General features: G+C 67.0%; 191 protein-coding genes, 1 tRNA gene and 2 riboswitches (2 of these 194 running past the window's edge). Of the genes, 85 read left to right on the forward strand and 107 right to left on the reverse strand.

The features are described 5' to 3' along the window. Positions 1-1209, forward strand: the 3' portion of a protein-coding gene (locus V6V88_RS23375; protein WP_223572972.1) for a CYTH and CHAD domain-containing protein. The gene continues 450 nt to the left of window position 1, outside the view; the window shows 1209 of its 1659 coding nt (coding positions 451-1659); its start codon lies off the left edge, out of view; its stop codon occupies positions 1207-1209. A gap of 114 nt (positions 1210-1323) precedes the next feature. Here V6V88_RS23375 and ftsY read toward each other — a convergent pair whose 3' ends face one another. After that, positions 1324-2493, reverse strand: a complete 1170-nt coding sequence (gene ftsY, locus V6V88_RS23380) for a signal recognition particle-docking protein FtsY (RefSeq protein WP_338616573.1) — start codon at positions 2491-2493, stop codon at positions 1324-1326. A 319-nt stretch (positions 2494-2812) separates the two neighbouring features. Between ftsY and rsmD the strand changes: the two genes are divergently transcribed. The 4 genes from rsmD (at position 2813) to V6V88_RS23400 (ending at position 5526) form a co-directional block, all read left to right on the forward strand. Further along, complete coding sequence (gene rsmD / locus V6V88_RS23385) at positions 2813-3418, forward strand: 16S rRNA (guanine(966)-N(2))-methyltransferase RsmD (protein ID WP_056325409.1); 606 nt, start codon at positions 2813-2815, stop codon at positions 3416-3418. A gap of 18 nt (positions 3419-3436) precedes the next feature. Beyond that, complete coding sequence (gene coaD / locus V6V88_RS23390) at positions 3437-3940, forward strand: pantetheine-phosphate adenylyltransferase (RefSeq protein WP_056558877.1); 504 nt, start codon at positions 3437-3439, stop codon at positions 3938-3940. Between the two features lie 114 nt (positions 3941-4054). After that, positions 4055-4306 carry a YfhL family 4Fe-4S dicluster ferredoxin gene (locus V6V88_RS23395; RefSeq protein ID WP_042795127.1) on the forward strand — a complete coding sequence of 84 codons (252 nt, stop codon included), beginning with the start codon at positions 4055-4057 and terminating at the stop codon, positions 4304-4306. Continuing rightward, positions 4303-5526 carry a benzoate/H(+) symporter BenE family transporter gene (locus V6V88_RS23400; RefSeq protein WP_175156067.1) on the forward strand — a complete coding sequence of 408 codons (1224 nt, stop codon included), beginning with the start codon at positions 4303-4305 and terminating at the stop codon, positions 5524-5526. The genes V6V88_RS23395 and V6V88_RS23400 overlap by 4 nt, the downstream gene beginning before the upstream one ends. A gap of 19 nt (positions 5527-5545) precedes the next feature. Here V6V88_RS23400 and V6V88_RS23405 read toward each other — a convergent pair whose 3' ends face one another. Continuing rightward, a complete protein-coding gene (locus V6V88_RS23405) occupies positions 5546-5932 on the reverse strand; it encodes an MOSC N-terminal beta barrel domain-containing protein (RefSeq protein WP_056325402.1) in 387 nt (128 codons plus the stop codon). Next, entirely contained in the window at positions 5929-8427 is a 2499-nt protein-coding gene (locus V6V88_RS23410; protein WP_062839583.1) for an AsmA family protein, read from the reverse strand. The genes V6V88_RS23405 and V6V88_RS23410 overlap by 4 nt, the downstream gene beginning before the upstream one ends. A 357-nt stretch (positions 8428-8784) precedes the next feature. Here V6V88_RS23410 and V6V88_RS23415 point away from each other — a divergent pair, with 357 nt between their 5' ends. Together V6V88_RS23415 and V6V88_RS23420 are read left to right on the forward strand one after the other, a co-directional pair. After that, on the forward strand, positions 8785-10383 hold the full coding sequence (locus V6V88_RS23415) for an MDR family MFS transporter (protein ID WP_062839582.1): 1599 nt from the start codon (positions 8785-8787) through the stop codon (positions 10381-10383). Positions 10384-10386: 3 nt separating this feature from the next. After that, on the forward strand, positions 10387-10830 hold the full coding sequence (locus V6V88_RS23420; protein ID WP_056325394.1) for a MarR family transcriptional regulator: 444 nt from the start codon (positions 10387-10389) through the stop codon (positions 10828-10830). A 17-nt stretch (positions 10831-10847) separates the two neighbouring features. Here V6V88_RS23420 and V6V88_RS23425 read toward each other — a convergent pair whose 3' ends face one another. From V6V88_RS23425 to V6V88_RS23495, 15 genes are all read right to left on the reverse strand, one after another. Further along, positions 10848-11969 (reverse strand): hypothetical protein, encoded by a 1122-nt coding sequence (locus V6V88_RS23425; RefSeq protein ID WP_223572980.1) that lies wholly within the window; start codon positions 11967-11969, stop codon positions 10848-10850. Beyond that, on the reverse strand, positions 11956-13083 hold the full coding sequence (locus V6V88_RS23430; protein WP_223572982.1) for a hypothetical protein: 1128 nt from the start codon (positions 13081-13083) through the stop codon (positions 11956-11958). The genes V6V88_RS23425 and V6V88_RS23430 overlap by 14 nt, the downstream gene beginning before the upstream one ends. Beyond that, positions 13084-15744 (reverse strand): T6SS effector BTH_I2691 family protein, encoded by a 2661-nt coding sequence (locus V6V88_RS23435; protein WP_338616585.1) that lies wholly within the window; start codon positions 15742-15744, stop codon positions 13084-13086. Beyond that, positions 15741-16646, reverse strand: coding sequence for a DUF4123 domain-containing protein (locus V6V88_RS23440; protein WP_062840016.1), 906 nt, complete (start codon positions 16644-16646; stop codon positions 15741-15743). Before V6V88_RS23440 ends, V6V88_RS23435 begins: the two co-directional genes overlap by 4 nt. Continuing rightward, the gene (gene tssI, locus V6V88_RS23445) at positions 16643-18751 is read right to left on the reverse strand and encodes a type VI secretion system tip protein TssI/VgrG (RefSeq protein WP_338616587.1); all 2109 of its coding nucleotides are present in this window, start codon (positions 18749-18751) and stop codon (positions 16643-16645) included. The genes V6V88_RS23440 and tssI overlap by 4 nt, the downstream gene beginning before the upstream one ends. 286 nt (positions 18752-19037) lie before the next feature. Continuing rightward, a complete protein-coding gene (ychF, locus tag V6V88_RS23450; RefSeq protein ID WP_128828955.1) occupies positions 19038-20129 on the reverse strand; it encodes a redox-regulated ATPase YchF in 1092 nt (363 codons plus the stop codon). A gap of 177 nt (positions 20130-20306) precedes the next feature. Continuing rightward, complete coding sequence (locus tag V6V88_RS23455; RefSeq protein WP_338616589.1) at positions 20307-21077, reverse strand: CPBP family glutamic-type intramembrane protease; 771 nt, start codon at positions 21075-21077, stop codon at positions 20307-20309. Next, positions 21077-21673: an aminoacyl-tRNA hydrolase gene (gene pth / locus V6V88_RS23460; protein WP_062840012.1), complete on the reverse strand. Its 597-nt coding sequence runs from the start codon at positions 21671-21673 to the stop codon at positions 21077-21079. The genes V6V88_RS23455 and pth overlap by 1 nt, the downstream gene beginning before the upstream one ends. Before the next feature lie 99 nt (positions 21674-21772). Beyond that, complete coding sequence (locus V6V88_RS23465) at positions 21773-22384, reverse strand: 50S ribosomal protein L25/general stress protein Ctc (RefSeq protein ID WP_056325375.1); 612 nt, start codon at positions 22382-22384, stop codon at positions 21773-21775. Between the two features lie 149 nt (positions 22385-22533). Then, positions 22534-23484 (reverse strand): ribose-phosphate pyrophosphokinase, encoded by a 951-nt coding sequence (locus tag V6V88_RS23470; RefSeq protein ID WP_056325372.1) that lies wholly within the window; start codon positions 23482-23484, stop codon positions 22534-22536. A 174-nt stretch (positions 23485-23658) separates the two neighbouring features. After that, positions 23659-23735: transfer RNA gene (locus tag V6V88_RS23475), tRNA-Gln, on the reverse strand. 1 nt (position 23736) lies between these two features. Beyond that, a complete protein-coding gene (gene ispE, locus V6V88_RS23480; protein WP_062840027.1) occupies positions 23737-24678 on the reverse strand; it encodes a 4-(cytidine 5'-diphospho)-2-C-methyl-D-erythritol kinase in 942 nt (313 codons plus the stop codon). A gap of 129 nt (positions 24679-24807) precedes the next feature. Then, the gene (locus V6V88_RS23485) at positions 24808-26406 is read right to left on the reverse strand and encodes a methyl-accepting chemotaxis protein (RefSeq protein WP_223572997.1); all 1599 of its coding nucleotides are present in this window, start codon (positions 26404-26406) and stop codon (positions 24808-24810) included. Positions 26407-26639: 233 nt separating this feature from the next. After that, positions 26640-27200, reverse strand: coding sequence for a lipoprotein insertase outer membrane protein LolB (lolB, locus tag V6V88_RS23490; protein ID WP_196589494.1), 561 nt, complete (start codon positions 27198-27200; stop codon positions 26640-26642). 38 nt (positions 27201-27238) lie between these two features. Next, complete coding sequence (locus V6V88_RS23495) at positions 27239-29125, reverse strand: tetratricopeptide repeat protein (protein WP_223572999.1); 1887 nt, start codon at positions 29123-29125, stop codon at positions 27239-27241. Here V6V88_RS23495 and mutM point away from each other — a divergent pair. From mutM to V6V88_RS23515, 4 genes are all read left to right on the forward strand, one after another. Then, entirely contained in the window at positions 29124-29951 is an 828-nt protein-coding gene (gene mutM / locus V6V88_RS23500; protein WP_062840008.1) for a bifunctional DNA-formamidopyrimidine glycosylase/DNA-(apurinic or apyrimidinic site) lyase, read from the forward strand. The two genes, V6V88_RS23495 and mutM, sit on opposite strands and share 2 nt — an antisense overlap. A gap of 140 nt (positions 29952-30091) precedes the next feature. Beyond that, positions 30092-31045 (forward strand): MBL fold metallo-hydrolase, encoded by a 954-nt coding sequence (locus tag V6V88_RS23505; RefSeq protein WP_056325358.1) that lies wholly within the window; start codon positions 30092-30094, stop codon positions 31043-31045. Between the two features lie 100 nt (positions 31046-31145). Then, positions 31146-32825 (forward strand): FAD-dependent oxidoreductase, encoded by a 1680-nt coding sequence (locus V6V88_RS23510; RefSeq protein ID WP_223573001.1) that lies wholly within the window; start codon positions 31146-31148, stop codon positions 32823-32825. A gap of 11 nt (positions 32826-32836) precedes the next feature. Continuing rightward, on the forward strand, positions 32837-33043 hold the full coding sequence (locus tag V6V88_RS23515) for a DUF2783 domain-containing protein (RefSeq protein ID WP_108006031.1): 207 nt from the start codon (positions 32837-32839) through the stop codon (positions 33041-33043). A 41-nt stretch (positions 33044-33084) separates the two neighbouring features. On the opposite strand, the gene V6V88_RS23520 is transcribed toward V6V88_RS23515, so the two are convergent. Beyond that, the gene (locus tag V6V88_RS23520) at positions 33085-33993 is read right to left on the reverse strand and encodes a LysR family transcriptional regulator (protein ID WP_223573003.1); all 909 of its coding nucleotides are present in this window, start codon (positions 33991-33993) and stop codon (positions 33085-33087) included. Between the two features lie 166 nt (positions 33994-34159). On the opposite strand from V6V88_RS23520, the gene hmgA reads away from it, so the two are divergent. Both hmgA and fahA read left to right on the forward strand, forming a co-directional pair. Then, positions 34160-35458 carry a homogentisate 1,2-dioxygenase gene (gene hmgA / locus V6V88_RS23525; protein WP_062840004.1) on the forward strand — a complete coding sequence of 433 codons (1299 nt, stop codon included), beginning with the start codon at positions 34160-34162 and terminating at the stop codon, positions 35456-35458. Positions 35459-35594: 136 nt separating this feature from the next. Then, on the forward strand, positions 35595-36911 hold the full coding sequence (gene fahA, locus V6V88_RS23530; protein ID WP_142053186.1) for a fumarylacetoacetase: 1317 nt from the start codon (positions 35595-35597) through the stop codon (positions 36909-36911). Between the two features lie 22 nt (positions 36912-36933). Here the strand turns inward: fahA and V6V88_RS23535 are convergent, their stop codons facing one another. From V6V88_RS23535 to V6V88_RS23545, 3 genes are all read right to left on the reverse strand, one after another. Further along, entirely contained in the window at positions 36934-37998 is a 1065-nt protein-coding gene (locus V6V88_RS23535) for an acyltransferase (protein WP_338616596.1), read from the reverse strand. 45 nt (positions 37999-38043) lie between these two features. Continuing rightward, the gene (locus tag V6V88_RS23540; protein WP_338616597.1) at positions 38044-39939 is read right to left on the reverse strand and encodes an LTA synthase family protein; all 1896 of its coding nucleotides are present in this window, start codon (positions 39937-39939) and stop codon (positions 38044-38046) included. A gap of 202 nt (positions 39940-40141) precedes the next feature. Then, a complete protein-coding gene (locus V6V88_RS23545; RefSeq protein WP_056325338.1) occupies positions 40142-40870 on the reverse strand; it encodes a FadR/GntR family transcriptional regulator in 729 nt (242 codons plus the stop codon). Positions 40871-40999: 129 nt separating this feature from the next. Between V6V88_RS23545 and V6V88_RS23550 the strand changes: the two genes are divergently transcribed. The 5 genes from V6V88_RS23550 (at position 41000) to V6V88_RS23570 (ending at position 45661) form a co-directional block, all read left to right on the forward strand. Next, positions 41000-41839, forward strand: coding sequence for an NAD(P)-dependent oxidoreductase (locus V6V88_RS23550; RefSeq protein WP_280148054.1), 840 nt, complete (start codon positions 41000-41002; stop codon positions 41837-41839). Positions 41840-41847: 8 nt separating this feature from the next. After that, the gene (locus V6V88_RS23555; RefSeq protein ID WP_338616600.1) at positions 41848-42726 is read left to right on the forward strand and encodes an SMP-30/gluconolactonase/LRE family protein; all 879 of its coding nucleotides are present in this window, start codon (positions 41848-41850) and stop codon (positions 42724-42726) included. A 112-nt stretch (positions 42727-42838) separates the two neighbouring features. After that, entirely contained in the window at positions 42839-43816 is a 978-nt protein-coding gene (locus tag V6V88_RS23560) for a TRAP transporter substrate-binding protein (RefSeq protein ID WP_338616601.1), read from the forward strand. Between the two features lie 7 nt (positions 43817-43823). Then, positions 43824-44387, forward strand: coding sequence for a TRAP transporter small permease (locus V6V88_RS23565; RefSeq protein ID WP_082586360.1), 564 nt, complete (start codon positions 43824-43826; stop codon positions 44385-44387). Further along, positions 44378-45661, forward strand: coding sequence for a TRAP transporter large permease (locus tag V6V88_RS23570; protein WP_280020400.1), 1284 nt, complete (start codon positions 44378-44380; stop codon positions 45659-45661). Before V6V88_RS23565 ends, V6V88_RS23570 begins: the two co-directional genes overlap by 10 nt. On the opposite strand, the gene V6V88_RS23575 is transcribed toward V6V88_RS23570, so the two are convergent. The 5 genes from V6V88_RS23575 to V6V88_RS23595 form a co-directional block, all read right to left on the reverse strand. Then, complete coding sequence (locus tag V6V88_RS23575) at positions 45654-46400, reverse strand: phosphatase PAP2 family protein (RefSeq protein WP_338616606.1); 747 nt, start codon at positions 46398-46400, stop codon at positions 45654-45656. The genes V6V88_RS23570 and V6V88_RS23575 overlap by 8 nt on opposite strands. Before the next feature lie 62 nt (positions 46401-46462). Further along, entirely contained in the window at positions 46463-47803 is a 1341-nt protein-coding gene (locus V6V88_RS23580) for a HAMP domain-containing sensor histidine kinase (RefSeq protein ID WP_338616608.1), read from the reverse strand. Next, a complete protein-coding gene (locus V6V88_RS23585) occupies positions 47800-48513 on the reverse strand; it encodes a response regulator transcription factor (RefSeq protein ID WP_056325320.1) in 714 nt (237 codons plus the stop codon). Before V6V88_RS23585 ends, V6V88_RS23580 begins: the two co-directional genes overlap by 4 nt. Before the next feature lie 20 nt (positions 48514-48533). After that, positions 48534-49949, reverse strand: a complete 1416-nt coding sequence (locus tag V6V88_RS23590) for an FAD-binding oxidoreductase (RefSeq protein WP_062839997.1) — start codon at positions 49947-49949, stop codon at positions 48534-48536. A gap of 112 nt (positions 49950-50061) precedes the next feature. After that, complete coding sequence (locus tag V6V88_RS23595) at positions 50062-50694, reverse strand: hypothetical protein (RefSeq protein WP_081100967.1); 633 nt, start codon at positions 50692-50694, stop codon at positions 50062-50064. A gap of 317 nt (positions 50695-51011) precedes the next feature. Here V6V88_RS23595 and V6V88_RS23600 point away from each other — a divergent pair, with 317 nt between their 5' ends. Both V6V88_RS23600 and pgi read left to right on the forward strand, forming a co-directional pair. Beyond that, positions 51012-52403, forward strand: a complete 1392-nt coding sequence (locus tag V6V88_RS23600) for a phosphomannomutase/phosphoglucomutase (protein ID WP_338616609.1) — start codon at positions 51012-51014, stop codon at positions 52401-52403. 7 nt (positions 52404-52410) lie between these two features. Beyond that, positions 52411-53958 (forward strand): glucose-6-phosphate isomerase, encoded by a 1548-nt coding sequence (gene pgi / locus V6V88_RS23605; protein ID WP_338616611.1) that lies wholly within the window; start codon positions 52411-52413, stop codon positions 53956-53958. Here the strand turns inward: pgi and V6V88_RS23610 are convergent. The 10 genes from V6V88_RS23610 to coq7 all read right to left on the reverse strand — a co-directional run bounded on the left by V6V88_RS23610 (position 53948) and on the right by coq7 (position 66775). After that, entirely contained in the window at positions 53948-55081 is a 1134-nt protein-coding gene (locus V6V88_RS23610) for a glycosyltransferase family 4 protein (RefSeq protein WP_223573020.1), read from the reverse strand. The two genes, pgi and V6V88_RS23610, sit on opposite strands and share 11 nt — an antisense overlap. Then, positions 55078-56235, reverse strand: coding sequence for a glycosyltransferase (locus V6V88_RS23615; protein ID WP_338616612.1), 1158 nt, complete (start codon positions 56233-56235; stop codon positions 55078-55080). The genes V6V88_RS23610 and V6V88_RS23615 overlap by 4 nt, the downstream gene beginning before the upstream one ends. Next, a complete protein-coding gene (locus V6V88_RS23620; protein ID WP_338616614.1) occupies positions 56232-57347 on the reverse strand; it encodes a glycosyltransferase family 4 protein in 1116 nt (371 codons plus the stop codon). Before V6V88_RS23620 ends, V6V88_RS23615 begins: the two co-directional genes overlap by 4 nt. A 3-nt stretch (positions 57348-57350) precedes the next feature. Beyond that, positions 57351-59282 (reverse strand): asparagine synthase (glutamine-hydrolyzing), encoded by a 1932-nt coding sequence (asnB, locus tag V6V88_RS23625; RefSeq protein WP_142053168.1) that lies wholly within the window; start codon positions 59280-59282, stop codon positions 57351-57353. 44 nt (positions 59283-59326) lie between these two features. After that, complete coding sequence (locus tag V6V88_RS23630) at positions 59327-60469, reverse strand: glycosyltransferase family 4 protein (protein ID WP_338616617.1); 1143 nt, start codon at positions 60467-60469, stop codon at positions 59327-59329. Then, positions 60470-61819, reverse strand: a complete 1350-nt coding sequence (locus tag V6V88_RS23635; RefSeq protein WP_056325292.1) for a lipid II flippase MurJ — start codon at positions 61817-61819, stop codon at positions 60470-60472. Beyond that, positions 61816-62841, reverse strand: a complete 1026-nt coding sequence (locus V6V88_RS23640) for an SDR family oxidoreductase (RefSeq protein ID WP_062839990.1) — start codon at positions 62839-62841, stop codon at positions 61816-61818. Before V6V88_RS23640 ends, V6V88_RS23635 begins: the two co-directional genes overlap by 4 nt. Positions 62842-62852: 11 nt before the next feature. After that, the gene (gene tviB, locus V6V88_RS23645) at positions 62853-64130 is read right to left on the reverse strand and encodes a Vi polysaccharide biosynthesis UDP-N-acetylglucosamine C-6 dehydrogenase TviB (protein ID WP_128828976.1); all 1278 of its coding nucleotides are present in this window, start codon (positions 64128-64130) and stop codon (positions 62853-62855) included. A 93-nt stretch (positions 64131-64223) separates the two neighbouring features. Next, the gene (locus tag V6V88_RS23650; RefSeq protein WP_056325286.1) at positions 64224-65330 is read right to left on the reverse strand and encodes a glycosyltransferase; all 1107 of its coding nucleotides are present in this window, start codon (positions 65328-65330) and stop codon (positions 64224-64226) included. A gap of 767 nt (positions 65331-66097) precedes the next feature. Then, on the reverse strand, positions 66098-66775 hold the full coding sequence (gene coq7 / locus V6V88_RS23655; protein WP_062839989.1) for a 2-polyprenyl-3-methyl-6-methoxy-1,4-benzoquinone monooxygenase: 678 nt from the start codon (positions 66773-66775) through the stop codon (positions 66098-66100). 122 nt (positions 66776-66897) lie between these two features. Between coq7 and V6V88_RS23660 the strand changes: the two genes are divergently transcribed. The 4 genes from V6V88_RS23660 to V6V88_RS23675 all read left to right on the forward strand — a co-directional run bounded on the left by V6V88_RS23660 (position 66898) and on the right by V6V88_RS23675 (position 71457). Beyond that, complete coding sequence (locus tag V6V88_RS23660; protein WP_056325280.1) at positions 66898-67341, forward strand: OsmC family protein; 444 nt, start codon at positions 66898-66900, stop codon at positions 67339-67341. 115 nt (positions 67342-67456) lie between these two features. After that, positions 67457-68428 carry a thymidylate synthase gene (locus tag V6V88_RS23665; RefSeq protein WP_056325276.1) on the forward strand — a complete coding sequence of 324 codons (972 nt, stop codon included), beginning with the start codon at positions 67457-67459 and terminating at the stop codon, positions 68426-68428. A 408-nt stretch (positions 68429-68836) separates the two neighbouring features. Next, positions 68837-70900: a bifunctional diguanylate cyclase/phosphodiesterase gene (locus tag V6V88_RS23670; RefSeq protein WP_223573032.1), complete on the forward strand. Its 2064-nt coding sequence runs from the start codon at positions 68837-68839 to the stop codon at positions 70898-70900. Between the two features lie 71 nt (positions 70901-70971). After that, positions 70972-71457, forward strand: a complete 486-nt coding sequence (locus tag V6V88_RS23675; protein WP_062839986.1) for a dihydrofolate reductase — start codon at positions 70972-70974, stop codon at positions 71455-71457. A 9-nt stretch (positions 71458-71466) separates the two neighbouring features. Here V6V88_RS23675 and V6V88_RS23680 read toward each other — a convergent pair whose 3' ends face one another. Continuing rightward, positions 71467-72885: a PLP-dependent aminotransferase family protein gene (locus V6V88_RS23680; protein WP_062839985.1), complete on the reverse strand. Its 1419-nt coding sequence runs from the start codon at positions 72883-72885 to the stop codon at positions 71467-71469. Positions 72886-73043: 158 nt separating this feature from the next. Here V6V88_RS23680 and V6V88_RS23685 point away from each other — a divergent pair, with 158 nt between their 5' ends. The 10 genes from V6V88_RS23685 (at position 73044) to V6V88_RS23730 (ending at position 88095) form a co-directional block, all read left to right on the forward strand. Further along, positions 73044-74369 (forward strand): aspartate aminotransferase family protein, encoded by a 1326-nt coding sequence (locus V6V88_RS23685; RefSeq protein ID WP_056325267.1) that lies wholly within the window; start codon positions 73044-73046, stop codon positions 74367-74369. A gap of 106 nt (positions 74370-74475) precedes the next feature. Next, on the forward strand, positions 74476-75969 hold the full coding sequence (locus V6V88_RS23690) for a CoA-acylating methylmalonate-semialdehyde dehydrogenase (protein WP_223573035.1): 1494 nt from the start codon (positions 74476-74478) through the stop codon (positions 75967-75969). 209 nt (positions 75970-76178) lie between these two features. Next, positions 76179-77693, forward strand: coding sequence for a M81 family metallopeptidase (locus V6V88_RS23695; RefSeq protein ID WP_223573037.1), 1515 nt, complete (start codon positions 76179-76181; stop codon positions 77691-77693). Positions 77694-77772: 79 nt separating this feature from the next. Then, positions 77773-79338, forward strand: coding sequence for an ABC transporter substrate-binding protein (locus V6V88_RS23700; protein WP_056325258.1), 1566 nt, complete (start codon positions 77773-77775; stop codon positions 79336-79338). A 66-nt stretch (positions 79339-79404) separates the two neighbouring features. Next, on the forward strand, positions 79405-80346 hold the full coding sequence (locus tag V6V88_RS23705) for an ABC transporter permease (RefSeq protein WP_056325255.1): 942 nt from the start codon (positions 79405-79407) through the stop codon (positions 80344-80346). Positions 80347-80356: 10 nt separating this feature from the next. Beyond that, entirely contained in the window at positions 80357-81262 is a 906-nt protein-coding gene (locus V6V88_RS23710) for an ABC transporter permease (protein WP_056325963.1), read from the forward strand. A 5-nt stretch (positions 81263-81267) separates the two neighbouring features. Next, a complete protein-coding gene (locus V6V88_RS23715) occupies positions 81268-82965 on the forward strand; it encodes an ABC transporter ATP-binding protein (protein ID WP_223573039.1) in 1698 nt (565 codons plus the stop codon). 27 nt (positions 82966-82992) lie between these two features. Continuing rightward, on the forward strand, positions 82993-84402 hold the full coding sequence (locus V6V88_RS23720) for an amidase (RefSeq protein WP_175156098.1): 1410 nt from the start codon (positions 82993-82995) through the stop codon (positions 84400-84402). A gap of 29 nt (positions 84403-84431) precedes the next feature. Beyond that, positions 84432-85907, forward strand: coding sequence for a M81 family metallopeptidase (locus tag V6V88_RS23725; RefSeq protein ID WP_062839982.1), 1476 nt, complete (start codon positions 84432-84434; stop codon positions 85905-85907). Between the two features lie 232 nt (positions 85908-86139). Then, positions 86140-88095 (forward strand): DUF945 family protein, encoded by a 1956-nt coding sequence (locus V6V88_RS23730; RefSeq protein ID WP_062839981.1) that lies wholly within the window; start codon positions 86140-86142, stop codon positions 88093-88095. 406 nt (positions 88096-88501) lie between these two features. Here V6V88_RS23730 and gcvP read toward each other — a convergent pair whose 3' ends face one another. The 8 genes from gcvP to V6V88_RS23770 all read right to left on the reverse strand — a co-directional run bounded on the left by gcvP (position 88502) and on the right by V6V88_RS23770 (position 99294). After that, positions 88502-91375 (reverse strand): aminomethyl-transferring glycine dehydrogenase, encoded by a 2874-nt coding sequence (gene gcvP / locus V6V88_RS23735; RefSeq protein WP_280000984.1) that lies wholly within the window; start codon positions 91373-91375, stop codon positions 88502-88504. Positions 91376-91475: 100 nt separating this feature from the next. Next, the gene (gene gcvH / locus V6V88_RS23740) at positions 91476-91853 is read right to left on the reverse strand and encodes a glycine cleavage system protein GcvH (RefSeq protein WP_223573043.1); all 378 of its coding nucleotides are present in this window, start codon (positions 91851-91853) and stop codon (positions 91476-91478) included. A gap of 99 nt (positions 91854-91952) precedes the next feature. Further along, entirely contained in the window at positions 91953-93053 is a 1101-nt protein-coding gene (gene gcvT / locus V6V88_RS23745; RefSeq protein ID WP_223573044.1) for a glycine cleavage system aminomethyltransferase GcvT, read from the reverse strand. Positions 93054-93137: 84 nt separating this feature from the next. After that, positions 93138-93260, reverse strand: a riboswitch (glycine riboswitch). Between the two features lie 43 nt (positions 93261-93303). After that, positions 93304-93405, reverse strand: a riboswitch (glycine riboswitch). A 65-nt stretch (positions 93406-93470) separates the two neighbouring features. Then, positions 93471-94364 carry a ZIP family metal transporter gene (locus V6V88_RS23750; RefSeq protein ID WP_062839978.1) on the reverse strand — a complete coding sequence of 298 codons (894 nt, stop codon included), beginning with the start codon at positions 94362-94364 and terminating at the stop codon, positions 93471-93473. Between the two features lie 30 nt (positions 94365-94394). Next, a complete protein-coding gene (locus V6V88_RS23755; RefSeq protein WP_280000987.1) occupies positions 94395-95009 on the reverse strand; it encodes a superoxide dismutase in 615 nt (204 codons plus the stop codon). A gap of 169 nt (positions 95010-95178) precedes the next feature. Beyond that, positions 95179-96381 (reverse strand): NAD(P)/FAD-dependent oxidoreductase, encoded by a 1203-nt coding sequence (locus V6V88_RS23760; protein ID WP_223573046.1) that lies wholly within the window; start codon positions 96379-96381, stop codon positions 95179-95181. Positions 96382-96404: 23 nt separating this feature from the next. Next, positions 96405-98666, reverse strand: coding sequence for an arginine/lysine/ornithine decarboxylase (locus V6V88_RS23765; RefSeq protein WP_128828992.1), 2262 nt, complete (start codon positions 98664-98666; stop codon positions 96405-96407). 175 nt (positions 98667-98841) lie between these two features. Next, positions 98842-99294, reverse strand: a complete 453-nt coding sequence (locus tag V6V88_RS23770; RefSeq protein WP_062839974.1) for a hypothetical protein — start codon at positions 99292-99294, stop codon at positions 98842-98844. A gap of 106 nt (positions 99295-99400) precedes the next feature. Between V6V88_RS23770 and V6V88_RS23775 the strand changes: the two genes are divergently transcribed. After that, positions 99401-99919 (forward strand): GNAT family N-acetyltransferase, encoded by a 519-nt coding sequence (locus V6V88_RS23775; RefSeq protein WP_062839973.1) that lies wholly within the window; start codon positions 99401-99403, stop codon positions 99917-99919. A 9-nt stretch (positions 99920-99928) separates the two neighbouring features. Here the strand turns inward: V6V88_RS23775 and V6V88_RS23780 are convergent, their stop codons facing one another. Then, entirely contained in the window at positions 99929-101170 is a 1242-nt protein-coding gene (locus V6V88_RS23780; RefSeq protein WP_062839972.1) for a GGDEF domain-containing protein, read from the reverse strand. A gap of 136 nt (positions 101171-101306) precedes the next feature. On the opposite strand from V6V88_RS23780, the gene V6V88_RS23785 reads away from it, so the two are divergent. Continuing rightward, complete coding sequence (locus tag V6V88_RS23785; protein WP_223573047.1) at positions 101307-102170, forward strand: GNAT family N-acetyltransferase; 864 nt, start codon at positions 101307-101309, stop codon at positions 102168-102170. Between the two features lie 4 nt (positions 102171-102174). On the opposite strand, the gene dcd is transcribed toward V6V88_RS23785, so the two are convergent. The 4 genes from dcd to apbC all read right to left on the reverse strand — a co-directional run bounded on the left by dcd (position 102175) and on the right by apbC (position 109716). Continuing rightward, the gene (gene dcd, locus V6V88_RS23790) at positions 102175-102738 is read right to left on the reverse strand and encodes a dCTP deaminase (protein WP_008166733.1); all 564 of its coding nucleotides are present in this window, start codon (positions 102736-102738) and stop codon (positions 102175-102177) included. Positions 102739-102847: 109 nt separating this feature from the next. Further along, positions 102848-106672 (reverse strand): translocation/assembly module TamB domain-containing protein, encoded by a 3825-nt coding sequence (locus tag V6V88_RS23795; RefSeq protein WP_223576558.1) that lies wholly within the window; start codon positions 106670-106672, stop codon positions 102848-102850. Positions 106673-106728: 56 nt separating this feature from the next. Continuing rightward, the gene (locus V6V88_RS23800) at positions 106729-108624 is read right to left on the reverse strand and encodes a BamA/TamA family outer membrane protein (RefSeq protein ID WP_056325212.1); all 1896 of its coding nucleotides are present in this window, start codon (positions 108622-108624) and stop codon (positions 106729-106731) included. A gap of 3 nt (positions 108625-108627) precedes the next feature. After that, positions 108628-109716: an iron-sulfur cluster carrier protein ApbC gene (gene apbC / locus V6V88_RS23805; RefSeq protein WP_142053129.1), complete on the reverse strand. Its 1089-nt coding sequence runs from the start codon at positions 109714-109716 to the stop codon at positions 108628-108630. A gap of 101 nt (positions 109717-109817) precedes the next feature. Between apbC and V6V88_RS23810 the strand changes: the two genes are divergently transcribed. Both V6V88_RS23810 and metG read left to right on the forward strand, forming a co-directional pair. Next, on the forward strand, positions 109818-110093 hold the full coding sequence (locus V6V88_RS23810; protein ID WP_056325207.1) for a hypothetical protein: 276 nt from the start codon (positions 109818-109820) through the stop codon (positions 110091-110093). Positions 110094-110315: 222 nt separating this feature from the next. After that, positions 110316-112382 carry a methionine--tRNA ligase gene (gene metG / locus V6V88_RS23815; RefSeq protein ID WP_338616648.1) on the forward strand — a complete coding sequence of 689 codons (2067 nt, stop codon included), beginning with the start codon at positions 110316-110318 and terminating at the stop codon, positions 112380-112382. Between the two features lie 64 nt (positions 112383-112446). Here metG and V6V88_RS23820 read toward each other — a convergent pair whose 3' ends face one another. The 3 genes from V6V88_RS23820 to V6V88_RS23830 form a co-directional block, all read right to left on the reverse strand. Next, on the reverse strand, positions 112447-113184 hold the full coding sequence (locus V6V88_RS23820; RefSeq protein ID WP_338616651.1) for a sulfurtransferase: 738 nt from the start codon (positions 113182-113184) through the stop codon (positions 112447-112449). 76 nt (positions 113185-113260) lie between these two features. Then, positions 113261-113980, reverse strand: a complete 720-nt coding sequence (locus tag V6V88_RS23825; protein ID WP_254595328.1) for an META and DUF4377 domain-containing protein — start codon at positions 113978-113980, stop codon at positions 113261-113263. Positions 113981-114089: 109 nt separating this feature from the next. Beyond that, positions 114090-114617 (reverse strand): META domain-containing protein, encoded by a 528-nt coding sequence (locus V6V88_RS23830; protein WP_056325197.1) that lies wholly within the window; start codon positions 114615-114617, stop codon positions 114090-114092. 304 nt (positions 114618-114921) lie between these two features. On the opposite strand from V6V88_RS23830, the gene V6V88_RS23835 reads away from it, so the two are divergent. Next, positions 114922-116067, forward strand: coding sequence for an acyltransferase (locus V6V88_RS23835; RefSeq protein WP_056325194.1), 1146 nt, complete (start codon positions 114922-114924; stop codon positions 116065-116067). On the opposite strand, the gene V6V88_RS23840 is transcribed toward V6V88_RS23835, so the two are convergent. Next, entirely contained in the window at positions 116048-116392 is a 345-nt protein-coding gene (locus tag V6V88_RS23840; protein WP_338616655.1) for a helix-turn-helix domain-containing protein, read from the reverse strand. The two genes, V6V88_RS23835 and V6V88_RS23840, sit on opposite strands and share 20 nt — an antisense overlap. Positions 116393-117016: 624 nt before the next feature. Between V6V88_RS23840 and V6V88_RS23845 the strand changes: the two genes are divergently transcribed. Then, a complete protein-coding gene (locus V6V88_RS23845; RefSeq protein ID WP_338616658.1) occupies positions 117017-117832 on the forward strand; it encodes a winged helix-turn-helix domain-containing protein in 816 nt (271 codons plus the stop codon). Between the two features lie 424 nt (positions 117833-118256). After that, positions 118257-119468 (forward strand): voltage-gated potassium channel protein, encoded by a 1212-nt coding sequence (gene kch / locus V6V88_RS23850; RefSeq protein WP_062839962.1) that lies wholly within the window; start codon positions 118257-118259, stop codon positions 119466-119468. Here the strand turns inward: kch and V6V88_RS23855 are convergent. Next, positions 119445-121037: an EAL domain-containing protein gene (locus V6V88_RS23855; RefSeq protein ID WP_062839961.1), complete on the reverse strand. Its 1593-nt coding sequence runs from the start codon at positions 121035-121037 to the stop codon at positions 119445-119447. The genes kch and V6V88_RS23855 overlap by 24 nt on opposite strands. A gap of 92 nt (positions 121038-121129) precedes the next feature. Beyond that, positions 121130-121771, reverse strand: coding sequence for a TetR/AcrR family transcriptional regulator (locus V6V88_RS23860; RefSeq protein WP_175234665.1), 642 nt, complete (start codon positions 121769-121771; stop codon positions 121130-121132). Between the two features lie 194 nt (positions 121772-121965). On the opposite strand from V6V88_RS23860, the gene V6V88_RS23865 reads away from it, so the two are divergent. Genes V6V88_RS23865 through phbB form a run of 6 tightly spaced genes read left to right on the forward strand, consistent with a single transcriptional unit; the run spans position 121966 to position 129690 of the window. Then, the gene (locus V6V88_RS23865) at positions 121966-123471 is read left to right on the forward strand and encodes an efflux transporter outer membrane subunit (RefSeq protein ID WP_338616662.1); all 1506 of its coding nucleotides are present in this window, start codon (positions 121966-121968) and stop codon (positions 123469-123471) included. Between the two features lie 43 nt (positions 123472-123514). After that, entirely contained in the window at positions 123515-124582 is a 1068-nt protein-coding gene (locus tag V6V88_RS23870; protein WP_280001005.1) for an HlyD family efflux transporter periplasmic adaptor subunit, read from the forward strand. Next, positions 124582-127317: a ribosome-associated ATPase/putative transporter RbbA gene (rbbA, locus tag V6V88_RS23875; RefSeq protein ID WP_338616665.1), complete on the forward strand. Its 2736-nt coding sequence runs from the start codon at positions 124582-124584 to the stop codon at positions 127315-127317. The genes V6V88_RS23870 and rbbA overlap by 1 nt, the downstream gene beginning before the upstream one ends. Before the next feature lies 1 nt (position 127318). Beyond that, positions 127319-128443 (forward strand): ABC transporter permease, encoded by a 1125-nt coding sequence (locus V6V88_RS23880; RefSeq protein ID WP_056325177.1) that lies wholly within the window; start codon positions 127319-127321, stop codon positions 128441-128443. A gap of 49 nt (positions 128444-128492) precedes the next feature. Further along, positions 128493-128954: a hypothetical protein gene (locus V6V88_RS23885; RefSeq protein ID WP_313690691.1), complete on the forward strand. Its 462-nt coding sequence runs from the start codon at positions 128493-128495 to the stop codon at positions 128952-128954. Then, positions 128944-129690: an acetoacetyl-CoA reductase gene (gene phbB / locus V6V88_RS23890; RefSeq protein ID WP_062839956.1), complete on the forward strand. Its 747-nt coding sequence runs from the start codon at positions 128944-128946 to the stop codon at positions 129688-129690. Before V6V88_RS23885 ends, phbB begins: the two co-directional genes overlap by 11 nt. A gap of 13 nt (positions 129691-129703) precedes the next feature. On the opposite strand, the gene V6V88_RS23895 is transcribed toward phbB, so the two are convergent. The 7 genes from V6V88_RS23895 to V6V88_RS23925 all read right to left on the reverse strand — a co-directional run bounded on the left by V6V88_RS23895 (position 129704) and on the right by V6V88_RS23925 (position 136246). After that, positions 129704-130285, reverse strand: coding sequence for a WG repeat-containing protein (locus V6V88_RS23895; protein WP_338616667.1), 582 nt, complete (start codon positions 130283-130285; stop codon positions 129704-129706). An 85-nt stretch (positions 130286-130370) separates the two neighbouring features. Next, positions 130371-131348, reverse strand: a complete 978-nt coding sequence (locus V6V88_RS23900; protein WP_338616668.1) for a tripartite tricarboxylate transporter substrate binding protein — start codon at positions 131346-131348, stop codon at positions 130371-130373. A gap of 74 nt (positions 131349-131422) precedes the next feature. Continuing rightward, complete coding sequence (gene tcuB / locus V6V88_RS23905; protein WP_063956789.1) at positions 131423-132664, reverse strand: tricarballylate utilization 4Fe-4S protein TcuB; 1242 nt, start codon at positions 132662-132664, stop codon at positions 131423-131425. After that, entirely contained in the window at positions 132651-134066 is a 1416-nt protein-coding gene (tcuA, locus tag V6V88_RS23910; protein ID WP_338616671.1) for an FAD-dependent tricarballylate dehydrogenase TcuA, read from the reverse strand. The genes tcuB and tcuA overlap by 14 nt, the downstream gene beginning before the upstream one ends. A gap of 77 nt (positions 134067-134143) precedes the next feature. Beyond that, positions 134144-135070: a LysR substrate-binding domain-containing protein gene (locus V6V88_RS23915; RefSeq protein ID WP_056325157.1), complete on the reverse strand. Its 927-nt coding sequence runs from the start codon at positions 135068-135070 to the stop codon at positions 134144-134146. Positions 135071-135073: 3 nt separating this feature from the next. Then, positions 135074-135772 carry a glutathione binding-like protein gene (locus tag V6V88_RS23920; protein ID WP_128829013.1) on the reverse strand — a complete coding sequence of 233 codons (699 nt, stop codon included), beginning with the start codon at positions 135770-135772 and terminating at the stop codon, positions 135074-135076. A 42-nt stretch (positions 135773-135814) separates the two neighbouring features. Continuing rightward, the gene (locus tag V6V88_RS23925; RefSeq protein WP_279212415.1) at positions 135815-136246 is read right to left on the reverse strand and encodes a hypothetical protein; all 432 of its coding nucleotides are present in this window, start codon (positions 136244-136246) and stop codon (positions 135815-135817) included. A 258-nt stretch (positions 136247-136504) separates the two neighbouring features. On the opposite strand from V6V88_RS23925, the gene V6V88_RS23930 reads away from it, so the two are divergent. From V6V88_RS23930 to V6V88_RS23965, 8 genes are all read left to right on the forward strand, one after another. Continuing rightward, positions 136505-137863, forward strand: coding sequence for a hypothetical protein (locus V6V88_RS23930; protein WP_338616674.1), 1359 nt, complete (start codon positions 136505-136507; stop codon positions 137861-137863). Between the two features lie 57 nt (positions 137864-137920). Beyond that, positions 137921-138085 carry a hypothetical protein gene (locus tag V6V88_RS23935; protein WP_155721841.1) on the forward strand — a complete coding sequence of 55 codons (165 nt, stop codon included), beginning with the start codon at positions 137921-137923 and terminating at the stop codon, positions 138083-138085. A gap of 145 nt (positions 138086-138230) precedes the next feature. Beyond that, positions 138231-139451, forward strand: coding sequence for a CaiB/BaiF CoA-transferase family protein (locus V6V88_RS23940; RefSeq protein ID WP_338616675.1), 1221 nt, complete (start codon positions 138231-138233; stop codon positions 139449-139451). 24 nt (positions 139452-139475) lie between these two features. Beyond that, positions 139476-140267 carry an enoyl-CoA hydratase/isomerase family protein gene (locus V6V88_RS23945; protein WP_338619713.1) on the forward strand — a complete coding sequence of 264 codons (792 nt, stop codon included), beginning with the start codon at positions 139476-139478 and terminating at the stop codon, positions 140265-140267. A gap of 10 nt (positions 140268-140277) precedes the next feature. Continuing rightward, entirely contained in the window at positions 140278-141501 is a 1224-nt protein-coding gene (locus V6V88_RS23950; RefSeq protein WP_338616676.1) for a CoA transferase, read from the forward strand. Then, the gene (locus V6V88_RS23955; RefSeq protein ID WP_338616678.1) at positions 141498-143849 is read left to right on the forward strand and encodes an acyl-CoA dehydrogenase family protein; all 2352 of its coding nucleotides are present in this window, start codon (positions 141498-141500) and stop codon (positions 143847-143849) included. The genes V6V88_RS23950 and V6V88_RS23955 overlap by 4 nt, the downstream gene beginning before the upstream one ends. Before the next feature lie 46 nt (positions 143850-143895). Next, positions 143896-144867: a tripartite tricarboxylate transporter substrate binding protein gene (locus V6V88_RS23960; protein ID WP_338616680.1), complete on the forward strand. Its 972-nt coding sequence runs from the start codon at positions 143896-143898 to the stop codon at positions 144865-144867. A gap of 69 nt (positions 144868-144936) precedes the next feature. Next, positions 144937-145899, forward strand: coding sequence for a LysR family transcriptional regulator (locus V6V88_RS23965; protein WP_056325137.1), 963 nt, complete (start codon positions 144937-144939; stop codon positions 145897-145899). A 66-nt stretch (positions 145900-145965) separates the two neighbouring features. Here V6V88_RS23965 and V6V88_RS23970 read toward each other — a convergent pair whose 3' ends face one another. The 8 genes from V6V88_RS23970 to V6V88_RS24005 form a co-directional block, all read right to left on the reverse strand. Then, positions 145966-146889: an amidohydrolase family protein gene (locus V6V88_RS23970; protein WP_338616682.1), complete on the reverse strand. Its 924-nt coding sequence runs from the start codon at positions 146887-146889 to the stop codon at positions 145966-145968. Next, positions 146886-147497: a carboxymuconolactone decarboxylase family protein gene (locus tag V6V88_RS23975; RefSeq protein ID WP_338616683.1), complete on the reverse strand. Its 612-nt coding sequence runs from the start codon at positions 147495-147497 to the stop codon at positions 146886-146888. Before V6V88_RS23975 ends, V6V88_RS23970 begins: the two co-directional genes overlap by 4 nt. Before the next feature lie 13 nt (positions 147498-147510). Continuing rightward, positions 147511-148125 (reverse strand): glutathione S-transferase N-terminal domain-containing protein, encoded by a 615-nt coding sequence (locus tag V6V88_RS23980; RefSeq protein ID WP_338616684.1) that lies wholly within the window; start codon positions 148123-148125, stop codon positions 147511-147513. Positions 148126-148163: 38 nt separating this feature from the next. Continuing rightward, positions 148164-148808: a flavin reductase family protein gene (locus V6V88_RS23985; protein ID WP_338616687.1), complete on the reverse strand. Its 645-nt coding sequence runs from the start codon at positions 148806-148808 to the stop codon at positions 148164-148166. A 19-nt stretch (positions 148809-148827) separates the two neighbouring features. After that, positions 148828-149790, reverse strand: coding sequence for a tripartite tricarboxylate transporter substrate binding protein (locus V6V88_RS23990; RefSeq protein ID WP_338619716.1), 963 nt, complete (start codon positions 149788-149790; stop codon positions 148828-148830). A 55-nt stretch (positions 149791-149845) separates the two neighbouring features. After that, positions 149846-150826 carry a tripartite tricarboxylate transporter substrate binding protein gene (locus V6V88_RS23995; protein ID WP_280018537.1) on the reverse strand — a complete coding sequence of 327 codons (981 nt, stop codon included), beginning with the start codon at positions 150824-150826 and terminating at the stop codon, positions 149846-149848. 106 nt (positions 150827-150932) lie between these two features. After that, on the reverse strand, positions 150933-151451 hold the full coding sequence (locus tag V6V88_RS24000) for a thioredoxin family protein (protein ID WP_338616691.1): 519 nt from the start codon (positions 151449-151451) through the stop codon (positions 150933-150935). A 17-nt stretch (positions 151452-151468) separates the two neighbouring features. Beyond that, positions 151469-152155: a cytochrome c biogenesis CcdA family protein gene (locus tag V6V88_RS24005; RefSeq protein ID WP_056325945.1), complete on the reverse strand. Its 687-nt coding sequence runs from the start codon at positions 152153-152155 to the stop codon at positions 151469-151471. 173 nt (positions 152156-152328) lie between these two features. On the opposite strand from V6V88_RS24005, the gene V6V88_RS24010 reads away from it, so the two are divergent. The 3 genes from V6V88_RS24010 to V6V88_RS24020 all read left to right on the forward strand — a co-directional run bounded on the left by V6V88_RS24010 (position 152329) and on the right by V6V88_RS24020 (position 154599). Then, positions 152329-152460: a hypothetical protein gene (locus tag V6V88_RS24010; protein ID WP_255616198.1), complete on the forward strand. Its 132-nt coding sequence runs from the start codon at positions 152329-152331 to the stop codon at positions 152458-152460. A 70-nt stretch (positions 152461-152530) separates the two neighbouring features. Beyond that, positions 152531-153271, forward strand: coding sequence for a response regulator (locus V6V88_RS24015; protein ID WP_338616696.1), 741 nt, complete (start codon positions 152531-152533; stop codon positions 153269-153271). Beyond that, positions 153268-154599 (forward strand): ATP-binding protein, encoded by a 1332-nt coding sequence (locus V6V88_RS24020; RefSeq protein ID WP_338616698.1) that lies wholly within the window; start codon positions 153268-153270, stop codon positions 154597-154599. The genes V6V88_RS24015 and V6V88_RS24020 overlap by 4 nt, the downstream gene beginning before the upstream one ends. Positions 154600-154602: 3 nt before the next feature. On the opposite strand, the gene V6V88_RS24025 is transcribed toward V6V88_RS24020, so the two are convergent. Next, positions 154603-155349 carry a 5'-methylthioadenosine/adenosylhomocysteine nucleosidase gene (locus V6V88_RS24025; protein ID WP_063956815.1) on the reverse strand — a complete coding sequence of 249 codons (747 nt, stop codon included), beginning with the start codon at positions 155347-155349 and terminating at the stop codon, positions 154603-154605. Positions 155350-155776: 427 nt separating this feature from the next. Here V6V88_RS24025 and V6V88_RS24030 point away from each other — a divergent pair, with 427 nt between their 5' ends. Then, entirely contained in the window at positions 155777-156817 is a 1041-nt protein-coding gene (locus V6V88_RS24030; protein ID WP_338616701.1) for a DUF2235 domain-containing protein, read from the forward strand. 4 nt (positions 156818-156821) lie between these two features. Here V6V88_RS24030 and V6V88_RS24035 read toward each other — a convergent pair whose 3' ends face one another. Further along, positions 156822-157676 carry an IclR family transcriptional regulator gene (locus V6V88_RS24035; RefSeq protein ID WP_338616703.1) on the reverse strand — a complete coding sequence of 285 codons (855 nt, stop codon included), beginning with the start codon at positions 157674-157676 and terminating at the stop codon, positions 156822-156824. Positions 157677-157872: 196 nt separating this feature from the next. Here V6V88_RS24035 and V6V88_RS24040 point away from each other — a divergent pair, with 196 nt between their 5' ends. Together V6V88_RS24040 and V6V88_RS24045 are read left to right on the forward strand one after the other, a co-directional pair. Then, positions 157873-158826 (forward strand): tripartite tricarboxylate transporter substrate binding protein, encoded by a 954-nt coding sequence (locus V6V88_RS24040; RefSeq protein WP_226849531.1) that lies wholly within the window; start codon positions 157873-157875, stop codon positions 158824-158826. 151 nt (positions 158827-158977) lie between these two features. Next, positions 158978-161329: a cytochrome P450/oxidoreductase gene (locus V6V88_RS24045; protein WP_338616705.1), complete on the forward strand. Its 2352-nt coding sequence runs from the start codon at positions 158978-158980 to the stop codon at positions 161327-161329. A gap of 74 nt (positions 161330-161403) precedes the next feature. Here the strand turns inward: V6V88_RS24045 and V6V88_RS24050 are convergent, their stop codons facing one another. The 17 genes from V6V88_RS24050 to V6V88_RS24130 all read right to left on the reverse strand — a co-directional run bounded on the left by V6V88_RS24050 (position 161404) and on the right by V6V88_RS24130 (position 182253). Then, a complete protein-coding gene (locus V6V88_RS24050) occupies positions 161404-162708 on the reverse strand; it encodes an ABC transporter substrate-binding protein (protein WP_056325091.1) in 1305 nt (434 codons plus the stop codon). Positions 162709-162745: 37 nt separating this feature from the next. Then, positions 162746-163870 (reverse strand): zinc-dependent alcohol dehydrogenase family protein, encoded by a 1125-nt coding sequence (locus V6V88_RS24055; RefSeq protein WP_062839933.1) that lies wholly within the window; start codon positions 163868-163870, stop codon positions 162746-162748. Positions 163871-163971: 101 nt separating this feature from the next. Beyond that, positions 163972-164724, reverse strand: coding sequence for a glucose 1-dehydrogenase (locus V6V88_RS24060; RefSeq protein ID WP_056559207.1), 753 nt, complete (start codon positions 164722-164724; stop codon positions 163972-163974). 27 nt (positions 164725-164751) lie between these two features. Continuing rightward, positions 164752-166188: an aldehyde dehydrogenase family protein gene (locus tag V6V88_RS24065; protein WP_128829112.1), complete on the reverse strand. Its 1437-nt coding sequence runs from the start codon at positions 166186-166188 to the stop codon at positions 164752-164754. Positions 166189-166208: 20 nt separating this feature from the next. Beyond that, positions 166209-166865: an ATP-binding cassette domain-containing protein gene (locus V6V88_RS24070; RefSeq protein ID WP_063956832.1), complete on the reverse strand. Its 657-nt coding sequence runs from the start codon at positions 166863-166865 to the stop codon at positions 166209-166211. A 3-nt stretch (positions 166866-166868) separates the two neighbouring features. Continuing rightward, a complete protein-coding gene (locus V6V88_RS24075) occupies positions 166869-167609 on the reverse strand; it encodes an ATP-binding cassette domain-containing protein (protein WP_056325083.1) in 741 nt (246 codons plus the stop codon). 2 nt (positions 167610-167611) lie between these two features. Then, a complete protein-coding gene (locus tag V6V88_RS24080) occupies positions 167612-168592 on the reverse strand; it encodes a branched-chain amino acid ABC transporter permease (RefSeq protein ID WP_056325080.1) in 981 nt (326 codons plus the stop codon). Further along, on the reverse strand, positions 168592-169497 hold the full coding sequence (locus V6V88_RS24085) for a branched-chain amino acid ABC transporter permease (RefSeq protein WP_338616718.1): 906 nt from the start codon (positions 169495-169497) through the stop codon (positions 168592-168594). The genes V6V88_RS24080 and V6V88_RS24085 overlap by 1 nt, the downstream gene beginning before the upstream one ends. A 244-nt stretch (positions 169498-169741) precedes the next feature. Next, a complete protein-coding gene (locus tag V6V88_RS24090) occupies positions 169742-170320 on the reverse strand; it encodes a DUF4340 domain-containing protein (RefSeq protein ID WP_338616719.1) in 579 nt (192 codons plus the stop codon). Next, a complete protein-coding gene (locus tag V6V88_RS24095; protein WP_338616720.1) occupies positions 170317-171696 on the reverse strand; it encodes a GldG family protein in 1380 nt (459 codons plus the stop codon). The genes V6V88_RS24090 and V6V88_RS24095 overlap by 4 nt, the downstream gene beginning before the upstream one ends. Beyond that, the gene (locus V6V88_RS24100; RefSeq protein ID WP_056325070.1) at positions 171693-172406 is read right to left on the reverse strand and encodes an ABC transporter permease subunit; all 714 of its coding nucleotides are present in this window, start codon (positions 172404-172406) and stop codon (positions 171693-171695) included. The genes V6V88_RS24095 and V6V88_RS24100 overlap by 4 nt, the downstream gene beginning before the upstream one ends. Next, positions 172403-173386 (reverse strand): ABC transporter ATP-binding protein, encoded by a 984-nt coding sequence (locus V6V88_RS24105; RefSeq protein ID WP_338616722.1) that lies wholly within the window; start codon positions 173384-173386, stop codon positions 172403-172405. Before V6V88_RS24105 ends, V6V88_RS24100 begins: the two co-directional genes overlap by 4 nt. A gap of 8 nt (positions 173387-173394) precedes the next feature. Further along, on the reverse strand, positions 173395-174255 hold the full coding sequence (locus V6V88_RS24110; protein WP_056325066.1) for an N-acyl homoserine lactonase family protein: 861 nt from the start codon (positions 174253-174255) through the stop codon (positions 173395-173397). A gap of 260 nt (positions 174256-174515) precedes the next feature. Continuing rightward, positions 174516-176522: an aconitase family protein gene (locus tag V6V88_RS24115; protein ID WP_338616725.1), complete on the reverse strand. Its 2007-nt coding sequence runs from the start codon at positions 176520-176522 to the stop codon at positions 174516-174518. 10 nt (positions 176523-176532) lie between these two features. Further along, positions 176533-177507 carry a tripartite tricarboxylate transporter substrate binding protein gene (locus V6V88_RS24120; protein WP_338616726.1) on the reverse strand — a complete coding sequence of 325 codons (975 nt, stop codon included), beginning with the start codon at positions 177505-177507 and terminating at the stop codon, positions 176533-176535. A 165-nt stretch (positions 177508-177672) separates the two neighbouring features. Further along, entirely contained in the window at positions 177673-178575 is a 903-nt protein-coding gene (locus V6V88_RS24125; RefSeq protein WP_338616727.1) for a LysR substrate-binding domain-containing protein, read from the reverse strand. Positions 178576-178713: 138 nt separating this feature from the next. After that, on the reverse strand, positions 178714-182253 hold the full coding sequence (locus V6V88_RS24130) for an indolepyruvate ferredoxin oxidoreductase family protein (protein WP_338616728.1): 3540 nt from the start codon (positions 182251-182253) through the stop codon (positions 178714-178716). Positions 182254-182366: 113 nt separating this feature from the next. On the opposite strand from V6V88_RS24130, the gene V6V88_RS24135 reads away from it, so the two are divergent. After that, the gene (locus tag V6V88_RS24135; RefSeq protein ID WP_338616729.1) at positions 182367-183272 is read left to right on the forward strand and encodes a LysR family transcriptional regulator; all 906 of its coding nucleotides are present in this window, start codon (positions 182367-182369) and stop codon (positions 183270-183272) included. A 29-nt stretch (positions 183273-183301) separates the two neighbouring features. Here V6V88_RS24135 and V6V88_RS24140 read toward each other — a convergent pair whose 3' ends face one another. Continuing rightward, on the reverse strand, positions 183302-184210 hold the full coding sequence (locus V6V88_RS24140) for a LysR substrate-binding domain-containing protein (protein ID WP_338616731.1): 909 nt from the start codon (positions 184208-184210) through the stop codon (positions 183302-183304). 122 nt (positions 184211-184332) lie between these two features. Here V6V88_RS24140 and V6V88_RS24145 point away from each other — a divergent pair, with 122 nt between their 5' ends. From V6V88_RS24145 to V6V88_RS24175, 7 genes are all read left to right on the forward strand, one after another. Next, the gene (locus V6V88_RS24145; RefSeq protein ID WP_056325045.1) at positions 184333-184935 is read left to right on the forward strand and encodes an amino acid synthesis family protein; all 603 of its coding nucleotides are present in this window, start codon (positions 184333-184335) and stop codon (positions 184933-184935) included. Then, positions 184932-185756, forward strand: coding sequence for an alpha/beta fold hydrolase (locus tag V6V88_RS24150; RefSeq protein ID WP_338616733.1), 825 nt, complete (start codon positions 184932-184934; stop codon positions 185754-185756). Before V6V88_RS24145 ends, V6V88_RS24150 begins: the two co-directional genes overlap by 4 nt. A gap of 103 nt (positions 185757-185859) precedes the next feature. Next, positions 185860-186831: a tripartite tricarboxylate transporter substrate-binding protein gene (locus V6V88_RS24155; protein ID WP_142052987.1), complete on the forward strand. Its 972-nt coding sequence runs from the start codon at positions 185860-185862 to the stop codon at positions 186829-186831. Positions 186832-187011: 180 nt separating this feature from the next. Next, a complete protein-coding gene (locus tag V6V88_RS24160; RefSeq protein WP_152382665.1) occupies positions 187012-187746 on the forward strand; it encodes a GntR family transcriptional regulator in 735 nt (244 codons plus the stop codon). After that, entirely contained in the window at positions 187746-190361 is a 2616-nt protein-coding gene (acnD, locus tag V6V88_RS24165; protein WP_226847197.1) for a Fe/S-dependent 2-methylisocitrate dehydratase AcnD, read from the forward strand. Before V6V88_RS24160 ends, acnD begins: the two co-directional genes overlap by 1 nt. 69 nt (positions 190362-190430) lie before the next feature. Further along, positions 190431-191612 (forward strand): 2-methylaconitate cis-trans isomerase PrpF, encoded by a 1182-nt coding sequence (gene prpF / locus V6V88_RS24170; RefSeq protein WP_338616739.1) that lies wholly within the window; start codon positions 190431-190433, stop codon positions 191610-191612. 155 nt (positions 191613-191767) lie between these two features. Next, positions 191768-193612, forward strand: coding sequence for a methyl-accepting chemotaxis protein (locus V6V88_RS24175; protein ID WP_152382667.1), 1845 nt, complete (start codon positions 191768-191770; stop codon positions 193610-193612). Positions 193613-193646: 34 nt separating this feature from the next. On the opposite strand, the gene V6V88_RS24180 is transcribed toward V6V88_RS24175, so the two are convergent. Both V6V88_RS24180 and V6V88_RS24185 read right to left on the reverse strand, forming a co-directional pair. Further along, positions 193647-194111, reverse strand: coding sequence for a PaaI family thioesterase (locus V6V88_RS24180; protein WP_056325029.1), 465 nt, complete (start codon positions 194109-194111; stop codon positions 193647-193649). Between the two features lie 4 nt (positions 194112-194115). After that, the gene (locus tag V6V88_RS24185) at positions 194116-194913 is read right to left on the reverse strand and encodes an IclR family transcriptional regulator (RefSeq protein WP_223573138.1); all 798 of its coding nucleotides are present in this window, start codon (positions 194911-194913) and stop codon (positions 194116-194118) included. Between the two features lie 168 nt (positions 194914-195081). Here V6V88_RS24185 and V6V88_RS24190 point away from each other — a divergent pair, with 168 nt between their 5' ends. The 4 genes from V6V88_RS24190 to V6V88_RS24205 are packed head-to-tail and all read left to right on the forward strand — an operon-like array spanning position 195082 to position 200128. After that, entirely contained in the window at positions 195082-196659 is a 1578-nt protein-coding gene (locus tag V6V88_RS24190; RefSeq protein ID WP_280001067.1) for an AMP-binding protein, read from the forward strand. A gap of 40 nt (positions 196660-196699) precedes the next feature. Beyond that, positions 196700-197845: a MaoC family dehydratase N-terminal domain-containing protein gene (locus V6V88_RS24195; protein WP_280001069.1), complete on the forward strand. Its 1146-nt coding sequence runs from the start codon at positions 196700-196702 to the stop codon at positions 197843-197845. Positions 197846-197874: 29 nt separating this feature from the next. Beyond that, positions 197875-199119 carry a CoA transferase gene (locus V6V88_RS24200; RefSeq protein WP_280001071.1) on the forward strand — a complete coding sequence of 415 codons (1245 nt, stop codon included), beginning with the start codon at positions 197875-197877 and terminating at the stop codon, positions 199117-199119. 43 nt (positions 199120-199162) lie between these two features. Beyond that, positions 199163-200128, forward strand: a complete 966-nt coding sequence (locus tag V6V88_RS24205; protein ID WP_280001073.1) for a tripartite tricarboxylate transporter substrate binding protein — start codon at positions 199163-199165, stop codon at positions 200126-200128. A gap of 41 nt (positions 200129-200169) precedes the next feature. On the opposite strand, the gene V6V88_RS24210 is transcribed toward V6V88_RS24205, so the two are convergent. Further along, positions 200170-201582 (reverse strand): MFS transporter, encoded by a 1413-nt coding sequence (locus V6V88_RS24210; RefSeq protein WP_338616747.1) that lies wholly within the window; start codon positions 201580-201582, stop codon positions 200170-200172. 144 nt (positions 201583-201726) lie between these two features. On the opposite strand from V6V88_RS24210, the gene V6V88_RS24215 reads away from it, so the two are divergent. Next, positions 201727-202629, forward strand: coding sequence for a LysR family transcriptional regulator (locus tag V6V88_RS24215; protein WP_338616748.1), 903 nt, complete (start codon positions 201727-201729; stop codon positions 202627-202629). Positions 202630-202700: 71 nt separating this feature from the next. Here V6V88_RS24215 and V6V88_RS24220 read toward each other — a convergent pair whose 3' ends face one another. The 3 genes from V6V88_RS24220 to V6V88_RS24230 all read right to left on the reverse strand — a co-directional run bounded on the left by V6V88_RS24220 (position 202701) and on the right by V6V88_RS24230 (position 209188). Continuing rightward, positions 202701-204215, reverse strand: coding sequence for an argininosuccinate lyase (locus V6V88_RS24220; protein WP_338616749.1), 1515 nt, complete (start codon positions 204213-204215; stop codon positions 202701-202703). A gap of 175 nt (positions 204216-204390) precedes the next feature. Then, the gene (locus V6V88_RS24225) at positions 204391-206907 is read right to left on the reverse strand and encodes an autotransporter domain-containing protein (RefSeq protein ID WP_338616750.1); all 2517 of its coding nucleotides are present in this window, start codon (positions 206905-206907) and stop codon (positions 204391-204393) included. A gap of 241 nt (positions 206908-207148) precedes the next feature. Beyond that, on the reverse strand, positions 207149-209188 hold the full coding sequence (locus tag V6V88_RS24230) for a sensor histidine kinase (protein ID WP_223573149.1): 2040 nt from the start codon (positions 209186-209188) through the stop codon (positions 207149-207151). A 78-nt stretch (positions 209189-209266) separates the two neighbouring features. Here V6V88_RS24230 and V6V88_RS24235 point away from each other — a divergent pair, with 78 nt between their 5' ends. Further along, positions 209267-209965 (forward strand): response regulator transcription factor, encoded by a 699-nt coding sequence (locus V6V88_RS24235; protein ID WP_338616752.1) that lies wholly within the window; start codon positions 209267-209269, stop codon positions 209963-209965. Between the two features lie 39 nt (positions 209966-210004). On the opposite strand, the gene V6V88_RS24240 is transcribed toward V6V88_RS24235, so the two are convergent. From V6V88_RS24240 to V6V88_RS24260, 5 genes are all read right to left on the reverse strand, one after another. Further along, on the reverse strand, positions 210005-212473 hold the full coding sequence (locus tag V6V88_RS24240) for a TonB-dependent receptor (RefSeq protein WP_280001084.1): 2469 nt from the start codon (positions 212471-212473) through the stop codon (positions 210005-210007). Between the two features lie 141 nt (positions 212474-212614). Continuing rightward, positions 212615-213607: a FecR family protein gene (locus V6V88_RS24245; RefSeq protein ID WP_223573153.1), complete on the reverse strand. Its 993-nt coding sequence runs from the start codon at positions 213605-213607 to the stop codon at positions 212615-212617. Beyond that, positions 213604-214167 carry a sigma-70 family RNA polymerase sigma factor gene (locus V6V88_RS24250; RefSeq protein ID WP_338616753.1) on the reverse strand — a complete coding sequence of 188 codons (564 nt, stop codon included), beginning with the start codon at positions 214165-214167 and terminating at the stop codon, positions 213604-213606. The genes V6V88_RS24245 and V6V88_RS24250 overlap by 4 nt, the downstream gene beginning before the upstream one ends. A gap of 149 nt (positions 214168-214316) precedes the next feature. Beyond that, entirely contained in the window at positions 214317-215231 is a 915-nt protein-coding gene (locus V6V88_RS24255) for a 3-keto-5-aminohexanoate cleavage protein (RefSeq protein WP_338616754.1), read from the reverse strand. Between the two features lie 9 nt (positions 215232-215240). Then, positions 215241-216458 carry an ABC transporter substrate-binding protein gene (locus V6V88_RS24260; protein WP_280001236.1) on the reverse strand — a complete coding sequence of 406 codons (1218 nt, stop codon included), beginning with the start codon at positions 216456-216458 and terminating at the stop codon, positions 215241-215243. Between the two features lie 147 nt (positions 216459-216605). Between V6V88_RS24260 and V6V88_RS24265 the strand changes: the two genes are divergently transcribed. Beyond that, entirely contained in the window at positions 216606-217358 is a 753-nt protein-coding gene (locus V6V88_RS24265) for a Crp/Fnr family transcriptional regulator (protein WP_338616756.1), read from the forward strand. Between the two features lie 246 nt (positions 217359-217604). After that, a complete protein-coding gene (locus V6V88_RS24270; protein WP_062839900.1) occupies positions 217605-218567 on the forward strand; it encodes a tripartite tricarboxylate transporter substrate binding protein in 963 nt (320 codons plus the stop codon). 97 nt (positions 218568-218664) lie between these two features. On the opposite strand, the gene V6V88_RS24275 is transcribed toward V6V88_RS24270, so the two are convergent. Together V6V88_RS24275 and V6V88_RS24280 are read right to left on the reverse strand one after the other, a co-directional pair. Next, complete coding sequence (locus V6V88_RS24275) at positions 218665-219462, reverse strand: flavin reductase family protein (protein WP_180097670.1); 798 nt, start codon at positions 219460-219462, stop codon at positions 218665-218667. Positions 219463-219473: 11 nt separating this feature from the next. Continuing rightward, entirely contained in the window at positions 219474-220538 is a 1065-nt protein-coding gene (locus V6V88_RS24280; RefSeq protein WP_062839898.1) for an LLM class flavin-dependent oxidoreductase, read from the reverse strand. 108 nt (positions 220539-220646) lie between these two features. Between V6V88_RS24280 and V6V88_RS24285 the strand changes: the two genes are divergently transcribed. Then, a complete protein-coding gene (locus V6V88_RS24285; RefSeq protein ID WP_056325002.1) occupies positions 220647-221588 on the forward strand; it encodes a LysR family transcriptional regulator in 942 nt (313 codons plus the stop codon). Between the two features lie 14 nt (positions 221589-221602). On the opposite strand, the gene V6V88_RS24290 is transcribed toward V6V88_RS24285, so the two are convergent. Beyond that, positions 221603-222487, reverse strand: coding sequence for an SMP-30/gluconolactonase/LRE family protein (locus tag V6V88_RS24290; RefSeq protein ID WP_062839897.1), 885 nt, complete (start codon positions 222485-222487; stop codon positions 221603-221605). A 273-nt stretch (positions 222488-222760) separates the two neighbouring features. On the opposite strand from V6V88_RS24290, the gene V6V88_RS24295 reads away from it, so the two are divergent. Genes V6V88_RS24295 through V6V88_RS24325 form a run of 7 tightly spaced genes read left to right on the forward strand, consistent with a single transcriptional unit; the run spans position 222761 to position 230495 of the window. After that, on the forward strand, positions 222761-223531 hold the full coding sequence (locus V6V88_RS24295; RefSeq protein ID WP_056324996.1) for an enoyl-CoA hydratase/isomerase family protein: 771 nt from the start codon (positions 222761-222763) through the stop codon (positions 223529-223531). Between the two features lie 2 nt (positions 223532-223533). Further along, positions 223534-225666, forward strand: a complete 2133-nt coding sequence (locus V6V88_RS24300) for an acetate--CoA ligase family protein (protein ID WP_338616761.1) — start codon at positions 223534-223536, stop codon at positions 225664-225666. An 8-nt stretch (positions 225667-225674) separates the two neighbouring features. Beyond that, positions 225675-226880, forward strand: a complete 1206-nt coding sequence (locus tag V6V88_RS24305) for an acyl-CoA dehydrogenase family protein (protein ID WP_338616762.1) — start codon at positions 225675-225677, stop codon at positions 226878-226880. After that, positions 226877-227821 carry an acyl-CoA dehydrogenase family protein gene (locus V6V88_RS24310; protein WP_338616764.1) on the forward strand — a complete coding sequence of 315 codons (945 nt, stop codon included), beginning with the start codon at positions 226877-226879 and terminating at the stop codon, positions 227819-227821. Before V6V88_RS24305 ends, V6V88_RS24310 begins: the two co-directional genes overlap by 4 nt. 9 nt (positions 227822-227830) lie before the next feature. After that, entirely contained in the window at positions 227831-228589 is a 759-nt protein-coding gene (locus tag V6V88_RS24315) for a glucose 1-dehydrogenase (protein WP_338616767.1), read from the forward strand. Further along, entirely contained in the window at positions 228589-229770 is a 1182-nt protein-coding gene (locus V6V88_RS24320; protein WP_338616768.1) for an SDR family oxidoreductase, read from the forward strand. The genes V6V88_RS24315 and V6V88_RS24320 overlap by 1 nt, the downstream gene beginning before the upstream one ends. After that, entirely contained in the window at positions 229758-230495 is a 738-nt protein-coding gene (locus V6V88_RS24325; RefSeq protein WP_223573168.1) for a carboxymuconolactone decarboxylase family protein, read from the forward strand. Before V6V88_RS24320 ends, V6V88_RS24325 begins: the two co-directional genes overlap by 13 nt. 17 nt (positions 230496-230512) lie before the next feature. On the opposite strand, the gene V6V88_RS24330 is transcribed toward V6V88_RS24325, so the two are convergent. Then, on the reverse strand, positions 230513-230686 hold the 3' end of the coding sequence (locus V6V88_RS24330) for an amidase family protein (RefSeq protein ID WP_338616770.1). Its footprint extends 1236 nt past the window's final position; the window shows 174 of its 1410 coding nt (coding positions 1237-1410); the start codon falls outside the window, past its right edge — the gene reads right to left on this strand; the stop codon is at positions 230513-230515.

The raw sequence follows: 230686 nt of genomic DNA on the forward strand, positions 1-230686 counted from the left end.
GAATTCGAACTGGTGTCGGGGCGCCCCGCCGCCATCTTCGCCGCCGCACGCGGCTGGCAGCAGCGGCATGCGCTGATCCTGGATCCGCGCAGCAAGTCAGAACGCGGCGACGCCCTGGCCCAGCTTGCGCAGCGCCTGGCCGAGGTGGACGCCGCCGCCGGCGAAGATCACGAAGCGCGGCGTGCGCAGGCCATCGCCCAGTTCTGGGCGCCGCGCGGCGCCGCCGCCGTGAAGCTGCGCAACGACATGACACCGTCCCAGGCAATGGGCGCGATTGCGGCCGAATGCCTGGACCAGATCTGCCGCAATGCCGCGGTTCTAGCCGAAGTCGACACCGAAGGCGTGTACCGCGCAGGCAATTCCGAACACGTGCATCAATTGCGCGTGGGCGTGCGCCGGCTGCGGTCGGCCTGGAAGCTGTTCGATGGCTGGATCGCGCCGGTGCCCGGTTCCCTGCTGCAAGGCGTGCGCACGCACTTTGCGGCGTTCGGCGCCAACCGCGACCAGGACGTGCTGAACGAAACCGTCGCCCCCGCGCTGCTGCGCGCCGGCATGCCCGTGATCCCGATGGAAGCCGCGCCGCCCGAGGCGGACGCGCAGACCATTGCAGGCGGCCAGCCGTTTCAGGCCTGGCTGCTGGAACTGCTGGAATGGTCGCTCGACGTGCCGGCGGTACAGCCGGAAGCGGACAGCCAGACCATCGCCAACGGCACGCCCAGCGACGCCGCGCCCGAACCCGCCATCCGGCTGGAAGGCGGCATGGCCGGTCCCGTCGTCAAGCCCACCATCATCCCGATGCTGACGCCGGAGCCGGAGCCCCAGCGTCTGCACAAGCTCCTGGCCCGCCGCCTGCACCGTTGGCACGGCAAGGTGGCCGACCAAGGCACGCATTTCGCCTCGCTGGATATCCCCACCCGCCACGAGCTGCGCAAGCGCGGCAAACGCCTGCGCTACGGCCTGTCTTTCGCCGAATCGCTGCTGCCCGCCAGCAAGCTGCGCGGCTATCGCAAGCTGCTGTCCCGCGTGCAGGACGTGTTGGGCGAGATCAACGACCTGGCGATGGCCAAGGACTACTACCAGTCGTGTACGGCCACACATCCGCAGGCGTGGTTTGCGCTGGGCTGGATCAGCGCGCGCCTGGACGAACTGGTCATCGAGGCGCAGCAAGCCTTCGATGATCTGGCGCGCAGCAAGCCTTTCTGGAAGTGACACGTATCGCGCGCGGGCCTCGTGGCTGACGCGCAAACGACTGCGGGACGGCGCTTGCGCGTCGTCCCGCCAGGGGCCTTCAAAGGGGCGCTTCAGCCCGCCGAATGAACGGCTTCAATCCGCCAGCAATGCCGCCGCGAACTCGTCCGCCACGAAGGGCTGCAGGTCTTCCAGGCTTTCGCCTACCCCGATCCAATACACCGGCACCGGGCGCACGCCCTGGCTGCCGGCGGCAACGGCCGCCAGCGTGCCGCCCTTGGCCGTGCCGTCCAGCTTGGTCACGACCAGACCGGTCAGGTTGATGGCAGCGTCAAACGCGCGGATCTGCGCCAGGGCATTCTGACCCGTGTTGCCATCCACCACCAGCAGCACCTCATGCGGCGCGGACGCATCCGCCTTGCCGATGACGCGGCGGATCTTCTTCAGTTCTTCCATCAGGTGCAGCTGCGTGGGCAGGCGGCCGGCGGTATCCACCATCACCACGCCCATGCCGCGTGCGCGGCCGGCATTGACCGAGTCGAACGCCACCGCGGCCGGATCGCCGCCGTCCTGCGAAATCACGCTGACGTTGTTGCGGCTGCCCCACTCCACCAGTTGCTCGCGCGCGGCGGCACGGAAGGTGTCGCCGGCGGCCAGCAGCACGCTGGCGCCCTGGCGCTGGAACGTATGCGCCAGCTTGCCGATGGAAGTCGTCTTGCCCGCGCCGTTGACGCCGGCAATCATCACCACCAGCGGTTGCGTGCGTTTCAGGTCAAACGCACGCTCCAGCGGGCGCAGATGATCGGCCAGCAACTGGCGCAGGGCCGTCTTCACCTTGGCCGGGTCCTCGATACGTTCCTTCTTGACGCGCGCGCGCAGCGCGGTCAGGAGCTTCTCGGTGGCCTCAAGGCCCGCATCGGCCATAATGAGGGCCGATTCGAGTTCCTCGAACAGGTTCTCGTCGACCTTCACGCCGACGAAGATGCCGCCAATGCTCTGACCGGTGCGCGACAGTCCTTGCTTCAGGCGCGACAGCCACGAGGCCTTCTTGGGCGCCTCGGCGGGTGCGGGTTCCGGGACGGCTGCAACGACGGGTGCGGGTGCTGCGACAGGCGCAGGCGTGGAAACTGGCGCAGGCGCTGATACCGGCGCAGGCGCCGGGACCACGGGTGCAGGCGTGGGCGCGATGACGGGTGCGGGCGGCTGCGATGCGCGGAATGGCTCAACCGCTGGCGCGGCGGAAGCGGCTGCTGCAGGCGCCGCGACCGGCGCGGAAGCCGGCGCGGTGCGCGTAAGGGACGGCATGGCCGGTGCCGGGGACGGCGCAGGCTGCGCGGGCGTCGCCACTGGCGCAGGCGCGGATGAGACGGACGGCGCTGGCGCAGCCGGAACCGGCGGCGCCGCGGGCGGGGTCACAGGCGCCGTCACAGGCGCGCTGACCGGCGCGGCGACCGGCGCCGCAGGTTCCGGCCGAAGCTCCGGCGAAGACGACGCCGGCGACGGGCTGGACGGGGCAGAAGACGGCTCCGCGGGCGCGACTGGCGCGTCGGCAACCTCCGGCGGCGACGCGGGCTGAGCCGGCGTGGCGGGCGGAGGGGATTTTTTCTTGAAGAAGCGGCTAAACATGGGTAACAAGTATATTCGTATCGTCGGGGGCCAATACAGGCGCACCCCCATCGCCGTGCCCGACGTGGAGACGCTGCGTCCCACGCCCGACCGGGTCCGAGAGACGCTATTCAACTGGCTTACGCACCTGTGGGGCGGCGAGTTCGCCGACAAGCAGGTGCTGGATCTTTTTGCCGGCAGCGGCGCCCTGGGCTTCGAGGCGGCCTCGCGCGGCGTGGCGCATGTGCAGATGGTCGAGCGGGACAAGACCGCCGCGTCCGCGCTGCGGACACTGCGCGACAAACTCAAAGCCGACATGATACGCATCCATGTGGGCGATGCGATGCAGGTCGCCGAACGGATGGATGCCTCGCGGTTCGACCTCATCCTGCTGGATCCGCCCTTTGGACAAGGCTGGCTGCCGCGCCTGTGGCCGATCCTGCCGGGCATTTTGACCGATCACGGGCTAGTCTATGTCGAGGCGGAATCCGCCATCGAAGCCCCCGAAGGATTCCAGATTCTGCGGCAGGACAAGGCCGGCGCGGTCCACTTCCATCTTTTGGAATTTGCTGCGATGCGCAAATCGATCAATAATCCGGCTTCGGAGGATGGTGTAGACCACTAATAACGGTACGGAGCTCGCATGATCATCGCTGTTTATCCCGGCACTTTCGACCCGCTGACCAGGGGCCACGAGGACCTGGTTCGCCGTGCAGCCACGCTTTTCGACAAAGTCGTGGTGGGGATCGCCATTAGCCGCAACAAGAAGCCTTTCTTCAGCATCGACGAGCGCGTGGACATCGCGCGCGAAGTGCTGGGGCACTATCCCAACGTGGAAGTGCAAAGCTTCGGCGGCCTGTTGAAGGACTTCGTTCGCGAACAGAATGGGCGCGTCATCGTGCGCGGGCTGCGCGCCGTGTCCGACTTCGAATACGAATTCCAGATGGCCGGCATGAACCGCCATCTGCTGCCCGACGTCGAGACGTTGTTCATGACGCCGTCCGACCAGTACCAGTTCATCTCGGGCACCATCGTCCGCGAAATCGCGCAACTGGGCGGCGACGTCAGCAAGTTCGTGTTCCCCTCCGTCGAGCGCTGGCTCCAGGAAAAGGCCAAGGAACGCCGCGAACAGTCCTGGCCGGGCTGAGGCGCCCCGCCCGCACCATCCCCAAAGGGGCGCGAAGGCGCCCTTTTCGCGCTTTCCGGGCCCCGGCCGCCCGGCGCTACAATGGCCGGGCCCCTCGCCTTTCCGTAGCCCATCATGGCCCTGACCATCACCGAAGAATGTATCAATTGCGACGTTTGCGAGCCCCAGTGCCCGAACGAAGCGATTTCCATGGGCGAGGACTACTACGTCATCGACCCCGACCGGTGCACGGAATGCGTCGGCCACCACGACGAGCCGCAGTGCAAGGTGGTCTGTCCGGTGGAATGCATCGAGCTGCACCCGCAATGGAATGAAGGCCAGGAGCAGCTCATGGCCAAGTATCGACGCCTGACCGGTGCCGCATGAGCGACACGGCGCCGCCAAGCATCAACCTTTCCCCCTCCCCACACCACGCCCGACGCGATCTCTCCGCGTCCGCGGTCGCTGCGGGGCTGGTCGCCGTCCTGGTCAGTTTCGGCGGCACCGCCGTGCTGATGGTGCAGGCGGGCCATGCAGCCGGCCTGGACGCGGCGCGCATCGGCTCGTGGATCGGCTCGCTGAGCCTCGTCCTGGGCCTGGGCGGCGCGTTCTACAGCCTGCGCACGGGGCTACCCGTGGTCATGGCGTGGTCCACGCCCGGCGCGGCGCTGCTGGTCACCGCGCTGGCCGGCGTTCCGTTCAATGAAGCCGTGGGCGCTTTCGTGCTGGCAGCGGGCCTGACGCTTGCATGCGGACTGTTCGGCTGGATCGATCCCATCCTGCGCCGCATTCCCGGCGAGGTCGCCGCCGCCATGCTGGCTGGCGTGCTGCTCAATTTCGGCATGGGCATCTTCAGCAACATCAACAAACAGCCCGCGCTGGTGCTGGCCATGTGCGCCGCCTACCTGCTGTGCCGCCGCTGGGCGCCGCGCTACGCCGTGCTGGTGGTGATGGCCGTGGCAGTGGCCATGGCGGCCGCGATGGGCCTCATGCAGGTCGACCAGCTGGACTGGCGCCTGACCGAATTCGTGTGGACGACGCCCGCCTTCAGCGCACAGGCGGCGGTCAGCCTGGGCATTCCCCTCTTTGTCGTCGCCATGGCCTCGCAAAACCTGCCCGGCCTGGCCATCCTGCAAGCCGCCGGCTACCGGCCGCCGGCCTCGCGCCTCGTGGCCGCCACGGGCCTGCTGGGCCTCCTGGCCGCCCCCTTCGGCGCGCACAGCGTCACCATGGGCGCGATCAGCGCGGCCATCTGCACGGGGCCCGAAGCGCATCCCGATCCGGGCAAGCGCTACATCGCCGCTGCCACTTACGGCGTCAGCTACGTCGCGCTCAGCATCGTTGCGGGCGCGGTCGCCGTCTTCTTCCAGGCGCTACCCGCTGCCCTGCTGGCGGCATTGGCCGGCCTGGCGCTGCTGGGCACCATCATGGGCGGCATGGCCGCTGCCATGGCCAACCCGCAACGACGCGAGGCCGCGCTCATCACGCTGCTGGCGACGGCCTCGGGATTCAGTTTCTGGGGAATTGGTTCGGCCTTCTGGGGCCTGGCGGCGGGCCTCGTGGCCCACACCGCCTTCGAGTACAAGCGCGCCCGCGCTGGCGCTTGAAACCCGGCGCTGGCCGCGTTCAGGCCGGCCAGTTGGTCACGGGTGTGTCCGGGTGGACCTTCATGATGCGGCAAGGCACTTGCACGAAGTTCGAAATCCAGGCCGCGGCCAGCTCGCCTTCGTCGACGACGTCGATGGTCTGCTCGCCCACCAGCATGCTGTAGCGCACGCTGTCGTCGTCTTCGATCACGTCCAGCGGAATATCCATGCGCAGCATGCCCGGCGCCTTCAGCACCAGGTAGCCCAGGCGCAGTTCCACCGACACGTCGGCCAGCCTGGGGCACAGCTCGCGGTTCAGCCACTGCCCGGAATCATTGGCGACCAGCCACTGGCGATGGTAGGCGGCGGCCTGCGCCTGTGTCGTCACGCCGCATTCGGCGATGGGCTGGAATTGGTCGTCGCTCATTTGCCCAACAGTCCCTTCAAGGCCTTGTCCACGGCGGCGCCGCTCTTGCCCTTGCCGGAGACCGCTTCCTTGAGCTTGTTCTCCAGGCTGCGCTTCAGGATGCCGCCGATGGCGTCCTTCCAGAGCAGCGTGTACGAGGGGTTGTCGAACGGACCCTTGAAATGGACGGGAATAGTCACGTCCTTCAGGTCGATCAGTTCCTTGCCGTCGGGATTGGCCGCCGGGTTGATGACACGTGCGCGCGCCACCAGATCCAGCTCGCTCTTGACGAAGTCGATGGTGGCCGGATCGCCCTGCGTGACGCGCAGCAGCGGCGACACGAAGCTCAGGCGCTTGACCGTCGCTACGCCCTTGGCAATGGCCAGGTCCGCATCCATTTCGGAGAACTGCGTTTGCTTGCTGGTGTCGGCAGCCACGGTCTCGTTCTGCGCGTCCGGCGAGAACCGGGCCTTCAGGTCGCGCAGCGTCTGCGTCAGGTCGACGCCCTTGACCGCGCCATCGCGCAGGCGCACTTGCAACGCGCCCGCCAGTCCGCTCTTCATGGCATAAACGTTGGCGCCCCCGGTCTTCAGGTCCAGCATCAGATTGCCCGTGCCGCTCAGCACGTTCCGTTTGGCCAGGTCCATCAGCAGCGGCTCGATGGCGATATCGGCCAGCGTCATCTTGGTCGCGATCTGGTTGCCCTGCGCCGCGTCCACCGACAGGGCACCGGCCAGCTTGCCGCCGTAAAGTCCTGCCGCGAGGTTGGAGATGTCGAGCTTGCCCTTGTCCAGTTTGACCGCCGCCGACACTTCGTCGGCCTTCAGGCCGCGCACGACCAGCTTGCCCACTTTCAGCGTGCCGTTCACGCTGGGACCCACCAGCGCGGACAGGTTGATCGTGTCGTCGGGGGGCGCGGCCGGTGCGGGCGCCGGCGCGGGCTTGCTGTCGTCTTTCTTGCCGTCCGCAGGCGGCTTGGGCGGCGCGGCCACTACCGGCGGCACCAGCTTGTCCAGGTCCAGCGTGTCCACGGCCAGCGCAAACTTCATCTGCGGCGTGTCAGACAGTTTGGTGATGTCGGCGCTCAGGTCGAACTTGCCGCCTTCCAGGACCGCGTTGATCTTGCTGGTGGCCTGGTCCTTGAGCAGGTCCACCGTCAGGCTGCCGATCACAGGGATCTGGAGGCTGCCCTTGGGCAGGCCCGGATCGGTGATGTTCACGTCGCCACGCAGCGCCGACATGGCGCCGCTGCGCATCAAGAGATTCAGGCTGAGCGGCGACGCAAAATTCAGCTTCACCACGCGTTCGCCCTTCTTGGACGTGCTGTCCAGCTTGGCTTCCTTGATGTCCAGTTCGCCGGCGTTGCCGCTGATGCCGTTCAGGCCGAAGCTGGCGTCCAGGCCGCTGATGCGCACGCGGCCGGTCAGGGCCTCGCCGGTGGCGGAGGCGGGCGAAATATTGAGCGCCGGCGCATCGACCGCCAGTTCAAACGGACCATCGGCCACGCCGCCCTTGGCGCGCACGGCCAGTTTTTCGATCTGGAGCTGGCTCTTGTGCGGATCGATCGCCAGTTTGGGAATTGCCACGCTGGCTTCCACATTGGTCGCCTTGGCCGAAGGTTCGGTCACGTCGCCCTGGAACAGGAGTTCCAGCCCAGCCACGTCCAGTGCGGACTTCTGCCCATTGAAGGCCAGGTTGCCGCGCATCACGAGGCTCTTGGCCTCCGCGCCGGGCAACTTGCCGTCCATGCGCAAATCAAGCTTTTGCGCGGCATAGCGCTTGGCCGAGGGGTCCAGCGTCAGCAACGCCTGGCCGGTCAGGTTGGCGTCGACGCGCGGATAGCCGCCTTCGACTCGGGCCGACATCCGCACATCGAAAGGCTGGTTGAACGTGACGCGGCCGGTATTGGCGTTGATACGGGTCACCGCGACCGCCATGCCAGTGATCGCGTCCTGCATCTGCACTTCGCCGTCCTTCAAGTCCAGGCCAGCGATGTCGATCTGCATGTTGTTGCGCGACGACGGCACGGGACCGCCGGTGATCGCCTGCGCGGCGGTCTGGGCCGCGCCCACCAGGGCCTCGGCCGGATTGCCGGGGGCATCGGTGACCGGCGGCGTACCGCCCACCAGATTGCTGAAATTGAACTGGCCCTGCTTGTCGCGCACCACGCGCGCCTTCAGGCCGCTGATCGCAACGTGGTCCACGACGAAGCTGTTGGACAGTAGCGGCCACACGGCCACGGCCAGCCGCGTGCTCTCGATGGAGGCAAAGGTGTCCGTGCTATTGGGTTCGGACAGCGACACGCCCTGCACGTACAGGCCGATCCGAGGAAAGAGCGAAAGCTCGATCTCGCCGTCGATCGTCAACGTGCGCTGATAGCGTTCCTGGACAAGCTCTTCCAGCTTGTACTTGTACGCGTTGGGGTCGAATGTCAGCAAGAAGATGGCCAGGCCGACGACGGCCACGACAACCAACACTACCAGGCCTATCAAAATGCGCTTGAACCACGTTTTCATTGCTGCCCCGTCGGTACCTCGACTGGAAATCCTTGATGCCGACCACCGCGCCAAGCGCGGGGGAAGGTGCGTTGCCAGCGCAAGTCCGCCGGCCTATTGAACTGTCTGCATTCCAGGGCTTGCCACGAAGGGCTTGCCTTTCAGGACGTGTCCTCGCGCCTGCCGAGCCTGCGGCATGGGCGCCAAAGGAAGGTGCTACCGAGGAAGGCCTGCTGAAGACGCCGGTAACCCAGCGTGCAGATAACCGCTATCGTAACAAATCAGGCCGGTCAGCGGGATCGGCCAAGCTGACGGCTTCCTGTCGGGCGGATTGTAGGACTAGAATGATTGATCGATCAATTATTGATGCGTCCAACAATGACCGCCCCCGCCCCCACTTCTCCACACTCGCCCGGCCAGATCCTGCCCTTCCGGCAAACCCTGCTGGCCATGCTGGGCATGTGCTTCGTGATGATGCTGGTCGCCATCGACCAGACCGTGGTGGGCACCGCGCTGCCCACCATTGTGGCGGAGCTGCGGGGCTTCGAACTCTACGCATGGGTCGCGACGTCGTACCTCCTCACCTCCGTCATCACCGTGCCCATCTTCGGCAGGCTGGGCGACTACTACGGACGCAAACCCTTCGTCGTGGCCGCCATCGTGCTGTTCACGCTGGCCTCGGTTCTGTGCGGCGCGGCTGACACGATGCTCGAACTGGTGCTGGCGCGGGCACTGCAAGGCATCGGCGGCGGCATGCTGGTCGGCACGGCCTTCGCCTGTATCCCGGATCTCTTCCCCGATCCCCACGTGCGCCTGCGCTGGCAGGTAATGCTCAGCGCCGCCTTCGGCATCGCCAACGCCGTCGGCCCCACGCTAGGCGGCGCCCTGACGGAACATTACGGCTGGCGCTCCGTCTTCTACGTCAACCTGCCCATCGGCATCCTGGGCCTGTGGTTCGTCGCCCGCTATCTGCCGCACCTGCGCAACCAAAGCCCCGGCAAGGTCCGGCTGGATTGGCAGGGCGCGCTGCTGATTGCCGTGGCGCTGGGCGCCCTGCAACTGCTCGTCGAGCTCCTGCCCAAGGACGGCTTCACGCCCTCACTCATGCTGCTGGGCGCCGGCAGCATCGCCGCCTTCGCCGCCCTGATCTGGTGGGAGCGCCGCTGCCCGCATCCGCTTCTGCCCCTGGACATGTTCCGCAACCGCGGCCTGGCCACGCTCTTCACCCTGGCCTTGCTGGTCGGCGTGACCATGTATTCCCTGCTGTTCTACGCCCCCCTGCTCCTACAGGGCGGCTTCGGACTGTCGCCCCAGCAGGCGGGCCTGCTCATCACGCCCATGGTGGTCTTTATCACCGTCGGCAGCATCGTCAATGGCCGCATCATCACCCGCATCCGCAACCCCAACCGCATGCTGTACGCCGGCTTCATCCTCATGGCGTTCTCGTGCCTGGGCATCGTCACCACCCACAACTACACCTCGCACCTCTTGATCGCCGGCTACATGCTGATGGCCGGCCTGGGCATGGGCTTCATCATGCCCAACCTCACCGTCTTCGCCCAACAGACCGCCGGCCGCAGCCACCTGGGCATCGCCACGGCGCTGCTGCAATCCCTGCGCATGATCGGCGGCATGCTGGGCACCGCGGTTGTCGGCACGATGGTCAGCCACAGCTACTTCAACGGCGTGGAATCCACGCTGCGCGGCGCGTCCGCCCAATGGCTTCCCAAACTCAACGACCCGCAGATGCTGGTCAACCCCGCGGCCCAAACCGAGTTCCTGGCACAATTGGCTCATCAAGGCCAGGACGGAACGTCGCTCATCGAAATCGCGCGCATCGCGCTGGTGGGCGCCATCCACGAAGGGCAGCTCATCGCCCTCGCCGTCGCCGTCTTCGCAATCTGGTGCGTGCGGCGCGTGCCCCTGGTGCAACTGGTCCGGCCATCCAAACCGGAGCCCGCCGGCGTCGGAGAGTAGCTTTTGCCCAAACAACAACAAGGCCTGCAAGTCATCCAGCACATGGGCCAAACCTACCGCGTGATGCAAAGCGCCTTCAGCAGCAAGGTCGGCCACGCTTTGCCGCGGTGGCGGATATTGCTGGCGCTGCATGAGAACGGACAGTGCTCGCAGAAACATCTGGCGGAACGTTGCCGGCTGGATCCGGCGTCATTGACGCGGCAATTGCAGGCGATGCAGAAGCTGGGATGGATTTCGCGGGCGGTGGATGCGGACGACAACCGGCTGACGAATGCGACGCTGACGGCTGAAGGGCAGGCGGTGGTGAATGAAGCGCTGCCGAAACGGGCGCAGTTTTTTGAGGAGTCGCTGAAGGGGTTGTCCGCGGCGGATGTGGATACGCTGAATCGGGTGTTGAGCGTGTTGGAGGAGAATTTTGTAAGGGCGGCGGGGGATCGGGGCGGTTAAGACCCGCGAGTCGCCCCTCACCCACGGCGCTTTCCCACGCGCGACGAATTCACAGGGGCGCGCCCCGGCCGCAACTTCCAGCGGTGCGCATTGGCCAGCAACTGTGCCTGAACGTTCGGCAGATAGTCAGCGACGGTAGTGAAAGCGGGCGCCGGCTTTCCCGGCTGGCCTGCCTCACGAATAACGCGGGGCCAACGGGGCCGCCAGCACAGAAGCAAAGAAGCCCAATGCGCTAAGCCAACAATGACGAAGGCTGGAGAAATCAGCACGCAACCCAACCACGTCAACGGGCCGCTATTGCGCAGAAACGGACCTAGCGCTTCGAACTGCGCCGTGAAGGCTGGCCAGGGCAAAGGCAGCTGCGAGCTGATGCGCGGCTTCTCGACAGCTTGCAGACCGCCTTCGTCCATGTACCGGCGGATGAATTCCCATTCGGACTGTAGGTCAGATAGACGGCTGCTTTGCCTTCCGATGAACACGATGGTCGGAAAGGGCAAATCCGTGCTATCTCCGGGGTACCAACCCATCACCAGCCTCAATCCAGGTATTTCCTCTGTATACACACCCTCCCAAGGCAAAACCAGAATCCCCCCGCAGCTCGTCGGCCGATGAAGAAAGACTTGACGGGTGATCCGGTTGAAGCGAATCAGGAGGTGCCGTGATGTGAGCATTTCAAGGCGCGTGAAGCGAAATGCATACTTGAAGTACAGCCATAGCGCCCCCCCCGTAAGGCCAGTCCCCACGAGGAACATAAACAGATCTCCAATCGAAAGCGCTCGATCGTATACAGCTCCCGAGCCCGATACGACCGCCCAAACAATTCTTCCATCAAAATCTAGCCAGGAGCCGATACCAAGATACATGAACACAATTGTCAGGAGCGAAATGAATCCCCTTTTATCCTCCATGCCGCCGCAGCGCATCTCGAGGTACGTATCGTTGCACGCGTAGACTGGCCCCCTTGATCTGGCATTGTCGAACCGCTTGGCAGCTTGGCGGGCACGGTCTTCTATAACACTGTCTTCGTAGGCCGGCTGAACAATCAGAACTGACGCTGTGTTGCCGTCACCAAGATTCTTCGTGAGCCAGGCATCGGACTTAAGACATCCGAACCAGACTATCCATTCAGCGACGTACATCACCGCTCCGCTCGTGCCGTCGTTTCTCGGGCGCACGGCCCGGCCGCAAATCCCAGCGGTGAGCATTGGCCAGTAACTGTGCCTGAACGTCCGGCGGATAGTCGGCGACGGTTGTGAGCGCGGGCACCGGCTTTCCCGGCTGACCCGCCTCACAAATGATGCGCGGCCAACGCGGCCGCCAGCACAGCAGCAAAGAGGCCCAATGCGATAGGCCGACAATGACGAAGGCCGGTGAAATTAGCAGACAACCGAACCACGTCAGCGGACCACTATTGCGCAAGAACGGGCCTAACGCCTCGAATTGAGCGGTGAAGGCTGGCCCGGGCAAAGGAAGCTGCGAACTGAGGCGGGGCTTTTCTACCGCTTGCAATCCGCCTTCGTCCATGTAGCGGCGGATGAACTCCAGTTCGGCCTGCAAATCCGAGCGTCTACTGCTCTGCCTGCCGACAAATACAGAGGTCGGAAACGGCAACTCGGTACGTTTTCCCGGAGCCCACGCCAATACCAGCCTCAACCCCGCAATCTCTTCCGACTGCATACCGTCCCAGGGCAAAACAAGAATGCCGCCACAGCTCGCCGGTCTATGAAGATAGACCTGTCGAGTGATCCGATTGAAGCGGATGAGCAAATGGCGTGACGTAAGCAACTCCAGGCGGCTGAACCGGAAGGCGTATTTGAAATACAACCAAAGTCCGCCACCTAACGTGGCGGTCAACAGCACAAAGATGAAAAGGTCTCCGATATACAAATCCCTGTTGAATACCATCCCCGATCCGGAGACGACTGCCCACAGAATTCGCCCTGGTATGTCTACTAATGGACCGATGAGAAAGTACAGGAGCACGATCGTGATCAGTGAAATCGCTCCCCTCTTTTCCTCCATACCGCCGCAGCGCATTTCAAGGTATGTGTCATTGCACGCATAGATTGGCCCCCTGGTTCTGGCGTGATCGAATCTCTTGGCGGCTTGGCGTACAAGTTCTTCCTTGCGAGTATCTTCGTACGTAGGATCTCCAACCGGAGTGCCGGGAATCCCGAAGCCTTCGAGGTTTTTTCTGATCCAACAATCGGGCTTGATGCACACGAACCACATTGCCCATTCCGCGAAGTACATTCAGAGGACCTCCCGAACCGCGCCATAGAGCGCCCCAAGCTCTTTTTCCATGCTCTCAAACAGTTTTTCGTTCGCGAATTTAGGGCCGCGATAAAGCGTACGCTTGCTCCACTTCTCCAAAGCATCATCCTCGAAAATCGCGATCACCATCGTGACGGCGCCAAGGACTAGCGTTCCTCGGAAAAGAACTCGCTTCAAAAACAATGTCACGGACCTTCGGCTCAAAATTGCCGACAGCTCAGCCGAAGCGCGATAGATAAGAGAAGCGGAGCTACTGACTGCTCGTTCCGCCAGTATCTTGAACATCGGCCCGGCTGTCGCGATGGCCAAGCCCGCCTGACTCAGGGTTAGGGCGATAGCGACCGAAAAGCGGATCCCGTACGCACCGGCAAGGACGACTTGCCTTTCTGCGGTGGCAGTCATCAACTCCTCCCATTCAAACGTCAAGAGCACGACGCTCCCCGCCGTCGCCAAGGCCCCACCCCACAGCCGCAACCTCCCCAAGAACACCGTGGCCCCGACCCCGGTCGTGCTTCCGGCGTTGAAGTGCCTCAACACCAGCTCCGTCCCGCAGGCCAGCATTTCGATCCCCGCCGCGCCGGCGGTCAGCACGGCGGCCGCCAGCTCGGCTCTCTGCCTGTCGTCCTGAGGCAGGCTGTGCATTCTTAATCCGAGCAGTCCGGCCTCAAGCAAGAGCAGCCACCCGCTGGCCCTTACCTTGTAGAACTCGCTGGAGCGCGCATCCACCAGTTCCGTCGCGAAGGCGAATTGGACGTTCTGCTTGATCTGGCCTCGCATGACCGTCCGGTCCGCGCTGTGGCCGATGGCCTGCAGGTCCTCTAGCCTGAGGTTGACGGCGCGCTCGCCGATGCTGGCGGCGAGCCAGCTGCGGGTGGCCCTGTGGACGAACCATTCGTTGCCTCGCGAGGCGTGGCGCAAGGTCTGGCGGCCCAGGCTGGCGTACCAGGCCAGGACTCCGCCTGACAGTCCCGCATTGCTCGATTTGTCCATCGCTTCGTACACGCTATTGGCCTTGTCAAAGAGCTGCCCTAGCGTCTTTGCCATTTCGAGGCCCGTGCGCGTGTACTGATAAATGGTTTCGCCGGCAGCGAGCGCCGGCTCGGATTTCGCGGATTCGCGGATGCGGTCCATTTCCGCCAGGATGGCATCCTGATTCAGTCCAAAGCTTCGCAGCGCGAGGTTCTTGCGGTCTTGCACCCCACCCTGCCACCACTCTTTGATGACGTTGGCACTGCTTTCGCATCCTTCCGCACCGAAGACGCACAGTCCTGTCTGACCCGCAAACCGCCAGCCGCTGGCAAGGTCGGCATCGTCATAGACTTCCAACCCATCCAGTAATTGCTCGCTCTGCAACCAGACTTCGTATGGCAGTGCCCGACGCGCCGCTTCCTGTTCCGCAATTCGACACTGGGTCTCGAAACCCGCGAGCGCCTGTTTCATGGCGTAGATCTGCAACGCCGCTTTCGGGTCCGGCGGAGTTACGTACTTGCTTTCGAAGCGGGCGCGGTATTCGCCGCTGTCCAGTTTGGCTTGCACCCGCGCCCTTATCGTGGCTTCGTAGTTGCGCACGTGTTCCTGGGCTGCCGCTTCCCAGCGCTTCTGCTGCGCCTCGTCGAGGATCCAGTTGCGCCCCCGCGCCATCTCGGGATTGAACACCTTGTCCCGTTCGATCTCGATGTAATGCTGCGCCTCCAAGGCAGCGGACCTCTCTTCAAACTGATTCCGAACATCCCCGAACGCCTGCGCGACCAGAATCTTGCGTTCGTTGCTGATGCCGTTGTTGGCCCCACCCCTGTTCAAGTAGTCCTTCAGCGTCTCGACGGCCTCGTTTCGCCAGGCGTTGAGTTGCTGAGTAATGCCGATGGGGTCGCGCAGCACGATAGCGGCGCCGCGGGCTCGGGTGACCGTCGGCCTCAAATCCGACGCGACCAATTGCGGGGCGTGGTGATAATCCGGGTCGGAATAGAGCTGATTGGCAAGTGTGGGCGCCAGGCGGGTATGGGCCGCGGCGATGCTCTCGGCAATGCCATTGTTCGTGGAAGACATGTCGAGCACGTCGGGAGCAAACGAGCAGCTGCTGGCGATTTCCTTGATGTTGAATGCCTGCAGCTTGTCGCGCAACGAATCGGTATCGCGCAACTTGTCGAGCATGCGCTCGGTAAGCACGTCCGGAGTGAACAGCAGGCGCGCTTCCTGGATGTCTTCCGGGGCCTTGAACAGGATGGTCCAGCCGCCATATCCGAGCAGGCGGCGCGGTTCGGGCGCGTACTGCGAATCTGGCGAGTAAGGCCAGAATGGGGAGAACACCCCTGTCCCTGTCGCTCGCCACGCGCTTTCGCAATTCCATTTTCCGAAGCGCTTGATGAACGCGTACAGGTAACCCTGGCGCATGGCGCGCACGGCGTAGCGGACGCCTTTGGCTTGCAATGCGGGCAACCCCAGGCCGAGATTGCGAGGCAGCTCCGGCGCCAGCGCGGCAAGCGCTTCCGGATCTTCGCTGGTCACCACGGCATAGCGCAGCGGAAGAATGGCAACTTCGGACTTGCAGTCGACGCACGGGCTGGGCGCTTCGTCCCGTCGAGTACTGCGCGCGACGTCGACTGCCTGCGATAGCAGCTCTTCCAATGACACCTGACTCATGACTGCACGTCCTTAACGCCTACCCGCGCCAGAGCGGCGAGCGATTCGTTCAACGTCTCGGCACCCGTCGCGGCGCGATCCAGAGCGTTCTGCCATCGACGGTCCAGCACGCGTTGACTCCAGGAACGATTCATACCGACGATCACGTAGGTCGTAAGATCTTCGTGGCGCGTCAGCCCTGACCGGCGTCCAGCGTTGAGTTGCGCCTCGACCTGAGCAAGCCTGACGCCGCCACAAGCGCTATCGAAAACGTGAGGCAATTGCGCTTCCAGGGTGTGCAGCAGGCGGTGAGGGAGGGGGTCGGATTCCAACACTTGCCACAGCGCGGTGCTCAGGTGCAGCGGTTGCGCAGGCGACGAGCCATCGCTTCGACCTCTGCCACGGATCCGGCGCCACAACGAGGACGCTTGCGTCGCGTCCTGGAACCACCAGGACAGGACCGGACCAAAAAACCGGGACACCCATTCGCGGTCGGCATGCGCATACAGAAGCGGCGTGATCGCCGGGTCGTAGTAGCGCAGCAAATATTGCTGATTCGACTCGCCGATGGCGTACGTTGCTCCGTTAAAGTGCAACGCAAGCTCCTGCGGCGGAACAACGCTGGAGATCCAGGAATTCACGTACGCGGCGCAGCGGGCTCCGACTTTCGCCAGCACGGTTTCATACTGCACTGGCCCAAATCCGTTTGCGCCAATAAGCATCGGGCCCAACGGCTTCAGAGCATCCAACTGCGGATCCATGAGTAATGGATGAGCATCACCCGCGATATGCTCGGCGATTTCTTGCCGCTGGTCTTCCGGCACCAATGCCATGTCTATCAATGCCATGAGGTGGCACGACCGTGAACCCTCGCCGTCATGGATCTCTTGGTTCAGCGCCCTGATCAAGTCGCGGGAGATCATGCGCCCATCCTCATCAATGCCTTGCGTTCCCGGGCGGCCTTCAACCAACAGCTGACGCAAATCGGCTCACCCTGTTCGGGCGCGCTAGCCAATGAGAGGAAGCCGCCACCACCCTTTGCTTGCTGGCTTATGGGAGCTTTGAGATGTATTGCCACGCCGCTGAGCGTGATGCCAGACCGGTTGATATGCAACGACCCGCCCGGCCCCTCCAGCACAATTTCATCCTCCACCTGAACCTTGTAGACCTTGGTCAGGTTCCGGATTTCCTGGCCCGCCTGCAGATGCGCATGCCCTTCGATGCGCTGCTCCAGGTGCCCTCCGATTTCCGTCCAGTGATTCGCGGCGGTCTTGTCGCGCCGGTGGTTGCCAACCTCTTCGATGCGGTCTTTGACGATAGAGATGGTGTGGTCACGTCCCACGGCAAGCGAGGCGTCCTGGCCGATGTCATGGCGCCGGTCACGCGCGATGGTGACCCGCTCGTCGTTGCCGACGGTCTCCGTGCGGTCGTGGCCGATGACGATGGCTTCATCGTTCTCGACCCGCTCCCTGCGGTCGTGTCCGACAAACGTGCTCTCGTCGTTGTTGACGTGGATATTCTGGTCCTTCTGCGCGTGGAGGTAGATCTCCTCTCGTCCCGCCTCATCCTCGAAGCGCATTTCATTGAAACCGTCTCCCTTGTGGGTCTGGCTCTTGATGGTCATGCGCGTTTTGTGCGCCGGAAGATCGTACGGCGGCAACTGGTGTGCGTTGTAGCTCCTTCCCGTGATGACCGGTTGATCCGGATCGCCATCGAAGTTGCTGACGATGACCTCCTGCCCGATGCGGGGGATGGCGATGTGGCCCCACAGGGCGCCGGCCACGTTCTGCGACACGCGTATCCAGCAGGAACTGTATTCGTCCAGCTTGCCTTCCCTGTCCCAGGGAAACTGCACTTTCACGCGTCCGTAGTTGTCGCAGTAGATCTCCTCGCCAGGCGGCCCCACCACTGTCGCTTGTTGAGGGCCATCGATGCGCGGCTTGGGCAGCGGTTCCGCGCGCCACTCGACATCGTCGGGTACCAGAGTGGCAGCGCAGTGGTAGTGAGTGCCTTGCTCGGCGTCTGCGCTGTCTTCAGCCTGGCTTGTGTACTGCTTGCCGTGGTGCGCCAGGCGGATCGGCCGCCAACCGCGATTCATGTCCTCGCGCGGGTGGCCCACGAGGTCGAAGGAAACGCCTGGCGTCAGTCGCGCATCATCGCCTTGGGCGACCGCCACGCAAGCCCCGCCCCGCAGGCCGCGCAGGCGGTCTCGGGTGAACTGCACCCCCGAGATGTTCTTGTAGCGTCCCGGGTAGTCGTAGCGTTCATAGTCGAGCGACTGGTGTGCCCCCTTTTCTACTGCTCGTTCGGTGTGTTGGTCGTAGCGCGGGTTCTTGAAGTCGTAATCACGCTGGGCATGACGCGCCGTGCGTACCTGTTCCGTGTACAGAAAACTGTGAAGCGCGGGCGTTGGGCGGTCTCCGCCGGGCATGGGGTTGTATTCGACGGGCGGACCGTCGGCTCTGCCGAATACCCATAGGCGGTCACAGTGGATCAGGCGGTGGCTATCAACGGTGTGCGTGAAACCGTAGAAAAATCCTTCTTCGCGCATGATGCGTTCGACAAAGGTGTAATCGCTGTCGCCTGCCTGGACGCAATACTCCCGCGGAAGATGGGATTCGGTGCTCCATTGCTCGTAAGCTTGCGTGATGCGGTGTTTGCCGAGGACGGCTTTGGCAATGTCGGGAACAGCAAGCGCCTGGAATATGCGCCAGTCTGAAGCGAGTTTCAGACGCGCCAGGCGAGGTTCCACTGTGGCGCGATAGCGCGTCCGCCTAAAGCCGGTGTCACCTTGCTGAAACGAGGACACCAGCCCATGGACAAGCCTGACGGCACGTCCGCCCGCCCAGATCGTGAACAAGGCGGGCTGGTCCAGTATTCCGCCAAAGTCGACTTCGGCACTCGCGCAGCTCAGGTCCACCTCGAGCAGAAAGGTCTCGGACAGCGCTTCAACTAGACGAAACTCGATGACATCGAACTCGTCGGCGCCAGCAGTAAACGTAAAACGCAGATCAGATTGGACGGGCACGGGGCGCTCCTGCGGCTACGGCTCGCACCAACCACTTGGGTGCAGACCGAGATGGGCTCTAAGTCCACGGCACAGGGGCCGGAAGTGGACATAACACATCGTCAGGATCGTGCCCGTCGCGTCGACAGGCGTATATAGGAAGCTTCTTATTTGCGGCCTGATCGTGCCGCGGAAAAAAAATGAGCCCACGAAGTGGACTCATTGATGGCGCAAGTTGGCACGCGTTGCATCGCGCGCCCAAGCATGCTTGGCTACCGCCGAAGCCTGCCCAGGTCTCGCGGGCAAATCACACGTTAAACAAGAAATTCATCACATCGCCATCCTGCACGATGTATTCCTTGCCTTCCGCGCGCATCTTCCCCGCTTCCTTGGCGCCCTGCTCGCCCTTGTACGTGATGTAGTCCTCGTACGAGATCGTTTGCGCGCGGATGAAGCCGCGTTCGAAGTCGGTGTGGATGACGCCGGCGGCCTGGGGAGCGGTGGCGCCGATGGGCACGGTCCAGGCGCGCACTTCCTTCACGCCGGCGGTGAAGTAGGTTTGCAGGCCCAGCAGCTTGAAGGCGGCGCGGATCAGGCGGTTCAGGCCCGGTTCTTCCATGCCCATGTCCTTCAGGAAGGCTTCGCGGTCGGCGTCGTCGAGGTCGACGATTTCGGATTCGATGGCGGCGCAGATCGCGACGACGGGCGCGTTGCGGGCGGCGGCGAATTCGGTCAGGCGGTCGAGCAGCGGGTTGTTGGTGAAGCCGTCGTCAGCGACGTTGCCCACGTACATCGCGCGCTTGGCGGTGATGAAGCAGAGCTGGGCGATGTCGGCCTTTTCTTCGGTCGTCAGGTCCAGTGAGCGGATGGGCTTGGCTTCGTTGAGCTGGGCGACGCACTTTTCCAGCACGGCCACGAGGCGTTGCGATTCCTTGTCGCCCGATCGTGCGGTCTTCTGGTGGCGTTGCAGCGCCTTTTCGGCGGTCTGCAGGTCGGCCAGGGCCAGCTCGGTTTCGATGACTTCGATGTCGGCGATCGGGTCGACCTTGCCGGCGACGTGGATCACGTTGGGATCTTCGAAGCAGCGCACGACGTTGACGATGGCGTCGGTTTCGCGGATGTGCGAGAGGAACTGGTTGCCCAGGCCTTCGCCCTTGCTCGCGCCGGCGACCAGGCCCGCGATGTCGACGAATTCGACGGTGGCGGACAGGATGCGTTCGGGCTTGACGATTTCGGCCAGCTTCTGCAGGCGCGGATCCGGCACTTCGACGACGCCGACGTTGGGCTCGATGGTGCAGAACGGATAGTTCTCGGCGGCGATGCCGGCGCGGGTCAGAGCGTTGAAGAGTGTCGATTTGCCAACGTTGGGCAGGCCGACGATGCCGCATTGCAGAGCCATGGGAATCCTGTGTAAGTACGGTATTGAGCGTTAACGGCGTAGTTTACCCCGGCGGGGTGAAACGACGCCTTCCTGGCGGACGTGATGCGGCCCCGAGGACGCCGCCGGCGAAACGCAGCCGACATGGCTACCGGGCATGCGCCCTTGCCTTCAGGCCGCGCGCCCCGGCCCGAAGCCTTAACCGGCCGCGGCCGGCGCGTAGCGCATGACCAGCCAGATCATCAGGATGGGGCCGGCGTTGAACACGGAATGCAGCAGGATCGCGGCTCCGATGCCGCGGCGCACGCGCATCCAGCCCAGCACGAGGCCGGTCAGCCATTGCGGCAGCACCAGCAGCGGCAGCAGCCAGTACGGCGTCTTGTTGTAGACAAAATTGGTCAGATGCACCGCGGCAAACGTCAGCGCGACCAGATGGAACACGACGCCGAAGTGCTGCAGGTAATACCTGCGCCAGTTGGTGTCCCAGCCTTTGAGCGGCTCAGGACGTGCGCGCAGCCCCCACACCCCCAGCAAAATGAACGCGGCCAGCAGTAGCCCCGTCCAGAGCTTGGGGCCCCACAGCACGACAGGCACCAGCGCGGGGATGAGCCACAAGGCCTGGCGCGGCCGGCGAAGTCCGTAGCGGAACAGCATTTCCTCGACCAGCGGCGCCCACAGCACCGCGGTCAGCCAGGGAATGTTGTGGGGATCGAGACGATGCGTCACGCCGCCCAGCCCGGCGGCCGCCACGGCGACCGGCCCCAGCGCAAAAAGGTTGATCGCCCAAAGCACCGCGGCCCAGGCCAGAAGGCGCCCCGGCCCGATGCCCGGCCACCAGTCGGCGGCAAGGCCGCTGCCGCAGGCGCGGCGCGGCAGCCGCGACACCGGATGCGGATGGCGGATGAATCGCCAGAAGTCGGCGATCTCGCTGCGAAAGCGCAGCTTCCGGGTGGTCGGGCCTGGTTTCATCAGGGCTCGTTGCCGCTATGCAGCTGGCGCGTGGCCAACGCGAAGTCGCCCGACAGCATGGCGGGCACGACGGCGCGGCAGCGGTCGATGACGGCTTCGATTTCCTTTTGTTCCTCGCGGCGCGGGGGGTGCAGCACGAAGTCGGCGACCTGTTGGGCCAGACCCAGCGTGCGCGGATGGCCGATGCCGATACGAAGGCGCCAGAAGTTGGGGCTGCCCAGCGCGGCCTGGATGTCCTTCAGGCCGTTGTGACCGGCGTGGCCGCCGCCCTGCTTGAGCTTGACCTGTCCGGGCATGAGGTCCAGTTCGTCGTGCAGCACCAGCACTTCTTCCGGCGTCAGCTTGTAAAAGCGCGCCAGCGCGCCGACCGCCTGGCCGGAACGGTTCATGTAAGTGTTGGGCTTGAGCAGCAGGATGTTGTCCGTGCCCTGGCGTGATTTGGCCACCATGCCGAAAAAAGACTTCTCGAGCGCAAAAGAAGTGCGCAGATCGTCCGCCAGATGGTCGGCCAGCCAGAAGCCGGCGTTGTGCCGGGTGGTTTCGTAGTCGGGACCTGGATTACCCAGTCCCACGATGAGGCGTATGGGAGTAGACATGATGGGGGTGTTTAAACCAAAAAACCCTGCGCATGCAAATGCACACGCAGGGTTTCGGGCGTAAGCCGCAGGAAAGCCGCAAGGGCTTTCCGGCAGGACTTAGGCGGCCGGAGCAGCTTCTTCGGCTTCGTCGGCAGCGGCAGCGCCACCCTTGGTGACCGCGGCGGCCAGCAGGGGGTTGTCTTCACCGCCGTGGGGGACGTAGGTCACGCCCATGGGCAGCTTGATGTCGGCCAGGTGGATCGAACCGCCGGCCAGCACGTCAGCCAGATTCACTTCGATGAACTGGGGCAGGGCCGACGGCAGGCAGGTGATTTCCAGTTCGGTCGTCACGTGGCTGATGATCGCACCGCTCAGCTTCACGGCCGGCGAGATTTCAGCGTTCACGAAGTGCAGCGGCACCTTGGTGCGCAGGGCTTGGTTGGCGTCGACGCGCTGGAAGTCCACGTGCAGGACTTGCGGCTTGTAGGCGTGCCATTGAACCGAACGCAGCAGAACTTGCTCATCCTTGGCGCCTTCGAGCTGCATTTGCAGGATCGATGCGTGGAATTCTTCCTTGCGCAGCGCGTGGTAGATCTCGTTGTGGTCGAGTTCGATGTTCAGGGGGGCAGCCGTACCACCATAAACAATGGCGGGAACGCGGCCCGCGCGGCGCAGGCGGCGGCTCGCACTCGAACCCTGGACGCTACGCGCAGTGGCAGTAAATTTCATGGATAACTCCGAAACAATAAAGGTGAAGAGACTTCACCGGTTGAAATCACGGCGCGCAAAGGGCGCGCCGTGCTTGTTTGCACCTTGCCGCGACCAGCAAGGCGCAAATAACTGGAAATTCGGGCTGTGATCCGATCGACGCGAACGCGTCAATCGACAAACAGCGAGCTGACCGATTCGGCGTTGGAAATACGCAGGATGGTCTCGCCCAGCAGCGCGGCGCACGACAGCTGGCGGATCTTGCTGCTGGCTTGGCCTTGCTCGGAGAGCGGAATGGTGTCGGTGACGACGAGTTCGTCGAGTTCCGACGCTTCGATGCGGTCGATGGCGCCGCCCGACAGCACGGGGTGCGTGCAATAGGCGTAAACGGCACCGGCGCCGCGGTCTTTCAGGGCCTGGGCCGCCTTGCACAGCGTGCCGGCGGTGTCGACCATGTCGTCCATGATGATGCAGGTGCGGCCGTCGACTTCACCGATGATGTTCATCACTTCCGACACGTTGGCGCGCGGACGGCGCTTGTCGATGATGGCCAGATCGGCTTCGAGCTGCTTGGCCAGCGCGCGGGCGCGAACCACGCCGCCGATGTCCGGAGACACCACGACCAGGTTCGAGAAATTGCGGCGCCAGATGTCGCCCAGCAGGATCGGACCGGCGTAGATGTTGTCCACGGGAATGTCGAAGAAACCCTGGATCTGGTCGGCGTGCAGGTCCATGGTCAGGACGCGGTCAACGCCAGCGACCTGCAGCATGTTGGCCACGACCTTGGCCGAGATGGCCACACGCGCCGAACGCGGACGGCGGTCCTGGCGGGCATAGCCGAAGTAAGGAATCGCGGCGGTGATGCGGCCGGCCGACGCGCGGCGCAGGGCATCGACCATCACCATGATTTCCATCAGGTTGTCGTTGGTGGGCGCACAGGTGGGCTGCAGGACGAAGACGTCCTTGCCGCGCACGTTCTCGTTGATCTCGACCATCACCTCGCCGTCCGAAAAACGACCGACGGTCATCTTTCCCAGGGACATATCGAGGTGGTTGACTACGTCCACGGCCAGCCGAGTGTTGGCGGTGCCCGTGAAAATCATGAAGCTATCGTTTGCCATGATGGATGATGCGATGGTCGTTTGAGACACTAACGAGTGATGCGGGGTGGTACCTGCGGGTGAGACCTAGTGCAGCACATTCAACTTGCACCAGCGAATCCGGAAAATAAAAAAGCTGCTGAACCCGGGCCAGTGTCTTACAGGCGTGTTCAACAGCTTTTTTATGTATTCGGTTGGCTGGGGAGGAAGGATTCGAACCTTCGCATGCCGGAATCAAAATCCGGTGCCTTAACCAGCTTGGCGACTCCCCAACTATCTTGCAATCCAATTCCGCAACGGATGTTCAGCTAACCCAGTACATGCCTGCACTAACCGAAACCGTGGATGCGTTTGGCTGAATGTTTTATCAGCGCCGCGCATTATAGCGGTTATTTCTTGTTCTGCCAAAACGGCCTGCGATGTTTCGGAAAATTCGGCGAATAAACATGCGCCTGATCCCGACATGCGAACAGGCAAACCCTGTTCAGCAAGCCACCGCGATGCCCCAAGCACTTCAGGATAAAGACGGTAGACCACCGGCTCCAAATCATTTCTTCCGTAAAGCGCGCATCCTTTGGCAAACTTACCGCCGGATTCGCTAGGCAAAAATGTTTGCGAAGCAAGAAAGTCCGCTATTGTGATGTAAGAAGAATCCCTTGTCAAATCGGGTGCGGAAAAAATGCCAACAGTCGGCACGCTGGCGTCCGGTTGCGCCACCAGATAGGCGCGTTCGGGCAGCGTCACGGCCGTGAGATCTTCGCCAATTCCCTGCGCGAATGCCGACTGGCCGAAGACGAAGACGGGCACGTCCGCGCCCAGCGGCAGCGCCAGCGCCATGAGTTCCTGACGCGACAGTCCCGTGTTCCACAATCTGTTCAGTGCGATCAGGACCGATGCGGCATCGCTGGAGCCGCCGCCCAGGCCGCCGCCTTGCGGGATGCGTTTTTCAAGGCTGATCTGCGCGCCCTGGCGCGTGCCTGTAGCCTTTTGCAGCGCGCGCGCGGCGCGCACGGTGAGGTCCTCATCTTCCGGGACGCCCGGCAGGTCGGTGGCGCGGCTGATGACACCATCGGCACGCACCTGGAAGTGCAGCGTGTCGCACAGATCGATGAAGCGGAACACCGTCTGCAGCAGGTGATAGCCGTCGGCGCGGCGGCCCACGACGTGCAGAAAGAGATTCAGCTTGGCGGGAGCGGGAACGTCGTAGAGAGTCACGAAAGACAACCGGTGCGAAAGGATTCCGCCATTCTAGCGAGACGGGCCGGCGCGCCAGGAAAACTGGCGGGCCGGCCCGTGCACCGAACGCGTGCGGACACGCGCTGATGGCGGAACTGCGAGGTGACGTTACGCGAGTTGTGGCGTCATGCTGGCGCCCAGCCTGGCTGCGGGCGCGTCGATGACCTGACCGTCGGGCAGCTTGAAGACCGACACGGCGCCGGCCAGCTGGCGAGCCTGCTCTTCAAGCGCACCGGCCGCGGCGGCCGCCTCTTCGACGAGCGCGGCGTTTTGCTGCGTCACGCTATCCATCTGCGACACGGCGCGGTTGACCTGGTCGATGCCGGTGGCCTGCTCTTCGGAAGCGGCCGAAATCTCGGCCATCAAGCTGGTCACGCGCTGCACGGACTCGACGATCTCGCGCATCGTGGCGCCTGCGTTTTCAACCTGCTCCGAACCCACCCCGACCTTCTGCGCGGAGTCCTCGATGAGCTGCTTGATTTCCTTGGCGGCCGCGGCGCTGCGTTGCGCCAGCGTGCGCACTTCGCTGGCGACGACGGCAAAGCCCTTGCCCTGCTCGCCCGCGCGTGCGGCTTCCACCGCCGCGTTCAGCGCCAGGATATTGGTCTGGAATGCGATGCCATCGATCACGCCCACGATGTCGGCGATGCGCGACGAGCTGCCCGAAATGGCGCGCATCGTTTCGACCACGCTGGAGACAGCTTGCCCGCCGCGCTGCGCGACTGCCTCGGACGCGGCGACCATGCGGTTGGCTTCACGCGCGGTGTCGGCGTTCTGCTTCACGGTGGTGGCCAGCTCTTCCATGCTGGCCGCGGTTTCCTCGAGGGAGGCGGCCTGCTCTTCGGTGCGGCTGGAAAGATCGGTGTTGCCCGAGGAGATCTCGCGCGCGCCGACGTTGATTTCGTCGACGCCGCGGCGCACGGCCGACACGGTGCGCACCAGGCTGTCCTGCATGCCCTTGAGCGCGCTGAGCAGCGCGCCGATTTCGTTCTTGCCGAAGTCGGCGACGCGGCGCGTCAGGTCGCCTTCGGCGATGCGGCGAAAGACCTCGCCGGCCTCGACCAGCGGACGCACGATCATGCGGCGGATCAGCACGTGGGCGCCCACGGCCACCAGCAGGCCCAGCGCCAGAATGCCGGCGAGCAGCCCGGTGAAGAGCGAGTTGAACATGGAGATTTCGTCCATGACCGCCTGGCCGGTGGCCTCGGCGCGCTGGATGAACGCATCGCGCTCACTCACCAGGCGCTCCTGCACCGACTGCGTGCCTTGCTTGAAGTAGGCCTCCATGTCGCCCGCTTCAAGGACGCGGCCCACGTTCTGCAGGTTGGTGCTGAGCTTGGTGTAGGCGTCGATGATGGCGGCCGATTCCGCTTTTTCCTCGGCGGTCAGGCCGCTGGAAAAGCCCTGGAAGGCGTGGTCGGCCGACACGATGCGCTGGCGCGCCGCGACGAGCGAGGTCTTGTCGTCGGTGTTGCCTTGCGCGACGCGGGTGGCGTAGCGGCTGAGGTCGGTACGCGCCGCGACCAGCGACAGCGAAGCGGCGTTCACCGCGTTGACCTGCTGCTGCGACAGGCGATAGAGCTGCGCGACATCCTGGTTGGTCTGGCGCAGGGCGGCAAAGCCCATTGCGCCGATCACCAGCTGGAAGGTGAAAAAGATCGCGATGATTCCCAATAGCACCGTCGCGATGCGGGTGTTCCTGAACATGGCCATTCTCCAAAAGGGTGGGCGGCAGACTCGCGTCGACCCCGATTGCTGCTGCGCGTAAGTACCTCGCGCTAAGGCAGGGAGAATTATTCAGTCAAGGCAATATATTTCAAGCGGTAACACGCCCCGTTTTGCGGCGCTTATTCGCTTGATTGGAAATCCGGCGGTGTGATAAGGGTTAACCCGTATTCGATGGCGCTGGAGGCGCCGTGCGGCCGTAAAGCCGCACGGGATCACGATTGATTGACGACCAGCCGGACGAGGATCCGGCGGCCCGGCTCCAGACGCTCCAGCACGAGAAGCTGGGGCCCTTTTTCGTCGTAGCGGGAGAGGTTGGCGCGCCAGCCGCCCTGCTCGAAGGCGATGGGCCGGCCCAATTCGTCGCGCTTGACGTCAGAGGCCTGCGGATCCGCCGCCAGCTTGCCGCGCAGCCAGTCGCGCAAGCCCGACACGGGCATGCTGCTGCCCAGGGCGTCCTCGGCGAGCGCATCGGGGTTGTCGGCGACCAGGCGGGTGCCGTCGGCCTTGGTGAGGCTGGCGGCGCCGGGGCGGCCTTCCACGCGGGCTTCGGTCGACCCCAGCGGGTTGGTCAGGTCCAGCACATAGCGGTGCCCATCATCGGACCACGAGAAGCCGCCCTGTACGGCATTCTGTTTGCCGCCTTCTTCGTTGACGGTGATGGCAAAGCGGCCAATGCGCGAAAACGCGTCATCGCTGGCCCCTTCGATGGGCTTGGGCAAGGACGTGCAGGCGGCAAGCGTGAAGGCAAGCAGCGCCAGCGCCACCCAGCGCAGGCCGGATGCCGCGCCACGAAATCCTGCAAAGACTGCCGTCACAGATTGACCCCCAGACGCTTCACGACGTCCTGGACCGTCTTGTTCTTGGGGTCCTTCTGCAAGGCGGCGCGCAGCAGGTCCGTGGCCTGATCGCGCTTGCCCTGCGCCCAGAGCACCTCGGCCAGATGGGCCGCGATGTCGGCTTCGGGACGCACACTGTAGGCGCGGCGCAGGTAGTCCGCCGCCGCAATGGTGTCGCCCATGCGGAACTTGACCCAGCCCATGCTATCGAGGATGAACGGATCGTTGGGCGAGAGCTCCAGCGCCTGCGTGATGAGATCGAGGGCTTCAGGCAGGCGCTGGTTGTGGTCGGCCAGCGTGTAGCCCAGCGCGTTGTACGCGTGGGCATGGTCTGGATCCAGGGCGATGACCTGGCGCAGCATGCGCTCCAGGTCGGCCAGACGGTTCTGGCGTTCGTACAGCATGGCCAGTTCGTATTTGATCTCGACCGTGTCCGGCAGCGCCTGGTCCGCGGCTTCCAGGGCAGCGACCGCCTGACCGATGCGGTCGGCATCGCGCAGGATCTGCGCCTTGGTCAGCGAGCCCAGAGCGCGTTCTTCTTCGTCCTGCGGGCCGGCCGAGTCGATCATGGCCAGCGCGTCGTCCACGCGGCCGCTCTTGGCGCGCAGCGCGGCCTGGCGCATGCGCACGGAATAGCGCAGCGTGGGGTCGTCGATACGGCCGAGTTCGGCGATGGCTTCGTCGTAGCGGCCCTGGTCTTCGGCGATGCGCGCGAGCAGCACGTGCGCATCGGCGGCAGCCGCCCCGGCGTCAGTGGCGCCGGGCACCGTGGCCCGCTGGCGCTGGTTCTGGACTTCCAGATACTGCTGCAGCAGGGTCTTGGCCTGCGCGAGTTGTCCGGACTTGTAGGCCAGTTGGGCCTGCATGAAGAGCAGGTCGAAATCCTCGGGCGAGCGGCGCGACATGGCCTGAAGCTCGGCCAGGGCGGCGTCGTAGTCGCCGCTGTCGGCCAGCTGGCCGGCCAGCATCAGGCGGACCTTGCGCGCGCCGGGATTGCGGTTGATGAAGGCGCGGGCCTCGGTCTGCGCGCGCTTGGGATCGACCTTGGAGCCGTACTCCAGCACGCGCTGGGCGGCGCCTTCGGATTTGGGGTCGGCGGCCAACGCGGCGCGCGATTCCTGAGCGGCGCGCTCGTAGTCGCCGGCGGCGGAAGCCACGTCGGCCAGCGCGAGGTGCGCGGCGGGCAGCTTGCGCACGCTGTCGCTCAGGGATTCGTCCAGGATGCGCAGTGCAAGGCGGCGGTCGTTCAGGCGGCTGAGCACGGCAAGCGCCTGGCCGATGGCGGCCGGCTTGTCGCGCGAGGAATCGATGCGTTTGCGCAGCGCTTGGGCCAGGCCCTTGGTCTGACCATTGGCGGCGGCCAGCGCCAGTTCGGTGGAGCTGGCTTCGATGTCGTTGGGAGCCAGACGGGCCCAGACGCGGGCGGCATCCAGCGCCCCGGGCAGATTGCCCCCGGCAAGCTGGAACTCGAGGCCGCGGCGGGCAAGGCGGGGATCGCCGGTGTCGCGGGCCAAACCGACCATGGTGGTGGCGGCGGTGCCGTACATGCCCCGCTGGGCGGCGATTTCGGAAGCCAGTACGCGGTAGAAGATATCGCCGGTCAGCGACACATAAGGCAGTTGACCTGGGCGCAGGCGGATGACTTCGGTTTCAGGCTGGCGGTTCTGGGGAGCGATCCGTGGACCCGTCGCGTCACGCGTCCGGCCGTCGGCGGCCTGGGCCGGCGGGGCCATGATTGCTGCCAGCGCAAGCCCCAACGCGGCGATCCCGATATTCATTTGTTTAAAAGACGACTTCACGCGGCCCGTCCGGTTGATGGCACAATCTTCGTACACGCAATTGATGATCTTACACTGGCTCATGCCGGAACTGCCTGAAGTCGAAACCACGCGCCGAGGAATCGACGCCATCATCACAGGCCAGACGCTATCGCGACTGGTCGTTCACGAACCCCGCATGCGTTGGCCCATCCCGCCGGAGCTGCCGTCCCTGATCGGCGGACGCACCGTGCTGGAATGCGCACGGCGCGGCAAGTACCTGCTCCTGCGCTTCGAACACGGCACCCAGATCGTGCATCTGGGCATGTCGGGCTCCCTGCGCAGCGTGGCGCCCGGCGAATTCCTGCGCAAGCACGACCATGTCGAATGGATCTTCGACGGCGCGGTCCTGCGCCTGCATGATCCGCGCCGATTCGGCGCCGTGCTGTGGCACGACGACGCCGACGGCCCCCTCGAAGCCCATCCGCTGCTGGCCAAGCTGGGCATCGAACCCTTCGACCCGCGCTTTGACGGCGCCTGGCTGCACCGGCACTTCAAGAACCACGGCGCCGCGGTCAAGCAGGTGCTGCTGGCCGGCATGGCGGTCGTGGGGGTGGGCAACATCTACGCGTCGGAAAGCCTCTTTCGCGCGCGCATCAACCCGAAGACCCCGGCCAACAAGCTGTCGCTGGCCCGTTGCGAGCGCCTGGCCGACATGGTGCGGGCCACGCTGGCCGACGCCCTCACCTCCGGCGGCAGCACCCTGCGCGACTACGTGGGCGCCAGCGGCGAACCGGGCGCCTACTTCGAGATCCACGCGGCCGTGTACGAGCGCGAAGGGCTGCCCTGCCGGGTCTGCGGCACGCCGATCCGCCGCTTTGTCCAGGGCCAGCGCGCCACCTACTACTGCCCAAAATGCCAACGCAACTGATGGGCGACGTGACGACGCGCCTGGCGACATCGCCGTTACAACTCGGGAATTCGTTTATAGCAAACGTATTGCACGAAAACTAACGCAGGACTATATTTCCTTCCACACACCCTATTCCTAGAAAAGTGGAAGGAGCCTCCATGAGCAAGCAATTCGCCTCGCACGCGGACATGGACGACAAGGTCGTCTCGTTCGAAAAGCTGTCCGACAACGCGTATGCCTACACGGCCGAAGGCGACCCCAACACGGGCGTGATCATCGGCGACGAGGCCGTCATGGTGATCGACACCCAAGCCACGCCGGTGATGGCCGAAGACGTGATCCGCCGCATCCGCGAAGTGACGGACAAGCCCATCAAGTACATCCTGCTGTCGCACTATCACGCCGTGCGCGTGTTCGGCGCCTCGGCCTACAACGCCCAGGAAATCCTGGCCAGCCGCGACACCTACGACCTGATCGCCGAACGCGGCGAGCAGGACAAGGCCAGCGAGATCGGCCGCTTTCCGCGCCTGTTCCGCAACGCCGAGTCGATTCCGCCGGGCCTGGTCTGGCCGACCATGACGTTCAAGGGCGAAATGACGGTCAACCTGGGCAACCTGGAAGTCAAGCTGCTGCAGGTCGGCCGCGGCCACACCAAGGGCGACACCATTGCCTGGCTGCCCGAACAGAAGATCCTGTTCGCCGGCGACCTGGTCGAATACCAGTCCACGCCCTACTGCGGCGACGCCTACTTCCGCGATTGGCCCACCACGCTGGACGCGCTGGCGGGCTTTGAAGCCGAAAAGATGGTGCCGGGCCGCGGCCCCGCCCTCAAGAACGCCACCGAAGTGCGCCAGGGCCTGGCCGGCACGCGCGCCTTCCTGACGGACCTGTACGGCGCCGTGAACCGCGGCGTGGCCGAAGGCAAGGACCTGAAGACGATCTACCGCGAGGTCTACGACTTCATGAAGCCGCGCTACAGCGACTGGGTGATCTTCGACCACTGCATGCCGTTCGACGTGTCCCGCGCCTACGACGAAGCCACGGGCTACACGCACCCGCGCATCTGGACCGACAAGCGCGACCTGGAAATGTGGGCGCAGCTGGAAGGCTGACCCCGCCACCCTGCCTCGACAAGCAAGAACCGGACACGCGCGACCCCTTGCGGCGCAGCGTGTCCGCATAACTAGAAAATGACCCACACAGGAGACAACCGTGGGAGACATCGACTTTCAGGCGATGGAGTTCGCCTATGAAAAGCACGCGGACCAGACGGCGGCCAGCCTGGCGCGCCATCAGGTCGTGGTGGTGGGCGCCGGCCCCGTCGGCCTGACGACGGCGCTGGACCTGGCGCGCCAAGGCGTGCACGTGGTGGTGCTGGACGACGACTACCGGCTGTCCACCGGATCGCGCGCCATCTGCTTTTCCAAGCGCACGCTGGAAATCTGGGACCGCCTGGGCGTGGGCCAGCGCATGATCGACAAGGGCGTGTCGTGGAACGTGGGCAAGGTGTTTTTCCGCGAGCAGGAAGTGTGGCGTTTTGACCTGCTGCCCGAGCCCGGCCACCGGCGCCCGGCGTTCATCAACCTGCAGCAGTACTACGCCGAAGGCTATCTGTACGAAGCGGCCCGCCAGCAGCCCAACATCGAGCTGCGCTGGAAGAACAAGGTTGCCGGCGTCATGCAAGGCGACGATGGCGTGACGCTGACCGTGGAAACGCCGGAAGGCCCGTACTCGCTGCATGCCGATTGGCTGATCGCCTGCGACGGCGCGCGCTCGCCCGTGCGCAAGCTCATCGGCCAGGAAAGCCACGGCCGCATCTTCCGCGACCGGTTCCTGATTGCCGACGTCAAGATGACGGCGGATTTCCCGTCCGAGCGCTGGTTCTGGTTCGACCCGCCCTTTCACCCCAATCAATCCGTGCTCCTGCACCGGCAGCCCGACAATGTCTGGCGCATCGACTTCCAGCTGGGCTGGAATGCGGACCCCGTCGAAGCCGTCAAGCCGGAGAACGTGCTGCCCCGCATCCGGGCGCTGCTCGGACCGGACGCGCAGTTCGACCTGGAATGGGTCAGCGTCTACACCTTTGCGTGCGAACGCATGGACAAGTTCCGCCACGGCCGTATCGTCTTCGCGGGCGACGCCGCGCATCGCGTGTCGCCGTTCGGCGCGCGCGGCGCCAACAGCGGCGTGCAGGACGCCGAGAACCTGGCCTGGAAGCTCAAGCTGGTGCTGGCGGGGCTTGCGCCCGACACGCTGATCGACAGCTACAGCGCCGAACGCGAATTCGCCGCCGACGAAAACATCCTGAACTCGTCGCGCGCCACCGACTTCATCACGCCCAAGAGCGAGATCAGCCGCAGCTTCCGCAATGCGGTGCTCAATCTGGCCAAGGACCATCCGTTCGCGCGGTCCCTGGTGAACAGCGGCCGCCTGTCGCTGCCGGCCACCTACGCCGGATCGCCGCTGAACACGCCGGACGCCGACGCCTTCACCGGCCGCATGGTGCCAGGCGCGGTGGCGCTGGATGCGCCGGTGCAAAGGCAGGGCGAACCGGGCTGGTGGTTGTCGCAGCTGGATGGCGAATTCGTGCTGGCGGTGTTCTGCGGCGCCACGCTGCCCGCCCGCGAAACGCTCGCGGCGTTGCAGGCGCTGCGCATGGCGCCGGTGCCCGTCAAGGTCGTGCTGGTGGCCGATGCGCAGTGCGACATGGCCGCGCTGCCCGCCGAGGTGGCGGTGGTGCGGGACAGCGAAGGCTGCCTGGCCAAGCGCTACGACGCGCAGGCGGGCACCGCCTACCTGATCCGCCCCGATCAGCACGTCGCCGCGCGCTGGCGCGCCTTCGATCCCGACGCCGTCGCCGCCGCCGTTCATCGCGCGACCGGCCGCGCGTGATTTCAGAGGTTATCCCCATGCTTATCACCGACACCAACCTCGCCGCGCCGGACGACTTCTACGAAGCGCTGATCGACGCCCACCGCGACCTGTCCAACGAGCAGAGCCAGGAGCTGAATGCGGCGTTGATCCTGCTCCTGGCGAACCACCTGGGCGATCTGGCGCTGCTGAAGGAAGCCTTGCATCACGCACGCGCTTCCGTGACGCAAACGGCCTGAGACGGCGGACCCGCCATCACGGCGCGGCGCCACGCGGGCCGCTAGGAACCGACCGCGAAGGTGTTGACGATCAGGGCGCGCAGCCACTGATTGCCGCCGTCGCGGTCCACCCGGCGCTGCCAGTACATGTTGGTTTGCAGCGCCGGCACCTTGAGCGGCGGCGTCATGAAGCGCAGGCCGAACGGCGCGGCGGCGCTGGCCGCCAGCTTTTCCGGCACGGTCGCCAAGAGGTCGGTGGCGCTGACGATGTAGGGCACCGCGGAAAAATGCGGCACGCTGAAATGCTCGGCCAGGTCCACCCCCGCCCGCTCCATCGACTGGTTGACCTGCCCATAGGGCGCCGCGCGCGACACGATGAGGTGACGTTCCGCGCGGAACGCCTTGATCCCCATTCCCGCATGCGCGGTGGGATGCGCCTGGCGAAAGAGCGTGGCGTAACCCTGGCGAAACAGCATCCGCTGCAGCGTGCCCGCCCCCATTTCATCAAACGCCCCGATCGCCAGGTCCACCCGGCCCGACTCCATCTCGCGCGGCAGGTCGGGGCCCAGCACGCGCACGGAGTCGATCCGGACCTGCGGCGCCTTCTGGACGCAGACCTCCATGAGGCGCGGCATGAAGTGGATTTCGCCGACGTCCGTCATGGCCACGCGAAAGCGCCGGTTGCTGGTGGCCGCATCGAACACGTCCTGGTCCTGCAACGCCTGCGACAGCAGGCCCAGCGCTTCGCTGACGGGTCCGGCCAGCCGCTGAGCCCGCGGCGTGGGCAGCATGCCCTGCGCCGTGCGCACAAAGAGTTCGTCGCCGAACGCCGTGCGCAGGCGCCGCAGGGCATTGCTGACCGCCGGCTGCGACAGATCCATGCGCCGCGCCACCGCCGACAGATTGCGGTCTTCGAGCAGGTGTTGAAACAGCAGCAACAGGTTCAAATCCACGTCGCGCAACTCGACCATCGGGCCCCCCTACTATTCACAAAATTTATAGTCGCTATTTTTGCATTCCCGTAGCCGCAACAGGAATTTTTTCCGACAATGGCACATCGGCTCGGGCAACGCCCGCTCCGGCCACCACACCAAGCCGCGCGGCCAAGCACCGCGCCCGCCGCCCCAGGAGGATTCCATGGAACTGCAATACCAGACCGGCTTCGGCAACGATTGCGCCACCGAGGCCTTGCCCGGCGCCCTGCCCATCGGCCGCAATTCGCCGCAGCAATGTCCCTACGGCCTGTACGCCGAGCAGCTTTCCGGCACGGCCTTCACCGCGCCCCGCGCCGAGAACCGCCGCTCATGGCTGTACCGGATCCGTCCCGGCGCGCAGCACAAGCCCTTTGAAGCCTTCGACGGCGCCACCGGCTGGTTGAGCACGTTCGGCCACGGCCCGGTCACGCCGAACCAGCTGCGCTGGAGCCCGATGCCGATTCCGGACACGCCCACGGATTTCCTGGAAGGCGTCAAGACGTGGGGCGGCAATGGCGGCCCCGACGAACAGGGCGGCGTGGGCATCCATCTGTACGCGGCCAACCGCTCGATGCAGGGCCGTTATTTCTACAACGCCGACGGCGAACTGCTGCTGGTGCCGCAACAGGGCCGGCTGCGCCTGGCCACCGAACTGGGGCTAATCGACCTGGAACCGCTGGAAATTGCCGTCATTCCGCGCGGCGTGCGGTTCCGCGTGGAGCTGCTGGACGGCACGGCGCGCGGCTACATGCTCGAGAACTTTGGCGCGGCGCTGCGTCTGCCGGAACTGGGCCCGATCGGCTCGAACTGTCTGGCCAATGCGCGCGACTTCAAGACGCCCGTGGCCTGGTACGAAGACGTGGACGGCGACTTTGAACTGATCGCCAAGTTCACGGGCGGCTTCTGGCGCGCCTCGATCGATCATTCGCCGCTGAACGTGGTGGCCTGGCATGGCACGCACGCCCCCTATAAATATGACCTTCGCAACTTCAACACCGTCGGTTCGATCAGCTTCGACCATCCGGATCCGTCGATCTTCACGGTGCTGACGGCGCCGTCGGACACCCCGGGCACGGCCAACATGGACTTCGCGATCTTCCCGCCGCGCATCCTGGCCATGGAGAACACGTTCCGTCCGCCCTGGTTCCACCGCAACATCGCCAGCGAATTCATGGGCCTGATCCAGGGCGTGTACGACGCCAAGGCCGACGGCTTCGCGCCGGGCGGCGCCAGCCTGCACAACTGCATGAGCGGCCACGGCCCCGATGCCGAGACCTTCGAGAAGGCCTCGCATGCGGACACCAGCAAAGCGCATTACATCCGCGACACGATGGCGTTCATGTTCGAGACCCGCCGCGTGATCCGCCCGACGGAGCAGGCGCTGGCGTCGGTAGAATTGCAGGGCGATTACTACCGGTGCTGGCAGGGCATCGCAAAGCACTTCGATCCCAAGAAGGCGTGACGCGACCGCGTCAGCCTTCATTGCCGGCGGCGATGCGCGAAGAGCGCATCGCCGTTTGGCGTTTCATGCATCCGGCGCGCGGCAGGCCCGTGCGCCCGGCCGGCTCCCATAACCACACTGACCGAGACACGCAGCCATGACCACCATCAACGAAACCCACGACCCGTCCTTGAAGAGCTGGGTCGCCAGCGCCAATTCGGACACGTCGGATTTCCCCGTGCAGAACCTGCCCTACGGCGCTTTCCGCCGCAAGGGCACGCAAGAATCCTTCCGGCCCGGCGTGGCCATCGGCGACCAGATCCTGGACCTGGCCGCGCTGGCCGGCAAGCAGCCGTTCGAAGGCCTGGCCGCTGAAGCCCTGGCCGCCTGCGCCACCGACAGCCTGAATGCGTTGATGGCCCTGGGCCAATCGCACTGGAGCGCGCTGCGCCTGGCCCTGTCGCGCGCGCTGCGCGAAGGCGCCGCCCTGCGCGCCACCGTGGAGCCGCTGCTGGTCGCGCAAGCGGACGCCGAATACACCACGCCCGCCCGCATCGGCGACTACACCGACTTCTATATCTCGGTGCATCACGCCACCGCCGTGGGCAAGCAGTTCCGCCCCGACAATCCCCTGCTGCCGAACTACAAGTGGGTGCCCATCGGCTATCACGGCCGCGCCTCCAGCATCGGCGTGAATCAGAAATTCCCGCGTCCCGTCGGCCAGACCCGCCCCGCCAACGAAGGCGAAACGCCGCAGTTCGGCCCCTGCGCGCGCCTGGACTATGAACTGGAACTGGGGATTTTCGTGGGCACGGGCAACGCCCAGGGTGAACGCATCGAACTGGCCGATGCCGATTCGCACGTGTTCGGCCTGTGCATCCTGAACGACTGGTCGGCGCGCGACATCCAGGCTTGGGAATACCAGCCGCTCGGCCCCTTCCTGTCCAAGAACTTCGCGTCCACGATCTCGCCGTGGATCGTCACGATGGAAGCGCTGGAGCCGTTCCGTACGCAATGGAACCGCGGTGCGGGCGAACCCCAGCCGATGCCGTACCTGTCGTCGGACGCCAACCGCGCCAAGGGCGCCTATGACGTGCAGATGCAAGTGCTGATGACCACCGAGCAATCCCGCGCCGCAAGCACGCCGCCGGTGCAGCTGTCCAGCAGCAACTTCCGCGATGCGTACTGGAACGTGGCGCAGCTCATCACGCATCACACGGTCAATGGCTGCAATCTGCAACCGGGCGACATGCTGGGCACAGGCACGCTGTCCGGCCCGCGCCCGGCGGAAGCAGGTTCGCTACTGGAATTGAGCAATGGCGGCAAGGCGCCGATCGAACTGCCGTGGGGCGAGAAGCGCACGTTCCTGCAGGACGGCGACCAGATCATCATCCGCGCCGAATGCGTGAAGGCGGGTTATCCGCGCATCGGCTTCGGGGAATGCTCGGGCGTCGTGCTGCCCGCGCGCGTCTAAGGCTGGGCCAGCCGCAAACCCGCTAACTGGCGGATGGGTTTGCGGCGGCCGGCGATCCGGGGGCCGGCCGTCCGGCGGCCGGCGATCCTGGCCGCGCGACAAGCGCCTCGATCTCGTCGTCCTTGGCCTGCCACTGCTGGCCGAGCCATTGGTGGAACGTGGTGCGAAACGCCTTGTCGCGCGAGTAATCGGCTTCGCAGAAGGCCGGCGGCACCGGCAATTGCCGCATCCGCACCACCACCTGCCCTGCGCGTCCACAGGCAAAATCCCAGAAGCTGGGCACGCCGTCCGGATAGGCGATGGTCGCGTCGATCATTGAACGGAACCGCGCGCCCATCGCATTCAACGACACCGCCAGCCCGCCCGCCTTGGGCTTGAGCAGATGGCGGTACGGGGAACCCTGCGCCGCGCGCTTGGCTGGGCTGAAACGCGTGCCTTCGGCAAATACCATCACGCTGGTGGGCACCAGCGAAAACTTGGCGCAGGCGCGGCGCGCGGCTTCCTGGTCCTGGCGCCCCAGATCCGGGTTCTTGCGCAGGGCCGTCTTGCCGTGCCGCTTCATGAAGGGAAAGTCCAGCGCCCACCACGCCAGTCCGATGACGGGAACATAGATGAGCTGCTGCTTGAGGAAGAACTTGAGCAGCGGGATGCGCCGGTTCAGCGCGTACTGCAGTACGAAGATGTCGACCCACGACTGATGGTTGCAATTGACCAGATACCAGTCCGCATAGCGCAGGCCCTGATTGCCGTGGATATCCCAGGCTTGGGGCTGAATGCGCATGAACCAGCCCGTATTGCACGATACCCACGCCGTGGCGATGCCGTTGAGAATGGGATCGATGCGCCGCCTGACCGCGGCAAACGGCAACGCCAGCTTCAGCAGCGAGACCGGGAACAGCAGCAGGCACCAGAACAGCGTGTTGACGGCCAGCCAGAGGGTGCTGAGCACGCCGGTTATCCACGCCAGCCGGCCGCGCGGCACGGGGATGGCCAGGCGCCGCCGCGGTTGGGGCGCCGCGGGTTGGGCGTGCGAAAGCGCCGGGGATGCGGCGCGGGAGGCTCCCGTGGAGGGGTTCGGCGTTGTCATGGCCGCCAGTGTGCTATCGGCCCGCGGAATGAGGCTTGAGTAGGATCAAGGCAGGCGGTACTTCTCTTCGCGGTACGCCCAGCTTGCCCACAGCGCGTGCGCCAGCGCCTCCTGGGTCAAGGCCGGGTCGGCCGGCTCGACCGGCGCGTACGTTTCATCCTGCCCCACCGGCGCCGCCTTGTAGCTGAACTGCCGGGGCGCCTTGGCGGGCTCCAGCACCAGCAGCTGATCGCCCTTCAGATAACCGAAGTTGTCCGCGTACTGCATCATCGCGCGGTTGGGATCGCGCTGCGTCAGGTCCACGCCCAGCATGGGGTTCACGTTGTCCAGGCCGATCAGCGACAGCAGCGTCGGGGCCATGTCGATCTGGCTGACCAGGCGATCGTCCTGCCGCGGCGCGATGCCCGCGCCCAGGATCAGCGCAGGAATCTGGAAGTGCCGCACCGGCACGGGAATGGACCCGTACACGCGAGAATCGTGGTCGGCAATGACGAGGAAAACCGTGTTGTTCCAATACGGCGCCTTGCGCGCCTTCTCGAAGAACTGGCCCAGCGCCCAGTCCGCATAGCGTACCGTGTTGTCCACCGTGGCCGGATCGCCCACGGGCTGGATGCGCCCGGACGGATATTCCCAGGGCGAATGGTTGGTCACCGAGAACGCCAGCGTGAAGACCGGCTTGTCGCCATCGGCGCGCAGCAGACGGTCGACCTGATTGAACATGTCTTCGTCCGAGGCGCCCCACGACCCTTCAAATACGGGGTCGACAAACTTGGGCCGGTCCACGATCTCGTCAAAGCCGTTGCCCAGGAAGAAGGCGCGCATGTTGTCGAAGTGGGACTCGCCGCCGTACACGAAGCGCGAGTGATAGCCATGCTTGCCCAGCAATTGCGCCAGCGTGAAAAAGCCCGTCTGCGAACGCGGCAGCTTGACCACGGCGTCGGCGACGCTGGGCAAAAAGCCCGCGGTCACGGCTTCGATGCCGCGCACCGAGCGCGTGCCGGTGGCGTAAGCGCGGTGGAACATCCAGCCTTCCTTGCCCAAGCGGTCGATGTTCGGGGTGAGGTCGCGCCCGCCCAGGCTGCCGACGTACTGCGCGCCCAGGCTTTCCTGCAGGATGATCACCACGTTCAGCGGCTTGTCCCACCGCACGGTCGCCTTCTGTTCATGCAGGCTGGGCAGCTTGGGGTCCATGGGCGCGCCGGTCATGCCGGCCTTCTCGCGCACGATGGCGTTCATCTCGTCCACGGCCATCTTGGGATACATCGCGGCCGACGAGCGCTCGTCCCGCATGCGGTACGCCGCATCGAACACGCTGTACAACGAATTGAGCGCCAGCGCATTCACCATGGCGTCCGAGCTGAACGCCACCTTGGCCGGATTGATGGGGCGGTGTTCCAGCGTGCCGCGCGCGCCCAGGAACACCAGCGCCAGAATCACGAAGGACGCGATGGGCCGCTTCCACCACGCCATGAAGGAATCGCGCGAGCGCGTCGGGAAGAACTTGACCGCCAGCCACGCCGCAAGGACCAGCACCACGAACGCGGCAAGCAGCACGCCCTTGTAGCCCTGCCACAGCATCGAGCCCACTTCCTTCGGATTGAGCAGGTAGATGAAGTACAGGCGATTGGGCCGCGTGTCGTATTCGGCGATGAACTGCGGGGTCGATACCTCCAGCAGCACGTACAGCATCCACCAGACGCGGAACCACCAGGCGGTGATGCGCACGGCAAGCGGCCGGTGACCGAACCACGGCGAAAACACCGCCGGCAGCGCGATCACCATCGACAAGAGGCACACGTCGATGCGCAGTCCGCCAAAGAGAAGCGGGCCGAGGCCTCCGGCCGCTTCGACGCGGTCCCACATCCAGAAGGCCAGCCCCAAGCGCGACAGCGTCAGGAGCGCCAGGATGGCAATGATGAATCGAAGAGTCAGGCGACGCATGCCAGCCCCTCGCGCGCGTGGGGCAGTGCCTGCCCCCATGAAGAATGCGTACTGCCGTGTGTGCCGCGCAAAACCATGCCGTTTCGATGATCAAAAAAATAACCGCGCCAAGAGTAACGCGGTTTTGGATTTATCGATGGCGGCCAGACCTGTTCAAACGTTGTACGACATCACACTTGCAGCAAGCAAGGCCACGAGCGCACTACTGCGCCCGGCGCAGGCGCTCGCGGCTGTTGCTCAGGTGCGTGCGCATGGCAGCGCGCGCGGCCTCGGGGTCCTGCCGTGTGATCGCGCTGTAGATGTCTTCGTGCTCGAGGTTCACGCGCGCCAGATACGCCGCGCGGTCTTCGTGGGCAAACTTTGCCGAGTTGATGCGGGTGCGGGGAATGATGGCGGACCCCAGATGCGCCATGAGGTCCGCGAAGTAGCGATTGTCGGTGGACTGGGCCACCAGCAGATGGAACTGGAAATCCGGCGTGATGGTGTCGCCGCCGCTGTCCAGCGCCAGCTTGAAGGCATCAAGCGCCCGCCGCATCGCCTGCAACTGGTCTTCGCTGCGGCGGATGGCCGCCAGGCCCGCGGCCTCGCTTTCCAGGCAGATACGCAGTTCCAGCAGGACCAGCACGTCGCGCACGGTGGCGATGTCAGCCGGGTCCACGCGGAAATCGCCGCCCCCGCTCGGTTCCAGCGCATACGTGCCCACGCCGTGATGCGTTTCAACAAGGCCCGAGGCCTGCAATCGCGAGAGCGCCTCGCGCACGACCGTGCGGCTGACGCCGAACTGACGCATGATGGCCGATTCGGTGGGAAGCTTGTCGCCGGGACGGATTTCGCCGCTGCGGATGCGTTCGGAAATGTTCTCGACCAGGCCTTGCGCCAGGTTGCGGGGACGACGCTGCGGCAGGACAGGGGTATCGACAGGAGCGTTCATCAGGGATTATCCGAAGACGGTTGCGCAGCGCTTGACGCTGGAAAATGGCGATCATTATACTTCGCGACAGTTGTACGATAACGTACCAGACAAGTCCACTCCACCGCGCCATTCACAGAGCGTTGCGTCATGAGCCGAGCTGTCAACAACATGCCTGCATCTTCCCGGTGTCATCGTTTGTTATTGACCGGCGCCGCCGGCAACCTGGGCCTTGTACTGCGTCCCCGATTGAAAGCCCATGCGGACATTCTGCGCGTGTCGGACGTGGCCGCCATGGCGCCCGCGCAGCCGGGCGAGGAAGTCGTCCCCTGCAACCTGGCCGACGCCGCCGCCGTGTCGGAACTGGTGCGCGGCGTGGACGCCATCGTGCATCTGGGCGGCGTCTCGGTGGAACGCCCGTTCGAGGAAATTCTTCCCGCCAACATCCAGGGCGTCTACAACGTCTACGAAGCCGCCCGCCTGCATGGCGTGCAGCGCGTGGTGTTCGCCAGTTCCAACCACGTCATCGGCTTCTACGAGCAGGGCCAGACGCTGGACGCGGACGTGCCCCTGCGGCCCGACGGCTATTACGGCCTGAGCAAGGCCTATGGCGAAAACCTCTCCCGCTTCTATTTCGACCGCTACGGCATCCAGACCGTGTGCCTGCGCATCGGTTCGTCGTTTCCCGAACCCAAGGACCGGCGCATGCTGGTCACCTGGCTCAGCCATGACGACCTGACCGACCTCGTCGTCCGCGCCCTGTTCACGCCGGACGTCGGCCACCTCATCGTGTATGGCGCATCGGCCAACCGCGACAGCTGGTGGGACAACAGCGGCGCGGCGGTGCTGGGCTTTGCGCCCAGGGATTCGTCGGAACCATTCCGCGCAAAGGTCGAAGCGCAGCCCGCGCTGGCCGCGGACGACCCCGCCGCGCGGTATCAGGGCGGCGCCTTCGTCAAGGCCGGCCCCTTCCCTTTCCCGAACGCCTGAAGCCTCCCATGTCCACCACCGCCGAACGTCTGGGAACTGTGTTGTGCGGCGTCGGAGAAAGCCCAATCTGGCGCCGGGCCGACCAGGCGTTCTACTGGACCGACATTCCCGGCAAGACCCTTTGGCGCTGGACGCCGGAGACCGGCGCGTTCGCGCATTGGGCGCTGCCGCAGATGGCGGGCAGCATCGCCATGCGGGGGGACGGCTGGCTGCTCGCGATGGAAGATGGTTTTTATGCTTGCGACGCACTGCGTGAAGACCAGGCCTGCGCTGCGCGCCCGCTCGCATCCGTTGCCCATGCCGCGCCCGGCATGCGGTTCAACGACGGCCGCTGCGACCGGCAAGGCCGGTTTCTGGCGGGCACCATGGTCATGGACATGGCCCTGGCCTCGCCCGCCGGCGCGCTGTACCGCCATGACGCGCGCGGCGTGACCGTCCTGCTCGACGGCTTGATCGTGCCCAATGGACTGGCGTTCAGCCCGCAGGGCCGGACGATGTACCTGTCCGATTCGCACCCGTCGCGCGCCACCGTGTGGGCGTTCGACTACGACACCGAGACGGGTATGCCGTCCAACCGCCGCGTCTTCATTGACGCCCTGCCCGCCGGCCGTCCCGACGGCGCCGCGGTGGACGCGGCGGGCTGCTACTGGATTTGCGGCAACGACGCCGGCAAGGTGTATCGCTACACCCCCGACGGCCGGCTGGACCGCACCCTGGACGTGCCCGCCGCCAAGGTCGCCATGTGCGCCTTCGGCGGCTCCCGCATGGACACGCTTTTCGTGACGTCGATCCGCCCGGGCAATGCCGCGCCCGGCGCACTGGACGGCGCCGTTTTCGCCCTGCACCCCGGCGTGCAGGGCCTGGAGGAAACCGCCAGCGCCGGTTAGCACCCGACGGGCGCGCCCCTTTGCGCCCACCCCGAGCAGGTCAGTGCATATCAAAGAGCTTCGGGGCCGTCCCGGCCCTTAACGAAACGCCGTACCCCATCCGGAGGTAGACATGCTGCACCCTCACCTGAGCCGCGCCGTTCTGGCCGCGGCCGCCTTGCTGACGCTGATTCCCGCCACTCACGCCGCCGAGCTGCGCTCCGCGGACATCCATCCCGACGACTACCCCACTGTGCAGGCCGTGCGCCACTTCGGTGAGCTGGTCAAACAACGGACCAACGGCCGCATCACCGTGAAGGTGTTCTCTGGCGGCGCGCTCGGCAACGAAGACGATTCGATCGAACAGGTGAAACTGGGCGCGCTGGCCATGGCCCGCGTGTCGAGCGCGGCGATGCACAACATCTGCCAGACCACCCGCGTGCCGTCGCTGCCGTTCCTGTTCCGTTCCAAGGAGCATCTGCACAAGGTGCTGGACAGCGAGATCGGCGATCAGATCCTGCGCTCGTGCGAGGGAGCCGGCTTTGTGGGCCTGGCCTGGTACGACAGCGGTTCGCGCTCGATGTACACGACCAAGAAGCCGATCAAGACGCTGGCCGACGCCAAGGGCCTGAAGATCCGCGTGCAGCAGTCGGACCTGTCCGTGGCAATGGTCGAGGCGATGGGCGGCAACGCCACGCCGATGCCGATGGGCGAGGTGTACACATCGCTCAAGACCGGGCTGGTGGATGCGGCCGAGAACAACTTCCCCAGCTACGAAAGCGCGCATCACTACGAGGTCGCCAAGTTCTATTCGCTGACCGAGCACACGATGACGCCCGAGATCCTGATCTTCTCCAAGCGCCAGTGGGACAAGCTGCCGCCCGACGACCAGAAGATCCTGCGCGAAGCGGCGCGCGAATCGGTGCCCTACATGCGCAAGCTGTGGGACGAGCGCGAGCAGAAGTCGCGCGCGGTGGTCGAGAAGGCAGGCTCGCAGATCTCGCAGGTCGACAAACCCTCGTTCCAGGGCGCGATGAAGCCGGTTTACGAACGCTTCGTCACCACCCCTGAAATGAAGGACCTGGTCGCCAAGATCCAGGCCGTGCAGTGAGGACATCATGTTGGCCACACCCACGAATGAACCAGATGTCGCCGCGGGGGGCCGGGAAGAAGCCCTGGCTGCCCCGCTGGATGCCTACTCCCGCGCCTGCGCCCGATTGGCGCGGATCTGCATGTGGACGAGCGTATTCGGGCTGATCTGCCTGATTGTCGCCGTCTCGCTCCAGATCTTCGGCCGCCACGTGCTGAACAGCACGCCGACCTGGGCGGAAAGCCTGGCGCTCCTGCTGGTGCTGTACGTCACCATGCTGGGCGCGGCGGTTGGCGTGCGCGACGCCGGGCACATCGGCTTCGAGTCCCTGCTCGACGCCCTGCCCGCCGCCGGGCAACGGCGGCTGCGCATCTTCATCCATCTGCTCGTCCTGCTGTTCGGCGTGCTGATGGCCTGGAACTGCGGCGTGCTGGCCGAGTCTGTCGCGGCCTACAAGATTCCCAACCTGGGCATCTCCAACGCGTGGAAGTACGTTCCTGCAACCCTGTCGGGCACCTTGATCGCGCTCTTTTCCGTCGAGCACATCATCGCGATCCTGCGCAACCAGAAGGTGGTACCGGCATGGCGCTGACACTGCTGTCCTTCACCTTCATGGGGTTCCTCGTGATCGGCGTGCCGGTGGCCTTCGCCATCGGCCTGTCGTCCATCACGGCCATCATGTACGAAGACCTGCCGCTGGCAGTGGCCTTCCAGCAGATGACCTCGGGCATGAACGCGTTTTCGTTCCTGGCCATCCCCTTCTTCATCTTCACCGGCGAACTGATGTTGTACGGCGGCATTGCCGACCGCATCGTGGCGTTCGCCAAGTCGCTCGTAGGCCATGTGCGCGGCGGCCTGGGCATGTCCAACGTGGTGGCCTGCACGCTGTTCGGCGGGGTGTCGGGATCGCCGGTGGCGGACGTGTCGGCGATGGGGTCGGTGATGATCCCGATGATGAAGCGCGAGGGCTACCACGCCGACTACGCGGTAAACGTCACGACCCACGCGGCGCTGGTGGGCGCGCTGATGCCGACCAGCCACAACATCATCATCTACACGCTGGCCGCGGGCGGCAAGGTGTCCATCGCGGCGCTGATTGCGGCAGGCGTCGTGCCCGCCCTGATCCTGACCGCGTGCAACCTTGCGGCCGCCTACTTCGTGGCGCGCAGCCGGGGCTACCCGGCAGGCACCTTCCCGGGCTGGCACATCGTGTTCCGCTCGCTGGTGGCCGCGGCGCCGGGGTTGTTCGTGGTGGTGCTGATCATCGCGGGCATCCTGAGCGGCGTCTTCACCGCGACGGAATCCGCAGCGGTGGCGGTGCTGTATGCGCTGGCGCTGACGATCTTCGTCTACCGCTCGCTGACCTGGGACCAGTTCGTCCGCGCGGCCAGCAAAGCGGTAAAGACGACGGGCGTGGTGCTGCTGCTGATCGGCATCTCCGCCACGTTCGGCTACCTGATCAGCTTCTATGGCGTGGCCGAAAAGACCGGGCAGCTGATGGCGTCGATTTCGACGGAGCCGTGGGCCATCTTCCTGATGGTCAACATCATCCTGTTCGTGCTGGGCACGTTCCTGGACATGGCGGCCACCATCCTGATCTGCACGCCGATCTTCCTGCCGATCTGCATGCAGTACGGCATGGGGCCCGTGCAGTTCGGCATGGTGATATTGCTGAATTGCGCGCTGGGACTGAACACGCCGCCGGTGGGCACCACGCAGTTCGTGGGATGCGCCATCGGCGGGGTATCGGTGGGAACGGTGATGCGCACCATCTGGCCGTTCTACGGCGCGCTGCTGGCCGCGCTGGCGCTGGTGACCTACGTGCCTGCGTTCTCGCTGTGGCTGCCGGGCGTGCTGCTCAACTGACGCGCGGCGCGCGGGACGGGCCGTGCGCGGTCCGTCCCGCGATCACCGGATAGAAGAAGATGGCGGCCAGCAGCCACATCAGGGCGGCGGACCACAGCGTCTGGCTGAGAAAGTGCGCGCCCTGCAGGATGCGCACGACGGAAAAGCCCACGCCCGCCGCCACCCCCATCGCCAGCCCGCTCCAGCGCCACGCAGGCCGGCCCAGCGCCCATCCCGCGAAGTACAGGCTGAGCAGCGCGTAGCCCGCGCCGGCATGGCCACTGGGCAAGGCCCCGCCGGCGCGCGCACGCGCCCATGTCCACCAGTGCACCGGATACGGCGTGTAGCCGCCCAGCGTCTCCAGATCGTAGGGGCGCGGCAGCGTCGTGTGATGCTTGAGCTGGTTGATGAGCACTTGCCCGGTCAGGCACGATGCCGCCACGGCGATCGCCGCGCCGCGCCAGCGACGCCATGCCGGGATGCGGTAGCTGGCGGCCGCGATGCCGGCCGCGGCCAGGCCCACGCCGATCGGCAGGGCGAGCACGATGCGGTGGCCCAGCAACTCCAGCCACCGGCTGCCGTGCAGCGGAAAATCGTCGATCACCGGATCAAAGAGCGCACGCGCGATGTACATGTCCAGCCCCGACTCCTTGGCCCACCACGCCAGGCAGGCAAGCAGCAGCGTCACGGCCCCGACATGGGTGAGCAGGTAAAAGGCGCTCGTCGGCGCGTGCGGCGCCGGCAGTAATGGGGACGGCATGATCGGAATTTTCCGGACGGTTCGGGCCAGCGCACTTTACGGGCCGGATAGTCGAAAATTCGTCAAATTCGCGTGGTAGGCGCTGCCGTCTCGGCCTGCCGGAATCGCAACAGGAAGCGGGTGCCGCGCGCAGGCCCCTCTTGCGAGGACTCGACCGTGAGCGACCAGCCCTGCATGTCGCATACACGCTTGGCGATCGCCAGTCCCAACCCGCGCGCCGCCTCGTCGCTGCCCGCCGCGCCCGAATCGCGCATGCGGCCGCTGAAATACCGGCGGAACAGGAACGGCAGATCGCTGACGGCGATGCCCTTGCCGTCGTCGCGCAGTTCCAGCCCGCCCTGCGCATCCAGCGACGCGGTCAGCGTGGCCGGCGCGGCGTGCTCGATCGCATTGCGCACGAGGTTGCGCAGGACGGTGAGCAGGGCGTAGCGGTCCAGCGTCAGCACCTGGCTGGCCGGGATCTGGTTGTCGAAGCGCAGGTCCGCCTGCCTGGCTTGGGCGGCGTAGCCGCGCCAGGCGTCTTCCATGCAGGCGGCAATGTCGACGGGCTCCGGCTCGCGCAACTGGTCGCGCGCCATCGCGCGCGCGCTTTCCAGGCTGACGATCACGTGGTCCACGTTGTCGACCACGCGCGTCAGGCGCTGCTGCTGGTCCGGCGTCAGCGCCTGCGTCAGCAGCATGAGCTCGCTGTCGGACCGGATCGCCGCCAGCGGCGTACGCACTTCGTGGCTGAGATTGCCGGCGAACTCCCGTTCGCGGGCGATCGACCGGTCGACCTGGCCCTGCACGCGGTTGAAGGCTTCAATGAGCCGCCCGGCCTCGTCGTCGCGCGTGACCGCCATGTCGGGCGACCCGGGCGCCCAGGTCGACAGCCGGTCCGTCAGGTCCAGCAGCGGCCCGACCGCCACGGCTGCCACACGGCGCGACAGCGCGTAGGCCAACACCACGCACAGCGCGCCCACGCCCAGCACGATCAGACCGAAGTCGTGCACCCGCTCTTCGTTGTCGGTGGCGTCGTACAGCAGATACACCTTGCCGCGATCGGTTTCGGCCACCATCACGTGCCACGTGTACGCGCCCGGTTCGATGAGGTGCAGTCCATTCTCCAGCGATAGCAGCTCGGGCGGCATGCCGACGGGCGGCTGGCCGTCCACGCTGAGCCACGCGCGCATGGACCCGCCCAGTTCACGCGGGCCGCGACGCGGCAGGAACTCGTCGCTGCTGCGCGCATGCTGGACCAGGCGATCCATTTCGGTGTTGAGGATGTCGTTGACCAGATCGTCCTCCATCTGATCGAACGTCAGGTAGGCCAGCAGCGCAAGCGCCGTGACAAACAGCGCCACCGCGCCCGTCAGCGCCCAGACGACGCGCTGGGTCAAGGTGCCGGCGGCGGCGCGGCTCATGATGCGGCGCCGGGCAACGCCAGGCGCCAGCCCGTGCCGTGCACGGTCTCGATGCCGTCAAAGCCCGCGTCGGCCAGCGCGCGGCGCAAGAGGTGCACCTGGCTGCGCAGCGCATCGGACGAGGGCGGCTCGTTGCCCCACAACGCGGATTCGAGTTCCTCGCGCGTGACCACGCGGCCCGGATCGCGCAGCAGCACTTCGATGATGAGGCTTGCCTTGCGGGTCAGATGGACCGGCACGCCGCTGACCGACACGACACGGCTGCGCGCGTCGAACTGAAGCGGGCCGAACGTGCGCTCGGCGTCCACCGTCGACCCTTTGGCGCGCTGGATCAGCGCCAGCAGCCGGGCCTCGACCTCGAGCAGCGCGAACGGCTTGGTCAGGTAGTCGTCGGCGCCGTGCGAAAAGCCCGCCAGCTTGTCTTCGAGACTGTCGCGCGCGGTCAGCATCAGCACCGGCACGGCCAGCCGCCGTTCCGTGCGCATGGCGTGCAGCACGGCGTTGCCGTCCATGCCGGGCAGGCCGATGTCCAGCAGCACGGCGTCAAAGCGTTGCGCCTGCAACTGCTGCAAGGCGGCGGGTCCGCTGTAGGCCACGTCGGGAAGAAAGCCGCGCGCCTCCAGGAAGCTGTACAGGTTGCCGGCGATGATGTGGTCGTCTTCGACGATCAGCACCCGGTGATTCGCGCCCGCTGCGGGAGGGGTTGCCATGTTCTGCGATCCTGGCCGCGTTACGTGGAAAGCACCTTGCCGGGGTTCATGAGCCCCTGCGGATCCAGCGCGCGCTTGATCCGGCGCATCAGCGCGAGCTCCACGGGATTCTTGTAGCGCGGCAGCTCGTCACGCTTGAGCTGGCCCACGCCGTGTTCGGCGCTGATGGAACCCTTGTGCGCGTGCACGCTGTCATGCACCACGCCGTAGATCTCGCCCTGCAACGCCAGCAGCTCGGCTTCGCTCTGCCCCGGCGCATGCGCCACGTTGTAGTGCAGGTTGCCGTCGCCCAGATGGCCGAAGATCACATGGCGCACGCCCGGAAAGCGCGCCTGCAGCAAGGCGTTGGTCTTGTGCACGAATCCGGCGATGGAGGAGATGGGAATGGAGACATCATGCTTGACCGACTTGCCCAGCTCAGCTTCGGCCAGCGGGATGCTTTCGCGCAGGTGCCACAGCGCCTTGCTCTGCGAGACGTTTGCGGCGATGGCGGCGTCGTTCACCAGGCCCGCCTCGATGGCCTCGCCCAGCACGGCCTCGAAACGCTCGCGGGCGTGGGTTTCGCTCTCGCTGTCGGACAGCTCCAGCAGGGCGAACCACGGCGAGGCCGCCGATTCGCCTTCGAAGGGCAGGCGCTGCTGCGGAAAGAGGCGCACCACGCCCTGCAGGCAGGCGCCGCTCATGAGTTCGAAACCGGTCAGCGAGGCGCCGAACCCCGCGCGGGCGCGCGACAGCACTTCCACGGCGTTATCGATGCTGTCCAGCGTCAGCAGCGCCGTGCAGGACGCCACCGGGCGCGGGTACAGCTTGAGGGTGGCGGCGGTGATGATGCCCAGCGTGCCTTCGCTGCCGATGTACAGGTCGCGAAGGTCGTAGCCGGTGTTGTCCTTGCGCAGGCCGCGCAGGCCGTCCCAGATCTCGCCTTCGGCGGTCACGACCTCCAGGCCCAGCGTAAGGTCGCGCGTGTTGCCATAGCGCAGCACCTGCGTGCCGCCGGCGTTGGTGGCCAGGTTGCCGCCGATGGTGCAGCTGCCTTCGGCCGCCAGGCTCAGCGGGAACAGGCGGTTCGCGGCCGACGCGGCCTCTTGCACGGCCTGCAGGATGCACCCGGCCTCCACGGTGATGGTGTCGTTGTCGGTGTCCAGCGCGCGCACGGCGGTGAGCCGGGCGGTGGACAGGACGATCGCGGTGCCGGAATCGTCCGGCGTGGCGCCGCCGCACAGGCCCGTGTTGCCGCCTTGCGGCACCACCGGCACGCCATGCTGGGCGCACAGCTTGATGGCGGCCGCCACGTCGGCGGTGGAGCCGGGGCGGATCACCGCCAGCGCCGCGCCGCGATAGCGGCGGCGCCAATCCAGCACATAGGAATCCGCGTCCGCGCCCGTCAGCACGTGGGAGTCGCCCAGGAGGGCCTGTAGATCGCTCAGCAATGTCATGGATGCCGCACTTGAAGTCGGCCCGGCCGCTGGGGCCGGGCGCAGTTCATCGGATGTGCGGACTATTGTAGGGGCTGGACGGCGCCCGCCGAAGCCCCGTTTGGCGGACCAGTCAGCCGACCGCCTGATCCAGCCGGGTGCCCGTCATGCCCGAGCAGAAGGCGCGGGAGGCTATGCGCTCCATCAGGAAGGCGCGGTCCACGCCGGCGGGGCCGGGCAGTTCGGACAAGGCGCGATAGGCGCGGCGCAGGACCTCGCCGCGGGTGGCGCCGCAGACCATCAAATGGGTGCACGGCAGGCGGCGGTCGCCGCAGCCGTCGATGCGCATTTCCAGCACGTGCGGCGCAATGGGATCGTGTTCGGCAAGCGGCATGTCGTGCCCGCGGGCCTGCGTCTGCGCGTCGATGACGCGGAAGACGCCGCTGCGGTCGTCCAGCGAAAACGACACGGTGCCGGCGGCCTGCCAGCCGCGGTCGCGCGCCACGCTGGCGGCCACTGTGCGCAATGCGCTTTCGATCGAGGCCGCCAGATGCGGCGCGGGGCACTCCGCAATGAGGACCCGCGCGTCGCGCCAGACGCTGCGTTCCCAGGCACGGCCGGTGGCCAATTCGCCTGTCGCGGCGGCAGACACGTGGATATCAAGCCGGCGCTCGCGGCCCGCGGCCGGGCCGGCAAAGTCCGTGGGCGGTCCCCGCCTGCTTGTGGCGCCGCCCGATGACATGACTGTGGATACTTTGGCGCCCATGGCCCCTCCTGGTCTTTCTGCTTGCCCGGCAAGCGTATCACCTTCGGATGACGAGCAACTTTTGTGCCATGCGCGGCAGCCCGGGGAGCGGGGCCTTTGCGCCCGCCGCCATGCACCGCAAACAGGCGGCGGCGCGCCGGGCGCCGCACCACGGCGGGGCAGGCCGCACCGGGTAAATGCCCTACTCCGCCCGAAGGATGAAGCCCCCCGCGCCGATGGGGGATAATCCAACTTTGACCCCTGCCATAGCGGCTTGGATGTACGGGTTTACCATTACCCGGCAGCCGCCGCGCTGTCCCCCTCAACAAGGAACCGTCGTGGGCAACAATACACAATTTCCGGCCTCTGTTTTCAAGGCATATGACATTCGCGGCACCGTGCCGGACCTGATCGACGCAACCTTTGCCCGTTCGCTCGGCGTGGCGCTTGCCGCCCGCGCCCGCGAACAGGGCGTGCAGACGCTGGTGGTCGGGCGCGACGGCCGCCTCAGCAGCGAAATGCTGTCGCTGGCCCTGCAGGAAGGCATGCTGGAAGGCGGCGTCGATACGCTGGACATTGGCATGGTGCCCACGCCGCTCGTCTACTTTGCCGCGAACATCATGCAGACCGGCTCGGGCGTGGCCATTACCGGCAGCCACAATCCCCCCAAGTACAACGGATTCAAGATGATGATGGGCGGCCGCGCGCTGTTTGGCGAAGATGTCCAGCAGCTGGCGCAGACTATGAACGGGCAAGCCCTGGCCCCCGCCCCTGAACCCGGCACGCGCCGCCAGCTCGATCTGGCGCAGACCTACATCGCGCGCGTGGCCTCGGGCGTCAAACTGGCGCGTCCCATGAAGATCGCCATCGATTGCGGCAACGGCGTCGCCGGCGCAGTGGCGCCGCAGGTCTTTCGCGCGCTGGGCTGCGAGGTCGACGAACTGTTCTGCGACGTGGACGGCAACTTTCCCAACCATCACCCCGATCCCGCCGAACCCAAGAACCTGCAGGACCTGATCAAGCACGTCGCCGAGACCGATTGCGAACTCGGCCTGGCCTTCGACGGCGACGGCGACCGCCTGGGCGTGGTCACCAAATCCGGCCAGATCATCTGGCCCGACCGCCAGCTCGTCCTCTTTGCCCGCGACGTGCTCGAGCGCAATCCCGGCGCGACCATCATCTATGACGTCAAGTGCAGCCGCCACGTGGGCCTGTCGGTCGAGGCCGCCGGCGGCGCCGCGCTGATGTGGAAGACGGGCCATTCGCTGGTCAAGGCCAAGCTGGCCGAGACCGGCGCGCCGCTGGCCGGCGAAATGAGCGGCCACATCTTCTTCAAGGAACGCTGGTACGGGTTTGACGACGGTCTGTACACCGGCGCCCGCCTGCTGGAAATCGTGTCGCGCGCAGCCGACGCCTGCGCCCCGCTCGAAGCCCTGCCGCAAGACGTGTCCACGCCGGAGCTCAAGCTGGAAATGGAAGAAGGCCAGCCGTTCACGCTGGTCAAGGCCTTGCAGGAGCAAGGCCAGTTTCCCGACGCCAAGCGCGTGATCACGATCGACGGCGTGCGTGCCGAGTACGCCGACGGCTTCGGTCTGGCGCGGCCGTCCAACACCACGCCGGTCGTCGTGCTGCGCTTCGAGGCGCAAAGCGAAGCGGCCCTCGCGCGCATCCAGGCCGACTTCCGCCGCGAACTGGGCAAGCTCGCCCCGAACGCCACTCTGCCATTCTGATCCGCCCATGTCGTTAGCCAACAGCCCCGCGTGGCAGCAGTTCACCGCCGCAACACGCACGGCATCCCGGGATGGCCAGAAGCTGCGCGTCATCAATGCGCCCGGGCTGCGCCTGGACCTGAGCGCACAGGCGCAATCGCCCGAACTACTCGCCGCCTCGCGGGCGCTGCTGGCGCAGCAGGACTTCGATACCTGGCGCGCGCGCCTGTTCGATGGCGGTCAGGCCAATTGGACGGAAGGACGCGCCGCCTGGCATACCGCCTTGCGCGCGGCCGAGCCCCCCGCAATGGTGGCCAAGGCGGTGCTTGCCGAGCGCGAACGCCTGCGCGAATTCGTGCGCGCCGCCGACGCGGCCGGCCGCTACAGCGGCGTGCTGCATCTGGGCATTGGCGGCAGCGATTGGGGACCGCGCCTGGTCACCCGCGCGCTGCGCCACGAGGGCGCGCGCCGCGACGTGCGGTTTGCGTCCAACGTGGACTCGCATTCGGTTGCCGAAGCGATGAGCCACCTGGATCCGCACAACACGCTGGTCATCGTCGCCTCCAAGTCGTTCACCACCACCGAGCCGCTGGCCAACGCCGAGGTCGCGATGAACTGGCTGCGCAAAGCCGGCGTCGCCGATCCGATCAAACAGGTCGTGGCGATCACCTGCAACGTCGAGGCGGCGCTCAACCTGGGCATCCTGCCCGACCACATCTTCCAGATCTGGGACTGGGTCGGCGGCCGCTATTCGCTGTGGTCCGCGATCGGCCTGCCGGTCGCGCTGGCGTTCGGCAACGACACTTTCGACCGGCTGCTGGCGGGCGCGGCGGCCATGGACGACCATTTCCGCAACGCGCCGCCGGACGAGAACGCGCCCTTGCAGCTGGCGCTGGCCGGCGTGGCCAACCGCAGCGTGCTGGGCTATGACTCGCTGGTGATCGCGCCCTACGATTCGCGGCTGCATCACATCGTGCCGTGGGCCCAGCAGCTTGAAATGGAATCGCTGGGCAAGGTCGCGACGGCCGACGGCAGTCCCGCCGGTGTGCCGACCGGTCCCGCGGTGTGGGGGATGCCGGGCACCGATTGCCAGCACACGTTCTTCCAGTGGCTGCATCAGGATGCGGCCGGCGCGCCGGTGGACTTCATCCTGTGCGAACAGCCGGACCATGCGTACGCCCGGCACCACGAACTGCTGGTCGCCAACTGCCTGGCGCAGCGTTCGGCGCTTTTGCGCGGCAAGACCTTTGAAGAAGCCCTGGCGGAAACCTCCGCCACGGAACGCGATCCGGCACGCGCGCGCCTGCTGGCGCAACACCGCGTGCACCCGGGCGGACGGCCGTCGTCGCTGATCGTGCTGCCGCGCCTGGAAGCCTATACGCTGGGCGCGCTGCTGGCCCTGTACGAGCACAAGGTGTTCACGCAAGGCGTGATCTGGGGCATCAACCCCTTCGATCAGTGGGGCGTGGAGTTTGGCAAGGTGTTGGCCAAGAACATCATGCGCGAGCTGGACGCGCCCCAGCCCAGCCAGCAGGACCCGTCCACGCGCTTCTGGATCGACGCGATCAGGCGCTAAGCGCGTCGTACAGCGCGACGTGAATGCGCGCGACCTGGTTGATGTCGAACTCGCGCTCGGCGAGCGCCCTGCCCGCCGCGCCCATCGCCTGGCGCAATGCCGCGTCCTTGGCCAGGCGGGCAATGGCGCCGGCCAGGGCGGCGGCGTCCCGCACCGGCACCAGGAGGCCGGTGACGTTAGGCTCGATCGCGTCACGGCAGCCCGGCACGTCGGTCGTCACGACCGCGCGTCCGCAGGCGGCGGCCTCGATCAAGGATTTCGGCAGGCCTTCGCGGTAGGACGGCAGCACCGCGATGTGCGCGGCCGCATACAGCGCCGCCACATCCGATCGTTCGCCCAGCGCCTGCACGCAGCCGTCCTGCTGCCACGCGTCGACATCGGCCTGCGTGGCGGAAGCCGGGTTGCCGGCGTCCAGTCCGCCCACCAGTTGCATCGTCACCGGCACGCCACGTTCGCGCAGCAGCCTTGCCGCCTGCACGAACTCCTGCACGCCCTTGTCGCGCAGCAGGCGCGCCACCATCGTGACAACCACGGGCGGCGCAGGCGGCTCGGCCGTGGGACGGAAGGCGTCAAGGTCCACCCCCGCGCCGCGGATGATGACCACCTGCTCATCGCGTACCGCGCCCAGCGACTTGAGCAGGTCGCGGTCGTTGGCGTTCTGGAAGATCACCCGGCTGTTCGGATGGCCCAGCGCGATGCGATACAGGCGCGCCACCACCGCGCGCACCAGCCGCATCTTCAGCGAATTGGACAGGAACACGAATCCCAATCCGGAAATCGCCGCCACCATGCCCGGCACACGCGCCAGCCGCGCGGCGATACCGCCATACAGCACGGGCTTGATGGTGACCAGGTGCACCACGTCGGGCCGCAGCCGGCGGAACAGCCGGACCAGCGCCAGCAACGTGCCCAGCTCTTGCAGCGGGCGCTTGCCGCTGCGCGTCATGGGAATGGCGTGATGGGTCATGCCCAGCGCCTGGATGTCGGCCACGGCGGGACCGTCCATCGTCGCGACGTGGACGTCGTAGCCCGCCTTCTGCGCGGCCAACGCGACCGGCACGCGGTGCGACATGAAGAATGCCGGGTTATTGACGACAAACAGCAGGCAGCGTCCGGCGCTCATGCTTGGGCTCCCGAAATGCGGTGCCAGACGGCGATATAGCTTTGCACCATGCGTGCAAGATCGAAATGTTCCAGGACGCGCGCGCGTGCGGCTTCGCCCGCGCGCTCGCGGCCTCGCGCGGCCACGTCGCACAGCGCGGACTCGATGCCGCGGGCCAGGGCTTCGGCCTGCTCGGGCGGCACCACCACGCCGGTATCGCCGACGATGTAGGCGGCGTCGCCCACGTCCGTCACCACGCAATACACGCCGCACGCCATGGCCTCGGCCACCACGTTGGGAAAGCCCTCGGCGCAGCTGGACAGCACATGCAGGTCCAGTCCGTTCATGACGGCGGGCACGTCGTCGCTGGGGCCATTGAGCACCACGCGGTCGCGCAGATCCAGTTTGTCGAGCAAGGCGCCAAGCTGCGCGTTGCCTTCGGTCATGTCGCGCCCGATCAGCACGCAGCGCAGCCCCGCGTCGCGGCCATCGCGCACCAGCGCAGCCACGGCGCGCAGCAGGTTGGCGTGGTCCTTGAGCGGATCCCAGCGCGCCACGCAGCCGATCACGGGCACGTCCTCGGACAGTCCCCATGCGGCGCGCACGCGCGAGCGCGCCTGCGGATCCGGCGCGTAGCGCGACAGGTCGTAGCCGTTGGCGATCACGACCATGCGGTCGCGGCGGTAGCCTTTTTCAGCGTGGCGCTGCGCGGCATTTTGCGCGGCGCACACGATGGCGCGCGGCACGCTGCCCGACAGCATGGCGCATGCGCGCAGCACCAGCCGCGCCGAGCGGCTGCTGCGTTCAAGGTGTGCCCCGGAATTGCGGATGCCCCAGGCGATGGCGCGCACGCCCGCCAGGCGGGCCGCCAGGCCGCCGATCAGGTCGGCGTGGTACATCCAGGTCTGCACGGCGTCCGGACGGGTCGAGGCGATCAGACGGCGAAGCGCCAGAAAGCCGCCCAGGCTGACGCGCCCGCGTTTCATGCCCAGCGTGTGCACCGCGACGCCAGCGGCGCGCAGGCGTTCGCCGTAAAGGCCTTCATCGGTCAGCGATACGACCGTGTGCTCGACGTCCGCCTGCGGCCAGGTCGTCAGGCGGAACAGCACGGATTCCGCGCCCCCCTGCCCCAGCCCGGTGATGACGTGCAGAATGCGCAGCGGCCGGGTGCTCATCGCCCCTCCCGCACCGCTTCGAACAGTTCATCCCATTCGGTCAGCACACTGGCAAGCGCGTAGCGCTGGCGCACGGCCGAGGCGGCGCGCGCGCCCAGTTGCTCGCGCAGGGACGCATCGCTCATCAGGCGATGCAAGGCATCGGTCATTGCGACCCGATCGCCCGCCGGCACCAGCAGCGCATCCTGGCCGTCGCGCGTCATCTCGCGCGGACCGCTGGGACAATCGAACGCCGCGCACGGCAGCCCCAGCGACATGGCTTCCAGCAACACATTGGGAAAGCCCTCGACGAGCGAACTGAGCACGAAGGCCTGACCGCGCGCCAGTTCTTCCCATGGCGCTTCCGTGCGGCCGGGCAGGCTGACGCGCGACTGCAGGCGCAGGCGCGCCACCTGCTGTTCAAGCGCGCCGCGCTCGGGGCCTTCACCCCAGATGCGCAGGTTCCAGTCCGGAAACTCCGGCGCAAGCTGCGCGAAGATGTCGATCAGCAGATTGAATTGCTTGTCGGGCACCAGCCGTCCCATCGCGATCAGCTCGCGCGGGCCGGCGTCCTGGCGCTGCTGCACCAGCGGCGCATCCAGCAGCGGCGCGGGCAGCGGATTGGGAATGACGGCCAGACGCCGGATGCCGGGCACCTGACGCGCGAAAGGACCCGCGGTGTCTTCCGCCTGCACGGTCACCATGTCGGCGCGCGGATACAGCACGCGGCGCAGCTTGCGCCAGACAGAGCCCGTGGTGGTATCGGCGATCGGATTGGTGCGCTCGCAGACGATGAGCGGCACATTCAGGCCGCGCGTGGCCAGGATGGCGGCCACGTTGACGTTGGTGAGAAAGGACACGACCACGTCGGGCCGGGAATCGCGGATGTGCTTGCGCAGGACCAGCAATCGCTTGAACGCCGCCATCGCGCCCGTCGCACGGGTGCCGGCCAGATCCGCCAGCCACGCCAGCTGGACCTTGTCCGACAGGGGATAAAAGCAGGTGCCCTTGGACGAGTAGGTGGGCGTCAGGATGACGGTGTCTCCGCGCTCGGACCATGCGTTGACCAGGGTCGCCGCGACGCGTTCCGCGCCGCCGGCGTGCATGGAGCTGACCAGCATCAGTATTTTCATTCCTCAACGGTCCTCAATCGGTCCCCCTTGATCCATCCCCGCCCGGTAGCGGTCCAGCCAGGCCTGCATCATCAGCACGCCCCATAGATGGCTGTCCCAATTGCGATGCCCCGACGAGTGCTCGCGCCATTTGCGCAGGATGGGCTCAGGTTCGAACCAGCCTTCCTGGCGCAGGCGCGACGGATTCAGCAGCGCGTCGGCCCATTCCCGCAAGGGACCGCGCAACCACGCGGCCAGCGGCACGGCAAAGCCGCGCTTGGGGCGGTCGACCAGCGCCTGCGGCACGTGGCGATGCAGGACCTGCCGCAACAGCCACTTGCCCGTGTTGCCGCGCACCTTGTATTGGTGCGGCAGGCTCCAGGCGAATTCATAGACGCGGTGGTCGATGAGGGGCACGCGGGTTTCCAGGCTGACGGCCATCGCCGCGCGGTCCACCTTGACCAGGATGTCGTCGGGCAGGTAGGTCACCGTGTCCAGCTTCATCATCGATTCGAAGAACGACCCCTGCATGGCGCGTTCGAACACCGACTCGGGCTCGACGCCGCCCTTGACCACACGGGCGGGGTCTGACCAATACGACACGAACAGGCGGTAGAACTCGCCTTGCGTGTCCGCGCGCAGCAGCTCGCCCAGCTTGCCGACCTTGCCGCGCCAGGCGCCGCGGCCGGGCAGATGGGTGGAGGCGCTGAGCATCGCGCCGGCCGGCTTGCGCAGCAGGCCGGGCACGCGTTCGAACTGGCGCCACCAGTTGTCCACCCGGAAGTAACGCGAATAGCCACCGAAGAGTTCGTCGCCGCCGTCGCCGGACAAGGCCACCGTGACGTGCTGGCGCGCCATGCGCGTGACGAGCGACGTGGGGATCTGCGACGAGTCGGCAAAAGGTTCGTCATACATGTCGGCCAGCGTGGGCACGACCGCCAACGCGTCGTCCGCGGTGACGTAGAGTTCGGTGTGGTCGGTGCCCAGGTGCGTGGCCACGGCCTTCGCGTGCTGCGCCTCGTCGTAGCCCTTCTCGTGAAAGCCGATGGCGAAGGTGCGCACCGGCTGCGAGCTCTGCGCCTGCATCAACGCCACGATGGTGGACGAATCGATGCCGCCGGACAGGAAGGCGCCCAGGCTCACATCGGACAGCATCTGTCCGCCCACGGCCTTGGACAGCACGCGTTCCAGCGCGTCGGTGGCTTGCGCGTCCGAATCGAACGACAGGCGGTGCTGCGCAGCCGTGTCCGCGGCCTCGCGCGCCGACCAGTACACGCGCGGCTCCGGCATGCGGCGGCTGCGGGTGTCGTCCGCCGAGAACTCGACCCAGGTGCCGGGCGGCAGCTTGGCGATGCCTTCGTAGATCGACTGCGGCGCGGGGATGTAGTTGTGCCGCATGAACGATGCGAGCGCGTTGCGGTTCAGGTTGCGCCCGAACCCCGGAATCGGCATCAGGCCCTTGAGTTCCGAGGCGAACACCAGTTCGGCATTGGAGTAGCCGTAGTAGAGCGGCTTTTCGCCCATGCGATCGCGCGCCAGCACGAGCTTGCGCGCGGCCTTGTCCCACAGCGCGATGGCGAACATGCCGACCGCGGCCTGCAACGTGGCTTCGATGCCCAGCGCGGAAAAGCCCGCGAGCAGGGTCTCGGTGTCCGAATGGCCGCGCCAGGCCGGCGCCCGCGCCGAGTCCTCGAGCTGCTTGCGGATGTCCAGATGGTTGTAGACCTCGCCGTTGAACACCATCACGTAGCGCCCGCACGCGGACGTCATCGGCTGATGGCCGGCTTCGGTCAGGTCCAGGATCGCCAGACGCACGTGCGCCAGCGCGACGCCGGCGTCAGTGTCTTCCCAGAACCCGTTGCTGTCGGGCCCGCGGTGGCGGATGCGCCGGCAGCTGTCCGCCAGCACCTGATCCTTGTTCCCCAGAGGGCCCCAAATTCCGACTATTCCACACATGATGAGATTCTCGTGGTCACCGTAGCAACGGCGCGCGCGGGGCCCTAGCGGCCCTTCGCCCGCACGCCGTCAAAAAGTTCCTGCCATTTCCGCAGCACGCGCACGGCCGAGAATCGGTCGCGCACGTCGGTTGCCGCCTGCGCCAGGCGCGCGCGGCCGTTGTCATCGCCCATGACCACGCCAAGCGCCTCGCACAGCGCGGGCACGTCGCCGTTGGGCCGCACCAGCACGCCATCGATGCCGTGGCGGATGATCTCGCGCGGACCCGTGTCGCAATCGAACGAGACCGCCGCCAGACCGCTTGCCATGGACTCGAGCAACGTGTTGGACAGCCCTTCGAAGCGCGAGGTCAGCACGTAAAGATCGGCGCTGTCGTACCAGTCGCCGACATTGCCGGCACGTCCCGGCATCGAGATGCGCGATTCGAGCCCGGCCTCGCGCACCTGCGCTTCCAACGCCTGGCGCTCGCTGCCCTCGCCCAGAATAACCAGATCCCAGCCGGGGTGCGACGGCGCCAGCTGCGCGAACGCCTGGATCAGCAGGTCGAAACCCTTGTCGCCGTGCAGCCGCCCGACCGCCAGGAGGCGCTTGCGGCCATCCCGGGGAGCCGGCTGCAACAGCGGTTCGGCGCGCGGCAGCGGGAAGTGTACCGGGTTGGGAATGACTGCCAGCCGCGAGCCCGGCACATGCTGTTCCAGCCACTGCGCGGTGCCGCGGGTCAGCGCGACCACGCGCGCGGCGCGCGGATAGGTCAGCCGGCGCAGCCGCTGCCAGAAGCCCGACAACGTCTGGGACGGCGGATGGGTGTGTTCGGTTGCAATGACCTGGCAGTTCAGCCCCGCAGAGGCCAGCACGGCCAGCACCGACGCCGTGGTCATCATGCCCAGCACGATGTCGGGCCGGAACGACTTGATCACGCGGCGCAGCGCGCGCACGCGCTGCAGGTTGCTGAGAATGCCGCGCAGGCCGCCGCCCTCGCCCGCCGTGTGCAGGACCTCGCGGCGCACCTTGGGATGCAGCGCATAGACATCGCCGTCGGCGCTGGCCTGCGTGACCACCATGACCTCGCTGCCCTCGGACGCCCAGTGGGCGCTCAGGTGGGCGGCGACGCGCTCAGCGCCCCCGCCGTGCAGGGAATGGATGAACAGCAACACGCGCGCCGGACGGGCGGGGTCGGCTACGGACATTCAATCGGCCTCCTTGGGTTCGGCCTTGCGCATCGCCACGGCCAGGTAGCAGGCAAAGGACAGCACATACATGAGGCTGGTGGCCAGCATGATGCCGGCCGCGCCCATGCGGGGCGCCAGCACGGTGTTCAGCACGGCCTTCAGCGCAAAATTGGCGACCGCGATGGCGGCCATGATGCGGTAGCGGTTCTGGCTGGCCAGGAGTTGCACCAGGATCAGCACGCCGAAGTAGAACGGCAGCTGCAGCAGGCCCCAGCGCAGCACGTGCGCAACGGCTTCGGTGTTTTCGGCGGTGAAGGCGCCGCGCTGGAACAGCACCGACACGCCCCAGGGCGCCAGAACCCAGCCCAGCGCCACGGCGCCGGCGCCGGCGCCCACCATCAGCAACGACCATTTGAGCGCCATGCTGCGCGCGCGCGCCGTGTCGCCGCGCGCCTGCACGTCGGCCAGCACGGGAAGCGCGGCGCGGCCCACGGACACGGCCCCGATGCCCAGCAACAGGGACAGCAGCCGGCTGGCATAGCCGAGCGTGGCGTTGGCATTGGCGCCCAGGTTGGCGGCCGCGTACTGGTCCAGCGGACCCACAAAGCTCATGGCGACCTGGCCGATCAGCATCACGCCGGCCGCGCCCATCAGTTCAGGCCAATGCGGAGACTTCAGTGTCAGTGACGGCGCGCCCCAGAAGCCGCCGTCGGCGCGCGCAGCCAGCCAGGCCAGCCAGACGGTCTGGATGGCGTATCCCACCAGCGTGCCCCACAGCAGCGGTCCCACGCCCTCGGCGCTGGCGGCCAGCATGACCCACGCCAGCGTTGCCACGGCGGGCACGCTGTCCAGCAGCGTGTTGACGTGGCGTTCCTGCGCGCGCAGCCGCGCGGCGCTGATGCCGGCGATCAGCAGCAACGCCGCCACGGGGGCAAAGGCGATCAGCAGGTCGCCCGTCATGGCGCGCACTTGCGCCGACAGGCCCTGCCCCAGCCAATCCACCACATACGGCCAGGCGAACCACGTCAAGAGGGCCAGTGCGACGCCGGCGGCGGCGACCCAGCCCTGAAGTTCGCGAATGAAGAGTTCCTTCTCGGCCCCGCCGGTGCGCGCCAGGCGCACCAGCACCGGGATCAGCACCACCGACAGCACGCCCACGATCGTGACGGGCAGCCAGGTGCCCATGGTCATCGTGAACTGGTAGGCGTCTACGGCGTCGCTGACGCCGTAGCGGTACGCCACCGCCATCTCCTTGATGGCGCCGGCAGCCTTGCCCAGCAGCAGAAACACCGCCACCCGGAACGCGCCTTTGAAGATGCGCTGATGATCCGGGTGGATGTTGCCGAGTTTTCGGACGAGTGCTTTCAACGCAGGAACTGCGTGTACCAGGGCATGGCGACTTCCAGGCCTTGCAGCACCGTGTGCGTGGGCGCATAGCCCAGCAGGCGGCCGGCCTTGCCGATGTCGGCCTGCGAGTGGCGCACATCGCCCGCGCGGAAGTCAGCGTAGACCGGCTGCTTGGTGTAGTTCACGCCTTGATTGCCCAGGGCCTGCACCAGGAAGCTGAACAGCTGGTTCAGGGTGCTGCGGCCGCTGACGGCCACGTTGTAGACCTGGTTGCGGGCCTCGGGCGCGGCCAGCGCGCCCAGGATGTTGGCCTGCACCGCGTTTTCCACAAAGCAGAAGTCGCGGCTGGTCTCGCCGTCGCCATTGATGGTGACGTCCTTGCCCTGGATCATCGCGGCGGTCCACTTCGGGATCACGGCGGCGTAGGCGCCGTCCGGATCCTGCCGCTTGCCGAACACGTTGAAGTAACGCAGACCCACCGTCTCGAAGCCGTAGGAGCGCGCGAAGACGTCGGCATAGAGCTCGTTGACGTACTTGGTCACGGCGTACGGCGACAGCGGCTTGCCGATGTTTTCCTCGACCTTGGGCAGCGCCGGATGGTCGCCGTAAGTGGAGCTGGACGCCGCATAGACGAACGACTTCACCTTGGCGTCGCGCGCCGCGACCAGCATGTTCAGGAAACCGCCGATGTTGACTTCGTTGGTCGTGATGGGGTCATTGAGCGAGCGCGGCACCGAGCCCAGCGCGGCCTGGTGCAGCACGTAGTCCACGCCTTCGGCCGCGCGGCGGCAGGCGTCCAAGTCACGGATGTCGCCTTCGATGAAGGTGAAGCGCGCCCACTGCTGCGGCGAAACCGAAGCCTGGACTTCGTCCAGATTGCGCTGGTGACCGGTCGCGAAGTTGTCCAGGCCGGTCACGGTCTGGTCAAGCTTGAGCAAGGTTTCCAGCAGGTTCGAGCCGATGAAGCCGGCGCAGCCAGTCACCAGCCACTTGCGCGGCGCGGCGGACAGTTCCTGGGTGACAGTCTCGAATCGTGTGGTCATGGCGAAATCCTTTACAGACGCAGGTCGGATTCAGCGGGCGACAGCACGTACTTCAGGTCGTACAGGATGTGTTGCGGCTTGCCGAGCTTGCGGATGCCTTCGGCGCCCATGTCCTTGAACTGGTTGTGCGCCACGGCGAGGATCACGGCGTCGTACTTGCCTTCCTCGGGCTTGGCCACCGGCGTCAGGCCGTATTCGTGCATGGCTTCGTCGGCGTCCACCCACGGATCGTAGATGTCCACGTCGACGTTGTAGTCGCCCAGTTCACGGACGATGTCCACGATGCGCGTGTTGCGCAGGTCGGGGCAGTTTTCCTTGAAGGCCAGGCCCATCACCAGCACGCGGGCGCCCTGCACGTGAATGCGGCGCTTGGTCATGCACTTGACCAGCTGCGACACCACGTAGCTGCCCATGGAGTCGTTCAGGCGGCGGCCCGCCAGGATGATCTCGGGGTGGTAGCCGATGGACTGCGCCTTGTGCGTCAGGTAGTACGGGTCCACGCCAATGCAGTGACCGCCCACCAGGCCCGGACGGAACGGCAGGAAGTTCCACTTGGTGCCGGCGGCCTGCAGCACGGCTTCGGTGTCGATGCCCATCTTGTTGAAGATCAGGGCCAGTTCGTTGATGAGCGCGATGTTCACGTCGCGCTGGGTGTTCTCGATCACCTTGGCGGCTTCAGCGACGCGGATGCTGGACGCCTTGTGCGTGCCGGCGGTGATGATTTCCTTGTAGAGCTTGTCGACCAGGTCAGCGACTTCCGGGGTCGAGCCCGAGGTGACCTTCTTGATCGTGCTGACGCGGTGTTCCTTGTCGCCCGGGTTGATGCGCTCGGGGCTGTAGCCGGCGAAGAAGTCCTCGTTGAACTTCAGGCCCGACACGCGCTCCAGCACCGGCACGCAGTCTTCCTCGGTGGCGCCGGGATAGACGGTGGATTCATAGATGACGATGTCGCCGCGCTTGAGCACCGCACCGATGGTCTCGCTGGCCTTGACCAGCGGGGTCAGGTCCGGCTGCTTGTATTCGTCGATGGGGGTGGGCACGGTCACGATGAACACGTTGGCCTCGCCCAGTTCGGCGCGATCGGCGGTGTAGCTCAGCTGCTTGGCCTCGGCCAGCTCGGCGTCGCTGACTTCCAGCGTGTGGTCGTGGCCCGCCTTCAGCGCGTCGATGCGGCGCGTGTTGATGTCAAAGCCAATGACCGGGCGCTTCTTGCCGAATTCCACGGCCAGGGGCAGACCGACGTAGCCAAGGCCGACGACAGCGAGTTTCACATCCTGGATTCGCAACATAACTCTCCCTTCACCGTAGAACGTTTACGGCATTTTAAAGATGGTCTGGTGATGGATACCGAGCCCCCGGCGGCTATCGCCGGGGCACTCAAACTAATCGGTGGTTCGCAGCACGGACGGCAGCAAGAGCCACCCCGGGCGGCGCCAGGAGACCAGGCGCGCGTACAGCCAGATATAGACGCTGGCAAAGACAACCAGGCTGGCGCTCAGGGCCCAGGCGTTGTCCCACCAGATCGTGGCTGGCACCAGCCCGATCAGCGCCAGGACCCACATGTACGGGGACGCCAGCGCATTGCAAAGCGCGGGGACGGCGTGGCGCCGGCCGCGGCTGAAGGTGACCCGGACCAGCCGGCGGAACACGAGCTGGTGCAAGTGCAGCGCATCGGGCTGATCCACCGGCACGCCGCGCTTGAAGCGGCGGCGCCAGATCGAGAAACCGGTTTCGAAGACGGGGTAGAACAGGACCGCCAGCGCGTAGAACGGCGACACGGACGGGTTGCGCACCACCAGCAGCACGGCCAGTTCGGCCAGCATGAAGCCCAGGAAGTACGCGCCGCCATCGCCCAGGAAGACGCGGCCAAACGGGAAGTTCCACACGAGAAAGCCCAGGGTGGCCGACGCCAGCGCCGCGGCCACCAGGAAGATCGGCACATCGCCGACCTGCAGGGCAACCAGGCTGATCGACACCGCCATCAGCGTGGCGACCATGCCGGCCAGGCCGTTCATGCCGTCCACGATATTCAAGGCATGGGTACAGCCGCCCACCGCGAACATGGTGAACAGCAGCGAAACAGGCCAGAACGAAAGCACGTAATCCACAGGGGCCATGCCGACACGGCTGACGCCGCCCAGCAGCCACCACGCGATGGCCGCGGATAGAAAAGCGGCCAGCAAACGCTTGCTGGCGCCGATGTCCTTGGTAATGTCTTCAAGCAGGCCGGCCACGAAAACGGGCAACGCCGCGACGAACAGCGCGGGCCACAGCCAGGTAAGGGTCATGTTGCTGGGTCCGAGGACCAGCAGGCCAGCCAGCGTACCGGCAAGCACCGCCAGACCGCCGACGCGGGGCGTCGCGCGGGAATGATTGGCTTGGGGCTTGTTGAGGTCGCTATCGCCGGTAAACGCGCCATGCCAGCGCTCGGACGCCACGATGAGTCCCCCCACCATGAACGCGACCACGCATATGTACAGCCAGGTCACTGGATCACCTCTGGTTGGTCTATCGAGACAGGCCCGCCATTATCGGAGGCAGGTGTAACGCCCATATATGGGAGGGATAAAGAAGTGCAATTCCGCGGCACAGAACGTAACGCGCGCAGGCGGGCAATCCGTCCGCCGCGCATGTGACTGGAACGCGCTGGCGCGCGAGCGCCCGGCAGTACTGGTTTCATGTAGGAGATTGTAGAGCGTTCCGCCTCTGGGCACGCGAATTATCCGAGGGAAAACGCGGGGGCCTGACGGCCCGCGCGCAACCTCGCGACGCAGGGAAATTGCCGCGATCGCTTACAAATAGGGACGCAACGATTCGGGACAAAAAAAAGCCCGAGATCGTGAGATCTCGGGCTAAATCCACCAAAGGAGGAGGGTGGAGGAGACAACCGTGGCATGTTGGGAGCTGACTTTCTGCTCGCTGCGCTTCCGGGGTTTTCACCGCGCCGTCTGCGTTTCAACATCCGATGTGTGAATAGTACCTACGTTTTTTGTGCGTTGCAAGATTTTTTTTGATCTATTTTTGAGGGCGCGGGACGCGTTGCTTTTTTGCTGCAAATTTTTCGCGACCCTCCCGCAAAGCCGCGCCAATCAACGACCTTGCCCAAAACCGGGTTTTTGCGAAACGGGTTTACCCCTTGCGGAATAACCCTGAATCATCGCGGGTAATCCCACCCTGGCCGCCGCACCAAAATGGTGCCTCAGGCACCACGAGGCGGCGGAATTTGCGCATTGCAACATTTTTTGCAGGCGCAGTTTCAGATCCAGTAGGCGGTGGTCGTCATGACCTTGGACATGGCGCGCATGGCCATTTTCACGGGCGCGGGCAACGGAACGCCCCCTGCCTGCTCGGCGCTGGCGCGGTGCTGGGCCTCGTCGTCCTTCATCTTCTGGACGATCTGGCGCGAGCGCTCATCCTGCACCGGCAAGGTGCGCAGGTGTTCGTCCAGATGGGCCTCGACCTGCTTTTCGGTTTCGGCCATGAAGCCCAGATTGCGGGGTACGCCCGCCACGCTGGCCATCACGCCCAAGGCAAACGAGCCTGCGTACCAGACGGGATTGAGCAAGCTGGGCCGGCTGCCCAGTTCGTTCAGGCGCTCGTTGCACCAGACCAGATGGTCGACTTCCTCGGCGGCGGCGTTCAGCAGCAGCGCGCGCGGCGCGGGCTCTTTGCAGACCGACGCCTGGCCGCGGTAGAGCGCCTGCGCGCAGACCTCGCCGACATGGTTGACCCGCATGAGCCCGGCGGCGTGGCGTTTTTCCTGCGCCGAGAGGGTCTGCGGCGATTCCTCTGCGGTGGCGGGATAGGCCCGGCCGGCGCTGGCGTTGCCGGACAGCACACGCAACGCCCGGTCGGTCTCGGCCAGCAGGGCATCCAGGGGGCCGTGGCGGCGGCGCAGGGAAACGGGACCGGATTGGGACAACGTGGTGGACATGGCATCTCCTGGCAAATCGGACACCCCGCACCCCTGATGCGAGGCGGGGTTCTCATGCCCGGGATTGTACGCAACGGGTATCATCAGCCATTGACTGCGCTCAAGCTCAAGGACTCACCAAAATGGAATGCACGATCGACTGGGGCGGCCCAAGCGGCATGCTCTTTACCGCCAGCACGGGTAGCGGCCACGTGGCCGTGATGGACGGCGCCGTGGACGGCGGCGGCCACAATCTGGCGCCCCGTCCCATGGAAATGCTGCTGGCGGGCACGGGCGGCTGCACCGCCTACGACGTGGTGCTGATCCTCAAGCGCGGCCGCCACGCGGTCACCGGTTGCAGCGTCAAGCTGCAGGCCGAGCGCGCCGACACCGACCCCAAGGTCTTCACCCGCATTCACTTCGCCTTCACCGTTACCGGCCGCAATCTGCCGCGCGCGGCCGTCGAGCGCGCCGTGCAGCTTTCCCACGAAAAGTACTGCTCGGCCTCGGCCATGCTGGAAAAGACGGCCGCCATGACATTTTCCGTCGACATCGTCGACACGCAAGAAGCCGCCGCCACCGCCTGAGCCGCCTCGCGCGGCCGTGGTGTAATTCGGCATTCACTATATATAGGCGCCGCCGCGACGCGTTCGTGGCGGCGCGCTTGCTTCCCGGACCGGGACAGCAGGCACAAGGATCGCCATGAAACAATACCTGGACCTCGTTCAATCCATCCTCGACACCGGCTCGTGGCAGGAAAACCGGACCGGCATCCGCACCCTCAGCATGCCGGGCGCCTCGCTGCGGTTTGACCTGCAGCAGGGCTTTCCCGCCGTCACCACCAAAAAGCTGGCGTTCAAGTCAGCCATCGGCGAAATGGTGGGTTTTCTGCGCGCCTCGCGCAGCGCGGCGGAATTCCGCGATTTGGGCTGCAAGGTCTGGGACCAGAATGCCAACGAGAACGCCCAGTGGCTGGCGAACCCCTATCGCGAAGGCCCGGACGACCTGGGGCCCGTGTACGGCGTGCAGTGGCGCCAATGGCCGGCCTACAAGATGCTGGATGCCAACCGCCCCGCGCAGATCGAGGACGCGTTGTCGCGGGGCTACGCCAAGGTGGCCGACCTGGTTCAGGACGGCGAGCCGAAGGTGCTGCTGTACAAGGCGGTCGACCAATTGCGGCAATGCCTGGACACCATCCACGAACGCCCGGGCGACCGGCGCATCCTGTTCCATGGCTGGAACTGGGCGCAGATCGAGGAAATGGCGCTGCCCCCCTGTCACCTGCTCTATCAGTTCCTGCCCAACGCGACGACCCGCGAAATCTCGCTGTGCCTGTACATCCGCTCCAACGATGTGGGCCTGGGCACGCCGTTCAATCTGACCGAAGGCGCGGCGCTGCTGCACCTGGTCGGCCGCCTGACCGGCTATACGCCGCGCTGGTTCACCTATTTCATCGGCGATGCGCACATCTACGAGAACCACCTGCCGATGCTGCGCGAGCAACTGACGCGAACGCCTTATGAGTCGCCCCGCCTCGTGCTGTCGGACCGCATTCCCGACTTCGCCGTGACCGGCCGCTACGAGCCCGAGTGGCTCGAGAAGGTGGAACCTGGCGATTTCTCATTGTCGGGCTACACGCACCACGCGCCCCTCACGGCCGCAATGGCCGTCTGACCCCGGCGCCGGCCTGGCCCGGCGCCCGCCTTTCAGGGCTGATCCGCAACCCGCCGGACGACCGTCCGGCGCCCCATTCCTTGCACGTCCCGCAGCAGGTGAAGATTGGTGAGCTTCTGGAAGCGTGATTTCGGTATAACCCATCCCTTAGCCTCGGACGCGCGTCCAGCATGCCGCGCGCCCCGTCGCTATCGACCGGCCCTCGCGGCGCGCCATGCCGAACGCCCGAACCGCGCCGACCGCTGGCGTTGCCCCGCCCAATCCCCCATCCCTATAAAGAGAGTGTGAGAATCGCCAGCGACGAGAGCAGGATCCTCCTTGCGACCGTAATGCAACTGTTGACTACCAATTGAATTGAAAATCGTGCCCCGCGCCGCCGCCGCATGCGCTTAGGACAGGACCCCACAAATGCTCGTTGGAACTTATAACCCTTCGCTCGTCCTCGTATCCTTAGGGGTCGCCATCCTGGCGTCGTATACGGCGCTGGGCATGGCCAACCGCGTGAAGGCATCGAGCGGCCTGCCTGCCGCGAAGTTCTGGCTGGCGGGTGGCGCGTTCGCGATGGGCATCGGGATCTGGTCCATGCACTTTGTGGGCATGCTGGCCTTCAGCCTGCCCATCCCGATGGGATACGACCTGCCGCTGACCGTGCTGTCGCTCGCCATCGCGGTCGCGTGCTCGGCCTTCGCGCTATGGATGGTCTGCAAGGACGAACTGCCGTGGCGCAGGCTGGCGGCGGGCGCACTGCTGATGGGCTCGGGCATCGCGGCGATGCATTACGTCGGCATGGCCGCCATGCGCATGTCGCCGGGCATCGATTACGACCCGATGTGGTTCGCGCTGTCCGTGGTGATTGCCGTCGCCGCATCGGGCGCGGCCTTGTGGATCACGTACCGGCTGAGGCAGGACGGACCGCGCGTGGCGCTGTCGCGCCCGGCGGCCGCGGGAGTCATGGGGCTGGCGATCGTCGGCATGCACTACACGGGCATGGAAGCCGCAGGGTTCCCGGCCGGCAGCATCTGCATGGCGGCCGACGCCGGCATCTCGGCCGGCTGGCTGGCCATCGCCGTGACCGCGGTCACGCTGAGCGTGCTGGCCATCGCCCTGGTCGTGGCGGTGCTGGACAACCGTCTTGAGGCGCGCACGTCCGCCCTGGCCTCGTCCCTGGCCGAAGCCAACGAAGAACTGGTGCAGCTGGCGCTGCACGACACCCTGACCAAACTGCCCAACCGCATCCTGCTCGAAGACCGGATGGAACAGGCCATCGAAAGCGCGACCCGCCGCCGCGGCCATTTCGCGGTGCTGTTCTTCGACTTGGACGGTTTCAAGGCCGTCAACGACGCCTACGGCCACCATACCGGCGACGCGCTGCTGATCGATCTGGCGCAGCGCATCCGCCAGGCGCTGCGCACGCAGGACACGGTCGCCCGGCTGGGCGGCGACGAGTTCATCGTGCTGAGCGAAGTCATTGAACCGACCGACGCGGCCAACGTGGCGGACCGGCTGATCGAGGCCATCGGCCGTCCGGTCACGGTGTACGGCCACGACGTGCTGGTGACCTCCAGCGTGGGCATCGCGGTCTTCCCGAACGATGGCGAAGACACCCACTCCTTGCTGACCAATGCCGACGCGGCGATGTACCACGCCAAGCGGCTGGGCGGCACCGGCTACAGCTTCTTCGAGCCGTCCATGAACGCGGACGCGCACGAGCAGATCGAGCTGCTGCACGACCTGCGCCTGGCGCAGGAGCGCGGCCAGTTCGTCCTGCACTACCAGCCCAAATACGAGGCGCCGGCAGGCCCGATCATGGGCGCCGAAGCGCTGCTGCGCTGGAACCATCCCACGCGCGGCCTGGTGGGCCCGGACCAGTTCATTCCGACGGCGGAAAAGACCGGCCTCATCCTCTCCATCGGCGAATGGGTCATCAACGAGGCCTGCCGCCAGATGCGCGAGTGGATCGATGTCGGCCAGGGGCACTGGACCATCGCCGTGAACATCTCGGCGCTGCAGTTCTCGCATTCGAGCCTGGTGGAAACGGTGCGGTCGGCGCTGGCGCGCCATGGCGTGCCGCCTGCCTGCCTGACCATCGAAGTGACCGAATCGACCGCCATGCGCGACGCCGAGACGAGCCTGACGGTGCTCAAGCGCCTGTCCGAACTGGGCGTCACGATCTCCATCGACGACTTCGGCACGGGTTACTCCAGCCTGCTCTACCTGAAGCGGCTGCCGGCGACCGAGCTGAAAATCGATCGGGGCTTCGTGAACCAGCTGGACAACGACAATGAAGATGCGGCCGTCGTGTCCGCCATCATCGCGCTGGCGCAGCAGCTGAACCTGCGCATCGTGGCCGAAGGCGTCGAGACCGCCGCGCAGCAGAAATTCCTGACCGGGCTGGGCTGCGACTCGCTGCAGGGCTTCCTGCTGGGCAAGCCCATGCCGGCCACCGAGTTCCTGGAACACGCGGAAAACTGACGGGGCCGGCGCCGCAATTTGCTACGCTTACGGCATTCTTCCGGCCAAATCCTTACCCGTTCAAAGCACGCATGCCCGCCAGCCTTACCCTGATCGTCGCCTATTCCACCAACCGCGCCATCGGCCGCGACAACGCCCTGCCCTGGAAACTGCCGGGCGACCTGGCGCATTTCAAGCGCAGCACGCTGGGCCATCCGATCATCATGGGCCGCAAGACGTGGGATTCGCTGGGCCGTCCCCTGCCCGGCCGCAGCAACATCGTCATCAGCCGCAATCCCGATTTCAGTGCCGCCGGCGCCATCCTTGCGCCCACCCTTGAGGCGGCGGTGGCCGCGTGCGGCGACATCGACGAAGCCTTCGTGATCGGCGGCGCGCAGATCTACGCGCAGGCCCTGCCGCTGGCCAGGCGCGTTCTGGCCACGGAAGTCCATGCCGACGTCGAGGGCGATGCGTTCTTCCCGCTGCTGCCCTCGTTCCAATGGAAGGAAACGGCGCGCGAACCGCAGCCCGCCGAAAACGGCTACGACTACGACTTCGTCACGTACGAACGCGCCTGACACTCCCCCCTAGGCCGCGCCCGCATTGCGCATGAAGCGCCACAGCGCGGGCGCCGCCGAATACGCCACGTTAAAGCGCACCCACGCCGTGTCGGCCTCGTCCGCTTCGAAGTAGGAGCCGGGCGCCAGCCAGATGCCGTCCTTGAGCGCCAGTTCCGCCAGGCCGTTTGCGCCGCGTTCGCGCCACTGCCCCGCCACCTTTGCCCACAGGAACAGGCCGCCCTGCGGCCTGCCATGGATTTCAAAGCCGTGCTGACGCATCTGCTCGGCCACTTCCGTATGCGCCTCGGCCAGCCGCTCGCGGGTACGCGCGATATGCGCGCGGTAGCGGCCCTCCCGGATGACCTGGTGCACGATGCGCTCCATGATCTCGGGCGTGGTCAGGCCCACCGCCATCTTGGTGCGGGCGATGTCGCGCACCAGATCGCGGTGCGCCACCACATAGCCCACGCGCACTGACGGACTGATGACCTTTGAGTAGCCGCCCAGGTAGACGACCCGGCGCGCGCCATCCAGCGCCGCCAGCATGGGCGTGACACCCGGCGCCAGCTCGCGCGAGATGTCGTCTTCCACCACCCACAGCCCGTGCCGCTCGGCCGCTTGCAGGATGCGGAATGCATTGGCCATCGTGATGCTGGCGCCCGACGGATTCTGCAGCGCGGTGTTGATGAAGAGCGCGCGCGGCCGGTGCTGCGCCGCCACCTGCTCAAGGGCGTCGCAGTCCAGGCCGTCGGCCGTCCTGGGCACCGCGATGACGCGCAGGCCGGCCAGGCGCAGCATCTGCAATAGATTGGCGTAGGCCGGCTGCTCGACGATCACCGTGTCGCCCGGCCGCAGCAGCGTGCGGATCACCGTGTCCAGCCCATGGGTCACGCCCTGCGTCAGCAGCACCTGCGACGCCTCGACTTCCATGCCCTGCGCGCTCAGGCTGGCCGCGATGGTCTCGCGCAGCGGCGCGTAGCCATAGGGATGCCCGTAATTGGCGATCCGCATCGCGGGCACCCGCCCCATGTGGCGCAGCGCCATGTGCAGGCCTTCTTCGTTCAGCCATTCGCCGGGGAGCCACCCGCACCCCGATTTGATGGGGATGGAGTGGTCGGCAAAGATGTCCGACAGCAGCCACCCCGCGTTCAGGCGCGGCGGCTCCCAGGAGAGCGGTTCGGCGCGGCGCGTGGGCGCGTCGGGCGATGCCACCCGATAGCCCGCGCCGGGCCGCGCGGCTAGCCAGCCCTGCGACACCAGCCGGCTGTAGGCGCTGGCCACGGTGAAGGTGCTGACGCCGTACTGGCGCGCGAACTCCCGGACCGAAGGTAGGGACATACCCGGACGCAGGGTCTGCGCCTCGACGGCGCGCAGGATCGCCGCGACCAGCTGTTCGACGAGGGTGGGCGCGGCCCCGCGGCCGCGGACGGGTTGGAAGTCGATCACGTGCAAACTGTACAGTTGTGGTGCTGACAACTATACAGTTAGCGGCAAATGCGCGGATCGTATATTTTCATTCCCGGCGGGACGTTCCAGAATCGTCCGAATCCCGCTGGCCGCGCGCGTGTTGCGGCGGCCACGGTTGTCCCTCTTCTGGAGTCACCATGAACGCCCCCGCCCAGTTGCCCGACCTGTCCCATCTCTGGATGCCCTTCACTGCCAACAAGCAGTTCAAGGCCCAGCCGCGCATGCTGGCAAAGGCCAAAGGCATGTATTACACGTCCACCGACGGCCGCCAGATCCTGGACGGCACGGCCGGACTGTGGTGCGTCAATGCCGGGCACGGCCGCGAGGAAATCGTCGAGGCCATCGCCCGTCAGGCCGGCGTCATGGACTACGCGCCGGGCTTCCAGCTGGGCCACCCGCTCGCCTTCGAGGCCGCCACTGCGGTGGCAGGCCTGATGCCGCAGGGCCTGGACCGCGTGTTCTTTACCAATTCCGGCTCCGAATCCGTCGACACCACGCTCAAGATCGCCCTGGCCTATCACCGCGCGCGCGGCGAAGGCCAGCGCACGCGCCTCATCGGCCGTGAACGCGGCTATCACGGCGTGGGCTTTGGCGGCATCTCGGTGGGCGGCATCTCGGCCAACCGCAAGACGTTCTCCGGTGCGCTGCTTCCCGCCGTGGACCACCTGCCCCACACCCATAATCTTGAGCAGAACGCCTACTCGAAGGGCCAACCCGCGTGGGGCGCGCACCTGGCCGAAGAACTTGAGCGCATCATCGCCCTGCACGACGCCTCGACCATCGCCGCCGTGATCGTCGAGCCGATGGCCGGCTCCACGGGCGTGCTGATTCCGCCCAAGGGCTATCTGGAAAAGCTGCGCGAAATTACCGCCAAGCACGGCATCCTGCTGATTTTCGATGAGGTCATCACCGCCTACGGCCGCCTGGGCGCCGCCACGGCATCCGAATTCTTCGGCGTGACGCCCGACATCATCGCCATGGCCAAGGGCGTCAGCAACGCGGCCGTGCCGGCCGGCGCGGTCGCCGTTAAACGCGAGGTGCACGACGCCATCGTCAACGGCCCGGCGGGCGGCATCGAGTTCTTCCACGGCTACACCTATTCGGCGCACCCGCTGGCGGCCGCCGCCATCCTGGCCACGCTGGACATCTACCGCCGCGAAGACCTGTTCGGCCGTGCCCGCAAACTGTCGGGCGCATTCCAGGAAGCCGCGCACAGCCTGAAGGGCGCGCCCAACGTCATCGACGTGCGCAACCTGGGCCTGGTGTCCGGCATCGAACTGGCGCCGCGCGCAGGCGCCCCGGGCGCACGCGCCGCCGAAGTCTTCCAGCGCTGCTTCGACAGCGGCCTGATGGTGCGCTACACCGGCGACATCATCGCCGTCTCGCCCCCGCTGATCATCGACGAGGCCCAGATCGGCCAGATCTTCGAGCAGATCGGCAAGATCCTGAAAGAGGTTGCCTGAGTTGCCATCCTGTCGCGCGCCCTTGGCGGCGCGCCATCCGCACACGGGCGGCCACCGGCCGCCCCGCTGCATTTTCTGACGTATTCCCGCATCGAGCCTTGCACCCATGAAGAAGATTCCGCATTTCATCAACGGCCAGCCCTACGATGGCGGCAGCAGCCGCTACGCCGACGGCTTCAACCCGGCCACCGGCGAGATCGCCTCGTCCATCCCGCTGGCATCGAACGACGACGTGGCGATGGCCGTGGCCGCCGCCAAGGCCGCCTTTCCCGCCTGGTCGGAAACCCCGGCGCTCAAGCGCGCCCGTATCCTCTTCAACTTCAAGGCACTGCTGGACCAGCACCAGGATGAACTGGCCGAACTCATCACCCGCGAACACGGCAAGGTGTTCTCGGACGCCAAGGGCGAAGTGATGCGCGGCATCGAGATCGTCGAGTTCGCCTGCGGCATTCCGCAGCTGCTCAAGGGCCAGTACTCCGACCAGATCGGCGGCGGCATCGACAACTGGAGCATGCGCCAGGCGCTGGGCGTGGTGGCCGGCGTCACGCCATTCAACTTCCCGATGATGGTGCCGTGCTGGATGTTCCCGGTGGCCATCGCATGCGGCAACACGTTCGTGCTCAAGCCGTCCGAGCGCGATCCGTCCGCGTCCGTGCGCCTGGCCGCACTGCTTACCGAAGCGGGCCTGCCGCCCGGCGTCTTCAACGTGGTCCACGGCGACAAGCAGGCGGTCGACGCGCTGATCGCGCATCCCGACGTGGAAGCCCTGTCCTTTGTCGGCTCCACGCCGATCGCCGAATACATCTACGCCGAAGGCACCAAGCGCGGCAAGCGCGTGCAGGCCCTGGGCGGCGCCAAGAACCACCTGGTGGTCATGCCCGACGCAGACCTGGATCAGGTGACCGACGCGCTCATGGGCGCGGCCTATGGTTCCGCGGGCGAGCGCTGCATGGCCATTTCGGTGGCCGTTGCGGTGGGCGACGTGGCCGACAAGGTGGTCGAACGCCTGACGCCGCGCGTCAAGGCGCTGGTGGTCAAGGACGGGATGCAATCGGACGCCGAGATGGGTCCGCTGGTCACCGCGCAGCATCGCAAGAAGGTGATGGGCTACATCGAGGACGGCATCGCCTGCGGCGCCGACCTGGTGGTGGACGGCCGCGACCTCACGGTGCCGGGCAACGAAAAGGGCTTTTTCCTGGGCGGCACGCTGTTCGACAACGTCAAGCCGGCCATGAACATCTACCGCGAAGAGATTTTCGGGCCGGTGCTGTGCATCGTGCGCGTGCCGGACTTCGCCAGCGCGGTGGACCTCATCAATGCGCACGAGTTCGGCAACGGCGTGGCCTGCTTCACGTCCGACGGCGGCGTGGCGCGCGCGTTCGCGCGGCAGATCAAGGTCGGGATGGTGGGCATCAACGTGCCGATCCCCGTGCCCATGGCGTGGCATTCGTTTGGCGGCTGGAAGCGTTCGCTGTTCGGAGACCATCATGCGTATGGCGAGGAAGGCATCCGCTTTTACTCGCGCTACAAGAGCGTGATGCAGCGCTGGCCCGACAGCATCGCCAAGGGCGCCGAATTCACGATGCCCGTCGCTAAGTGACGCCCCCCCCGAGGCGCGGAGCGCCTCCCCCCAGGGGGCGTCGCAGCGGACCGGCGGAGCCCGGATCCGCGCGACCCCGCTTTGGCAGGGATTGCCGGACTTGGGGCGCATCGTTCTTGCCTTGGGGTTAAGGGGCGTCGCTTGAAGCACTGACACTGCGCGGCGTCTCGCCGCGCCTTCCGAATATCTGTACGACAGGGGGAAACCTGATGCGCATCGGGATCGGCGGCTTTCAGCATGAGACCAATACGTTCGCGCCGTCGCGCGCGGCGTGGGAGGATTTTGCGGACAAGGGTGGGGGGTGGCCGAAGCTGGTCAGTGGCCCTGCGATGTTCGAGGCGGTGGCGGGGGCCAATATTCCGGTGGCGGGATTTATCGAGGCGATGGGCGAGCATGCGTTGATACCCACGACGTGGGCGGCGGCCAGTCCCTCCGGGCATGTGACCCGGGATGCGTTCGAGCGCATCAGCGCGATGATTCTGCAAGGGCTGTCGCAGGCGATGCCGCTGGACGGCGTGTATCTGGACCTGCACGGCGCGATGGTCACCGAGCATCTGGACGACGGCGAAGGCGAACTGCTCAAGCGCGTGCGTGAACTGGTCGGCCCCAATGTGCCCATCGTCGCCAGCCTGGACCTGCACGCCAACGTGACTCGCGCGATGGTGCGCCATGCCGATGCGCTGGTCTGCTATCGCACCTATCCCCATATCGACATGGCCGAGACCGGCCAGCGCGCCGCAAACCTGCTGGCGCAGCGGCTGGGCGGCATGCCGCGTCATTACGTGGCGCTGCGCAGCCTGCCCTTCCTGATTCCGCTGTGCTGGCAGTCCACCGACATCGAGCCGGCCCGCAGCCTGTACCAGCTGCTGGGCGATCTGGAGGCGCGCGGCGCGGCCAGCAGCATCTCCTTTGCGACCGGATTTCCGGCCGCGGACTTTCCCGAATGCGCCCCCACGGTCTGGGCCTACGGCATGACGCAAGCCGAAGCCGATGCCGCCGCCGACGAGATGGCGCGCGCGGTCGAGAATGCGGAACAGGACTTCGGCGGCAAGCTCTACACGCCGGACGAAGCCGTGCAGGAAGCGCTGCGCCTGGCGCGCGATGCGTCCAAGCCCGTGGTCATTGCCGATGCGCAGGACAACCCGGGCGCGGGCGGCAGTTCCGACACCACCGGCGTGCTGCGCGCGCTCATCCGCCACGATGCGCGCGATACGGCGATTGGTCTGATTGTGGACCCGGCCGCCGCGCTGGCCGCGCACCGCGCCGGCGCTGGAAATACCATTCGGATTGCACTGGGTGGACATTCGGGTATTCCCCACGACGAACCCCTGGACACCGAGTTCATCGTCGAGAAAACTTCCGATGGACGCTTCGATACGCATGGTGCGTTCTATCGCGGCTTTCACATGGATCTGGGCCCCAGCGCGTGCCTGCGCATCGGCGGCGTGCGCATCATCCTGGCCTCCAACAAAGTGCAGATGGCCGACCAGGAGATGTTCCGCTTTGCCGGCGTGGAACCCACGCGCGCCGCGATCCTGGTGGTCAAGAGTTCAGCGCACTTTCGCGCCGATTTCACCCCGATCGCACACACGATCCTGGTGTGCGCGGCGCCCGGTTCCATGCTGATGGATGCGGCAAAACAACCATGGACACGGTTGCGTCCCGGCATCAGAATGGCGCCTTGCGGGCCGCTGTTCGACGGCCGGTCTGCAGCGACAGCCTGACCCTCGCGCGCCGCTTCATCGCGACGCGTCAACGACGTAGCGGCCCATGCGCCGCTCACAACGCTTCAAGGGGAAATACATGCTCAAGTTTGTCCGAGCGGCCGCGCTGGCCGGTGTCACTCTCGCGATGGCTCACGGCGCCTATGCCGAGACCGTCATCAAGACGGTGATGCACTCGCCACTGCGCCTGACCGATCCGCACGCCACCACCGCCTACATCACGACGTGGCATGGCTACATGATCTACGACACCTTGCTGGCCACCGACGCCGACAACAAGGTGCAGCCGCAGATGCTTGAGAAGTGGGAAGTCTCGCCCGACGGCAAGACCTACACCATGACGCTGCGCCCCGGCCAGAAATGGCATGACGGCCAGCCGGTGACCGCCGAGGACTGCGTGGCGTCGATCAAGCGCTGGGCCGCCGGCGACGGCATGGGCCGCACGCTGCTCAAGTTCACCGACAAGATCGAAGTCATCGACGACAAGAGCTTTCGCATCGTCATGAAGGAACCCACGGACCTGGCGCTGCGCGCCCTGTCCAAGCCCACCGGCACCGCGCCGTTCATGATGCCCAAGCGCATCGCCGAACAAGCCATCGGCAAGCCCATCACCGACATGACGGGCTCCGGCCCGTTCAAGGTCGCCGAGTTCAAGCCGGGCGTGAAGACCGTCTACGTCAAGAACACCGACTACGTGCCGCGCAAGGAGCCCGTCAGCGGCCTGGCTGGCGGCAAGGTCGTGCACGTGGACAAGGTCGAGTGGGACGTCATGCCCGACGCCCTGACCACTGCCAACGCGCTGCTGGGCGGCGAGATCGATTTCGTCGAGCAGTTCCCGTATGACCTCTTGCCGATGATCGAAGGCAATCCGGACCTGAAGGAAGAGTCGCTCAGCCCGGTCGGCTACTTCACGATGTACCGCTTCAACTTCAAGTACCCGCCCTTCAACAACAAGAAGATCCGCCAGGCCGCCATGTACGCGATCGGCCAGGAAGACGTGATGAAGGCGCTGGTCGGCAATCCCAAGTACTGGAAGACCTGCGCCTCGCTGTGGGGCTGCGGCACGCCGCTGGAAAGCGATATCGGCAAGGACATGATCGTCCCGTCGAACATCGAGAAGGCCAAGGCGCTGCTCAAGGAAGCGGGTTACGACAACACGCCCATCCTGGTCATGCACGCCACCGACGTGGGCACGCTGTCGGCGCAACCGGTCGTGATGGCCGCGGCGCTGCGCAAGGCGGGCTTCAACGTCAACCTGGCGGCGATGGACTGGCAAAGCGTGGCCACGCGCCGCGCCTCGAAGGCCGCACCGGCCGAAGGCGGCTGGAACATCCACAACACCAACTGGTACGCCACCGACGTGATGGACCCGGTGCGCTCCGCCCCCGCGGCCGCCAACGGCGACAACGCGTGGTTCGGCTGGCCCGACTTCCCGCAGATCGAAGAACTGCGCACGAAGATGGCGCTGACCTCGGACCCGGCGGAACAAAAGAAGATCTCCGAGGAAGTGCAGCGCATCGGCATCGACGAAGGCCTGTACGTGCCGCTGGGCCAGATGTCCGTGCCCACCGTCTACTCGACCAAGCTGTCGGGCCTGGTGCACGCGCCGGTCTTCGCGTTCTGGAACGTCAAAAAGGCCCCTTGATGGGCTCGGGGCCTGCGCGCCGCAGCAAGCAGTCCGCGCAGGCCTAATTGGTACAGGGGGAAATACATGCTGGCATTTGTCTCACGCCGGCTCCTCGCGACCATCCCAGTCCTGGTGATGGTCGCGGTGGTGGTCTTTGCGATATTGCGTTTCAGCCCCGGAGATCCGGCCATCATCATGGCGGGCGACGGCGCCACGCCCGAACGTATCGTCCAGATACGGCAGACGATGGGCCTGGACCAGCCGGTGGTCAAGCAGTTCTTCATCTGGGGCGGCAAGCTCCTGCAGGGTGACCTGGGCACCTCGCTGATGTCCGGCGTGCCGGTCACCAAGCTCATCGCGCAGCGCCTTGAACCGTCGCTCAGCCTGGCCGTGCTCACGCTGGTGTTCACGCTGCTCGTCGCCATTCCGCTTGGCGTGCTGGCGGCATGGCGCCAGGGCAAGCTGCTGGACCGCGCCGTCATGGGCTTCTCGGTGCTGGGATTTTCCGTGCCGGTGTTCGTGACCGGCTACCTGCTGATCTGGGCCTTCGCCATCAAGCTGGGCTGGTTCAACGTGCAGGGCTATGTGCCGCTGGAAAAGGGGTTCTGGCCGTTCCTGCACCGGCTCATCCTGCCTTCGCTGGCGCTGTCCACGGTCTACGTGGCGCTGATCGCGCGCATCACGCGCACCAGCGTCATCGAGGTCATGGGCGAGGACTTCATCCGCACCGCCCGCTCCAAGGGCCTGGGCGAAACCGGGGTGCTGCTGGGCCATGCCCTGCGTAACGCGGCCGTGCCCATCGCCACCGTCGTGGGCGTGGGCATCGCGCTCCTGATCAGCGGTGTCGTCGTCACCGAGTCGGTGTTCAACATCCCGGGCCTTGGCCGGCTGGTGGTCGAAGCCGTGCTGGCGCGCGACTACCCCGTCATCCAGGGCCTGACGCTTTTCTTCGCGTTCGTCTACGTGTTCATCAATCTTGTTGTCGATTGCGCCTATACGGTGTTCGACCCGCGGATCAGGTACTGACACCATGAGCATGCAAACGCCAACCGATGCCGCCGCGCAAGCGGCCGCCGACCTCCCCGGAGGCGGTACCCCGCACATCACCGCCTGGCGGCAGATCCGCCAGGGGCTCAAGAGCTGGCCCGTCATGCTCGCGCTGGTGGTGCTGGCGGCGATCGTCTTCGTCGCCGTATTCGCGCCGCTCCTGGGCACGGTCGATCCCACCCTCCTCAATCCGGGCGCGCGCCTGAAGCAGCCCTTCACCGACTATCTGCTGGGCACCGACGCGTTCGGCCGCGACGTGTGGTCGCGTGTCGCCTACGGCGCGCGCATCTCGCTGATCGCGGGCCTGGGCGCCGCCGTGGTCAGCGTGGTCATCGGGCTGGTCATCGGCGTCATCGCCGGCTGGTTCCGGTCGCTGGACGGTCCGATCATGCGCACCATGGACGCCATCATGGCGATCCCCGGCATTCTGCTGGCGATCGCGCTGGTGTCGGTCACGGGCGCCAGCATCACGACCGTGCTCGTGGCCATCACCATCCCGGAAATCCCGCGGGTGGTGCGCCTGGTGCGCGGCCAGATCCTCAGCGTGCGCGGCGAGCCCTACGTCGAGGCCGCGCTGGCGCTGGGCACGCCGCTGCCGCTGCTCTTGTGGCGGCACATGGTGCCCAGCACGATCGCGCCGCTGACCGTGCAGGGCACCTACGTCTTTGCGTCCGCCATGCTGACCGAGGCCATCCTGAGCTTCCTGGGCGCGGGCATCCCGCCCGAGATCGCGTCCTGGGGCAACATCATGTCCGAAGGCCGCATGTATTTCCGCATGCTGCCCGGCCTGATCCTGTTCCCCGGACTGTTCCTGTCGCTGACCGTGCTCAGCGTGAACATCCTGGGCGACGCCTTGCGCGACGCGCTGGACCCGAAAATGGTGCGCAGGATCTGATGCCGATGAACTATTCCCCCAATCCCCCCGCGGGCGATACCTCGTCCGCCATCCTGGCCATCCGCAACCTGTCGGTCGAAGTCGCCGGCGCGGGCAACCGCGTCGTGCGCAACCTGAGCCTGGACGTGCATGCCGGCGAAACGGTGTGCGTGGTCGGCGAGTCCGGTTCGGGCAAGTCCGTCACGTCGCTGGCCGTCATGGGCCTATTGCCGCAAGGCATCCTGGGCATCAGCGCGGGCTCGATCCGCGTCGAAGGCGAGGACGTCGCCACGGCCACGCAGCGCCGGCTGCGCGAGCTGCGCGCCACGCGCATGGCGATGGTCTTTCAGGAACCCATGACCGCGCTGAACCCCGTGCACACGGTGGGCAAGCAGGTCGACGAGGTGCTGCGCCTGCACCGCAAGAACATGTCGGCGGCCGAGCGCCGCGCCAAGGTGCTGGACATGTTCCAGTCCGTGCACCTGCCCGACATCGAACGCATCTACGACGCCTATCCGCACCAGTTGTCGGGCGGGCAGCGCCAGCGCATCGTCATCGCGATGGCGCTGATCCTGGAACCCAAGCTGCTGATCGCCGACGAGCCCACCACGGCGCTGGACGTCACCACGCAAAAGCAGATTCTTGCGCTCATCAAGGAGCTGCAGGTCAAGCACCGGACGGCAGTGCTGTTCATCACGCACGACTTCGGCGTGGTAGCCGAGATCGCGGACCGCATCGTCGTCATGAACCGCGGCGACCTGATCGAAAGCGGCTCGCGCCACGAGATCCTGGCCGAACCCAAGCAGTCCTACACACGCCGGCTGGTGTCCTCGGTGCCCAGCCTGGTGCCCTCGCGCCGCGAGCCGCCCGGCGGCACGCCGGTGCTGCACGTCAAGGGTCTGGGCCGCACTTATGGCGCCAAGGGCTCGCTGTTCTCGCGCAAGGCGGCGCAGCACGTCGTTGCCGCCACCGACGTCAACCTGACATTGCGCAAGGGCGAGATCCTGGGCATCGTCGGCGAATCGGGATCGGGCAAATCGACGGTCGCGCGCTGCATCGTGCGGCTCATCGAGCCCACCGCCGGCCACATGATGATGGGCGGCGAAGACCTCAGCACGCTGTCCGGATCGGCGCTGCGTCCCGTGCGCCGCCGCATCCAGATCGTGTTCCAGGACCCGTACCGGTCGCTCAACCCGCGCCGCACGGTCGGCGAGTCCATCATCGAAGGCCTGCTGAATTTCGGCGTGCCGCGCGACGAGGCGCTAAAGCGCGCCAGCGAAACCCTCAGCGTGGTGGGGCTGAGCCCCGACGCGATGCGGCGCTATCCCCACCAGTTCTCCGGCGGCCAGCGCCAGCGCATCTGCATCGCGCGCGCCCTGGTCATGGATCCGGAAATCCTGGTGGCCGACGAAGCCGTCTCGGCGCTGGACGTGTCGGTGCAGGCCCAGGTGCTGGAGCTGCTGGAACAGGTGCGCGAGCGCACCGGCGTGGGCGTGCTGTTCATCACGCACGACCTGCGCGTGGCCGCGCAGATCTGCGACACCATCATGGTGATGCAGCGCGGGCAGGTGGTGGAAACCGGCTCGGCCGAAACCGTGCTGACCGAGCCCCGCCACCCGTATACCCGCGCCCTGATCGATGCCGCCCCGGGGCGCGACTGGGACTTCCGCAACTTCCGGCCGATCGCGCCTGGCCTCTTGCCTGTCGCTCCCCCCGCCGCCTGACGCCTTTTTCGCATCACTGGAACCGAGATGCCGCAACCGCATGAAATGTCCGCCCAGGAACTCCTGCAGGCGTATCGCAGCAAGACCCTGTCGCCCGTCGAGGCCACGCGTGCCGTGCTCGATCACATCGAGCGCTGGGAGCCCCGGCTGCACGCAACCTATGCGCTGGATCCGGAAGGCGCGCTGGCCATGGCCCGAGCCTCGGAGGCCCGCTGGATGAAGGGCGAGCCGCAGTCCTGCGGCGGATTTTCGCTCGATGGCGTGCCCGCCACCATCAAGGAAAACATCGCCACCCGCGGCGTGCCCGTGCCGCTGGGCACCGCGGCCACCGACCTCACCCCGGCGGCGGCGGATGCCCCGCCGGCGGCGCGCATGCGCGAGGCGGGCGCCGTCCTGCTGGGCAAGACCACCATGCCCGACTACGGCATGCTGTCCTCCGGCCTGTCGAGCTTTCATGAACTGACGCGCAACCCCTGGGACCTGACCAAGAATCCGGGCGGCTCCAGCGCGGGCGCCGGAGCGGCGGCCGCCGCCGGCTATGGCCCCCTGCATATCGGCACCGACATCGGCGGCTCGGTGCGCCTGCCCGCCGCCTGGTGCGGCATCGCCACGCTCAAGCCCAGCCTGGGCCGCATTCCCATCGATCCGCCCTTCATGGGCCGCTGCGCCGGCCCCATGACGCGCACCATCACCGATACGGCGCTGATGATGGGCGTGCTGTCGCAGCCGGACGCCCGCGACCACATGAGCCTGCCCTTCCAGGAGATCGACTGGCTGAACCTGGACCAGGACGTGCGCGGCCTGCGCATCGGCCTCTTGCTGGACGCAGGCTGCGGACTGCCGCTGGATCCGGAGACCCGCGATGCGGTCGAAGCCGCCGCGCGCGCCTTCGAAGCGGCGGGCGCCATCGTCACGCCCATGCAGCCCTGGATGACGCCCGGCATGCTGGACGGCGTGGACCGCTTCTGGCGCACCCGTTCGGCCATCGACCTGGCCGCGCTGTCCGAAGAACGCCGCGCGAAGATTCTGCCCTTCATCCGCGCCTGGGCCGAAAGCGGCGGCGGCCACAGCGGCGAAGACGTGTTTCGCAGCTACTACGAAACGCTGAACGTGCGGGCGCGCACGGTCGCCGCCTGCGCGCCGTTCGATTACGTGCTGTCGCCGGTGGCGCCGGTGGTGGCCTACAACGCCGAGTGGCCCTCGCCCACCAACGAGGTCGCCACCACGATGCACCACATCGGGTTCACGCTGCCCTTCAACATGAGCGAGCAGCCCGCGGCTTCGGTCAATTGCGGCTACACGAAGGCGGGCCTGCCGATCGGCCTGCAGATCGCCGGCGCGCGCTTTGACGATCTGGGCGTGCTGCGCGTGGCGCGCGCGTGGGAACGGATGCGTCCCGCGCAGCGCCCCTGGCCGCAGCCGGTGTCGGCCCACTGACTTTCCACGGCAACCCACAGGAACATCCCATGCGTTGGCTTTTGGCAATGATCAAGCACGAGACGAACACGTTTTCGCCCGTGCCCACCCCCCTTGAGCGCTTCTTTCGCGGCAGTCCCGAGATCCTGGCCGGCGAGCGCGCCATCAAGGCCTACGAGAACACCGACAGCGGCCTGGGCGGCTACATCGAGGTCGCCCGCCGCGAAGGCGCGGAAATGGTCGTGCCGGTCGCGGCCGAGTCCTGGCCCAGCGGTCCCGCCAGCGCGCAGACGCACGAGCGCCTGTGCACGCTGATCCTGGACGAGGTCAAGCGCGGCGGTTTCGACGCCATCCTGCTGGACCTGCACGGCGCGATGGTCGCCGAGGGCGTCGAGGATGCCGAGGGCGACCTGCTGCGCCGCCTGCGCGAGATCGATCCCACGACGCCCGTCGCCGTGACGCTGGACATGCACGCCAACATCTACGACGACATCGTGCGCAACGCCACGGTGATCAGCGGCTTTCATACGTATCCGCACGTGGACATCCGCGATGCGGGCGTGCGCGCGGCGAACGTCATCGTCCGCACGCTCAAGGGCGAGATCAAGCCGGTGATGACCTGGGCCAACAAGCCCATGCTGCCGCACATCATGTGCCAAGGCACGCATGCCGCGCCCAACAAGCCGCTGCAGGAGCGGTGCAAGGAACTGGAGGCTGGCGGCGTGCTGGCGGCCTCGGTTTTCGTGGGCTTTCCCCACGCGGACATCCGCGAGGCCGGCCTGAGCGCCGTCGTCTGTACCGACGGCAACCTGGCCGAAGCCGAACAGCATCGCGACGAATTGCTGGACCGCGCGTGGCGCGGCCGCGCCGACTGGGTGTTCCATTCCGAGCCGCTGGCGCCCACCATCGCGCGCGCCAAGGCCATCGAACAAGGCCCGGTCGTGCTGCTGGACCACTACGACAACACCGGCTCGGGCGGCACGATGGACACGACGGCCGTGCTGGCCGAAGTGCTGCGCCAGGAACTCGACAACGTCGTCTTCTACGCCATCTGCGATCCGCAGGCCGCGCGCGAAGCCGCCGCCGCGGGCGTGGGCAACACCATCACGCTCAAGCTGGGCGGCAAGCTGCCCATGCCGGCCATCAAGCAGCCCAGTGAACCGCTGGAGGTCACCGGCCGCGTCAAGCTGGTGTTCGACGGCGTCTACCTGAACCGGGGCCCCATGTATCGCGGCGTGCGCAACGACACGGGCCTGACGGTGGTCATCGACACCGGCCGGGTGGAGATCGTGGTGGTGTCCCGCCACCAGGAGCCCTTCGACATCAACTGCCTGCTGTCGGCCGGCATCGATCCGCTGCAAAAGCGGTATGTGGTGCTCAAGAGCCGCATCCACTGGCGCGCGGGATTCTCGGACATGGCCACCGAGATCATCGAATGCACCGGCGTGGGCGTCACGACCTCCGACTATGCCCAGCTTGATTTCAAACACGTTCGGCGTCCGATCTATCCGCTGGACTCCATCTGAACCCAGGCACTTTGTCGACAAAAAAGCCGGCGCACCCGCGCCGGCTTTCATTTTGAAATCTTCGGTAACTGCGCGCGCGTTTGCGGGACACGTGTCTCGGTATACTCCGCCGCGGGCCTGACAGGCCGATGAACACGCGTATCCAGGAACGGTTCCGCTCGCGCGGACGCGAGTGGCGCAGTTGGCCGCCGCTGCCGGATATGACTCGACAATCAACGATATAAGCAGAGCGATGAAAAAGAGCGTAGCGATCACCCTGGGCGTGGTCATAGTGGGAGCGGGAAGCTGGGTCGGCGCCACGTGGTACACCGGCAAGCGCATCGAAGAAGACGCGCAGCGTTACCTGGCGCAGGCCAACGAGAAGCTGGCCAAGGTCACGCCCCTGTTCGGTCTGCGCATCGACCAGCTCAAGTACGAGCGCGGCCTGTTCTCCACGCAAGCGCGCTATGGCGTGTCGTTCATCAAGAACGACAAGGGCCTGGACGACCTGCCCGGCGGCATGATCGAGTTCGACGCGAACGTCGAGCACGGCCCCTTCCCCAAAAGCGCCCTGGCGCGCGGCGCCATTGCGCCCAAGCTGGCGTTCATCCACGCCGAGATCGCCAAGACGGACAACATCAAGCCCGTCTTCGAGCTGACCAAGGACGTGTCCCCGCTGATGAGCGACGCGATCGTCAGCTATAGCGGCAATGCGGTGACGACCGCCGCGGTCGCCCCCGTTACCGTCACGCACGACGGCAACGCGCTCGACTTCAGCGGCATGCGCATCGAAGGCACCTTCGACCGCGCCACCCAGGCGGTCACCGCGCACGGCGTGATGGACAAGCTGGCCGTCGACGGCACCAAGAGCAGCGACCCGGTGAAGATGACCGTGGCGGGCCTGACCATGGACGTCGACAGCCGCATGGGCAAGTTCGGCATTTCCATGGGCAATTCGGACCTGAAGATCAAGCGCGTGGACGTCCTGCGCCCCACCGACGACATGAAGGTGGCGCTGGACAACTTCAGCTATGGCGTGAAGCTGTCCGAGGACGACAAGGCGATCAACGTGCAGGCCGCCTATCAGACAGGCGACCTCACCGTGAACGACGTCGTGCTGGGCAACGGCCAGGCCGTGGTGAAGCTTGCCCGCCTGGACGGCCAGGCCGTCAAGCAACTGTCGGACACCTACAACCAGCTCATGCGCCAGTACATGCTGGGCGCCAGCGACGAAGGCCTGAAGGACGAACAGTTCGACGTCCTGCTGGACAACGCCGGCAAGCTGCTGGCCGGCAATCCGTCGTTCAGCATCGATCCGCTGAGCTGGAAAACGGCCAAGGGCGAAAGCAAGCTGACGTTCACGCTTGAAATGGCCAACCCGGCCAACGCCAAGGACCTGACCCCGCAGGAAATCGCGGTGCAGGCGATCAAGAAGATCGACGCCTCGCTGGTGATCTCCAAGCCGATGGTGCAGGACCTGATGGTGCAGTACGCCATGAAGAAGGAAGGCCTGACCGCCGAGAAGGCCGCGGCCGACGCCGACGAGAGCATCCGCCAGATGGCCGGCATGGCCGAAATGATGAACGTCGGCAAGAACGACGGCGACAACATCGTCGGCAAGTTCACGTTCGCCGATGGCATGGGCGACCTGAACGGCCAGAAGATCCCCGCCGATGAACTGTTCAGCGGCCTGCTGGGCGCCACCGGCATGAACGGCATGGACGATGACGATGAGCTGTCGGGCATCGGCATGGATTCCGACGAGGAATCCACCGCCGCCGCACCGGTGGCGGGCGTCATGCAGGACTTCAACCTGGAAGACGTCGCCAACATGCTGGACGACATGGGCTACACCGTCACCCGCACCGATGGCACCGACGGCCCCGTGCTGGTCCTGAACCCGGGCACCACCGGCGCCACGGATCTGCGCCTGGAGTTCCTGTGCAACGACTTCACGGAAAAGTGCCTGGACCTCGTGGCGACCGCCACGTATGCCACCAAGAAGCCGATGTCGCTCAAGGCGATCAACGCCTGGAACCAGGAATACCGCTGGAGCCGCGCCTACCTGGATGACAAGAACCAGGCTGTGCTGCAGATGGACATGAACGCCGAAGGCGGGCTGGGCAAGGACAACCTGCAGATCCTGCTCAACACCTTCATCAGCATCGCCGAAGACTTCGGCGCCGCGGCGAAAGCGCCCGCGAAGTAATGCGCGGCCGGCCTGACGCCGGCCCCAGACAAAAGCCCCCGCCTGTGAAGGACGGGGGCTTTTTCATGCCGCTGCCAAGGTGTCTGACACCCGATGAGACGCTGCGACAGGCTGAAGCGCATCTCCGCAGGGTGTCAGACACCTCCAACTGAAATGCCAAGGTGTCTGACACCCGATGAGACGCTGCGGCAAGCGGAAAGCGCATCTCCTCAGGGTGTCAGACACCTCCAACTGAAATGCCAAGGTGTCTGACACCCGTTGAGACGCTGCTGCAAGCTGAAGCGCATCTCCCCAGGGTGTCAGACACCTCCAACTGAAATGCCAAGGTGTCTGACACCCGTTGAGACGCTGCTGCAAGCGGAAAGCGCATCTCCCCAGGGTGTCAGACACCTCCAAATGCCAAGGACTATGCGTACGCCTCGATCGGCAGGCACGCGCAGACCAAATTGCGATCGCCGTAGGCGTTGTCGACGCGGGCGACCGGCGGCCAGTACTTGCCGTCGCGCAGCGTCGCCACCGGGTAGGCGGCCTGCTGGCGCGGGTAGTCGTGCAGCCATTCCTCGGCCAGCAGCATCTGGGCGGTGTGCGGCGCGTTCTTCAGGACGTTGTCGTCACGGTCGCGTTCGCCGCGTTCGACCTGCGCGATCTCTTCGCGGATGGCGATCATCGCGTCGATGAAACGGTCCAGTTCGGCCACGCCTTCGGATTCGGTCGGCTCGACCATCAGCGTGCCGGCCACCGGGAAGCTCATCGTGGGCGCATGGAAGCCGTAATCCATCAGCCGCTTGGCGATGTCTTCGGCGCTGATGCCGCTGGTTTCCTTGAGCGGGCGCACGTCCAGGATGCACTCGTGCGCCACGCGGCCGTTGCGGCCCGCGTACAGGACCGGGTAGTGGTCACGCAGACGGGTGGCAATGTAGTTGGCGTTCAGGATGGCGACTTCGGTGGCGCGGCGCAGGCCGTCCGCGCCCATCAGCGCGATGTACACAAACGGAATCGGCAGGATGCCGGCCGAGCCGAACGGGGCGGCCGAGACCGGGCCGACCTTGGCGTCGCCGGGCAGCTTGCCCTGTTCGTTCACGACGCCCGGCAGATATGGCGCCAGGTGCGCGCGCACCGCCACGGGGCCCACGCCGGGGCCGCCGCCGCCGTGCGGAATGCAGAACGTCTTGTGCAGGTTCAGGTGGGACACGTCCGAGCCGAACTTGCCGGGCTTGGCCACGCCGACCATTGCGTTCATGTTGGCGCCGTCCAGGTAAACCTGGCCGCCGGCCTGATGCACCAGATCGCAGATTTCGGTCACGGCTTCTTCGAACACGCCGTGCGTGGACGGGTACGTGATCATCAGCGCGGCCAGCTTGTCGCCGACCTGCGCGATCTTGGCGCGCAGGTCCGTGAGGTCCACGTTGCCATTGGCGTCCGAGGCCACCACCACCACATCCATGCCGGCCAGCTGCGCCGAGGCGGGGTTGGTGCCGTGCGCCGACGACGGGATCAGGCAGATGTTGCGCTGGTGCTGGCCGTTGGCCTGGTGGTAACCGCGAATGGCGAGCAGGCCGGCGTATTCGCCCTGCGCGCCCGAGTTGGGCTGCAGGCTGATGTTGTCGTAGCCGGTGATTTCGCACAGCGCGGCCGACAGGCGGTCGATCAGTTCGACGTAGCCCTGGCTTTGCGAGGCGGGCGCGAACGGGTGGATCAGCGCGAATTCGGGCCAGGTGATGGGGATCATCTCGGCCGTGGCGTTCAGCTTCATGGTGCACGAACCCAGCGGGATCATCGTGCGGTCCAGGGCCAGGTCCTTGTCGGCCAGCTTGCGCAGGTAGCGCAGCATGTCGGTTTCGGACTGGACGCTGGAGAAGATGGGATGCGTCAGGATGGCGCTTTCGCGGGCCACCGCGGCGGGGATGCCACTGGGGGCTGCCGCGTCGAGCGCGTCGATGTCGAGTTCGACGTCATCGCGCTCCAGGCCGGCGGCGAAGACGTTGACCAGCGCCTGCAGGTCGGCCACGGTCACGGTTTCGTCCAGCGAAACCGCAAGGCGCGCGCCGTCGACGCGGCGCAGGTTGATGTGGGCGCAGTCGGCGGCCGTCAGGATGGCAGGCGTTGCGGCGCCGGTTTCCAGCAGCAGCGTGTCGAAGAAGGTGTCGTTGACGACCTTGACGTCCAGCTTGATGAGTTCGGCGCGCAGGATCGCGGTGGCGCGCTGCACGCGCTCGGCGATGCGGCGGATGCCGGCGGGACCGTGCCACACGGCATACATGCCGGCCATCACGGCCAGCAGCACTTGCGCCGTGCAGATGTTGGAGGTGGCCTTCTCGCGGCGGATGTGCTGTTCGCGCGTCTGCAGCGCCAGGCGCAGCGCGGGGTTGCCCTGCGCGTCCTTGGACACGCCGACCAGGCGGCCGGCCATGTTGCGCTTGAAGGCGTCCTTGCAGGCCATGAAGCCCGCGTGCGGACCGCCAAAGCCGAACGGCACGCCGAAGCGCTGCGCCGAACCGACGGCGATGTCGGCACCCCACTCGCCCGGCGCGGCCAGCACGGCCAGCGCCAGCAGGTCCGTTGCGCACGCCACCACGGCGCCTTGCGCGTGGGCGGCTTCGGCCAGCTTGCGGTAGTCGGACACGGCGCCCGTGCTGTGCGGGTATTGCAGCAGCACGCCAAAGCACTCGGGCAGACCTTCGGCTTCGTCGCCGATGCGGATCTCGATGTCCAGGCCTTCGGCGCGCGTGCGCACGACTTCGATGGTCTGCGGATGCACGTGGCGCGAGATGAAGAACACAGGGCTCTTGGACTTGGCGCTGCGGCGCGCGAGCGTCATCGCTTCGGCGGCGGCCGTGCTTTCGTCCAGCAGCGAGGCGTTGGAGATGTCCAGACCGGTCAGGTCGGCGACCATGGTCTGGTAGTTCAGCAGGGCCTCCAGGCGGCCCTGCGAGATCTCGGGCTGGTACGGCGTGTAAGCCGTGTACCAGGCGGGATTTTCAAGAATGTTGCGCAACACCACGTTGGGCGTCTGCGTGCCGTAGTACCCCTGCCCGATGTAGCTGCGGTAGACCTTGTTGCGGCCCGCCACCTGCTTCAGTTCGGCCAGCACGTCGGCTTCGCTGCGCGAGGCGGGCAGCGCCAGCGGCGCCTGGCTGCGGATCTTGGGAGGCACGACTTCTTCGATCAGGGCGTCCAGGCTGTCGCTGCCGATCACGGCAAGCATGGCGGCCTGGTCGGCGTCGGAGGGGCCGATATGGCGGGGAATGAAGTCGGTATGGGTGTCTAGGGCGCGCGACATGGGGAGATCTCGGGGTAGCGGGTGTCGTCCTGGGGACGGACGGTATTGCGTCTGGCGAGGGCGGCGGCGCCAAGACGGCCCGCCTCCCTCGCGGGCGGCATCAGCCGTTGGCGACGGCTTCGTAGCCGGCGGCGTCCAGCAGCTTGTCGGCGTCGGCCGCGTTGTCCGGCTTGATCTTGAAGATCCAGGCGGTGAAGGCCGATTCGTTGATCAGGTTGGGGTTGCCTTCCAGTTCTTCGTTGAAGGCAACGATTTCGCCGGACACGGGCGCGTAGATGTCCGAGGCGGCCTTGACCGACTCGACCACGCCGGCGGTTTCGCCCGCGTTCAGCTTCGCGCCGACGTTCACGTCGCCGACGAAGACCAGATCGCCCAGCTGATCCTGGGCGGTGTCGGTGATGCCGACGACGAACACGTCGCCCTCGGCTTTGACCCATTCATGGGACTCGGTGTACTTGCGATCGGTGGGCAGACTCATGGGAACTCCTGAGGGAATACGGGTAGATGAATGGTGTTGCGCGCCTCGCGCGGGCGGCCGTCGCCCAGTCCGGGGCGGCGCACGCGCGAAGCTTCGAGTTTACGAGTGTTCGACGGCTTTGCCGTTACGCACGAAGGGCAGCTTGCACGCCACGGCGGGCACCCACTTGCCGCGGATATCGACCTCGACCGTATCGCCCGGCGCCACGCCTTGCGGCAGGCGGGCAAAGCCGATCGACACGCCCAGCGTGGGCGACATGGTGCCGCTGGTGAGTTCGCCCATGCCTTGCGCGGTGCGCACGGCCATGTGCGCGCGCATGACGCCGCGGTCCTTGAGCTTCAAGCCGATGAACGTGGCGGGCGTGGCGAATTGCTCGAGCGCATCGCGGCCGATGAAGCGGCGCTCGGCGTTCTTGAAGGACACGGTCCAGGTCAGGCCGGCCTGGCCGGGCTGGGTGAGTTCGTCCATGTCCTGGCCGTACAGGTTCATGCCGGCTTCCAGGCGCAGCGTGTCGCGCGCGCCCAGGCCTGCCGGACGCACGCCCTGGGCGGTCAGGTCGCGCCAGAGCTGGACCACGTCGGCGGCGGGCAGGACGATTTCGAAACCATCCTCGCCGGTGTAGCCCGTGCGGGCGACCAGCGTGTCGTCGCCCAGGCGGGCGGCGACGAAGGGAGTCAGCGGTTCGGTGGCGGCTTGCCAGGCCGGGCGGGCCGCCCAGACCTTGGCGCGGGCGTTGGGGCCCTGCACGGCCACCATGGCCAGATCGCGGCGCGGCGTGATGGCGACGTCGAACGCGCCGGCCTGCTTGACGCGCTGCATCCAGGCCACGTCCTTGTCGGCCGTGCCGGCGTTGACCACCACGCGCCATTCGTCGGCGGCGAAGAAATAGATGATGAGGTCGTCGATGACGCCGCCCTGCGGGTTCAGCATGCAGCTGTAGAGCGCCTTGCCCGGCACCGTCAGCTTGGACACGTCGTTGGCGACCAGACGCTGCAGGAAGGCGAACGCGTCGGGACCCTTCACGTCGACGTTGAGCATGTGCGAGACGTCGAACATGCCGGCGTCCTGGCGCACCGCGTGATGCTCTTCGAGCTGCGAGCCGTAGGCAAGCGGCATGTCCCAGCCGCCGAAATCGACCATGCGGGCGCCGGCGGCGATGTGTTCTTCGGCCAGCGGGGTGCGTTTGAGGGGTGCGGACATGCGGGGAACTCCGGGACGGCGTGATGCCAGGGTTACGGAATGCCGCTGATTGCGGGCGGATGGCGCCCGCGCAACGGCTGAATCTTCCGCCCCTCTGTCCTTTTGCCTGAGAGTTGCCCCGCGTGGCGGGTTTGCACCTTCGGCGCCTGGGCTGCTCGCCATGTCCCTGTTTCAGGGGCGGCGCCAGGTCTCTCCAGAGTACTGTTTTGCCGCATCCGCATGGCCTTGAGGCAACAAATGCGGGACGGGGCAAGCCTGCGCGGTATCGGTTACCTGAGCGATTCTGGGCGAATTGCGCCTTCGGCGGCGGCCGGGCTTGATGCCTTCGGCCACTCTCTCCCGCAGCATGCGTGACAGCGCCGAAAGCATACAACGAAAGCCCGGGGTAAGCCTAGGCCTGTCGCGCGCTGGGCGGCGCTAGCCCAGGGCCGTGTCCAGCAGCATCATCAGGACGAAACCCAGCATCAACCCGCAGGTGGCGTAGACCTCGTGCCCCTTGCGGTGCGATTCCGGGATGATCTCGTGGCTGATGACGAACAGCATGGCCCCCGCGGCAAAGCCCAGCCCCCACGGCAGCAGCGGCGCCGACCACCCGACGACCGCGGCGCCCAGCACCGCGCCCACGGGCTCGATCAGCCCGGACAGCATGCCCAGCGCCACGGCGAAGGTCCGCTTGTAGCCGGCGGCCAGCAAGGCGACCGCCACCACCAGTCCTTCGGGGATGTCCTGGATGGCGATGCCGGTGGCCAGCGCCGTGCCGCGCACCGGGTCGCCCGCGGCATAGCCCACGCCGATCGCCAGCCCCTCGGGCAGGTTGTGCAGCATGATCGCGAACACGAACAGCCAGGTGCGGCGCAGACGGTGCGCCTCCATCCCTTCCCTGCCCTTGATGAAATGCTCGTGCGGCAGCGTCCTGTCCATGAGCAGCAGCACGCCTGCGCCCAGCAGGATCGCGGCGCCCACGGTCAGGCCCGCGCCCCACGGGCCGTAACCCAGGTCCTCGCCCGCGGCGATGCCCGGCGCCACCAGCGAAAACGCGCTGGCGGCCAGCATGACGCCGGCGCCAAAGCCGAACATGCTGTCCTGCGCCTTTTGCGGAATGGTGCGGGCAAAGAGAATGGGCAACGTGCCGAGCGCGGTGGCGCCGGCCGCGACAAGCCCGCCAAGCAGCGCGTCCGCCACGTGCGGCGCCCGCACGTCCAGGTAAACCCAGAGTTGGTACAGGGCCAGGCAGGACACCATCACAGCCAGCGTCCAGACGCTGATGCTGGTGGCTGCCGGCCGCACGCGATGGCGGCTGAAGGTATTCATAGGCGGCTGCGCTCCTTCGTGAAGATGCGCTCAGCCCCGTGCTGCGGCGTAGCGGCGCGAGACCTCGGCCCAGTTCACCACGTTGTAGAAAGCGCCGATGTATTCCGGCCGGCGGTTCTGGTACTTCAGATAATAAGCGTGTTCCCAGACATCCAGCCCCAGGATGGGCGTGTTGCCGTCCATCAGCGGGCTGTCCTGGTTGGCGCTGCTTTCGACCACCAGCTTGCCGGCGGGCGTCACGCTCAGCCAGGCCCACCCGCTGCCAAAGCGCGTCAGGGCCGCCTTGGTGAAGGCTTCCTTGAAGGCGGGCATTCCGCCCAGGTCGGCGTCAATGGCCGCGGCCAGCGCGCCGTCCGGTTCGCCGCCGCCCTGCGGCGACATGACGGACCAGAAGAGACTGTGGTTGGCGTGGCCGCCGCCGTGGTTGCGCACCGCGCCGCGCACGGCGTCGGGCAATTCCTTGATGCGGGCGACCAGCGCCTCGACCGGCTCGTCCGTGTCGATGCCGGCGCCTTCCAGCGCGGCGTTCAGGCCGTTGACGTACGTCTGGTGATGCTTGGTGTAGTGGATCTCCATCGTCATCGCGTCGATATGGGGTTCCAGCGCGTCATAGGCGTACGGCAAGGGAGGAAGGGTGTAGGCCATGCGAGTCTCCGGCTGATCCGTCCCGGGTGGGACGAGCTTGATAAAGATCAAAACATAAATGATATGTATTTTTATTTGATATCACAATGCCGGAGTGGCGATGCGTGCCGCAGGGGCGTCCGCAGCAGCGGAATGCGCGTCGCAGATTGGCGCTAATCGCGCCGCGAAATCAAAGCGCCTGTCCGCAGGCGACGCCCGACGCCCACGCCCATTGGAAGTTGTAGCCGCCCAGCCAGCCGGTGACGTCCACGGCTTCGCCGATGAAGTACAGACCGGGAACCGACTTGGCCTGCATCGATTTCTGATCGAGGCCGCGCGTGTCCACGCCGCCGCGCATGACTTCGGCCTTCTTGTAGCCCGCCGTACCGCTGGGCACGAGCGTCCACTGATGGATGTCCTGCGCCAGTGCGCGCAGCGTCTTGTCGGGCGCGTCGGCCAGGCGCAGGGCCGCCAGGCCGAGCTTGCCGCCCTGCTCGGCCAGGTGCAACCAGCGATCGGCCAGCCGCTTCGGCCACAATCCCCCCAGCACCGTGTGCAACTGCTGGCGGTTGCCGGACTTGGAGGCCAGCAGTTCCTGCGCCAGGTCGCGTCCCGGCGCCAGGTCGATCACGATGGGTTCGCCCGGCTTCCAGTAGCTGGAGATCTGCAGGATCGCCGGACCGGACAGCCCCCGGTGCGTGAACAACAGGTCTTCCAGGAACTCGCCGCGCGCCTTGCCCTGCCCGGTTTGCAGGTTCACTTCCAGCGCGACGCCGGACAGTTCCGACAGCGGCTGCCATTGCACGGGGTCGAAGGTCAGCGGAACGAGCGCCGGGCGCGGCTCAACGACCTTCAGGCCGAACTGGCGGGCAATCTTCAGCCCGAAATCCGTTGCGCCCAACTGGGGGATCGCCATGCCGCCGGTCGCGACGACCAGCTTGGCGGCCCGGATGACACCCTGGCTGGTGCGCAGTTCGAAGCCGGCCTCGCCCTGCGCGATCTCGGCCACCGGGCAGCCCATGCGCCATTGGACATTGCCCGCGCCGCACTCGGCGCGCAGCATGTCGATGATGTTTTCGCTGGAGTCATCGCAGAACAACTGGCCGCGATGTTTCTCGTGCCAGGCGATGCGGTGGCGCTTGATGAGCGCCAGGAAGTCCTGCGGCGTGTAGGCCGACAGCGCCGAACGGCAAAAATGCGGGTTTTCCGACAGGAAATTGGCGGGGCCGGCGCCGATGTTCGTGAAGTTGCAGCGCCCGCCGCCGGAGATGCGGATCTTCTCGGCCAGCCGCTGCGCGTGGTCGACCAGCACCACGCGCAGGCCGCGTTGACCAGCGACCGCCGCGCACATCATGCCCGCGGCGCCCGCGCCAAGCACTGCAACATCGAACATCAAGATTTCCGGCCCGCCCGTGCTTACTCTTCGATCAGGCAATCAACGTAGTAACGCTTTTCGCCGTCCGGACCCACTTCGTCGGCCAGGCCGTGGATGTAGGTTTCGAAACCGGGGAAGCGTTCGTTGAACTCGCGCGCGAACTGCAGGTACTGCACGATGGTGCGGTTGAAGCGTTCGCCCGGGATCAGCAGCGGAATGCCCGGGGGATACGGCGTCAGCAGCACGCCCGTGACGCGGCCTTCGAGCTTGTCGATGTCGACGCGCTCGACCTCGCGGTGCGCCATGCGGGCAAACGCGTCCGACGGCTTGAGCGCGGGCACCATGTCGCTCAGGTACATCTCGGTCGTCAGGCGGGCGACGTCGCGCTCGCGGTAGGCTTCGTGGATCTGCTGGCAGAGGTCACGCAGGCCCATGCGCTCGTAGCGGCGATGGTCGCGGCAGAACTCCGGCAGGATGCGCCACAGCGGCTGGTTGCGGTCGTAGTCGTCCTTGAACTGCTGCAAGGCGGTCAACAGCGTGTTCCAGCGGCCCTTGGTGATGCCGATGGTGAACAGGATGAAGAACGAATACAGGCCGGTCTTTTCAACCACCACGCCGTGCTCGGTCAGGTACTTGGAGACCAGCGCCGCGGGAATGCCGGTTTCACCGAAGCTGCCCGACATGTCCAGCCCCGGCGTGATGACCGTGGCCTTGATCGGGTCCAGCATGTTGAAGCCTTCGGCCATTTCGCCGAAGCCGTGCCAATGGTCGTTGGCTTCCAGGATCCATTCGTCGCGGTTGCCGATGCCTTCGGCCACCAGGCGATTCGGGCCCCAGACCTTGAACCACCAGTCGTTCTTGCCGAACTCGGATTCCACCTTGCGCATGGCGCGGCGGAAGTCCAGGGCTTCGCGGATGCTTTCCTCGACCAGCGCGGTGCCGCCCGGCGGCTCCATCATGGCGGCCGCCACGTCGCAGGACGCGATGATCGCGTACTGGGGCGAGGTGGACGTGTGCATCAGGTACGCCTCGTTGAAGACGTTGCGGTCCAGCTTGCGGGTCTCGGACTCCTGCACGATGATCTGCGAGGCCTGCGAAATGCCGGCCAGCAGCTTGTGCGTGGAGTGCGTGGCAAAAACCATCGCGTCCTGGCTGCGCGGGCGATCCTGGCCGATGGCGTGCATGTCCTGGTAGAACTCGTGGAACGACGCGTGCGGCAGCCAGGCTTCGTCAAAGTGCAGCGTGTCGACGTAGCTGCCGAGCTGCTGCTTGATCATTTCGACGTTGTAGATGACGCCGTCGTACGTGCTCTGCGTCAGCGTCAGGATGCGCGGGTTCTTGTTGACCGCTTCGCGCGCGAAGGGGTTGGCTTCGATCTTCTTGCGGATGTTGTCCGGGTGGAACTCTTCCAGCGGGATCGGGCCGATGATGCCCAGGTGGTTGCGCGTGGGGCGCAGGAACACGGGGATTGCGCCCGTCATCGTGATGGCGTGCAGGATCGACTTGTGGCAGTTGCGGTCCACCACCACCACGTCGCCGGCCGCGACGTTGGCGTGCCACACGACCTTGTTCGAGGTCGACGTGCCGTTGGTCACGAAGAAGCAGTGGTCCGCGTGGAAGATGCGCGCGGCGTTCAGCTCGGACTCGGCCACCGGGCCGGTGTGGTCCAGCAGCTGGCCCAGTTCGTCCACGGCGTTGCAGACGTCGGCGCGCAGCATGTTCTCGCCAAAGAACTGGTGGAACATCCGGCCCACGGGGCTCTTCAGGAACGCCACCCCGCCCGAGTGACCCGGGCAGTGCCACGAATAGGAACCGTCCTGCGCGTACTTCACCAGCTCGCGGAAGAACGGCGGCGGCAGGCTGTCGACGTAGCTGCGGGCCTCGCGGATGATGTGGCGCGCCACGAATTCGGGCGTGTCCTCGAACATGTGGATGAAGCCGTGCAGCTCGCGCAGGATGTCGTTCGGAATGTGTTCCGACGTGCGGGTTTCGCCGTACAGGTAGATGGGAATGTCCGCGTTGCGAAAGCGCAGTTCGCCGATGAAGGCGCGCAGGTTCTTGATTGCGCTGGCCACGTCCTCGGGCGAGTCCACGTCGAACTCTTCATCGTCGATCGACAGGATGAAGGCGCTGGCGCGGCTCTGCTGCTGCGCGAACGAGCTCAGGTCGCCGTAACTGGTCACCCCGATCACCTCGACGCCCTCGGCCTCGATTGCTGCGGACAAGGCACGGATACCCAAACCGGACGCGTTCTCGGAACGGTAGTCCTCGTCGATGATGAAAATGGGGAAGCGGAATTTCATGCAGGCGCTCCTGGGGGCATGGCGAATCGGACGCGTATCGCGGCGCGAATGTACTGCGAGTAAAAAACCGTCCGAAGTCAGACGGCGCGAGCACCCGCCGGCGGCGGGAATTGCGGAATTGTAGGGCTGTTTTTCTTACAGCCCTAAGGGAAATCCCCAGAAGCGCCGGATCGGCCTATCGGATGGTCCGGGCTTCGCCCGTTTGCAGGGCTGTCATGAACATTTCAAAGTAGGCGGGGATGGCCTCGGCGGCCCCGTAGCGGATGCGCCGTTCGACCTTGGCAATGGCGCCAAAGCAGACTTCCGAGCCCGGTTCTCCGCAGACGAGAACCACCGGATCCTCGTCGTCGCAGACCTCGTAGAGCCCGCCGTGCGCACGGCGGCCGACTTCGTAGAGATAGGCGGCGGCGCCGACGGTTTGCATGGGGGTCAGAGGCAGCGTGCCCAGATGGGCGGCCTCCAGCGCGTCGTCCAGCGCATGGACGCTGGACGGGGAGTAGTCCAGCAAGGCGCCGGTGGCTCCGGCGGCCTCTACAAAGTCCTGCGCGGCACCCGCGACACGTGCCACGAACTCTTCCTGCACCTCATGGCGCGTCGCATCCTGTTTTGTCTTGAGGAAACCGAACATCAGTGGCTCCTTGTTCAAAACCGCAAGCGGCGATGGGGCCATTATAGGCAAGCCCGTCCTCCTATACTGCCCAAACGTTCCCTATTCCCAACACTTTGATTCCGCCATGAACGCCCCTGCCGTCCGACGTCTGACCGCCACCGATGCCGCGCCCCTGCGGCAATTGCGTTTGAACGCGCTGGTGGAAACGCCCGAGTCCTTCGGATCGAGTTACGAAGAGGAACACACGCTGACATTGGCGGACATCCGCGCGTGGATTTCGCCGGCCGACGACGGCGCCATGTATGGCGTGTTCCTGGCGGACACGCTGGCCGGCATCGTGGGCGTCAGCCGCCAGCGCAAGCTGAAGCTGCGCCACAAGGCGCACATCTGGAGCATGTACGTGGCGCCCGCCCATCGCGGACAGGGGCTCGGCCGGCTGCTCATGCGCGCGGCGATCGACCACGCGGCAACCATGCGCGGCGTCCGGCAGGTGCAGCTGAGCGTGACCGCCAACAACACCGCGGCGTCCGCGCTTTACGCCAGCCTGGGGTTCACGGTATATGGCCACGAACCCGAAGCGCTTTGCGTGAACGGACAGCTCTACGATGAAACGCTGATGGCGATGCCGTTGTCGGACGGCTGACCCGGCGGGTCAGCCCGCGCCAGCCCGGCGCCGCGCGCCGAACGCGCATACCTGATTGCGCCCGCCGTCCTTGGCCTTGTAGAGCGCCTGGTCGGCCGCCTTGATGACGGCGTCGGGCGCGCGCAGGGCATCGCTGCGCTCGGCCACGCCGATGCTGACCGTGACGCGCAGGGGCCGGACGCCACGCCCTCCCCGTCCGCCACGCCGGCGCTGGCCGATCTGGTCCGCCTTGGGACGGGCCGGCTTGTCGCGCAGGCGCATCTGGTAGGCCTCGATGGCGCGCCGGACCGTTTCCAGATGCGGCATGGCTTCGGCCGCGGTCTTGCCGGGAAACACCAGCGTGAATTCCTCGCCGCCGTAACGATAGGCTTGGCCGCCGCCCGGCACGCGCCGTAGCTGCGAGGCCACCATGCGCAGCACCTGGTCGCCCACGTCGTGGCCGTGCGTGTCGTTGAACGCCTTGAAATGGTCGACGTCGGCCATCGCCAGCGTGTAGACGCGGCCCATGCGCTGCAGCCGTTCGTTCAGCGCGCGGCGGCCCGGCAGGCCGGTGAGCTCGTCGCGAAACGCCATGTGAAAGCCTTCATGCGCCAGCGAGATGCACAGGGACGTCAGCGCCGCGGCGGACATGAGGGCCAGTTCGAGCGGCTGGGCCGCCCCGCGGGGCAGCGCCCACGCCATGCAGACAAAGCCCAGCCACTGCCCCGCCTGCTGCGGACGTCCATAGCGCAACAGCAACAGCGTCAATGTCAGGCCGGTGGCCAGCAGCGCAATCAGCGCCTCGGCCGGCACGCCCATGCGCGCCAGCGTGCCCTGCAGCGCAATGGTGCTGAACAGCTCTTCCACGCCGTCCTTGCCGGCCAGCGCGATGATCGCCGCGCCCGCGGCCATCAGGCTGACGCGAAGCGCCACGTCGATCAGCATGCTGGACCGTTCGGACCACATGGCGTTGATGGTGTAGACGAGCGACCACCAGGCCAGCACAGGCCCCATCGCCCACGGCGCGTCCCGAACCAGCGTGGGCCATGCCGCCGTGACGGCCAGCACGCACAGCATCAGCGCCATCGTTTGAGAGCGCTGATACATCAGGCAGATCGCCGAGCCGATCAGCGCCATCACCCACGGCACGAACGGCACGATCAGGCTCAACGCCGGCGGCCATTCCCGCCAGAACAGCAGTCCGATCGCGGCGGCCACCGGCAACGCGGGATAGAACAACAGGGGCAACCAGGGGATGTGGGGGTAACGCACGGATTGGGCCTTGCTAACGCTTGCAGAAATGACGTCGCCAAATCGGCAAACACATGTAATCTTTTTACGGACGCGGCAGGAGGTTCTTTAGCGCAGGCCGCGTAACGACGCGGCGCTCCACCATCACAAGGCCTCCATGAGAATCCTGGTCAATATCGATGTTCCTGATCTCGAACACGCCATCGGCTTTTATCAGGCCGCCTTCGGTTTGACGCTGAACCGCCGGCTGGGCGCGACGGGCGCCGAACTGCTGGGCGCCGACGCCCCCATCTACCTGCTCGAGAAAGCCGCCGGCACACCGGCGGCCGGTACTGTGCGCCAGCCGCGCGACTACGCGCGGCATTGGACGCCCATGCATCTGGACGTGGTGGTGGACGACGTGGACAGCGCGGTCGCCCGCGCGGTGGCCGCCGGCGCGCGCCTGGAGGATCCGCCCGCCACGCACGCCTGGGGCCGCATCGCGCATCTGGCGGACCCTTACGGCCACGGCATCTGCATTCTGCAATTCCTGGGGCGCGGCTACGACGAACTGGCCAGCGACGCGCAGGCCGGCGCCGCGCCGCTGCGCTTTACGCCCGCAACGCAGGCGGATTTCGAGGCGCTGCTGGCCTTGCGGATCGACGCCATGCGCGACAGCCTGGAGCGGCTGGGCCGCTTCGATCCGGACCGGGCCCGTGAGCGGCTGCGCGGCACCTTCCGCCCCGAGTGCACCTGGCACATCGAGGCAGACGGCGATCGCATCGGGTTTTATTGCCTGCGCCCGGACGGCGAAGGGTTGCGGCTGGATCATCTGTACGTGCATCCCTGTGCGCAAGGACGAGGCGTGGGCGGCCAGGTGCTGCGCCGGATCTTGCGGGACGCCGACCGCGACCGCCAGGCAGTGACCCTGAGCGCGTTGCGGGGCAGCGATTCAAACCGCTTCTATCGCCGGCACGGCTTCGTGCAGACCGGCGAAGGGGAATGGGACATCGAATACCTGCGGCCGCCGGCCGCAGGCTGAGGGATCAGGTGCGCGGCAGCGTGACGCCGCGCTGGCCCTGGTACTTGCCGCCACGATCGCGGTACGAGGTCTCGCAGACCTCGTCGCTTTCCAGGAACAGCATCTGCGCGCAGCCTTCGCCGGCGTAGATCTTGGCGGGCAGCGGCGTGGTGTTGGAGAACTCGAGCGTGACGTGGCCTTCCCATTCGGGTTCCAGCGGCGTCACGTTGACGATGATGCCGCAGCGCGCGTAGGTGCTCTTGCCCAGGCAGACCGTCAGGACGCTGCGCGGAATGCGGAAGTATTCCACCGTGCGCGCCAGCGCGAACGAGTTGGGCGGAATGATGCAGACGTCGCCCTTGAAATCCACAAACGAGCCTTCGTCGAAATTCTTGGGATCGACGATCGTGGAATTGATGTTGGTGAAGATCTTGAATTCGTCGGCGCAGCGCACGTCGTAGCCGTAGCTGCTGGTGCCGTAGCTGACGATGCGCCCGCCATTGGCCGTACGGACCTGACCCGGTTCGAAGGGTTCGATCATGCCGGCTTCGGCCTGGCGGCGGATCCAGCGGTCGCTCTTGATGCTCATGGTGGGTGTGGTGCTAGGGATTTGAATGGGCGTCATTTTATCCCGACCGCGCCGGCCGCCTTGATTTGAGGCGGGACAGGCTTGTCCCGCCTCAAGCTTGGGCGTCTGCTCAATTGCCGAACAGCGTGCGATAGACCAGCGAAATCCCGTTGACCGAGCCGCCCTTCAAATCCAGGGACAGACCACGCGCCAACCGGTAACTTGCCCGGCCCACGGTGTCGCTGCCCGAGAGCGCCTGCTCGACGCTCAGCGTGATGCCATTGGCGAAGTTCTTGCTGGCCACCAGGAATTGCGTGGACAGGTCGCTGCCGATATCGCGGTTCACGTTGCCGGCCACCGTGCGGTCGGGCAGGATGCTGCCCGAGCTGCCCATGTTGCCGGTGCGCACGGCCACGTCGTCCAGGCCGAACTGCTTGTAGAACGGCTGTCCGCCGCCCAGGAGCGCCGTGCCGATCGACACGAGCAGGGCCGCGTCGCCGCCGCTTTCGTCCGGCCCCCGGCCCAGCAGCAGCCACGACAGCTTTTCGACGTCGCTGACTTCGGGATAGGACACCAGGTCGATGCGCGGACGCTGGGCCGTGCCCACCACCCGCACGCCGGCCTCGACCAGTTCGCCCGTGCGCAGGGCCTCGATGTCCAGGATGGGATTGTCCAGCCGGCCCTGGAAGGTCAGCGTGCCGCGGCTCAGGCGCAGCCGCTGGCCATAGGCCTCGATGCCGCCGCCGCGCGTGCGCAACTGGCCCCAGCCCGTCAGCCGGCCGTCATTCAGGCGGATCTGGATGGAGCCGAGCAGACCGGCGTCCAGCCCCATGCCGGTGATGTAGAAGCGCGGCCCCATGTCGAACTTCAGGTCCATGCTGGTCTGCAGGGGCGTGGACACCTTGCCGGGTTCGTCGCCCGCGCGGATCACGCGCACGTCATCGTCCAGCGTCGGCACGCCCTGCAGGATTTCCAGGCTGAACCAGCCGGCATCGGCGCTCAGGTCGCCCACGATTTCCAGGCGCGGCATGGCCGCCCGCACGTCGACCGTGCCGGACACCATGGCGTAGCGGTCCGAGCGCTGCAATGCCGGGAAGCGGAACAGCGTCAGCCGGATTGCGCCGCCGCCGTCCATGATGTTCCAGTCGCCCTTGGCTTCCGCGTACCCGTCCTTCGCGCCGGGGTTCGTGGTGATCCATTCCTTGGTGCGCCATTCGGCCGGCATGACGCGCAGCGACGCCGGAAAGCGCAGGCTGTCCAGGATCAGCCGCTGGCCGTCCAGACGCGCGGACAGCGTGCCGTCGATCAGCCGCACGCCGTCGTCGATGCGGACCAGCCGCAGCTTGTCGCCCCGGATGGTGCCCGTCGCGCCCCATTGGCCCGCCAGCGTGCCCTGCACGTCGATGTTGGCCTTGAGCGTGCCGCCGACCTCCATGGCGTCGCCCACGAAGAGGCCCACCCAGGCGAGGTCAGCGATATCCGCGTTCAGCCGCGCCCGCAGCGGCTGGCGCGTATCCAGCGCCATGCCGCCTTGGGCGTCCACCAGCAATACCGCCGTGCCGGTCCCGTTGATCGAGCCCATCTTGTCCGTCGACAGATCCAGGCGGGCATCCACCCGGCTGGCGTTGGCCGACGTGGGCGTGGCGGTCACGTCGACGACCAGCGTCTTCACCCCCAAGGGGATGGGCGGGTCGCCCGGAATCAGCAGATCGCCCGTACGGCGCGCGATCCGGGCGCGGCCCGCCAGGCGCCCGTCGAATTTCAGATCCCACAGCAGGTCGAGCGCAATGCGGCGCTGGCCGTCGGGCACCACCGCGTTCACGCGGCCGGCATTGCGGCCCAGCTTGGCCGCGGCTTCCGGGTCGAACGCGCCGATCACCTGGCGCGCCACGGTCGCGGTGATGACCAGATTGTCGGACTGCCCGGCGGTTTCCCAGCGCTTGCCGCCGCCGCGCGAACCCTGGTGCGCCACGGTGAGGCGCTCCTTGCCCGGCAGGACGAGGCTCAGCGCGGTCTGGCCCACCTGCCATTGCCACTGCGGCGCCACCGCCGCGGGCAGGAAGGACAACGTGACCGGCCGGTCCACGGAGACGGCGAACCCGGCGGTATCCGCGCCCAGCCGCGAGAACGTGCCGCGCCAGCCCACCAGCGCCGCATCCGGCTGGCCGGCAGGTCCCCTGCCCCAGCCGCCGTTGAAGGTCAGGTTGGCCTGCGCGCGCGATTGCCCGATGATGCCGGGCCGGAGCCGGGGCGGCGTGTAGCTGGCGGTGATCTCGCCGCGATGCGCGGCCACCGTGCCGTCGATGCGGGCGCGCACCTCCGCGCCGCCCGGCACATCCGGCCAGAAGGCGTCCAGCTGCGGGGCCTGGGCGTCCAGCGTGATCGCACCGTTTGCCGCGCCCAATTCGCCCGTCGCGCGCACGCGGTTGCGGCCCAGCCGCAAATCCACGTCCAGGTCGTGGATCCGCAGGCCGGCCAGCGGGTCTACCAACGGATCCGGCGCGGCGCTGCGGGCAGGCGCCGGCGGGGCGCCTGTTGCAGCAGCATTGGCCGCAGCAGCGGGTTGCGCAGCGTCGGCTGCCGCGGCATCGGCTGGCGCAGCACCGGCTGCCGCGGCGACGTCCACCTGCGCCTTCAGTTTCCCGCTCAGCGCTTGCCGGTTCCAGCGGCTGCCTTCTTCAAACCGCAGACTGACGGCCGCATGGCGCAGCTCGCTCAGGTTTTCGATATCGGCCTGTACATCGGCGCGTACGGTAAGCAGCGCCGGCGGAATGGCAGGGCCCGTCCACGGCGCAAGATCCAGCCGCTGCGCGTCCAGCGAGCCGACGATCCGGTTGCGCCCCGGCGCGTCGCCCGCCTGCAGGTCAAACTGCGCGGCCAGCGTGGACTTGTCCGGCAGTTGCGCGCGCGCCCGCGCGCTGCGCAGCACCAGCGCCGTGCGCGGCGCCAGATCGGCCACCACATCCAGCACCAAATTCGAACCCGTGCCGTCCACCTTCGCCTGAATGCCGTCGAGCGATCCGGCGGCGTCGGCGCGCAGCACGACAAGGCACGAGGGCGCGGGCGGGCCCATCGCCGGCGCCGCGGGCTCGGTTTTGTCCTTGTTGCTCTTGTCGCCTTCCGCGGCGTCGGCAGGGGCCTTGGCCGCCGCTGCCGGCTTGACGGCAGTTGCGCCCTTCGCGCCCTTGCCCCCTGCATCGGCCGCACGCGCGCCTGCGCGCTTCGCGGCGTTCTGAGCCTTGGGCGCTTCAGCCTTTTTCACCGGTTCGCCGGCCTTGGCGCCGGGCTGCCCCTGCCCCGCCACCGGTCCGAACACGCCGCTCAACCGGTCGGCCTGGCACAAGGGGGAATCGGGGCCCGCGCCGCGCGCCGTGACGTCCAGGCGCGCCGCGAACGGCCACGGGTCGGCCAGGTCCTGCAATTGCGCCTGGCCCGTCACATCGGCCTCGCCCACTTCGTGTCCGACCCGCAAGCTGGCGATACGCAACTGCGCGCCCTGCTGGCCCGCGGCGAACGTGGCGTTCAGGTCGTTCAGGGTGACGGGCAGCGGCTGGCCGTCCTGGGTGAACTGGAAATCGCCCAACGCCAGCCGGTCCACGGCGATGGTCACCGGCAGCTTGGGCAGGGTGAAGGGTTCGCCGTCGTCTTCGGCAGGCGGCGCCTCGGGCGAGGACACCATGTCCACGCGCACGGAACTGGCCGACAGATTGCGCACGTGCAGCAGCCGGTCGCCCAGGGCGCGCCAATGCACGGCCAGGTCCAGATCATGGATATCGATGTGCGTGCCGCCGGCCGTCAGCGTCAGCTGGCCCACAGTCACCCCGCGCAGGAGCGAGCCATTCACGTCCAGCGCCTGGCCGTCCAACTGCTGCGCGGCCGTCGTCAGCAAGAGGCGCGTGCCGTTCTGCGAGGCCACGAGCCAGAAGATGAATCCGGCCGCCAATGCGGCCAGCATGGCAAGCCCGGGCAGCCACCACACCAGCACATGGCGCAGGAATTTACGCACGAACTTCAAAACGCGATCCCCAACGAGAAATGCAGGCGCAGGTCGCGTTCGCGCTGGCCGTAGGCCACGTCCAGGAACAACGGGCCGGCCGGCGTGCGCACGCGCGCGCCGACGCCGTAGCCCACGGACATCTTCATGTCGCCGAACGATTCGGCGGCATCGCCCGCATCCACGAACACGCCCATGCCCCAGCGCTCGTCAAAATAGTGGTCGTATTCAATGCTGCCCACCAGCAGCGTGGGCGCGCCCACCACGGCGTTGTCGCGGTGCACGCCAATGCTCTGGTAACGGTAGCCGCGGATAGTGCGCGCCCCGCCCGTCCGAAAGCCAAAGTCGTCCGGAACCTGCACGTCGCCGTTGGACCACACGCGGCCGACTTCGCCGCGGATCGTCAGCACGTCAAGCTTGCCGATCGGCCACCACTTCTGGCCGCGCAGCCGCAGGCGCGTGTAGGGCTCGCCCGTATCCAGCGTAATACCCACGCCGCCGCCCACGGCAATCAGGTTGCCTTCGCGCGGATCGTATTTGTTGTCCACGTCGCGCCGCAGCCATTCGGCCGTGGTGGTCACGGTGGGCAGCGTGTAGCTGTCGCCGCCGTCGATCTTGACGTGGTCCTGCGCCAGCAGCACGCCGTAGCGCGTTTCGTATTCGACCCGGCTGTCGCCCGCGCCCTTGCGCTCCTGCGTTCGCGTGGCGCCCAGCGCGTAGCGGGTCACCTCCAGCCCCTGGATGTCGGAGCGGTCCGCCAGGATCCCGAAGGAATCGCGGTAGCCGCGCTCGGACGGCGGCAGCAGGATATCCATGAAGGCGCGCTGGCGCAGCCGGTCCACGCCAAATCCGGTCTCCATCGTGACGGGCTGGCCGAACACGACGTTCTGACGATACAGGGACTCCACCCGCACGCCGGCCTCGTCGTCCACGCCGATCGACGCGGAAAAGCGCTTGGGCGGCGCCTCGACCACGCGCACCTGCACGGGCAGCGTGATTTCGCCGTCCGAATCGAACTGCGCGGGCGGCGGGGGCAGGCCGCCCGACACCGTGGGATCGCCCGCCGGCGCGGCCGCGGCGGCGTCTTCGGCGCCCGGCCCGCGGGCACGGTCAGAGATCGGGTCCGTGGGCTGATCGGTCTGGCTGGGCGGCTCCTGCAGCGAAACGAACGCGCCGCGGAAGAAGGCGGTCGATTGCAGGTCCTGCTGCCACTGATCGAGCCGGTTCTGGTCGAACGCGGCCCCCACGTTGTAGCGGACGTAGCGATCAATCAGCGTCTCGGGCACCCGCTTCAAGCCCTGCGTGTTGAGTTCGCCCATGCGCACCTGCGGGCCGCTGTCGATGGTGACGTGCAGATGCGCGACCGCGTTGTCGGCGTCGATGTCGGCGCGCGAGGACGTCATGCGCGCCAGCAGGAAATCGCGCGTGGAAATCTCGTCCAGCAGCGTGGCCTTGGCGCGGTTCCAGTCGCTATTGATGAAGGGCTGCCCTTTGCGCAAGCTCCAGTCGTCGCGCAGCCGCTGCACGCGCTGCGCGTACTCGGGGCGCGTGATGCGGCCCGTGAACGCCAGGTTCACGGATTCGACGGTCGTGCGCTTGCCGGGCACGATGGCGATGTCCCAGGTTTCGCCTCCGATATCGGTGCCGGCCTCGAGCGTGACCTTGGGCGAAAAATAGCCCTGGGTGGCCAGCGCCGCCAGCGTCGCATCGCGCGCGCGCCGGCGCAGGCGGTTGATTTCACCGCCGTCCTGGTCTTCGGCCAGCCGCGCAATCGCATCGACCGCCTGGGTGATCGCCTGTAGCGCGGCCGGGGGCACGCCCCCCGGGTCCACAATGACTTCGGGGCGCTTGGCCAACGCCTCGCCCGCCAGCATGCACAGTCCTGCCAAAAAGGCGCGGGCAGCCCACCGCATGCTTCAGGTCGGTTGCTGGACGACGATGGAAGGAAACTTTCCGGCCATGTCGCGCGGAAGCGCCGCAACGCCCGCGGCCAGCTTTCGAGCGATCGCGCGGTACAGCGACGCAGCCTCGCTGCCGGCGTCGGACACCACCGTCGGCGTGCCGGCGTCGGTCTGCTCGCGAATCGCAAGCGTCAGCGGCAGGCTGCCCAGCCACGGCGTCTGATACTGCTCAGCCATGCGCTGGCCGCCGCCCTCACCGAAGATGTGCTCGGCGTGGCCGCACTGCGAGCAGATGTGAATGGCCATGTTCTCGACCACGCCCAGAATCGGCACTTCGACCTTCTGGAACATCTTCAGGCCCTTGCGCGCGTCCAGCAGCGCCACGTCCTGGGGCGTGGTGACGATGACCGCGCCCACGACCGGCACCTTCTGCGCCAGCGTCAGGGCCACGTCGCCCGTGCCGGGCGGCATGTCGACGATCAGGTAATCCAGGTCGCGCCAGTTGGTCTGTCGCAGCAGTTGCTCCAGCGCCTGCGTGACCATCGGACCACGCCAGATGGCGGGGGAATCGGCGTCGATCAGGAAACCGATGGAGTTGGCCTGCAGGCCGTGACCGGTCAGCGGCTCCATGCTCTTGTTGTCCAGGCTTTCGGGACGCCCGGAGATGCCCAGCATGGTCGGCACGCTGGGGCCGTAGATATCGGCGTCCAGCAGGCCGACTTTTGCGCCCTCGGCCGCCAGGGCCAGGGCCAGGTTCACGGCGGTGGTGCTCTTGCCCACGCCGCCCTTGCCGGAAGCGACCGCAATAATGTTGCGCACATTGGGCAGCGGCTTCAGACCCTTCTGCACCGCGTGGGCGGCAACCTTCCAGGTGACGGTGACCTGCGCATCGGGCGCGCCGGCTTGCGCCAGCGCGCGCACGGCGATGTCGCGGACCTGTTCGCGGACGGCGTCGGCGGGATATCCCAGCTCGAGCGTCAACGCGACACGGCCGCCAGCCAATTGAATGTCACGATCTTTTACAGAAACGCCCAAATCCAAACCGGTATTCGGGTCTTGCGCGGCGCGCAGTGCGGCGCGGATGTTTTCTATCGTTATACTCATGTCACTATGGTTCCGTAGGCAGCGCGGCGTCTGCGGGCCGCCATCCCCTAAAGGATAGCGGATACACGGGAACCTTTCGCTGCGTTTTGCATCCGACATTCATGACCAACACACTTATCCGCTTCTTTCGTGCCGTCCTATTCGCCGCCCTGGCCTTGATCGGCATGGCGATGGCGCTGGTGTTCATGCTTTCCACGGCATTCGCCGTGGCGATCCTTTATGTGGTCGCCAAGGTGCGCGGCAAGCCCTTCGGCGTTCGCGCCTATTGGAGCCAGCGCCAAGGCGCCCGCCCTGGACCCTTCCAGTCCGCCACCGCTCCGTTCGCCACGCAACCGCGTGGCGACGTGATCGACGTCGAGGCCCGCGAAATCCGCTGACGGCGGTTTTCCACTGGCTTGCGCGTCGTTCCGCGCAAGCTGGCCGTTTCGTGTTGCGCAAGGTCGCACCAGACGCCACGGCCACTCTTCCCTCAACCCGCCTGATTCGCATCGATGCGATGGGCGGGTTGTGTGCTTTCCGGGGCCGGCTTCGGGCAGGCCTGCGCGCTTGCCCTAAAATGGCCGCCAAATCCCTTTTCCCCTCAACCTCAGTCGACAACCATGTCTCGCACCCTCTTTGTCACCACTGCGCTGCCCTACGCCAACGGATCCTTCCACATCGGCCACATCATGGAGTACATCCAGGCCGATATCTGGGTTCGTTCGATGCGAATGGCGGGCCACACGGTGCATTTTGTGGGCGCGGACGATGCGCACGGCGCGCCGATCATGCTGAAGGCCGAAAAGGAAGGCATCACGCCGCAGGCGCTGGTTGCGCGCTACGCGGCCGAGCGCCCGCAGTATCTGAACGGCTTTCACATCCGCTTTGACCACTGGCACTCGACCGACTCGGCGGAAAACGTTGCGCTGTCGCAGGACATCTACCGCGCCCTGAAAGCGCAGGATCTGATCGAAACGCGCTCCATCGAGCAGTTCTACGATCCGGTCAAGGGCATGTTCCTGGCCGACCGCTACATCAAGGGCGAATGCCCCAAGTGCCACGCGAAAGACCAGTACGGCGACTCCTGCGAGGTCTGCGGCGCGGTCTACGCGCCCACCGACCTGATCAACCCGTACTCGGCGCTGACGGGCGCCACGCCCGTCCTGAAGTCGTCCGACCATTTCTTCTTCAAGCTGTCCGACCCGCGCTGCGTCGAATTCCTGCAGCAGTGGACCACGGGCGCGAACCGCCACGGCGGCAAGCATCTGCAGCCCGAAATGCTGGCGAAGACGCGCGAGTGGCTGGGTGGCGAAGACGGCGAGGCCAAGCTGGGCGACTGGGACATTTCCCGCGATGCGCCCTATTTCGGCATCGAAATCCCCGACGCGCCGGGCAAGTATTTCTATGTCTGGCTGGACGCGCCGGTGGGCTACCTGGCGTCGCTCAAGTCGTATTGCGCGGTCAAGGGCATGGACTTCGACGCCCTGCTCGACCCCAACGGCGACACCGAACAGGTTCACTTCATCGGCAAGGACATCGTGTACTTCCACGCGCTGTTCTGGCCCGCCATGCTGAAGTTCGCCGGCCGCAAGACGCCGGACGCCGTCAACGTGCACGGCTTCATCACCGTCAGCGGCGAAAAGATGTCCAAGAGCCGCGGCACCGGCATTTCGCCGCTGCGCTACCTGGAACTCGGCATGAATGCCGAATGGATGCGCTACTACATCGCCGCCAAGCTGAACGCGCGCGTCGAAGACGTGGACTTCAATCCCGAGGACTTCATCGCGCGGGTGAACAGCGACCTGGTCGGCAAGTACGTCAACATCGCCAGCCGCGCCGCCAGCTTCATCACCAAGCACTTTGACGGCGTGCTGGGTTACTCGGGCGACACGGCCGCGCTGTCCGCCGAATACGCCGAGCACGCCGAGTCGATCCGCGCCGCGTTCGAGGCCCGCGAATACAACCGCGCCATCCGCGAGATCATGGCCTACGCCGACCGCATCAACCAGGCGTTCGACACGGCGCAGCCGTGGGTGCTGGCCAAGGGTCTGGCCACGGCCGAAGACGCGCAGAAGGCCGCGCTGCAGGACATCTGCTCGCGCTCGCTGGCCGGCTTCAAGGCCCTGTCGGTGATGCTGGCCCCGGTGCTGCCCCAGCTCGCCGAACGCGTTGCGCTGGAATTGTTTGGCGCGCAGGCGCCGTTCACGTGGGCCGATGCCGCGGTGCTGCCGCAGCGCGTCGCGCCGTTCAAGCATCTGATGCAGCGTGTCGAGCCGCAGATGCTGGAAGACCTGTTCGAGCCGCCCGCCGCGCCCGTCGTGGTGCCCGGCGGCGAGGCGGTGGCCGAGACCATCTCCATCGACGACTTCGCGCGCGTCGACCTGCGCATCGCGCAGATCGTCAATTGCGAACACGTCGAAGGCTCGACCAAGTTGCTGCGCCTGACGCTGGACGTGGGCGAAGGCCGCCACCGCAACGTGTTCTCAGGCATCAAGTCGGCCTACAAGCCCGAAGACCTGATTGGCAAGCTGACCGTCATGGTCGCCAACCTGGCCCCGCGCAAGATGAAGTTCGGCGTGTCCGAAGGCATGGTGCTGGCTGCCAGCCATGCGGATGAAGCCGTGGACGCCGGCATTTACGTGCTGGAGCCGTTCCCCGGCGCCAAGCCCGGCATGCGCGTGCGGTAAGCGGCGCCCCCCATGCAAAGAGCCCGCAAACGCGGGCTCTTTTTCGTTGCAGCGCCGGATCGGATCAGGCGTTGCTGGGCGCCAGCGCCGGATCCAGCGAGATACGCTCGTCGAAAACGAAGCACTTGCCTTCGTAGCCGGGCCCGCCCGTTTCCTCGAAATACTTGAGAATGCCGCCGTCGAGCTGATAGACGTTTTCGATGCCAGCCTCGTTCATGAAGATCGCGGCCTTTTCGCAGCGGATGCCGCCCGTGCAGAAACTGACGACGGTCTTGCCCTCGAGCTGGGCGCGGTTCGCCTGCACCGCCGCAGGAAACTGCGTGAAGCGATCGATGCGCCAGTCGATGGCGTTCTTGAACGTGCCCTCGTCCACCTCGAAGGCGTTGCGCGTGTCCAGCATGACCACGGGACGGCCCTCGTCGTCCACGCCTGCCTCCAGCCAGCGCGCCAGCGTGTGGGCGTCGACACCGGGCGCGCGGCCCGCCGCCGGACGGATGGCGGGGTGGTTCATGCGGATGATCTCGCGCTTGATCTTGACCAGCAGCTTGCGGAACGGGATTTCGGTGCTGTGGCTGAACTTGACCTCCAGGTCCGCGAAGCGCGGATCGGCACGCAGACTCTGCAAAAAGGTGTCGATGCCGTTGGCCGCCCCCGCGAGGAACAGGTTGATGCCTTCCTCGGCCAGCAGGATCGTTCCCTTGAGCCCGGCGGCGGCTGCCTCGGCGAGCAAGCGTGCGCGAAGGTCGGGCAGGCTATCCAGCGAAACGAATTTGTAAGCGGCGATATTGACGACGGCAGTCATGGCAAAGCAGTGAAGATGGGCGATGAAGCCCGTAATAGTAATCGCTGGGCGGCGCACGCCTTCCCGGCCGCAGCACTCAAGGGCTGACGACCTGCTGCTCCACGACGGCGTCCAGCACCCAGCGCAGCGGCGACGCCCCGATCGGCGGATTCGGATCCTCGATTTCCACCACCCGCAGGCGATACCGCACCCCGGGCTGGAAGTTGAAACCGGTGATCTCGCCATGCCAGACCTGCCAGGGTTGCGATGCGCTGTCGCGGACCTGATAGCACAGGGCGCGGCCAGCGCCGGTCTCGCAAGGCACGCGCTCGGCGTTCACGTAGACCAGTTTGGCGGCGCCCAGCTGGCCACCCGCCACAGGATCCACGCGCCGTCCGAAATCCAGCGTGTCGCCGGTGCTCAGCTTCCACGTCATGCGCTGCGGGTTATTGGTGTTGTCGAACGACGTGGCGGTGATGCGCGTGAGCGCCGCCAGATACGCATGCTCGATCTGCATGACGCCAGGGGCGCAGACCATTCGGGTGGATACAGGATCGGCGCGCACGATCAACAGTCCGTTGGCGATGGTGTAGGGAGCGTTGTAGGTATTGCAGCCTGCAAAACCCATGAGGCGCGGCGAGCCCTGGTCATGGATGAACGCGGCCGAGATGGGGCGTTGCGATGCCGAGGGATGCGGCACGGGGCGCAGCGCGCCCCCCGGCAGCGTCCAGCGCGCCAGCTCCCAATTCGTCTGCACCAGAACGTCGGATGCCGAGGCCGGCTGGAACCGTGGATCCTGCCCATCGGCCGCGCGCATCGGCGGCGACGAGCAGGCCACGAGACTCGCGCACAGCAGGCCGGGCGCCAAGCGGCGCAGAAAAGTTGGGTTGCGCATGCAGGTTCTCGAATCGCGCCTGGGCGTCGGGTCAGGGTGTCGGCGGATCCTGGCGGCGCTCGAACTCCAGCACGTCGCCGCCACGCAGATTGAACGTCAGGTGGCGGGGCGCGCCACCGCTATCCAGCGTGAACGTGTCGATGGCGCGCAGCGCGCGCAGGTAATCGGCTTCCAGCTTCGCGCGCTCGGCGGGCACGCAGGCCATGCGCGTGGAGGCAGGCGCGTCGATGACGAGCTTGTTGCGCTCGAGCTTGTACGTGCCGGTGTAACGGTTGCAGCCGGAGAATCCGTTGACCTGGTATTGCTTGCCCTGCGCGAGAAAGGTCAGGCGAATGGGTTCGCCGTTGTCGCCGTGCGGAATGTCGCGCAGCGCGCCGCCGGGCTGTGCCCAACGGACCAGTTCCCAACTCGTCTGCGCCAGCGAATCCTTGCTGGTGGCGGCGCTGGCGGCTGCGGCGCCTTCAGGGCGCGCACCGCCGGTGCCGGCGCAACCGGCCAACGCCGCGGTAAGCAGCGCGAGGCAGAGCAATCTGCCGTGCGGGGACAGGATGGTGGGCATGGACGGGACTCCAATGGTTCGTACCGTCGTACTGTAACCGGCCTCGCCCAGAGACGCGATTTTCTCCGTCCGACAGCGGTATCCAAAAGATGCACGGTTGAGCCGGAGGTTCTAACGCTGATGATCTCCGGTTCTGCATCGAATGCCGCATGGCGGGGGGTCAGGCCGACGCGCAGAATCGATGACAGTTGATGACTCCGGCCTAAAAAGTAATACAGGGAAAGAGGAGCGGAGCCCGCGACGACCGCATGCGCAGTGTCCGGCCCATCGGGCCTGAGAACAATATCCACCGGGGAGATGCGCGATGGGCTTTTTGAGAACCTTACTGGCACTGTCAGTGGTGCTGGACCATCTGGGCGGCGGCTACGCCGACCAGTTGGTCGGCGGCAGGCTTGCCGTGCAGCTCTTTTATGTCATCTCCGGCTTTCTGATCTCGTACGTGCTGACGGCCACGGATCACTACCAGGGCGCCACCGGCAAATTCTACGCAAACCGCTTCCTGCGGCTTTTCCCCATCTACCTGTCGGTGGCGGCGTTGACGCTCACGGCCCACATCGTGAGCGGCGGCTCGTTCTTCCGCATCTACGAAGCCCTGCCCTTCAGCGCCGAAGTCTTCCTGTTCCTGTCGAACCTTTTCATCTTCGGCCAGGACTGGCTGATGTTCTTCGGCATCCGCGACTCGGCCCTGGCCTTTACGGGCAGCTTCGCAAACAGCGACGTGCCGCTGTACAAGGGCCTGCTGGTGCCGCAGGCCTGGACGCTGGGCGTCGAAATGAGTTTCTACCTGGTGGCCCCGTTCATCCTGCGTTCGCCGCGCAAGCTGCTGGCCTTGCTGGCGGCATCGCTCGCCCTGCGCGCCATCCTGATCTGGACCGGGGTCGGGCGTTCCGATCCCTGGACCTACCGGTTCTTCCCCACGGAGCTGGCGCTGTTCCTGATCGGCTCGCTGTCGCATCAGGTGGTGTTGCCGCGAATGAAGGCGTGGACACAACGCGTCAAGCGCCTGCCCGAGCTGGGCACGGGCATCCTGTTCCTTTACGTCGTGGCGCATTTCTCGATCGGGATCAATCCGACCGTGCGCGATGGGCTGGCTGTCCTGCTGTTTGCCGCGCTGCTGCCGCTGGCGTTCCTGTTCCAGTCGCGCCACCGGCTGGACAAGGCAATCGGCGAGTTGAGCTATCCGCTCTACATCTGTCACATGCTGGTGATCATGGCGTTCAGCTGGCTGATGCACGACGTGCAGGAACACCAGCCCATGCTGTTTGCGGCCATGTCGATCACGGGTTGCATCGGATTCTCGGCCGTCTTGAACTACCTGATCGCGGATCCGGTGGAGCGCCTGCGCAGCCGTCTACGTACCGATCCGGCGGGCGGCACCGCGCCCGCGGATGCCTCGCGGCGTCCGCAGGCGCCCGCGCAGCCGATAGGAACTATTCACCGCGTGCCTTGATGTAGGCGCTGAGCACCAGCTCGATCTGCCGCTTTTCCTGTTGGCTAAGGCGGGCGTAGGCCGAATACGAGATCGTCTCGAAAGGCCAGGCGGCAGGGTTGGGGGTCTCGGCGGTGGAACCCGCCGCAGTGTGCCCGTGCGGTGCGTCCACCATGGGGCCTTCGCCGGTACTTAGCCACAAGGGATTGACGCGCAACGCGCGCGTCAGCTTGATGAGCGCATCGCTGGAAGGCTGCTGGCGCTGCCCGCTTTCGTAGTTGCCGATGGCGCTTTGCGACAGGTTGCTTGCGACCGCCAAGTCTTTTTGAGTCCATCCCTGAAGCATTCTTGCGTTGCGCAGACGATGGCTAAACGTGTCCAATCGATCAACCCGAGACATTAATTGTTTGGTTTTATTTGATTAAAGCATTTCAGTTCCGCGGCCAAATAAACGGTTTAGGCCCCTATTTCCGGGCTAATCCATAAATCGCCGGGTGCCCCCCCTGGCCCCGCGTACAAGCTGCTGCGCACGCGCCCCTTCCGATGCAAGCCGCCCGTAAAAAATTCATATATTTCATCGGCTTGCAATACTTCACCCGCCATCGCGCCGCCCCTGGGAGCGAGCCCGCGACAAGCGCAGTGAGCAAAAAAGACGCATGAGTTTATGAGCGCAGCCGCTGACGGAAGAGAAAATAATGTATCGGTAATACATAATACTTTTCTGATGCAAATTGGGGATCAAACGCCGTTTCAATGGCTGCGGGCGGATTCCTCCCCGGACGAACTGTTACTGTCCGAAACCATAGAAACGTCTCTTCACAAAAAAACACGCCCGTGTTTAAATGAAACACAGGCGTGCCTCCCTTGAGGACTCGCGCCCACAACGGCCGGCAACGGCATGGCTTGAGCCAGGCGTCCGGCATTTTCCTGGCGCCCACGGCCTGCCCGCGCCGCCTCATTGGAAGCATCAATGAACAACACGCTGGATGTCATTTTTCTTGGCAGCGACGACGCCAGGCATGCCAGACTGGTCGAGTCCCTGTCCCATCTGGGATTCAACGTCCGCCGCTGCCCCGATCTGGTGGACGTCTACGACAGATTTTCCCGCCGGCCCAGCCCGCTGGTGGTCCTGGAAGCGCCGCTTCCGGATGTGCACAACGCCGCCGTGCGCCTGCGCGCGATCGACCGCAGCCTGGGCATCGTGGCCATCGCCCCATTCCTCGACGCCGAAAGCCGCATCCGCACGCTGTTGTGCGGGGCGGACGCGTGTCTGCCGCCGGATGTCACGGGCCTGGAACTCGCAGCCGTCCTGCAGGCGCTGGTGCGTCGCGCGGTCGGTTTGGATGGGCTGGAGACGGGCGCGGATCCGCACACGGCCGAAGAGGCGGCCCAGGAAGGCTGGCGGCTGGCGAACAAGGGGTGGACCCTCATCAGTCCCAAGGGCAGGACGCTGGGGCTGACGACGGGCGAACGCGACTTCCTGTCCAGACTGGTCAACGCGCCGGACCGCAAGGTCAGCCGCGACGCATTTCTTGCCGATGGGGCGGACGAAGCCGATAGCGGCATCACGCGCCGGCGCTTCGTGGATGTGATGATCAGCCGATTGCGGCGCAAGGCCGCGGCCAACCAGATGACGCTGCCGATCCGCGCGGTGCACGGATGGGGCTACATGTTTGCGGCCGACATCACGCTGGATCTGGAATATCGGGTCACGGCGCCGACCCCGCGCGCCGACGGTCGAGAGGCCTGGCGCAGCGAAGAAGCGGACGCGAACGCGTCCGTGTAACCGAAGCAGCGGACGCGCCACGCGTGGCTGCAAGGGTGGCCCGGCACAAACCGCCGGGCGAAAAAAACGCGGCGCTGCCCCCGAAGGGTAAGACGCCGCGCTAAAACAACACGTGAGCCCGGAGTCATCGGCCGGCACCGATGCCTTCTACCTGGATCACGCGATTCCAACATTCGTGCCTCATACTACTCACGCACGGTCCAACCGTGGCCCGCGCCGGGTCTCTAGTCCCTGCACTGGCTGCAACGTGATCAACGCCTGGCAATGCGTCCACCCTGACTGCTGGTAGGCTTTACTGCCATATCGGCGGTGTTCCTTCCGGATAGCCGCCTGATGAGGAAAGTTTATGACCTCGGACGCGTTTGCAGTAATTCTTTGTTGATAGTCTTCCATACCATATTGATATAGGAAGCTTGTGCCCTCGATGCCCCTGCCCCAGCCTCCCCTGCGCCATCGGCTCCGTAAGATACTGGCGTTCTTCCCGCCGAACTGGTGCCTCGCCTTCCTGGTGGCGCTGGACGGATACGCCTTCATGCACCCGGTGCTGCGCGAAGTCCGCGCACGCGAATATTCGTTCTGGCTTGCGCTGGACAACTGGCACGAGATCATGCGCGTGGTCGGGTTGCTGGAGATTCCGCGCCTGGTGCTTGGCGTGGGCCTGCAGGTGATTGCGCTGGGCCTGATCCTGAAAGCGCGCATTGCGTGGGCGTTTTCGCTGGTGCTGCTGATCGGCATCGGCACCTTCGCCATCCTGGGCGATGGCGGCCGCGCGGGACTGGGCATCTATACCTTGGTGCTGGTGATCGCGCTGGTGGCCTACTGGCGCCGTTTCGACCGCGCCAGCGTGACGGCCGGGTCGCTCTTCGCCCTGGTGAGCGTGCTGTCGCTGATGATCTACGCCGTGTTCGGCACGCTATACCTGGGCAACGAATTCAACCCGCCCATCCTGGATGCCGGCACCGCGCTCTACTTTTCGATCGTCTCGATGTCCACGGTGGGTTACGGCGACATCACGCCGCACAGCGGCACGGCGCGGCTGTTCACTGCGTCGATTATCATCCTCGGCATCACCGTCTTCGCAACCTCCGTCAGCGCGATCGCCGGCCCGGTGATCGGCGGCAACCTGAAACGGCTCGTCAAAGGCAGGTTTTCCTCGGCCATGAGAAAGAACCACATCATCATCGCCGGCGCCACGCCCCTCGCGTTGAGCGTCTACCAGGGCCTGCGCAGCCGCAACGAAGACGTCACCGTCATCGTCCCGACCGGCGTGGCGCACGACTACCCGGCCGCCACCGACCTGATCGAAGGCGATCCCTCGAGCGTGGACGTGCTGCACGTGGCGGGCGTGGCGCGGGCGCGCTATGTGCTGGCGCTGCGCGACGACGACGCCGAGAATGCGTTCATCGTGCTGGCCGCCAAGGAAGCAACCGGCGCGGACGGCGCCAAGACCGTGGCGCTGGTCAACACCAGCAAGCACCTCGAAAAGATCCGCCGGGTGCAGCCCGACCTGGTGTTCTCGGTGCAACTGCTGGGCGCGGAATTGCTGACCCGCGCGATCAACGGCGAGCCCATGGACAGCCAGGCCATCACCGACCTGTTCTTCGCCAAGCCTTCAACCGACGCCAAGCCCGCTTGAACGCAGCTGCGGCTCGCCCAACGGCGCGTGCCGCGCATACCACGCCACGAATTGATCCGACGGCATGGGCCGCGCAAACAGGTAACCCTGGATGAACGCCACGCCGCGGCCGCTGAGATAGCGGAACTGCAGGTCGGTTTCGACGCCTTCGGCCAGCACCGCCAGACCCAGCCGGTGCGCGAGTGTGATGATGACGTCCAGCACCGGCGCGTCTTCGCCCGTGGGTTCGATGGCATGCACGAACCCCTTGTCGATCTTCAGGTAATCCACCGGAAACCGCTGCAGATACGACAGCGAACAATGGCCGGTGCCGAAATCGTCGATGGCCACGCGCACGCCCTGCGCTCGCAAGGCCTCGATATTGCGCCGGGCCTGCCCGTCGTCGGTGACCAGACTGCGTTCGGTGATCTCCAGCACCAGGGTCGGTGCACGCTGGGCGATGTTGGCGGCAAAGCGCTCGATGTCGGCGGTGAATTCGGGGCAGGACAAATGCGCGGCGGCAATGTTCACGCCCACATGAAAGCCGGGCGGCGTGTCCCAGTCGCGCATGTCCCGCTCGATCAGCGCGAACAGATGGCGCGTCAGCGGGACGATCATGCCATTGGTTTCGGCGGCGGCGATGAAGACGTCGGGCCGCACGCCGCCCACGCCCGGCCGCTCCCAGCGCAACAAGGCCTCGACCCCGCTGCACTGGCCCACCGCATGGCCGTATACCGGCTGGTAATGCACCCGGAATTCGTCGGCAACGATGGCGCGGCGCAATTGCTCCTTGAAGGACTGGCGGTTGACCTGCTGGCGAAACGCCGCCACGGCCAGGCCGAGGCCAAGCAGCGCCGCGGCGGGCAGGTAGGTCATCAGCAGTTGCTGCCACGCCTGCACGACCGCTTCGGCCGGCGCGCTGACACTGAGGGTGACCGGCGCGCGGCCGTCGGGGTTTGTCGTCTCGGTGTAGATCACTTCGCGGGGCGCGCCCGCTGCCCCCTTGAGATCGTTGTGGATGGGCACCCCGCCCTCTCCCACTTGCACGTCGATCTGGTAATCGCGCAGATTGGATAGCGCGTTCAGCAGATCCTGCACGTACCGGCCGTCGACCACCACGACCGCGCTGTGGCCTTCGACCCCGGGCCGGCCCAACAGCACGGCAGGACGTTCCGGCGCCAGCGGAGTTCCGGCCACCGTGATGAGCCAGCGGTCCGGGGACCCGCCCACCGACCATCTGCGAAACTCCGATACCGCATAATCGACCTTGCCGACCGCCGACGAGCAATACATGCGCTCGCCGCGCACCAGCACCAGGGACCGGACATATGGGTTCAGCGACCCCCAGCGTTGCAGATCGGGCAGTGCCTCGTCGCAGGACAGGGCGGTCAGCGGCGCCACGCGGTCCAGAAGTTCCCAGGACTGCGTCAGTATGAGTTGCGTCTGGACTTGAACGATGCGCGCGGCCGACTCGGCGTCATGGCGCTGTTCTTTCTGGGCATGCCACCAGGTCCAGGCCACGCAGGCGATCACGGGCAGCACCAGCGCCAGGGCCACGGGCAGATAACGCCACGACGGTACGCGTTCCATCAGGCCTGGTGTCGGCAAGGGGTCTCCGCGGCAGTAAAGGGGCCATTAGTGCGGGTGCATCGATGCGATGGGACACCATGCGCGGCGCGGCGTCAAGAACTGCGTGCTGCCCGCCGCTGCCGGGCCGCCGGGGCCAATAATTCGACAATCATCGCCACGTGGGCCTCGCGGCGCGCCGCGAGGCCAAGCTCGTCGTCCGGTCCAAGCAGCGCGGCCATGACCACCGTGTGCACCACCGGCGCCAGCAGCAGCCAGGGTTCGCGCAGCGCAACGCTGTCGCGGCACAGCCCCCGCCGGCGGGCCAGCGCCAGCAGACGGCCCAGGTCGGCAAGATGCGCCTCGGCGGTTTCGTGGCGCCAGCGCGCCGCCAGATGCGGCACCCTGCCGCTTTCGGCAAGCAGCAGCCGCAGCGTGCTGATCATGGCGGGATTGGCGAGGCTTTCATGCAGATGATCGGCAATGCGCTCGGCCAAGGCCTGCACCGAGGCGGCGCTGTCGACAATGGCCGGGATATCGAGGGGCGCGGGCGCGAGGTGGCGTTCGAGCAGCGCCTCGAAGATGGCTTCCTTGCTTGCGAAATGCGCGTACAGCCCGCCCTTGGACACGCCGGCGCGCAACGCGATGTCGTCCATGCGCGTGCCCGAGTAGCCCGCTCGCGAGAATTCCCGCAGCGCGGCGTCCAGGATCTGGCCGATCCGTACCGGCGGCGGCAGGCGAGTGCGTGGCCTGTCCATGTCTGATTGCTCCAGGGTCACGATGCGCCCATTACATACCGACCAGTCAGTCGCTAAATTGATTCGCGTCAAGGAATTTTGCGGCCGGATGGGCACAATAGGCACACGCCCTGGCGCCGGAACCGTCCCTGCCGCACGGCCAAAAGCCTGCCGCGCGCGAGACGCTTCCGCCCCCCGAGCCGGAGACCCGCCGCATGACAGCAACCGCGTTTTCCGCTTCGATACCTCCTCGTCTGGCCGCCGCCGCCCTGACGCTGCTGATGGCCGCCGGCTGCACCTCGCTCGCGCCCGAATACCAACGCCCTGCCTTGCCGGTGCCGCAGGCATATCCCCGCGACAGCCAGCCGCCAGCCGGACAGCTGGACGCCGCCCTGCCCGCGGCGGCGCCCGCGTCCATCGCCGCGCCCGCCGCCGCCCGCATCGCCTGGCAGTCCTACTTTCCCGACCCCGCGCTGCAAGGCCTGATCGCCACCGCGCTGGAAAACAGCCGCGACCTGCGCGCGGCGTTGCTGCGGGTCGAGGAAGCGCGGGCGCTGTACGGCATCCAACGGTCCGACCAGTTCCCCACCGTGGGCGTGCAGGCGCAAGGCTCGCGGGCGCGCGTGCCGGGCGACCTGAATGTGACGGGCCAGCCGCAGGTGTCCAGCCAGTATCAGGTCGGCCTGGGCATGGCGACCTGGGAACTGGATTTCTGGGGACGGGTGCGCAGCCTCAGCGATGCGGCGCTGGAAAACTATCTATCGACGCAGGCGGCGGCGCAGGCGGCCACGCTGAGCCTCATCGCCCAGGTGGCGGACGGCTACCTGCGGTTGCGCGAACTGGACGAACGCCTGGAGCTCACCCGCGAGACCATCGACTCGCGCGCGGAATCGCTGCGCATCTTCCGCCGCCGCTTCGAGGAAGGCGCCATCTCGAAGCTGGACCTGACGCAGGTCGAGACGCTGTGGCAGCAGGCCAAGGCATTGGGCACGGAACTGGAACGTTCGCGCGCCGCACAGGCGCACACCCTGGAATTGCTGGTGGGTGCGCCGCTGGATCTGCCCGCCGGTCCGGCGCGGCTCAATGACGAGGCCGTGATGCGCGATCTGCCGGCGGGGCTGCCGTCCGACCTGCTGACCGACCGGCCCGACATCCTGGCCGCGGAGCATCGGCTCAAGGCCGCCAACGCCAACATCGGCGCGGCCCGCGCCGCCTTTCTGCCCAGCATCACGCTGACCGGGGCCTTCGGCACCGCCAGCGCCGAACTGGACGGACTGTTCGCGGGGGGAAGCCGCGCCTGGAATTTCGCGCCCAGCATCAACCTGCCGATCTTCGATGCCGGCCGCCGGCAGTCCACGCTGGACCTGACCGAAGCGCGCCGGGATTTGGCCATCGCCAGCTACGAACAGACCATACAAAGCGCATTCAGGGACGTGTCCGACGCGCTGGCATCGCGCCGCTGGCTGGCCGAACAGGTGGACGTGCTGCGCGCCACCGTGGCGGCGCAGGCCGAGCGGACCCGCCTGGCGCAGTTGCGCTACGACCATGGCGCCTCTCCGTACCTGGAAGTGCTCGACGCCAAACGGGATCTGCTGGCCGCGCAGCAGCAGCTGGTGGAAACGCGCCGCGCGCTCCTGTCCAGCCGCATCGGCCTGTATGCCGCGCTGGGCGGCGGGGCGCTGGCGCTTGAAGCGCCTGACGCCGGCACGGCCCAACGCTGACGGGCCCGACGCTGAAAAGCCCAAAGATCAAGGACACGCCGACATGCCTCTACCCAAACGAAAACTGGTCTTCCTGATTGCCCTCGTGGTTGCCGCAGCCGCCGGCTACTACGGCTGGCGCATGTTGGCGGACACCGGGCCGGGGCCTGGCTTTGTCAGCGGCAACGGCCGGATCGAAGCCACCGAGATCGACGTGGCCACCAAGCTGGCGGGCCGCGTGCAGGAAGTGCTGGTCACGGAGGGCGACTTCGTCGCGGCTGGCCAGCCGCTGGCGCGCATGCAGATCGACACGCTGCAGGCGCAGCGCGAGGAAGCGCGGGCGCAGCATCAGCAGGCGGTCAATGGCGCGGCCAGCGCGGCGGCGCAGGTGGCGCAGCGCGAGAGCGACAAACGGGCCGCCGAAGCCGTCGTGGTGCAGCGCGAAAGCGAGCTGGACGCGGCGCGCCGGCGCCTCGCACGTTCGCAGACGCTGTCCAAGGAGGGCGCCTCGTCGATCCAGGAACTGGACGACGACCGCGCCCGCGTGCGCAGCATGCAGGCCGCGGTGAACGCCGCCCGCGCGCAGGTCACGGCAGCCGCCGCAGCCATCGACGCGGCCCGGGCCGCGCAGGTCGGCGCCCAATCGGCCATTGCGGCTGCGCAGGCCACGGTGTCGCGCATCGACGCCGACATCGCCGACAGCGAGCTACGGGCCCCTCGCGCCGGCCGCGTGCAATACCGCGTGGCGCAGCCGGGCGAGGTCCTGGGCGCGGGCGGCAAGGTACTCAACATGGTCGACCTGGCCGACGTCTACATGACGTTCTTCCTGCCCGAGCAGGCGGCGGGCCGCGTCGCGCTGGGCCAGGACGTTCGCATCATCCTGGATGCCGCGCCGGAATACGTCATCCCCGCCACGGTGTCGTTCGTGGCCAGCACCGCGCAATTCACGCCCAAGACAGTCGAAACCGCCAGCGAACGCCAGAAGCTGATGTTCCGCGTCAAGGCGCAGATCAGCCCCGACCTGCTGCGCCGCCACCTGACGCAGGTCAAGACCGGGCTGCCCGGCGTGGCGTGGCTGAAACTGGACCCGGATGCCCAATGGCCCGGCTATCTTGACGTCAAGGTGCCCTGATGTCCCCGGCCGTCCCGCCCGTCGCCTCGCTGTCCGATGTCGGCCTGCGCTATGGCAAGACCCAGGCGCTGGACGGCATTACGCTGGATATTCCCGCCGGACGCATGGTGGGACTGATCGGCCCGGATGGCGTGGGCAAGTCCAGCCTGCTCGCGCTGGTGGCGGGCGCGCGGGCCGTGCAGCAGGGCAAGGTCATGGTGCTGGGCGGCGACATGGCCAGCCGTAGGCACCGCGAGGCCGTCTGCCCGCGCATCGCCTACATGCCGCAGGGCTTGGGCAAGAATCTCTACCCCACCTTGTCCGTGGAAGAGAACCTGCAGTTCTTTGGCCGCCTGTTCGGCCATGACGCGGCCGAGCGCCGCCGCCGCATCGACAGCCTGACCCGCAGCACCGGCCTGTCGGCCTTCCTGTCCCGGCCCGCGGGCAAGCTGTCCGGGGGCATGAAGCAGAAGCTGGGGCTGTGCTGCGCGCTGATCCATGATCCGGACCTGCTCATCCTGGACGAGCCCACTACAGGCGTGGACCCGCTGGCGCGCGCGCAGTTCTGGGATCTGATCAACGAGATTCGCGCGCAGCGGCGCGGCATGAGCGTCATCGTGGCGACCGCCTACATGGACGAGGCGCAGCGTTTCGATTGGCTGATCGCCATGGACGCCGGCCGCGTGCTGGCCACCGGCACGCCCGCCGAATTGCAGGACCGCACCGGCGCGCAGACGCTGGAAGCGGCCTTCATTGCGCTGCTGCCCGAGCAAAAGCGGCGCGGCCACAAACCCGTCGAGATCGTGCCGCTGGCCCTGGACGAGGATGCCGGCATCGCCATCGAGGCGCGCGACCTGACCATGCGCTTTGGCGACTTCGTGGCCGTGGACCACGTCAACTTCCGCATCCGGCGCGGCGAGATCTTCGGGTTCCTGGGCTCGAACGGCTGCGGCAAGTCGACCACCATGAAGATGCTGACGGGCCTCTTGCCCGCCAGCGAAGGCCAGGCCTTCTTATTCGGAGAGGAGGTCGATCCACGCAACATCGACACGCGCCGGCGCGTGGGCTACATGTCGCAGGCCTTTTCACTGTACGGCGAACTGACCGTGCGGCAGAACCTGGTGCTGCACGCGCGGCTATTCCACGTGCCGGAGGCCGACATCCCCGCGCGCGTCCAGGAGATGGTCACGCGCTTCGGGCTGGACCGCGTGCTGGACGCGCTGCCGCAGAACCTGCCCATGGGCGTGCGCCAGCGGCTTTCGCTTGCCGTGGCGATGGTACACAAGCCCGAGCTGCTCATCCTGGACGAGCCTACGTCGGGGGTGGATCCGGTCGCGCGCGACGGATTCTGGAACCTGCTGATCGAACTGGCCCGCAAGGATCACGTCACGATCTTCATCTCCACGCACTTCATGAACGAGGCCCAGCGATGCGACCGCATTTCGCTGATGCACGCGGGCAAGGTGCTGGTAAGCGCCGCGCCCGACGAAATCATTCGCTTGCGCGGCGCAAGCTCGCTGGAAGCCGCCTTCATTGCCTACCTGATCGATGCTGGCGCCGGCACTGCGGCCGACACGGGCGCGGCGCCGCCCATCGAGGACGCCGCCCCGCCCGCCCCGCCGGCCCGGCGCGGGTTCAGCCTGCATCGCGCGTTCAGCTACATGTGGCGCGAATCGCTGGAACTGCAGCGCGACCCCGTGCGCGCCACGCTGGCGCTGCTGGGCTCGCTCTTGCTGATGTTCGTGATGGGCTACGGCATCAGCCTGGACGTCGAGGACCTGCGCTATGCGGTCATGGACCGCGACCAGACGGGCCTGAGCCAGAACTACAGCCTGAATCTGTCGGGGTCCCGCTACTTCATCGAACATCCGCCCATTGCCGATTACGCGGACCTGGACGCGCGCATGCGCAGCGGCGAGCTGTCGCTGGCCATCGAGATTCCGCAAGGCTTCGCGCGCGACATTGAGCGCGGCAAGCCCGCGCAGATCGGCGTCTGGATCGACGGGGCCATGCCGCAACGGGCCGAGACCATCCGCGGCTATGTGCTGGGCATGCACCAGGGCTGGCTGGCGCAGCAGGCGCGCGAGCGGCTGGGCGCCAGCGCGCAGCTTCCCGTCAGCGTGGAGACGCGGTTTCGCTACAACCCCGATGTGCGCAGCCTGCCCGCCATGGTGCCTGCCGTCATTCCGCTGCTGCTGCTGATGATGCCGGCCATGCTGACGGCGCTGGCCGTGGTGCGCGAAAAGGAATTGGGCTCGATCACCAATCTTTATGTCACGCCGGTGACGCGGCTGGAATTCCTGCTGGGCAAACAGGCGCCGTACGTCGCGCTGGCGATGCTGAACTTCCTGCTGATGGCCCTGCTTGCCGTGACGCTTTTCGGCGTGCCCATCAAGGGCAGCTTTGGCACGCTATTGCTCGCCGCGCTGATCTACAACGTGGTGGCCACCGCGATTGGCCTGTTGGCCTCCACGTTCACGCGCAGCCAGATCGCCGCGCTGTTCTTCACGATGATCGGCACCCTGGTTCCGGCCGTGCAGTTTGCCGGGCTGCTCAATCCGGTGTCGTCGCTGGAGGGCGCGGGCCGGCTGATCGGACAGGTCTATCCCGCCACCCACATGCTCATCATCAGCCGCGGCGTGTTCAGCAAGGCGCTGGGGCTGCATGACCTTTACGCCTCGTTCTGGCCGCTGCTGATCTCCATTCCCATCATCCTGGGCGCGTCGGCGCTGCTGTTGAAAAAGCAGGAGACCTGACATGCGGCACCTGGCGAACATCTACCGCCTTGGCGTGAAAGAGCTCTGGAGCCTGGCGCGCGACCCGATGATGCTGGTTCTGATCGTCGTGTCGTTCACGTTGATGATCTACACGGCGGCCACCGCCGTGCCCGAAACGCTGCACAACGCGCCCATCGCCGTCGTGGACGAAGACCAGTCGCCGCTGTCCGCGCGCATCGTCTCGGCCTTCTATCCGCCGCATTTCACGCCGCCGCAGCTTGTGACCCCGGCTCAGGCGGACGCCAACATGGACGCAGGCCGCCAAACGTTTACCGTCAACATCCCGCCCAACTTCCAGCGCGACGTGTTGGCCGGCCGGCCGGCGCAGATCCAGCTGAATGTCGACGCCACCCGGATGAGCCAGGCGTTCACGGGCAGCAGCTACATCCAGCAAATCATCACCGACGAGATCAACGAATTCGTCAGGCGCTATCGCGCGCCCACCGAGCTGCCCGTCGAACTGGCGGTGCGCATGCGATTCAACCCGAACCTCACCCAGTCGTGGTTCGGCGCGCTGATGGAGATCATCAATAACGTCACGATGCTGTCCATCATCCTGACCGGCGCCGCGTTGATACGCGAGCGCGAACACGGGACCATCGAGCACCTGCTGGTCATGCCCGTCACGCCCACCGAAATCATGGTCGCGAAGGTCTGGTCGATGGGGCTGGTCGTACTGGCGTCCGCTGGGCTATCGTTGACGTTCGTGGTGCGGGGCCTGCTGCACGTGCCGATCGAAGGATCGGTCGCGCTGTTTCTGGCCGGCGTGGCGCTGCACCTGTTCGCCACGACCTCGATGGGCATTTTCATGGCTACGCTTGCACGCAGCATGCCGCAATTCGGCATGCTGCTCGTACTAGTGCTTTTGCCCCTGCAGATGCTGTCCGGGGGCACCACGCCGCGCGAAAGCATGCCGGCGTTCGTGCAGAACATCATGTTGGCCGCCCCCACGACGCATTTCGTGGAACTGGGCCAAGCCATCCTCTATCGCGGCGCGGGCATCAGCGTCGTATGGCAACCCTTCCTGGCGCTGGCGCTGATCGGCGCCGTCCTGTTTGCGTTATCCCTGGCGCGTTTTCGCAAGACCCTCAGCCAGATGGCATGAGGCCCGTGTGTATTCGTTTCCCCTTACCACTTTCATAAAAGGACGGATGATGAAGAAAGCAAATGCCTCCCTGCCCGACGGCCTGACCGGCGCCAACGTCGCCTTCTGCCAGCGCCTGGCCCAGCTTGCGCAGGAAAGCCAGCAGCGCTGGCTCGAAATGGGCCAGCGGCTGGCCAGCGACAGCTCCGGCCAGTATCTCGCCGCCTTTTCCCCCATGCCCCCCACCGCCAACTGGCAGGACGCCATGCCCGCCATGGGCGAACTCGCGCGCAAGCGCTGGCAGACCCAGCTGGAAGCCAGCCAGGCCCTCACCCACGCAGCGCTGCAGGAGCAGGCCACCTTGGCGGCCGGCGTGGGCGAAGCGATGTGCGAATGGTTCAAGCAGGCCAACGGCGCGGCTGCCGACAATTCACCGCTCGCGCAGATGTGGTCCGTGATGACCAAGCAGATGGCGGCCGCCTGCGCCGCCATGCAGGACGCCAACCAGCAAGGAGGCCGCCATGACCTCTAAGCGCACCGCGCTCATCACGGGCGGGACCGGCTGCCTGGGCCGCGCCATCGCCGTGGCGCTGCACGATGCGGGCCACGACGTCATCGTCACCTACCATTCCAGCGAGGCCGCCACGCGCGACTGGATCAAGGAAGAGGCGGCGAAAGGCCGAACCTTTTCCTCGTACAAGGTGGACGTGGCGGACTTCGACGCCTGCCAGGCGCTGGCCCGCCGGCTCGAAGAGGACGGCCGCCAGATCGACATTCTGGTGAACAACGCGGGCATCACGCGCGACGCGAGCCTGCGCAAGATGAGCGCGCAGGATTGGGCGGACGTCATGCACAGCAACCTGGATTCCATGTTCAACATGACCCAGCCGCTGTGCGGTCCGATGGCGGATCGGGGCTGGGGCCGCATCGTCAACATCTCGTCGGTCAACGGCAGCAAGGGCGCGTTCGGACAGACCAACTACGCTGCGTCGAAGGCTGGCATTCATGGGTTCACGAAGTCGCTGGCGCTGGAAATGGCCCGCAAGGGCGTCACGGTGAACACGGTGTCGCCCGGCTATCTGGCCACGCGGATGGTGCAGGCCGTGCCGCCGGAAGTCATGCAGGAAAAGATCCTGCCGCAGATCCCGGTGGGGCGGCTGGGCGAACCCGATGAAATTGCCGCGCTCGTCGTGTTTATCTGCAGCGATGCGGCCGGTTTCATGACGGGCAGCAACGTGGCCATGAATGGCGGCCAGCATATGTATTGATGCGGCCGTTCTTTCAGCGTCCCGGCGCCTTGCGCTGCGCCTGCATCTGCGCCCGCAACGAGGTCGCGTCCGGCCGCATGGGCAGCGCCAGCCGGCCCTGGCGGTCGATGGCGCCCCATTCTCCGCCCGTCACGACGCTGTGTTCGCCGTCGCGCGTGCGCTCGATACGGCAGCCCTTGCAGACCGCGGCCAAACCGCCTTCGAAGCGGTCGACCCAATCGTAGGGCGTGGCCAGCACGCGGTTGAGCTGCTTGTCGTAGTAGGCCATGCCGCCGGCCCAAGGACCGCGGGTGAGGCCTTCCTCGAAGTCGTCGGCGCTGTTGTCGAACGTGACCACGGCCACGGCGTGTCCGTCGGGCCGCACCCAGTGCCACGAGCCGTTGGCCGTGGCGGGCGACAGGCCATCGTCGCCGAAATCCATCCGCGCCAGCACGGCAGGCCGGAACTCGACGCTGTCCTTCGTGGCGCGGGCGCAGTGCTCGACGTGTTCCAGCGACCCTTGCGCCTGCCTGTCCGCAAAGAAGCACGCGAGGTCGTATTCAACGGCGTGGCCCGGGGTGAGAGCCAGCGAGGTGAGCAGGGCGGCGATCAGCATGCGGGGCATCCTAGCACGGCGCCCGCGTGCCGATCGGCATGCTCATCGTCCAGAAGGAAGCGGCCCGCGGGGACCGCCCTGCCGGTCAGTTGGCCGTGGCGCCCGAATCCTTGACCGCCTTGGCCCAGGCCGCCATCTCGGTCTGGATGAATTTGCCGAATTCCGCCGTGTTCACGCCGGAGGCGCGCGCGCCCTCTTCCAGCAAACGTTGCTTGACCTCGGGCGCCGCCAGCGCGCCGGTCAGCGCCTGGTTCAGCCGCGCCACCACGACGTCCGGCGTGCCGGCCGGCGCGACGATGCCGTGCCAGGACACCGCTTGGAAGCCGGGCAAGCCGGACTCGGCCATCGTCGGCACGTCGGGCATCGCGGACGAGCGCTCGGGCGAGGTCACGGCCAGGGCGCGCAGCGATCCTGCCTTCACGTGCGGCAACACGCCCGGAATGGTGGTGAACATGAAATCGATCTGGCCGCCGATGAGATCGGTGATGGCGGGGCTGCCGCCCTTGTAGGGCACGTGCGTGAACTGGAGCTTGGCTTCGCTCTTGAACATCTCGCCGGCTAGATGCCCCGGCGTGCCGGCGCCTGCCGAGCCCATGTTGGTCTTGTCGCCTTGCGACTGGATGAAGGCAATGAGTTCCTGCACGTTGCCGGCCTTGACGTTGGGACCGACGACCAGCACGTTGGGCACGGTGGCCAGCAGCGTGACGGGCGTGAAGTCCTTGACCGCGTCGTAGGAAATGCGCGAGTAGAGCGACGGGTTGATGCCGTGCGTGCTGGCGGTGGCCAGCAGCAGCGTGTAGCCGTCCGGCGCGGACGAGGCCACCTGCTTGGCGGCGATGGTGCCGTTGGCGCCGCCCTTGTTGTCGATCACGATGGTCTGGCCCAGCGTCTTGGCGGCTTCGGCAGCGACGGTGCGCGCCAGAATGTCGGACGTGCCGCCGGCCGAATGGGGCACGACCAGCGTGATCGGCTTGGCGGGATAGGTTTGCGCCATCGCCGCAGGCAGGGCGGGCGTCAGACAGGCGGCCAGCGCGCAGCGCGCCAGCAAACGAGTGCGGAACATTGATGTCTCCAGGGTTGTGGCCGGCTGCGGCGCCTCGTGCGGGCGCCGTCAGGCTGGCGATAAGGCCGGTCCGGTCAGTCCGAACCGAGCTGCAGCTTGTTGGGCTGGCGTTTCTCGATGGACCACTTCAAGAGCGCGGCCGAGCGGTAGATGCCATGCGCGAACTTGCCGTAGGGCAAGGTCAGAAACAGCGCCATCACGACGCCCAGGTGGATCGCCAGCAGCAGCGCCATTGCGCTGCCGTCGCGGCCGGCCAAGAGCGCCAGGCCCGTCGCGCTGGTCAGGAACAGCAGCACGATGAAGCCACGGTCCATCGGCTTTTGCGCCGCGTCGCCCTGCAGCGGATGGCGCTTGACGTTCAGCCACAGCAACCCGGCCGGCCCGATCAGAAGGCCAATGCCGCCCGCGGTGCCCAGCAGCACGGGCGCGCTCAGAATCGGATACGGCGCCTGCTGGCCCAGCAGATAGTGGTACAGCGTGGCGACACAGGTGGCCGCAAAGCACAGCATGAAACCGTAGAACGTGAAATGGTGGAACCGCCGGCGCCACAGCGTGAAGGCATCGTCGGCGTTGTTGCAGCCCTTGCCGTGGCCGCCGTCCAGATAGCGCAGCCGCAGCGCGTCGTGCGCCGCCTCGGCCACCGCTGCGCCGGAGGCCGCCCCCGGGCTGACGTTGCGCCAGAAGCGGGTCACCCCCACCGCCAGCGCCAGCATCGAAAAGCCGAACACCACGCCGAACATCAGCGCCAGCGTGTTGTGCGGAAAGACGGCGTAGAAGTTGCCGGCCATCGGTTCATGGAAAAGACCGCCCGCCATCACCACCGCCAGCACCAGGAACAGCGCCAGACCTGCGGCCGTGGCCAGCGACAGCGCCAGGCCATTGCGCTTGTACAGCGTGCCCAGCGCGGCGGGCCACGCGTAATCGGTGTACGTCTGCATCCGCACCTTGGCCATGGCCTGCGGCACGTTGACGGCGAATTCGTGCGGCGGCGCGTACTGGCACGCGTGCAGACAGGCGCCGCAGTTGTGGCACAGGTTGGCCAGGTAGTTCAGGTCGGCCTTGCCGAATTCCAGGCGGCGGGTCATGGCGGGAAACACCGCGCAGAAACCTTCGCAGTAGCGGCAGGCGTTGCAGATCTGCATGACGCGCGCCACTTCGGTTTCGTCGCCGGTCAGCGTTTCGGTCAGCGGCTTGGCGCCCCGGGCATGAAAGCGCACCGGCTGCTCGGCCGGGGCCGCGGGCTGGGCAGGCGTTGAACCCGTCTGACTGCTGGAAAAGGACTGCGCCTCGCGGGCCAGGGCTTCAAGCTGCTTCATGATGTGCTCCCGCATGTTTCTGGCTGAGCGCCGCCGCCGCGGCGCGGGTGCCGGCAATGCGGCCAAATGCCGTGCCGATGGACATGCCCACCCCGGCGGTATAGCCCTTGCCCAGCACGTTGCCGGCCATCATTTCGCCGGCGACAAAGAGGTTGCCGCTGGGCGTGTCGTTGAACCGGACCGCGGCGGTGTCGTCCACCTTCAGGCCCAGGTACGTAAAGGTGATGCCGGGACGCAGCGCATAGCCGTAGAACGGCGCGGTGTCGATTGGGCGCGCCCAGTGCGTCTTGGCGGGCGTCACGCCTTCGGTATGGCAGTCGTCCAGTGCCGTGTGGTCGAACTTGCCCACGCGGCAGGCGGCGTTGTAGTCGCCGATGGTCTTGGCGAAGGTGGCCGGATCCAGGCCCAGCTTTTCGGCCAGTTCGGGCAGCGTGTCGGCCTTCACGCCCGGGAACACGGGCGGCATGAAGCGGCCGATTGCCTTGGCGTCAATGATGGAATAGGCGATCTGGCCGGGCTGCATGGCGGTCAGGCGGCCCCAGATCGCGTAGCGCTTGGGCCAGAAGTCCTCGCCTTCGTCGTAGAAGCGCTCGGCGTCGCGGTTGACGACCACGCCCAACGACACGCAATCGATGCGCGTGCAGATGCCGCCGTCGTACAGCGGCGCGCGGGCATCGATGGCCACGCAGTGCGATTGCGAGGGGTCGCCGATGCCGTCCGCGCCGGCGTCCAGCATGAACTTGAGCAACACGCCCATGTTGAAGCGCGTGCCGCGGATCAGGAAGTTGTCGGCCGGCCACTCGCCGCGCGCGTTCTGGCCCCACGCCTCGCGCAGCCATTCGCGGTTGGACTCGAAGCCGCCCGCGGCCAGCACACAGGCGCGGGCCTCGATGCGTTCGGCGCCGATGCGCGCGGCCACGAAACGGCCGTTGTCCAGCTCCAGCGAATCGACCGGCGCGTTGTAGCGGACCTGTACGCCCAGCGCTTCGGCGCTGCGGTAATAGGCGTTGACCAGCGCCTTGCCGCCGCCCATGAAGAACGCATTGGTGCGGGCCACGTGCAGCGCGCCCGACAGCGGCGGCTGGAAGTTCACGCCGTGACGGCGCATCCAGTCGCGGCAGGTGGAGGATTCGCGGATGACCAGCCGAGCCAGGTGTTCGTTGGTCTGCCCGCCCGTCACCTTGAGCAGGTCCTGCCAGTATTCTTCTTCGGGATACGCGTCGATCAGCACGTCCTGCGGCGCATCGTGCATGCAGCGCAGGTTGCGCGTGTGCTGCGAGTTTCCGCCCCGCCATTCCTTTGGCGCCGCTTCCAGCAGCAGCACGCTGGCGCCGGCTTCGCGCGCCATCAGGGCCGCGCACAGCGCCGCATTGCCCCCACCAATCACCAAGACGTCAACCATGCCATCTTCCCCAGTTCAAGGGGCAGACTCTACGCAGGGGCGCGCCGCTGCGATATCAGGCGGGCGTCAACGGGTGTTCACGATTCGTGAAGAGTCACCACCGCCCACTTGCCCTCCCGCGCCAGGGTGCGGGAGACATCGGCCATGACCAGGCGGGCGGCCAGCGCCGCGGGCGACAGTTCCTCGTCGGACAGGCTGGCCAGCAGGTTCGAACGAAACAGGTGGGCATCGTCGATGCGCGCCATCTGCAACTGGCCGGGCGCGATGCGCGCGGTGGCCGAGCTGGGCTGGATCGTGGCCGCGCCGCCCTGCCGCACCACGTCCATGAGCAGCGACAGGCCGTCGACCTCGGCCACCACCCGGGGCGTGTGCCCCAGTTGCTGGAACGCGTTGTTGACCAACGCCCGCAGGCCGTGGCGGCCGCTGGGCAGCACCAGCGGCAGGTCGGCAATTGCCTCCAGCCGCGTCGTGTCACCAAACGGCACGCCGGGCATGTCGGGCCGGGCGAACAGGAACAGGGGTTCGTCCAGCAGCGGCATCACGCTCCAGCGGCGCGCGGATTCGGCGTGGAACACGATGGCCAGGTCCAGCAGGCGGCCGTTGAGCATGTCGGTCAGATGCCCCGACAACGCTTCGACCAGGTGCAGCCGGATATCGGGGTAGCGTTCGTTCATGGCCTGCAGGAACGGCGCCCCCAGCACGGCGGCCGTGGTGGACGGCAGGCCGACGCTGACGTGGCCCGCCAGCCGCGCCTGCTGGGCCGCCTGGACGGCGTCGTCGGCGTGGCGCAGGGCCAGTTGCGCCTGCCGGAAGAACGCCAGCCCCGCGTCCGTGGGCACGACGCCGCTGGCGCTGCGCTGCAAGAGGCGCGTGGACAGCTCGCCTTCAAGGCGGCTGATCTGCTGGCTGAGCGCCGAGGTGACCATGCCGATCGACATGGCCGCCCGGCCGATGCTGCCTGCCTCGACCACCCGCACAAAGTAACGAAGCTGGCGCAGTTCCATGGGTCAGCCCGGGATGGTCAGTCCCTTGGCGACGGCCGGGCGCGCAACGAATGCGTCCAGCACGCGCGCGACGTTCTTGAACGACGAAAAGCCGACGAGATCGCCGGCGTCGTAGAACCCCACCAGGTTGCGCACCCAGGGAAAGATTGCGATATCGGCGATGGTGTACTGGTCGCCCATCACCCAGTCGCGCCCTTGCAGGCGCTGGTCCAGCACCGTCAGCAGGCGCTTGGACTCGTCGACGTAACGGTCACGCGGCCGCTTGTCCTCGTAGTCCTTGCCCGCGAACCGATGGAAAAAGCCCAGCTGGCCGAACATCGGTCCGATGCCGCCCATCTGGAACATCACCCATTGCAGCGTTTCAAAGCGTCCGGCCGTGTCGGCCGGGATGAACTGGCCGGCCTTGCTGGCCAGGTAAACCAGGATCGCGCCGGACTCGAACAGGCCCAGCGGCTTGCCGTCCGGCCCGTTCGGGTCGAGGATGGCCGGAATCTTGTTGTTCGGGCTGAGCGACAGGAACTCGGGCGTGAACTGATCCTTGGTATCGAAGGCGACACGGTGGACCTCGTAGGGCAAACCCGTCTCTTCCAGCATGATCGACGCCTTCACGCCGTTGGGCGTCGGCAGCGAATAAAGCTGGATGCGGTCGGGGTGCTGGGCGGGCCACTTCTTGGTGATGGCAAAGTCGTCTAGGGAGGACATGCGGGGTTTCTCCGGGGCAGGCGGGGTTGGGTGACGACAATCCTAGCGCAAAACCCGGTGCAATCCCCACCGCAGCGCGGTTGCCGCCACCGCAATGGGCAGCACCATGGGCCATTGCGCCAGGAACAGCTCGCGTGTCGCCTCGCCGGGCGCCCAGGTGTTGCCAAACACCTGGGGCGACGGCGGCGCCAGATACAGGGCAACGAGGGCCGCGGCAAAGGTCGCCAGCAGGCGCCAGGTGGTGGATCGCCGCAGCCGGGCCGGGCGCTCGGCCAGGATCAGCACGATGACGCCCGCCAGCCCGGCCAGGACGGCCTCGGCGTAGAAGTCGCGCACACCGTACAGGTAAGGCGCGACGGGGACGACCCAGCCATAGGCGCCGGTCGTCAGCACGGACGTCAGGCAAGCGCCGAACAGCGCGGCGGCGAAGGACAGGAGAAGCAGGTCGAGGGTTCGCGCTAGGAGTCTGGACATGAGCGGATGGCGGCAAAGACGTGGCGGGAGGATGCCATACGTTCCTGCCCAGCGCTGGGCCGGGCGTGGAACGGGTTTGTGATGCACAATCCGCCTCGCGCCCGCAAGGCGGCGCCCTGCCCCGCAGGTCACCCCATACCGCCGTGGCGCCCGCCGCGCCCGGCGCCACTGGCAGTCTCCATGAAGCACCCGCAGCAACGTTCCGGACAACCCGCCACTTTCCATCGCCGCCTCATCCCGGCCCGCGCAGATTGGCGCATGGGGGCCGCTGCGTCATGCCTGGCCGCCGCAGCGTGGCTGACCGGTCCGGCCGCGCACGCCGCGGGCCAGGATGCCGCGCAAGCGGTATCCGGCACCCCGGCGGCGCCTGCGGCTGACACCCTGCGCACCACGCGCAGCCTGACGCTGACCCTGTGGGATGGCAAGCGCGCCGCCCCCGCGCCCCACACGCCGTACCGCGCCTTCGTGACCGGCAAGGACGACGCCATCCTCGATACGCCTTCCGGCGACGGCATCCTGCACGGCGTCACCGATGGCGAGGGACGCACGGCGCCGATCCGGACGACGCTGCCGCACGCGGAGGACGACTTCACCCTGATCCGCCGCATCGGCGATGGCCCGTGGGGCCACTTCTTTCAGCTGCACAGCAGCGGCTCCCCCGAGCCCTTGCCCGGCTGGCCGTACATCATGACCATGCGCCAGCGCTGGGGCGAAGCCTGGGTGGACCTGGGCTACACCAACCGCCAGGGCACGACGGCCTACTTCAGCCACGACGTGCCGGCCGGTGCGATCTCGCTGCACATCGACGCGCAGGTCACGCGCGACGGGCCGTGCTTTGCCGAGCTGGACGCCGTCAACCGCGCGTTCGCCCGGAACGACACCGACGGCGCCCGCGCCCTGATCGGCGGCATGCGCTGCACCCGCAGCGCCGACCAGAAGCTGGACCTGGCGCGGCTGCTGCTGGCCGCCGGCCAGCCCGAGCTGGCGCGCCATTGGCTGCTGCAGGCACGCCAGCGGCCATTTCCGGACATGTTCAAGCCCGTCGACCCGGGCGAGCGGCGCAAACGGCTGGAAGTGGCGCGCCTGCTGGGCATGCCGGAACTGGTGTTGCAGGAGTCGAACGTCCTGCAGGACCGCGCCGCCGGGAAACGCGGCGCGCGTGCCGCCGGCGCGGTGGACCTGGCGAACAACACGGCCTACTACCTGGCGGATTTCCCGGACTACCTGCCGCAAGCCGAGGAGCAGGCCCGCCGCTCGCTCGACCGCGTCGGCCCGCGTCCGTACAACCAGGGCACGCTGGGGTGGATCCTGGCCCTGCGCGGTCAGACCGCCGAAGGCCTGCGCCTGATGCACACGGCGTACCGCGACCTGCCGCGCGACGAGGAGATGGTGGCCGACTACGGCCTTGCGCTGTGGCGTAGCGGTCAACGGGACCAGGCCACGCGGCTGTGGGACGAGGCGCAGCGCGAATGCGTGTGGGGCGTGCGCATGCACGCCGCCTTGCGGGAGGCGGGATACCCGCACCCCTACTTCCAGCCCGCGGATTCCGACGCTGTGAGCGACTATCGCGCACGCTGCGCGAAACCGCGGATCAAGGCGAAGACGGCAGGCCTATAATTCTGCCCATACGCTGCGAGTAACGCGCCTGCTGAGGGGCAGCCGCAGGAGACCTTTATGAAATCCTTCCCGACGCGCCTGCTTTCTCTCCTTGCCGCCGCACTGCTACTGGCCGGCTGCGGCGCCGGCCCCGGCGGACCGCCCCACCCCGGCGCGGTCAATCCCTACAGCACCGGCGGCTTCCGTGACCCGGGGCCCAACTATCCCGATACCGGCCGCTGACGCCGCCGCACCCGCCCGGCGTGCAGGACACCCTGCCGCCGCAGTGACGGCCCGAACCGCATAACAGCTTTGCGCCCGCGGGCCCCTCCCGAGGCGCCCGCCAACTCCTAGACTGCCTGCACATACCGCAGTCAAGGAGAAGGCTTTGCAGCCGCTGTTATCGAATCTCAAAGTGCTGGACCTGAGCCGCATCCTGGCCGGTCCGTGGGCCAGCCAGATCCTGGCCGACCTGGGCGCTGACGTCATCAAGGTCGAGCGGCCAGGCCAGGGCGACGACACGCGCACCTGGGGCCCCCCGTTCCTGAAGGATGAAGACGGCCAGGACACCCGGGACGGCGCCTATTTCATTGCCACCAACCGCGGCAAGCGCTCCATCACGCTGGACCTGCAGACGCCCGAAGGCCAGGCGCTGGTCAAGGACCTGTGCCGCGACGCCGACGTGGTGCTGGAGAACTACAAGGTCGGCACGCTGGCGCGCATGGGGCTGGACTACGAGTCGCTGTCCAAGATCAATCCGCGCCTGGTGTATTGCTCGGTCACCGGCTTCGGCCAGACCGGACCGCGCGCCGCCGAACCCGCATACGACTTCCTGATCCAGGCAATGGGCGGCCTGATGAGCGTCACGGGCGAACGCGACGACCGGCCCGGCGGCGGCCCCCAGAAGGTGGGCGTGCCGATCGTGGACCTGACCACCGGCGTGTACGCCGCGCTGGGCATCGTGGCCGCGCTGTTGCGCCGCGCGCAGACCGGCAAGGGCGAGTACATCGACGTCGCCATGCTGGACGTGCAGGTGGGCCTGCTGGCCAACCAGGCCATGAACTTCCTGCTGGGCAACAAGGTGCCGCGCCGCACGGGCACCGCGCACCCGAACATCCAGCCGCAGCGCACGTTTGCCTGCGCCGACGGCGACATCGTCATCGTGGTGGGCAACGACGGGCAGTTCGCCACGCTGAGCGAGATGCTTGGCAAGCCCGAACTGGCGCAGGACCCGCGCTACATCACCAACAGCCAGCGCGTGCGCAATCAGGACACGCTGGATCCCGTGCTGGACGCCATCTTCGCCACCCAGCCGCGCGCCCATTGGCTGGCCGCGCTGAAAAAGGCGGGCGTGCCGGCGGGGTCGATCAATACCGTGCCCGAGGTCTTCGAAGACCCGCAGGTCGTGCACCGCGGCATGCTGCGCCGCCTGCCGCATCCGGCCGCCGGCTCGGTGCCGCAGGTGATGAACCCGCTGCGATTCGGCAGCTCGGCCCTGCGCGCCGATGCCGCGCCGCCGCTGCTGGGCCAGCACACCGCCGACGTGCTGGCCGAGCTGGGCCTGTCCGCCGAGCAGATCCAGGACTATCGCGACCGCAAGATCATCTGAACAACCAAGGAGAGAGACATGAGCATGCCGGAGAACCTGGCCGGGCCCTACACGGCGCTGGACGTCGCGATCGCCGACGGCGTTGCCACCATCCTGCTGGCCAACCCGCCCGTCAACGCGCTCAGCACCGAGATGATGAACGAGCTGTCCTGGGTGCTGGACCGCATCTCGGAAACGCCCGAGGTGCGTGCAGTGGTGCTGTCGGGCCAGGGCAAGACGTTCTGCGCGGGCGCCGACCTGAAGAACCGCGCGGCCACCATCAAGGGGCCGGGCGACCTGCCGCAACACTCGCGCCGCACGCGGGAATGCTTTCATGCGATCCGCGAGTGCGCCAAGCCGGTGGTGGGCGCGATCAACGGCCCGGCGCTGGGCGCGGGGCTGGCCATCGTGGCCTCGTGCGACATCCTGATCGCCGCCTCCACCGCGGTCGTGGGCCTGCCGGAAATCAACGTCGGACTGCTGGGCGGCGGCCGCCACGGCATGCGGCTCTTTGGCCACTCGCGTCTGCGCCGCATGATGCTGACGGGGCTGCGCGTGGACGGCGACGAACTCTACCGGCTGGGCATCGTCGAGGCCAGCGTCCCTGCTGAAGCACTGATGGACCGCGCAATGGAACTGGCGCGCGAGTTGGCCACCAAGAGCCCGCTGGCGTCCGTGCTGGCCAAGCAGACGCTCAACGCCATCGAAGACATGAGCCTGCGCGACGGCTACCGCTACGAACAGGACATGACGGCGGCCATTGCCAAGACCGAGGACGCGCAGGAGGCGCGCCGCGCCTTCCTGGAAAAGCGCGCGCCGGTGTTCCAGGGCAAATAAGGGAGCCGCCATGACCAGTGCATTGGAAGGCGTGAAGGTCCTGGACCTGAGCCGCGTGTTTTCCGGGCCGTGGGCCGCGCAGATGCTGGCCGACTTCGGCGCCGAGGTCATCAAGGTGGAGCGCCCCGGCCGCGGCGACGACGTGCGGCACCAGGGCTATCCCATGCCGGACCGCGACGGCAAGCCCAGCCGGGAGACCTCGTCGTTCGTCGCGATGAACCGCGGAAAGAAATCCGTGACGCTCGATATCTCGCGGCCCGAAGGCCAGGCGCTGGTGCGCCAGCTTGCGCAGAAGGCCGACATCGTCATCGAGAACTTCAAGGCGGGCGACCTGAAGCGCTACGGGCTGGACTATGCGTCGCTGTCGGAAGTGAATCCGCGGCTGGTGTATTGCTCGATCACCGGCTTCGGCCAGACCGGGCCCTACAGCCATCTGCCGGGCTACGATCCGATCTTCCAGTCGATGAGCGGCCTGATGAGCGTGACGGGCGTGCCGGACGGCGAGCCCGGGGCGGGACCGGTCAAGGCGGGCTATTCCGTGTCGGACCTGACCGCAGGCTTGTATGCGGTGGCGGCCATTCTTGCCGCGCTGCGGCACCGCGACCAGATCTCCGGCGTGGGCCAGCACATCGACCTGGCGCTGCTGGACGCCCAGATCGCGGCCATCTCGCACATCGGCATGAACTACCTGGCCAGCGGCCAGCTGCCTGCCCGCATGGGATCGGCCTCGCAGATCACCGCGCCGTTCCGCGCCTTCGAATGCCGCGATGGGCACCTGATGGTGGCGGTGGGCAACGACTCGCAGTTCCGCAGCTTCTGCAACGTGATCGGCCTGCCCGACCTGGCCGCCGATCCGCGCTTCGACACCAACCCGAAGCGCGCTGCGGCGCAGGCCGATCTGTCCCGCCAGATCGAGCCGGCGATGCTGGCGCGCACGGTGGCGGACTGGAACCAGGCGCTGGCAGCCGCCAATGTGCCGTGCGGGCCGATCTACACCATGGATCAGGTGTTCGAGGATCCGCAGGTGCGGCATCGCGAAGTGCTGGGCAGCGTGACGCATCCGGCGCTGGGCAGCATGCCGGTTGTGCGCAATCCCATTCATTTTTCCGGCACGCCCATCGCACTGGGATTGCCGCCCCCCATGCTGGGCGAGCACACGGCCGACGTCCTGCGCGCCGAGCTGGGCCTGACCGACGCGGCGATCGCGCAGCTGCACGCCGAGGGCATCGTATGAGCGCCGCCGACCACGAACTGATCGAGGAAATCCGCGACAGCGCGCGCGACTTTCTGCAGCGCCGCGACCAGCGGCAACGCAAGCGCCGCACCCCGGGCGGCGACCGCGCGTACTGGCAGGAGATAGCCTCAGTCGGCTGGCTGGGCATGAGCGTGCCCGAAGCGCTGGGCGGTCTGGGACTGGGCTGGCACGCGATGGCCGCCGTGCTGGAAGAAGCGGGCCGCGCCCAGTTGCCCGAGCCGCTCGTCGGGGCGGGCGTGCTCAGCACGGCGCTGCTGGCGCGCATTACCCCGGTGGGCGATGCCGCCGTTCGGGAGACGATGCTGCAAGCCTTGTGCGCCGGTGAAAAAATGGTGGGCCTGGCCTGGCAGGAAACCGAAGGGCAGCTTGAGGCCGGCGAATCCGCCGGGGCGTTCGGCGTCACGTTCACCGCGCGCGAAGGCGCCTATGTGCTGAACGGCGAAAAGCGCCACGTCGTCCCCGGCGCGGACGTGGACGGCTGGCTTGTCACGGCCGATGGCGAGACGGGGTCTGCGCTGTTCCATCTGCCCGCCGGCACGCCCGGGGTCACGGTGCAGACGCACGAACGCGCGGACGGCTCGCCGGCCTGCCATCTGACGATCGAGTCCGCGGTGGTTGGCGGCGAGGCGCTGCTGGCGCGCGAGGGCGTGCTGGACGCGGTTGACGAGGCGCTGGACTACGGCCGCCTGATGCAGTCCGCGGAACTTGTGGGCATCGCGCGGCAGGTGCTGGCCGATTCGGTGGCCTACCTGAACACGCGCAAGCAGTTCGGCCAGACGCTCTCGTCGTTCCAGGCGCTGCAGCACCGTCTGGTGGACGCGACCCTGCAGGTCGAGCTGGCGTCCAACAGCCTGCTGGACGCGCTGAACGCCCTTGCCGCGGCGCCGGGCGAGGTCAAGGCGCGCAAGGCGGCGGCCAGCCGGGTCAAGGCCCGCGCCGCACGCGCCGGCATCGACGCGGCGCGGCTGGCCATCCAGCTGCACGGCGCCATCGGCTACACCGACGAATGCGGCGTCAGCCTGTATTTCCGCAGCGCCCTGCACCTGGCCGCCTGGCTGGGCAACGCCACGGCGCATCGCCAGCGTTATGGCGTGCTGGCAGCCGACCCGGCGCCGGAGACGGACGATACGGCGGAGGATGCCGCCGACGGCAACGACACCACCGATTTCCCGCGCGACGCAGATTGGAACGCCATGCCGGAAGCGGCCTTCCGCAAGCTGCTGCGCCGGTTCTTTCGCGCGCATTACCCCGATCACCTGCGGCACGTGCCGTGGCGGCTGCATTGGGACGAGATCAAGGCGTGGTACTTCACCTTGTCGCGGCAGGGCTGGATTGCGCCGTCGTGGCCGCGCGAGCATGGCGGCATGGCGCTGTCGCCCGCCCGGCAGATCGCGTTCATCGAAGAAGCCGAACGCTACGGCGTGGCGCGCGCGCCGGACCAGGGCCTGGTCATGCTGGGTCCCATCCTCATCCGCTACGGCACCGACGCGCAGCGCGCGCGGTTTCTGCCGGGCATCCTGTCCGGCGAGGCGGTGTGGGCGCAGGGCTACTCGGAACCGGACGCCGGATCCGACCTGGCCTCGCTGCGCTGCGAGGCGCTGATCGACGGCGACGAACTGGTGGTCACCGGCCAGAAGACCTGGTCCACGCTGGCGCAGGACGCGACGCACATGTTCATGCTGGTGCGCACCGACAAGACCGTGAAGAAACAGGCCGGCATCAGCTTCCTGCTGGTGGACCTGAATAGCCCGGGCGTCAGCCGCCGTCCGATCCGCACGCTGTCGGGCCACGAGGAGTTCTGCGAGGTCTTCTTCGATCAGGTCCGCGTGCCGCGCGGCAACGTGGTCGGCGAGCTGAACGCGGGCTGGGGCATCGCCAAGGCGCTGCTGGGGTTTGAGCGCCTGTTCAGCGGCAGCCCCAAGCACGCCAGCCACGCCCTGCAGCAGATCTTCAGCCTGGCGCGCCAGCGCGGCCTGCTGGCCGATCCTGCGTTCACCGACCGGCTGGCCGAGTTGAGGCTGGACAGCGCCGACCTGACCGCGATGTACCGCGTGTTTGCGGACATGGCCAAGGCCGGCCGCCCGCTGCCGCCGGAACTGTCGCTGCTCAAGATCTGGGCCACCGAAACGCACGAGCGGCTGGGCGCCCTGCTGATCCAGATCGCCGAGGAGTACGGCGGCGCGGCGATGCGCCTGGGCTATGGCAACGGCGGCGTGCAAGCGCTGGCGCCCTACGTCAATGCGCTCGCGGCCACCATCTTCAGCGGCACCAACGAGATCCAGCGCAACATCTACGCCAAGCAGGTTCTGGGCCTGCAAGGCGCCTGACAATGACAACGCGCCGGCCCGAGCCGGCGCAACCGGAGAGAGACACATGAAAAAAGCAACCGTACTGGCGGTGGCGGCAATGATCCTGGGCGGCGTAGCCGCACCCGCCGCCCACGCGGCCCAGCCATGGCCAAGCCAGCCGATCCGGCTGATCGTGCCCTACCCGCCCGGCGGCTCGGTGGACAACCTGGCGCGCCTGCTTGCGCCGTCGCTGGGCGAGCGCCTGGGCCAGACCATCGTGATCGAGAACAAGGCCGGCGCCAGCGGCACCATCGGCGTGGACGCCACCGTGCGCGCCACGCCCGACGGCAACACGTTCGGCTTTGGCGTGCCGGGCGCCATCACCGGGCTGCCCCACGTCATGAAGGTGCCGTACGACGTATCCAAGATCCAGTACGTGTCGCTGGTCGCGCGCATTCCGCAGGTCATCATGGTCAACCCGTCGTTGCCGGATACCACCCTGGCCGCGTTTGTCGAGAGCGCCAAAAAGCACCCCGGCAAATACAACTACGGCTCGGCCGGCAATGTCACCACCCCGCACCTGGGCGGCGAACTGCTCAAGCAGCAGACCGGCATCGACATCATGCACGTGCCCTACAAAGGCGCCGCGCCGGCGGTGACCGCGCTGCTGTCCAACGAAGTGCAGATGTTCCCCGGCGATGCCTCGGCCGCGCTGGGCTTCATCAAGGCGGGCAAGCTGCGCGCGCTGGCCGTGGCCAGCCCCGAACGCTTCGAGGGCCTGCCCGACGTGCCCACCACCAAGGAGGCCGGCTTTCCCGGCATCGTCGTGGAGTCGAACTACGGCGTCATCGCGCCCACCGGCACGCCCAAGGACATCGTGGACAAGATGTCGGACGCGATCGCCAAGTCGCTGGCCGACCCGACGCTGCGCCAGAAAATGATCGACCAGGGCGCCATCCCCGTCGCCACGTCGCCGGACGCCTATCGCGCCCTGATGGAAGCGGAGTCCAAGAAATGGGGCGAGGTCATCAAGCGCGGCAAGCTGGGTCTGCAATAACGCCATGCCCGCACGCTTTTGCCGTACGCTTATGCCGATTCCACCGACTGCCGACCTGCGCCATCGACCATGCCATCCGCAAAAGCCACGGGCCTGAGCCTGGACCTGACCGCCGACCTTCACAAATGGCGGGCCTTCCTGGCCATCGCGGAACTGGGCAGCATCACGCGCGCGGCGCTGTATCTGGACCAGGACCAGTCGGTGCTGAGCCGCCGCATCAATGCGCTGGAACGCGAGTGCAATGCGCGGCTCTTTAACCGCACCGGGCGCGGCGTGAACCTGTCGGAAGTGGGTGAGCGCCTGTTCCCGCTGGTGCAAACGCTGCTGGGCGACGCCGAACGGCTTGAGCTGGAACTGAACGGCGAGGCCCGCGAACCTGCCGGCGAGGTCACGCTGGGCCTGTTGCCATCGACCGCGCACCCGCTTATCCGCCGGCTGTTTTCGCGGCTGCGCCAGCAGTTTCCCAAGGTGCATCTGAAAATTCTGGAAGGCTCCAGCGGCCAGATCGAGGAATGGCTGACCGACAGCCGCGTGGACATCGCCATCCTGTACCGTTACGGCGACAAATGCCCGCCCGGCGAACAGGCGTTGGCGTCCGTGGACTCTTACCTGGTCGGCGCGGCGGGCGATGCGCGCACGCAGGCCGGCGAAGTGACGTTTGATCAGTTGGACGGGCTGCCGTTCATCCTGCCCGGCGCACCCAATGGCCTGCGCAACGCGCTGGACGGCCTGGCGCGGGCGCGCAAGATCACGATCGCGCCCCTGATCGAGGCCGACTCGCTTCCGCTCATGAAGTCCATCGTCGAGCACGAGAAGATGTACACCGTGCTGCCCCTGCACGCCGTCTGGCAGGAAGTGCAGGAGGGACGCCTGAGCATCGCCGCGCTGCGCGATCCCACGATGAGCCGCATCATCTCGATGGCGTTCTCGCGATCGAAGGGGCCCGGACGCACGGTCACGGAAGTTGCCACGCAGATCGAGGCGCTGGTGCGCGAAATCGGTGGCGAAGGCGTCTGGCACGCCAGCCCGTAAGCGGCATCCACCAGCGGGTTCAGGGTGCGGGTTCAGCGCGGGGGCTCAGCGAGCCCCCGCTTGTATTCACGCGAAGCCGTACAGACGCTCGGGGTTGTCCACCCAGACCTGCTTGCGCAGCGCGTCATTGCCCAGCCAATCGTGCGCCAGGTCCACCAGCGCGTCGGCCGACGGCGCCGCCGCGCCCATGCGCACGAAGGGCCAATCCGATCCCCACAGCACCTGATCCGGATTGGCGGCAGTAAAGGCATCGTGGATGAAGCGCGCGTTTTCATAATCGGGCGCGGCGCCCACCCGGCACACCGTCAACTTCATCCAGATCCTGCCGTCGGCCAGCAGCCCGCGCAACAGCTGGAATACCGGATCGGCCTCGCCGCGCGCCGGGACCAGGCTGCCCAGGTGGTCGATGACCAGCGGCAAGTCCAGCTTTGCCAGATCGGGCAGATGGCGCAAATAGGTATCGCACGGCGCCCACAGCTGCGCGTGCAGGCCGAACTGCTTCATGCGCGGCGCAAGCGCCGCGACCTGATCGAATCCCACGCTGCCGGGAAACAGGTTTCCCGCGGGGTCGCGCGCCTCGACGAAGCGCAGGCCGCGCACGCCACCGTCATGCAAGGCTTGCAGCTGTGCATCCGTGACGGACGGATCCGCCACCGCGATCCCGCGCAGACGGCCTGCGCCTTCGCGCAGCGCGTCCAGCAAGGCATCCGGGTTCGTGCCATAGGGCGCCGGCTGCACCAGCACCCCGCGCGATGCGCCCAGCGTGTCCAGCATGCGCAGATAGCGCGACGCCGGCGCATCCGGCGCGGCGTAGGACGAGGGATGCTGCAGGGGAAACCGGTCGTAGGGACCAAAGACATGGCAATGCGTGTCGCACGCGCCCGCCGGCAGGGCGCGGCGCGGCGTCACCGGCATGCGGGGCGTTTCCACGCTGTCCGGCACATAGGCGCGGGCCTGCCCGCCTGCGGCCGGATGTCCGGCGGCGCTCATGGCTGGCTCCCGGTCAGGGGCGCAAGCCGGCTGAGCGCCGGCGCGCCATCCTGGCGCGGCGTATCCAGCGGCGGCGGCGCGTCGTCGGGCATCGGGATCTCGTGCGCGTTCAGCGTCATGGACACCATCGTGTAGTAGCCGATCACGGCGGTCAGTTCCACCACGCCCACGGCGTCCCACCGCGCGACGGCCTGCGCATACAGGTCGGGGTCGACCTGACCGGTCTCCTGGATCTGCCGCGCAAACTCGTAAACCACCGCGTCGTCGGCGTTGTCGAACACGGGCGTTTCGCGGGCCTGGATCGCGTCCAGCACGGCGTCCGAGATACCGGCGGCGCGCGCCGCCTGCGCATGGATGTGCCATTCGATCTGGCTGTTCCAGCGGCGCGCCGTCACCACAATGGCCAGTTCGCTGATGCGCGGCGCCAGGCTGGTGCCAAAGCGCAGCAACGCGCCCAGCGCCTGCCAGCGCTCGGCCAGTTCCGGGCTGTGCAGCGCTGCGCGCAAGGGGCCGACAAGGCGTCCGCGCGGACCGGAGACGATCTTCTCGTACACGCGCTTCTGGTCGTCGGTCATGGTGTCTGGCGTGGGCAGCGGGATACGGCTCATCTTCGTCCTCTCGTTACGGGGTTTCGTCGGGCTGCGTGCGCATCGCGGACGGGCGCGCGGAAAACCGCGCGTGCCAGGCCGCCAGCGCCGGGTGGCCGTCGCGCCAGGCGATATCCGGGAAACGATAGTCCATGTACGACAGCGCGCAGCCGATGGCGATCAGGCCCAGGTCGAAGCGGCTTGCCTGCAGCGCGGACGCCTCGGCCTCCAGCGCGGCCAGCACCGCACGCGTCTTCAGCGCAAAGGCGTCCAGCCACGCGGGCGTCTGACGCGCCTCGGGCTTGTTGCGTTCCTGGCGGAACAGCAGCAGCGCGTCCAGAAAGCCGTCGCCCAGCGCCTGGCGGCGCTCGGCGGTCAGGCGCGCCTGCGGGTCGGCCGGCAACAGGCCGCAGCCCGTCAGCGCGTCCAGGTAGGCGCAGATCACGCGCGAGTCGTACAGCGGCTGGCCATCGTCCAGCACCAGCGTCGGCAACTTGATGAGCGGATTTTCAGGCACCAGGTCCAGGTTGGGCTTGTCCATCGCGACCGGCGTGCGCACGAGCGTCACGCGGTCCTCGATGCCGGCCTCGTGAATGACGATCATCACCTTGCGCACGAAGGGCGATCGCGGCGACCAATGCAGTTTCATCGACAGGCTCCAAAAGGGTTCAAGGTCTTCTCGGGCATTCAATGCCCCTGCGCGGGCTGCACGGCGGGATCGTTGGCCGCGTCGGGCGTGCGCATCTGAAAGAGATCGCTGGTGTGCGCGTACCAGCCCGCGCCGTGCATGCGGCCCAGAAGGCGCAGCGCGGGCGTGTCCACGTAGAATTTTTCGGCATTGAGCAACGCGTCGTCGCGCAGGTACAGCGCCACCACGCGCGCCAGCACGATCACGCGCTGGGGCGCCGCATCCAGCACCTGCCAGACCTCGCACTCCAGCGCCGCGGGACTTTGCGCGATGCGCGGCGGCGCCACCATCAGGGACGGCTCGGTGGACAGGCTGGCGCGCACCAATTCATCGATGCCGGCGTCGTAATCCAGGCTGGTGTGGTTCATCTGCTCGGCCAGCTCCGCCGATACCAGGTTGATCACGAACTGCCCGGTCTGCAGGATGTTGCGCGAGGTGTCCTTCAACTGGCCGCCGCGCGGGCCGATGCCCAGCGCGACGATGGGCGGATCGCTGCTGACCACGTTAAAGAACGAGAACGGCGCGGCGTTGCGCGCGCCCTGCGGCGACTGGCTGACCACCCAGGCGATGGGCCGCGGCACGACCACGCTGGAAAGCAGCTTGAAGGCGTCGGCCGAGGCCAGTTTGCTGAAATCGAAGTTCATGGCGCGGGAGAGTTGATCGTCATTTGGCCAGCAGCCCCAGCGTGCCGAGCAGCCGCTGCATGTCTGCACGGTCCTTGCGGACATAAGCGCTGGCGTCCTGGGGCGACAACGCCATCAACGATATCGCCTGATCCTGCATCACGCGGCGGTAGTCGGGATCGTCGTTCACGCGCCGGACGGTGTCGCTCAGCGTCTGCACGATGTCCGCGGGGGTGCCCGCGGGCGCAGCCAGGCTGTACCACGTAGCGGCCTGCGCGCCCGGCACTCCGGCCTCGTCCAGCGTCGGCACATCGGGCAGCAGTGGCGAGCGCTCGCTGGCCGCGTACGCCAGCGGCACCAGCCGGCCCTGGCGGATGAACGGCAGGCTGGCCGACAGGTTCAGCATGGCCAGGTCGATCTGTCCGCCGACGGCGTCATTGATCGCCGGCGACGCGCCCGCATAGGGAATGTGATTGAGCTGCACGTGCGCGGCCTGCTGGAACAGTTCGGCTCCCAGGTGCGTGGCGCCGCCCACGCCGGCCGAGCCATAACTGAGCTTGCCGGGTTCGGCCTTGGCGCGGGCGATCAGCGCCTGCACCGTCTTGATGCCGCGCGACGGGTTGACGACCAGCATGATGGGCTGCACCGCCACCACCGAACAGAATTCGAACGCCTGGATGCCGTCGTACGTGGTCTTCTGCATCAGCGGTGTCACCACGTGGCCGGCCGAGGTGCCGAGCAGCAGCGTGTAGCCGTCGGGCTTGGCGCGGGCCACGAAGCCGGTGCCGATGGACGCGCCCCCGCCCGGCTTGTTCTCGACCACGACGGGCTGGCCCAGCCGCTTTTCCAGGGCGCGCGCCAGGCTGCGCGCCACCACGTCGGCCGGGCCGCCGGCGGCGTAAGGATTGATGAGCGTGATGGGGTGGTCGGGATAAGCCGCCGCGGCCGGCGCGGACAGCGAGACGGCGGACAGCGCAGCCGCCGTCAGCAGGATTCGAAGCATCGAGGGCATGGCAGGTCCTTGCGTGAAAAGAGGCGATGGCGAGACGGGCGGGCGCTCAGTCGGCGCGTGCGCCGGAGGCCTCGATGATCCGCGCCCATTTCTTCGTATCGGCGCGGATGCGTTCGGCAAACGCCTCGGGCGTGCTGTAGGTTGTCTGGATGCCGTATCCGGCCATGCGCTCGACCATCTGCGGCGCCAGCATCACGCTTTTGATGTCCGCATTCAGCCGGTCGATGATCGGGCGCGGCGTGCCCGCGGGCGCCAGCACGCCTGACCACAAGCTGACTTCGAAGGATTCGAAGCCCGGCGACTCCGAGATGGCGGGCACGTCGGGCAGCGCCGCCAGGCGCTGGCGGCTGGTCACACCCAACGCCTTGACCTTGCCCTGCTTGACCTGTTCGACAAAGTTGGACGAGGTGTCGATCATCATCGAGATGCGTCCGGCCATGAAGTCGTTGATCGCCCCAGACGTGCCCTTGTACGGGATGTGGCGGATATCCACGCCAGCCGTGGACTTGAACATCTCGCCCGACAGATGGCTGGTGGTGCCGCTGCCCGAGGAACTGAACGTCAGCTCGCCCGGCTTCTTGCGGGCCAGCTCCGCAAGCTCCGCGACCGAGTTCACCTGCAGCGCCGGATTCACCACAAGCAAGTTCGCGGTCAGGTTGGTCATCGCGATCGGCGCAAAGCTCTTCTGCGGGTCGTAGCGCAGCTTGGCGTACAGCGTGGGGTTGATCGTCAGCACCCCCATGGTCGAGTACAGCAAGGTGTAGCCATCCGGCGCGGCGTTGGCCACCGCCTCGGCGCCAATCGCACCGCCGGCGCCGCCCCGGTTCTCCACCACGACGGATTGGCCCAGTTTTTCGCCCAGCCCCTGCGCCAGGGCGCGGGCCATCAGGTCGGTGGCCCCGCCCGCCGGAAACGGAACGACCAGCCGCACGGGCCGGTCGGGATAGGTGGACGCGGCCCCCGCCGCGGAAATCAGCCCCATGCCAAGGCAAAGCCCGGCCGCGGTCAGCGCACTTGCGATTTTCATGCTGTCTCCAAACTTCGTTCTTGTGTTTGCAGCATGGTAGGCGCGGGACCGGGCCGGGGCTATGCGCGGGATCGCATATCTGGTTTGCGCGGGGTCTGGCCCCGGCTCAGCCGGGTTGGGCCAGCAGCCGCTGGATCTCGGCCTCGGTTTCCTTGTACCGGCCCTCGCCGAAGTGGGTGTAGACCACCTTGCCCTGCTTGTCGATCAGGTAGGCCGCGGGCCAGTACTGGTTGCGGTAGGCGGTCCAGGTGGCATAGCGGTTGTCCTGCGCCACCGGATAGGTGATGCCGAAGCGTTGCAGCGCCTTTTCGACGTTGGGCGTGGACCGCTCGAACGGAAACTCCGGCGTGTGCACCCCCACGACGACCAGGCCCTGGTCCTTGTACTTCTGATGCCAGCTCGTGACGTACGGCAGCGTGCGAATGCAGTTGATGCAGGTGTACGTCCAGAAATCCACCAACACGACCTTGCCGCGCAGCGATTCCATGGTCAGCGGCTCGCTGTTGAGCCATTTTTCGATTCCCGTGAATTCCGGGGCCTGCGCCGGCGCAGCCTGCGCGGCGCCCTGCATGAGGCAGGCGCCGATCAGCGCGGCCAGGGCTATCTTCTTGAACGTGGCAAACATGGCGAACTCCTTGAAGGTCAGGCGAAAAGGTTGGTGATCCAGGCGTAGGCCAGGACGTCGTACTGGAAGTAGATGGCGATGGCGGTCAGGACCAGCAGCACGCCGAAGCCTTGCTGCAACCGGTGCGTGTAGCGCGACAGGCCACGCACGCGGGTGGCGATGGCCTGTCCACCGTAGGCGATCACCAGCATGGGCACACCCGCGCCGATGGCGAACACCAGCAGCAACGTGCTGGACTGCACCAGGTCCTGCGCCTTGGCCGCCAGCACCAGAATGGAAGCCAGCACCGGGCCTGCGCACGGCGTCCATACGGCGCCCAGGGACAGGCCCAGCACGAAGCCGCCTGCATTGCCGCTGCCCGTGCCGCCCGCCGCGGACAGGCGCTGCAGCGGGCCGCCGATGCGGGCGATCAGGCGGTCGTAAGGGCCGGGCCAGATCCGCGCCAGGCCGAACAGCGCCAACAGGACGATCGAGGTCGAGCGCACGGCCTCGTGCACGTGTTCATTCAGGTTGGAAATCAGGCTGAGCGCGATGCCCAGGCCCGCAAAGGCCAGCACGAAGCCGGACACGACAAACAAGGGACGCAGGCGGCCGGACCGTTCCAGCGAGGTGCCCAGCAGCACGGGCAACAGAGGCAGCACGCAGGGCGACGCAATGGTCAGCATGCCGGCAAGCAACGCGATGGGCGTATTGATGAGGTCCATGGGGGTCGTCCTTGGGAAAGTGACCCCATTGCACCCGCCGCACGTATCCGGCTTGTGCCGGATCGACGGATTTTTTCAAGCGCGTGTATCCGCCGCCCGGGCGTATACAGTACGACACACTCCGCGAGCGGCCCGGCGCTATAACCCGTTCACACCCCGCACCGGAGCCCCTCATGAAACGCCTGCTTGCCGTCCTGCTGCTGCTCTTTGGCGGCTTTACCGCCGAGGCCGCCAAGCCCTTCCAATGCCAGCTCATTTCCAACAGCCGTCCGCGCCGCGATCCCCTGCCCCCGGGCGAACGCTAGGCCGATAGAATTCCTGAACCCCTCGGCGCGCAGCGCGCGCCGCCCTCACCCACCAAGAAGGCATCCGCAAATGGACCACACAGACCACGTCATGATCGTGGACGACGACCGGGAGATTCGCGAACTGGCCGGCGGCTTTCTGCGCAAGAACGGCCTGACGGTCACGCTGGCGGCCGACGGGCGGCAGATGCGGTCGCTGCTGGACAGCCTGACGGTCGACCTGATCGTGCTGGACATCATGATGCCCGGCGACGACGGCCTGGTGCTGTGCCGCGAACTGCGCAGCGGCAAGCATCGCCGCATTCCGATCCTGATGCTGACAGCGCGCAGCGACGACATGGACCGCGTGCTGGGTCTGGAGATGGGCGCGGACGACTACCTGGTCAAGCCCTTCGTGGCGCGCGAGCTTCTGGCGCGCATCAAGGCCATCCTGCGCCGCACCCGGATGCTGCCGCCCAACTTCCAGGTGACCGAGCCGGGCCGCGAGATCGCCTTCGGCGACTGGCGGCTGGACACCACGGCGCGCCATCTGCTGGACGCCGACGGCACCATCGTGGCGCTCAGCGGCGCGGAATACCGGCTGCTGCGCGTCTTCCTGGACCACCCCCAGCGCGTGCTGAACCGCGACCAGCTGCTGAACCTGACGCAGGGCCGCGACGCCGACTTCTTCGGGCGCTCGATCGACCTCCTGGTCAGCCGCCTGCGCCAGCGCCTGCGTGAAGACGCCCGCGAACCCCGGTACATCAAGACCGTGCGCAGCGAAGGCTACGTGTTTTCCGCCGCTGTCGAAGTCTCGGCAGGCGAACCATGACCGGCACGTCCGCGCGCCGCCAAGCCTGGCCCCGCACGCTTGTCGTGCGGCTGTTCCTGATCTTTGTCGCCGGGCTTGTCCTGGCCTACGGGCTGTCGTTCGCCTCGCTGTTCTACGAGCGCTACAACGCCACCCGCAACATGATGCTGGGCGACCTGGAGCGCGACGTCGCCATCGCCATGGACATCCTGGACCGCCTGCCCGCCGCCGAGCGCCCGGAGTGGCTGCCGCGCCTGTCCAGCAACAACCGTCAGTACCTGCTGGGCGACGGCAAGGCCGACCAGCCGCTCTCGCTGGATGCCGCGCGCACCGCCGCGCAGTCGATCGAGGCGGCGCTCGGCCCCGCGCGCCCCGTCACCGTCCGCGCGATGGCCGACGACCCCCGCCACATCCAGGCGCGTGTCGTGCTGACCGACGGACAGCCCGCCATCCTGGACATCGAACTGTCGCGGATGCAACCGGCGCCGTGGCTCTTCGGCGTGCTGGCCGTGCAACTGCTGCTGCTGGCCGGCTGCGCCTGGCTGGCGGTGCGTCTGGCCGTGCGGCCGCTGACGCGCCTGGCGCGCGCCGCCGAGGAACTGGACCCCGACCAGAAAAGCCCGCTGCTCGACGAAGCCGGCCCCGCCGAGGTTGCCCACGCTGCCGTCGCCTTCAACGCCATGCAGGACCGCATCGCGGCGCATCTGGCCGAGCGCATGCAGATGCTGGGCGCCATCTCGCACGACCTGCAGACGCCCATCACCCGCATGAAACTGCGCACCGAATTCATGGACGCGTCCACCGACCGCGACAAGCTGGCGCAGGACCTGAACGAAGTCGAGCGGCTTGTACGCGAAGGCATCGACTACGCCCGCAGCGCGCACGGCAAGGCCGAACAGCCTGCCCGCATTGATCTGAACGCTTTTTTGGATAGCCTGGTCTGCGATTACCAGGACACGGGCAAGGCAGTGACGCTTCTGAGCGACACCATCCCGCCCTTGATGACGCGCCCGCATGCGCTGCGGCGCATCCTGGGCAATCTCATCGACAATGCGCTCAAGTTCGCGGGCGCGGCCGAGGTGCGCGTGGCCGCGCGGGACGACGCCACCCTGTCCATCCTGGTGCTGGATCGCGGCCCGGGCATCCCGGCGGCGGAACTGGACGCCGTGCTGCAACCCTTTTACCGCCTGGAAAGCTCCCGCAACCGGGACACGGGCGGCACCGGGCTGGGGCTGGCCATCGCGCACCAGTTGGCGCAGGCGCTTGGCGGCACGCTGATCCTGTCGAACCGCGATGGCGGCGGCCTGTCGGCCGAAGTGCGCATCGCGCCGCTGCCTTCCAAGGGTTGACGGTCAGGCGTCGCGCAGCGCGCCCGATTGCAGCAGCGGCTTCAGGATGCCGGCGGTGTACAGCCGCGCCAGATTCACCAGAAAGTCCGTGAAATCCGTCTTCGCCGTGTGATCGGCGCTGTCGGAAATCACGCGCATCACGGCAAACGGCACGCCGAACTCGTGGCACACCTGCGCCATCGCCGCGCCTTCCATCTCCAGGCACAGGGCATCGGGCAGACGCTCGCGCAGCGTGTGCGCCAGGTCGTTGTCGTTCACAAAAATGTCGCCCGTCGCAATCAGGCCATGATGGACGCGCGGCGTGGCGCTTGCGGCCGGCAGGCCGCCCTTGCCCGCAAAGTCGCGGGCGCTGTCCAGCAGCAGCGCACTCAGCGCGGCATCGGTATCGAAGCGTTCGCGTCCCAACAGCGGGATCTCATGGCGGCCGAACAAGGGACGCGCGTCCATGTCGTGCTGCATCAAAGCGTCGGCCACGACCACGTCGCCCACGCGCACCTGCGGATGCAGGCCGCCCGCCAGGCCCGTGAAGAGCACGCGCGTCACGCCAAATTCCTGGATGACGATCGACGCCGTCGCCGCCGCGGCCACCTTGCCGATGCGGCTGAGCGCGATGACGCACGGCGTGCCCCACAGCGTGCCCACCTGAAAATCGCGCATGGCGATGCGGCGCGTTTGCGCGCCGGGGTCCATGGCCGCCAGCAGGTCGGCGATCTCTTCGTGCAGCGCGCCCAGAATGGCGAGACGTCCCATGTGTGGTGTTTCCGTGATCGTTGCGTTGCGCGGCCCGTGCCGCCAGCGCGCAACATACTCCAATGCCGTCGCGCCCGCCAATGACGGGGCTTTGTAGTTCCAGATCGCCTGACCCGGTTTCAAGGGCCCTGAAAAACGGCCTGCGGGCCGTTTTTTTGCGCTGACCGGATACCAACCATGTCCGTCTTGGATTGCTACTGATGCGGTAGTGACGGCGTACTCCAGCAATCGGCGGATCGGCTGTATTCCCGGGCAATTCAGCATGACACCCGCCTCGGGCTAGGCAAAAAGGTGGTGTACGGACATGCAGCAGGGAAACCCCGCGCCCTGCTGCGTTCGCCGCGCATGCTAGCTTGCCTCACGCAGGCGTTGTCCCGGCCAGCGGCATAGGTATCGCAAGCCTTTATCTGTGTGTGGGGAGACGATCATGGTCAAGAAGAACCTCGCCGTTTTCTTCGACGGCACGTGGAACGAACCCAACGACCGCACCAACGTCTACGAGCTCTACAAGGCCGCGCCCGAGACCAGCACGCAGGAAACGTTCTACATCGAGGGTGTGGGCACGCAGGGCCAGGGCCTGTGGGCAGCCATCGACAAATTCATGGGCGGCGCGTTCGGCGCAGGCCTGTCGGCCAACATCCGGCAAGGCTACCGGTGGCTCTGCCAGCGTCACCAGCCCGGCGACCGCATCTTTCTTTTCGGCTTCAGCCGCGGCGCCTACTCCGCACGCAGCCTCGCAGGCATGGTGCGCAAATGCGGCCTGCTCAATGAAGCCACCGAGGCCAACGTGTCCGAGGCCTACGCGCTGTACCGCGACGACTGCACCCCGTCATCCCTGGAAGCCGCCGCCTTCCGCGACCGCTTCTCGCGCGACACCGACCTGCACTTCGTCGGCGTCTGGGACACCGTAGGCAGCCTGGGCATCCCCGTGGGCGGCATCTCGTTTCCTGGCTTTTCCAGCTTCTACAACTTTCACGACACGGAACTCAGCAACCACGTCCTGAACGCGTACCACGCCATCGCCACCAACGAATACCGCGAGCCGTACTTCCCCACGCTCTGGACCCGCCGCGCGGGCTCGCCGCCACGCCCCGCAAACCTGCCCGTCGAGCAACGCTGGTTCATCGGCGCGCATTCCGACGTGGGCGGCGGATATCAGGATGGAAGCCTGCAGACGCTGCCGGCGTCGTGGCTACAGGAAAAGGCGCGGCAGGCGGGGTTGGAGGCGGGGACGGTGCAGCGGATCTCGACGGATTACGAACAGTGCGAACCGCATGATTCGTATAAGGAATTCACGGAGAAGGTGCCGATTCCGGTGAAACGTCGGCCGCGGGTGTGGGATAAGGAAACAGTCCTGAATCTGACGATCGATGATCGGCTGGTCAGGCGGTTCGAGCGCAATCAGGCGTTTCTGAAGGAGTATCCGGATTTCCGGGATGCGTTGGGGAAGTTGGAGGTGGGGAGGTAGGGGATCACCCCGCCACGTACCCCAACGCCACACTGGCCGCCAGCGCCTCGCGCTTTACCGCGGCCACCACCGCCCCGCTCTCGGAAACGTCAAAACCGCCGGTCGCGCCCAGCGCCGTCAATACCGCGCAGACCCGGCCGGTATGGTCATACAGCGGCGCCGAGACGGCGCTGATGCCGCGCAGGTTCGTGTCCTTCACCGTGGCGCACCCCAACGCCCGAACGTCTCGACGCAAGACGCCGATGGGATCGTCGCGATCCAGCAGCGCTCGCTGCTCGGCAGGCGCGCCGGCCAATTCAGCCTCCGCCAGCGCCCGCACGGGCGCCTCGTCCAGCAAACCAAGAAACGCGCGTCCCGTCGCCGACCACAGCATCGACAGCACCGACCCCACGCGTACGTTCACGGTGACCGGCAGGCCGGGTTCCTCAAACCGCACGATGGTGGGACCTTTGTTGCCCATGACGGCGATGAAGCACGTGACGGCCAGGCTTTCGCGCAGGCGCACGAGCGCGGGTTCGCCGATGCGTAGCGGGTCGGCCTGGCGCATGGCGGCTACCCCTACATAAAGCGCTTCGAGGCCCAGGTGGTACTGCTGCGTCGCCACTTCCTGGTCGACCAGGCCCTCGGCGATGAGGCTCATCAGGTAGCGGTGCACCTTGGCGGGGCTTTCGCCGACGTGGGCGGCCAGCGCGGTGAGGCTGGCGCGGCCGCCCAGCCGGGCAAGCCCTTTCAGGACGGACATGCCGGTTTCCGCGGCCTGGACCCGCTGCCGGCGTTCGCGGGGCCGGGAGGCCGGAGCTTGGGCGGATTCAAGATCAGACGCGAGGTCGGATTCGGGCGGCAAGGCGGCTTTGCTCATTGGAAATACGGCTCCGTAACAGCGGGCTCGCCGGCAACCGAGGGACCGAAAGCCTGGAGCGGCACTAAGGTTAACCCTTCTTCAAAAATTACGCATTGCGTATATGCTTTACGCAAATAAGGAATGCACTTTTGACATTCCACAACAAGGAGACTTGTCCATGCGCAGTGTTAAACACCACATCCTGGCCGGCCTGATGGCCCTGCCCCTCTTGGCCTGTGCCAGCGCGTCCGCGCAGCAGGCGGCTGCCGATTACCCGTCCAAGCCCGTGCGCTGGATCGTGCCGTATGCCGCGGGCGGCGGGTCCGACTTCCTGGCGCGCAGCATCGGGCAAGGCCTGACCGGACGCCTAGGCCAGCCGGTGGTGATCGAGAACAAGCCGGGCGGCAACACGGCAATTGCGGCGTCGGAAACGGCGCGCGCCCCGGCCGACGGCTACACGATGTTGTCCGCCGACAACGGCACGCTGGTATTCAACCCCGCCCTTTACAAGAAGCTGTCGTATGACCCGGCGAAGGATTTGGCGCCGGTCACGCTGATGGGACGGTTTCCGATGATCCTGGTGGTCGGCCCGGCCATGAAGGTCAACTCGGCCAAGGAGTTCCTGGCCGAAGCCAAGGGACGCAAGGAAGGCCTGGATTACGCCTCGGCCGGCGCCGGCAGCCCGCACCACCTGGCGATGGAATTGCTGAAGGTCGAGGCCGGCCTGACGATGACCCACGTGCCGTACCGTGGCGCCTCGCCCGCGCTGGCGGATGTTGCCGGCGGTCAGGTGCCCGCGATGATGGTGGATCTGGCCGCGGGCGCCGGCTTCATCAACGGCGGCAAGGTCAAGGCGCTGGCGGTCGCCAATCCGACGCGGCTGCCGCAATTGCCTGACGTGCCGACGTTCGCCGAGATCGGCCTGAAGAACGTGGAAGCCGCCGCGCAGGTCGGCGTGGTAGTGCCGGCCGCCACCCCCAAGCCGGTGATCGACGCCCTGAACAAGCAGGTGGTCGCGACCATCAATGACCCGGCCACGCGCCAGCGCCTGGTGGAGTTCGGCATCGAGCCGATCGGCAACACGCCCGCCCAGTACGCCGAGATGCTGACGGCCGAACGCGCTCGCTGGCAAAAGCTGATCAAAGATCTGGGCATCACGCTGGATTGAGCATTACGCGGGAATGAGCGTCATGCCGGCCTAGGCATCACGCTCGACCGCATCACGTTGAACCCCGCATCACCGGCCCGCCGCATTCATAACCGCAACCATGTGCCGCACCCCGCTGCGGGCCCGCAAGACGAACACACGGAACGACCTCATGAACCAAGCATCCGCCACGCCGCGCCCCTCGGGCTGTCCCATCGATCACGCTGCGCTGTCCGCCGAGCAAAGCCCGACGGGCTGTCCGGTCAGCGCGCGCGCCGCCGCGTTCGATCCCTTTGGCGATGGCTATCAGCAGGACCCGCCCGAATACGTGCGCTGGGCGCGTGAGCAGGAGCCGGTGTTCTACAGTCCGCAGTTGGGCTACTGGGTCGTGACGCGCTACGACGACATCAAGGCGATCTTCCGCGACAACATCACCTTCAGCCCGTCGATCGCGCTGGAGAAGATCACGCCGACGGGGCCGGAGGCCAACGCGGTGCTGGCGTCGTACGGCTACGCCATGAACCGCACGCTGGTGAACGAAGACGAGCCCGCGCACATGCCGCGCCGACGCGTGCTGATGGACCCATTCACGCCCGAGGAATTGAAGCACCATGAACCCATGGTGCGTCGCCTGACACGCGAATACGTGGACCGGTTCATCGACGACGGGCGCGCCGATCTCGTCGACCAGATGCTGTGGGAAGTGCCGCTGACCGTGGCGCTGCACTTTCTGGGCGTGCCCGAAGAGGACATGGACCTGCTGCGGCAATATTCCATCGCGCACACCGTGAACACCTGGGGCCGTCCCAAGCCCGAGGAGCAGGTCGCCGTCGCGCATGCGGTGGGCAATTTCTGGCAGCTGGCCGGCAAGATCCTGGACAAGATGCGGCAGGACCCGTCGGGCCCCGGCTGGATGCAATACGGCCTGCGCAAGCAGCAGACGCACCCGGAGGTGGTCACCGATTCATACCTGCATTCGATGATGATGGCCGGCATCGTGGCGGCGCACGAGACCACGGCCAATGCGTCGGCCAATGCCATCAAGCTGCTGTTGCAGCATCCGCAAGCCTGGCGCGAAATCTGCGAGGATCCGAACCTGATCCCCAACGCGGTCGAGGAGTGCCTGCGTCACAACGGATCGGTTGCCGCGTGGCGCCGCCTGGCCACGCGCGACGTGGAAATCGCGGGCGTTGCGATTCCGGCCGGCTCCAAGCTGCTGATCGTGACCTCGTCGGCCAACCATGACGAAGGCCAGTTCGAAGACGCCGACCTCTTTGACATCCGCCGCGAAAACGCCAGCGATCAGCTCACTTTCGGTTATGGCTCGCATCAGTGCATGGGCAAGAACCTGGCGCGGATGGAGATGCAGATCTTTCTGGAAGAACTGACGCGGCGGCTGCCGCATCTGAAGCTGGCAGAACAGTCCTTCACCTATGTGCCCAACACCTCCTTCCGCGGGCCGGAACACCTGTGGGTGGAATGGGATCCGGCGCAGAACCCGGAGCGCGCGAACCCGTCCCTGCTGGATAGCAAGCATCCCGTGCGCATCGGCGAGCCTTCATCGCACGCCATCACCCGGCCCGTGGTGGTGCAAAGCGCAGCGCAGGCCGCGGACGGCATCCTGCGGCTGCGTCTGGTGTCACCCGACGGCAAGCCCCTGCCCCGCTGGTCGCCCGGATCGCACATCGACGTGGAATGCGGCGACACCGGCCTGTCGCGCCAATATTCGCTGTGCGGTGACCCGGCCGAGACCGGCGTGTTTGAAATTGCCGTGCTGCGCGAGGCGGATGGCCGCGGCGGCTCGGCCTGGATGCACGCGAACGCCACGCCCGGCGCGCGCCTTCGCATCCGTGGCCCGCGCAATCACTTCCGAATGGACGAATCCGCTTCCAAGCTCATCCTGATCGCGGGCGGCATCGGCATCACGCCGATCAGCGCGATGGCGCGGCGCGCGCGTGAGTTGGGGCTGGATTATGAATTGCATTACAGCGGGCGATCGCGCGGTTGCATGGCGCTGGCGGACGAACTGGCGGCGCTGCACGGTGACCGGCTGCACCTGCACGTCAAGGACGAAGGCAGTCGCGCCGACTATGCGGCCCTGCTTGCCGAACCGCGCCCCGGCACGCAGGTGTATGCGTGCGGTCCGCAGGGCCTGCTGGACGCGCTGGCGGGATGCTGCGCGGCTTGGCCGGATGATGCGCTGCGGGTGGAGCATTTCCATTCCACGCTCGGGACGCTGGATCCGTCGAAGGAACAGGCGTTTGAGGCGGTGCTGAAGGATTCGGGCATCGTCATCACCGTGCCCGCTGACCAGACACTGTTGACGGCATTGCGTGGCGCCAACATCGATGTGCAGAGCGATTGCGAGGAAGGGCTGTGCGGGTCGTGCGAGGTGCGCGTGCTGGAAGGCGACATCGACCACCGCGACGTCGTGCTGACGCGGGCGGAACGCGAGGCGAATAACAAGATGATGGCGTGCTGCTCGCGGTCTTGCGGGGGGAAGAAGGTGGTGTTGGAGCTGTAGAAAAAAACGCCCCGGCGTTCACGCCGGGGCTATCCCTGCACTACACACACTGCTGCTTGCTCAGTCCATCCCGATCAGTTCGGGAACACCTTGATCTGATCACTCTTCAATACCTCAGGCGTCAGGCTTTTTTCGATCCACGCCATCGACGTATCCGTCACCCCGGGCGTGACCAACTCAGCCGGCACGATGGTGATGTCGGACAGGACCTTGAACGGGTACTTGTCGCTCTTCTTGGTCACGCCGAACAACTGCGCTTCCAAAGCCTGACCGTCGGCGCGGTGCATCTTCACTTCGCGGCCGTAGCCCTTGAAGCTGACGTCGTGCATGGCGGCGGCCACCTGTTCAGGCGTGGGCCAGTTGCCGCCGTTGTCCTTGATGGCCTTTTCGTAGCCGGCTTTCAGGCCGTAGATGCCTTGCACCATGTGATAGACCGAGTAGATCGGATAGGCGCCGGTCTTGTCGTGGAATTTCTTCACGAAGGCCTGGTGCTTGGGATCGTCCTTGGTTTCCGGGTGCAGGAAGTAGTGATCGCCGCGCGCGCCGACAAGGACGCCTTCGGGCAGGGCGTTGCCCAGGCGTTCCAGCGAGCTTTCGGCCAGCGACAGCACGAAGGTGGAGTTCTTGAACAGGTTGCGTTGCGAGGCCTGGCGCACGAAGTTGTCCAGGTCGCCGCCCCACGAGGTGGAGACGATGACGTCGGGGCGCAGCGCCTGCAGGCGGCTGATTTCGGTGGAGAAGTCGGCGGCGCCGAACTTGGGGAACATCTCGGCGACGACCTTGACGTCGGGCTTGAACTTCTTGAGCGCGGCCAGGAAGATGTCGCGCGAATCGCGGCCCCAGGCATAGTCCTGGTTCACGATGGCGATGGTCTTGAAGTCGGGCTTGACCTTCATCAGGTACAGCACCTGCGCGACCATCTCAGTCGTGGCGTTGGCCTGCGTGCGCACGACGTACTTGTACTTCTTGCCTTCCAGCGCCTTCTCGGTGCCGCAGTCCCACAGCACGTTCAGCACCTTCAGGTCCTCGGCCACGGGCGCGACGATGTTGCAGTGGCCGCTGGAAATGGCCGACAGCATCACGCGCGTGCCGCCTTCGGCCAGGCGACGGTATTCGGACAAGAGCTTTTCGCCGCCGCCGCCTTCGTCGATGTAGCTGGGCACGATCTTCACGCCGTCGATGCCGCCACCCGCGTTGATCTCTTCGATCAGGATGTCGGCCGCATCGCGCGCCGGCACGCCGAACACGGACGCCGAGCCCGACAGGAAGGTCGAGATGCCGACGTTCAGTTCCTTGGGTTTGTCGGCGGCAATGGCCAGCGTGGCCAGGCCCGACAGCAGGGTGGCGCCCAGCAAGGCCGCCAGTCTTGAGGTCTTCATGGTGTTGTCTCCAGTGTTGTTGATCGGGTCTGTGCCCTTAGAAAACGATGGCGTCGCGCAGGCTGCCGCCGGTGGCGAGGTGATCGAACCCCTCGTTGATCTGGTCCAGCGAAAACGATTGCCCCATCATCCTGTCGACCGGCAGGCGGCCGGCCTTGTACAGGTCGATGTAGCGGCTGATGTCGATGGCGGGCACGCCCGAGCCCAGGTAGCTGCCCCGGATCTCGCGCTCTTCGCCCACCATCTGCGACAGCGACAGCGGAAAGCTGAACTTGGGATTGGGCAGGCCGGAGGTGACCGTCGCCCCGCCGCGGCGCGTGAGCTTGTAGGCGGTTTCGAAGGCCGGCACGGCGCCGGCCATGTCAAAGCCGAAGTCCACGCGGCCGCCGGCCAGATCCATGAGGTCGTCGTCGGTCTTGATCTGCTTCGGATTGACGAGGTGCGTGGCGCCCAGCTCCTTGGCCAGCGCCAGCTTCTCGTCGCTGAGGTCGATGGCGACCACCCGGCGCGCGCCCGCGGCCACCGCAGCCAGCAGTGCGCTCAGGCCCACGCCGCCCAGCCCGACGATCGCGGCCGTGTCGCCCATCTTGATGCGGGCGCGATTGATGACGGCGCCTGCGCCGGTCAGCACGGCGCAGCCGAACAGCGCGGCCTCGCGGTGGCTGAGTTCCACATTCACCTTGACGCACGAGCGCCGCGACACCACGGCGTATTCCGCAAAGCAGGACACGCCGGTGTGATGGTTGATGTACTCGTCGCCGATGTGCAGCCGGCGCTCGCCGCCCAGCAGCGTTCCTTTGGTGTTGGCCACGGCGCCCGGTTCGCACAGCGCGGGCCGGCCTTCCATGCAGGGGTTGCAGCAGCCGCAGCTGGGCACGAACACCATGGCGACGTGATCGCCGGCCTTCAGGTCCGTGACGCCGGGGCCGGTCTCGACGACCTCGCCCGACGATTCATGGCCCAGCACGATCGGCACGCCGCGCGGCCGGTCACCGTTGATGACGGACAGGTCCGAATGGCACAGCCCTGCTGCACGGATTCTGACCAGCACCTCGCCAACGCCCGGCGGGTCCAGCTCGATGTCCGCAATGGTCAGGGGCCGGGACTGCGCGTACGGTCCTTCGACCCCCACTTGCCGCAATAACGCCGCTTTGATTTTCATGCGTCTTCATCCACAGAGGTGATCCGGACCGCGGGCGGACGCGGCATCCGGCGTGCCGGCGCGGGCGGGGTCTTGCGACCCCGGCCAGCCGGCGCCCAACCCTACACCGTGCGCCCGCCGTCGACAGGGAATTCCACGCCGGTGATGAACTCGGCGGCGTCGCTGGCCAGGAACAGCGCGGCCGCGGCCACGTCGGACGGCTGGCAGAAGCGGCCGAGCGGAATGGTCGACACGAATTTGGCGCGGTTCTCGGGCGTGTCGGGCAGGCCCATGAAGAGTTCGAACATGCCGGTCACGCCCATGACCGGGCAGATGGCGTTGACGCGGATGCCTTCGCCGCCCAGCTCCACGGCCATCGACTTGGACAGCACGTTGACCGCGCCCTTGGACGCGTTGTACCAGCTGAGCCCGGGACGCGGACGGATACCGGCCGTCGATCCGATGTTCAGGATCACGCCGCGCTTTTGCTTACGCATGACGGGCACGACGGCCTGCGCCATGTGGTAGATCGACTTGACGTTGATGTCGAACATGCGATCGAAAGTGGCCTCGTCCACGTCCAGCATCGGCTGATTCTTGTGGGTGATGGCGGCGTTGTTGACCACGATGTCCACCGTACCGAATTTGTCGAGCGCGGCGCGCACCACGTTGTCGATGTCGGCGCGGCTGGACACGTCGGCCTTCACGGCCAGCGCGGCATCGCCAATTTCAGCAGCCACGCGGTCGGCGGCCTCTTTATTGATGTCGGCGATCACGACCTTGGCGCCTTCCTTGGCGTACAGCTTGACGATGCCCTCGCCAAAACCGTTGCCTCCGCCCGTGACGATGGCAACCTTGCCTTGCAACTGGCTCATTTTCTGTCTCCGTATTGTGCGCGGCGATCACTCGCCATAGAACTGAATCAGGGTCTTGGTCGTGCTCATTTCTTCCAGCGCGATGAAGCCTTTCTCGCGGCCATGACCGCTTTTCTTCACGCCGCCGAAGGGCAGCTCCACGCCGCCACCGGCGCCAAACCCGTTGATATAGACCTGGCCGCACTTGATGCCGCGCGCCACGCGCTGTTGGCGCCCGCCGTTCTCGGTCCAGACCGCGCCCAACAGGCCGTAGTCCGTGGCGTTGGCCAGGCGGATGGCCTCGGCCTCGTCCGCGAAGGGCAGCGCAACCAGCACGGGCCCGAAGATCTCTTGCGTGAGCAGGTCGCTGTCGTGATTGGCAGCGGCAAAGAGCGTGGGTTTGACGAAGAAGCCGCCCTTGGGCACGCCGTCCGCGATGCCGCCCTCGGCCGCCACTTTGAGGCCGTCGGACAGCCCCTTGGCGATATAACGGTTGACGCGGTCGTATTGCGCCTTGTTGACGACCGGTCCGCAGGTCAAATCCATGTCCGGCGTGCCGGCGCGCACCTTCGAGAATTCCTCGCCCAGCGCCTTCATGAAGTCCGCGTAGATGCCCTTTTGCACCAGCAGGCGGCTGCCCGCCGTGCAGGTCTGGCCGGTGTTGTGGACGATGCCCTTGACGATGGCCGGAATGGCAAGCTTGTAGTTGGCGTCGTCAAACACGATGTGCGCCGACTTGCCGCCCAGTTCCAGCACGCACTTGACCGCATTGAGGGCGGCCGCCTGCTGGACCAGCACGCCGACTTCGTTGGAGCCGGTGAAGGTGATGAAATTGATGCCGGGATGGCGCGACAGTGCGGCGCCGGCTTCTTCGCCCAGGCCCGTCACGATGTTCAGCGCACCCGGCGGGAAGCCGACTTCCAGCGCCAGTTCGGCCACGCGGATGATCGACAGGCAGGCGTCCTCGGCGGGTTTGACCACCGCGGCGTTGCCCATGGCAAGCGCCGGCGCCACGCTGCGGCCGAACATCTGCGCGGGGTAGTTCCACGGAATGATGTGGGCGGTGACGCCCAGCGGCTCGCGGATGAGCTGCACCGAATAGTCTTTCTGGAACGGGATGGTCTGGCCGTGCACCTTGTCCGCCGCGCCGCCGTAGAACTCGAAGTAGCGGGCCAGCACCGTGATGTCGCCGCGCGCGGTGGACATGGGCTTGCCGGTGTCGCGCGACTCCAGCTGCGCCAACTCTTCGTGGTGCGCCAGCACGCTCTCGCCCAGGCGCATCAGCAGGCGGCCGCGCTCCAGCGCGGTCATGTCGCCCCACGCGCCTTCCAGCGCATCGCGCGCGGCCTGCACTGCCGCGTTCACGTCGGCCTGCTGACCGCGCGGGATGGTGGTGAAGACCTCGCCGTCTACGGGGGAAACGACCTCGATCGTGCGCCCGTCCTGGGCATCGACCTGGCGGCCGCCGATAATCATCTGCGTCATGGAAATGTCTCCGTGGGGTATCAGTTCAGCGTGATCGAGCCGCGCTCGATCGTCCATATCTGGTCGGGGATGTCGCCCAGCAGCTTCACGTTGGATTCCGTGATGACCACGCACAGGTCGGGCTGCATTTCCTTCAGGCGGCCCAGCGCCTCGGTGTAGTCGCGCGCCAGCTTGGGCGCGAGCCCCTGAAAGGGCTCGTCCAGCATCAAGAGCCGCGTGCCGACCATGACGGCGCGCGCCAGCGCCACCATCTTTCCTTGCCCGCCCGACAACGCGGAGCCCGAGCGCTTGAGCATCGGTTCCAGCTGCGGCACCACCTTCAGCACCGTGTCCATGCGCGCCTGGATCTCGGCCTTGGACTGGCCCTGCACCTCGCACGGCAGATGCAGGTTTTCCTCGACCGTCATGGTCGGGAAGATGACGCGGTCCTCGGGCGCGTAGCCCACCTTCATGGCGGCGCGCTTGTGCCCGGGCAGCGACGTCAGGTCGGTGCCGTCGAACGCGATCTTGCCGGAACGAATGCGCGTCAGGCCCATGATGGTTCGCAGGAGCGTGGTCTTGCCCGCGCCGTTGCGGCCCACGATGCCGATGGTGCGGGACGCTTCAAAGTTGGCGCTGACGTCGCGCAGGATGCGATTGCCCGCCAGGTCGACGTTGATGGCCGATAGGTTCAACATGGTTCAGGCCCCCAGCACTTCGCTTCTGATCTGCGGATTGTTCAAGACGTCCTCGGGCGAGCCGTCCGCGGCCACCTTGCCCGCGATCCAGGCCGCCACGCGGGTGGCGTAGCGCGACACGATGTCCACGTCGTGCTCGACGAACCAGCTGGTGACGCGGCGCTCGTCCAGCGCGTGCATGACGGTTTCCATCAGCGCGAACTTGTCTTCCGATGCAACGCCGCTGGTGGGCTCGTCCATGATGAGCAGCTTGGGCTGCAACGCCAGCGCCATCGCCACGTCCAGCAGCTTGCGCTTGCCTTCGGGCAGCTCGATGCAGGCTTCGTCGGCATCGGGCAGAAGGCCCACCAGGTCCAGCGTCGCGTCCACCTCGCGTGCGTCGATGGTGCTTTCCAGCGACCGGAACCAGCTCAGTTCCTTGTTGCGCCGGGCGGCGGCGATCTGCACGCACTGGCGCACGGTGTGTTCGGTAAAAAGCTGCGGAAGCTGGAACGAGCGCCCCATGCCCAGCCGCACGATCTTGCGCGGCGCCATCGCGGTGACGTCCTTGCCGTCGAAATAGACCTTGCCCTTCGATGGCGTGAGGTAGCCGGTGCAGATGTTGATGAAGGTCGTCTTGCCCGCGCCGTTCTGGCCGATCACGGCCAGCCGTTCGCCTTCGTGCAGTTCGAAGTTGATGTTGTCGGCGGCCACCACGCCGCCGAAGGCCAGATAGAGGTCGGTGGTTTGAATGAGCGGTTTCATCGTCAGTTCCTTGCCGCGGCCTGCAGGGGCGCCTGCGCGCGGCGCTGGGCGCGTTCACGCGACCGGATGCGCTTGGTGATCTGGCCGACGAAGCCGGTGGGAAACATGAAGATGACCAGGATCAGCGTCAGGCCCAGCAGGAATTGCCACAGGCCGGGGAAGTAGGCGGCGGACACGAGCTTGACGGATTCGAAGCCCACCGCGCCCAGGAACGCGCCGGCGGCATGGCCCGCGCCGCCCAGGATGGTGATGAAGACGAACTCGCCGGAACGCAGCCACGAGCCGATTTCCGGCGTGACCAGCCCCTGCATCAGCGCCAGGATCGCGCCCGAGAATCCGACCACCACGGCAGACAGCAGATAGCCCTTCCACATGATGAAGTAGGCGGAAAACCCCAGGTATTCGATGCGGGTTTCGTTGGTCTTGATGGCAGACAGCGCCTGGCCGCTGCCCGAGCGGAAGTAGCGCTGCACCCACCACGCCAGCACCAGCGACAGGACCAGCGTCAGCACCAGCAACGCGCGTTCGAAGGATTCGCGCTCCATCACGATGCCGGCCATGGTCGGGCGCACGATGCGCATCCCGTCCGACCCGCCGGTCAGCGTGTAGAGCTTGCCCAGGAGCGCGAACAGCACCATGCTGAGCGCCAGATTCAACATGCCGAAGAAGATGCCGCGGTAACGCACGACGAACAGGCCGATGACGACGGCGGCGACAAAGCTGGCGACGACGCCGGCCAGGATCAGGACGAGCGCATCCAGGCCGGGCATGGCTTTGGCCAGGAACGCCACCGTGTACGCAGAGATGCAGGCAAACATGGCATGGCCAAACGAGATCTGGCCGGCGCGCGCCATCACCGACACGCCCAACGCGGCAATCGCGTAGGTCAGGCCGATGACGATGGGCGTGATGGTCCAGGAATAGGTGTAGCCAAGAAACAGCGTGAACAGCGCGGCCAGCACGCTCAGGACAGGGACTTTCATCAGATCGTCCTCGCTTGGGCAACGGTGAACAGGCCGTGCGGACGGATGATCAGCACCAGCACCATGATGATGTAGGGCACGGCGACTTCCAGTTCCGGCGCGGCGTACACGGCGATGGCGCGGATGATGCCGATGAGCAGCGCGGCGATCAGCGCGCCGGTGATCTGGCCGAGGCCCGCGGTGGCGACCACGGCAAAGGACAGCACCGTCATGTCCGTGCCCGCCCCCGGCACCAGCGAGGTGGTGGGCGAGGCCAGCGCGCCGCCGAGCGCGCCCAGGATGGTCGCGATCACGAAGGTGACGTAGCCGATCTTCTTGGCGTTGATGCCGAGCGACGTGGCGACTTCGCGGTTGTGCGTGGTGGCCACCGTCTGCTTGCCCAGCTTGGTGTGACGCAGGAAGAATTCCAGGCACACGTAGGCCAGCAGCGCCGTGACCGGCACGACCACAAGCTGGTAGGTGGTATAGGTGATGTCGCCGATCTCGATGTTGCCCAGGCGGTTGACGACTTCGCTGGCGCTATAGGGCTGCGCGCCCCACAGCATGCGCTGGATGTCTTCCAGCATCAGGAAGGCGCCGAAGGTGAGCAGCAGCTTGAGGATGGGGTCGTAGTTCTGCGCGCGGCGGATCAGGACGAATTCCATGATGCTGCCAAGCAGTAGCCCGATGGCGATGGCGGCCACGAACAAGGCTGCGAACAAGAGGATGGACGAGTCGGTCTTGGGCGCCAGGAACATGACGAGGCTGGCCGCGGCGTAGCCGCCAAAGGCGTAGAACGCGCCGTGCGCGACGTTCAGGATGCCCATCACCCCGAACACCAGGGTTAACCCCATCGATACCAGGAACAGCAGACTGGCGTATGCCACGCCATCCACCAAGGCGAGAGGCAATAGATCCAAGGTCAAGCGTCTTCTCCCAATACGCTGAGCACGGCGGCGGCGATTTCAACATGCCACACGCGGCGTGCGGGCTTGCGCCCGGGCGCGCCCGGCGCGCCCTTGTCTCGTTATCAACCTTTCCGTGCTGATTGGCGCACAGCGCCAGCCGCCGGAAGGCCCTTTTATTGCAGGCTGGATGCCCGCCCCGCTACCGCGTGGGCACGTCCGCCTGTGTATGTGTGCGAAGTATAGGTAGGGGTGAATCGGGCTGCTATTTATCTTTGTGCAAGGCGGGTTTAACAAGCGATGGAGTGGGTGTGGATTGCCCCAACGCCGCCAGTGGCGCCCGCGTTTGATAGTCCGGGATAATCCGGATCTGCGCCTCGTCCGGCAGGCGTACATAACGGCCTAGTCCATCCGGCGCAAGCGCGCCGACGTCCAGCTGTGCAAGCCTCGCGCCCGCGGCATCGCGCACATCGATGCGCAACTGCGGCGGTGTAAGCCCATACGTTTCGCCGTCCTCGGGCGTGAGCGTGCGGTCGCTGCGCGCCTGCGAAAACAGCGCCACAAAGCCCGCCGCATCAAAGCCTGCCGCCGTGCCCTCCGGGGATGCGACCCAGCCCTGCGCCTGCCGTGTCAGGCGGACCGAGCCTCCCGGACCGTCCAGGGTGACCAGCGCGGCCTTGTCGGCCTCCCATGCGTAGAGCCTGGCGGGCTTGCCGCTGTCGTCGTGCAGGTGCGTATGGCCGTGATGATGCGCGGGGGCATGCGCGGCCTCTTGCCATTGCCACGCCGACAGGGCGATGCCGGTCGTGAGCAGCCCGGGCCACAGCAGGCGCCCGGCCTTCAACGCCGCCTCCACCACAGCAGCAGTCCCGTCAACAGCGCAAGCAGCGGCAGGGCCACCGTGCTGGTCCAGAACACGGCGCGCATCTGGCGGTTGGTCAGTTCCACGCGGCGGTTCTCGTAGTGCCGGGGCCGGATCGTCAGCAGCGCGTCTTCACCCGCCAGCAAGGTGACGGCGTTGGTGAACAGGGCGCCATTGCCCAGCGTGGCGAAATGCCGGTTGATGGCGAAGTCGCTGTCGCCCGCCACCAGCAGCGTGGGATGGGCCGCGCCTTCCGCGCTGGCGGCCTGCGCGTTGCGCGTGGCCAGCGCCATCAGCGTGTAGCGCGAGGCAGGCAGCCCCGGAGGATGCGCTGCGCCTGACGTCTGCGCCAGCGGCGTGACCACCACGCCTGGCGGCAAGGCGTCTCCCGCCGGCTCAAGTCCTGCCGCGCCGGGAAAGAAGCTCAGCGGCAAGCCGCGCGTCATTTTGTGGCGCGTGTAGTCGCTGACCGCGGGACTGCCGGGATCGTTGCGGTAGTGGCTGCCCGGATCGGCCAGCGCGCCCGGCGCGAGCGCAATACCGAAGTCCGCCAGCAGGCCGTCCAACCCATGCCGCGTGTCGGGTTCCAGCAGCAACAGCGTCTTGCCGCCCGCGCCGGTCCAGCGGCGCAGCGCCTGCGCGTCGTCGTCGCCGAACGGCGTTCGCGGACCGGCCGCCACCACCACGGCGCAGCCCGGCAAGGCCCGCGCCAGACTGCCCGCACCCACCGCGCGCGTGGAAAACCCCAGCGTCTGCAGGGCGTTGCGCGCCATCGCCATGCCGTGCTGTTCGTGCACCTCGACGCGCGCCACCAGGTTTTCGTCGCTGCTGTGATCTTCCAGGTCGTCCAGCGACGTCAGACTGTCTAGCGTTGCCTCGCGATGGCCCTGCGTGAAGCAGACCGTCTGCGCCCCATCCTGGCTGATGCGGATGAGCGCATTGGTGAAGTCCGTTTCGGTGCCGCCGTTGATGGTGGTGCGCCGCGCGCCCGAGGCCAGCACCGCACTGCCCGCGAACTGGATGCCGGCGGCGCGCGCCTCGGCGGGCCGCAGCGCGGGGTCCACGCCGCGCACGCGGATCAGCGGATTCTGGCGCTCGTACTGCCGCAGGAGTTCCAACGCGTCGACCATGCTCTTGTTGCGCAGGTCGTAAAACCACGTCACCTCGACGGGCTGACGGATCTGCCGCGCGACCTCAAGGCTTTCCGGGGCCAGGCTGTAGACCCGCTGCGCGGTCAGGTCGATGCGTCCCAGATTGCGCGACGCCCACAGGTTCAGTGCCAGCAGCAGCGCGGCCACGGCCAGCACCGGCAGCCACAGCGACAACCGCCGCCCGGCACGGCGCAGGGCGGGGGTCATCGCAGCCTCCAGCGCTTCAGATTGACCGAGGCCACCATCAGGGCCAGCACGGTGACGCTGGCAAGCGTCACCGTGGCCGGTCCGGGCAGCACGCCCCGGATGAAGTCCACATGCTGGGCGGACAGCGACAACGCCTGAAAGAACGGCGACAGCGCGGGAAACGCGTCCAGCGCGGCGGGATAGTCGATGAACCACAACAGCACCAGGATGCCCCACGTGGCGCTGGCGGCCACGATCTGGTTCGAGCAGGCGCTGGACACGGCAATGCCGATCGCCAGGAACAGCGCGCCGTACAGGAACACGCCGATGTAGCCGCCCACGATGGGGCCGTAATCCGGCTCGCCGTACCAGGCCAGCGGCAACACCGCCGACATGGTGCCCGCCAGCATCAGCGCCAGCATGGTCAGCCCCGCCGCATACTTGGCCGCCACTAGCGTGAAGTCCGACAGCGGCAGCGTCAGCAGCAATTCCAGCGTGCCCTGCCGCGCCTCTTCCGCGAAGGCGCGCATGCTGACCAGCGGCATCACCAGCATCAGCAGGATGGTCATGTTGTGAAACGCCGTCACCATCTGCCCGGTGCTGACAAAGAACAGGTTGAAGCTGAACAGATAGCCCGACAGGGCCCAGAACACCGCCACCACGGCCAGCGCCACGGGCGAGCCGAAGTCGGTGCGCAGTTCCTTGCGGTACAAGGCCGCGAAACCCTTCATGCGCGTCTCCGTAACGGGGGATCGTTGGGCGCCAGCGCCGCCAGCAGGCGGGCCTCGACGGCTTCCTGCGCGGGCAGCACGGCGCGCAGTTCCGCGTGCGCCAGCGCCGTGCGCATGACTGCGTCGCACGCGGCGGCGCTGGTGGCCGGGTTGGGCGTCGCGCTTACCTCCGGCGGGTCCCACGTAACCCGCCACTTGCTGGCGCCGGCATCCAGCAGCGTGATGTCCACCGCCTTCACGCCCGGGCACGCGCACAACGCCGCGTGCAAGGCGGCATGCCCGGCCGCGGGCAGGGACAGCTGCATTTGTAGCGCTGCCTGCGATTCGCCCAGCGGCTGGTCTTCGACCAGCCAGCCCTGCCGCAGGATCGCGATGCGCGAACACAGCGCCTCGACTTCCTGCATCAAATGGCTGCTGAACACCACCGCGCGGCCCTCGGCGCAGCGCCGGATCATGGCGCGCGCTTCCACGATCTGTACCGGATCCAGGCCGTTGGTGGCTTCGTCCAGCAGCAGCACCGGCGGGTCGTTCAGCACGGCCTGCGCCAGCCCCACGCGCTGGCGCTGCCCCTTGGACAGCCGGCCGATCACCGAGCGCGCCACCCCTTGCAGGTCAAAGCCGTCGATGGCGCGCTCGATGGCCTGGCGGCGGGCGCGGGCGCCGCCCTGCACCTTCACGCCGGCGCCGAACTCCAGATACTGGGTGACCGTCAGCGCGTCATAAAGCGGCGCGCGCTCGGGCAGATAGCCGATGTCGGCGTTGCCGCGTCCCGGCACGGGCTCGCGGCCCCGGATGGCGATGCGTCCGCTGTCGGGCGTGTAAAAGCCCGCCATCAGGCGCAGCGTGGTGGTCTTGCCGCTGCCGTTCGGTCCCAGGAGGCCCAGGATTTCCCCGGGCCTGACGGACAGGCTCAGGGATTCCAGGACCTGGCGGGATCCGAACGACTTGCTGACCTGATGCAAGGCGACGGCGGGCTCCATGGGGGCCTTCAGTCGAAGACTTTGGTCTTGGCGTTCTGCGCGTGCTGCTCCGCGTCGTGGCTGTACCAGAGCTGGCCCTGGCGCGCGTCGCGGATCTGCTTGAGCCGGTCGATGGCCTGCATGGACGCGGCCGTGTTCCAGGTAATGCCGGGAATGACGCCGGCCTCGTTTTCACCCGTGTAGATGGCGTCCGCGGCCAAGAGCACCGTGCCGGTCTTGGGCAGCTTGACCTGCAGCGACTGGTGGCCCTGCGTGTGGCCCTTGGTGTCCAGCAATACGATGGTGCCGTCGCCAAACAGGTCGAAGTCGCCCTCCACCTGGATGAAGTCGTAGTCGCGCGTGGTGTCGAAGTCTTTCATGACGTAGGCGGCGCGCTGGAATTTTTCTGGCCACCATGCGGCGCGCAGCTCGGCCTTCTGCACGACGTGCTTGGCCTTGGGGAACATCTTGATGTTGCCGGCGTGGTCCAGGTGGAAGTGCGAGTACACGACGTACTTCACGTCGCTGACGTCAAAGCCGGCGGCCTTGAGCTGGCGGTCGATGACCTCGTCGCGGCCCTGGATGGAATTGAAGGCGCCGCACAGCCCCTGCCCCCAGTAATTGGCGCAGTTGCCATCGGCCGTGGCCTGGTTCATGCCGGTGTCGAACAGCACCAGCCCGCGCGGGTGCTGGATCACATAGGCCGGCACCGGAATCTTGATCTTGGTGCCCACATCCACCATGGCGGTCATGAAGCCCTTGTCCAGCTCGATCTTGCCCACCGACAGCTGCATCAGCTTCACGTCCACCGGCGGCGCGTCGGCGGCGTGTGCCCATCCGCCCGCCATGACCGCCACCGCCCCAACCATTGCCTTCCAGCTCTTGCGCATTGTTGTCTCCTCGGACCAACAGGGGAAGCCGCAGCCCGGACGGCGCGGCCGATCAGCAAGCTCCCGGTGTGTCCCGGGTTGACATCGTCGACAGGTGTTTTCCGTGCGAAGGCGCCTTGCGGCGGGGCCACGCGCAGCGCGTGGCCGGAAACGGCATCTGGCGGCCGTTTTCTCTGTTGCGCACTCTGACGCAGCCCGGATTGGCTGCCAATTAAGGATTTGTGAAGCTGGGCTTCGCGGCGGGCGAAGTGGGGGGAACCCTAGTACCGCGCCTGCAGCTCGGCAAACGACGCCAGCTCTCCGGCCAGCGCGCTGGCCATGACCGTGGGCGGGCTGGCCAGCCAGACGCTGCCGGGGCCCGAGCGACCGGGGAAATTCCGGTTGATGGCGCTGATCGTGACCTGCGAGGCGTCGGTGGATGACCCCGGCCCGCAATTGGCGCACGCGCCGCAGGACGGCTGCAGGATGCGCGCGCCCACGGCGGCAAAGGTCTTGTCGTAGCCTCGCGCCACGCAGTAGTCGCGCACGGCGGTGGTGCCGTACTGCAGATATAGCGTCACGCCGTCCGGCAGCCGCATGCCGCGCGCCACCGCCCACGCCAGCACCTGATGGTAGTAGTCGAAATCCTCGCGCTTGCCGGCCGTGCAGGAGCCGCCATACGCGATGTCGATGCGCGGGCGCGCCGTCAGGCTGGACAGCGGCACACCATTGCCCGGGTCGCCCGGCGCGGCCACCAGGGGCGACAGCGCCGCGCAGTCCACGCGCAGGGTGGCCGCGTAGACCGCGCCCGGGTCGCTGCGCATCCACGGCGCGATGCCGGCGTCCACGCCGCGGCGTTCACGCAGGAAGCGCGCGGTCGCGGCGTCGGGCGCGACGATGCCCGTCAGGCCGCCCAATTCGGCGGTCATGTTGGTCAGCGTGGCGCGTTCGTCGATAGATAGGGCCGCGATGGCCTGGCCGGCAAACTCGAACACCTTGCCCACGCCCGCGCCCGCCCGAATCTCGGGCAGCGCCAAAAGATGCAGCACGATGTCCTTGGCCGTGACGCCGGCCGGCAGCGCGCCGTCCAGCTCGACGCGCAGGGACGCGGGCAGCGTCAGCCGCACCGCGCCGGTGACGAACGCGTTGGCCATGTCGGTGGTGCCCACGCCGAAGGCCACACAGCCCAGCGCGCCGCTGTGCGGCGTGTGCGAGTCGGTGCCCACGACGACCTGCCCCGGCAGCGCGTAGTGTTCGGCCATCATGGCGTGCGAGATGCCCGCCACGTTGACGCCGGTGTCGCGCGCGGCCTCGGCCTCGGTCAGCGTCCGGTGCTGGCGCAGACCGTAGGCGTCGGCGAAGTCGCGCTGCGCCTGGCACATGGCGCGCACGTTGGGCACGATGCCGGCGCGCACGTGATTGGGGCTTTCCTCGACGTAGGACGTGTGGTCCTCGAATACCACGATGCGATCCGGGTCCACCAAACGCAGGGGCCGGCCAAACCGCGCATGCAGCATATGGGCCGCCATGCCGGTGTAGTACTCATGGATGAAGCGCCAGTCCGCGCGCAGGAAGACGCCGTCGCCTTGCCGGGGGTCGGCGGCGGTGGCGGGCGTTTGCAGCAGATGGCGCAGGATGATCTTTTCAAACAGGGTGCGCGGCGGCCCGACGTCCGGCGCGGCGGGATCTGCCGCGGGATGCCCGGCCACCAGGCCGGCTGCCAGCGACACATCGCGCAACTGCGCCTGCCCAAACGCCAGCAGACCGCCCGCCTTGACGATGGCCGCAGCCAGCGCGTCGCGACCCGCCACGATCTCGTCGACCGTGATGCATTCGCCCGCCTGAAGCCGTGCCACCAGCCCCATGTCGGTGCTGGTGTAGAGCCCGATATTGTCGGCGTTCTGGCGGTAGATGCGTTCAAAGCTCTCGGCGATCACCAGCCGCACGCCGGCGGACTTTTCGGCCATCGGGCTGTGCTCGCGCGACGAGCCCTTGCCATACCGCTTGCCCGCGACCACGACGTTGATGCCCGCCTGCCGGATCGCGTCGATGCCGATGGGCTGCGTGTCGCCCGCCCGATAGCCCGTGTACGGATACCGGCCCAGTTTCTCGTCGAAGTGCGTCAGGATAGGCACCGGCGTGATCTCGTCGGTGGAAATGTCGTCGCGCAGTGGCACGGCCTCAGGCAGGGTCAGCGCCGCGCCGCCCAGTTGTGCGGCCACGCGGATTGGGTCCTGCGTCAGAAACAGCAGGCGGGCCGGGGCGTCGAGTACAGATACGGCAGTCATGGCAATCCGGTCATTCGATGGTGACGCCCGCCGCCTTGACGAGCGTCTGGCTCTTGGTGATCTCGGCGGCCAGCGTCTGCGCCGCCTGCTCCGACGTGGTGCCCTGCGCCACAAAGCCCTGCGGCGACAGCGCCTTGAGCACCGCCGACTCCTGCATCGTCTTGCGCGTGGCGGCCTGCAGCTTCTGCACGACATCGGCGGGCAGCCCGGCCGGCCCGATCAGCGAGATCCAGGCATCGTACGAATAGCCCATCACGCCGGCCTCGTCCAGGGTGGGCACATTGGGCAGGATGGCCAGGCGCTCGGGCGTGCTGACGGCGAGCGCGCGCAGCTTGCCCGCCTGCACCTGCGCCAGCACGGACGGGGTGGCCAGGAACGCGACCTGGATCTGTCCCGACATGACGTCGGTGATCAGCGCGTTGCCGCCCTTGTACGGGATGTGCATCATGTCCACGCCCGCCTTGGACTTGAGCAGTTCGCCCGCCAGATGCAGCACGCTGCCCGTGCCGGACGAGCCGTAGTTGATCTTGCCGGGCTGTTCCTTTGCGGCCTGGAGCAGGTCGCCCATCGTCTTATACGGCGAGTTCTCGGCCACCACGACCACCAGCGGCGTCGTGCCGATGACGGAAATCGGCGTGATGTCCTTGACCGTGTCGTAGGGCAGGCTCTTGTACAGGCTGGGATTGATGGCGTGGTTGGACGACACGATGCCCAGGGTGTAGCCGTCGGGCTTGGCCGACACCAGCTGGCGCGTGCCCGAAATGCCGGCCGCGCCCGCCAGGTTCTCCACGATCATGGGCTGGGCCAGCGTTTTGCCCAGGTTCTCGGCCACGACGCGCGCCACTACGTCGGCCGTGGAGCCGGGCGACGTGGGCACGATCAGACGGATGGGACGGTCGGGGTAGCCGGCCGCCGACGCGGCAGGCGCCGCGCCAAGGACGCCAAGCGCAAGCGCACAGCTCGCGAGCAATCTGGTGGGGGTCATGATGTCTCCGTATGGGACGCAGCGGGGTCTGGATGCCCCGTATCGGCGATGAACGCGCCTTGACTATACGAACGCCGCCGGCAACGGCGAAGTGTCATCTCGGCAGCCCCGCCATCGCGAATGGCGAGGGCGGGTTGCGACGGCGGGTTCCGACGGTGCGGCCCGTCAGCCCTGCTGCGACAGAAACCGGACCAGCTTCCCGGCGGTGGCCGACAGCTGCGCCTGGCTGGGAAACACGATGCAAAGCTGGCGCCTTGCCCAATCGTCCGACAGGGGACGCACCACCACGTCCAGCGCCTGCAAGTACAGCTCGGCCACCTGCTGCGGCATCACGGCAATGCCCAGGCCCGCGTGCGTCATGCGGCACAGCGCGTCCAGGCTGGCCACGCGGATCTTCACCGATAGCGTCTTGCCCAGTTCGGCGGCCCGCGCCGCCAGCAGCTGCGTCAACGCGCTGTTCTCGCGCAGGCCGACAAAGGTCTCGTCGGCGATGTCCTGCAGGCTGAGCTGCCGCGCCGCCGCCTTGGGGTGCCCGGACGGCAGCATGACCGCCAGCCGGTCGCGGCGGTAATCCAGCTGTTCCAGCCCGTCCGCGCCAGCGATCCGGTTGCAGATGCCGAAGTCCGCCGCGCGCTCTCGCACCAGGCGCAGCACGTCGGGGCTGTGCTGCTCTTCCAGGTCGATATCCACGTCGGGAAACAGGCGCTGAAACGCCGCCACGTCCTCGGGCAGGAACTGCACGATGGCCGACAGGTTGGCCACCACGCGCACGTGCCCTTTCACGCCTTCATAAAAGCGCGACAGCTCCGCCCCCATCGCCTCGACGTCGCCGATGATCTGGCGCGCGTGGCGCAGGACGGTCTGCCCGGCGGGCGTCACCGAGACGCCGCGGGTGTGCCGGGCGATCAGCGGCAGGCCGATCAGCGCTTCCATGTCGGCGATGCGGCGGCTGACGGCAGACGGCGCGATGAACTCGCGCTCGGCCGCCCGCGCGATGCTGTTCTCCTGGCACACCGCCACAAAAAGGCGCAGCGAGGTCAGGTCGAGTTTGCGTAGGATGCTTTCCATGGCGGATCGGACGAGAGCGGCGGGGACGGCCCCCGCATCGACCGGGGGATCGTACACCACGCCCCTCGCGGTATGGGACGGGAGGCCCCGCCGCGTATCTGAGGGTCATCCGCGCCGCCGGGCCGCCCGGCGTCGCGCTCAGGCCGCCAGCCGGTCCGCGCCGCCGCCGTGATACCGCGCCCACAGCCCGGCCTGCCGGACGCGAGCCTGCTCGACGCTCTTTTCCTTCACATGCCCATACCCCCGGATCGCATCCGGCACGTTGGCCAGTTCCAGCGCCACGTCGCGGTTGCCGGCGTCCAGCGTGCGGGCAAATTCGTCCGCCAGCGCCAGATAGTCGGCCGCGAGCTGGCGCTCCATGCGGCGCTCGGCCGTTCTGCCGAACACGTCCAGCCACGTGCCGCGCACGCGCTTCAAGGGCGCGAGCAGCCGGAATGCCGATTCCATCCAGGCTCCGTACGCGCGCTTCTGCAACCGCCCGCGCGCATCGCGGCGCGCCAGAATGGGCGGCGCAAGGTAGTAACGCAGCGTGTAGTCGCGGCCCGGCTCGCCTTCGAACTGCGCGCGCAGCCGGTCCTTGAATGCCGGATCGGCATGCAGCCGCGCCACCTCGTATTCGTCCTTGTACGTCATGAGCTTGGCAAGATTGCGCGCCACCGCGCGCGTCACGTCCTGCCGCTTGTCGCCCAGCGTGGCTTCACGCACGCGCACGGACTCCACCGCCGTCAGGAAGCGACGCGCATAGGCTTCGTCCTGATAATCACGCACGTGCGCCGCCAGGCGCTTGACCAGCGCGTCCAGCGATTCCGGCATGGACACCACCCGCTCGGCCGCCGCGGGGCGCAGCGCGTCCACGCCGCGATGCGCGGCCTGGCGGCCCAGTTCGAAAGCGGCCAGATTCTTGTCCACCGACACGCCGTTGATCTGGATCGCACGGCGCAGGCTGTCCAGCGACAGCGGCAGTCCGCCCTTTTGCCACGCGTATCCCAACAGCAGCGGATTGGCATAGATGCTGTCGCCCAGCAAGGCCTCGGCCAGCGGGCCGGCTTCCAGGAAGTCGCAGTTGCCGCCCGTGCTTTGCGTCAGCGCGGCCTGCGCCTGCGCCCCCGGAAAACGCCACGTGGGCTGCGACAGGAACGCGGCCGTCGGCGCGGCGCTGCTGTTGACCACCGCACGGCCATGATCGGGCCGCAGGCGCGACAGCACCTCGGGCGACGCCGACACCAGGGCATCGCAGCCAATCACGAGGTCGGCCTCGCCCAGCGCGACGCGCGTGGCGTGCAGGTCCTCGGGCCGGTTGGCCAGCTGCACGTGGCTGAGCACCGCCCCGCCCTTTTGCGCCAGCCCGGCCATGTCCAGCACGGTCACGCCCTTGCCTTCGATGTGCGCGGCCGCGCCGATCAGCGCGCCAACCGTCACCACGCCCGTGCCGCCCACGCCGGCCACGACCACGCGATACGCCGCGCCCGGTGCAATGAGAGCCTGGCCGGGCAGCGGGACCTCAGCCAGCGACGGCGCGCCGCCCTGCTTGCCGGGCTTGCGCGGCGTGGCGCCTTCGGCCGTCACGAAGCTGGGACAAAACCCCTCCACGCACGAAAAATCCTTGTTGCAGGACGACTGGTTGATGCGCCGCTTCGTGCCCAGCGGCGTATCCAGCGGTTCGACCGACAGGCAGTTCGACTGCACCGAGCAATCGCCGCAGCCCTCGCAGACCGCTTCGTTGATGAAGGCGCGCTTGGCCGGGTCGGGATACTCGCCGCGCTTTCTGCGGCGGCGCTTCTCGGTGGCGCAGGTCTGGTCGTAGATCAGCACCGTGGCGCCGTCGATGTCGCGCAGCGCGCGTTGCACGTCGTCCAGCGCCTTGCGGTGGTGGACCTCCACCCCTGCCGGCAAGGCCTGCGCGCCCGTGTACTTGTCGGGTTCGTCCGTCACGACCACCGTCTTGACGACGCCTTCGGCCAGCATCTGCGCCGCGATCTGCGGCACGGTCAAGACGCCGTCCACCGGCTGGCCGCCCGTCATGGCGACGGCGTCGTTGTAGAGGATCTTGTAGGTGATGCGCGCGCGCGCCGCGATGGCCGCGCGAATGGCGAGCAGGCCCGAATGAAAATACGTGCCGTCGCCCAAATTGGCAAAGATGTGGCGCTCGGACGTGAAGTCCTTCTGGCCCAGCCACGCCACGCCCTCGCCGCCCATCTGACTGAAGGTGTCGGTATTGCGGTCCATCCACATCGCCATGTAATGGCAGCCGATGCCCGCCACCGCGCGCGATCCTTCCGGCACGCGCGTGGAGGTGTTGTGCGGACAGCCCGAACAGAACCAGGGCTTGCGCTCTTCGACCAGCGTGGGGCGGCTGGCCTCACGCTCTTTCGCGTCGATGACGGCCAGGCGCGCCGCAATGCGCGCGCGCAACGCGTCGGACAGGTTGGCTTTTTCGAGGCGGGCGGCAATGGCGCGGGCGATCAACGCCGGCGACAGCTCATACCGCGCCGGCAGCAGCCAGCCGCCGCGCGGCGTGGACCATTCGCCGCCGCCGTTTTCGCGCTCGTCGAACTTGCCAAAGACACGCGGCCGCACGTCGTCGCGCCAGTTGTACAGCTCTTCCTTGAGCGCGTATTCCAGGATCTGGCGCTTTTCCTCGACAACCAGGATCTCCTTCAGACCCGTGGCGAATTCGCGCGCGTCCTGCGCGTCCAGCGGCCAGATGCAGCCCACCTTCAGCACGCGGATGCCCGCCTGCGCACAGGCCGCATCGTCCAGCCCCAGGTCGTTCAGCGCCTGGCGCACGTCCAGATACGCCTTGCCGGCCGTCATGATGCCGAAGTGCGCGTTGGGCGAGTCCAGCACCACGCGGTTCAGCTTGTTGGCGCGCACATAGGCCAGCGCCGCGTACCACTTGTGGTCCAGCAGCCGCGCCTCCTGCGCCAGCGGCGAGTCCGGCCAGCGGATGTTCAGCCCGCCCGGCGGCAGGCTGTCCTCGGGCAGCACGATCCGCACGCGTGACGGGTCAACGTCCACCGAGGCGCTGGACTCCACCACGTCCGTCACGCATTTCATCGCCACCCACAGACCCGTGTGGCGGCTCATGGCCCAGCCATGCAGGCCGTAATCCAGATACTCCTGCACGTTGGACGGGTACAGCACCGGAATGCCGCTGGCGATCAGTACGTGTTCGGACTGGTGCGCCACCGACGAGGACTTGGCGGCGTGGTCGTCGCCCGCCAGCATCAGCACCCCGCCATGCGCGGACGTGCCGGCCGAGTTGGCGTGCTTGAGCACGTCCACCGACCGGTCCACCCCCGGACCCTTGCCGTACCACATGCCAAAGACGCCATCGCGCTGCGCGCCGGGAAAAAGATTGAGCTGTTGCGATCCCCAGACGGCGGTCGCGGCCAGGTCCTCGTTCAGGCCGGGCTGAAACACCACGTCGTTGTCTTTCAAATGACGCTTGGCCTTCCAGAGCGCCTGGTCCAGGCCGCCCAGCGGCGATCCCCGGTAGCCCGACACATAGCCGGCGGTATTGAGGCCGGCCGCCTGGTCGCGCTGCTTTTGCATCAGGGGCAGGCGCACCAGCGCCTGCGTGCCGCTCAGGTAGACGCGGCCGGTGGGCTGCGCGTATTTGTCGTCCAGCGACAGGCCATGGGTGTCGGCCACGCCAGGGGGTAGAGGGGCGTTCATGGGGGTTGTCTCCTGCAATCTGCGGTGCGGGCATTTACGTGTTTTCCGCAGTGTAGGAACGCGAACAGCTATCGTATATTCATATATTCGACTAGCTGGTATGTGAAAAACACATGGCTAATGACGTCACCCTTCGCCAACTCCGGTACTTCGCCGCCGCCGCCCGCACCGGGCGGTTTTCCATGGCGGCGGCCGACGAACACGTCTCGCAGTCGGCGGTCACCAACGCCGTGCTGGCGCTGGAGGCACAACTGGGCGTGCGCCTCTTCGACCGCCATGCGCACGGCGTGACGTTGACGCCCGAGGGCCACAACTTCCACCAGCGCGCCCGCGACGTGCTCGACTCCCTGGACGACGCGCTGCGCGAACCGGGGTTTCAGCGGTATGCGCTGCGCGGCTCGGTGCGGATCGCGGCGTCCTACACGGTGCTGGGGTACTTTCTGCCCGACCTGCTGGCGCGGTTCCGGCGGCGCTATCCGGACGTCGTGCTGGACCTGGTGGATCTGGACCGCCCGGAGATCGAACAGGCCGTGGCAAGCGGCGACGTGGAGCTGGGCGTGGCGCTGCTGTCCAACGTGGACAAGCGCGAGCGCTTCGGCCACCACGTACTGGTGCGTTCAAGGCGCCAGCTCTGGACGGCGGCCGGGCATCCGCTGACGCAGGCGGCCGCGCCCGCGCTTGCCGACATCGCGCGCTATCCCTACATCCTGCTGGAAATGGATGAGGGCGAGCGATCCACGCTGGGTTATTGGCGCGGCCACGGCCTGCAGCCCGACATCGCCTTTAGCACGCGGTCAATGGAGGCGCTGCGCGGTCTGGTCGCGCACGGCTTTGGCGTCACGATGCTGTCGGACATGGTTTACCGGCCCTGGTCGCTGGAGGGGCGCAAGATCGAAGCCGTGCCCATCACCGACGCCGTGCCGCCCATGGAGGCCGGCCTGCTGTGGCACCCGCGCGCAGCCATGACCAAGCCGGCCGAGGCCTTCCGGCAGTTCATGATTTATGCGTGCGGCGGATGACGCCAGCCGGCGCCGCAGGCTGACCGGCCCTACACCAGCACCGCACCCTTGCGCCGCGTGAACTGCGCCAGCGACCGCAGCGCCAGCGCGTGCATGGCGGCCACCGATGGCAGCAGCGTCTCGTCCTTGCGCGTCAGCACGCCGACGATGCGTTCGACCACGGGTTCGGCCAGCGGCACAAACGCCAGCCCGCTGCCGGCCGCGGGGCGCGCCAGCACCGGCAACACCGTCACGCCCAGGGCGCCCACCACGCTGGCCAATAGCGAAGCCCGGTTGGACACCACGATCGCCGGGTCGTCGATGCCGCTGCCCAATTGACGGTTCTTCAGCGTTTCAAAAGTGGCGTTGCCGATCAGCCGCTCATCGGCCAGCGCCGCCCAGGACACCGGGCCGCGCCGCCGCGCAAGCGGGTGGCTTTTCTTGCAGACCAGCCCGAAGGCGTCGCGCGCCACCGGTGTGAATGCCACCTCGTCCGTGCGCGGGGCCTGCCCGGCCACACCCACCTGAACCTCGCCTGCCAGCACCAGCCGGTGCACTTCGGGCGAGGTTTCGTCCAACGCGCGGATCCGCACGTCAGGATGGGTGCGCGCAAAGCGCGCGAGCAGCCGCGGCAGCCATTCGTCGGCCAGCGACGGCATGACGGCCATCGCCACCGGCCCCTGGCTGCCCGTGCCGAACTGCCGCGCCGCGTCCAGCACCCGGTCATGCGTGGTCAGCAATTCGCGAAACAACGGCGCCACCGCCTCGCCCAACGCCGTCAGCTGGGCGCGCTTGCCGGGTTCAAAGAGCGGCGCGCCCAGCTGTTGCTCCAGGTCCTGCATGGCGGCCGACACCGCGGCCTGCGACCGGAACGTGCCCTGCGCGGCGACGCGAAAACTGCCGTGATCGGCGGCCAGCAGGAACTGGCGCAGGTGCTGGATCTTCAGGGACGTGGGCATGAGCAGAGCCGCCGTGAATTCGGATTTTCTGAAATTAGCTCACGTTAATTTGGATTGTCAAAATCGCACGCAGCGTCGAACAATGGGTTCGTCATTCATCCCCACGATTTCGGAGCAAGTGCATGTCACTGCAAGTGCGCAAGGTAGTCAGTTATGTCGAGAAAACCCTCATTGAAGGCGGCCGCGCGGCCGAGCGTCCGCTGGTGATGATCGTGGCTGCCGCCGTGATCCGCAATCCGTGGGCTGGCCTGCCGTTTCAGGAGGACCTGCGGCCCGGCATCCTGGAAGCCGCGCCGCCATTGGGCGAACTGCTGGTCGGCGAGATCCTGCGCCAGGCCGGTTCGGCGGACAACATCGAGGCCTACGGCAAGGCCGCCGTGGTCGGCACCGCGGGCGAAGTCGAACATGCGTCCGCGCTGATCCACACGCTGCGTTTCGGCAACTTCTACCGCAACGCGGTGGGCGGCACCAGCTATCTCAGCTTCACCAACATGCGCGGCGGACCGGGCTGCGTGATCTCCGTGCCGCTGATGCACAAGCTGGACGAAGGCCTGCGCTCGCACTACCTGACGGTGCAGACCACCATCAACGACGCGCCGGCGCCCGACGAGATCGTGATCGCGCTGGGCGCGGCCACCTCGGGCCGTCCGCATCACCGCATCGGCAACCGCTATTCAGACATGAAGGAACTGGAGCAGGAAGCACAGGAGGCGCGCGCAAAATGACCATGCAACGGCGGCGCACCGGCCGCGGCGAACCGCTGGTCCTCTTGCACGGCGTCGGCCTGGACCACACGCTGTGGGACGACCTGGCTCCCTTGCTTGAGCCGGACTTCGACGTGCTGCGATATGACCTGCTGGGCCACGGCGCCGCGCCCGCGCTGCGCGGCCCGGCGGACATCCAGGACTTCATCGCGCAACTGGACGCCGAACTGGACCACGCGGGCTGGCAACACGCGACCGTGCTGGGCTATTCCATGGGCGGCCTGATCGCGGGCGCCTACGCGGCGGCGCACCCCGAACGCGTCAGCCGGCTGGTGCTGCTGAACACGGTGTTCCGGCGCACGGACGAAGAAGCCGCCGCCGTGCGCGCCCGGCTGGATGCCGCGGCCACGCAAGACCCCGAGGCTGCCGCCAAGGTGTCGCTGACGCGCTGGTTCACGCCGGCCTTTCAGGCCGCGCACCCCGCGCGCGTGGCGCAGATCGAACAGCGCCTGCTCGGCAACGACCGCCAGAGCTTTCTGTCCGCGTACGCGCTGTTCGCGTTGGGCGACCCGCTGCTGGCGCAGGCCGCGCCGGACATTGCCTGCCCCGTGCTGGTCATGACCGGCGAGCATGACGTCGGCTCGAACCCGCGGATGACGCGCGAGCTGTCGCGCGCCCTGCCCCGCGCCTGCGCCCGCGTCGCCCCCGGCCAGCGTCATATGCTGCCGGTGGAGGAACCGGGCACGGTGGCCGCCGCGCTTCGCAGCTTCGTGTCGGCGCATCCGGTGGTGGCGAATCCCGCCCAGACGCCTTCGACGCAGGCGCATGCCGCAAAGGCCTAGCCGACGCCATCGCCACACTGATTTCCCCCGAACCCTGACATCGTCCGCCGACAGAGACGATGCGCGACAACCCCGCCACGACGCGGGGACGGAGACAAGACACATGGACCGCAGAACCCTCATCAAGACCCTGGCGGCAATGTCGCTGGCCCCGCTGGGCGCCGCCGCCCCGCGGCTGGCCGCCGCGCGCGAAGCGCCCCTGCGCGTGATCGTGCCCTTCCCGCCGGGCGGCGGCACCGACGTGCTGGGCCGCGTCATCGCCGCCTCGCTGGAAGGCGCGATGGATCGCCCCGTGGTCGTGGAAAACAAGCCCGGCGCCAGCGGCATGCTGGGCGCGGACTACACGGCCAATGGCGCGAAAGACGGCAGCATGCTGCTGTTTGCCGGCCTGGTGCCGTCGGTACGCTACTACGCCCGCCCGCCCGAAGACGTGCTCAAGCAGCTGGCGCCCGTCTGCCCCATTGCGCGCTCGCCCTACATGGTGGCGGTCAATAGCGACCTGCCCGCCAAGACGCTGGCCGAACTGGTCGCGCAGGCGCGGCGCGAGCCCAAGGGGCTGACCTTTGGCACGCCCGGCAACGCCACGCCCCAGCACCTGGCCACCGAACTGCTGCAAGCCGCCTGCGGCATCGAGATGCTGCACGTCCCGTATCGCGGCACCGGCCCGATGATGACCGACCTGCTGGGCGGCCAGATCCAGGTGGTGGTGGCCACGGTGGCCGCGGTCGAACCGTATCTGAAGAGCGGCCGGCTGCGCGTGCTGGCCGTGACCAGCCCGCAGCGCCTGCCGAAATACCCGGACATTCCCACCGTTGCCGAAAGCGGCTTTGCGGGATTTTCGGCGCAGATCCAGTTCGGCACGTACTGCGCGGCGGGCACGCCCGAAGCCACCATCGCGGCGCTGAACCAGGGCATCAACCGCGCCCTGAAAACCGAGTCCGTCCACACCAAGCTGGCCGAGCAGGGTTTCGAGCCCACCGGCGGCACGCCGGCGCAACTGCAGGACGCGCTGCTGGCGGAAATCCGGGACGTGGCCGGATTGGTGAAGGCGGGCAAGGTGCGGGTCGACCTCTAAGGTAATGGCCCGCCTGCGCAGGCGGCCCTGAACCGGCCGGGCCCTGCCCGGCGCCCGCTCCCGCCGACCGGGGCCCGCTTGCACCCGCGCCCTTGCCGGGAGTAAATTGTTGACAATTCAGCGTGCCAATCGCGCTTTATTCCGAAAATACCCCCTTTAACGGAACGAATTGTCAACACCATGAGCAAAGTGCTCACCTTGCCGGGCGCGCAGGCGGCCGATGGCGCCCCCGCTGGAGAACCCATCGGCGAAACCCTGTCGGACCACATCTTCCGCAAGATCCAGTCCGCCATCGTCAAGGGCGAGATCGCCCCGGGCAGCAAGATCTCCGAGCCCGAGCTGGCGCGCATCCACGGCGTCAGCCGCGGCCCGCTGCGCGAGGCCCTGCACCGGCTGGAGGGCCAGAAGCTGCTGGTGCGCGTGCCGCACGCCGGCGCGCGCGTCGTGTCCCTGTCGATCCAGGAACTGATCGAACTCTACGAAATCCGCGAATCGCTGGAAGGCACCGCCTGCCGCCTGGCCGCCGAACGCATGCCGCCGTCGGAAATCGACGAGCTGCGCGGCGTGCTGGAAGCGCACGAACGCGACGAAGCCTTCCAGGCCGGCCTGGGCTATTACCAGCAGGAAGGGGATTACGATTTCCACTACCGCATCGTCAAGGGCAGCGGCAACCAGATGCTGTTTCGCATGCTGTGCGACGAGCTTTATCAGCTGGCGCGCATGTACCGCATCCAGTATTCGACGACGCCCAATCGCCCTCGGCAGGCCTACGCCGAGCATCACCGCATTCTGGACGCCATCGCCGACGGCGACGGCGAGCTGGCCGAACTCCTGATGCGCCGGCACATCCGCGCATCCCGCATCAACATCGAACAACAGATCGCGCAAAGCACCCAACAGCGCACGGAGGCATGATGAACAAGTCGTACCGCAAGAACCTGCCCGGCACCCGCCTGGACTACTTCGACGCCCGCGCGGCCGTGGAGGCCATTGCCCCCGGCGCCTATGACGGCCTGCCCTACACGTCCCGCGTCCTGGCCGAAAACCTGGTGCGCCGCTGCGATCCCGCGCTCTTGACCGACGCGCTCAAGCAGCTGATCGAACGCCGCCGCGATCTGGACTTTCCGTGGTTTCCGGCGCGTGTGGTCTGTCATGACATTCTGGGCCAGACCGCGCTGGTGGACCTGGCGGGCCTGCGCGACGCCATCGCCGACAAGGGCGGCGACCCGGCCAAGGTCAATCCCGTGGTGCCGGTGCAGCTGATCGTGGACCACTCGCTGGCCGTCGAATACGACGGCAACGACCCGGACGCCTTCGCCAAGAACCGCGCGGTGGAAGACCGCCGCAACGAAGACCGCTTCCATTTCATCGACTGGACCAAGCAGGCCTTCGAAAACATCGAGGTCGTGCCGCCGGGCAACGGCATCATGCACCAGATCAACCTGGAGCGGATGTCGCCCGTCATCTACACGCAGGACGGCGTGGCCTTCCCCGACACGCTGGTCGGCACCGACAGCCACACGCCGCACGTGGACGCACTGGGCGTCATCGCCATCGGCGTGGGCGGCCTGGAAGCCGAAAACGTCATGCTGGGCCGCGCGTCGTGGATGCGCCTGCCCGACATCGTCGGCGTGGAACTGTCCGGCCGCGCGCAGCCCGGCATCACCGCCACCGACATCGTGCTGACGCTGACCGAATTCCTGCGCAAGGAAAAGGTGGTGGGCGCCTATCTGGAGTTCTACGGCGAAGGCGCCTCCAGCCTGACGCTGGGCGACCGCGCCACCATCTCGAACATGGCGCCCGAATACGGCGCCACCGCGGCGATGTTTTCCATCGACCAGCAGACCATCGACTACCTGCGCCTAACCGGCCGCGAGGACGAGCAGATTGCGCTGGTGGAAAACTACGCCAAGACCGCCGGCCTGTGGTCCGACAGCCTGAAGACCGCGCAGTACGAGCGCGTGCTGCGCTTTGACCTGTCCACCGTCGTGCGCACGCTGGCCGGCCCGTCCAACCCGCACCGCCGTCTGCCGGTGTCCGACCTGGCCGAACGCGGCATCGCGGGCGTGGTCGAGAACCAGCCCGGCCTGATGCCCGACGGCGCGGTCATCATCGCCGCCATCACCAGCTGCACCAACACCAGCAACCCGCGCAACGTGATCGCCGCGGGCCTCCTGGCGCGCAATGCCAACCGCGCGGGCCTCGCGCGCAAGCCCTGGGTCAAGAGCTCGCTGGCGCCCGGTTCCAAGGCCGTCCAGCTTTATCTGGAAGAAGCCGGCCTCACGCACGAACTGGAACAACTGGGCTTTGGCGTCGTGGCGTTTGCCTGTACCACGTGCAACGGCATGTCCGGCGCGCTGGACCCGAAGATCCAGCAGGAAATCATCGACCGCGACCTCTATGCCACCGCCGTGCTGTCCGGCAACCGCAACTTCGACGGCCGCATCCACCCGTACGCCAAGCAGGCCTTCCTGGCCTCGCCGCCGCTGGTCGTGGCCTATGCGATTGCCGGCACCATCCGTTTCGACATCGAACGCGACGTGCTGGGCGTGGCCGCCGATGGCCGCGAGATCCGTCTGAAGGACATCTGGCCCAGCGATGAAGAAATCGACGCGATGGTCAAGTCGGCGGTCAAGCCCGAGCAGTTCCGCAAGGTCTACGCCCCCATGTTCGGCATCAAGGACGACCGCCAGACCGCCGTCAGCCCGCTGTACGACTGGCGTCCTCAAAGCACGTATATCCGCCGTCCGCCGTACTGGGAAGGCGCGCTGGCCGGCGAACGCACGCTGCGCGGCATGCTGCCGCTGGCCGTGCTGGGCGACAACATCACCACCGACCACCTGTCGCCGTCCAACGCCATCCTGATGGACAGCGCCGCGGGCGAATACCTGCACAAGATGGGTCTGCCCGAAGAGGACTTCAACTCGTACGCCACGCACCGCGGCGACCACCTGACCGCGCAGCGCGCCACCTTTGCCAACCCGAAGCTCTTCAACGAAATGGTGAAGAACGCCGACGGCACCGTGAAGCAAGGCTCGCTGGCGCGCGTGGAGCCGGAAGGCCAGGTCATGCGCATGTGGGAAGCCATCGAGACCTACATGGACCGCAAGCAGCCGCTCATCATCGTGGCCGGCGCCGACTACGGCCAGGGCTCGTCTCGCGACTGGGCCGCCAAGGGCGTGCGTCTGGCCGGCGTGGAAGCCATCGTGGCCGAAGGCTTCGAGCGCATCCACCGCACCAACCTCATCGGCATGGGCGTGCTGCCGCTGGAATTCAAGCCGGGCGTGAACCGCAAGACGCTGGCGCTGGACGGAACCGAAAGCTACGACGTCATTGGCGAGCGCAAACCGCGCGCCGACCTGACGCTGGTCATCCACCGCCGCAACGGCAGCACCGAACAGGTGCCGGTGACCTGCCGGCTGGACACCGCCGAAGAAGTGTCCATCTACGAAGCCGGCGGCGTGCTGCAGCGCTTTGCCCAGGATTTCCTGGAAGCCGCTTCCGCGTCGGACGCCGGCAAGCTGGCCTGACCCGCACCGTAAAGACCGGCGGGCGATTGCATCGCCCGCCGCCCTACTCCGACACTTCAGGATCGTTTCATGTCACATGCTCCCCAAACCAAGATCGCCGCCACCTACATGCGCGGCGGCACCAGCAAAGGCGTGTTCTTCAAGCTGGACGACCTGCCCGAATCGGCCCGCGTGCCGGGCGCGGCGCGCGATGCGCTGCTGCTGCGCGTGATCGGCAGCCCCGACCCCTACGGCAAGCAGATCGACGGCATGGGCGCGGCCACCTCCAGCACCAGCAAGACCGTCATCGTCGCCAAAAGCACGCGCCCCGGCCATGACGTGGACTACCTGTTCGGCCAGGTCTCCATCGACCAGCCCTTCGTGGACTGGAGCGGCAACTGCGGCAACCTGTCCGCCGCGGTCGGGCCCTTTGCCATCACCAACGGCCTGGTCGACGCCGCCCGCATCCCGCAGGACGGCATTGCCATCGTGCGCATCTGGCAGGCCAACATCCAGAAGACCATCGTCGCGCACGTGCCCATCACCGGCGGCGCGGTGCAGGAAACCGGCGACTTCGAACTGGACGGCGTGACCTTTCCGGCCGCCGAAGTGCGCCTGGAATTCATGGACCCGGCCGAGGAAGGCGACGGCGGCTCCATGTTCCCCACCGGCAACCTGGTGGACAACCTGGAAGTCCCGGGCGTGGGCACGTTCAAGGCAACGATGATCAACTCCGGCATTCCCACGATCTTTCTGGAGGCCGACGCGCTGGGCTACAGCGGCACGGAACTGCAGGACGACATCAACGGCGATGCCGCCGCGCTGGCGCGCTTCGAGACCATCCGCGCGCACGGCGCCGTGCGCATGGGACTCATCAAGGACATCGCCGAGGCGGCCAGCCGCCAGCACACGCCGAAGGTGGCCTTTGTTGCCTCCCCGAAGGAATACGTGTCCTCCAGCGGCAAGAAGATCGGCACGGGCGACATCGACGTGCTGGTGCGCGCCCTGTCGATGGGCAAGCTGCACCACGCCATGATGGGCACGGCGTCCGTGGCCATCGCCACCGCAGCCGCGGTGCCCGGCACGCTGGTGAACCTGGCGGCGGGCGGCGGCGAGCGCGACAACGTCTGCTTCGGCCACCCGTCGGGCACGCTGCGTGTCGGCGCGCAGGCGCAGCTGGTGGATGGCGAATGGAAAGTGACCAAGGCCATCATGAGCCGCAGCGCGCGGGTGCTGATGGAAGGCCGCGTGCACGTGCCGCGCGAGGGGTGAAAGCCGGCTGAAACCGCCGCGACGATATTGTTCGGGTTCTGGCGCCGCCCCCTAAAGTCGCCGCCTGCATCTGCCGTTAGCGGGTTGCGGCCGGGGGTTTCCTGGCCGACTTGCAACCCGCCGGCCTTCCCCGCCGGCGTATCCAGTACACGAGCATGAAGATAACGTCGCTGCGCAACCGCATTTTGCTTATTACCTGCTTTACGGTGGTGGGAGCCCTCACGCTCTCCGGCCTCATCACCTACCAGATCGTGCGCGACAACATGATGTCCACCATCGCCGCCACGTTGGACGCCGTGGCCTCGGGCAACGCCAGCGCCATCGAGCGCTGGTCGGCCGACAAGGCGCAGGCGGTCGACGCCACCGCGAAAGTGGTCGAAAAGGGCGATCCCCGCGGCCTGACCCAGCTCATGGGCCAGACCAATGGCTTTCCCATCACCACCATCGGCTGGTCGGACAAGACCTTCTTTTCCACCACCAAGACCGCGGCGGATTACGATCCGACCGCCCGGCCCTGGTACAAGAGCGCCGTCGCCGCCGGCAAGCTGACGGTCACCAAGCCTTATGGCGATTCCACCACCGGCGTGCTGTACGTCGCATTCACCGCGCCGATGATCCGCAACGGCCAGACGGCGGGCGTGCTGAGCGGCGCCGTGCCGCTCGATGGCGTGAAAGACATCATCAAGGCCATCCACCCCACGCCGTCCAGCAGCGCTTTCGTGGTGGCGACCGACGGGCAGGTGATTTCGCACCTGAACGACAAGCTGGCGCTCAAGCCGTCGACCGACATTTCCCCGGCGTTGACGGCCGATGTCGTGGCATCCCTGGCCCGCGACGGCGCCGCCCCCGCCGACATCATGCTGGACGGCGCGCAAAAGCTGCTGAAGGCGCGCCGCGTTCCCGGCACCGACTGGTATCTGGTCGTGGCGCTGGACAAGGCCGAAGCCACGGTCGGCCTGACGCAGGTGCTGCACGCAACCCTGATCTCGCTGGTCGTCCTGACGCTGATCGCCGTAACCATCGCCAGCGTGATCACGTCGCGGGCGTTCAAGCGCCTGTCCGCCGTGCGCGACGCCATGGACACCATCGGCTCGGGCGACGGCGACATGACGCACCGCCTGGCCGTGGTCGGCCACGACGAAGTCGCGCAGATCTCCGCCTCGTTCAACGCGTTCGTGGAGAAGATCACCCACGTCATGCGCGAAGTGCGCAGCGGCGTGCATTCGATGAGCGCCGCCACACGAGAAATCGACATGGGCAACCGTGATCTGTCGCAGCGCACGGAAACGTCGGCCGCCTCGCTCGAGGAAACCTCCTCGGCGCTGACCGAACTGGCGTCCAGCGTGCGCCAGACCGAGGAAACCGCCGAGCACGCAACGCGCCTGGCCGACGAAGCCAGCGCCGTCGCCGCCCGCGGCGGTCAGGTGGTCAACGACGCGGTCAGCACGATGGACGAGATCTCGAAGTCGTCGCAGCGCATTACCGAGATCATTCGCGTGATCGACGGCATCGCGTTCCAGACCAACATCCTGGCGCTGAACGCGGCGGTCGAAGCCGCCCGCGCAGGCGAACAAGGCCGCGGCTTTGCGGTGGTGGCCGGTGAAGTGCGCACGCTGGCGCAGCGCAGCGCCGCGTCCGCGCAGGAGATCAAGACGCTGATCGAGGCGTCCGTCCAGAACGTCAAGAGCGGCACGCAACGCGTGCAGGCCGCGGGTTCGACCATGACCGAGATCGTTGACGGCATCAACCGCGTGCAGCGGATGGTGAGCGAGATCCACGGCGCGATGGCCGAACAGAGCACGGGGCTGGGTCAGATCGACCGCTCGGTCGCCGACATGGACCAGGCCACGCAGCAAAATGCCGCGCTGGTCGAGCAGTCCACGGCGGCGTCCGGCATGCTGAGCGACCAGGCGCGCGTGCTGGCCGATGCGGTGGCGCGGTTCAAGCTGCGCGAGGAAGAAGCGGCGGGTTCGGCCAGGCTGATCGCGCTGCCGGCCTGATCGCAGGCGAGATCGGTGGGGTCCGCGGCGGGGTTTATTCCGCCGCGGAACCGCCCGCCGCGGGCGATCCCGCCGCCGCTGCCCCCACCTGCTTGAGCACGGCAACGGCCGTCGCAACGACCTGCCCGTCCGTGCTCAGCTCTCCTTGCATGAACACCAGCGAGGACGTCGCCCGCGCCACGCGGCCGCGCACTTCCAGAAACTGCCCCTCGCGCGCCGCCGCCAGAAAATGCGTGTCCAGCTGCACTGTCACGCAGGCGCGCCGGCCCAGCGCTTCCCACGCGATCGCGCTGATGCCGTGATCCAGCAACGCCGTCAGCAATCCGCCATGCACCACGCCAGCCGGATTCAGGTGATCGGCAGTGGCCAGAAGGCCATACGCCCAGCCCTCGTCCTCCTTGCGCACCCACAACGGCCCGATCAGGCCCGCAAAGCCCGCAAGCCCTCTTTTGCGCCACCCTTGCGGCACGGGCGGTTCGACATCCGGTTGCGTGGTCATGCGCTCAGCTCCTGGCGGCCATCAGTTGCGACAACGCGCGGGACTCGTCCTGCAGCGCGCGCGCCAGCGATTCGACGCGCGCCGCGTCAAGCTGTTCGGCCAATCCCGCGGCCACCAGCGCATGCGTCAGGCGCTGATGGCTGTCGAAGACCGGCACCGCGATCACGACAACGCCGTTGATGTAGTTGTTGCGGTCCACGCTGTAGCCCTGGCGGCGCACCGCGTCCACGTCGGCTTTCCAGACCGAAAACTCGGGCGCCTGATCCCAGCGCAAGGCCTTGAAGCGCCGCTCCAGTTCCTTTTCCGACAAATCCGCAAAGGCCGCGACGAGCCGGCCGGTTGCGCTGATCAGCGCGGGGAAGCGGCTGCCCACGTCCACGTGCAGCCGGAACGGTGCATTGGACCGCGACAACGCCAGCACGACCATGTGATCGCTGCCTGACACCTCGACGCCGATCGCGGTGACGCTGGCCGCGTTGGCGATCCGGTCCAGCACGGGTTGGGCCAGCGCGGGAAACGGATTGCTCTCGATCACGCTGCGCGCCAGCGTCAGCATGCCCACGCCCAGGCTGTAGCGCTTGGCGCCGGGATCGACCTTGACCAGGCCTTCTTCCACCAGGACGCGAAGAATGTGCAGGCAGGTGCTGGTCACCATGCCCAATTCCTGCGAGATGGCCTTGAGCGTCATGGGCTCGCCGCCCCGCCCGAGCAGGCGCAGGATCGCGATCGATCGCGTCACGGCCGGTACGGGCCGCACGCGCGGGCCGGCGGCGGCGGGGTCCGGGGTACTGGTTTCACTCATCGGTTTCTCCGTTTTTATTGCGGCAAGCATACCGTGCGGCGACCGCGTCGCGGGTCCGTCCCAATGCATCTAAGTTGTATATATACAATTCACAAACGCCATTGACAATTTATTTGGCGGCGCGCATAGTGAGTTCCACAGGTTGCCGACTCACACAGGTACGACGAAATGACCAAGCTGACCGATACCCTTTCTTATGCGGACGCCCAGGCGCTTTGCGCCCCCGACAAGCTCTGGGAGCTTTTCGACGGCAACCGTGAACACATGAACATCGCGCACGAATGCATCGACCGGCACGTGGACAAGGCCGAGCCGGCGATCATCCTGGTGCGTGCGGCGGGCGGGGACGAAACCTACTCGTTCCGCCAGATCGCCGAGCAATCCTCGCGCTTTGCGCACTACCTGGCCGAACAGGGCATCCGCCCGGGCGACCGCGTGGCCGTCATGCTGGAACCGTCGCAGCCGTTCTACGTGGCCATGTTCGGCGCCATGAAGATGGGCGCGATCGCCGTGCCGCTGTTCACGCTGTTCGGGCCCGACGGCATCCGGCTGCGCGTGCAGGACTGCCAGCCGCGCATGCTGGTGACCAACGCGGAAAAAGCGCCGCTGGCCGCGGGCGGCGAGGACATGCGCGTCGTGATTGCCGACGAGGCGTTCCTCGGCACGCTGGCCGCCTACCCTTCGCACTACGAATGCCGCACGCGCGCCGACGATCTGGCCATCTTCCAGTACACGTCCGGCACGACCCGCGAGCTGCCCGACGCCGTCAAGCACACGCACCGCGCCCTGGTCACGCTGATGCTGGCCGCGCTGTACGGCACCGGCATCCGCCCGGGCGACCGCTACATGTGCCCGTCCTCGCCCGCCTGGGGACATGGGCTGTGGCACGGCACGCTGGCGCCGCTGGCCTTGGGCGTCACCATCGGCGCGTATGCCGGCAAGTTCAACGCCGAGCGCCTGCTGCAGGCCTTGCAGGAACACCGCTTCAACAACATATCGGCTGCCGCCACCCATTACCGGATGATGCGCAACAGCGGCGCGGCCGGGCGCTACCGCTATCACCTGGACAAAGTGTCCTTCACCGGCGAACCCATCGACAGCGAGACCGCCGCCTTCGTGGAAGCGACCTTCGGCCGGCCGGTCTGCAGCATGTACGGCACGACCGAGATCGGGGTATGCCTGGTCAATTACCCCGGCGCGCCGGACTTCACCGTCAAGGCCGGCTCGCTGGGCAAACCCGTGCCGGGATTGCGCGTCGAGGTCCAGGACGCCAACGGCCAGCCCTGCGCGCCCGGCGAAACCGGCGAACTCAAGCTCTGGCGCCGCGACGCCTGGGTCGCCACCAAGGACCTGGGCCGCGTGGACGAAGACGGCTACTTCTGGCACGGCGGCCGCGCCGACGACGTCATTATCTCGGCCGGCTGGACCATGAGCGCCGTCGAGATCGAAGACGCCATCCTCAAGCACCGGGACGTGGCCGAGGCCGCCGCCATCGGCGTGCCCGACCCGCTGCGCGGCCAGGTCGTCAAGGCCTTCGTGGTGTCGGCGCGCCAGGGCGACGACACCTTCGTGGAAGAAATCCAGGACGCCGTGCGCAGCCGCCTCGCGCAGCACGAGTATCCGCGCCAGGTGGTGTTCGTGGCCGAACTGCCCAAGACGCCCGCCGGAAAGATCCATCGCAGGAAATTGCGGGAGCAAGAGCTTGCGACCGCCCACACCACGCCCGCCGGGGCCGCCCACGCCTAGGGCAGTCCGGCACAGGCCATCTTCAAAACCAGGAGACATCATGCTGACCCAGACCAAAACCGAACGCAGCTTTCCCAAGATCACCGAACGCGGGCTGGACGAGCTGCGCGAACGCATCGGCGTGAAGATCGGCGCCACCGCCGAACCGTGGTGCTACGAGGCCACGCGCGACAACATCCGCCATTACGCCCACGGCATCGGCGATGACAACCCCCTGTGGTCGGACCCGGAATACGCGGCCAAGACCCAGCACGGCGGCATCATCGCGCTGCCCAGCTTTCTCTTTGCCACCAGCCGCATCGTGTCGGGCTACGTGGGCGGGCTGCCCGGCGTGCATGCCATGTGGTCGGGCGCGGACTGGACCTGGCACAAGACCGTCAAGCGCAACGACACCATCTCCACCGAAGCGCACCTGAAGAACCTGATCGAACACCAGACGCGCTTTGCCGGCCGCGCCGTGCAGCAGATCTATCACGTGGACTTCTTCAACCAGGACGGCGACAAGGTTGCCGAGGCCGACAGCTGGTGCTTTCGCACCGAACGCGACCACGCGCGCGAACAGGGCAGCAAGTACGCGGAAGTCCGCGCACGCGAGCCGCGCCGCTACAGCCCCGAGGAAATCAAGGAAGCCTACAAGCTCTACGCCCAGGAAGAAGTCCGCGGCGCCACGCCGCGCTACTGGGAAGACGTGAAGGAAGGCGAGGAACTGCCCGTGATGTTCAAGGGCCCGATGACGGTGACCGGCTTCATCGCCTTCGCGCAGGGCTGGGGCGGCCTGTACATCCGCGCCAACAAACTGGCATGGCAGCTCATCGACGCGCACCCGGGCGTGGGGATCACCAACCGCTTCGGCATTCCCGACGTGCCCGAGCGCGTCCACTGGGAAGAAGACTTCGCGCTGGAAGTCGGCGCGCCCGGCGCCTACGACTACGGTCCCGAGCGCAATTCGTGGCTGACCCATCACCTCACCAACTGGATGGGTGATGCGGGGTTCCTGCGCAAGTCCACGTGCAAGATCCGCCGCCACAATCCCGAGGGCGACATGCTGTTCTTCAAGGGCAAGGTCGTGCGCAAGTATGTCGAAGAGGGCCGGCACCTGGTCGAGATCGAACAGGAAGCGCGCAACCAGGACGACGAGCTGTCCGTACTCGGCTCCGGTGTGGTCGAATTGCCTACCCGCGCCTGACCGGCGGCAACCCCCAGACGAGGTGGGCGATGTCTGATTCATCGGAACAAGCTGCACCCAGCCCCGCGCCGCGCGCGCGGGGCGCGCTGGACGGCCTGCGCGTCATCGACCTGTCGCGCGTCCTGGCCGGTCCGCTGTGCTCGCAAATGCTGGCGGACCAGGGCGCGGACGTCATCAAGATCGAGCCGCCCGGCGGCGACGAGACCCGCAGCCTGGGTCCGCCAGTCAACGAAGCGGGCGACGCGGCCTACTTCACCGCCGTCAATCGCGGCAAACGGGCCATCGGGCTGGACCTGTCCCGGCCCGCCGGCCGCGACGTGCTTTTTGCGCTGCTGGCCGATGCCGATGTCCTGATCGAAAACTTCATCCCCGGCACGATGGCCAAATGGGGGCTGGACTTTGAGGCGGACCTAAAACCCCGCTTTCCCCAGCTGATCTACTGCGCCATCACGGGCTTTGGCGACGACGGCCCGCTGGGCGGCCTGCCCGGCTACGACGCGGTGCTGCAGGCCATGTGCGGCCTGATGAGCATCAACGGCGAACCGGCCAGCGGCCCGACCCGCATCGGCGTACCCATCGTCGACCACCTGACCGGCTACACCGCGCAGTCCGGCATCCTGCTGGCGCTTTACCACCGGGCGCGCACCGGCCTGGGCCAGCGGGTCGAGGTCACGCTGTTCGACACCGCGCTCAGCCTGCTGGTGCCGCACGCCGCCAACTGGATGCACACGCAGCAAACGCCCGGCCTCTTGGGCAGCGCGCATCCCAACATCGCGCCGTATGACCGCTATGCCTGCCGCGATGGCGAGATCTTCCTGGGCGTGGTGAACGACCGCCAGTTCCGCCGTTTCTGCGACTACGCCGGCCTGACGGCATTGCCCGACGACCCGCGCTTTGCCACCAACCGGTCGCGGCTGGCGCACCGCGACGCCTTGCGCGACGCCATCGAACACGCGCTGGCGACGCGTTCACGGGACGCGCTATGCGCCGAGCTGATGCAGCTGGGCGTACCGGCGGGCCCCGTCAACAGCGTGCCCGAAGCCTTTGCGCAGGCGCACACCGCGCATCGCGGCATGCGCGTGGATCGCGATGGCTATCACGGCATCGGTCCGGCAGTCCGGCTGTCGCAGGCGCCCGCGCGCGTCAAGCGCCCGCCGCCCGCCTATGCGCAACACACCGTCGAGCTCCTGCGGGAGGCCGGCCTCGACGACTCACAAATCGCGGCGTTGCAGGAACAGGGCATCCTGCCGCGATGGCCGCCTCCCAAGCCCTAGCCGCACCCGCATGCAGCACACCATAAAAAACGAGGAGACCACCATGAAGACCATACGCCTCATCGCCGCGCTCGCGGCGCCGCTGCTGTTCGCGCAACCTGCCTGGGCCGCCGACAGCTATCCCTCCAAACCCGTCAAGATCATCGTTCCCTACCAGGCCGGCCAAGGCACCGACGTCGCCGCCCGCTACCTGGCCGAATACCTGGCCCGTGACCTGGGCCAACCGTTCATCGTGGAAAACCGCCCGGGCGCTGGCGGCAACATCGGCGCCTCCGAGGTCGCGCGCGCCGCCCCGGACGGCTACACGCTGCTGATGGGCACCAACGGCACGCACGTGCTGAACCAGTACATGTACGCGTCCACCAACTTCGACCCGGAGAAAGACTTCACGCCGGTCATGCTGGTCAGCTCGTTTCCCATGGTGCTGCTGACCACGCCGTCCTCGCCCTACGCCAGCCTGGCCGACCTGCGCAACGCGTCCAAGGCCAAGCCCGACAGCGTCAACGTGGGCATGCCCAGCACCACCGCGCGCCTCGTCTACGAACTGCTCAAGCAGCAGGGCGTCAACAGCATCCGGGGCATTCCCTACAAGGGTTCGGCCACCGCCACCACCGACCTGATGGGCGGTCAGGTGCAGCTCGGCATCGACACCGTCAGCGCCGCGCGCTCGTTCATCACCAGCGGCAAGTTGCGTCCGCTGGCGGTGACCTCGTTGAAGGAGTCTGCCCTGCTGCCCGGCGTGCCTTCCGTGGCGGCGCAGGGGCTCGACGGCTTTCAGGTGATCGCCTGGAACGGCCTGTATGCGCCCAAGGGCACGCCGGCCGCGGCCGTGAAGCGCCTGAACGACGACCTGACCAAGATCCTGGCGCGTCCGGAAGTCCGGCAGAAACTGCTGGACCTGGGCCACGAACCCGGCGGCGGCACGCCCGACGAACTGGCGGCCTTCGCCCGCAGCGAACGGCTGAAGTGGCAGCCGCTGATCGTGCAGGCGGGCCTGAAGGCGGAGTGATGCGCTGACGGCGGGCGGCGGTCCGACCTGCCCGTACTGCGCTACGGCTGAACGGCGGCAAGCCGCTTGCCGCTTGCCGCGACGGCCGCCATCGCCAGCCCGCACAGCACGGCGGCCAAGACAAACGTCGCGCGCAGCCCGGCCGCCAGCGCGGCGGGCGGCGCATCGGCCAATGACGCGGCCCCGGCGCCCGCGGCGAACACCGCGCCCATTGCCGAGGCGCCCGTGATCAGGCCCAGGTTGCGCGACAGGTTCAGCATGCCCGACACGGCGCCGCGCTCGCTGCCGCCTGCGGCCGCCATCACCGCCGTGTTGTTGGCTGCCTGGAACAGTGCATACCCCGCCGTCATCGCGGCAAGCGCCGCGACGTAACCCGTCACGCCGAACGCCTGCGCGGCGGCCGGCAGCGCGGCGCAGGCGCCGCCCACCGCGCCCAGCGAAAGCAACGTCATCGGCCGGCTGCCGAAACGATCCACGCAGCGGCCCGCCGGCACGCCGGCCAGCGCCGCCACGAGCGGACCGCAGGACATCGCCAGCCCGACCTGCACGGCGCTCAACTCCAATGCCCCCGACAGATAGAACGGGCCCACCACCAAGGTCGCCATCATCACCGTGGCGACCAGCCCATTGGCCGCAAAGCCGCCCGCCAGCAACGGGTTGCCGATCATGGCCGGCCGCATCAGCGGCTGCGCCGTCCGCGCCTGCGCCCACATGAACAGGCCCGCGCCGCCTGCCGCCGCAGCCAGCAGAATGACATTGAGCACACCAAAACTGCCACGCCCCAGCGTCATGAACAGCGCATAGGCGGCCAGCGTCAGCGCCAGCAGCACGCTGCCCGGCCAGTCGAAGCGAACCGGTTGATGCGGGGCACGCTGCGCATCGCGCGGCAGGTGCCGCCAGGCCAGCCAGAACGCCAGTAGTCCCAGCGGCAGATTCACCAGGAAGATTGCCCGCCACCCCGCCCCGGCGATCAAGGCCCCGCCCAGCGTCGGCCCGAGCGCGGTGCCGGCCGCCGACATCGTGCCCAGCAGACCCATGGCGCTGCCGGCCCGCCCCTTCGTCGCCGCCTCGCCCGCAAAGGCCATGGCAAGCGTCATCAACACGGCCGCGCCCATGCCCTGCGCGGCGCGCGCGGCCACCAGCGTCCACAGGCCGGGCGCCACCCCGCATAGCACCGACGCGGCGGTAAACCACGCCAGCCCGGCCAGCATCAGGCGGCGCCGGCCGATCAGGTCGCCCAGCCGCCCGGCGCTGACGACCGCAATCGTGATGGCCAGCAGATAAGCCAGCACGACCCACTGCACCGACTGGAAGGACGCGCCGAATGCCTGCGTGAATGCCGGCAGGCCGACGTTGGCGATGCTGGTGCCCAGCGAAGACAGCAGCATCGCCAGCGACAGGCAGCACAGTAGCGCCCGACGGGGCTGGGAGGGCGAGGGATCGGAAATCGGCATGATGGCGTCCTGAATGGAAGAGACAGGACACCAGCGTAGGCCGCAATATCACCTGGCGGAAGGCGCAGCATTTGCAGCTAATACCTGCACACGGCGCCATGCCAAATGTCAGCGCGCCGGCCGCCGGCGTGCTACGTTTGCCGCATGTCCACGCCCGACCTGAACCTTCTCATCACCCTGGACGCGCTGCTCGCGGAAGGCAGCGTGGCCGGCGCCGCCCGCCGGTTGCGCCTGAGTCCCTCCGCCATGAGCCGCGCGCTGGCGCGGCTGCGCGACGTCACGGGCGATCCGCTGCTGGTGCGCGCCGGGCGCGGATTGGTGCCCACGCCCCGTGCGCTGGCGCTGCGCGAGCAGGTCGGCGGGCTCGTCCGGGACGCGCAGGCGGTGCTGCGCCCTACCGAAACGCTGGATCCCGCGGCCCTCGTGCGCATCTTCACCCTGCGCGTCACCGACGGCTTCGTGGAGAACTTCGGCGCGCGCCTCCTGGCCCGCATCGACGCGCAAGCGCCGGGCGTGCGGCTGCGCTTCCTGCAGAAACTGGACAAGGACAGCGCGCCGCTGCGCGACGGCGCCGTGGACCTGGAGACCGGCGTGGTGGGCCAGTCAGCCAGTCCCGAGCTGCGCACGCGCGCGCTGTTCCAGGATCGCTTTATTGGGGTCATGCGCGCGGGCCATCCGCTGGCCCGCGGCAACGTCACGCTGACGCGCTACGTGAACGCCCGCCACATTCTGGTGTCGCGCCGCGGGCGCGAATCCGGCCCGATCGACGAGGCGCTTTCGCAAGCCGGCCGCGCGCGGCAGGTCGCCACGATTGCCAGCGGTTTTTCCACAGCGCTTGCGCTAGTGCGCGACACCGATCTGATCGCCACGGTGCCGGACAGGCACACTGCCGCGCTACGCGCGGGCATGCGCAGCTTTGCGTTGCCCTTCTCGATGACGCCCTTCACGGTGTCGATGCTGTGGCATCCCAGGATGGACGGCGATACCGCCCACCGCTGGCTGCGCGGCTGCGTGCTGCAGGTCTGCGGGGGAGACGAAGCCGTCTAGGTGAAGCCGTCTAGGTGAAGCCGTCTAGGTGGGGCCGCCGAGGTGCGGCCCCAGGCGCGTTTCACCCGCCGCTACGGCTTCGGTGCGCTGGCCACCAGCGCGTCGAACTGCTTGTCCAGTTCCGCCAGCGAATCGCGGATGTGCGCGCGGCGCGCCTTGATCCACTTGTCCTGTGCGGCCAGCTGCTCGCGCGCCTCCTGGATCATGCGATCCATCTCCTTGGGCTGCGGTCCGCCGCTGGTGGCGCGGTTCTTCACGATGGCCACGGGATCCAGCGTCGCGCGGAACTCGGCTTCGCTCATCGGCAGGTCCGTGCCGTACTTGGAATCCTTCATGGCGTCGGCATAGATGCGACGCGCCTGTTCGTACGGAAAATCCAGCGGCTTGATGTTGTTGGCCTTGGCGTACGACACCACCTCGGACGCAAAATGATGGCCCGCGCGGAATGGCAGCTTGTATTTGTGCATCAGCACGTCCGCCAGTTCCTGCGAGGCCGTCCAGTCGCTGTTCAGCTCTTCCAGCGCGCGGTCCGGGCTGATGACCATCGCCTTGAGCACGCGGTCCCAGCGCTTGAGCGTAGAGATCGCGCTGTCGACCATCGCGGAATTCTGCTTCACGTCCTTGGGGTCGCTCATGCCCGGCGTGATGTTGTGCGTCTGCAGGACGGGTCCCATCGCCAGCGTCACGGCGGTGGAGGCGTCGCTGCGCGTGTCGTTGAGCAGGCCCGGATTGCGCTTTTGCGGCATGGCGCTGGACACGTAGGTATTGCCGCCGCCTTCCTGCAGCAGGATCCACGGACGCGACTGCGCATACTGCGTCATCACGTCTTCGACGAAATTGCCGGTACGCAGCGCGATGCTGGTGACGATGGACGCGACCTCGACCGGCTGGTCCATGGACGAGATCTGCGAGGCGTCGTAGGCGTTGTCGACCAGCGCCTCGAAGCCCAGGTATTGCGCCATGCGCTTGCGGTCCAGCGGCCAGCTCGTGCCGTTCAGCACGGTCGTGCCCATGGGAGAGCGGTCGATGCGCACGTAGGCCTCGCGAATGCGCTGCGCATCGCGCGCCAGGCCTGCCGCCTGACCCAGCAGGTAGTGTCCGTAACTATTGGGCTGCGCGGCCACGCCATTGGTGTAGTTGGGAACGATGGTGCCCGCATGCTTGGCGGCCAGCTCCACCAGCGTGGTCGACGTGGCATTCAACTGGTCGGCCAGTTCCAGCAGCTTGTCGCGCAGGATCGCGCTGCGATAGGTGGCGTGCATGTCCTGGCTGGAACGGCCCGCGTGCAGCAGGGTCACATCCTCGCCAGCGGCCTTGATCAGCAGGGGCTCGAAGGTGATGACCGTGGCCGGCCGCTTGGCGCCGGGCTGATTGCCGTCGCTGATGACCTTGGCCACGCCGGCGGCGATTCTCGGCGCCATGGACTTGTCGAGCAGGCCCTCGTCGGTGTTGATCACCGCCGTGGCCTTGTTGATTTCTCCCAACCAGAAGAAGGGATCGCGGGGCGGGGATTGCTGCGCGGCGGCAGCGTTCGCGGCCAGCGATAGCACCAGGGCGGCGCCCAGGGTCGGAAGCATTTGTCTCATGGCGTTCTCGTTATAGGGGTGGCCAGACAGTGTATCGAAGCGCGATGCCGCCGGACACCCGGTATTGCACCGAGGCGCGGGCGCCTGGCACCTTGCCGGGCGACGACGGGCCCCGCACGAAAAAAAGCCGGCCTCCAAGAGGCCGGCCTTCGCATCCGATCAGAATCGAATCGCCTTAGAAGCGCCAGCTCACGTTGACCGTGCCGGTATTCTGGCGGTTGCCGTCGCCGAACTGGCCCGAGTACGCCAGACCCAGCGTGGCGTTCTTGCTCATCGCCAGATCCACGCCCACTTCCATGACCGCCGCGTCACGCGCCAGCGGGTTGCCCGCGACGGTGAACGGCTGGCTGCCGTCGAACGACATCGTGGCTTCCTGGTTGAGGTCGCCGTAAGCATGGCGCCAGCCCAGCATGCCGCGCAGGCGGCCCGCGTTGTCCTTCACGTCGAATGTCGTCTGTGCGCGCAGGCCCAGCGTGGTGGTGCCCACGTTGTTCGTGCTGCGCTTGCCGCTCAGCGCGGCGTCGCCGCCGGATTCCGAGAAGCCGCGGGTGCGCAGGTCGCTGAAGTCCGCCCCAAAGAACGGCTCAAGCGTGACACGGTCGTTCAGCGGGATGGCGTAGCCCACGTCGGTGAAGACCTGGCCCGTACTGGCGCTGTAGTCGGCCTTCAGCTCCTGGTACTGGCCCGCCGCGTTGATATTGCGCTTGCTGTCGATGTCGTGCCACGTGTAGGCGACGCCGGCGGTGAAGTTGATCTTGCCCGAGCCGGCTTCGAACGACTTACCGCCGTACAGGATCGCGCTGTAGCTGTTCACGTCGGACTTGGCCGAGCGGTCGTCCACCGTGATGCGGCTATCGGTGTAACCGAACGCGCCACCCAGACGCCAGCCGTTACCCACGCCATGATCGCCACCGACAAAGATGCCGACGTCGCGTTCACGGGACTTGGCGACGTCGCCGTTGCCGTCCATCGTGCGCCAGTTGCCGAAGGCCTGCGCCCACAGCGGCTGCGCGTTCGAGCGCGGCAGCATGGAGGCATCGCCACGGCCAACCTGCGCCGTGGGGGGGCCGGCCACGAAACCGGCATTCATATTGGCGCGCAGCTGTGCCGTGGGCAGGCTGGCGACGTTGTTGCTGACGTTCTGCATCGCCGACACGCTGCTGCCGAACGATTCGCCGGACAGGTCGGCAAACACGCCGGCCGGGGCGCCGTTGGGCAGGTTCAGGACCCGCGTGTACAGCGAGCTGGTCGTGGGCAGGCTTTGCAACGCGTTCGCGGCCGCACGCTGGTTGCCGGTCACGGCCAGGTCGGCGAATTCGATCGGGCGGGTGCCGCCGTTGCCGATGGGCGTGGGGGCCGGTTGGGACGGTGTGGGCGCCGGCTCGGTCGGCGTGGGGGCCGGTTCCGTCGGCGTGGGAGTCGGCTCGGTCGGCTTGGGATCCGGGTCGGTCGGCACTTGCTTCTTGTCGAGCGTCAGCACGACCTGGTTGCCTTGTTGGCTGAGCGACGGTTGCAGGAAGGCCATGTCGCTGGTCGCGCTGTCGAAGTGGCCGTTCAGGGTGTTGGCCGACAGGATGGTGTAGGCCGTCGATTCGGCGTAGGTGCCGCCCGAACCCACATGGACCACGGAGCCTGCCAGATTGGCCGTGCCGGTGACATTGACACGGTCGCTCTTGCCCTCGGCGGTGGCGTCGACGCGATAGGTCGAGCCCGGCTTGAAGGTCAGGTCGCCATTCACCGTGATGGTGCCGATCGGCGACGGCGGGGTGACGACAACCGGCGTCATCGACATCATGAAGATGTGGTTCGACTGCGCCGCGGCGTTAGGCGACAGGGTAGATCCCGACTCCAAGGTCGTCGGGCCGACTTCGCCGGAACCCGCCAGCGTGCCCTTCACGTTCACCAGGCCCTTCATGGTGTTGCCGTTCAGCGTCAGCGTCGCGGCCGGCGCGACGTTGATCTGGCCGACGCTGATCTTGGAGGTCGCCCCGAAGTCGCCATTGATGTTCATGATGGCGTCGGGGCCCATGACGCCGCCCGTAATGGTGCCGCCGGTGATGTCCAGGGTGGACGTGCCAAGCATCACGTCGCCGGCGATCGTGCCGCCGTTGACGATCGTCATCGGCGCGCTGGCGCCGGCGACGTCAAGGGCAATGCCATCCATCTTGGCATTGATGACGCCGTTGTTGACGATGCCGCCGGTGACCGTGCCGTCCGAGACAACGATGCCTGCGTCAATGCTTCCGTTGTTGATGATCTTGCCCAGGACCGTGCTGGAGGTGATTACTTCGATACCGACGCCCGCGCTGTACTCGCCCGAAATCCGATATTCGTTGATGATGTCGCCCTTGACCATGCCGCCATTCGAGATGCTGATGCCGGCGCGATTGCTGGTCAGTTGCCGGGCGGCCTGGTTGATGATCGAGCCGTTGACGGTCGACCCCTGCACCTTGATGCCGCCGTTGGGGCTGAAGGACATCGGCCACATCAAGCCGTCGTTGACGACGTCGCCGTCCACGATCGTGCCGCCGACCAGGCTGATCGAGGTGTAATTCCCTACGTTGACAACGGTGGGCACATTACCCGCATGGAGGATGTAGTCGGTGGGCTGTGCAAGCGCCGACGGGGCGGAAAACGGCAAGCTCAAGCTAAGCAGGGCGGCAAGGCGAGTAAGCGGAAATCGGCGAGACATTTTGTAGTGACCATGTAAATTTCGTGTCTGAAATGTACCGATCATTGCAAAACGGAATCTGAGCGAATCTGAGCAACTTGTAATTGCCGCAGCCGCTTCTGGTCGAATAGGCAAAAATAGGCCAAAAAGACCGCGTTTTTCCCCAATTTGAACCATCGACGGCCCGCACGAGCCGACGCGGAATGGAGGCATTTACGCAACAATTTCCGCGCACTTCGCAATATTCGCGGCAGTAGCGCCTTCAGTTGGGTCGCAGGCGAGGCAACTTAATGCAAAAGCGCACCGGCTCGACGCCCCCGGCCGCTTCCAGTGCCACCGAACCACCCAGCCGCGCTGCGATGGAACTGACCAGATACAGCCCCAGTCCCGCCCCCGGATGCCGGGTGGCATTCTGCCCCCGGTAGTATTTTTGAAACAACCGCTCTTGCTCTCCGGCCGGAATGGCGCTGCCGGGATTGGAAACCGCAATGCGCAGCTGGTCCCCGTCCTCGCGCACCGACACGCTGACCGTCCCGCCCTCGGCGCAATGCCGGTCGGCATTGGCCAGCAGGTTGCGCAGCGCGATCCGCAGCAGGCCCGCGTCGCAGTCAAGCGTCCGGGTCTGCGCTTCGTAGGCGCACTGCACCCTGCCCGGGGGATACTCGCTCGCCAGATCCTGCAGCAGCGCGGGCAGATCGCACCGGGTCAAGCGCAGTTCGGCGCGCGGCTCGCGCATGCGGTCATCGGTCAGGTATTCGTCCACCAGCGCCAGCAGGCGTGTCGCCGCATCGCGGATGTTGGCGCAGCGCGCCAGGCTCTTTTCCAGCGGTGCGGCAAGGTTGCGGCCCAGTTGCTGGGCCGACGTCGTGATGATCGCCAACGGTGTGCGGAACTCGTGCGACACCATCGCCACGAATTCGCGCTGCTCGGTGAACATCTGCCGTTCCTTTTCCAGCGAGGTGCGCAGCTCGCCTTCCAGCGCGACCCGGCGTTCGATCTCGCCCTGCATTTCTGCCGTGCGCAGGGCCACTTCGCGTTCCAGCCAATGGCTGTGCTGGCGCGCCAGATCAGCCGCCAGGTTGGCCTGCTGCAATTCCCGCACGCGACGGCGGCGCTCGTAGCGGCCCACGATGAACAGGCTGAGCAGCAGCATGTGCAGCATCGTGCCCAACGTGGACACGTACTCGGTGAAGGCGTTGACCGGGAACACCCCCAGGTTGCGCAGGAAAGCGATCAGCACGCCCACATAAAACACGCCGAACGCCAGCGCAAAAAAGCGCGCCGGCCGCCAGCCGCGCTTGAGCAGGTAAGCACCCAGGATGATGAACCCGATGATCACGAGCAGCCCCAGCGCCTGGACCGGCTGCATGCCGGCGCCATAATGCCCCATCAAGATCAACGCCGAGCAAACAGCGGCAATGCCCCAGAACAGCCAGTAAAGGCCGCGCACCGCACGCGGATACAGCGCCTCCAGATTCAACTGGCTGAACGCGACGCGCAGCGCCACCGGCAGGCTGATGGCAATGCCCACGCCCAGCAGGCGGTCGCTCCAGGCCACGGGCAGGCCCGTCAACTGCTGCACCAAGCCCAGCGACAGCACCTCGTTGAAGACGCAATTGCCGATGTAGGCCAGGAACAGGCCGCTCATGGGCGCGCGCGTCACCAGCCAGAACGCGGCGTGCGCGCAGATCAGGAGCAGGTAAAAGCCGAAGTACAGCCCGAACAGCAGGCCTTCACGGCGCGACTGGTTGTCGAACGCCAGCCGCTGCCAGACTTCCAGCCGCGTCGCCAGCGCGTTCTTGCTTTGAAGCCGCACCAGGATGACGTAAGCGCCGGGTTGCGACGGGTTGAACTGGACCACGGGGCTGCGATAGTCCACCGGCCACTTGCGCCGCGCCAGATCCTCGCCGCTGCGCCCCAGCATCGTCCAGCCGCCGGCGTGGCCCACATAGATGCGCACGTCGTCCAGCAGCGCATTGCTCAGGCGCAGCATCCAGCCGCCGTGCATGACCTTGTCCACCTGCACGGGCAGGCGCAGCCAGATCGTCGCGGGCGTGAACCCCGCGCTCAGGCTGCCCGGCAGCGCCGTCCAGCCGTCCGCGGCGGCGGCGTGCGCGACATCAAGCCCGCCATCGGGATCGATCAGCCGCTCAAGATGGCCGCTTGCGTCCTGCACGCGCGCCTGGCCGTCCAAGCGCAGCGGCTCGGCGCGCGCCGGCCCGGCCGCGGCCACAAGACCCGCGAAGAGGCAGGCCAGCAGCGCCAGCCACAGTGTGGCCCTGGAGTAACATTCCCGTTTCATCAATCGCAATTTACGCAGCATTCCCGTGCAACCCGGCAGATTACACCAGCCCTACACGCTGCATTCCGCGGGCGCGCCATGCCCGAAGTGATCCTGCTCGAAGACGAACCCGTGCTGCGCCAGGAGCTCGGCGAGTTCCTCGAAGAGTTGGGATACACGCCTTCGTGCGTGTCCAGCCTGCAGGAATTCGACCAGCGCTTCGATCCCGGCCGCCACCATCTTGCCGTCATCGACATCGGCCTGCCGGACGGTTGCGGCCTGGACCTGATCCAGCGGCTGCGCCAGCAAGGCCAGCAGGTCGGCATCGTGGTTTTCAGTGCGCGCCAGACCGGTCGCGACCGGATTTCGGGCCTTGGCATGGGCGCCGATCACTACCTGGGCAAGGGCTGCGACCTGGACGAACTGGCCGCCACACTCGCCGCGCTGGTGCGCCGCCTGGGACTGCCCCAGCCGGGTCAGGATCAGCCGCTTCCCAGCTGGCTGCTGGAAATCGGCCCGCGCCGCCTGCACATTCCCGGCGCCGAGGCCATGCCGCTGTCGCAGCAGGACCTGACCGTGCTGCATGTCCTCATGAGCCAACCCGGCGAAAACATCAGCCGCCGCCAGATCGTGGAGGCGCTGGGCGCCGACTATCTGGAATACGACCAACGCCGGCTGGACACGCAAATGCGCCGGTTGCGCCGCCGCGTCGAAGCCCTGAGCGGGCAGACGCTGCCGGTCAAGACGCTGCGCAGCAGCGGCTACTGCTTTTATCAGTCAGCCCAGGTCAAGGGCTGACTGCCGGGCGGAACTTGGCCCGGCAACCGAAGGCCTGCCTCAGAACTCCGTGCTGACGGACAACAGCACCGTCAGCGGCGCGCCGACCGTCAGGCCCTCGCGCGCCGCCGACTGCCAGTAGTTCTTGTTCAGCACGTTCTCGACCATCGCGCGGATGACCACGGGCTTGCCGTTGGCGTTGAAGGCATAACGCGCGCCGACGTCGAAACGCGTCCAGCCCGGAATCTCCTGCGTGTTGGCGACGTCGACGATCTGCGAGCTGGTGCGCAGCATGCGCGCCGTCAGTGTGAGGCCCGGCACGAACGGCGTGTCCCATTCGGCCGACGCGTTGAACTGCAGGCGCGGCACGGCAGGCGCGCGGTTGCCATCGTTCACGCCGCCCTGCGTGCGCGTCAGCCGCGCATCCGTGTAGGCCACGCCGCCCAGCAGCCGCACGCCGTGCGTGGGCTCGCCCTGCACCAGGAACTCCAGCCCGCGGTTGCGCTGCTCGCCGTCGGACACGTAGCGCAGCGAGGCCGGGTCCAGGTAGCTGCTGGGACGCTCGATCTGGAACGCGCTGAGGGTGGTTTCGAACTGGCCGAAGTCGTACTTGGCGCCCACTTCGAACTGCTTGGAGATTGCCGGCGCGAACACTTCACCGGCGTTGACGGCCCCTTGGGGCGCGGTCCCGCCCTGGCTCAGCCCTTCGATGTAGTTGCCGTAGAGCGACAGGCGCTCGGTGGGCTTGACGGTCAGCGCAAACGCCGGCGTAACGGCGGACTCGTTGTAGTTCGACGTCTGGCGTCCGGTCATCGCATCGAAGTTGGTCGACTCCACGCGCTGGTGCCGCACGCCCGCAATGAACTGCACGCGGTCGTCAGCCAGGGAGATCGTATCGGCCAGCGCAATGCTGTATAGCCGCGAGTCGCTGACACGGGGCAGATCCGACGGACGCGCGATGTTCGGTTTGGCAAGGTCGACGGGGTTGTAGATGTTGGAGAACACCGTGCTGGACCGGATCCGCGCCGCCGAATAGTCGATGTCCAGCACGCTGGCGCTCAGCGCCGGCTCGTGCTTGAGCGGGCCGGTCTGCACGCGGCCGCGCACACCGATCTCGCCGGTCTTACTGAGCAGCGACTCGTCCAGCCGGGCCGGCACCGCGCCGATGTCTCCTTCTTCGTTCAGCATCAGCCAGCTGGTCTGCATGCTTTCGAAATCATGCTTGCGCGCGCCCACCGCGCCGTAGACGGTCCAATCGGGCGACACGTCATATTCGGCGCGCAGCGCGCCCGACCATTCCTTGGTTTTCCAGTAGGTCCACGACGGAAAGAAATTGCGGCGCGCGTCCGGCGCCCGGCCGATATCGACGCCCGAAGGCGGCGGAAACAAGAGACCGCTGCGCGCATCGGTGGTGCGGTTCTGGTAGTTGATGTCGCCTTCCACGCGCAGGCGCTCGCCCTGATAGTCCAGGCCCAGCGCCACCGCGCCCAGGTCTTCCTTGGCCCCGTCCATCGGCAGGTCGCCGCCGCTGCCCGCCACGTTCAGGCGCACGCCCCACTCCTGGCTCTCGCCATAGCGGCGCGACAGGTCGGCGTGCGCGCCGAACTGGCTGTCGCTGATGTAGGACACGGTAAAGCGGTTCAGCGGATCGGCGCCCGCGCGCTTGGGCACGAGGTTGATGGAACCGCCCACCGACCCATACGGCGCCATGCCGTTCAGCAGCGCGTTGGGGCCGCGCAGCACTTCCACCCGCTCCACGCCGATCAGCGAGCTCGAATTGCGCGGCGACACGCCGTACAAGCCGTTGAACGACACGTCGTAGTTGAACAGCGTGAAGCCCCGGATGTTGAACTCGTCGCGTCCCGCCCCGCGCGAATACGTATTGCGCACGGTCGGGTCGTTGACCAGCACGTCGCCTATGTTCTGCGCCTGCTGGTCCTCGATCAGCTTGGCGGTGTACTGCGTCGCGCTGAACGGCGTGCTCATGTCGTCGCGGTCGCCCAAGAGGCCCAGGCGCCCGCCCCGCGCCACCTGGCCGCCGGCGTAGACGGGCGGCAGGCCGCTGGACACGCTTGACGCCGTCACGGTCACCGGTTCCAGCGTCGTGGCCTGCGCGGTGGGCAAGAGGCTCAGCCGGTACTGGTTCGGCGCCTCGCGCGTGGCGCGCAGTCCCGTCCCGGCCAGCGCCCGGTCCAGGGCCTCGTGGCTGGTATAGCGGCCCCGCACGCCGTTGCTCTGGCGGTCGGCCACCAGCGACGGCTGGGCGGCCAACAGAATGCCGGACTCGTTCGCCAGCCGCGTCAGCACCTGGTTCAGCGGCGCGGGCGCAATGTCGAAGGTGAAGAGATCGGCCACGCCTGCCGCGGCGGGCGCCGCCTGCGCGTGGGCGGGCGGCCCCCAGACGGCGGACATGGCCATCGCCAGGGCCAGCGGCAAGCCCCAGGACGGGATTCGCCCGCTGCGGCGGGCCAGGGCGCGCGCGGGGGTCTCGGGGAAGGCCGCGGCGGGACGGGAATGACGGTGGAACATGACGGGACCAGTGCTCTCGTGCGTAGGGTTCGGGAAGTCAGAGCGGCGCGCCGGCCCCGCGGATGGCAGGGCGCGAGCGTCTCTTACTCTCCTTATTCGAACGAGCCGGCAAAACCCGGAACCGTTTCGCGGATCTTTTTTTCAGGCCCGCGCTTCGAGGCTGATCCACCAGGGCATCGTGCGGCGCACCTGCACCGGCAGCACCGAGGCCAGCATGTTCAGCGCGCGGTCCGTTTCGCGGATGGGATAACTGCCAAAGACGTGCAAGCCGGCAACTTCAGGCGCCACGGCCAGGTGGCCGAAGTGATACCGGCGCAATTCGGCCACCACGTCGGCCAGCGGCGTGTCGTCGGCCACCAGCACGCCCCGCGTCCAGGCCTCGCGCGCCGGATCCGCGGTCACGAACGCGTCCAGCGCGTTCGCGGTGAATCTTGCCTGCTGCCCCGCCGCCACGATTCCGCTGGCGCGGCTGGCCGCCGTGTCGATCCGGACGGCCCCTTCATGCACGGCGACCACCACGCCATCGTCCTCGCCGCGCACCGTGAAACGCGTGCCCAGCGCCTGCAGCCGCCCCTGGGCGGTGTCGACCACAAAGGGACGCAGGGGATCCTTGGCGGTATCGATCAACAGTTCGCCGGCGACCAGCTGCAACCGGCGCAGCGTGGCGCCATAGTCGACATCGAATGCACTGAGCGCCTTCAACCAGACCTGGGTGCCGTCCTCAAGGGCGATCTGCCGGGTTTCGCCCAGTCCCGCCCGATGGTCCGCGCCCCAGGTCGAGGCCACCAGCGGCAGCGGCGTCTGCCGCCACGCCGTCCATCCCAGCCCCGCCATGCCCAGCGCGCCCGCCATTCCCAACAGCAGTTGCCGGCGCGCGCGCGGCCGGGCCGCCGCGGCTTGCCCGAACGCCGTCACGGCGGCATCCCGGTCCGGACTGGATTGCAGGGGCGAAAAGCGGCGGCCGATGCGTTCGACGTAACCCCAGGCTTCACGGTGTTCTGCCGCGCGGTCGATCCATTGCTGCCATTGCTGGCGTTCGGCGGCCGACGCATCGCCCGACCGCAGCAGCGCATACCATTCGGCGGCCTGCTCCATCGCGCGATGGGAGGGCTCGCGCGCTTGCGCGGCGGTCATGGGGCCGCCACCTGCGGCGTGTCCGCCGGCTCGCCCGCCATCCCCGCCGCCAGCCGCGCTTCCAGCTTCATGCAGCTCAGCATGGCCTGCGCGACATACTTGCGGACCATGCGCGAGGACACGCCCAGCACGTCGGCCACTTCCTGGTCGGTCATCTCGCACGCCACCGCCATCACGAAGGCGTGGGCGGTCTTGGGCGGCAGTCCGCGCAACATGGCATCGATCTCGCCCAGCGCCTGCAGCACCATGGCCTGGTCTTCGGCCGACGACACCGTGGGTTCCGGCTGCGCCGCCAGGGCGTCCAGCCAGGCCTGCTCCAGGTCGCGGCGGCGCCACAGGTCGATGCACATGCCGTCTGCCATCCGGCGCAGATAGGTCCTGGCATGCCGGGCGTTGTCGAACTTGCACGGGCGCGTCAAAAGGCGCACGAACGCGTCGTGCGCCAGGTCGGCGGCATCGGCCGCATTGCCCAGGCGCCAGTTCACCCAGGCCAGCAGCCAGCCGTGGTGATTGCCGTACAGGCTTTCGAAGTCCTGGGATGCCCCTTCCGATCCGCTCACGATCCCGCCCGCGACACCCTCCGCATTGACAATAATGCGAACGGTTATCAGTTAACAAAGCGCAGATTATGGACCGGGGCGGCGGGATTTGGCAACGGGTCCAAGAACGGCGGCGGCGCGGCCCTGCGCCGCACCGCCTGACGGTTGCGTCAAAGCGCGAACTCGGGGCGGATGCCGCTTTTCAGCGGCAGGCCCATGATTTCGCGCGCCTCGGCGGGCGTGGCCGGCTCCATGTCCATGTCGCGGATGATGCGCACGATGCGCTCGGTCAGCTGCACATTGGTGGCCAGCTCGCCGTGCCGGTAGTACAGGTTGTCTTCGAGCCCGACGCGCGCGTGGCCGCCCAGCAGCAGCGCGCTGATGTTGGCCTCCAGTTGCGACGGCCCGATACCGCTGACGCAGAAGACGCTGTTCCTGGGCAGCAGGTCCACCATCATCTGCAGATGCCGCGGCGAAAACGGCATGGCGTTCTGGAAGTTGCGATGCACGTTCATGACCAGGTTGATAAAGTGCGGGCCTTCGTCCAGGTCCTCGTTGATGAGCGTGGTCACGTCCTGCAGGATATGCGTGGGACTGAACACCTCCCACTCGGGCTTGATGCCACGCGCCTTCATGCCGGCCGCCAGCTCGCGCCCCTTGCTGAGCGGCGTGTTCATCAGGTATTCGCGGTCGCCGAAAGCCAGGTTCAGCGTGGTGGCGTCCAGCGTGCACATCTCGGCGCCCGCATCCATGCCCTTCAAACGCTCCTCCCACAGGATCTCCCATGTGCCGGGCGACGTCTCGGCCACCATGTCGCCGTGCACGCCGCCGCCGGTGGAGTTGTTCAGGACGATGTCGCACCGCTCCCGGATGAGCTGGTTCATCTTCCGGTACACGTCGGCATCGCACGTCGCCAGGTCATCCGCGCGCCGCGCATGCAGCGCCACGACGCTTGCCCCGGCGTTGTAGCAGCGGTAGACATCCTCCGCGATCTCCGCGGGCTGCGTCGGCAGGTGCGGATTCTGGCTCTTCAAGGCCATGCCCCCCGTCGGGGCGATGGTCACGATCACTTTACGTTTGGCCATGCCGTTCTCCTAGGATTTCCACAGCGCGCAGCGGCTTTCCGACTGCTTCGTGAAGGCCTCGTTGCCGTCGATGGCCTGCACCACCGTGAAGTAATCCCAAGGCTCTTTCGACTGGTCCGGGCGCTTGACCTGCAGCAGGTACATGTCGTGCACGACGCGGCCATCGGGTCGCACGACGCCGTCCTTGATGTAGATGTCGTTCAGCTTGTTTTCGCGCAGGTAAGCCAGCACCTTGTCCGCGTCGTCCGTGCCGGTTGCCTTGACCGCGCGCAGGTACTGCAACGCCGCCGAATAGTCGGCTGCCTGCAGGGACGACGGCATGGCCTGGCGGCGCTCGAAGAACTTGCGCGCCCAGGCGCGCGTTTCGTCCGAGGCGTTCCAGTACCAGCTGTCGGTCAGGTACATGCCCTGCGCGGCCGGCAGGCCCATGGCGTGGATGTCGTTGATGAACATGATCATGCCCGCCAGCTTCATCGTCTTGGTGATGCCGAACTCGTTCGCGGCCTTGATCGAATTGGTCGCGTCCGCGCCGGCATTGGCCAGCGCCAGGATCTCCGCCTTGCTGCTTTGCGCCTGCAAAAGGAACGACGAGAAATCGCTGGCGGCCAGCGGATGCTTCACACTGCCCACGACCTTGCCGCCGCCCGCCTCGACGACCTTGGTGGTGTCCGCCTGCAGCGCGTGGCCGAAGGCGTAGTCGGCCGTCAGGAAGTACCAGCGCTTGCCGCCCGTCTTGACCACCGCCGCGCCGGTGCCGCGCGCCTGCGCCACGGTGTCGTACGCGTAGTTCAGCGTGTAGGGCGTGCACTGCTCGTTCGTCAGCGCGGGCGCGCCGGCGCCCACCACGATGATGGGTTTCTTCTTGTCGGCCGCCACCTTGGACATGGCCAGCGCCGTGCTGGAATTGGTGCCGCCGATCAGCATGTCCAGACCGCGCTGGTCGAACCATTCGCGCGCCTTGGCCGAAGCCACGTCGGCCTTGTTCTGGTGGTCTGCCGTCAACAGTTCGATCTTCTTGCCGTCGATCTGGCCGCCCATCTCCTCGATCGCCATCTTGATGGCCTCCGCGCCGCCGGGGCCGTCCGGGCCCGAGTAGACGCCGGACATGTCGGTAATGAATCCGATGCGGATCACGTCGTCCGAAATTTGCGCGTGCGCGGCCGTGGCGGGCAGCAACGTGGCGGACAGGGCGCCGGCGATGGCGGTGGCGGACAGCAGGCGTGGCATTGACAACATACCGGTCTCCTCTTATGGTTTTTGGCCCGTAGGCGTCAAACATTCTGCGGTCCGGCTGCCCTTGCGGACAGTCATCACGTTGACAAAGAATCCTAGGGTTTACCTGGGCCGCATCCCACCTCCAGACAGGGAACGAACATGCGCGAACCGCCTGCCCTGGCGGGCAACGACGTGTCGAACGCAAGCCGCCGGCCGGCGCGCAGCGCGGTCGACAAGATGCTCGACGTGGTGCCCTGGTACAAGGGCCTGCCGGAACTCGAGCGCGACGTGGTGCGCTCCGAGCTGCGCACGGTGTCCCTGGCGGCCGGCGAATACCTGTTTCGCGCGGGATCGCGGTCGCCCGGCTGGTATGGCGTGGTCGAAGGGCTGGTGAAGTGGTCGTCACCCGGCACCGACGGCCGCACGCTGTCGCTGGCCGGCTTCAGCACGGGCAGCTGGTTCGGCGAAGCCACCATGATCCGCCGCGAGCGCTTCGAATACGAGGTCGTTGCCCTGCGGCCCAGCCGCATCGTGATCCTGCCGCGCGACACCTGCGAACGCCTCTGGAACAACAACATCGAATTCACCAAGGCGCTGATGACGCACCTGGCGCAGCGGGTCAACTGGCTGATGGGCTGCTACACGGGCAACGTGCTGCTTGACGTCGACACCACCGTCGCGCGCGCCGTCGCCGCGCAGCTGGATGCCGAGGTCCATTCGGGAACGCAGGGCCGGCTGCGGATCTCGCAGGAAGAAATCGCCGGCCTGTGCGGCGTCTCGCGCCAACGCTGCAACGCCGCGCTGACCCGGCTGGCGCGCGAGGGTGTCCTGCAAACGCATTACGGCGGATTGACGGTGCTGGACAAGGAGGCGCTGTACCGGTGCGCAAAGATCAGCCGCGATCCGGCATAATGCCGGTCACGCGCGCCGCCGCCGCAAGAAGACGATGCCGCCGCAAGCCGCAATATTGCTGGCTTCGCAGAACAGTTCTGCAGATCGATGGGGTAATCGCCCGGTCCGATAAAAATTATCATCGGCTATGAGACAACCCCAGGCCGGACACTGATTCCGGCCGACCCAGCCGCCAGCGTCAAAACACAAAAACCGGCCCGCGGAAGGCACGGTCCCGCATGGCGGCGGGAACCTGGAGAGAGACAGATGCGCAAGCTCACGCGCCGCGGCTTCATCGCGGCCGGCACCCTCATGATGTTCGCCCGTCCGTTGCGGGCCGCGGCCAAGCCCGTGACCCTGATCGTGCCCTATGCAGCGGGCGGCCCCAACGACAATTTCGCGCGCCTGCTAGCCGAAGGCATGGGCGCCGAACTGGGCATCAACTTCATCGTCGAGAACAAGCCCGGCGCCAACGGCATCATCGGCGCCTCGCAGGTTGCGCGCGCGCCCGCCGACGGCAGCATGCTGCTCATGGGCGGTTCCGGCCCCCTATCCCTGAACATCCTGCTGCGCCCCAGCCTGAACTACAGCTTCGACAGCTTCAAATCCGTCGCCATGATGTTCGACGGTCCGCTTACGATCACCGTGCCCGCGAAGATGGGCGTCAATTCCCTGGCGGAACTGGTCGCCTATGCAAAACGCGAGAACCGCGCGCTTACCTACGGCTCGCTGGGCCCGGGCAGCGTCACCGACCTGTACGGCCTGATCATGTCCAAGACCCTGGGCATCCCGCTGACCGCCGTGCCTTACAAAAGCACGCCCACCAGCCTGATCGACCTCATCACCGGGCGCAACGATCTTTCCTACATGACGCCCATCGCCCTGGCCGACCACCAGAAGGCCGGCGCGGTGAAGATCCTGGCGCTGACCACCGACCAGCGCGATCCGGCGCTGCCGGAAGTGCCCTGCGTGACGGAACTGGGTTATCCCCAGCTCAAGGCCAGCTACTGGACCGCGCTGCATGCGCCCAAGGGCACCCCGGACGCGATCGTGCAGTCCTATTCGGCCGCCGCCATCAAGACCGTCCAATCCGAGAGCTTCCGCAAGCTGCTCGTGGCCAACGGCCAGACCGAGAAAGCCGGCGGCCCGCAGGCGCTGGAAGCCCAGCTGGAAGCCGACCGCCAGTACTGGGGCAAGGTCATCAAGGAAAACGGCATCGTCCTCGATTGAACCTGCGGGCGCTGGCGCAGCGCCCACGCGTCCTTTTCCGCCATGCAAAAGCCCGCCAAATGGCGGGCTTGTCGTTCAGTCAAATGCGGTCATCGGTTCATTGCAGCTGCGCTGGCGCAATGCCGTGCGTGGCGGATTTGAAGTTGATCACCGGACGCGCCTCGCGGCAGGCCGTCCTGCGAATCTTGCCCACGATGAGATCGTGCGTGCCCAGCTTCTCGGTGCAGACGATGTCGCATTCGATGCTGGCCAGCGCATCGGGCAGCACCGGCGCGCCATGTTCGTTCATCACCCATCCACCCAGCGCGAACCGCGCCTTGCCCTGAGGATTCTTCATGAAGGCCTCGATCACCTCGCCGTGGCCTTCTCCCAGGATGTTGGCGACGAAGCGGCCGTTGCGCAGCAGCGGCGCGTGCGCCGACGCGGTCTGTTGCACAAAGAACCCGACCATCGGCGGGTCGGCCGAGATCGACGTCAGGCTGGAAACGATCATGCCCGCCATGTCGTCGCCGTCACCCGTGCTGACGGCGCTGATGCCGGCCGGCAGCGACCGCATTGCCGCCTTGAAGTCATCCACCGACACCACCTCGTCGCATTCGTTGACCACCATGTGCGCACGGATGTCGCCGCGTTCGTCGACCCAGCCGTGCCGCGCCGCGTAGTCCACCATCTTCGAGAAGCTGGCTTCCCAGGCCGGATCGCCCGCGTGCTGCGACAGGAAGCGCAGCACTGACGGCGACAGCCGCACGTGCCGCTCGTCCTCGCGCCGGCCGATGCGCGCGATCGCGCGTTCCAGCCGATCCGCGGGCTGCGGGTCCGCCAAGACATCCAGACGGCCGAAATCGGCCGCGTCGCGCAGCGCAATGGCGCCGGCATTGCTCAGGTAGATACGCATGCTGCCCTCCTTCAGGCAAGGACGGTCGTGCTGCCGACTTCCTTGCGGATCGCGGGAATGATCTTGTCGCCCCAGAGTTCGATCTGCTTGAGCATCGTCTTCTGGTCGAAATCGCCAAGCTGCGTTTGCAGCGCAATGTGCTTCGGTCGCAGGATGCTGATCTCTTCGAGCATCTTGTCGATGACCTCGTTGACCGAACCCACCGGCAGGTTCTTGCGCAATTGCTCGAACGTCGGGTCCGTTTCCGAAGGCACTTCCTTGACCATGTAGCCGTCGTCGCTCTGCGCGCGGCGGAACTTCAGGCTTTCGGAAATGCGGCGCTGAAAGCGCGCGCAATCCAGATAGGCGTCGATCTCGGCCTTGTTGTCCGACGCATAGCCACAGCGCAGAAAGCCGAACTTCACGTCGCGGTCCAGGTCCTTGCCGTTGTCCTCGGCCACCTTCTCCAGCCGCCCGCGCAGTTCCGCGATGCCGTCGTTGCCCTTGAGCAGCGCCGTCACGAACAGATTGTGGTTCTCGCGCACGCCGCGGCCAAGCGTCACCGGGTTGCCCGACGTGATCCACAGCGGCGGCATCGGATCCTGCACGCAGCGCACCGCGATCGAGCTGGGCGGAATCTTCAGGAACTTGCCGTCATGCTCGAAGATCTTCTGCGTGAGGCCCTTGGGAATGACGTCCAGGAACTCATTGAAGATCGCACCCGACTCCTCGATCTGGACGCCGAAGCGCTCGAATTCGAATTGCTGGTACCCCGACCCGACGCCCAGGTCCAGCCGCCCATTGGACACCGTGTCCACGAAGCCGACTTCCGCCAGAAAGCGCGCGGGGTGATACAGCGGCAGAATGCACACTGCCGTGCCCAGGCGTATCTGGCGCGTCTTGGCCGCGGCATGGGCCACCGTCATCAGCGGCGACGGCGACAGGGAATAGTTGTTGAAGTGATGCTCGGCGTACCACGCCGTGTTGAATCCGGCTTGCTCGGCCGCCACCGTCTGCTCGATGGAGTTGTTGATGACTTGCGCGGAGGACTGGTGGTAACCTCGTTGCTGCGCCAGAATGAATACGCCGAATTCCATTGTGTCTCCTCATTGATGCTTGAATCCTTGAGGAAATTCTAGAGGCCGGTAGTCATGGGCTGGAATACAAGAAAAGCGGCGTTCTGTGCTGCATAAAGTGGAGGAATGATGGACAGACTGCGCGCCATGGAGCTCTTTCTGTCGATCTCGAAGTCCGAGAGCTTCTCGGAAACCGCGCGCCAGTTCGGCATCTCTGCCACCTCGGTGTCGCGCATGATCACCGACTTCGAAAGCGAGCTCAACGTCAAGCTGCTGCTGCGGTCCACGCGGCAGGTCGTGCTGACCGAAGCGGGCCAGGAATACGCGCGCCAGCTCGAACCCATCCTCTGGAACATCAACGAGGCGCATCGCAACATCACCGAGATCCGCGCCGCGCCCAAAGGCGTGCTGCGCGTGCATTCGCGCATGATGTTCGGTCTGGGCGTGCTGCCGCAGCTGGTCGCGGCCTTTCGCGAGGCCTACCCCGAGATCCACATCGAACTCGTGCTGTCGGAAGCCAAGACGGATCTGCGGCGCAACAACTTCGACATCGATTTCCGCATCTCGCCGCCCGTCGAGGCCGGCCTGAAGCGGCGCATCCTCTTCAAGAGCGAACGCTATCTCGTCGCTTCGCCCGCGTATCTGGCCGATCGCAAGCCGCCCGAAACGCCGGCCGACATCGCCCAGCACGCGTGCCTGGCGTACCTGCTTCCTGGCGACCAGTACCTCTGGCGCTTCAAGCAGGGCGAGGTCATCGATGAAGTGCCGATCCAGCCAAGGCACGTCACCAACAATGGCGTGGCGTTGCTGGAGCTGGCCAGGCTGGGCGAAGGAATCGCGCTGCTGGACGACTACACCGTGCACCACGACATCGCGCGCGGCACGCTGGTGCGGCTGTGTCCGGATTACCGCGTCACCAACACCACCTTCGAAGAAGGCATGTACGCCACCATCCTGGACACGGCCATGATCCCCGTGAAGATCCGGCTGTTCCTGGACTTTGTCGCCTCGCACGTGTCGGGCGCCGAGCTGCGATTCGCCGCGTACGGCAAGCCGGCGGCTGACGCCTGACCCGGTGGTAAGCGTCAGGCGCCGGGCCGGATCGCGCAGCGCGGGCGCGGCGAGCCTGCGTAACCCGCGCCGCGGATGCGCAGTAGCGCGCCGTCCAGGGGGCCATTGGCCGACAGGCGTCCGCTGTCGCTGATGGACGTGACGTAGAGGTCGGTCAGGTCGTCCCCGCCAAAGCACAGCGACGCCGGGTGGGCGACCGGCACGTCGATGCGCCGGTCCAGTTTTCCGTCGCGGTCGAACCGCACGACGGCGCCCGCATGCACCAGCGCCGTCCAAAGCCCGCCGTCCCGATCAAAGCAGCAACCGTCCGGCGCCGATCCAAGCGCGTCCGTGTCGGCAAACACCTCGCGGCCCGATAAGCATGCCTGCGCATCCATGCGATACCGGTAGATGGTGCGCGCCGCGCTGTCGCACACATGAAGGTGCTTGCCGTCCGGATGCAGAGCCGGGCCGTTGACCACGCCGATCCCCTGCGCGATCCGCGCAAGCATGCCGCGCGTGTCCAGGCGATACAGTCCGCCCAGCGGCGCCTCGCCGGCCTCGCGGTAAATGTGCATGGTGCCCGCGACAAAGCTGCCGTCCGGCAGGGGTGTGCCGTCATTGAGCCGCAGGTTGGGGTGGCTGACGCCGATAACGGCCAGCGTTCGCAGGCTGCCGTCCGCCGGCCGGAACAGCGCAAACGATTCCTTCAACGCCACGACCAGCTCGTCCTCGCCGTTGAAGGCAAATGACCCGAGCGGCGCGGGCAGCTGCCAGCTTTGCACGCGGCCCGAATCCGGCGTCACGGCCAGGATCTGGCCCTTGCGGCAATCGGCCATCCACAGCCGCCCGCCCGCCGCGTCCCACACCGGGCATTCGCCCAATGCCGCACGCAGCGTTCCGATACGTTCGATCTGCATCTGCCTCCCTCTTTCCAACACGCGCGCTGGCGATGATTTTTCCCCATGGTATCGGCTGCGGGGAGCCCGGAATATGCGCCATTCCTGCAGAACACAACCACCGTTTTTGCCGTAGATCGGGCCCAGGCCCCTTCCTAAAATCAAAAAAATCCAATGCCGGCAGGCGTGGACAGCAGACAAGACCGGTCATCAGACCCCGAGGAGACTTACGATGCAGCATGCCCACGGCGCCCGGCGCCCCGCTATGTGTTTCCAATCGAGCGAGGTGCGGGCATGAGCGACACCCCCGTCAAGTTCGAAGTCAATGAGGGCGTGGCGCTGGTCACGCTGAACAACGCGCCGGTCAATGCGCTCAATCGCGCCATGCGCCGCCGCATCGTGGCGATCTTCGACGAGATCTCCGAGCGCGACGACATCCGCTGCGCGGTGCTGACCGGCAGCGGCACGGTCTTTTGCGCCGGCGCCGACCTGAAGGACCGCCCCAACGCCGACATCGCTGGCGACTTTCTTGAACACAACCGCATTACCCGCGAAACCGGCAACGCCATCAAGGAATGCGCCAAGCCGGTCATCGCCGCCGTCAACGGCGCGGCGCTCGGCGCGGGGTTGGGCCTCATGGCCGCGTGCGACATCATGTATGCGTCCGAGAACGCCACCTTCGGCATGCCTGAAATCAACGTCGGCCTGGCCGGCGGCGCGTCCATGCTGCGCACGCTTTTTGGGCGTTCGACGTTGCGCCGCATGTTCTTCACCGGCCAGCGCCTGACCGCGCACGACCTGCTTCGCCGCAACGTGCTGGAAGACGTGCTGCCCGCCGACCAGCTTCTGCCCGCCGCGCTGGCGCTGGCGCACGAAATCGCCGGCAAGGCGCCGCTGGCCGTGCTGTACGCCAAACGTGCCGCCAACATGGTCGACCTCATGCCGCAGCGCGACGCCTACCGCTTCGAGCAGGACTTCACCATGGCGCTTGCCAAAACGGAAGACGCGCGCGAAGCCCGCATGGCATTCCTGGAAAAGCGCCAGCCGCAGTTCAAGGGACGTTGAGCATGGATACGCAGCATCAACGCCCCGGCGCGGGGCTGGCGCCCTTTTTCCAGGCCGCGGGCATCGCCGTCATCGGCGCCTCGGACGACATCACCAAGATCGGCGGCCGTCCCGTCCACATGCTGATCAAGCACGGTTACCGCGGCGCGGTGTACCCCATCAATCCCAAGGGCGGAACCATCCAGGGGCTGCCGGCGTACACCAGCGTGACGCAGACACCCACGGCGCCCGACCTGGCGATCCTGGCCGTGCCCGCCGCCGCCACGCCCGCCGCGCTGCGCGATTGCGCCGCGCGCGGCGTGAAGGCCGCCATCGTGCTGTCGGCCGGCTTCACGGAGGCCGGCCCCGAAGGCGCCTCGCTGCAGGCCGAACTGGTCGCCATCGCCCGCGAACACGGCATACGGATCCTGGGCCCCAACTGCCTGGGCACGGTCAATGTGGCCGAGCGCCTGATCGGTTCGTTTTCAATCGCGCTGGAAGAGAACATGCCGCCCGCCGGCCACGTGGGCATCGTGTCGCAGTCGGGCAACGTGGGCAGCCACACCATGCAAAGCGTCGCCCGCCGCGGCATGGGCGTCAGCCGGTTCATCGCGACCGGCAACGAAGCGGATGTCGATGCCGCCGACGGCATCGCCGCGCTGGCCGAAGACGCGGACACGCGCATCATCCTGTGCTGCATGGAGACGTGCCGCGACGCCGGCAAGCTCATCGGCGCGCTACGCCTGGCGCGCGAGCGCGCCAAGCCCGTCATCATCCTGAAGATTGGTTCCACGGAAAAAGGCCAGGCCGCCGCCGCCTCGCACACCGGCGCCCTCACCGGGTCGGACGCCGTGATCGACGCGGTCTTTCGCCGCCACGGCGTGCTGCGCGTGCGCTCGGTCGAAGCGCTGATCGACATCGGCCACGCCGCCTCGCTGCTCATGCCCCGCCGCCTGCCGGCCAACGATGCGGTGACGCTCGTGGCGGCGTCCGGCGGCTTCGGCATCATGATGGCCGACGCGATGAGCGACGCAGGCCTGTCCCTGCCCCCGCTCGCGCCCGACACGCAGCGGCGCATCCGGGAAGCCGTGCCGACCGCCAGCACCGGCAACCCGGTGGATGCGTCCGCCCAGATGTCCGCCCGTCCGGACATCCTGCTCAAGATGCTGACCGCCCTGCTGGAGGACCCGTCGGCCAGTTCCGTTGCGCTGTTCATGTCGCTGTCGCTCTACAACGCGCGGCTGCGCGGCATCTACCTGCAAGCGCTGGCCGAGGTGCGCGCCAGCCACCCGGACCGCCTCTTGATGGTCATCAGTCAGGGGCCAGCCGACGCCGTCGAGCAGATCAACGCGCTGGGCATTCCGGTGTTCTCCAGCATCGACGCGGCCGCCACGGGGCTGGCCGGGCTGGTGCAGCTGGGCCGCCTGCGCAATTGCATTCCGGACGGCACGCCGCTGCCCGCTTCGGAACCCGTCGACCCGGCCGTGTTCCGCAACGAATTCCACGCCAAGCAGGCGTTGGGCAAAGCCGGCATCGATGTGCCGCGCGAGATCATCGCCCGCGATGCCGACGAGGCCGTGCGCGCGGCCGGCGCCATCGGCTATCCCGTGGTGCTGAAGATCGCCTCCGAAGACGTCGCGCACAAGACCGAAGCCGGCGGCGTGCTGCTCGACCTGGCCGATGCCAGCGCCGTGCGTCAGGGCTACGCGCAAATCCTGGCCAACGTGGCGCGGCACGCGCCGGCCGCGCGCATCGACGGCGTGCTGGTCGCGCCGATGGTCGCGGGCGGCACCGAACTGATCGCCGGAGTATCGCAGGATCCCGTCTTCGGTCCCATCGTGATGGTGGGCATGGGCGGCATCTACGCCGAGGTGTTGAAGGACGTCGCCGTGCAGGCCGCGCCCGTCAGCGAGGCCGAAGCCGCCGAGATGATCCGGTCGCTCAAGATGTTTCCCATCCTGGATGGCGCACGCGGGCGGCCCAAGGCCGACATCGCCGCCGCCGCGCGCAGCGTGGCGCGCCTGTCCGAATTCGCGTACCGCCACCGCGCGGACGTGTCCGAAATAGACATGAACCCCATTCTGGTGCGGCCGCAGGGCCAAGGCGTCGTCGTCCTGGACGCGCTGATGATTCCGCGCGCCGCCCCCGCCCACTGAGGACAGCCATGCAATTCGAACAACACGCCGCGGTCCCGGATCCTGCCGCGGGTCCCGAGGTCTACCGCCAGCACGCGCGCACCTGGCTGCGCGCCAACCTGCCCGACTTCATGCGCGCCGACAGCCTGGACTGGCGAGCGCCCTCGCTCGCCGAAAGCAGCGCTTGGGAGGCCGCGATGTATCAGGCGGGGCTTGCCGGCATGACGTGGCCCAAGGCCTACGGCGGCCACGGCCTGACGCTGCGCGAGCATCTGGCCGTGAACAAGGAGATTGGCGCACTGCCCATGCCCGAGAGCGTCAGTTCCATCGGCAAGGAACTGGCCGGTCCCATCATTATGGCCGTGGGCACCGAACAGCAGAAGCAGGACTTCCTGCCCGCGATCCTGGCAATGCGCCAGTACTGGTGCCAGGGGTTTTCGGAGCCGGACGCGGGGTCGGACCTGGCCCGCCTGCGCACCAAGGCCGAACAGCAGGGCGACACGTGGCGCATCAACGGCCAGAAAATCTGGACCAGCGGCGCGGCCAAGGCGCACTACTGCCTGCTGCTGACGCGCACCGGCACCGTGGCCGACAAGCACCGCGGCCTTCTGATGTTCGCGGTCCCGATGGACACACCGGGCATCCGCGTCGTCCCCATCAAATCCATCGACGGCAAGGAGTCGTTTGCCGCGGTGTTCTTCGATGACGTGGTGGTGCCCGACAGCGCACGCCTGGGCGCCCCGGACGAAGGCTGGAACGCCGCCATCCGGGTACTGTCCATCGAGCGCGCCACCAACCGCATGTACCGCCCGTGGCGCTTCGAATGCGAACTGCGCCAGCTCATCGCCGCCTGCAAATCCGATGCGCAACTGGCCCCCGCGCTTGACGACGGCTACGTGCAACGCCGCGTCGGCGACCTGGTCTGCGAGATCAACGGCTTGAAGGGCCTGGTCGAACTGACCGTGGCGCGCATGCTGCGTGGCGAGACCATCGGCGCGCGCGGTTCGCTCACCAAACTGTATTGGTCGGAATGCCATCAGGCGTTCGCCGGTCTGGCGCTGTCGCTGCTGTCGCAAGTGGGGCCGCATTCCAGCGCCCTGGCGCGCCGCGCCCAGAAGGCCTTCACCACCGCCTATCTGTTCTCGCGCGCCGAGACGATCTACGCCGGCACCACCGAAGTGCAGCTCGACGTCATCGCCCAGCGCGTCATGAATCTGCCCAAGGACCTGACATGAGCCACGAAGAACTGCGTCCCGAGGAGTTCGCGCAGGCCGCCGACGCCGCGATCACCGATGCCCTGACCCGCCAGGATCCCCGCGCCATGGCGCAGGTGCTGGCGCAGGCGGGGCTGTGCGGGGTCATGGCCGCCGAAGACGACGGCGGACTGGGCCTCCCGCTCGAATTCGCGCTGCCGATCGCGCATGCGGCCGGGCGTCTGCGTCTGCCCTTGCCGCTTCCCGAACAGATCCTGCTTGCGGGCGCGCTGGCCGGCACGCCGCAGGCCGCGGCCCTGGCCGCCGGCGAATGCCTGGCCGGCATCGCCTGGCATGGCAGCCTGCAGGCCGGTTACGCGCGACTGGATCAGGGGCCCGCCGACTGGGCGCTGGTGGCCGACGGCGCGGGCGCGGCCCTTGTCGATGCCACGGCATTGCCGCGCGACGACCAGGCGGCGCTGGATCCCGATCATCCGCAAACCTGGATCACGCTGGCAGGCGCGCCGGTGCTTGCGCGGCTGGACGAAACGGCATGGGCCGCGCTGCGCCGCCAGGCGCACCTGCTGCTGGCCGAGTTCGCCAACGGCGCCGCCGAAGGCGCGCTACAAGCGGCGGCCGATTACATGGCCACCCGCGTGCAGTTCGGCCGGCCGTTGTCGGCCAAGCAGGCCGTGCGCCACCTGCTGGCCCGCATGCGGCTGCTGCAGGACGTCTCCAGCGCCGCGATACGACGGGCTGCGCACGCCGACGAATACGGCGCGCCACGCGACACGCAGCCCGCGCTGGCTGGCGCGCTTGCCAACGCGGCCTTCGTCATCGAAAAAGCCATCCACCTGCACGGCGGCATGGGCTTCACGTGGGAACTGCCCCTGCATCGCGCGCTGCGCGCGGTGCGCAAGCTGGACGCCGCGTTTGCAGGGCTGTCGCGCGGCGCCGGCCACGCCTTCATTCAATCGGTATAGGAAGCAACCATGGCACAAGATCTCGCCGGGCGCGTCGCGCTCGTCACTGGCGCGGGCGCCGGCATCGGCAGGGCCACCGCCCGCCTGCTCGCCGCGCGCGGCGCCACAGTCGGCGTCAACGACCTCAAGCAGGAACTGGTGGATGACGCCGTGGCCGGCATCGTGGCCGAAGGCGGCAATGCCTTTCCCGTGGTGCAGAACGTCGCCACGCGCGAAGGCATCGGCGCAGCCGTCCGGCAGGCCGCCGAGCATGGCTCGCGGCTGGATATCCTGGTCAACAACGCCGCCTGGGTGCGCTACCAGAGCGCGCCCGACATTCAGCCCGACACGCTGGAGCGCATGCTGGACATCGGCTTCAAGGCCGTCATCTGGGGCATTCAGGCGGCGGCCGAGGTCATGGACCCCGAGCGCGGCGGCGCCATCGTCAACGTCGCATCCACCGCCGCGCTCAAGTCCGCACCCAATTCCATCGTGTATTCGGGCATCAAGTCCGGCGTGCTGGGCGTGACGCGCGCGGCGGCCGCCGAACTCGGTGCGCGCCGGATCCGGGTCAACGCCGTCTGCCCGTCGGCGGTGCCCACGGAAGGCACGCAGCGCAACCGCAACGCCGAACGCGATGCGCGCCGCGTCGCCAGCACGCCGATGGGCCGCCTGGGCACGGTGGACGACATCGCCGAGGCCATCGTGTTTCTTGCCAGCGACGAGGCCCGCTTCATCACGGCGCAGGCGCTGGTGGTGGACGGCGGCATCACGTTCACGACCCTTTGATGGACACCGTCCTGCTCACGGGCGCGGCCAGCGGCATTGGCCGTGCGGCGGCCCGCCGGCTCGCGGCCGCGGGCCATCGCTGTGTGCTGGTCGATCGCAATGCGCCGGCGCTGCAGGCCCTGCGGGCCGAGCTGCCCGCGCCCGCCGATGCAGAGCATTTGGCGCGCGTCACTGACCTGACGGACGCGTCGCAGATTGCCGCCCTGGCAGACGGCATGCCGCGCCTGGATGCGCTCATCAACAACGCCGGGATGACCGACAGCAGCAATAGACCCACCGTCGACCAGGCGGCCGACGACTGGCAACGCCTGCTCGATCTGAACCTGCGCGCGCCGGCCCGCCTGGTGAGCGCCCTGCGCGGCCGCCTCGCTGACGGCGCGCGCGTCGTCAATGTGGCTTCCGGCGCGGGACTGCGCGCCATCCCGTGGCGCGGCGGCTACAGCCCCAGCAAGGCCGGACTGATCGCGCAGAGCCGTGCGCTGGCCCAGTCGGATCCGGGCCTTCGCGTCACCGTGCTCTGCCCCGGTTACGTGCAGACGGAACTGGTCGCTGGCCTGATCGCCTCGGGCCGCCTGGACCCCGCACGCGCCGTGGCCAAGATCCCGCTGGGCCGGTTGGCCGACCCTGACGAGATCGCATGCGCCCTCGCCTTCCTTTCCAGCACGCACGCGGCCTCGCTTGCCGGCGGACTTGTGTGCGTGGATGGCGGTTCGTCGGTATACGGCGGAAGCCAGACCTATGCCCCTGCCGCCGGAAGCGGACGTGTTCCGGCGGATGCGCCCCTATCCCTTACCGTTCGCGGCGACTGGCCGCCGCTGCCCGGTGAATCCGCTGGCGACGGCTACGCCGCCGTGCTGGACGCAACGGTGCTGGCCAGCGCACCGGGGCAACGGCTGGAAGCAGCATTGCAGGCCGCGCAGCGCTTTACCGCGGACGGTCCCGCGAGCCTGACGCTTTTGCTGCCCGATGACGACGGCCTGGATTGGGAACACGCCGGCGATCACGCGGCCGCGCGCATGCTGATCGCCTCGCTGGCCTGCGAATGGGGGCCGGCGGCGCGCCGCATCAATGCCGTGCAGATCGCGCAAGGCACGACGCCCGAGGCGCTGGCGCCCCTGCTGCGTTTTGTGGCCGGCGCGCAGGCCCAATATCTGACGGGGCAAGTGCTATGCAGCCGCTGACCGACCTGAACGAGATCAAGGCCCGCTTCATCGCCGCGCGCGGCTACTGGCGCCCCTGGACGGACGCGATGCTGCACGCCAATCCGGGCTTTCTGGCGCACTACGCCGAGTACGCGGGACACCCGGCCAAGACCGGACCTCTGGCAACCCGCATGGTCGAGCTTATCTACGTGGCGCTCGATGCGTCGGCCACGCACCTGTTCGAGCCGGGCCTGACCACCCATCTGCGCATGGCGCGCGAGGCCGGCGCCACCGATGCCGACGTGTTCGACGTGCTGCACCTGGTCACGATGCAGGGCCTGAGCGCGGTGCTGCAAGCCGCCGACCTGCTGCACGAGGCCGCGCCCCAACCTGCGCTGAATCCGGACGCTGCCCTGCGCGCCCGCATCGCCGCGCTGTGGCCGGACCAGGCGGACCGTCTGCTGCGGCTGGCGGAGATGGACCCGGGCTATGTCGCTGTCCTGCTCGATTTTCTGGAACATGGCGCGCCTGCCGGTGGATTGACCCGCGCGGAGCGCTTGCTGGTGCGGGTCGCCCTGCACGCCTGCTTCACGCAGGGCGACATGGACACCACGCGTGCGTTGATCCACGAGGGATTGGCGCAAGGGGTGACGCGCCAGGCCCTGTTGCAGGCCATCCAGTTGGGCGCGCATCTGGCCGTCCACGGCGCGGCGCTGGGCGCCGCCGTCCATGCGCGGCAGAAGGATCCAGGCGCGTCGGGTTAGGTCCGCAAGGGACGCTGTCAGATGCCAAGCCGTTCCAGCACCGACCAGCCCGCCCGCGTCTCGATGACCTCGCCGGCCGCCAGGCACAGGTCTTCGCGGAACCGCTCGGCTACCAACTGCACGCCGACTGGCACACCGTGCGCCAACCCCACCGGCACCGACAGCCCCGGCAGTCCCAGAATCGCCGTCGA

The sequence above is a fragment of the Achromobacter sp. E1 genome (assembly GCF_037039475.1).
Classification (GTDB): Bacteria; Pseudomonadota; Gammaproteobacteria; order Burkholderiales; family Burkholderiaceae_B; genus Achromobacter; species Achromobacter mucicolens.

What these genes read in the sequence shown, in the direction of transcription:
- ftsY (WP_338616573.1), bottom strand. Translation starts at nt 2,493, where the DNA reads ATGCCGTCCCTTACGCGCACCGCGCCGGCTTCCGCGCCGGTCGCGGCG.
- rsmD (WP_056325409.1), top strand. Translation starts at nt 2,813, where the DNA reads ATGGGTAACAAGTATATTCGTATCGTCGGGGGCCAATACAGGCGCACC.
- coaD (WP_056558877.1), top strand. Translation starts at nt 3,437, where the DNA reads ATGATCATCGCTGTTTATCCCGGCACTTTCGACCCGCTGACCAGGGGC.
- V6V88_RS23395 (WP_042795127.1), top strand. Translation starts at nt 4,055, where the DNA reads ATGGCCCTGACCATCACCGAAGAATGTATCAATTGCGACGTTTGCGAG.
- V6V88_RS23400 (WP_175156067.1), top strand. Translation starts at nt 4,303, where the DNA reads ATGAGCGACACGGCGCCGCCAAGCATCAACCTTTCCCCCTCCCCACAC.
- V6V88_RS23405 (WP_056325402.1), bottom strand. Translation starts at nt 5,932, where the DNA reads ATGAGCGACGACCAATTCCAGCCCATCGCCGAATGCGGCGTGACGACA.
- V6V88_RS23410 (WP_062839583.1), bottom strand. Translation starts at nt 8,427, where the DNA reads ATGAAAACGTGGTTCAAGCGCATTTTGATAGGCCTGGTAGTGTTGGTT.
- V6V88_RS23415 (WP_062839582.1), top strand. Translation starts at nt 8,785, where the DNA reads ATGACCGCCCCCGCCCCCACTTCTCCACACTCGCCCGGCCAGATCCTG.
- V6V88_RS23425 (WP_223572980.1), bottom strand. Translation starts at nt 11,969, where the DNA reads ATGTACGTCGCTGAATGGATAGTCTGGTTCGGATGTCTTAAGTCCGAT.
- V6V88_RS23430 (WP_223572982.1), bottom strand. Translation starts at nt 13,083, where the DNA reads ATGTACTTCGCGGAATGGGCAATGTGGTTCGTGTGCATCAAGCCCGAT.
- V6V88_RS23435 (WP_338616585.1), bottom strand. Translation starts at nt 15,744, where the DNA reads ATGAGTCAGGTGTCATTGGAAGAGCTGCTATCGCAGGCAGTCGACGTC.
- V6V88_RS23440 (WP_062840016.1), bottom strand. Translation starts at nt 16,646, where the DNA reads ATGATCTCCCGCGACTTGATCAGGGCGCTGAACCAAGAGATCCATGAC.
- ychF (WP_128828955.1), bottom strand. Translation starts at nt 20,129, where the DNA reads ATGGCTCTGCAATGCGGCATCGTCGGCCTGCCCAACGTTGGCAAATCG.
- V6V88_RS23455 (WP_338616589.1), bottom strand. Translation starts at nt 21,077, where the DNA reads ATGAAACCAGGCCCGACCACCCGGAAGCTGCGCTTTCGCAGCGAGATC.
- pth (WP_062840012.1), bottom strand. Translation starts at nt 21,673, where the DNA reads ATGTCTACTCCCATACGCCTCATCGTGGGACTGGGTAATCCAGGTCCC.
- V6V88_RS23465 (WP_056325375.1), bottom strand. Translation starts at nt 22,384, where the DNA reads ATGAAATTTACTGCCACTGCGCGTAGCGTCCAGGGTTCGAGTGCGAGC.
- V6V88_RS23470 (WP_056325372.1), bottom strand. Translation starts at nt 23,484, where the DNA reads ATGGCAAACGATAGCTTCATGATTTTCACGGGCACCGCCAACACTCGG.
- V6V88_RS23485 (WP_223572997.1), bottom strand. Translation starts at nt 26,406, where the DNA reads ATGTTCAGGAACACCCGCATCGCGACGGTGCTATTGGGAATCATCGCG.
- mutM (WP_062840008.1), top strand. Translation starts at nt 29,124, where the DNA reads ATGCCGGAACTGCCTGAAGTCGAAACCACGCGCCGAGGAATCGACGCC.
- V6V88_RS23495 (WP_223572999.1), bottom strand. Translation starts at nt 29,125, where the DNA reads ATGAGCCAGTGTAAGATCATCAATTGCGTGTACGAAGATTGTGCCATC.
- V6V88_RS23505 (WP_056325358.1), top strand. Translation starts at nt 30,092, where the DNA reads ATGAGCAAGCAATTCGCCTCGCACGCGGACATGGACGACAAGGTCGTC.
- V6V88_RS23520 (WP_223573003.1), bottom strand. Translation starts at nt 33,993, where the DNA reads ATGGTCGAGTTGCGCGACGTGGATTTGAACCTGTTGCTGCTGTTTCAA.
- hmgA (WP_062840004.1), top strand. Translation starts at nt 34,160, where the DNA reads ATGGAACTGCAATACCAGACCGGCTTCGGCAACGATTGCGCCACCGAG.
- fahA (WP_142053186.1), top strand. Translation starts at nt 35,595, where the DNA reads ATGACCACCATCAACGAAACCCACGACCCGTCCTTGAAGAGCTGGGTC.
- V6V88_RS23535 (WP_338616596.1), bottom strand. Translation starts at nt 37,998, where the DNA reads ATGACAACGCCGAACCCCTCCACGGGAGCCTCCCGCGCCGCATCCCCG.
- V6V88_RS23540 (WP_338616597.1), bottom strand. Translation starts at nt 39,939, where the DNA reads ATGCGTCGCCTGACTCTTCGATTCATCATTGCCATCCTGGCGCTCCTG.
- V6V88_RS23545 (WP_056325338.1), bottom strand. Translation starts at nt 40,870, where the DNA reads ATGAACGCTCCTGTCGATACCCCTGTCCTGCCGCAGCGTCGTCCCCGC.
- V6V88_RS23550 (WP_280148054.1), top strand. Translation starts at nt 41,000, where the DNA reads ATGAGCCGAGCTGTCAACAACATGCCTGCATCTTCCCGGTGTCATCGT.
- V6V88_RS23555 (WP_338616600.1), top strand. Translation starts at nt 41,848, where the DNA reads ATGTCCACCACCGCCGAACGTCTGGGAACTGTGTTGTGCGGCGTCGGA.
- V6V88_RS23560 (WP_338616601.1), top strand. Translation starts at nt 42,839, where the DNA reads ATGCTGCACCCTCACCTGAGCCGCGCCGTTCTGGCCGCGGCCGCCTTG.
- V6V88_RS23565 (WP_082586360.1), top strand. Translation starts at nt 43,824, where the DNA reads ATGTTGGCCACACCCACGAATGAACCAGATGTCGCCGCGGGGGGCCGG.
- V6V88_RS23570 (WP_280020400.1), top strand. Translation starts at nt 44,378, where the DNA reads ATGGCGCTGACACTGCTGTCCTTCACCTTCATGGGGTTCCTCGTGATC.
- V6V88_RS23575 (WP_338616606.1), bottom strand. Translation starts at nt 46,400, where the DNA reads ATGCCGTCCCCATTACTGCCGGCGCCGCACGCGCCGACGAGCGCCTTT.
- V6V88_RS23580 (WP_338616608.1), bottom strand. Translation starts at nt 47,803, where the DNA reads ATGAGCCGCGCCGCCGCCGGCACCTTGACCCAGCGCGTCGTCTGGGCG.
- V6V88_RS23585 (WP_056325320.1), bottom strand. Translation starts at nt 48,513, where the DNA reads ATGGCAACCCCTCCCGCAGCGGGCGCGAATCACCGGGTGCTGATCGTC.
- V6V88_RS23590 (WP_062839997.1), bottom strand. Translation starts at nt 49,949, where the DNA reads ATGACATTGCTGAGCGATCTACAGGCCCTCCTGGGCGACTCCCACGTG.
- V6V88_RS23595 (WP_081100967.1), bottom strand. Translation starts at nt 50,694, where the DNA reads ATGGGCGCCAAAGTATCCACAGTCATGTCATCGGGCGGCGCCACAAGC.
- pgi (WP_338616611.1), top strand. Translation starts at nt 52,411, where the DNA reads ATGTCGTTAGCCAACAGCCCCGCGTGGCAGCAGTTCACCGCCGCAACA.
- V6V88_RS23610 (WP_223573020.1), bottom strand. Translation starts at nt 55,081, where the DNA reads ATGAGCGCCGGACGCTGCCTGCTGTTTGTCGTCAATAACCCGGCATTC.
- V6V88_RS23615 (WP_338616612.1), bottom strand. Translation starts at nt 56,235, where the DNA reads ATGAGCACCCGGCCGCTGCGCATTCTGCACGTCATCACCGGGCTGGGG.
- V6V88_RS23620 (WP_338616614.1), bottom strand. Translation starts at nt 57,347, where the DNA reads ATGAAAATACTGATGCTGGTCAGCTCCATGCACGCCGGCGGCGCGGAA.
- asnB (WP_142053168.1), bottom strand. Translation starts at nt 59,282, where the DNA reads ATGTGTGGAATAGTCGGAATTTGGGGCCCTCTGGGGAACAAGGATCAG.
- V6V88_RS23630 (WP_338616617.1), bottom strand. Translation starts at nt 60,469, where the DNA reads ATGTCCGTAGCCGACCCCGCCCGTCCGGCGCGCGTGTTGCTGTTCATC.
- V6V88_RS23640 (WP_062839990.1), bottom strand. Translation starts at nt 62,841, where the DNA reads ATGACCACACGATTCGAGACTGTCACCCAGGAACTGTCCGCCGCGCCG.
- tviB (WP_128828976.1), bottom strand. Translation starts at nt 64,130, where the DNA reads ATGTTGCGAATCCAGGATGTGAAACTCGCTGTCGTCGGCCTTGGCTAC.
- coq7 (WP_062839989.1), bottom strand. Translation starts at nt 66,775, where the DNA reads ATGTCCACCACGTTGTCCCAATCCGGTCCCGTTTCCCTGCGCCGCCGC.
- V6V88_RS23660 (WP_056325280.1), top strand. Translation starts at nt 66,898, where the DNA reads ATGGAATGCACGATCGACTGGGGCGGCCCAAGCGGCATGCTCTTTACC.
- V6V88_RS23665 (WP_056325276.1), top strand. Translation starts at nt 67,457, where the DNA reads ATGAAACAATACCTGGACCTCGTTCAATCCATCCTCGACACCGGCTCG.
- V6V88_RS23670 (WP_223573032.1), top strand. Translation starts at nt 68,837, where the DNA reads ATGCTCGTTGGAACTTATAACCCTTCGCTCGTCCTCGTATCCTTAGGG.
- V6V88_RS23675 (WP_062839986.1), top strand. Translation starts at nt 70,972, where the DNA reads ATGCCCGCCAGCCTTACCCTGATCGTCGCCTATTCCACCAACCGCGCC.
- V6V88_RS23685 (WP_056325267.1), top strand. Translation starts at nt 73,044, where the DNA reads ATGAACGCCCCCGCCCAGTTGCCCGACCTGTCCCATCTCTGGATGCCC.
- V6V88_RS23690 (WP_223573035.1), top strand. Translation starts at nt 74,476, where the DNA reads ATGAAGAAGATTCCGCATTTCATCAACGGCCAGCCCTACGATGGCGGC.
- V6V88_RS23695 (WP_223573037.1), top strand. Translation starts at nt 76,179, where the DNA reads ATGCGCATCGGGATCGGCGGCTTTCAGCATGAGACCAATACGTTCGCG.
- V6V88_RS23700 (WP_056325258.1), top strand. Translation starts at nt 77,773, where the DNA reads ATGCTCAAGTTTGTCCGAGCGGCCGCGCTGGCCGGTGTCACTCTCGCG.
- V6V88_RS23705 (WP_056325255.1), top strand. Translation starts at nt 79,405, where the DNA reads ATGCTGGCATTTGTCTCACGCCGGCTCCTCGCGACCATCCCAGTCCTG.
- V6V88_RS23710 (WP_056325963.1), top strand. Translation starts at nt 80,357, where the DNA reads ATGCAAACGCCAACCGATGCCGCCGCGCAAGCGGCCGCCGACCTCCCC.
- V6V88_RS23715 (WP_223573039.1), top strand. Translation starts at nt 81,268, where the DNA reads ATGAACTATTCCCCCAATCCCCCCGCGGGCGATACCTCGTCCGCCATC.
- V6V88_RS23720 (WP_175156098.1), top strand. Translation starts at nt 82,993, where the DNA reads ATGCCGCAACCGCATGAAATGTCCGCCCAGGAACTCCTGCAGGCGTAT.
- V6V88_RS23725 (WP_062839982.1), top strand. Translation starts at nt 84,432, where the DNA reads ATGCGTTGGCTTTTGGCAATGATCAAGCACGAGACGAACACGTTTTCG.
- V6V88_RS23730 (WP_062839981.1), top strand. Translation starts at nt 86,140, where the DNA reads ATGAAAAAGAGCGTAGCGATCACCCTGGGCGTGGTCATAGTGGGAGCG.
- gcvP (WP_280000984.1), bottom strand. Translation starts at nt 91,375, where the DNA reads ATGTCGCGCGCCCTAGACACCCATACCGACTTCATTCCCCGCCATATC.
- gcvH (WP_223573043.1), bottom strand. Translation starts at nt 91,853, where the DNA reads ATGAGTCTGCCCACCGATCGCAAGTACACCGAGTCCCATGAATGGGTC.
- gcvT (WP_223573044.1), bottom strand. Translation starts at nt 93,053, where the DNA reads ATGTCCGCACCCCTCAAACGCACCCCGCTGGCCGAAGAACACATCGCC.
- V6V88_RS23750 (WP_062839978.1), bottom strand. Translation starts at nt 94,364, where the DNA reads ATGAATACCTTCAGCCGCCATCGCGTGCGGCCGGCAGCCACCAGCATC.
- V6V88_RS23755 (WP_280000987.1), bottom strand. Translation starts at nt 95,009, where the DNA reads ATGGCCTACACCCTTCCTCCCTTGCCGTACGCCTATGACGCGCTGGAA.
- V6V88_RS23760 (WP_223573046.1), bottom strand. Translation starts at nt 96,381, where the DNA reads ATGTTCGATGTTGCAGTGCTTGGCGCGGGCGCCGCGGGCATGATGTGC.
- V6V88_RS23765 (WP_128828992.1), bottom strand. Translation starts at nt 98,666, where the DNA reads ATGAAATTCCGCTTCCCCATTTTCATCATCGACGAGGACTACCGTTCC.
- V6V88_RS23770 (WP_062839974.1), bottom strand. Translation starts at nt 99,294, where the DNA reads ATGTTCGGTTTCCTCAAGACAAAACAGGATGCGACGCGCCATGAGGTG.
- V6V88_RS23775 (WP_062839973.1), top strand. Translation starts at nt 99,401, where the DNA reads ATGAACGCCCCTGCCGTCCGACGTCTGACCGCCACCGATGCCGCGCCC.
- V6V88_RS23785 (WP_223573047.1), top strand. Translation starts at nt 101,307, where the DNA reads ATGAGAATCCTGGTCAATATCGATGTTCCTGATCTCGAACACGCCATC.
- dcd (WP_008166733.1), bottom strand. Translation starts at nt 102,738, where the DNA reads ATGAGCATCAAGAGCGACCGCTGGATCCGCCGCCAGGCCGAAGCCGGC.
- V6V88_RS23795 (WP_223576558.1), bottom strand. Translation starts at nt 106,672, where the DNA reads ATGCTGGCCGCATTGGCGGCCGGATTCATCTTCTGGCTCGTGGCCTCG.
- V6V88_RS23800 (WP_056325212.1), bottom strand. Translation starts at nt 108,624, where the DNA reads ATGCGGTGGGCTGCCCGCGCCTTTTTGGCAGGACTGTGCATGCTGGCG.
- apbC (WP_142053129.1), bottom strand. Translation starts at nt 109,716, where the DNA reads ATGAGTATAACGATAGAAAACATCCGCGCCGCACTGCGCGCCGCGCAA.
- V6V88_RS23810 (WP_056325207.1), top strand. Translation starts at nt 109,818, where the DNA reads ATGACCAACACACTTATCCGCTTCTTTCGTGCCGTCCTATTCGCCGCC.
- metG (WP_338616648.1), top strand. Translation starts at nt 110,316, where the DNA reads ATGTCTCGCACCCTCTTTGTCACCACTGCGCTGCCCTACGCCAACGGA.
- V6V88_RS23820 (WP_338616651.1), bottom strand. Translation starts at nt 113,184, where the DNA reads ATGACTGCCGTCGTCAATATCGCCGCTTACAAATTCGTTTCGCTGGAT.
- V6V88_RS23825 (WP_254595328.1), bottom strand. Translation starts at nt 113,980, where the DNA reads ATGCGCGCGGCCGATGGGCAGGATCCACGGTTCCAGCCGGCCTCGGCA.
- V6V88_RS23830 (WP_056325197.1), bottom strand. Translation starts at nt 114,617, where the DNA reads ATGCCCACCATCCTGTCCCCGCACGGCAGATTGCTCTGCCTCGCGCTG.
- V6V88_RS23835 (WP_056325194.1), top strand. Translation starts at nt 114,922, where the DNA reads ATGGGCTTTTTGAGAACCTTACTGGCACTGTCAGTGGTGCTGGACCAT.
- V6V88_RS23840 (WP_338616655.1), bottom strand. Translation starts at nt 116,392, where the DNA reads ATGCTTCAGGGATGGACTCAAAAAGACTTGGCGGTCGCAAGCAACCTG.
- V6V88_RS23845 (WP_338616658.1), top strand. Translation starts at nt 117,017, where the DNA reads ATGAACAACACGCTGGATGTCATTTTTCTTGGCAGCGACGACGCCAGG.
- kch (WP_062839962.1), top strand. Translation starts at nt 118,257, where the DNA reads ATGCCCCTGCCCCAGCCTCCCCTGCGCCATCGGCTCCGTAAGATACTG.
- V6V88_RS23855 (WP_062839961.1), bottom strand. Translation starts at nt 121,037, where the DNA reads ATGGAACGCGTACCGTCGTGGCGTTATCTGCCCGTGGCCCTGGCGCTG.
- V6V88_RS23860 (WP_175234665.1), bottom strand. Translation starts at nt 121,771, where the DNA reads ATGGACAGGCCACGCACTCGCCTGCCGCCGCCGGTACGGATCGGCCAG.
- V6V88_RS23865 (WP_338616662.1), top strand. Translation starts at nt 121,966, where the DNA reads ATGACAGCAACCGCGTTTTCCGCTTCGATACCTCCTCGTCTGGCCGCC.
- V6V88_RS23870 (WP_280001005.1), top strand. Translation starts at nt 123,515, where the DNA reads ATGCCTCTACCCAAACGAAAACTGGTCTTCCTGATTGCCCTCGTGGTT.
- rbbA (WP_338616665.1), top strand. Translation starts at nt 124,582, where the DNA reads ATGTCCCCGGCCGTCCCGCCCGTCGCCTCGCTGTCCGATGTCGGCCTG.
- V6V88_RS23880 (WP_056325177.1), top strand. Translation starts at nt 127,319, where the DNA reads ATGCGGCACCTGGCGAACATCTACCGCCTTGGCGTGAAAGAGCTCTGG.
- V6V88_RS23885 (WP_313690691.1), top strand. Translation starts at nt 128,493, where the DNA reads ATGAAGAAAGCAAATGCCTCCCTGCCCGACGGCCTGACCGGCGCCAAC.
- phbB (WP_062839956.1), top strand. Translation starts at nt 128,944, where the DNA reads ATGACCTCTAAGCGCACCGCGCTCATCACGGGCGGGACCGGCTGCCTG.
- V6V88_RS23895 (WP_338616667.1), bottom strand. Translation starts at nt 130,285, where the DNA reads ATGCTGATCGCCGCCCTGCTCACCTCGCTGGCTCTCACCCCGGGCCAC.
- V6V88_RS23900 (WP_338616668.1), bottom strand. Translation starts at nt 131,348, where the DNA reads ATGTTCCGCACTCGTTTGCTGGCGCGCTGCGCGCTGGCCGCCTGTCTG.
- tcuB (WP_063956789.1), bottom strand. Translation starts at nt 132,664, where the DNA reads ATGAAGCAGCTTGAAGCCCTGGCCCGCGAGGCGCAGTCCTTTTCCAGC.
- tcuA (WP_338616671.1), bottom strand. Translation starts at nt 134,066, where the DNA reads ATGGTTGACGTCTTGGTGATTGGTGGGGGCAATGCGGCGCTGTGCGCG.
- V6V88_RS23915 (WP_056325157.1), bottom strand. Translation starts at nt 135,070, where the DNA reads ATGGAACTGCGCCAGCTTCGTTACTTTGTGCGGGTGGTCGAGGCAGGC.
- V6V88_RS23920 (WP_128829013.1), bottom strand. Translation starts at nt 135,772, where the DNA reads ATGTCCTCCCTAGACGACTTTGCCATCACCAAGAAGTGGCCCGCCCAG.
- V6V88_RS23925 (WP_279212415.1), bottom strand. Translation starts at nt 136,246, where the DNA reads ATGTCCAGACTCCTAGCGCGAACCCTCGACCTGCTTCTCCTGTCCTTC.
- V6V88_RS23930 (WP_338616674.1), top strand. Translation starts at nt 136,505, where the DNA reads ATGGGGGCCGCTGCGTCATGCCTGGCCGCCGCAGCGTGGCTGACCGGT.
- V6V88_RS23935 (WP_155721841.1), top strand. Translation starts at nt 137,921, where the DNA reads ATGAAATCCTTCCCGACGCGCCTGCTTTCTCTCCTTGCCGCCGCACTG.
- V6V88_RS23945 (WP_338619713.1), top strand. Translation starts at nt 139,476, where the DNA reads ATGCCGGAGAACCTGGCCGGGCCCTACACGGCGCTGGACGTCGCGATC.
- V6V88_RS23950 (WP_338616676.1), top strand. Translation starts at nt 140,278, where the DNA reads ATGACCAGTGCATTGGAAGGCGTGAAGGTCCTGGACCTGAGCCGCGTG.
- V6V88_RS23955 (WP_338616678.1), top strand. Translation starts at nt 141,498, where the DNA reads ATGAGCGCCGCCGACCACGAACTGATCGAGGAAATCCGCGACAGCGCG.
- V6V88_RS23960 (WP_338616680.1), top strand. Translation starts at nt 143,896, where the DNA reads ATGAAAAAAGCAACCGTACTGGCGGTGGCGGCAATGATCCTGGGCGGC.
- V6V88_RS23965 (WP_056325137.1), top strand. Translation starts at nt 144,937, where the DNA reads ATGCCATCCGCAAAAGCCACGGGCCTGAGCCTGGACCTGACCGCCGAC.
- V6V88_RS23970 (WP_338616682.1), bottom strand. Translation starts at nt 146,889, where the DNA reads ATGAGCGCCGCCGGACATCCGGCCGCAGGCGGGCAGGCCCGCGCCTAT.
- V6V88_RS23975 (WP_338616683.1), bottom strand. Translation starts at nt 147,497, where the DNA reads ATGAGCCGTATCCCGCTGCCCACGCCAGACACCATGACCGACGACCAG.
- V6V88_RS23980 (WP_338616684.1), bottom strand. Translation starts at nt 148,125, where the DNA reads ATGAAACTGCATTGGTCGCCGCGATCGCCCTTCGTGCGCAAGGTGATG.
- V6V88_RS23985 (WP_338616687.1), bottom strand. Translation starts at nt 148,808, where the DNA reads ATGAACTTCGATTTCAGCAAACTGGCCTCGGCCGACGCCTTCAAGCTG.
- V6V88_RS23990 (WP_338619716.1), bottom strand. Translation starts at nt 149,790, where the DNA reads ATGCTTCGAATCCTGCTGACGGCGGCTGCGCTGTCCGCCGTCTCGCTG.
- V6V88_RS23995 (WP_280018537.1), bottom strand. Translation starts at nt 150,826, where the DNA reads ATGAAAATCGCAAGTGCGCTGACCGCGGCCGGGCTTTGCCTTGGCATG.
- V6V88_RS24000 (WP_338616691.1), bottom strand. Translation starts at nt 151,451, where the DNA reads ATGTTTGCCACGTTCAAGAAGATAGCCCTGGCCGCGCTGATCGGCGCC.
- V6V88_RS24005 (WP_056325945.1), bottom strand. Translation starts at nt 152,155, where the DNA reads ATGGACCTCATCAATACGCCCATCGCGTTGCTTGCCGGCATGCTGACC.
- V6V88_RS24010 (WP_255616198.1), top strand. Translation starts at nt 152,329, where the DNA reads ATGAAACGCCTGCTTGCCGTCCTGCTGCTGCTCTTTGGCGGCTTTACC.
- V6V88_RS24015 (WP_338616696.1), top strand. Translation starts at nt 152,531, where the DNA reads ATGGACCACACAGACCACGTCATGATCGTGGACGACGACCGGGAGATT.
- V6V88_RS24020 (WP_338616698.1), top strand. Translation starts at nt 153,268, where the DNA reads ATGACCGGCACGTCCGCGCGCCGCCAAGCCTGGCCCCGCACGCTTGTC.
- V6V88_RS24025 (WP_063956815.1), bottom strand. Translation starts at nt 155,349, where the DNA reads ATGGGACGTCTCGCCATTCTGGGCGCGCTGCACGAAGAGATCGCCGAC.
- V6V88_RS24030 (WP_338616701.1), top strand. Translation starts at nt 155,777, where the DNA reads ATGGTCAAGAAGAACCTCGCCGTTTTCTTCGACGGCACGTGGAACGAA.
- V6V88_RS24035 (WP_338616703.1), bottom strand. Translation starts at nt 157,676, where the DNA reads ATGAGCAAAGCCGCCTTGCCGCCCGAATCCGACCTCGCGTCTGATCTT.
- V6V88_RS24040 (WP_226849531.1), top strand. Translation starts at nt 157,873, where the DNA reads ATGGCCCTGCCCCTCTTGGCCTGTGCCAGCGCGTCCGCGCAGCAGGCG.
- V6V88_RS24045 (WP_338616705.1), top strand. Translation starts at nt 158,978, where the DNA reads ATGAACCAAGCATCCGCCACGCCGCGCCCCTCGGGCTGTCCCATCGAT.
- V6V88_RS24050 (WP_056325091.1), bottom strand. Translation starts at nt 162,708, where the DNA reads ATGAAGACCTCAAGACTGGCGGCCTTGCTGGGCGCCACCCTGCTGTCG.
- V6V88_RS24055 (WP_062839933.1), bottom strand. Translation starts at nt 163,870, where the DNA reads ATGAAAATCAAAGCGGCGTTATTGCGGCAAGTGGGGGTCGAAGGACCG.
- V6V88_RS24060 (WP_056559207.1), bottom strand. Translation starts at nt 164,724, where the DNA reads ATGAGCCAGTTGCAAGGCAAGGTTGCCATCGTCACGGGCGGAGGCAAC.
- V6V88_RS24065 (WP_128829112.1), bottom strand. Translation starts at nt 166,188, where the DNA reads ATGACGCAGATGATTATCGGCGGCCGCCAGGTCGATGCCCAGGACGGG.
- V6V88_RS24070 (WP_063956832.1), bottom strand. Translation starts at nt 166,865, where the DNA reads ATGTTGAACCTATCGGCCATCAACGTCGACCTGGCGGGCAATCGCATC.
- V6V88_RS24075 (WP_056325083.1), bottom strand. Translation starts at nt 167,609, where the DNA reads ATGAAACCGCTCATTCAAACCACCGACCTCTATCTGGCCTTCGGCGGC.
- V6V88_RS24080 (WP_056325080.1), bottom strand. Translation starts at nt 168,592, where the DNA reads ATGAAAGTCCCTGTCCTGAGCGTGCTGGCCGCGCTGTTCACGCTGTTT.
- V6V88_RS24095 (WP_338616720.1), bottom strand. Translation starts at nt 171,696, where the DNA reads ATGACCCCCGCCCTGCGCCGTGCCGGGCGGCGGTTGTCGCTGTGGCTG.
- V6V88_RS24100 (WP_056325070.1), bottom strand. Translation starts at nt 172,406, where the DNA reads ATGAAGGGTTTCGCGGCCTTGTACCGCAAGGAACTGCGCACCGACTTC.
- V6V88_RS24105 (WP_338616722.1), bottom strand. Translation starts at nt 173,386, where the DNA reads ATGGAGCCCGCCGTCGCCTTGCATCAGGTCAGCAAGTCGTTCGGATCC.
- V6V88_RS24110 (WP_056325066.1), bottom strand. Translation starts at nt 174,255, where the DNA reads ATGCGCAAGAGCTGGAAGGCAATGGTTGGGGCGGTGGCGGTCATGGCG.
- V6V88_RS24115 (WP_338616725.1), bottom strand. Translation starts at nt 176,522, where the DNA reads ATGACTGCCGTATCTGTACTCGACGCCCCGGCCCGCCTGCTGTTTCTG.
- V6V88_RS24120 (WP_338616726.1), bottom strand. Translation starts at nt 177,507, where the DNA reads ATGACCCCCACCAGATTGCTCGCGAGCTGTGCGCTTGCGCTTGGCGTC.
- V6V88_RS24125 (WP_338616727.1), bottom strand. Translation starts at nt 178,575, where the DNA reads ATGGAAAGCATCCTACGCAAACTCGACCTGACCTCGCTGCGCCTTTTT.
- V6V88_RS24130 (WP_338616728.1), bottom strand. Translation starts at nt 182,253, where the DNA reads ATGAACGCCCCTCTACCCCCTGGCGTGGCCGACACCCATGGCCTGTCG.
- V6V88_RS24135 (WP_338616729.1), top strand. Translation starts at nt 182,367, where the DNA reads ATGGCTAATGACGTCACCCTTCGCCAACTCCGGTACTTCGCCGCCGCC.
- V6V88_RS24140 (WP_338616731.1), bottom strand. Translation starts at nt 184,210, where the DNA reads ATGCCCACGTCCCTGAAGATCCAGCACCTGCGCCAGTTCCTGCTGGCC.
- V6V88_RS24145 (WP_056325045.1), top strand. Translation starts at nt 184,333, where the DNA reads ATGTCACTGCAAGTGCGCAAGGTAGTCAGTTATGTCGAGAAAACCCTC.
- V6V88_RS24150 (WP_338616733.1), top strand. Translation starts at nt 184,932, where the DNA reads ATGACCATGCAACGGCGGCGCACCGGCCGCGGCGAACCGCTGGTCCTC.
- V6V88_RS24155 (WP_142052987.1), top strand. Translation starts at nt 185,860, where the DNA reads ATGGACCGCAGAACCCTCATCAAGACCCTGGCGGCAATGTCGCTGGCC.
- V6V88_RS24160 (WP_152382665.1), top strand. Translation starts at nt 187,012, where the DNA reads ATGAGCAAAGTGCTCACCTTGCCGGGCGCGCAGGCGGCCGATGGCGCC.
- acnD (WP_226847197.1), top strand. Translation starts at nt 187,746, where the DNA reads ATGAACAAGTCGTACCGCAAGAACCTGCCCGGCACCCGCCTGGACTAC.
- prpF (WP_338616739.1), top strand. Translation starts at nt 190,431, where the DNA reads ATGTCACATGCTCCCCAAACCAAGATCGCCGCCACCTACATGCGCGGC.
- V6V88_RS24175 (WP_152382667.1), top strand. Translation starts at nt 191,768, where the DNA reads ATGAAGATAACGTCGCTGCGCAACCGCATTTTGCTTATTACCTGCTTT.
- V6V88_RS24180 (WP_056325029.1), bottom strand. Translation starts at nt 194,111, where the DNA reads ATGACCACGCAACCGGATGTCGAACCGCCCGTGCCGCAAGGGTGGCGC.
- V6V88_RS24185 (WP_223573138.1), bottom strand. Translation starts at nt 194,913, where the DNA reads ATGAGTGAAACCAGTACCCCGGACCCCGCCGCCGCCGGCCCGCGCGTG.
- V6V88_RS24190 (WP_280001067.1), top strand. Translation starts at nt 195,082, where the DNA reads ATGACCAAGCTGACCGATACCCTTTCTTATGCGGACGCCCAGGCGCTT.
- V6V88_RS24195 (WP_280001069.1), top strand. Translation starts at nt 196,700, where the DNA reads ATGCTGACCCAGACCAAAACCGAACGCAGCTTTCCCAAGATCACCGAA.
- V6V88_RS24200 (WP_280001071.1), top strand. Translation starts at nt 197,875, where the DNA reads ATGTCTGATTCATCGGAACAAGCTGCACCCAGCCCCGCGCCGCGCGCG.
- V6V88_RS24205 (WP_280001073.1), top strand. Translation starts at nt 199,163, where the DNA reads ATGAAGACCATACGCCTCATCGCCGCGCTCGCGGCGCCGCTGCTGTTC.
- V6V88_RS24210 (WP_338616747.1), bottom strand. Translation starts at nt 201,582, where the DNA reads ATGCCGATTTCCGATCCCTCGCCCTCCCAGCCCCGTCGGGCGCTACTG.
- V6V88_RS24215 (WP_338616748.1), top strand. Translation starts at nt 201,727, where the DNA reads ATGTCCACGCCCGACCTGAACCTTCTCATCACCCTGGACGCGCTGCTC.
- V6V88_RS24220 (WP_338616749.1), bottom strand. Translation starts at nt 204,215, where the DNA reads ATGAGACAAATGCTTCCGACCCTGGGCGCCGCCCTGGTGCTATCGCTG.
- V6V88_RS24225 (WP_338616750.1), bottom strand. Translation starts at nt 206,907, where the DNA reads ATGTCTCGCCGATTTCCGCTTACTCGCCTTGCCGCCCTGCTTAGCTTG.
- V6V88_RS24230 (WP_223573149.1), bottom strand. Translation starts at nt 209,188, where the DNA reads ATGAAACGGGAATGTTACTCCAGGGCCACACTGTGGCTGGCGCTGCTG.
- V6V88_RS24235 (WP_338616752.1), top strand. Translation starts at nt 209,267, where the DNA reads ATGCCCGAAGTGATCCTGCTCGAAGACGAACCCGTGCTGCGCCAGGAG.
- V6V88_RS24240 (WP_280001084.1), bottom strand. Translation starts at nt 212,473, where the DNA reads ATGTTCCACCGTCATTCCCGTCCCGCCGCGGCCTTCCCCGAGACCCCC.
- V6V88_RS24245 (WP_223573153.1), bottom strand. Translation starts at nt 213,607, where the DNA reads ATGACCGCCGCGCAAGCGCGCGAGCCCTCCCATCGCGCGATGGAGCAG.
- V6V88_RS24255 (WP_338616754.1), bottom strand. Translation starts at nt 215,231, where the DNA reads ATGGCCAAACGTAAAGTGATCGTGACCATCGCCCCGACGGGGGGCATG.
- V6V88_RS24260 (WP_280001236.1), bottom strand. Translation starts at nt 216,458, where the DNA reads ATGCCACGCCTGCTGTCCGCCACCGCCATCGCCGGCGCCCTGTCCGCC.
- V6V88_RS24265 (WP_338616756.1), top strand. Translation starts at nt 216,606, where the DNA reads ATGCGCGAACCGCCTGCCCTGGCGGGCAACGACGTGTCGAACGCAAGC.
- V6V88_RS24270 (WP_062839900.1), top strand. Translation starts at nt 217,605, where the DNA reads ATGCGCAAGCTCACGCGCCGCGGCTTCATCGCGGCCGGCACCCTCATG.
- V6V88_RS24275 (WP_180097670.1), bottom strand. Translation starts at nt 219,462, where the DNA reads ATGCGTATCTACCTGAGCAATGCCGGCGCCATTGCGCTGCGCGACGCG.
- V6V88_RS24280 (WP_062839898.1), bottom strand. Translation starts at nt 220,538, where the DNA reads ATGGAATTCGGCGTATTCATTCTGGCGCAGCAACGAGGTTACCACCAG.
- V6V88_RS24285 (WP_056325002.1), top strand. Translation starts at nt 220,647, where the DNA reads ATGGACAGACTGCGCGCCATGGAGCTCTTTCTGTCGATCTCGAAGTCC.
- V6V88_RS24290 (WP_062839897.1), bottom strand. Translation starts at nt 222,487, where the DNA reads ATGCAGATCGAACGTATCGGAACGCTGCGTGCGGCATTGGGCGAATGC.
- V6V88_RS24295 (WP_056324996.1), top strand. Translation starts at nt 222,761, where the DNA reads ATGAGCGACACCCCCGTCAAGTTCGAAGTCAATGAGGGCGTGGCGCTG.
- V6V88_RS24300 (WP_338616761.1), top strand. Translation starts at nt 223,534, where the DNA reads ATGGATACGCAGCATCAACGCCCCGGCGCGGGGCTGGCGCCCTTTTTC.
- V6V88_RS24305 (WP_338616762.1), top strand. Translation starts at nt 225,675, where the DNA reads ATGCAATTCGAACAACACGCCGCGGTCCCGGATCCTGCCGCGGGTCCC.
- V6V88_RS24310 (WP_338616764.1), top strand. Translation starts at nt 226,877, where the DNA reads ATGAGCCACGAAGAACTGCGTCCCGAGGAGTTCGCGCAGGCCGCCGAC.
- V6V88_RS24315 (WP_338616767.1), top strand. Translation starts at nt 227,831, where the DNA reads ATGGCACAAGATCTCGCCGGGCGCGTCGCGCTCGTCACTGGCGCGGGC.
- V6V88_RS24320 (WP_338616768.1), top strand. Translation starts at nt 228,589, where the DNA reads ATGGACACCGTCCTGCTCACGGGCGCGGCCAGCGGCATTGGCCGTGCG.
- V6V88_RS24325 (WP_223573168.1), top strand. Translation starts at nt 229,758, where the DNA reads ATGCAGCCGCTGACCGACCTGAACGAGATCAAGGCCCGCTTCATCGCC.